Source organism: Roseateles noduli, from assembly GCF_050626985.1.
GTDB classification, from domain to species: domain Bacteria; phylum Pseudomonadota; class Gammaproteobacteria; order Burkholderiales; family Burkholderiaceae_C; genus Roseateles; species Roseateles noduli_A.
This window is the reverse complement of sequence record NZ_CP192463.1, coordinates 2,254,152-2,477,711: the sequence shown is the minus strand read 5'-3', so window position 1 is coordinate 2,477,711 and position 223,560 is coordinate 2,254,152. Positions and strand designations below refer to the sequence as shown.

Annotated in this window: 201 protein-coding genes, 2 tRNA genes and 1 pseudogene (2 of these 204 running past the window's edge); 99 read left to right on the top strand and 105 right to left on the bottom strand. The window is 68.7% G+C overall.

The features are described 5' to 3' along the window. The 6 genes from ACQ4L4_RS10830 to ACQ4L4_RS10805 form a co-directional block, all read right to left on the bottom strand. Positions 1-392: the 5' portion of a hypothetical protein gene (locus ACQ4L4_RS10830; protein ID WP_431104234.1), read on the bottom strand. It extends 346 nt beyond the left edge of the window; 392 of the gene's 738 nt are visible here — the first part of the coding sequence; the start codon lies at positions 390-392; its stop codon lies beyond the left edge, outside the window. Then, positions 389-1,597, bottom strand: a complete 1,209-nt coding sequence (locus ACQ4L4_RS10825; protein WP_431104233.1) for a M48 family metalloprotease — start codon at positions 1,595-1,597, stop codon at positions 389-391. Before ACQ4L4_RS10825 ends, ACQ4L4_RS10830 begins: the two co-directional genes overlap by 4 nt. A gap of 79 nt (positions 1,598-1,676) precedes the next feature. Further along, positions 1,677-2,699: a ribonuclease T2 family protein gene (locus ACQ4L4_RS10820; protein ID WP_431104231.1), complete on the bottom strand. Its 1,023-nt coding sequence runs from the start codon at positions 2,697-2,699 to the stop codon at positions 1,677-1,679. A gap of 104 nt (positions 2,700-2,803) precedes the next feature. Continuing rightward, positions 2,804-3,631 (bottom strand): transporter, encoded by an 828-nt coding sequence (locus ACQ4L4_RS10815; RefSeq protein ID WP_431104230.1) that lies wholly within the window; start codon positions 3,629-3,631, stop codon positions 2,804-2,806. 120 nt (positions 3,632-3,751) lie between these two features. Continuing rightward, positions 3,752-6,208 carry a penicillin-binding protein 1A gene (locus tag ACQ4L4_RS10810; RefSeq protein WP_431104228.1) on the bottom strand — a complete coding sequence of 819 codons (2,457 nt, stop codon included), beginning with the start codon at positions 6,206-6,208 and terminating at the stop codon, positions 3,752-3,754. 135 nt (positions 6,209-6,343) lie between these two features. Then, complete coding sequence (locus tag ACQ4L4_RS10805; protein ID WP_431104227.1) at positions 6,344-7,228, bottom strand: lysostaphin resistance A-like protein; 885 nt, start codon at positions 7,226-7,228, stop codon at positions 6,344-6,346. Between the two features lie 167 nt (positions 7,229-7,395). Here ACQ4L4_RS10805 and sbcB point away from each other — a divergent pair, with 167 nt between their 5' ends. Together sbcB and ACQ4L4_RS10795 are read left to right on the top strand one after the other, a co-directional pair. Then, positions 7,396-8,853 carry an exodeoxyribonuclease I gene (sbcB, locus tag ACQ4L4_RS10800; protein ID WP_431104225.1) on the top strand — a complete coding sequence of 486 codons (1,458 nt, stop codon included), beginning with the start codon at positions 7,396-7,398 and terminating at the stop codon, positions 8,851-8,853. 257 nt (positions 8,854-9,110) lie between these two features. Further along, positions 9,111-10,040 (top strand): GGDEF domain-containing protein, encoded by a 930-nt coding sequence (locus ACQ4L4_RS10795; RefSeq protein WP_431104224.1) that lies wholly within the window; start codon positions 9,111-9,113, stop codon positions 10,038-10,040. Positions 10,041-10,198: 158 nt separating this feature from the next. Here the strand turns inward: ACQ4L4_RS10795 and ACQ4L4_RS10790 are convergent, their stop codons facing one another. Continuing rightward, positions 10,199-12,454: a TonB-dependent receptor gene (locus ACQ4L4_RS10790; protein WP_431104223.1), complete on the bottom strand. Its 2,256-nt coding sequence runs from the start codon at positions 12,452-12,454 to the stop codon at positions 10,199-10,201. A gap of 297 nt (positions 12,455-12,751) precedes the next feature. On the opposite strand from ACQ4L4_RS10790, the gene ACQ4L4_RS10785 reads away from it, so the two are divergent. After that, positions 12,752-13,057 (top strand): flagellar basal body protein, encoded by a 306-nt coding sequence (locus ACQ4L4_RS10785; protein ID WP_331614553.1) that lies wholly within the window; start codon positions 12,752-12,754, stop codon positions 13,055-13,057. Between the two features lie 136 nt (positions 13,058-13,193). On the opposite strand, the gene ACQ4L4_RS10780 is transcribed toward ACQ4L4_RS10785, so the two are convergent. The 7 genes from ACQ4L4_RS10780 to ACQ4L4_RS10750 all read right to left on the bottom strand — a co-directional run bounded on the left by ACQ4L4_RS10780 (position 13,194) and on the right by ACQ4L4_RS10750 (position 18,812). Beyond that, complete coding sequence (locus ACQ4L4_RS10780) at positions 13,194-15,161, bottom strand: bifunctional 2',3'-cyclic-nucleotide 2'-phosphodiesterase/3'-nucleotidase (protein ID WP_431104222.1); 1,968 nt, start codon at positions 15,159-15,161, stop codon at positions 13,194-13,196. Between the two features lie 5 nt (positions 15,162-15,166). After that, a complete protein-coding gene (locus ACQ4L4_RS10775) occupies positions 15,167-15,682 on the bottom strand; it encodes a GAF domain-containing protein (protein WP_377153995.1) in 516 nt (171 codons plus the stop codon). Positions 15,683-15,822: 140 nt separating this feature from the next. Continuing rightward, entirely contained in the window at positions 15,823-16,299 is a 477-nt protein-coding gene (locus tag ACQ4L4_RS10770) for a DUF2269 family protein (protein WP_431104221.1), read from the bottom strand. Between the two features lie 122 nt (positions 16,300-16,421). Further along, positions 16,422-16,811, bottom strand: a complete 390-nt coding sequence (locus ACQ4L4_RS10765) for a DoxX-like family protein (RefSeq protein WP_431104220.1) — start codon at positions 16,809-16,811, stop codon at positions 16,422-16,424. Continuing rightward, complete coding sequence (locus tag ACQ4L4_RS10760) at positions 16,793-17,674, bottom strand: NAD-dependent epimerase/dehydratase family protein (RefSeq protein WP_431104219.1); 882 nt, start codon at positions 17,672-17,674, stop codon at positions 16,793-16,795. The genes ACQ4L4_RS10765 and ACQ4L4_RS10760 overlap by 19 nt, the downstream gene beginning before the upstream one ends. Continuing rightward, on the bottom strand, positions 17,671-18,207 hold the full coding sequence (locus tag ACQ4L4_RS10755) for a thiol-disulfide oxidoreductase DCC family protein (RefSeq protein ID WP_431104218.1): 537 nt from the start codon (positions 18,205-18,207) through the stop codon (positions 17,671-17,673). Before ACQ4L4_RS10755 ends, ACQ4L4_RS10760 begins: the two co-directional genes overlap by 4 nt. Before the next feature lie 74 nt (positions 18,208-18,281). Beyond that, positions 18,282-18,812 carry a GbsR/MarR family transcriptional regulator gene (locus ACQ4L4_RS10750; RefSeq protein WP_431104217.1) on the bottom strand — a complete coding sequence of 177 codons (531 nt, stop codon included), beginning with the start codon at positions 18,810-18,812 and terminating at the stop codon, positions 18,282-18,284. Between the two features lie 187 nt (positions 18,813-18,999). Here ACQ4L4_RS10750 and ACQ4L4_RS10745 point away from each other — a divergent pair, with 187 nt between their 5' ends. After that, positions 19,000-21,747 carry a hypothetical protein gene (locus ACQ4L4_RS10745; protein WP_431104216.1) on the top strand — a complete coding sequence of 916 codons (2,748 nt, stop codon included), beginning with the start codon at positions 19,000-19,002 and terminating at the stop codon, positions 21,745-21,747. On the opposite strand, the gene ACQ4L4_RS10740 is transcribed toward ACQ4L4_RS10745, so the two are convergent. From ACQ4L4_RS10740 to ACQ4L4_RS10725, 4 genes are all read right to left on the bottom strand, one after another. After that, on the bottom strand, positions 21,715-22,983 hold the full coding sequence (locus tag ACQ4L4_RS10740; RefSeq protein ID WP_431104215.1) for an alpha/beta hydrolase family protein: 1,269 nt from the start codon (positions 22,981-22,983) through the stop codon (positions 21,715-21,717). The two genes, ACQ4L4_RS10745 and ACQ4L4_RS10740, sit on opposite strands and share 33 nt — an antisense overlap. 162 nt (positions 22,984-23,145) lie before the next feature. Continuing rightward, positions 23,146-24,882 (bottom strand): YbaL family putative K(+) efflux transporter, encoded by a 1,737-nt coding sequence (ybaL, locus tag ACQ4L4_RS10735; protein ID WP_431104214.1) that lies wholly within the window; start codon positions 24,880-24,882, stop codon positions 23,146-23,148. Beyond that, positions 24,882-25,223 (bottom strand): DUF4936 family protein, encoded by a 342-nt coding sequence (locus ACQ4L4_RS10730; RefSeq protein ID WP_431104213.1) that lies wholly within the window; start codon positions 25,221-25,223, stop codon positions 24,882-24,884. The genes ybaL and ACQ4L4_RS10730 overlap by 1 nt, the downstream gene beginning before the upstream one ends. Next, complete coding sequence (locus ACQ4L4_RS10725; RefSeq protein WP_431104212.1) at positions 25,220-26,209, bottom strand: YgfZ/GcvT domain-containing protein; 990 nt, start codon at positions 26,207-26,209, stop codon at positions 25,220-25,222. The genes ACQ4L4_RS10730 and ACQ4L4_RS10725 overlap by 4 nt, the downstream gene beginning before the upstream one ends. A gap of 109 nt (positions 26,210-26,318) precedes the next feature. Here ACQ4L4_RS10725 and mltG point away from each other — a divergent pair, with 109 nt between their 5' ends. The 11 genes from mltG (at position 26,319) to ACQ4L4_RS10670 (ending at position 34,274) form a co-directional block, all read left to right on the top strand. After that, positions 26,319-27,314, top strand: a complete 996-nt coding sequence (gene mltG / locus ACQ4L4_RS10720) for an endolytic transglycosylase MltG (protein ID WP_377161862.1) — start codon at positions 26,319-26,321, stop codon at positions 27,312-27,314. Positions 27,315-27,364: 50 nt separating this feature from the next. After that, the gene (gene tmk, locus ACQ4L4_RS10715; protein ID WP_377154019.1) at positions 27,365-27,976 is read left to right on the top strand and encodes a dTMP kinase; all 612 of its coding nucleotides are present in this window, start codon (positions 27,365-27,367) and stop codon (positions 27,974-27,976) included. Continuing rightward, entirely contained in the window at positions 27,970-29,034 is a 1,065-nt protein-coding gene (gene holB / locus ACQ4L4_RS10710; RefSeq protein WP_431104211.1) for a DNA polymerase III subunit delta', read from the top strand. Before tmk ends, holB begins: the two co-directional genes overlap by 7 nt. A gap of 76 nt (positions 29,035-29,110) precedes the next feature. Beyond that, on the top strand, positions 29,111-29,500 hold the full coding sequence (locus ACQ4L4_RS10705) for a PilZ domain-containing protein (protein WP_088407064.1): 390 nt from the start codon (positions 29,111-29,113) through the stop codon (positions 29,498-29,500). Between the two features lie 110 nt (positions 29,501-29,610). Then, the gene (locus tag ACQ4L4_RS10700; RefSeq protein WP_377154023.1) at positions 29,611-30,396 is read left to right on the top strand and encodes a TatD family hydrolase; all 786 of its coding nucleotides are present in this window, start codon (positions 29,611-29,613) and stop codon (positions 30,394-30,396) included. A 34-nt stretch (positions 30,397-30,430) separates the two neighbouring features. After that, on the top strand, positions 30,431-31,165 hold the full coding sequence (locus tag ACQ4L4_RS10695) for an ankyrin repeat domain-containing protein (RefSeq protein WP_431104210.1): 735 nt from the start codon (positions 30,431-30,433) through the stop codon (positions 31,163-31,165). A 188-nt stretch (positions 31,166-31,353) separates the two neighbouring features. Continuing rightward, positions 31,354-31,620 (top strand): hypothetical protein, encoded by a 267-nt coding sequence (locus tag ACQ4L4_RS10690; RefSeq protein WP_431104209.1) that lies wholly within the window; start codon positions 31,354-31,356, stop codon positions 31,618-31,620. 163 nt (positions 31,621-31,783) lie between these two features. Further along, the gene (locus ACQ4L4_RS10685) at positions 31,784-32,446 is read left to right on the top strand and encodes an OmpA family protein (protein ID WP_431104207.1); all 663 of its coding nucleotides are present in this window, start codon (positions 31,784-31,786) and stop codon (positions 32,444-32,446) included. A gap of 27 nt (positions 32,447-32,473) precedes the next feature. Continuing rightward, positions 32,474-33,184, top strand: a complete 711-nt coding sequence (locus ACQ4L4_RS10680) for a hypothetical protein (RefSeq protein ID WP_431104205.1) — start codon at positions 32,474-32,476, stop codon at positions 33,182-33,184. Between the two features lie 318 nt (positions 33,185-33,502). Further along, positions 33,503-33,664 (top strand): DUF1328 domain-containing protein, encoded by a 162-nt coding sequence (locus ACQ4L4_RS10675; RefSeq protein WP_067270282.1) that lies wholly within the window; start codon positions 33,503-33,505, stop codon positions 33,662-33,664. Between the two features lie 61 nt (positions 33,665-33,725). Then, positions 33,726-34,274 carry a hypothetical protein gene (locus ACQ4L4_RS10670; RefSeq protein WP_431104203.1) on the top strand — a complete coding sequence of 183 codons (549 nt, stop codon included), beginning with the start codon at positions 33,726-33,728 and terminating at the stop codon, positions 34,272-34,274. 179 nt (positions 34,275-34,453) lie between these two features. On the opposite strand, the gene ACQ4L4_RS10665 is transcribed toward ACQ4L4_RS10670, so the two are convergent. Next, on the bottom strand, positions 34,454-34,933 hold the full coding sequence (locus ACQ4L4_RS10665; RefSeq protein ID WP_431104202.1) for a carboxymuconolactone decarboxylase family protein: 480 nt from the start codon (positions 34,931-34,933) through the stop codon (positions 34,454-34,456). Between the two features lie 148 nt (positions 34,934-35,081). On the opposite strand from ACQ4L4_RS10665, the gene ACQ4L4_RS10660 reads away from it, so the two are divergent. Beyond that, a complete protein-coding gene (locus ACQ4L4_RS10660) occupies positions 35,082-36,371 on the top strand; it encodes an MFS transporter (protein WP_431104200.1) in 1,290 nt (429 codons plus the stop codon). A gap of 136 nt (positions 36,372-36,507) precedes the next feature. Here the strand turns inward: ACQ4L4_RS10660 and ACQ4L4_RS10655 are convergent, their stop codons facing one another. Further along, complete coding sequence (locus ACQ4L4_RS10655; RefSeq protein WP_377154039.1) at positions 36,508-36,729, bottom strand: hypothetical protein; 222 nt, start codon at positions 36,727-36,729, stop codon at positions 36,508-36,510. 335 nt (positions 36,730-37,064) lie between these two features. Between ACQ4L4_RS10655 and ACQ4L4_RS10650 the strand changes: the two genes are divergently transcribed. Both ACQ4L4_RS10650 and ACQ4L4_RS10645 read left to right on the top strand, forming a co-directional pair. Beyond that, positions 37,065-37,187, top strand: a complete 123-nt coding sequence (locus tag ACQ4L4_RS10650) for a hypothetical protein (protein WP_431104199.1) — start codon at positions 37,065-37,067, stop codon at positions 37,185-37,187. Then, on the top strand, positions 37,184-37,594 hold the full coding sequence (locus ACQ4L4_RS10645) for a hypothetical protein (RefSeq protein WP_431104198.1): 411 nt from the start codon (positions 37,184-37,186) through the stop codon (positions 37,592-37,594). The genes ACQ4L4_RS10650 and ACQ4L4_RS10645 overlap by 4 nt, the downstream gene beginning before the upstream one ends. A 92-nt stretch (positions 37,595-37,686) precedes the next feature. Here the strand turns inward: ACQ4L4_RS10645 and ACQ4L4_RS10640 are convergent, their stop codons facing one another. Next, positions 37,687-38,382, bottom strand: coding sequence for a Bax inhibitor-1/YccA family protein (locus tag ACQ4L4_RS10640; RefSeq protein WP_431104913.1), 696 nt, complete (start codon positions 38,380-38,382; stop codon positions 37,687-37,689). A gap of 105 nt (positions 38,383-38,487) precedes the next feature. On the opposite strand from ACQ4L4_RS10640, the gene ACQ4L4_RS10635 reads away from it, so the two are divergent. The 5 genes from ACQ4L4_RS10635 (at position 38,488) to ACQ4L4_RS10615 (ending at position 44,760) form a co-directional block, all read left to right on the top strand. After that, positions 38,488-38,889, top strand: coding sequence for a GlcG/HbpS family heme-binding protein (locus ACQ4L4_RS10635; RefSeq protein WP_377154045.1), 402 nt, complete (start codon positions 38,488-38,490; stop codon positions 38,887-38,889). A 412-nt stretch (positions 38,890-39,301) separates the two neighbouring features. Next, positions 39,302-40,462, top strand: a complete 1,161-nt coding sequence (gene carA, locus ACQ4L4_RS10630; RefSeq protein ID WP_431104197.1) for a glutamine-hydrolyzing carbamoyl-phosphate synthase small subunit — start codon at positions 39,302-39,304, stop codon at positions 40,460-40,462. 18 nt (positions 40,463-40,480) lie between these two features. Next, the gene (gene carB, locus ACQ4L4_RS10625) at positions 40,481-43,747 is read left to right on the top strand and encodes a carbamoyl-phosphate synthase large subunit (protein ID WP_431104196.1); all 3,267 of its coding nucleotides are present in this window, start codon (positions 40,481-40,483) and stop codon (positions 43,745-43,747) included. A gap of 84 nt (positions 43,748-43,831) precedes the next feature. Further along, a complete protein-coding gene (greA, locus tag ACQ4L4_RS10620) occupies positions 43,832-44,311 on the top strand; it encodes a transcription elongation factor GreA (protein ID WP_088406621.1) in 480 nt (159 codons plus the stop codon). A gap of 11 nt (positions 44,312-44,322) precedes the next feature. After that, on the top strand, positions 44,323-44,760 hold the full coding sequence (locus tag ACQ4L4_RS10615; RefSeq protein ID WP_431104194.1) for a DUF4149 domain-containing protein: 438 nt from the start codon (positions 44,323-44,325) through the stop codon (positions 44,758-44,760). 84 nt (positions 44,761-44,844) lie between these two features. On the opposite strand, the gene yhbY is transcribed toward ACQ4L4_RS10615, so the two are convergent. Continuing rightward, the gene (yhbY, locus tag ACQ4L4_RS10610) at positions 44,845-45,324 is read right to left on the bottom strand and encodes a ribosome assembly RNA-binding protein YhbY (protein ID WP_377154049.1); all 480 of its coding nucleotides are present in this window, start codon (positions 45,322-45,324) and stop codon (positions 44,845-44,847) included. Positions 45,325-45,342: 18 nt separating this feature from the next. Between yhbY and ACQ4L4_RS10605 the strand changes: the two genes are divergently transcribed. The 11 genes from ACQ4L4_RS10605 to phoR all read left to right on the top strand — a co-directional run bounded on the left by ACQ4L4_RS10605 (position 45,343) and on the right by phoR (position 57,942). Then, the gene (locus tag ACQ4L4_RS10605; RefSeq protein WP_431104911.1) at positions 45,343-46,017 is read left to right on the top strand and encodes an RlmE family RNA methyltransferase; all 675 of its coding nucleotides are present in this window, start codon (positions 45,343-45,345) and stop codon (positions 46,015-46,017) included. 286 nt (positions 46,018-46,303) lie between these two features. Further along, positions 46,304-48,208 (top strand): ATP-dependent zinc metalloprotease FtsH, encoded by a 1,905-nt coding sequence (gene ftsH, locus ACQ4L4_RS10600; RefSeq protein WP_377154051.1) that lies wholly within the window; start codon positions 46,304-46,306, stop codon positions 48,206-48,208. A 217-nt stretch (positions 48,209-48,425) separates the two neighbouring features. Then, the gene (folP, locus tag ACQ4L4_RS10595) at positions 48,426-49,262 is read left to right on the top strand and encodes a dihydropteroate synthase (RefSeq protein WP_431104192.1); all 837 of its coding nucleotides are present in this window, start codon (positions 48,426-48,428) and stop codon (positions 49,260-49,262) included. A 135-nt stretch (positions 49,263-49,397) separates the two neighbouring features. Then, the gene (gene glmM, locus ACQ4L4_RS10590; protein ID WP_431104191.1) at positions 49,398-50,735 is read left to right on the top strand and encodes a phosphoglucosamine mutase; all 1,338 of its coding nucleotides are present in this window, start codon (positions 49,398-49,400) and stop codon (positions 50,733-50,735) included. Between the two features lie 380 nt (positions 50,736-51,115). Beyond that, positions 51,116-52,150 (top strand): phosphate ABC transporter substrate-binding protein PstS, encoded by a 1,035-nt coding sequence (gene pstS, locus ACQ4L4_RS10585; RefSeq protein ID WP_377154053.1) that lies wholly within the window; start codon positions 51,116-51,118, stop codon positions 52,148-52,150. Between the two features lie 190 nt (positions 52,151-52,340). Then, the gene (pstC, locus tag ACQ4L4_RS10580) at positions 52,341-53,360 is read left to right on the top strand and encodes a phosphate ABC transporter permease subunit PstC (RefSeq protein ID WP_431104190.1); all 1,020 of its coding nucleotides are present in this window, start codon (positions 52,341-52,343) and stop codon (positions 53,358-53,360) included. Then, the gene (gene pstA / locus ACQ4L4_RS10575; RefSeq protein WP_377154057.1) at positions 53,357-54,217 is read left to right on the top strand and encodes a phosphate ABC transporter permease PstA; all 861 of its coding nucleotides are present in this window, start codon (positions 53,357-53,359) and stop codon (positions 54,215-54,217) included. The genes pstC and pstA overlap by 4 nt, the downstream gene beginning before the upstream one ends. A 40-nt stretch (positions 54,218-54,257) precedes the next feature. Continuing rightward, the gene (gene pstB, locus ACQ4L4_RS10570) at positions 54,258-55,043 is read left to right on the top strand and encodes a phosphate ABC transporter ATP-binding protein PstB (RefSeq protein ID WP_067270340.1); all 786 of its coding nucleotides are present in this window, start codon (positions 54,258-54,260) and stop codon (positions 55,041-55,043) included. A gap of 19 nt (positions 55,044-55,062) precedes the next feature. Next, positions 55,063-55,770 carry a phosphate signaling complex protein PhoU gene (gene phoU / locus ACQ4L4_RS10565; protein ID WP_067270342.1) on the top strand — a complete coding sequence of 236 codons (708 nt, stop codon included), beginning with the start codon at positions 55,063-55,065 and terminating at the stop codon, positions 55,768-55,770. Between the two features lie 77 nt (positions 55,771-55,847). After that, positions 55,848-56,552: a phosphate regulon transcriptional regulator PhoB gene (phoB, locus tag ACQ4L4_RS10560; protein WP_067270346.1), complete on the top strand. Its 705-nt coding sequence runs from the start codon at positions 55,848-55,850 to the stop codon at positions 56,550-56,552. Between the two features lie 19 nt (positions 56,553-56,571). Then, a complete protein-coding gene (gene phoR, locus ACQ4L4_RS10555; protein ID WP_431104189.1) occupies positions 56,572-57,942 on the top strand; it encodes a phosphate regulon sensor histidine kinase PhoR in 1,371 nt (456 codons plus the stop codon). A 210-nt stretch (positions 57,943-58,152) separates the two neighbouring features. On the opposite strand, the gene ACQ4L4_RS10550 is transcribed toward phoR, so the two are convergent. The 4 genes from ACQ4L4_RS10550 to trxA all read right to left on the bottom strand — a co-directional run bounded on the left by ACQ4L4_RS10550 (position 58,153) and on the right by trxA (position 62,279). Beyond that, complete coding sequence (locus ACQ4L4_RS10550; protein WP_431104188.1) at positions 58,153-59,802, bottom strand: hypothetical protein; 1,650 nt, start codon at positions 59,800-59,802, stop codon at positions 58,153-58,155. Positions 59,803-60,046: 244 nt separating this feature from the next. Further along, on the bottom strand, positions 60,047-60,310 hold the full coding sequence (locus ACQ4L4_RS10545) for a type B 50S ribosomal protein L31 (RefSeq protein ID WP_431104186.1): 264 nt from the start codon (positions 60,308-60,310) through the stop codon (positions 60,047-60,049). A gap of 139 nt (positions 60,311-60,449) precedes the next feature. Further along, positions 60,450-61,712, bottom strand: a complete 1,263-nt coding sequence (rho, locus tag ACQ4L4_RS10540) for a transcription termination factor Rho (protein WP_067270357.1) — start codon at positions 61,710-61,712, stop codon at positions 60,450-60,452. Between the two features lie 237 nt (positions 61,713-61,949). Further along, positions 61,950-62,279 carry a thioredoxin TrxA gene (gene trxA / locus ACQ4L4_RS10535; RefSeq protein ID WP_088406647.1) on the bottom strand — a complete coding sequence of 110 codons (330 nt, stop codon included), beginning with the start codon at positions 62,277-62,279 and terminating at the stop codon, positions 61,950-61,952. Between the two features lie 273 nt (positions 62,280-62,552). On the opposite strand from trxA, the gene ACQ4L4_RS10530 reads away from it, so the two are divergent. After that, positions 62,553-65,336 (top strand): PD-(D/E)XK nuclease family protein, encoded by a 2,784-nt coding sequence (locus ACQ4L4_RS10530; protein WP_431104184.1) that lies wholly within the window; start codon positions 62,553-62,555, stop codon positions 65,334-65,336. Between the two features lie 44 nt (positions 65,337-65,380). After that, complete coding sequence (locus ACQ4L4_RS10525; protein ID WP_431104183.1) at positions 65,381-69,022, top strand: UvrD-helicase domain-containing protein; 3,642 nt, start codon at positions 65,381-65,383, stop codon at positions 69,020-69,022. A gap of 63 nt (positions 69,023-69,085) precedes the next feature. On the opposite strand, the gene ACQ4L4_RS10520 is transcribed toward ACQ4L4_RS10525, so the two are convergent. Then, positions 69,086-69,832 (bottom strand): hypothetical protein, encoded by a 747-nt coding sequence (locus ACQ4L4_RS10520; RefSeq protein ID WP_431104182.1) that lies wholly within the window; start codon positions 69,830-69,832, stop codon positions 69,086-69,088. Positions 69,833-69,941: 109 nt separating this feature from the next. Here ACQ4L4_RS10520 and ACQ4L4_RS10515 point away from each other — a divergent pair, with 109 nt between their 5' ends. Next, positions 69,942-70,634: a glutathione S-transferase N-terminal domain-containing protein gene (locus ACQ4L4_RS10515; protein ID WP_431104181.1), complete on the top strand. Its 693-nt coding sequence runs from the start codon at positions 69,942-69,944 to the stop codon at positions 70,632-70,634. A 119-nt stretch (positions 70,635-70,753) separates the two neighbouring features. Here ACQ4L4_RS10515 and ACQ4L4_RS10510 read toward each other — a convergent pair whose 3' ends face one another. Both ACQ4L4_RS10510 and ACQ4L4_RS10505 read right to left on the bottom strand, forming a co-directional pair. Continuing rightward, positions 70,754-70,981 (bottom strand): hypothetical protein, encoded by a 228-nt coding sequence (locus tag ACQ4L4_RS10510; RefSeq protein ID WP_377154078.1) that lies wholly within the window; start codon positions 70,979-70,981, stop codon positions 70,754-70,756. Between the two features lie 73 nt (positions 70,982-71,054). Then, positions 71,055-71,885 carry a PEP-CTERM sorting domain-containing protein gene (locus tag ACQ4L4_RS10505; protein WP_431104180.1) on the bottom strand — a complete coding sequence of 277 codons (831 nt, stop codon included), beginning with the start codon at positions 71,883-71,885 and terminating at the stop codon, positions 71,055-71,057. 354 nt (positions 71,886-72,239) lie between these two features. Here ACQ4L4_RS10505 and ACQ4L4_RS10500 point away from each other — a divergent pair, with 354 nt between their 5' ends. Beyond that, positions 72,240-72,497, top strand: a complete 258-nt coding sequence (locus ACQ4L4_RS10500; protein WP_431104179.1) for a hypothetical protein — start codon at positions 72,240-72,242, stop codon at positions 72,495-72,497. Positions 72,498-72,620: 123 nt separating this feature from the next. Here the strand turns inward: ACQ4L4_RS10500 and ACQ4L4_RS10495 are convergent, their stop codons facing one another. From ACQ4L4_RS10495 to ACQ4L4_RS10405, 19 genes are all read right to left on the bottom strand, one after another. Further along, a complete protein-coding gene (locus ACQ4L4_RS10495; protein WP_431104177.1) occupies positions 72,621-73,613 on the bottom strand; it encodes a PA2778 family cysteine peptidase in 993 nt (330 codons plus the stop codon). A gap of 7 nt (positions 73,614-73,620) precedes the next feature. Beyond that, on the bottom strand, positions 73,621-74,091 hold the full coding sequence (locus tag ACQ4L4_RS10490; RefSeq protein ID WP_431104176.1) for a PA2779 family protein: 471 nt from the start codon (positions 74,089-74,091) through the stop codon (positions 73,621-73,623). 222 nt (positions 74,092-74,313) lie between these two features. Beyond that, positions 74,314-75,123, bottom strand: a complete 810-nt coding sequence (locus tag ACQ4L4_RS10485) for a hypothetical protein (protein ID WP_431104175.1) — start codon at positions 75,121-75,123, stop codon at positions 74,314-74,316. Between the two features lie 236 nt (positions 75,124-75,359). Then, the gene (locus ACQ4L4_RS10480) at positions 75,360-76,226 is read right to left on the bottom strand and encodes a hypothetical protein (RefSeq protein WP_431104174.1); all 867 of its coding nucleotides are present in this window, start codon (positions 76,224-76,226) and stop codon (positions 75,360-75,362) included. A gap of 15 nt (positions 76,227-76,241) precedes the next feature. Continuing rightward, a complete protein-coding gene (locus tag ACQ4L4_RS10475) occupies positions 76,242-76,466 on the bottom strand; it encodes a DUF350 domain-containing protein (protein ID WP_431104173.1) in 225 nt (74 codons plus the stop codon). A gap of 137 nt (positions 76,467-76,603) precedes the next feature. After that, positions 76,604-78,205: a DUF4178 domain-containing protein gene (locus ACQ4L4_RS10470; RefSeq protein WP_431104172.1), complete on the bottom strand. Its 1,602-nt coding sequence runs from the start codon at positions 78,203-78,205 to the stop codon at positions 76,604-76,606. Between the two features lie 32 nt (positions 78,206-78,237). Continuing rightward, positions 78,238-79,293, bottom strand: coding sequence for an SPFH domain-containing protein (locus ACQ4L4_RS10465; protein ID WP_431104171.1), 1,056 nt, complete (start codon positions 79,291-79,293; stop codon positions 78,238-78,240). Positions 79,294-79,414: 121 nt separating this feature from the next. Beyond that, positions 79,415-80,947, bottom strand: a complete 1,533-nt coding sequence (locus ACQ4L4_RS10460) for a carbohydrate-binding protein (RefSeq protein ID WP_431104170.1) — start codon at positions 80,945-80,947, stop codon at positions 79,415-79,417. A gap of 189 nt (positions 80,948-81,136) precedes the next feature. Beyond that, positions 81,137-81,619 (bottom strand): hypothetical protein, encoded by a 483-nt coding sequence (locus tag ACQ4L4_RS10455; RefSeq protein ID WP_431104169.1) that lies wholly within the window; start codon positions 81,617-81,619, stop codon positions 81,137-81,139. Beyond that, positions 81,619-81,963: a hypothetical protein gene (locus ACQ4L4_RS10450; RefSeq protein WP_431104168.1), complete on the bottom strand. Its 345-nt coding sequence runs from the start codon at positions 81,961-81,963 to the stop codon at positions 81,619-81,621. The genes ACQ4L4_RS10455 and ACQ4L4_RS10450 overlap by 1 nt, the downstream gene beginning before the upstream one ends. A gap of 166 nt (positions 81,964-82,129) precedes the next feature. Beyond that, entirely contained in the window at positions 82,130-82,411 is a 282-nt protein-coding gene (locus tag ACQ4L4_RS10445; protein WP_431104167.1) for a hypothetical protein, read from the bottom strand. 104 nt (positions 82,412-82,515) lie between these two features. Then, positions 82,516-82,848 carry a hypothetical protein gene (locus ACQ4L4_RS10440; protein ID WP_377154105.1) on the bottom strand — a complete coding sequence of 111 codons (333 nt, stop codon included), beginning with the start codon at positions 82,846-82,848 and terminating at the stop codon, positions 82,516-82,518. 189 nt (positions 82,849-83,037) lie between these two features. Next, positions 83,038-83,679 carry a hypothetical protein gene (locus tag ACQ4L4_RS10435; RefSeq protein WP_431104166.1) on the bottom strand — a complete coding sequence of 214 codons (642 nt, stop codon included), beginning with the start codon at positions 83,677-83,679 and terminating at the stop codon, positions 83,038-83,040. After that, a complete protein-coding gene (locus tag ACQ4L4_RS10430) occupies positions 83,676-85,241 on the bottom strand; it encodes an aspartate aminotransferase family protein (RefSeq protein WP_431104165.1) in 1,566 nt (521 codons plus the stop codon). The genes ACQ4L4_RS10435 and ACQ4L4_RS10430 overlap by 4 nt, the downstream gene beginning before the upstream one ends. After that, positions 85,241-85,963, bottom strand: coding sequence for a class II aldolase/adducin family protein (locus ACQ4L4_RS10425; protein ID WP_431104163.1), 723 nt, complete (start codon positions 85,961-85,963; stop codon positions 85,241-85,243). The genes ACQ4L4_RS10430 and ACQ4L4_RS10425 overlap by 1 nt, the downstream gene beginning before the upstream one ends. Continuing rightward, positions 85,960-87,690, bottom strand: coding sequence for a xylulokinase (locus tag ACQ4L4_RS10420; protein WP_431104162.1), 1,731 nt, complete (start codon positions 87,688-87,690; stop codon positions 85,960-85,962). Before ACQ4L4_RS10420 ends, ACQ4L4_RS10425 begins: the two co-directional genes overlap by 4 nt. Next, entirely contained in the window at positions 87,690-88,634 is a 945-nt protein-coding gene (locus ACQ4L4_RS10415) for a TorF family putative porin (protein ID WP_431104161.1), read from the bottom strand. The genes ACQ4L4_RS10420 and ACQ4L4_RS10415 overlap by 1 nt, the downstream gene beginning before the upstream one ends. 39 nt (positions 88,635-88,673) lie before the next feature. Beyond that, the gene (locus ACQ4L4_RS10410; RefSeq protein WP_431104160.1) at positions 88,674-89,081 is read right to left on the bottom strand and encodes a DUF2147 domain-containing protein; all 408 of its coding nucleotides are present in this window, start codon (positions 89,079-89,081) and stop codon (positions 88,674-88,676) included. Positions 89,082-89,350: 269 nt separating this feature from the next. Then, positions 89,351-90,535 (bottom strand): MFS transporter, encoded by a 1,185-nt coding sequence (locus ACQ4L4_RS10405; protein WP_431104159.1) that lies wholly within the window; start codon positions 90,533-90,535, stop codon positions 89,351-89,353. Positions 90,536-90,643: 108 nt separating this feature from the next. Here ACQ4L4_RS10405 and ACQ4L4_RS10400 point away from each other — a divergent pair, with 108 nt between their 5' ends. Next, on the top strand, positions 90,644-91,393 hold the full coding sequence (locus ACQ4L4_RS10400; protein WP_431104158.1) for a TetR/AcrR family transcriptional regulator: 750 nt from the start codon (positions 90,644-90,646) through the stop codon (positions 91,391-91,393). Between the two features lie 115 nt (positions 91,394-91,508). On the opposite strand, the gene ACQ4L4_RS10395 is transcribed toward ACQ4L4_RS10400, so the two are convergent. Beyond that, on the bottom strand, positions 91,509-92,042 hold the full coding sequence (locus ACQ4L4_RS10395) for a hypothetical protein (RefSeq protein ID WP_431104157.1): 534 nt from the start codon (positions 92,040-92,042) through the stop codon (positions 91,509-91,511). Next, positions 91,999-92,724, bottom strand: coding sequence for a hypothetical protein (locus ACQ4L4_RS10390; protein ID WP_431104156.1), 726 nt, complete (start codon positions 92,722-92,724; stop codon positions 91,999-92,001). Before ACQ4L4_RS10390 ends, ACQ4L4_RS10395 begins: the two co-directional genes overlap by 44 nt. Before the next feature lie 238 nt (positions 92,725-92,962). Between ACQ4L4_RS10390 and ACQ4L4_RS10385 the strand changes: the two genes are divergently transcribed. After that, positions 92,963-94,162: a DUF3667 domain-containing protein gene (locus ACQ4L4_RS10385; protein WP_431104154.1), complete on the top strand. Its 1,200-nt coding sequence runs from the start codon at positions 92,963-92,965 to the stop codon at positions 94,160-94,162. A 29-nt stretch (positions 94,163-94,191) separates the two neighbouring features. Here ACQ4L4_RS10385 and ACQ4L4_RS10380 read toward each other — a convergent pair whose 3' ends face one another. Further along, positions 94,192-94,788: a hypothetical protein gene (locus tag ACQ4L4_RS10380; RefSeq protein ID WP_431104153.1), complete on the bottom strand. Its 597-nt coding sequence runs from the start codon at positions 94,786-94,788 to the stop codon at positions 94,192-94,194. Positions 94,789-94,985: 197 nt separating this feature from the next. After that, on the bottom strand, positions 94,986-95,450 hold the full coding sequence (locus ACQ4L4_RS10375) for a hypothetical protein (RefSeq protein ID WP_431104152.1): 465 nt from the start codon (positions 95,448-95,450) through the stop codon (positions 94,986-94,988). 451 nt (positions 95,451-95,901) lie between these two features. On the opposite strand from ACQ4L4_RS10375, the gene ACQ4L4_RS10370 reads away from it, so the two are divergent. After that, positions 95,902-96,285, top strand: coding sequence for a hypothetical protein (locus tag ACQ4L4_RS10370; RefSeq protein ID WP_431104151.1), 384 nt, complete (start codon positions 95,902-95,904; stop codon positions 96,283-96,285). A gap of 187 nt (positions 96,286-96,472) precedes the next feature. Here ACQ4L4_RS10370 and ACQ4L4_RS10365 read toward each other — a convergent pair whose 3' ends face one another. Next, a complete protein-coding gene (locus ACQ4L4_RS10365) occupies positions 96,473-98,344 on the bottom strand; it encodes a carbohydrate-binding module family 20 domain-containing protein (protein ID WP_431104150.1) in 1,872 nt (623 codons plus the stop codon). Between the two features lie 303 nt (positions 98,345-98,647). Then, on the bottom strand, positions 98,648-99,388 hold the full coding sequence (locus tag ACQ4L4_RS10360; RefSeq protein WP_431104149.1) for an SDR family oxidoreductase: 741 nt from the start codon (positions 99,386-99,388) through the stop codon (positions 98,648-98,650). A 299-nt stretch (positions 99,389-99,687) separates the two neighbouring features. On the opposite strand from ACQ4L4_RS10360, the gene ACQ4L4_RS10355 reads away from it, so the two are divergent. Then, the gene (locus ACQ4L4_RS10355; protein ID WP_431104148.1) at positions 99,688-100,569 is read left to right on the top strand and encodes a LysR family transcriptional regulator; all 882 of its coding nucleotides are present in this window, start codon (positions 99,688-99,690) and stop codon (positions 100,567-100,569) included. 464 nt (positions 100,570-101,033) lie between these two features. Here ACQ4L4_RS10355 and truD read toward each other — a convergent pair whose 3' ends face one another. Beyond that, positions 101,034-102,047 carry a tRNA pseudouridine(13) synthase TruD gene (gene truD, locus ACQ4L4_RS10350; RefSeq protein WP_431104147.1) on the bottom strand — a complete coding sequence of 338 codons (1,014 nt, stop codon included), beginning with the start codon at positions 102,045-102,047 and terminating at the stop codon, positions 101,034-101,036. 61 nt (positions 102,048-102,108) lie between these two features. Continuing rightward, on the bottom strand, positions 102,109-103,518 hold the full coding sequence (locus ACQ4L4_RS10345) for a PLP-dependent aminotransferase family protein (protein ID WP_431104146.1): 1,410 nt from the start codon (positions 103,516-103,518) through the stop codon (positions 102,109-102,111). Between the two features lie 157 nt (positions 103,519-103,675). On the opposite strand from ACQ4L4_RS10345, the gene ACQ4L4_RS10340 reads away from it, so the two are divergent. After that, positions 103,676-103,912 (top strand): hypothetical protein, encoded by a 237-nt coding sequence (locus tag ACQ4L4_RS10340; protein WP_431104145.1) that lies wholly within the window; start codon positions 103,676-103,678, stop codon positions 103,910-103,912. Between the two features lie 101 nt (positions 103,913-104,013). Here the strand turns inward: ACQ4L4_RS10340 and ACQ4L4_RS10335 are convergent, their stop codons facing one another. Both ACQ4L4_RS10335 and ACQ4L4_RS10330 read right to left on the bottom strand, forming a co-directional pair. Next, positions 104,014-104,379, bottom strand: a complete 366-nt coding sequence (locus ACQ4L4_RS10335) for an antibiotic biosynthesis monooxygenase family protein (RefSeq protein ID WP_431104144.1) — start codon at positions 104,377-104,379, stop codon at positions 104,014-104,016. Between the two features lie 15 nt (positions 104,380-104,394). Continuing rightward, entirely contained in the window at positions 104,395-105,162 is a 768-nt protein-coding gene (locus tag ACQ4L4_RS10330) for a nuclear transport factor 2 family protein (protein ID WP_431104143.1), read from the bottom strand. A gap of 226 nt (positions 105,163-105,388) precedes the next feature. Here ACQ4L4_RS10330 and ACQ4L4_RS10325 point away from each other — a divergent pair, with 226 nt between their 5' ends. Beyond that, the gene (locus ACQ4L4_RS10325; RefSeq protein ID WP_431104142.1) at positions 105,389-106,279 is read left to right on the top strand and encodes a helix-turn-helix domain-containing protein; all 891 of its coding nucleotides are present in this window, start codon (positions 105,389-105,391) and stop codon (positions 106,277-106,279) included. Positions 106,280-106,415: 136 nt separating this feature from the next. Here the strand turns inward: ACQ4L4_RS10325 and ACQ4L4_RS10320 are convergent, their stop codons facing one another. Then, positions 106,416-107,534, bottom strand: coding sequence for an ABC transporter substrate-binding protein (locus tag ACQ4L4_RS10320; RefSeq protein ID WP_431104141.1), 1,119 nt, complete (start codon positions 107,532-107,534; stop codon positions 106,416-106,418). 392 nt (positions 107,535-107,926) lie between these two features. On the opposite strand from ACQ4L4_RS10320, the gene kdpF reads away from it, so the two are divergent. From kdpF to ACQ4L4_RS10255, 13 genes are all read left to right on the top strand, one after another. Further along, positions 107,927-108,016, top strand: coding sequence for a K(+)-transporting ATPase subunit F (gene kdpF, locus ACQ4L4_RS10315; protein ID WP_297525706.1), 90 nt, complete (start codon positions 107,927-107,929; stop codon positions 108,014-108,016). A 1-nt stretch (position 108,017) separates the two neighbouring features. Then, positions 108,018-109,811, top strand: a complete 1,794-nt coding sequence (gene kdpA / locus ACQ4L4_RS10310) for a potassium-transporting ATPase subunit KdpA (RefSeq protein WP_431104140.1) — start codon at positions 108,018-108,020, stop codon at positions 109,809-109,811. A gap of 178 nt (positions 109,812-109,989) precedes the next feature. Beyond that, entirely contained in the window at positions 109,990-112,071 is a 2,082-nt protein-coding gene (kdpB, locus tag ACQ4L4_RS10305; RefSeq protein WP_431104909.1) for a potassium-transporting ATPase subunit KdpB, read from the top strand. A gap of 16 nt (positions 112,072-112,087) precedes the next feature. Then, positions 112,088-112,735 carry a potassium-transporting ATPase subunit KdpC gene (gene kdpC, locus ACQ4L4_RS10300; RefSeq protein WP_431104139.1) on the top strand — a complete coding sequence of 216 codons (648 nt, stop codon included), beginning with the start codon at positions 112,088-112,090 and terminating at the stop codon, positions 112,733-112,735. Positions 112,736-112,740: 5 nt separating this feature from the next. Further along, complete coding sequence (locus ACQ4L4_RS10295; protein WP_431104138.1) at positions 112,741-113,595, top strand: TorF family putative porin; 855 nt, start codon at positions 112,741-112,743, stop codon at positions 113,593-113,595. Positions 113,596-113,665: 70 nt separating this feature from the next. Further along, on the top strand, positions 113,666-116,464 hold the full coding sequence (locus ACQ4L4_RS10290) for a hypothetical protein (protein WP_431104137.1): 2,799 nt from the start codon (positions 113,666-113,668) through the stop codon (positions 116,462-116,464). A 71-nt stretch (positions 116,465-116,535) separates the two neighbouring features. Next, positions 116,536-119,361 carry a hypothetical protein gene (locus tag ACQ4L4_RS10285; RefSeq protein WP_431104135.1) on the top strand — a complete coding sequence of 942 codons (2,826 nt, stop codon included), beginning with the start codon at positions 116,536-116,538 and terminating at the stop codon, positions 119,359-119,361. A 17-nt stretch (positions 119,362-119,378) separates the two neighbouring features. Then, a complete protein-coding gene (locus ACQ4L4_RS10280; RefSeq protein ID WP_431104134.1) occupies positions 119,379-122,183 on the top strand; it encodes a DUF4118 domain-containing protein in 2,805 nt (934 codons plus the stop codon). A 7-nt stretch (positions 122,184-122,190) separates the two neighbouring features. Further along, on the top strand, positions 122,191-122,898 hold the full coding sequence (gene kdpE / locus ACQ4L4_RS10275; protein WP_377154173.1) for a two-component system response regulator KdpE: 708 nt from the start codon (positions 122,191-122,193) through the stop codon (positions 122,896-122,898). Between the two features lie 119 nt (positions 122,899-123,017). After that, positions 123,018-123,290: a hypothetical protein gene (locus tag ACQ4L4_RS10270; protein WP_431104132.1), complete on the top strand. Its 273-nt coding sequence runs from the start codon at positions 123,018-123,020 to the stop codon at positions 123,288-123,290. 92 nt (positions 123,291-123,382) lie between these two features. Beyond that, entirely contained in the window at positions 123,383-124,300 is a 918-nt protein-coding gene (locus ACQ4L4_RS10265; protein ID WP_431104131.1) for a hypothetical protein, read from the top strand. Positions 124,301-124,345: 45 nt separating this feature from the next. Continuing rightward, entirely contained in the window at positions 124,346-125,311 is a 966-nt protein-coding gene (locus ACQ4L4_RS10260) for a TIGR03571 family LLM class oxidoreductase (protein WP_431104129.1), read from the top strand. Between the two features lie 353 nt (positions 125,312-125,664). Then, a complete protein-coding gene (locus ACQ4L4_RS10255; RefSeq protein WP_431104128.1) occupies positions 125,665-126,591 on the top strand; it encodes an RNA ligase family protein in 927 nt (308 codons plus the stop codon). 61 nt (positions 126,592-126,652) lie between these two features. On the opposite strand, the gene ACQ4L4_RS10250 is transcribed toward ACQ4L4_RS10255, so the two are convergent. The 6 genes from ACQ4L4_RS10250 to ACQ4L4_RS10225 all read right to left on the bottom strand — a co-directional run bounded on the left by ACQ4L4_RS10250 (position 126,653) and on the right by ACQ4L4_RS10225 (position 130,968). Beyond that, positions 126,653-127,411: a glutamine amidotransferase gene (locus ACQ4L4_RS10250; RefSeq protein WP_431104127.1), complete on the bottom strand. Its 759-nt coding sequence runs from the start codon at positions 127,409-127,411 to the stop codon at positions 126,653-126,655. 271 nt (positions 127,412-127,682) lie between these two features. Continuing rightward, positions 127,683-128,192, bottom strand: a complete 510-nt coding sequence (locus tag ACQ4L4_RS10245) for a hypothetical protein (RefSeq protein ID WP_431104126.1) — start codon at positions 128,190-128,192, stop codon at positions 127,683-127,685. Between the two features lie 170 nt (positions 128,193-128,362). Next, positions 128,363-128,851: a hypothetical protein gene (locus ACQ4L4_RS10240; RefSeq protein WP_431104125.1), complete on the bottom strand. Its 489-nt coding sequence runs from the start codon at positions 128,849-128,851 to the stop codon at positions 128,363-128,365. A gap of 189 nt (positions 128,852-129,040) precedes the next feature. Then, positions 129,041-129,760: a type 1 glutamine amidotransferase gene (locus tag ACQ4L4_RS10235; protein WP_431104124.1), complete on the bottom strand. Its 720-nt coding sequence runs from the start codon at positions 129,758-129,760 to the stop codon at positions 129,041-129,043. Positions 129,761-129,890: 130 nt separating this feature from the next. Continuing rightward, entirely contained in the window at positions 129,891-130,511 is a 621-nt protein-coding gene (locus tag ACQ4L4_RS10230) for a hypothetical protein (RefSeq protein WP_431104123.1), read from the bottom strand. Next, positions 130,501-130,968 (bottom strand): Panacea domain-containing protein, encoded by a 468-nt coding sequence (locus ACQ4L4_RS10225; protein WP_431104122.1) that lies wholly within the window; start codon positions 130,966-130,968, stop codon positions 130,501-130,503. The genes ACQ4L4_RS10230 and ACQ4L4_RS10225 overlap by 11 nt, the downstream gene beginning before the upstream one ends. 201 nt (positions 130,969-131,169) lie before the next feature. On the opposite strand from ACQ4L4_RS10225, the gene ACQ4L4_RS10220 reads away from it, so the two are divergent. The 3 genes from ACQ4L4_RS10220 (at position 131,170) to clpB (ending at position 135,060) form a co-directional block, all read left to right on the top strand. Then, positions 131,170-131,667: a molybdenum cofactor biosynthesis protein MoaE gene (locus ACQ4L4_RS10220; RefSeq protein WP_431104121.1), complete on the top strand. Its 498-nt coding sequence runs from the start codon at positions 131,170-131,172 to the stop codon at positions 131,665-131,667. Next, complete coding sequence (gene crcB, locus ACQ4L4_RS10215; RefSeq protein WP_431104120.1) at positions 131,664-132,050, top strand: fluoride efflux transporter CrcB; 387 nt, start codon at positions 131,664-131,666, stop codon at positions 132,048-132,050. The genes ACQ4L4_RS10220 and crcB overlap by 4 nt, the downstream gene beginning before the upstream one ends. 397 nt (positions 132,051-132,447) lie before the next feature. Beyond that, positions 132,448-135,060 (top strand): ATP-dependent chaperone ClpB, encoded by a 2,613-nt coding sequence (gene clpB, locus ACQ4L4_RS10210; protein WP_431104119.1) that lies wholly within the window; start codon positions 132,448-132,450, stop codon positions 135,058-135,060. A 142-nt stretch (positions 135,061-135,202) separates the two neighbouring features. On the opposite strand, the gene ACQ4L4_RS10205 is transcribed toward clpB, so the two are convergent. The 3 genes from ACQ4L4_RS10205 to ACQ4L4_RS10195 form a co-directional block, all read right to left on the bottom strand. Next, entirely contained in the window at positions 135,203-135,910 is a 708-nt protein-coding gene (locus tag ACQ4L4_RS10205; protein ID WP_431104118.1) for a DUF599 domain-containing protein, read from the bottom strand. A 114-nt stretch (positions 135,911-136,024) separates the two neighbouring features. Further along, positions 136,025-136,516: a hypothetical protein gene (locus ACQ4L4_RS10200; protein WP_431104117.1), complete on the bottom strand. Its 492-nt coding sequence runs from the start codon at positions 136,514-136,516 to the stop codon at positions 136,025-136,027. 112 nt (positions 136,517-136,628) lie between these two features. Further along, entirely contained in the window at positions 136,629-137,351 is a 723-nt protein-coding gene (locus tag ACQ4L4_RS10195; RefSeq protein WP_377154222.1) for a pirin family protein, read from the bottom strand. Positions 137,352-137,482: 131 nt separating this feature from the next. On the opposite strand from ACQ4L4_RS10195, the gene ACQ4L4_RS10190 reads away from it, so the two are divergent. The 4 genes and pseudogenes from ACQ4L4_RS10190 to ACQ4L4_RS10175 all read left to right on the top strand — a co-directional run bounded on the left by ACQ4L4_RS10190 (position 137,483) and on the right by ACQ4L4_RS10175 (position 140,184). Next, positions 137,483-138,442, top strand: coding sequence for a LysR family transcriptional regulator (locus ACQ4L4_RS10190; protein ID WP_377154224.1), 960 nt, complete (start codon positions 137,483-137,485; stop codon positions 138,440-138,442). Then, positions 138,442-139,374: a tRNA glutamyl-Q(34) synthetase GluQRS gene (gene gluQRS, locus ACQ4L4_RS10185; RefSeq protein WP_431104116.1), complete on the top strand. Its 933-nt coding sequence runs from the start codon at positions 138,442-138,444 to the stop codon at positions 139,372-139,374. The genes ACQ4L4_RS10190 and gluQRS overlap by 1 nt, the downstream gene beginning before the upstream one ends. Before the next feature lie 84 nt (positions 139,375-139,458). Further along, positions 139,459-139,803 (top strand): annotated as a pseudogene (locus ACQ4L4_RS10180) (FKBP-type peptidyl-prolyl cis-trans isomerase); the annotation flags it as partial. A 33-nt stretch (positions 139,804-139,836) separates the two neighbouring features. Next, the gene (locus ACQ4L4_RS10175; protein ID WP_431104908.1) at positions 139,837-140,184 is read left to right on the top strand and encodes an FKBP-type peptidyl-prolyl cis-trans isomerase; all 348 of its coding nucleotides are present in this window, start codon (positions 139,837-139,839) and stop codon (positions 140,182-140,184) included. Positions 140,185-140,598: 414 nt separating this feature from the next. On the opposite strand, the gene ACQ4L4_RS10170 is transcribed toward ACQ4L4_RS10175, so the two are convergent. From ACQ4L4_RS10170 to ACQ4L4_RS10150, 5 genes are all read right to left on the bottom strand, one after another. Next, positions 140,599-140,931 (bottom strand): 1-deoxy-D-xylulose-5-phosphate synthase, encoded by a 333-nt coding sequence (locus ACQ4L4_RS10170; protein ID WP_431104115.1) that lies wholly within the window; start codon positions 140,929-140,931, stop codon positions 140,599-140,601. 448 nt (positions 140,932-141,379) lie between these two features. Beyond that, a complete protein-coding gene (mnmH, locus tag ACQ4L4_RS10165) occupies positions 141,380-142,447 on the bottom strand; it encodes a tRNA 2-selenouridine(34) synthase MnmH (RefSeq protein ID WP_431104114.1) in 1,068 nt (355 codons plus the stop codon). Positions 142,448-142,451: 4 nt separating this feature from the next. Next, positions 142,452-145,130, bottom strand: a complete 2,679-nt coding sequence (locus tag ACQ4L4_RS10160; RefSeq protein ID WP_431104113.1) for a [protein-PII] uridylyltransferase — start codon at positions 145,128-145,130, stop codon at positions 142,452-142,454. 16 nt (positions 145,131-145,146) lie between these two features. Then, complete coding sequence (map, locus tag ACQ4L4_RS10155) at positions 145,147-145,965, bottom strand: type I methionyl aminopeptidase (RefSeq protein WP_377154237.1); 819 nt, start codon at positions 145,963-145,965, stop codon at positions 145,147-145,149. 153 nt (positions 145,966-146,118) lie between these two features. Further along, positions 146,119-146,946 carry an undecaprenyl-diphosphate phosphatase gene (locus tag ACQ4L4_RS10150; protein ID WP_377154240.1) on the bottom strand — a complete coding sequence of 276 codons (828 nt, stop codon included), beginning with the start codon at positions 146,944-146,946 and terminating at the stop codon, positions 146,119-146,121. 248 nt (positions 146,947-147,194) lie between these two features. On the opposite strand from ACQ4L4_RS10150, the gene ACQ4L4_RS10145 reads away from it, so the two are divergent. The 6 genes from ACQ4L4_RS10145 to ACQ4L4_RS10120 all read left to right on the top strand — a co-directional run bounded on the left by ACQ4L4_RS10145 (position 147,195) and on the right by ACQ4L4_RS10120 (position 152,681). Continuing rightward, the gene (locus ACQ4L4_RS10145; protein ID WP_431104112.1) at positions 147,195-147,899 is read left to right on the top strand and encodes a TetR/AcrR family transcriptional regulator; all 705 of its coding nucleotides are present in this window, start codon (positions 147,195-147,197) and stop codon (positions 147,897-147,899) included. 45 nt (positions 147,900-147,944) lie between these two features. Then, complete coding sequence (locus ACQ4L4_RS10140; protein ID WP_431104111.1) at positions 147,945-148,598, top strand: protein-L-isoaspartate O-methyltransferase family protein; 654 nt, start codon at positions 147,945-147,947, stop codon at positions 148,596-148,598. 248 nt (positions 148,599-148,846) lie between these two features. Then, positions 148,847-150,217 (top strand): TolC family outer membrane protein, encoded by a 1,371-nt coding sequence (locus ACQ4L4_RS10135; protein WP_431104110.1) that lies wholly within the window; start codon positions 148,847-148,849, stop codon positions 150,215-150,217. Between the two features lie 253 nt (positions 150,218-150,470). Then, positions 150,471-151,256: a peroxide stress protein YaaA gene (yaaA, locus tag ACQ4L4_RS10130; RefSeq protein ID WP_431104109.1), complete on the top strand. Its 786-nt coding sequence runs from the start codon at positions 150,471-150,473 to the stop codon at positions 151,254-151,256. Positions 151,257-151,398: 142 nt separating this feature from the next. Further along, positions 151,399-152,259, top strand: coding sequence for a 2OG-Fe(II) oxygenase (locus ACQ4L4_RS10125; protein WP_431104108.1), 861 nt, complete (start codon positions 151,399-151,401; stop codon positions 152,257-152,259). Positions 152,260-152,345: 86 nt separating this feature from the next. Beyond that, positions 152,346-152,681: a hypothetical protein gene (locus tag ACQ4L4_RS10120; RefSeq protein ID WP_431104107.1), complete on the top strand. Its 336-nt coding sequence runs from the start codon at positions 152,346-152,348 to the stop codon at positions 152,679-152,681. A gap of 148 nt (positions 152,682-152,829) precedes the next feature. Here the strand turns inward: ACQ4L4_RS10120 and efp are convergent, their stop codons facing one another. Beyond that, entirely contained in the window at positions 152,830-153,384 is a 555-nt protein-coding gene (gene efp, locus ACQ4L4_RS10115; protein ID WP_088383725.1) for an elongation factor P, read from the bottom strand. 179 nt (positions 153,385-153,563) lie between these two features. Then, positions 153,564-154,670, bottom strand: coding sequence for an elongation factor P maturation arginine rhamnosyltransferase EarP (earP, locus tag ACQ4L4_RS10110; protein ID WP_431104106.1), 1,107 nt, complete (start codon positions 154,668-154,670; stop codon positions 153,564-153,566). A 182-nt stretch (positions 154,671-154,852) separates the two neighbouring features. Here earP and uvrC point away from each other — a divergent pair, with 182 nt between their 5' ends. From uvrC to ACQ4L4_RS10075, 7 genes are all read left to right on the top strand, one after another. Beyond that, positions 154,853-156,790, top strand: a complete 1,938-nt coding sequence (uvrC, locus tag ACQ4L4_RS10105; RefSeq protein WP_431104907.1) for an excinuclease ABC subunit UvrC — start codon at positions 154,853-154,855, stop codon at positions 156,788-156,790. A 27-nt stretch (positions 156,791-156,817) separates the two neighbouring features. Then, positions 156,818-157,381: a hypothetical protein gene (locus ACQ4L4_RS10100; protein ID WP_431104105.1), complete on the top strand. Its 564-nt coding sequence runs from the start codon at positions 156,818-156,820 to the stop codon at positions 157,379-157,381. Between the two features lie 62 nt (positions 157,382-157,443). Then, positions 157,444-158,010, top strand: coding sequence for a CDP-diacylglycerol--glycerol-3-phosphate 3-phosphatidyltransferase (pgsA, locus tag ACQ4L4_RS10095; protein ID WP_377154260.1), 567 nt, complete (start codon positions 157,444-157,446; stop codon positions 158,008-158,010). Between the two features lie 316 nt (positions 158,011-158,326). Continuing rightward, complete coding sequence (locus ACQ4L4_RS10090) at positions 158,327-158,599, top strand: HU family DNA-binding protein (protein ID WP_067270581.1); 273 nt, start codon at positions 158,327-158,329, stop codon at positions 158,597-158,599. 9 nt (positions 158,600-158,608) lie between these two features. Beyond that, positions 158,609-158,684: transfer RNA gene (locus tag ACQ4L4_RS10085), tRNA-Val, on the top strand. Positions 158,685-158,813: 129 nt separating this feature from the next. Beyond that, positions 158,814-160,727 carry a peptidylprolyl isomerase gene (locus ACQ4L4_RS10080; protein ID WP_431104104.1) on the top strand — a complete coding sequence of 638 codons (1,914 nt, stop codon included), beginning with the start codon at positions 158,814-158,816 and terminating at the stop codon, positions 160,725-160,727. Between the two features lie 119 nt (positions 160,728-160,846). Continuing rightward, positions 160,847-160,922, top strand: a tRNA-His gene (locus ACQ4L4_RS10075). Positions 160,923-161,065: 143 nt separating this feature from the next. Here the strand turns inward: ACQ4L4_RS10075 and ACQ4L4_RS10070 are convergent. Both ACQ4L4_RS10070 and ACQ4L4_RS10065 read right to left on the bottom strand, forming a co-directional pair. Continuing rightward, positions 161,066-162,082 (bottom strand): sensor histidine kinase, encoded by a 1,017-nt coding sequence (locus ACQ4L4_RS10070; protein WP_431104103.1) that lies wholly within the window; start codon positions 162,080-162,082, stop codon positions 161,066-161,068. A gap of 107 nt (positions 162,083-162,189) precedes the next feature. Continuing rightward, complete coding sequence (locus ACQ4L4_RS10065; RefSeq protein ID WP_431104102.1) at positions 162,190-162,915, bottom strand: Crp/Fnr family transcriptional regulator; 726 nt, start codon at positions 162,913-162,915, stop codon at positions 162,190-162,192. Between the two features lie 172 nt (positions 162,916-163,087). On the opposite strand from ACQ4L4_RS10065, the gene ACQ4L4_RS10060 reads away from it, so the two are divergent. Genes ACQ4L4_RS10060 through ACQ4L4_RS10050 form a run of 3 tightly spaced genes read left to right on the top strand, consistent with a single transcriptional unit; the run spans position 163,088 to position 165,254 of the window. Beyond that, positions 163,088-163,216: a hypothetical protein gene (locus tag ACQ4L4_RS10060; RefSeq protein WP_431104101.1), complete on the top strand. Its 129-nt coding sequence runs from the start codon at positions 163,088-163,090 to the stop codon at positions 163,214-163,216. Further along, positions 163,217-163,915 carry a hypothetical protein gene (locus ACQ4L4_RS10055; RefSeq protein WP_431104100.1) on the top strand — a complete coding sequence of 233 codons (699 nt, stop codon included), beginning with the start codon at positions 163,217-163,219 and terminating at the stop codon, positions 163,913-163,915. A gap of 31 nt (positions 163,916-163,946) precedes the next feature. Further along, positions 163,947-165,254, top strand: a complete 1,308-nt coding sequence (locus ACQ4L4_RS10050) for a cation:proton antiporter (RefSeq protein WP_431104099.1) — start codon at positions 163,947-163,949, stop codon at positions 165,252-165,254. A 21-nt stretch (positions 165,255-165,275) separates the two neighbouring features. Here ACQ4L4_RS10050 and ACQ4L4_RS10045 read toward each other — a convergent pair whose 3' ends face one another. The 3 genes from ACQ4L4_RS10045 to ACQ4L4_RS10035 form a co-directional block, all read right to left on the bottom strand. Beyond that, a complete protein-coding gene (locus tag ACQ4L4_RS10045; protein WP_431104098.1) occupies positions 165,276-165,779 on the bottom strand; it encodes a ferritin-like domain-containing protein in 504 nt (167 codons plus the stop codon). 124 nt (positions 165,780-165,903) lie between these two features. Continuing rightward, positions 165,904-167,049 carry an extracellular catalytic domain type 1 short-chain-length polyhydroxyalkanoate depolymerase gene (locus ACQ4L4_RS10040; protein ID WP_431104097.1) on the bottom strand — a complete coding sequence of 382 codons (1,146 nt, stop codon included), beginning with the start codon at positions 167,047-167,049 and terminating at the stop codon, positions 165,904-165,906. Positions 167,050-167,143: 94 nt separating this feature from the next. Continuing rightward, entirely contained in the window at positions 167,144-167,674 is a 531-nt protein-coding gene (locus tag ACQ4L4_RS10035) for a hypothetical protein (protein ID WP_431104096.1), read from the bottom strand. A 414-nt stretch (positions 167,675-168,088) separates the two neighbouring features. Here ACQ4L4_RS10035 and ACQ4L4_RS10030 point away from each other — a divergent pair, with 414 nt between their 5' ends. From ACQ4L4_RS10030 to ACQ4L4_RS10020, 3 genes are read left to right on the top strand one after another with little or no spacing between them, the layout of a single operon-like run. Next, entirely contained in the window at positions 168,089-168,700 is a 612-nt protein-coding gene (locus ACQ4L4_RS10030) for a hemerythrin domain-containing protein (RefSeq protein WP_431104095.1), read from the top strand. Continuing rightward, a complete protein-coding gene (locus tag ACQ4L4_RS10025; protein WP_431104094.1) occupies positions 168,697-168,819 on the top strand; it encodes a hypothetical protein in 123 nt (40 codons plus the stop codon). The genes ACQ4L4_RS10030 and ACQ4L4_RS10025 overlap by 4 nt, the downstream gene beginning before the upstream one ends. Beyond that, positions 168,812-171,256, top strand: a complete 2,445-nt coding sequence (locus ACQ4L4_RS10020; protein WP_431104093.1) for a catalase — start codon at positions 168,812-168,814, stop codon at positions 171,254-171,256. The genes ACQ4L4_RS10025 and ACQ4L4_RS10020 overlap by 8 nt, the downstream gene beginning before the upstream one ends. Before the next feature lie 262 nt (positions 171,257-171,518). On the opposite strand, the gene ACQ4L4_RS10015 is transcribed toward ACQ4L4_RS10020, so the two are convergent. From ACQ4L4_RS10015 to ACQ4L4_RS10000, 4 genes are all read right to left on the bottom strand, one after another. Continuing rightward, positions 171,519-172,700 (bottom strand): ATP-binding protein, encoded by a 1,182-nt coding sequence (locus ACQ4L4_RS10015; protein ID WP_431104092.1) that lies wholly within the window; start codon positions 172,698-172,700, stop codon positions 171,519-171,521. A 186-nt stretch (positions 172,701-172,886) separates the two neighbouring features. Beyond that, on the bottom strand, positions 172,887-176,645 hold the full coding sequence (locus ACQ4L4_RS10010; RefSeq protein WP_431104091.1) for a chemotaxis protein CheB: 3,759 nt from the start codon (positions 176,643-176,645) through the stop codon (positions 172,887-172,889). A 151-nt stretch (positions 176,646-176,796) separates the two neighbouring features. Continuing rightward, on the bottom strand, positions 176,797-177,300 hold the full coding sequence (locus tag ACQ4L4_RS10005) for a universal stress protein (RefSeq protein ID WP_431104090.1): 504 nt from the start codon (positions 177,298-177,300) through the stop codon (positions 176,797-176,799). Positions 177,301-177,346: 46 nt separating this feature from the next. Further along, positions 177,347-177,568 (bottom strand): hypothetical protein, encoded by a 222-nt coding sequence (locus ACQ4L4_RS10000; protein WP_431104089.1) that lies wholly within the window; start codon positions 177,566-177,568, stop codon positions 177,347-177,349. A 273-nt stretch (positions 177,569-177,841) separates the two neighbouring features. Between ACQ4L4_RS10000 and ACQ4L4_RS09995 the strand changes: the two genes are divergently transcribed. The 3 genes from ACQ4L4_RS09995 to ACQ4L4_RS09985 all read left to right on the top strand — a co-directional run bounded on the left by ACQ4L4_RS09995 (position 177,842) and on the right by ACQ4L4_RS09985 (position 179,571). Next, positions 177,842-178,078, top strand: coding sequence for a hypothetical protein (locus ACQ4L4_RS09995; RefSeq protein WP_421034102.1), 237 nt, complete (start codon positions 177,842-177,844; stop codon positions 178,076-178,078). A gap of 171 nt (positions 178,079-178,249) precedes the next feature. After that, on the top strand, positions 178,250-178,636 hold the full coding sequence (locus ACQ4L4_RS09990; RefSeq protein WP_431104088.1) for a DUF4398 domain-containing protein: 387 nt from the start codon (positions 178,250-178,252) through the stop codon (positions 178,634-178,636). 29 nt (positions 178,637-178,665) lie between these two features. Beyond that, positions 178,666-179,571, top strand: coding sequence for an OmpA family protein (locus tag ACQ4L4_RS09985; protein ID WP_431104087.1), 906 nt, complete (start codon positions 178,666-178,668; stop codon positions 179,569-179,571). A gap of 21 nt (positions 179,572-179,592) precedes the next feature. Here the strand turns inward: ACQ4L4_RS09985 and ACQ4L4_RS09980 are convergent, their stop codons facing one another. From ACQ4L4_RS09980 to ACQ4L4_RS09970, 3 genes are all read right to left on the bottom strand, one after another. Continuing rightward, positions 179,593-180,189, bottom strand: a complete 597-nt coding sequence (locus tag ACQ4L4_RS09980) for a PEP-CTERM sorting domain-containing protein (protein WP_431104086.1) — start codon at positions 180,187-180,189, stop codon at positions 179,593-179,595. An 11-nt stretch (positions 180,190-180,200) separates the two neighbouring features. Beyond that, positions 180,201-183,794, bottom strand: a complete 3,594-nt coding sequence (locus tag ACQ4L4_RS09975; protein ID WP_431104085.1) for an alpha-1,6-glucosidase domain-containing protein — start codon at positions 183,792-183,794, stop codon at positions 180,201-180,203. 276 nt (positions 183,795-184,070) lie between these two features. Further along, positions 184,071-184,673, bottom strand: coding sequence for a cysteine dioxygenase (locus ACQ4L4_RS09970; RefSeq protein WP_431104084.1), 603 nt, complete (start codon positions 184,671-184,673; stop codon positions 184,071-184,073). A 153-nt stretch (positions 184,674-184,826) separates the two neighbouring features. On the opposite strand from ACQ4L4_RS09970, the gene ACQ4L4_RS09965 reads away from it, so the two are divergent. After that, positions 184,827-185,912, top strand: a complete 1,086-nt coding sequence (locus ACQ4L4_RS09965; RefSeq protein WP_431104083.1) for an LLM class flavin-dependent oxidoreductase — start codon at positions 184,827-184,829, stop codon at positions 185,910-185,912. Positions 185,913-185,949: 37 nt separating this feature from the next. After that, entirely contained in the window at positions 185,950-186,906 is a 957-nt protein-coding gene (locus ACQ4L4_RS09960) for an ABC transporter substrate-binding protein (RefSeq protein ID WP_431104082.1), read from the top strand. A gap of 12 nt (positions 186,907-186,918) precedes the next feature. Here the strand turns inward: ACQ4L4_RS09960 and ACQ4L4_RS09955 are convergent, their stop codons facing one another. From ACQ4L4_RS09955 to ACQ4L4_RS09945, 3 genes are all read right to left on the bottom strand, one after another. Further along, the gene (locus ACQ4L4_RS09955; RefSeq protein ID WP_431104081.1) at positions 186,919-187,128 is read right to left on the bottom strand and encodes a hypothetical protein; all 210 of its coding nucleotides are present in this window, start codon (positions 187,126-187,128) and stop codon (positions 186,919-186,921) included. Between the two features lie 108 nt (positions 187,129-187,236). Next, the gene (locus ACQ4L4_RS09950; protein ID WP_431104080.1) at positions 187,237-188,673 is read right to left on the bottom strand and encodes an MFS transporter; all 1,437 of its coding nucleotides are present in this window, start codon (positions 188,671-188,673) and stop codon (positions 187,237-187,239) included. 24 nt (positions 188,674-188,697) lie between these two features. Then, on the bottom strand, positions 188,698-189,171 hold the full coding sequence (locus ACQ4L4_RS09945) for a nuclear transport factor 2 family protein (RefSeq protein WP_431104079.1): 474 nt from the start codon (positions 189,169-189,171) through the stop codon (positions 188,698-188,700). 270 nt (positions 189,172-189,441) lie between these two features. On the opposite strand from ACQ4L4_RS09945, the gene ACQ4L4_RS09940 reads away from it, so the two are divergent. Next, a complete protein-coding gene (locus ACQ4L4_RS09940) occupies positions 189,442-190,068 on the top strand; it encodes a TetR/AcrR family transcriptional regulator (RefSeq protein ID WP_431104078.1) in 627 nt (208 codons plus the stop codon). A 24-nt stretch (positions 190,069-190,092) separates the two neighbouring features. Here ACQ4L4_RS09940 and ACQ4L4_RS09935 read toward each other — a convergent pair whose 3' ends face one another. Further along, a complete protein-coding gene (locus ACQ4L4_RS09935; RefSeq protein WP_431104077.1) occupies positions 190,093-190,785 on the bottom strand; it encodes an aspartate/glutamate racemase family protein in 693 nt (230 codons plus the stop codon). 125 nt (positions 190,786-190,910) lie between these two features. Here ACQ4L4_RS09935 and ACQ4L4_RS09930 point away from each other — a divergent pair, with 125 nt between their 5' ends. The 4 genes from ACQ4L4_RS09930 to ACQ4L4_RS09915 all read left to right on the top strand — a co-directional run bounded on the left by ACQ4L4_RS09930 (position 190,911) and on the right by ACQ4L4_RS09915 (position 193,707). After that, positions 190,911-191,492, top strand: a complete 582-nt coding sequence (locus tag ACQ4L4_RS09930; RefSeq protein WP_431104076.1) for a hypothetical protein — start codon at positions 190,911-190,913, stop codon at positions 191,490-191,492. Positions 191,493-191,712: 220 nt separating this feature from the next. Next, entirely contained in the window at positions 191,713-192,018 is a 306-nt protein-coding gene (locus ACQ4L4_RS09925) for a hypothetical protein (RefSeq protein WP_431104075.1), read from the top strand. Positions 192,019-192,043: 25 nt separating this feature from the next. Beyond that, positions 192,044-192,358: a hypothetical protein gene (locus tag ACQ4L4_RS09920; RefSeq protein ID WP_431104074.1), complete on the top strand. Its 315-nt coding sequence runs from the start codon at positions 192,044-192,046 to the stop codon at positions 192,356-192,358. Between the two features lie 275 nt (positions 192,359-192,633). Further along, positions 192,634-193,707 carry a hypothetical protein gene (locus ACQ4L4_RS09915; RefSeq protein WP_431104073.1) on the top strand — a complete coding sequence of 358 codons (1,074 nt, stop codon included), beginning with the start codon at positions 192,634-192,636 and terminating at the stop codon, positions 193,705-193,707. Between the two features lie 194 nt (positions 193,708-193,901). Here the strand turns inward: ACQ4L4_RS09915 and ACQ4L4_RS09910 are convergent, their stop codons facing one another. Then, a complete protein-coding gene (locus ACQ4L4_RS09910) occupies positions 193,902-194,189 on the bottom strand; it encodes a hypothetical protein (RefSeq protein WP_421034114.1) in 288 nt (95 codons plus the stop codon). 321 nt (positions 194,190-194,510) lie between these two features. On the opposite strand from ACQ4L4_RS09910, the gene ACQ4L4_RS09905 reads away from it, so the two are divergent. Beyond that, positions 194,511-195,809, top strand: coding sequence for a hypothetical protein (locus tag ACQ4L4_RS09905; protein ID WP_431104072.1), 1,299 nt, complete (start codon positions 194,511-194,513; stop codon positions 195,807-195,809). An 87-nt stretch (positions 195,810-195,896) separates the two neighbouring features. On the opposite strand, the gene ACQ4L4_RS09900 is transcribed toward ACQ4L4_RS09905, so the two are convergent. The 4 genes from ACQ4L4_RS09900 to ACQ4L4_RS09885 all read right to left on the bottom strand — a co-directional run bounded on the left by ACQ4L4_RS09900 (position 195,897) and on the right by ACQ4L4_RS09885 (position 201,931). Then, positions 195,897-196,745 carry a hypothetical protein gene (locus ACQ4L4_RS09900; RefSeq protein ID WP_431104071.1) on the bottom strand — a complete coding sequence of 283 codons (849 nt, stop codon included), beginning with the start codon at positions 196,743-196,745 and terminating at the stop codon, positions 195,897-195,899. A 16-nt stretch (positions 196,746-196,761) separates the two neighbouring features. Beyond that, complete coding sequence (locus ACQ4L4_RS09895; protein WP_431104070.1) at positions 196,762-197,436, bottom strand: DUF6345 domain-containing protein; 675 nt, start codon at positions 197,434-197,436, stop codon at positions 196,762-196,764. Between the two features lie 488 nt (positions 197,437-197,924). Beyond that, positions 197,925-199,400: a chitosanase gene (locus tag ACQ4L4_RS09890; protein WP_431104069.1), complete on the bottom strand. Its 1,476-nt coding sequence runs from the start codon at positions 199,398-199,400 to the stop codon at positions 197,925-197,927. 11 nt (positions 199,401-199,411) lie between these two features. Further along, the gene (locus ACQ4L4_RS09885) at positions 199,412-201,931 is read right to left on the bottom strand and encodes a glycosyl hydrolase family 18 protein (protein WP_431104068.1); all 2,520 of its coding nucleotides are present in this window, start codon (positions 201,929-201,931) and stop codon (positions 199,412-199,414) included. A 505-nt stretch (positions 201,932-202,436) separates the two neighbouring features. Between ACQ4L4_RS09885 and ACQ4L4_RS09880 the strand changes: the two genes are divergently transcribed. After that, positions 202,437-204,620, top strand: coding sequence for a hypothetical protein (locus ACQ4L4_RS09880; RefSeq protein WP_431104067.1), 2,184 nt, complete (start codon positions 202,437-202,439; stop codon positions 204,618-204,620). Positions 204,621-204,758: 138 nt separating this feature from the next. Here ACQ4L4_RS09880 and ACQ4L4_RS09875 read toward each other — a convergent pair whose 3' ends face one another. Continuing rightward, complete coding sequence (locus tag ACQ4L4_RS09875; RefSeq protein WP_431104066.1) at positions 204,759-205,211, bottom strand: MarR family winged helix-turn-helix transcriptional regulator; 453 nt, start codon at positions 205,209-205,211, stop codon at positions 204,759-204,761. A 77-nt stretch (positions 205,212-205,288) separates the two neighbouring features. Between ACQ4L4_RS09875 and ACQ4L4_RS09870 the strand changes: the two genes are divergently transcribed. Continuing rightward, on the top strand, positions 205,289-206,896 hold the full coding sequence (locus ACQ4L4_RS09870) for an FAD-dependent oxidoreductase (RefSeq protein WP_431104065.1): 1,608 nt from the start codon (positions 205,289-205,291) through the stop codon (positions 206,894-206,896). Between the two features lie 110 nt (positions 206,897-207,006). Here ACQ4L4_RS09870 and ACQ4L4_RS09865 read toward each other — a convergent pair whose 3' ends face one another. Continuing rightward, positions 207,007-209,088, bottom strand: a complete 2,082-nt coding sequence (locus tag ACQ4L4_RS09865; protein ID WP_431104064.1) for a TonB-dependent siderophore receptor — start codon at positions 209,086-209,088, stop codon at positions 207,007-207,009. Positions 209,089-210,120: 1,032 nt separating this feature from the next. Between ACQ4L4_RS09865 and ACQ4L4_RS09860 the strand changes: the two genes are divergently transcribed. The 3 genes from ACQ4L4_RS09860 to ACQ4L4_RS09850 are packed head-to-tail and all read left to right on the top strand — an operon-like array spanning position 210,121 to position 211,240. Then, positions 210,121-210,372 (top strand): helix-turn-helix transcriptional regulator, encoded by a 252-nt coding sequence (locus tag ACQ4L4_RS09860; protein ID WP_431104063.1) that lies wholly within the window; start codon positions 210,121-210,123, stop codon positions 210,370-210,372. A 30-nt stretch (positions 210,373-210,402) separates the two neighbouring features. Beyond that, positions 210,403-210,819 carry a helix-turn-helix transcriptional regulator gene (locus ACQ4L4_RS09855; RefSeq protein ID WP_431104062.1) on the top strand — a complete coding sequence of 139 codons (417 nt, stop codon included), beginning with the start codon at positions 210,403-210,405 and terminating at the stop codon, positions 210,817-210,819. A 49-nt stretch (positions 210,820-210,868) separates the two neighbouring features. Then, positions 210,869-211,240: a VOC family protein gene (locus tag ACQ4L4_RS09850; RefSeq protein ID WP_431104061.1), complete on the top strand. Its 372-nt coding sequence runs from the start codon at positions 210,869-210,871 to the stop codon at positions 211,238-211,240. Between the two features lie 33 nt (positions 211,241-211,273). Here the strand turns inward: ACQ4L4_RS09850 and ACQ4L4_RS09845 are convergent, their stop codons facing one another. The 7 genes from ACQ4L4_RS09845 to ACQ4L4_RS09815 all read right to left on the bottom strand — a co-directional run. Then, positions 211,274-211,897 (bottom strand): DUF4157 domain-containing protein, encoded by a 624-nt coding sequence (locus ACQ4L4_RS09845; RefSeq protein ID WP_431104060.1) that lies wholly within the window; start codon positions 211,895-211,897, stop codon positions 211,274-211,276. Between the two features lie 99 nt (positions 211,898-211,996). Continuing rightward, positions 211,997-214,873 (bottom strand): Ig domain-containing protein, encoded by a 2,877-nt coding sequence (locus ACQ4L4_RS09840; protein WP_431104059.1) that lies wholly within the window; start codon positions 214,871-214,873, stop codon positions 211,997-211,999. A 5-nt stretch (positions 214,874-214,878) separates the two neighbouring features. Beyond that, complete coding sequence (locus tag ACQ4L4_RS09835; RefSeq protein WP_431104058.1) at positions 214,879-216,291, bottom strand: ATP-binding protein; 1,413 nt, start codon at positions 216,289-216,291, stop codon at positions 214,879-214,881. Beyond that, positions 216,275-218,314, bottom strand: a complete 2,040-nt coding sequence (locus ACQ4L4_RS09830; RefSeq protein ID WP_431104057.1) for a contractile injection system tape measure protein — start codon at positions 218,312-218,314, stop codon at positions 216,275-216,277. Before ACQ4L4_RS09830 ends, ACQ4L4_RS09835 begins: the two co-directional genes overlap by 17 nt. Next, complete coding sequence (locus ACQ4L4_RS09825) at positions 218,307-221,168, bottom strand: hypothetical protein (protein ID WP_431104056.1); 2,862 nt, start codon at positions 221,166-221,168, stop codon at positions 218,307-218,309. The genes ACQ4L4_RS09830 and ACQ4L4_RS09825 overlap by 8 nt, the downstream gene beginning before the upstream one ends. Before the next feature lie 88 nt (positions 221,169-221,256). Then, positions 221,257-222,057, bottom strand: a complete 801-nt coding sequence (locus tag ACQ4L4_RS09820; RefSeq protein ID WP_431104055.1) for a hypothetical protein — start codon at positions 222,055-222,057, stop codon at positions 221,257-221,259. Then, positions 222,054-223,560, bottom strand: partial view of a hypothetical protein gene (locus ACQ4L4_RS09815; RefSeq protein WP_431104054.1) — the 3' portion only. It continues 2,576 nt past the right edge of the window; only the last 1,507 of its 4,083 coding nucleotides appear in the window; its start codon lies off the right edge, out of view; the stop codon is at positions 222,054-222,056. Before ACQ4L4_RS09815 ends, ACQ4L4_RS09820 begins: the two co-directional genes overlap by 4 nt.

The following is a 223,560-nucleotide window of genomic DNA, read 5'->3' as shown; positions in this document are numbered from 1 at the left end:
ATGAAGGTGTTGTGGGACTGCACGGCGTTGCGACCGACCTTGAGAGGCGGGGACAGGTCTTGCTCGCCTCCCGAGAAGGCGAGCGTCATCCGCAGCGTGCGCGGCTCCGCGAGCTTCTCGCAGCGCATCTCCCTAAGCTTGGTCTGCGCGGCCAGCAGCAGATCGGCCCGGCCGTCACGGAAGTCGACGGTGTCCACGCGGCCGCGGACGAAGCGCGCATCGACCGTGATCTCGCCGGACACGCGCTGGCCGCTGGCGTCGATCGGCGCATGCGGTCGCAGGACCCGGTCGCAGTGGAGGGGCTTCTGAACGTCCGGTCCGCCCGCGTGCGCCGAGGTCATCGCGATGGTCGTCGCCCAGGCCGCCAGCCAGAATGGGAAAGATCTGCTCATCCGTAGATCGCTTCGAGCTTGCGCCCGACGAGCGTGGTTTGCGACATCTGCAGGAGGCGACTGACTTCTTCAGCCAGCGCCTGCTCGTCGGCGGGAAGCAATGCCACCGTGGGCGGCCGATCCTCCCGCCGGAGCAGCTGATCGACCCGCATCGCGGTCGGTGGATGACTCGCGTCCGTCCGCCAGGACTCAGACCGGGACGTCGCGCGATGCGCATCGAGTTCGGCGGCGCTGACCGCCGCGGCGGCGCCTCGCACTGCCGGTTCGATCGCGTCGTGCGGCGTGGTCAGCGCATGCACGCGGACAGCAGCATCGACGACCTCGTCCAGATAGGTCTTCTCCAGGACGCCGCGCATCGCCGCCGAGCCGGCCACCGTTGCCGCCAGCAGGTCGGCCAGGTACTCGGCGCGCTGCGATTCACGCATCACCAGCCAGAGCATGGCGCGGGCCGCCGCAAACAGAAGCTCGGAGACGGCGAGCATCATCAGTTCGAACGGCAGCCCGACCAGCGACACGATCGGCCCGGCCGCCATGCCCTGTCCGAGCTGACCGATGGCGAGCGGTCTTGCTGCCGTCCCCCAGGCCGTCAGCGTGGCGACCGCATGGCCGAGGAACTGGCCGCGCAGCGGATCGCCGTTCACGCCGTGCGACAGCTCATGGGCGAGGAGGGCCACCTGCTCGGCCGGCGTCAGGATCGCCATCAGCGGGCTGCCGATCTCGACGTAGCGCTCCCGCCGCCAGCCGGCGACGCGGTAGTTGGCGTTGAAGTCCGCGCAGACGCCGATGCCGTCGACCGGTCGCGCGCCCAGCGCAGCCGCGATCCGGTCGCTCAACGCATGGAGCGCGGGAAAGCGCTCGCGCGAAAGAAGGTGGTCGGGGGCCTGCGGGAGGCGGGGACGGGCGGCGATGCACAACAGCATGAGCGCCACACCGCCGAGGGGGATGAAGAGGTTGCTCCAGGGACCCGCCAGCAGCATCACGCCCGCCACGCCTGCGCCGAGTCCGGCGCCGTGCACCAGCAAGGCCAGCAGATAGGCCAGGGCGAGGCGACCGGACACCCGCACGCGAAGGCGCCGGGTCGCGATCAGGTCTTCGCGGGAGACTTCTTCCAGCAGATTCCTGGACAGGCGCTCGCCCAACTGTCGACGGACGTTTTCCCAACGCCCGATGGCCGTCGCGGACGACGGTTCGATGGCCGCGGCCATGCCTCACTCCCTGGATCGTTTTATTGGACGTGGAGCATACAAGCAGCGTTCATCGCGTTGCAGTAGGGCTTCGCCGCGTTCAGCGCCCGCTCGCCTCGATCCGGATCTCATCCCGGCGGCAGGTCCCGCCGCCGCTGCCGCTGGGCTGATCGCCCAGCAGCTCCTTCAGTGTTCCGCCGGCCTTGTAGTCCCTCGGCAGCTTCACCTGGATCTCGGTGAGGTACTGCCCCGAGCACATCAGCTTCACGCTGTCGCGGTACGCATCGCTGCCGGTCTCCGCCTTCAGCTTCTCGTAGAAGGTGTTGCGCGAGATCGCTCCGCCGATGTTCTGACGGATGTACTTGCCAACGCCCGAATCGTTGAACTGCTTCACCAGGTCCACCGCGCGGCGGAAGTAGGCGTCGGGATTCAGCGTCGTCTGGCAGGTGCCGTGCTTGCGCCACTCGTGCTCGCCGAAACCCTTCTCGTAGAGGAAGTTCGGCATCCACGGTCCGATGTACGACACCGTCTCCTTCGAGAGGTTCATCGGCGCATTGCTGCAGTCGCCGTAGCTGATCCCGCATTGCTGCCGGTTGGGCCACAGGCCGTGCAGCGTCAGGTTGGTGACCTTGAGCTTGCCGTCTTCCATCGCCTCGCATTCAGGCTTGCCGCGCCGGCCGCCCGCCGTCCATTCGCAGAAGCCGGGCTGCCACGACATCGCCAGCACGAAGCTGTCGTATTGATCCGGCGTCTTGCACATGCCCTGACCGGAGTTCGCCGCGGCGGTGTCGCCCGACGGCGCGCGGGCACCGGGAGATGTCGCGGTCGATGTCGACGGGGCGCCTCCGCCCGCGGCCGCGCCGCAGTCGTTCTGCACCCAGCGCTCCGGCGGTCGCGCGCCGGGCACCTGCACCCGCGTCCAGCCCGCGTTGTGCGACTCCAGGATCGTGTAGCCCGTGCCCGGCGACAACTTCGCGCCGTCGGGGTTGGTGCTCTTTCTGAAGGACTGGAAGGCGTCGCAGGCGCGCGAGGCGGTGAAGGTGCCGCTCGCGGGATCAGCCCAGGCCGAGGGCAGGGCGCTGATCACCAGCGACAGGGCGGCGATTCGGAGAGCGAGGCGCATGGGGTTCAGGCGATGCTGTCAGGACAGCCGGCTTTGTACGTCATCTCGGCGTCGACGGGAATGAGCCCGTGGCTCACATGAAATGGCCCGTGGCTAACGGACGATCAGAACCCGATCGACACACCGACGCCCAGCACCCAATCCGCCGTCTGCTTCGTCAGACCGCGGTTGATCGATGCGTCGAGCTGCAGGCGGCGGTCGACCAGCCAGGTCACGCCGGTGCCCGCCGAGATGCTCCGCCCGCCATTGCGGTTGGACGCGAGCTGGTCGCCCGCGACTTCGACGTAGCCCTTCCAGGCCTCCGCGATGGGCCACCCCAGCGACGCGCCGAGGATGCCGCCGACGAAGTGCTTGCCGTCGTCGCGGCTGTCGCGGTACAGCCCGCCGATGAGGCCGGCCGACCAGTCATGCGGCAGGTCCCATTCCGACGTCAGCCGCAGCGACGGGCGCAAGCCCTGACCCCGGAACGCGGACGAGCCGCTGTCCATGTCCACGTTGAACAGCCACGCGAGCCCCGGCTTGCTGCGCTCGGCGTCGCCGTCCTGCACGTGCCACTTCACGCCGAGCGCCGTGTCGGCCCAGCCGCTCACCTTGGCGGTGCCGCTGCCGTCGGACGCGCGCAGGCGCTGGTAGCCGTCGGTCTCGATGCGGAACTCCCAGTCCTCGGCAAAACCGAAACGCAGCAGCGTCGGCGTCGACCACAGCCGGCTGCGCACGCCGTCGCTCTTGTCGCGCTGGTATCCGAGGCCCGTCTCCAGCAGCGCGCGGCCCTTGCCGACGGTGCTGCTCGACTCGACGATGCCCGGCTGGTCCGGTTCGATGGCGTCGTCGGCATCCGCCGCGCGGGCAGGTCCCGCGAACGCGGCAAGCGCGGCGAGCGTGGTGAAGAGGAGACCCGCCAGCGCGCCTCCGGAAAACGTCCCGTTCTTCATCGCTAACTCCCTCCGCGTCAGTTCGCGGTGCTTGGCGTCATGACCGTCACGGGGCCGTCACGGCCGTCGTGGTGACCTGAGTGGTCCCGACGGCCTCAGTGGCCGCAGCGATCGATCCGGTCACTGTCCGCCGCTGCGATCGCCGCCCATCCACCAGGACGGCGGCACGCCCGAGGCGCCCGTCGCAGGCCCCGAGGCCGCGTCCGATGCCGGCAGCGGCGGCGGCATCGGCCCGATCGTCTTCAGGCCCGCGTCGCCCGCATACTCGCTGAAGACCCAGTCGGGACCGAACGGACCTTCCTCCTGCACCAGACCGCCGTCCTTCGGCGGCTCGATCTCGGAGGGCTTGATGTCCTTCAGCGCGACCTGCATGTAGTCGATCCACGCCGGCAGCGCGATGCCGCCGCCGGATTCGCCCGCGCCCAGGCTGCGCGGCTGGTCGTAGCCGATCCAGACCACCGTCGCCACGCGGCGCTGGAAGCCCGCGAACCAGGCGTCGACCGCGTCGTTCGTCGTGCCGGTCTTGCCGTAGAGGTCGTAGCGCTTGAGCGAGGCGCTCGCCTTGTAGGCCGTGCCGCGGATCGCCACCTCGCGCAGCAGCGAGCCGGTGATGAACGCGTTGCGCTCGCTGATGGCGCGGCGGTCGTCGGTGAGCTTCTCCGGCTCCGCCTGGAACAGCACCTGGTTCTGCGCATCCACGATCTTCGTCACCAGCAGCGGCTTGAGCAGGTAGCCGCCGTTGGCGAAGACCGAATAGGCGCTCGCCATCTGCAGCGGCGTCACCGAGCCCGAACCCAGCGCCAGCGTCAGGTTCTCCGGCTGCTTCTCGAGGTCGACGCCGAACTTGGCGGCCCAGGCGCGCCCGCGCGCCGGCGTGAGCTGCTCCAGCACCCGGATCGTGACCATGTTCTTGGACTTGGCCAGTGCCTGGCGCAGCGTCATCGGGCCGTCGAAGTTGCCGTCGGAGTTGCGCGGATTCCAGTCGCCGACCGAGATCGGCGCGTCGTCCACCAGCGTCGCGGGGCTCGCGCCGACTTCCATCGCGCCGGAGTAGATGAAGGGCTTGAAGCTCGAGCCCGGCTGCCGCCACGCCTGCGTCGCGTGGTTGAACTGGTTGCGGTTGAAGTCGAAACCGCCCACCAGCGCCAGGATCTTGCCGCTGTCGGGCTCGACCGACACCAGCGCGCCCTCGGCCTCCGGCGACTGCGTCACCGCCCACGCGCCCTTGGGGAACTCCTTGGTCGGCGCGCCGCGCAGCACGCGGATGATGGAGCCGCGCTGGATGCGCAGGTCGGGCTTGGCCTTGGCCGACAGGGCCGACTGCACCGAGCGCAGGCCTTCGCCCTTGATCTCGATGTCGTCGCCGTCGGAGAGGCTTGCCTGGAGCTTGTTGTTCGCGACCTGCGTGACGACCGCGGCGCGCAGGTCGTCGTTGTCCTGGTGCTCGTTGAGCGCCTGCGCGATCGCCGCGTCCTGGTCCTGCGCGTCCATGCCGTCGGGCAGGTCGACGTCGCCCTCCGGACCGCGCCAGGCCTTGCGGCGCTCGTAGTCCATCAGCGTGCGGCGCAGCGCCTTGTACGCGGCGACCTGGTCGTCCATGCGCAGCGTCGTCGTCACGCGCAGGCCGCGGCTGTAGGCCTCGTCGCCGTATTGCGCGTGCACCACCTGGCGGACCATCTCCGCCGCGTACTGGCCGTAGGGCAGGCGCTGGTCCTGCGCGGTGCGCAGCTTGATCGGCTCGTCGCGCGCGTGCTGGGCCTGCTCCGGCGTGATCATCCCGACGTCCACCATCCGCTGCAGCACCACCGCCTGGCGGCGCTGCGCGCGGGGCAGGTTCATGATCGGGTTAGCGTAGTACGGGTTCTGCGGCAGGCCCGCCAGCATCGCCGTCTCCGCCGTCGACAGGTCCTTGAGCGACTTGCCGAAGTAGGCCTGCGCCGCCGCCTCGAAGCCGTAGGCCCGCTGACCCAGATAGATCTGGTTCATGTAGACCTCGAGGATCTTGTCCTTGGACAACTGGCTCTCGATCTTGAAGGCCAGCAGGATCTCGACGAACTTGCGGGTGTAGAGCTTCTTCTTCGTCAGGTACAGGTCACGCGCGAGCTGCTGCGTGATCGTCGACGCGCCCTGGCTGCGCGACGAGAACAGGTTGGCGATCGCCGCGCGGAAGATGCCGGTGAAGGACACGCCCTGGTGGTCGTAGAAGTTGGCGTCCTCCACCGCGAGCAGCGCCTGCTGCATCTGCTTGGGGATCTTGTCCAGCGGCAGGTAGCTGCGCCGTTCCGCGCCGAACTCGGCCAGCAGCTGGCCGTCCTCGGTGTAGACGCGCAAGGGCTGCTTGGGGTTGTAGTCGGTCAGGCGGTCCAGGTCGGGCAGGCCCGGCCAGACCACCGCGGCCGCGCCGGCGACCAGCAGCGCCAGGGCCAGCACGCCGGCGCCGGACCAGACGGCGATGCGCTTCCACGTGGGCAGTTCACGCAGCGAGTCCCGGATCGGCGCGGTACGGCGCCAGAGCGCCAGGAAGAAACCGGTCAGGGAGCGGACGACGGTGCGGGCGAATTGAGCGATCTGCTGCATGCGGGGCGCACGAGTTCAGGTCGGCGGATTATCGTCAGACATCCGGGGCTGTCCCGGCTTCGCTGCGCACGGCAACAATCCGTACACAGAAGACACACGGCCGACGCACAGTGATGGGAATCGGCGGGCAGGGCATCAACCGTGCCCGAGGTTCAAGGTCAGGAAGACCAGCGCGTTGAGCGCGAAGTGCAGAAGGATGGCGAGTTCGATGCGGCCGCTCAGCGCGTAGGCCAGGCCGTAGCCCAGTCCGGCCAGCATCGCCAGCGCCACGTAGGCGGTGCCGCCCGCCGCATGGGCCAGGCCGAACAGCAGGGCGGCCAGCAGCACCGGCAGCCAGCCGTTCATCGTGCGCAGGTCGGTGCCCAGCCTGCGCGCCAGCAGGCCCTGGATGACGCCGCGGAACGCCGCTTCCTCGGCGACGCAGGTCAGGAACAGGTTGGCGGCCAGGTACAGGCCGGCGTTGTCCGGCCAGCGCAGCGTCGGCTGGCCGAGGCCGCCGACCACCGCCAGCAGCCAGGGCAGCGCGAGCGTCGCGGCGAGGACCGCCCCCAGCGCCCAGCGCGGCAGGCCCGGCGAGGGCGCCAGCGCGACGCCTTCCGACCGCTTGCGCTGCTGCGAGGCCAGCACCGCCAGGATCAGCATGCCGGCGACGCCCTTGTCGAAGTTCAGGTACTTGAGCGACGGCGGCCGGGCGTCGGAGGTCGTCGCCAGGTAGGTCGGATTCAGGAACCCCGGCAGCAGGTGCAGCGCCAGCGCGAGGCCAATCACCAGCATCAGCAGCATCAGCGTCGCCTCGCGGCGCGGGCGGTGGCGGGCCTCGATCGCCATCCAGGCGAGCGACGCCAGAGCGGCCACCGGCACCATCGCGGCGACCGTGAGCTGCCCGTTCACCAGCCCGGCGGTGACCGCCATGATCAGCAGGGACAGCCAGGGCCAGGGCGCGCGCACCGGCAGCAGCGTGGCGGCAATCGACAGGCACAGGAGCAGGTGGCTGAGCGGCATCGGGGTCCGGGTTGTCATGGGGCAATGGCGCCGCAGTATCCGCGAAGCGGAGCGGCGTCCTCTCCAGGCGCGTCGCACACGCCCGTTGCGCGCCCTGTCGCCGCTCCCGTCGCCCTCCGGTCGCCCGCCCTGGTGACCGCCCCGGTGCCCGGCATCGCCGCCCCGCTGAGGTATCGTCCCGCCCCATGCATGAGATGACTTTCTACTGGCACGACTACGAGACCTTCGGACGCGTGCCGCGCCGCGACCGGCCGGCGCAGTTCGCCGGCATCCGCACCGATGCGGACCTGAACGAGATCGGCGATCCGCTGATGGTCTATTGCCAGCCGCCGACGGACTCGCTGCCCGATCCGGAGTCCTGCCTGCTGACCGGCATCCTTCCGCAGACCTGCGCCGAGCAGGGCCTGGCCGAACACCGCTTCGCCGCCGACATCCATGCCGAGCTGTCGCGCCCGGGGACCGTCGGGCTGGGCTACAACACGATCCGCTTCGACGACGAGGTCACGCGCTTCCTGTTCTGGCGCAACCTGATCGATCCCTATGGTCGTGAATGGCAGAACGACTGCGGCCGCTGGGACCTGCTGGACGTCGTGCGCTGCGCCTACGCGCTGCGGCCGGAAGGCATCGAGTGGCCGAAGCACGAGGACGGCCGCCCGTCCTTCAAGCTGGAGCACCTGACCGCCGCCAACGGCCTGGCCCACGAGGCGGCGCACGATGCGCTGTCCGACGTGCGCGCCACGATCGCGCTGGCCCGCCTGATCAAGCAGAAGCAGCCCCGGCTGTGGGACTTCTGCCTGAAGCTGCGCCGCAAGGACGCCGTCTGGGCCGAGATCGGCACGAACCGGCCCTTCCTCCACGTGTCGGGCATGTACGGCACGGAGCGCGGCTGCATCGCGCTGGTCTGGCCGCTGGCGCCGCATCCGACCAACAAGAACGAGCTGATCGTCTGGGACCTGGGCAGCGATCCGGCCGAATTGCTGGCGCTGGACGCCGAGGCGATCCGGTTGCGGATGTACACGAAGCAGGAACTGCTGCCCGAGGGCGTGATGCGGCTGCCGATCAAGACGATCCACGTCAACAAGTCGCCGATCGTGATCTCGTCGATGAAGATCCTGTCGCCGGAGATGGCCGCGCGCTGGGGTTTGGACCTCGCGCAGGGGCAGACGCACGCGCAGACGCTGGCGACGCGTGGCGGGGAGCTCTCGCGGCTGTGGCCGCAGGTGTTCCAGCGCCCGGCGGGCGAGGGGGCTGTCGATGTCGACGAGGATTTGTATGGTGGTTTCGTCTCGAACGACGACCGCCGCTCGCTGGAGCGCCTGCGCGGGCTGTCGCCCGAGGCGCTGGCCGACCGCGTCGCGCAGGGCAAGGTCGCCTTCGAGGACGCCCGGCTGGAAGAGATCCTGTTCCGCTACCGCGCGCGCAACTTCCCGGACAGCCTGACCGCGGACGAACAGGCCCGCTGGGAGCACCACCGGGCCACCCGGCTGCACCTGGGCGAGGGCGGGGCACAGACGCTGGAAGCCTTCTTCGAACGCATCGACACACTGGCCCAGACGGCCGAAGAGTCGGAGGACGAGCGCGCCGGGGAAATCCTTTCAGCGTTGTACGACTGGGCCGAGCACATCGCCCCGCCGCCACCCTGAGGCAACCCCGCTTTGGGCGCCCCGTGTCGTTGCAAATCCTCGCCATAGCTGGGCTATGGCTGTGGTTTGCGCCTAACGGTGCATCCCAAACCGGGGTCGCCTCAGGGCGGCGGCTCCGCGGCGGCACACCGTGGCGGCACCGCGGAGTCACTGCGGCGGCACTGCGGCGGCACCACGGCGGCATTGGAACGGGGGCCTTCCGGGGTTTCCAGGACCGGGTAAAACGGGTACACCTTCGGCATACGCCAGGAGACGACATGCAATCCCAACACGACGCCGCCGACCCGACCGCCGCCCGCATGCGGGCGATGATGGTGCGGGCGCCGCTGGCCGTGGCCTTCGTGGCCGCCGGCCGCTTCGAGGTGGTCAGCGAGCACTTCAACCACCTGTTCGGCCACGGCGACGAGACCGACCTGACAGGCACCGACCAGCGCGCGTCAGTGGTGTCGGACTCGGCGCACCAGGCGCTGCAGGCCCGCATGGGCTCCGCCTTCGGCGCGGGACGGCCGCTGGACGAGGAAGTGGAATTCGTCCGCCGCGACGGCTCTCGCTTCTGGGGCCGGCTGCAGGCAACGCCCGTGCACTGGGAACAGCCGGCGGGCGAGGCGATGTGGATCCTCGACGACGTCACCGCCGCCCGCCAGCAGCGGCTGCAGCCAACCTGGTCCGCCAAGCACGACGAGGTCACCGAACTCTCCAACCGCCGCGAGATGGAACGCCGTCTGGCCGAACACGTCGGCAGCCGCCGGCATGAGCCGGTGTCGGTGCTGTTCGTCGACATCGACAAGTTCAGCGAGATCCTGCAAGGCATGGGGGCGGAAGTCGCCGACCATTTCCTGTACGGGCTCGGGCAGATGCTGATCACCAAGGTGCGGGCCTCCGACACCGTCGCGCGGCTGGAGAACGACCACTTCGTCGTGCTGCTGCCGGACTGCGACCAGCATTACGCCCAGATCGTCGCGGAGAAGATCCGCTCGTCCATCGCCGGCTATCGCCTGCGCTGGGGCCTGCACCGGGCGCGCGTGAAGGCCAGCCTGGGCGTGGTGCAGCTGCAGCCGTCGCTCGATACCGTGGATGCGGTGCTCGGCGCCGGGCAGTTGGCCTGCGCCGAAGCCAAGGCGGCCGGCGGGGATTCGGTCCGCGTTTTCATCTCGAGCGGGAGCTACGAGGAGCTGGCGGGGGCTTGAGGCTCGCTCGTCGCTGGAGGCCCCCGGACTTCGCAACGCCAGGCGCGGCCCATCACAGGGCATGAGGGCTCCCTCCAGGACCCTCACGCCCTGTTCCGGGCCCAGCGGCGTCGCTGCCCTCGTGAGAGGGCTCGTGGCCTGCGTGGGGGCGTCCTGGCTCAGTACTCGAACGAGGCGTTCACGCTGACCGTGCGCGGCGTGCCCAGTACCAGGTAGCCGCTGCCCGGGAAGCCGCCCGAGGACGCCCAGTAGTTGCGGTCCGCCACGTTGTCGACGCGGGCCCGCAGCGTGACCAGGTGGCCGCGGACGTCCATCGCATACCGCGCGCCGAGGTCCACGCGACCCCAGCCCGGCACGCTCAAGGTGTTGGTCGCATTGGCGTACATGCTGCTGGTGGCGATCACCCGCGCATCCAGCGACAAGCCCTGCACGCCGGGCACGTTCCACTCGGTGCCCAGGTTCAGCATCGCGCGCGGCACGCCGATCACGCGCTTGCCGTCGGTCGTCGCGGCGCCGGTGCGCTTCTGCTCGGCATCCAGCCAGGTCAACCCACCCAGCAGTTTCAGGCCGGGCATCGGTTCGCCGAAGGCGGTCAACTCGATGCCCTGGTGACGGTCTTCACCTTCGGCGGTGAAGCTCACGTTCGTGACCACCACGGACCGCGGCTTGGCCGTCGAGAAGAACGCGACACCGCCGCCGATGCGGCCGGCATCGAACTTCAGGCCGACTTCCTTCTGCTTCGATTGATAGGGCGGCAGCATCGTGCCCTGCAGCGATGGGCCGGCCGACACGCCGGCCGTGTCGCCCTGCGTCAGCCCCTCGATGTAGTTGGCGTAGGCCGACAGCGACTTGCCGAGCTTGAACACGACGCCCGCCATCGGGCTGGTGCGGCTGAGGTCATACGGCGCCGCCGGCGCGCCGGTGTTGTACGCATAGCTGCGGATGTCCATGGACTGGTAGCGCAGGCCGAGCGTCAGGCGCAGGGTGTCGTCGAGCATCACCAGCGTGTCCGCGAGCGCCGCGCTGCGCAGACGCGTCATGCCGGTCGTCGCCGGATCGTCCAGCTGGTTGCTGACGGAGAGCAGCGTCGGCAGCGGCGCCGCGCCGCCGTCGTACAGATTCGTCGGGATCAGCCGCACTTGCGTGCTCGTCGTGGACACGCCGAAGGCGGCGCGCTTGTCCAGCCGGAAGGCATTCACCGAGGCCACCAGCTCGTGCCTCACCGGCCCCGTGGTCAGCAAGCCCCGCACGCCGACCTCGCCGGTGCGGACGCGATCCTCGCGCGTGTTGTCGAAGCGGGAGGTCGTGCCCGCGCCGGTGGCGCTGTTGGTCAGGGTCAGGTTGGCGAGCGAATTGGCTTCGTCGCTGCTGCGCGCGCCGGCGGCGAACCACGCGGTCCATCCCTCGCCGAGCCATCGGTCCAGATCGACCTCGCCGCGCAGCGTGCCGAAGAGGTCGCGCTCGTTGGAGTAGGTCCACGGCTGCGCCCAGTTGGAATCGCTGTCGGGCGCCTTGGGCACCGCGGTGGCGGTCGCGCCCAGCGTGACGTTGGTGCGGGTGCGCTTGAGCTTGTGGTCCTGGTAGCCGACGTCGGCGGACAGGCGCACGTCGCGGGCGCGCCAGTCCAGGCCGATCGAGGCCATGCCCAGGTTGACGCTTTCCTTGTCCACGCTGGTGTCGCCGGCGCGCGAGGCCAGGTTGACGCGCACGCCCGTCGCGTTGTCCGGACCGAAGCGACGCGCCACGTCCACCGCCAGGATGGTCTGCCCGCCGCTGGCCGTGCCGACCGTCATCTGCGTCAGCGGCAGGCTGGGCGCGCGCTTGGGCAGCAGGTTGATCGAGCCGCCGATGGCGTCGCTGTTGGGCGTCGCGCCGTTGAGGAAGGCCGAGGCGCCGCGCAGCACCTCGACGCGCTCGAAGAGCTCGGCCGAGATGTACTGGCGCGGCAGCAGGCCGTACAGCCCGTTGTAGGCGACGCTGTCGGAGTTCAGGATGAAGCCGCGGATGAAGTAGCTCTCCTGGAAGTTGCCGAAGCCCCGCGCGACCCGCACGCCCGGGTCGTTGAGCAGCACGTCGCCGACGCTGTGCGCCTGCGTGTTCTGGATCAGCTCGTTGGTGTAGGCCGTCGTGCTGAACGGCGTGTTCATGAGGTCCTGGTTGCCGAGCAGGCCGACCCGGCCGCCGCGCGCCACCTGGCCGCCGGCATAGGACTTGATCAGGCCGCCGCGCGAGGCGTCCGCGCTCGCCTCGACGACCACCTTCTGCAACTGCGTCGTGGCAGCCGTTGCAGCTGCGGAAGACGCCGCGGTTTCAGGGGCTTGCGGCGTCGACTGGGCGAACGCGCCACCCTGCAACGCGGCGGTCAGGGCGAGCGCCAGCGGCGCGAGGGCGGGTCGGAAAGCGGCAGACGGCATGGCGATGAGAAGAATTCGCAGATAAGAATGTTTCGCATTATCTGGAGTCACTGAGCCAGTCCGACGTAGCCAGCCCGTGCGGCGCTGCAAACACCCCATCCGGGGTAGGTCGGACGTGCGTTTGGCGATCGAATTGCCCTTCGATGGCGCATTGGGCGTCGTTTTCAGGGGAAACCCGGGCGTATCCGATCCAGAAAAATGAGCCGGAAACCCATTTCTTTTCTAAAGATCGGCTGGAAAGTGCCGATGACGGCGGGATGCCTGGTCGCTTGAGACCGGGATCCTGGGAAAAACGCCATGTCCAACGTCAGCCTGTCGACCGCCTTGTCCGGCATGTCCGCCGCCAACGAGCGCCTGCGCGCGTCCGCGAACAACGTCGCCAATGCCGCCACGCCGGGCTACCGCCGCGAGCGGATCGAGGCCCAGACGGCCGAGGACGGCAACGGCGTCACGACCAAGGTCGAAAAGCTGCCGGAACCCGGCGCCGACCTCGCGGCCGACATCGTCGAGCAGAAGTCGGCGACCTACGCCTTCGTCGGCAACCTGCGGGTGCTGCAGACGCAGATCCGGGCCGAGGGCGCGCTGCTCGACATCCACGTCTGAACGTCCCGGCAGGGAGGTCCCCGCCTCAATGACAAACGGCCGCTTCGAGCGGCCGTTGTCGTTTCCGGAACGCGGCGGAGGCGGCTGCCTTCGCCCGGTCAGGGCTTCAGCGCATGGCCTCAGCGCATGCCTCAGCTCATGGCTTCAGTTCGAACAGCGACGAACCGTCGCCGTTGTCCTTGACCCGGGTCACCTGGGGCGTGTCCTTCAGGTGCGCCGCGGCCCCGTTGCCGGACACGAACTGCATCGCCACGCCCGGGACCGGCCGGATGCGCCAGGACGACGACGCGACCGCCGCGCTCAGCGACGGCTGCGCCGCGAGGAAGTGGGCCAGGGCCTCGCGCGTCTCGTCCGGCGCGTCGACGACGACCTTGTCCGCCGCCAGCGCAGGGAAGTGGCCGCCGCCATAGGCGCGGTAGTTGTTCGTGACGACGAGGAAGTCCGCGCGCTCATCCAGCGGCTGGCCGCGCCAGGTCAGGTTCACGACGCGCTGTCCGTCGCCGAGCCGCTTGCCGTCCTTGTCGAAACGCGCCGGCTGCGTCAGGTCGAGCTCGTAGCGCAGGGCGCCGTCCTGGCCCAGCATCATGTCGAAGTTGAAGCTCGGGTAGCTCGTGTCCACGAGGTCCTGCCGCGCCGGCCCTTGCGGATCGATGCGGCGGAACTGGCCGGCGGACATCTCCAGCCAGTCGCGCACCTGGGCGCCGCTGAGCTTCACGACCTTGATCGTGTTCGGGTAGACGTAGAGGTCGGCCACATGCTTGATGGCGACCGGCCCGGCGGGGATGTCGGTGTACTGCGTCCAGCCCTGGCGGCCACCGGACTTGAAGGGCGCGGCGGCGCTCAGCATCGGCAGCTTTTCCAGCGCCGTGCCCTGGACCGCCTTCAGCGCGTAAGCCAGCTGCGCCTGCGCGACCAGCCGCACCGCCGTGCCGTCGAGCACCTGCGAGAAGTAGCTCTGGATCGGCTGGTCCGCCACCGCGACCTGGCTGCGGACGTAGTCGAGCGTCGCCTGATGCTCGCCGGCGATCACGACCGCGGGCATCGGGTCGGCGTCGACGAGCGGCTTGCGCGTGGCGCGGTCGAAGATCGGGCGCAGGCTGGACTGGCTGTCCACGACCTGCCACCGCTTGCCGCTCTTGCCGCCCTTGGCGTCCTTGCTGTCCGTCTGCTTCAACGTCAGGTCGACGATGCCGAGGTGATCGCCCCAGCGGCCCGGCATCACGGCGGGCGTGCCGTAGAGCTGGCCCTTCGCGAGGTCCACGCCCGGGTAGCCGGCGAAGCCGGGGCCGGGGAACTCGGTATGCGCATGGCCCAGCAAGAGCGCGTCCACGCCCTTCACGCGGGCGAGCTGGGCGGCCATGTTCTCGGACAGCTTGGGCAGCTCGGTCTTGTCGATGCCGGTGTGGGCGATGACGACGATCAGGTCCGCGCCACGTCGGCGCAGGTCCGTCACCTGCTCGGCGGCGGCGTCGACCATGTCGCGCACCCGCACCTTGCCGGCGAGGTTCTGGCGGTCCCACTCCAGGATCTGCGGCGGCGTGACGCCGACGACGCCGATCTTCAGCGCGTGGTCCTGGCCGGCCTCGTCGCGCATCGTGCGCTCGAGCATCACGCTGGGCGTGAACGCATGACGACGTCCGTCGGCCTCCATCACGTTGGCGTTCAGGTAGGGGAAGCTGGCGCCGGCGATGGCCTGGCGCAGGAACGGCAGGCCGTAGTTGAACTCGTGGTTGCCGAGGTTGCCGGCGTCGACGCCCAGCAGGTTCAGGATCTTGTAGGCGGGATGGATGTCTCCGGCCTTCAGCGGCTTCACGCGCGCGACGACGTCGCCCAGCGGATTGCCCTGCAGCAGGTCGCCGTTGTCGAACAGCAGGCTGTTGGGCGCCTCGGCGCGGGCGCGGTGGATCAGCGTGATCGTCTTGGCCAGGCCGAACTCCTGGGCCGGGCGGTCCTGGTAGTAGTCGTAGTTCAGCAGGTTCATGTGGATGTCGCTGGTCTCCAGCACGCGGAGCTTGAGCTCCGCCGCGGACAGCGGCATCGACAGGACGGACAGGGCGGCCAGCCCCAGCGCCAGGACCAGGGGGCGCGTCGAGCGCGTGCGCATCGGGGTCAGGCCCAGTCGGTGCCGTCGACCAGAACGGCGATCGCGCGCTGGAAGCCGTCGGCGTCGATCGCGTCGAAGCGGGCGGGCTCGGGGCTGTCGAGGTCGAAGACCCCGCGCAGCTTCCCGCCGGCGACGATGGGCAGCACCAGTTCCGAACGCGAGGCCGCGTCGCAGGCGATGTGACCGGGGAAGGCGTGCACGTCCTCGACGAGCTGGACCTCGCGCGTCCGCGCGCAGGCGCCGCAGACGCCGCGGCTGAAGGCGATGCGCACGCAGGCGACCTTGCCCTGGAACGGGCCGAGCACGAGCTCCTGGTCGTTCGTCGCGTTGACGAGGTAGAAGCCGGCCCAGTTCAGCGTCGGGACGGCGTTGAAGACCAGCGCGGAGAACTGCGCCAGGTTGGCGAGCCAGTCGCGTTCGCCATGCAGCAGGGCCTGGGTCTGGGCGACCAGCGTGTCATACGAGGCGCGCTTGGCCTCGGGGCTGGACATGTCCAGCAGCGCGGTGGGTTCGAAGCTCATGGGGCGGGATTGTGACGGAGGTCGTACGCGCTGAACTTCGGCGGCGCGTTGCCGCGCCTGTCGCAGGCGGTCGGCGACACCTTGATCGTCGAGCAGGGCTCATCCCGCGCGCGACCGGCGGATCCGGTGCGCCGGGCCGTTCAGCCCCACAGCGCGGGCTTGTTCACCATCAGGTAGAAGACGACGAGCACCGCGATGAAGGCCGGGTAGCCCAGGCCTTCCCACCAGCGGGCATAGCGCCAGTAGAGGGCCGGCAGCGGCTGGCCGCTGGCGAGCGCCGCGTCGGCCATCCGCGACAGCCGGATCTGCAGCCACACCACCGGCAGCCAGCAGGCACCCGCGAGCAGGTACAGCGCGATCGACAGCGCCAGCCACGGCGTGTCGAGCGACCAGCCGGCGGTCATCGCCAGCCACACGCCGGTGAGCGGCTGCACGATCACCGCCGGTGTCGTGAACCAGAGGTCCGCGCGCTTGACCAGCCGCGCCACCACGGCCTGCGCCGGCAGCGAGCCGCTGCGGTTCGCGAAGAACAGATAGAAGGCCGAGCCGAAGCCGGTCCCCGCCAGCAGCACGCTCGACACGATGTGCAGCCACTTGATCACGAGGTAGGTGTTCATCTACTTTCCTCCGGGCGTCTTGTTGTTCGATGTTGTCTGTCGTGGCCGTGGCCGTGGCCGTGGTCGTGGTCGTGGTCGACGTGTCGCCGTCGACGGGGCGGCGGGTCGGCGGGTCGGCGGTCTCAGGCGGGCGCGTCCTCGTCGAGGATCAGCAGCAGGATGGCCACCGGCAGGTTCTTGGTCAGGCAGCCCAGCGGGTCGAGCCACAGCGAGGGCAGGATCACCGTGGCCACCGCCGTCATCAGCAGCATCATCCCGCCCGCCAGGCGGTACACCCAGCGGCGATGCCAGCGCCACATCGCCGCGCCGATCAGCAGGTCCACCAGCGCGCCCGCCACGATGACCGGCGCGATCCAGGCCTCGGGCGTCTGCGCGGCGACCATCAGGTCGCGGCTGCGGCCGTCGAGCTCGATCAGGCTGGCCGCGCCGGTGGCGAGCCACAGCGCGATCAGTCCCGCCCGCGCGACGACGCGCGTGCGGCGATGCCGGAAGTTCACAAGCCCGATGCCCATGCGGCCTCCATGAATCGTTCGACGGGGACCGCCGGCCGGCCGAGCACGCGCTCGAACGCGGCGGCGTCGCCGACGTTGTCCTGCTCCAGCAGGGCCAGGCTCTCGCTGCTCCACGGCTGGCTGGTGACGTGGTCGCCCAGGCGGGCGCTCCAGCGGCTGGGGGCGTCGGGCAGCGGGATCACGCGCGCCGGCTGCTGTCCGCGCTGGCGCCGGAGTTCGCCGATGAAGGCCGCCAGGCTCAGCGCCCGCGGGCCGACGGCGGTCACGATCTCCGGCCCGCCGTCCTGCAGCAGCCGCAGTACCGCCTGCGCGACGTCGGGCACGGCGACGGGTTGCACCTGGGCCTGGACCGCCGCGCGCGGCAGCACCAGCACCGGCAGTCGGGCCAGGTTCATGAACAGCGCGGCGCTCGCGCCGCCGCGGCCGTAGACGATGCTCGGGCGCAGCACGATGCCGTCGAGCCGGCCCTCGGCGCGCAGGCGCAGCAGCACCTCGTCCGCGGCGCGCTTGGTCGTCGCGTAACGCGTGGGGCTGTGCGCCACGCCGTTCGCGGAGATCTGGATCACGCGCGTCACGCCCGCGCGGGCACAAGCCTCGAACAGCGCGGCGGGGGCCCGGTGATGGACCGGTTCGAGCTGGCGGCGCGGCGTGTCGCGCAGCAGGCCGACCGCGTTGACGACGGCATCGAAGCCGGTGACGCGCGGCAGCCAGAGGTCGGGGGACAGGTCTTGCTGGAAGTCCTGCGTGCGGGAGTTCCCTTCGGTGACGGCCAGGCCCGCCTCGCGCAGCGCGCGCACGATGCGGCGGCCGACGAAGCCGCTCGCGCCGCAGACCAGGACCGATCGGATGGATGTCGGGTTCATGACGCGTCTCCGGTGTCGTCGCGCCGCACGTGATGCGGATGCGGGTGGGGGTGGTATTCGCAGGCGTCGTCGCGGCACGCGGCGCGTCCTGCGCGGCGTTCCGCCGCGCGGCGCAGGCCGGTCTCGAAGACCATGCGCACGATCGGCCGGGGAATCCGGTAGCGGTTGCGGGCGACGACCGGATAGGCGCGGTCGCACACGGTCCGCAGCACGGGCAGGTCCATGATCCGCGCGATCCATCCGAGCTGCGCGCCCCGGTAGGCGAGCCGGATCGCCTCGGCACCGATCGCGAGCCGGCCATCGGCGCGCAGACCGTGCATCAGGTCCATCAGCGCGGGCATGTCCGTGCCCGGCGGAAACGCCGAGAAGCCTGGCTCGGAGATGTCCACGAAGCGCAGCAGGCCGGCGGTGTTGCGCAGCATCAGGTTGTGCATCTCGCCGCTGCAGATCGGGCAGGCGCCGTCGAAGTAGAGCGTCAGCGGATAGATCGACGGATCGGGGCCGGTGGTGGGGGCCGTGGGGAAAACTCGCATGGTGTTCTCCGGTCTGTGGTCTTGTTTGATATTTCAGTAGAGACAGAAATTCATGTTCAAAAAAAAGGAGCGGGTCAGGACCCGTCCCCGCGCACGAAGCGCTGCACGCTCGCGCCGAGCTTGAGCACCTTCTCCAGCGTCGACGGCGAGAGCCGCATCATTTCCTCGGACCAGGCGCCCAGGGTCTGCATCAGGCGCAGGCACTCGCGCACGCGGTCCTGGGCGTCGGGGGATTCGTTCTGAAAACCTTCGTCGGCGACAAGTTCGGCCAGCATGCGCACGGTCGGATCGAACTCGCGGTGCTTGCGCTCGCGGACGATGGTGCGGAGCAGTTCCCAGACGTCCGCCGTCGTCTCGAAATAGTCCCGGCGGTCCCCGAGCACGTGGGTCACGCGGATCAGGTTCCAGCTCTGCAGTTCCTTGAGGCTGGTACTGACGTTGGAGCGGGCGACCGACAGCGTCTCGGCCAGTTCCTCCGCGTTGAGCGGCCGGCCGTGGAAGTAGAGCAGGGCGTGGATCTGCGCCACGGTACGGTTGACGCCCCAGGCGCTGCCCATCTCGCCCCAGTGCAGGACGAAGCGGCGGGCGGTGTCGGTGAGTTCCATGCGCTTGACTGTAGCTTGACAGAAATTTCTGTCAATACAGAAATTGTGCGTTCGAGAACTGCGATGACTGAAACCTGGCGCCGCGCGCCAAGGCGGAACCGGTCCGCGGCGGATTCAGGCAATCCTCGACGAGTGCCACCAGACGGCACCGTTTCGATACTGCCGGTTTGATTCGTGGAGATACCGGATGACGGCAAAGGCAGTGAAGCAGCGGCGCAAGGATGGCGAGCAGGCGCAAGGGCATGAGGATGGACAAGCGCACGAGCATGAGCACGAGACGCCGCCACGGGACCAGGCGGGCGACGTGGACAGGCAGGACGTGCCGGTCGCTGTCGATGAGGAGGGGCAGGCCTCGGTCGTCGTGGCGGCGGCAGGCGTCATGACGGCCTTTGCTGCATTGGGGGCGATGTCGGGGACAGGCGGCGCGAGGACGGCGGTGTTCCCGCCGCCGCCGTCGCGAGTGCCGACGATGCGGGCCATTCCGAAACCGATGATCACCGATGAGTCGATGCCGTTGGACGCTCGGCTTGTGCCCGTTCACGAGCGAGCGCCCGAGGCGGGGGGCGATGCCAGGGCAGACGTCGACGCGTCACCGGTTCCGACGATCGCGCCAGAGCTTGAGCTCACGCCTGCGACAGCGCTTCCACCATCCGAGTCCGCCGCTGCGTCCGACGCCGAATCCGAGTCCGATCGCAAGCCCGAGCAAGTTCACGCACCTGTGCCAGCAGCCGAGCGCGAGCGTGAACGCGAGCACGAGCACGAGCACGAGCACGAGCACGAGCAGGTCGATGTGGATGAGGCGGGCAGAGACGAGGGGGAGGAGAGCCACGAGAGCGACGAATTCGATGAGCGCGATGACCGCGATGACAGCCCGGCGCCGACCGAGGTCGCGGCCCTTCTCCGACTGAGCCTGCAGAACGACACGGGCTTGACCGATTCGCAAAGGAAGGACTTCGTCACCGCCGATGCCACAGTGAGGGTTGACGGCGTGACCGAGGACCACGACAAGGTCGAGTACCGCATTGATGAGGGACCCTGGATGCTGCTTGGGGATGACCACGTCATTCACGAAGCGCAGTTTCGGGGCGATGGCGTGAAGCGGGTCGACGTCCGGTCTTTCGATTCGCACGGAGGTCCCTTGTCAGCGGATAGCCTCCACTTCGAGCTGGACACGACGGGGCCAGTGCCACTTACCCATCAAGTCGTGCATCCAATGGGAAGGGTGAACGAGGCCGGTGATCCGGACCCCGATGGCAGCTTTTGGCTCACGAAAGACGCGCAGGTAAAGCTGCTCGGATTGGAGGACGGGGCCATGTGGGCAGCCCATCAGTACACAGCGAAGGGTACGCATCAGGTTGCCGGGGAATCAGCCGAGGGCCAGGACAGCATGCTCACGGAGCGCTTCTTCAAGGAAGGCCCGCAACTTTTCGTCGTGGGCGTTACTGATCGGGCAGGCAACTCGGGAGCCTACAACGGTGCGTCCCTCAAGTTGCAAGGCCTTTGGTTGGACACGACGCCGCCACCGGCCCCGCAGTGGTCGCCCATTGGCGAGGCCCTGGGCGTCGAACAGTTCCAGCTCGACAATCTCGAGCGACATGCGCATCTGGAGCATCGTCGGGACGAGCATTCGGACTGGCAGCGCCTGCGGGAGGGCGTGCTGACAGGACCGATGGAGGTCCGGCAAGTCGACCTCGCGGGGAATTCCAGCCTGGAGTCCGCTCGGCTTGGGGTCAATCAGATCCTGACGATCGGTGCAGCGAAGTCTGATCCGGCGTCGCTCCCGGATCGGGAGGAGACCCATGCCGAGAGCCTTGCCCCCCTTCGACTCCGCCTGTTGAACGACACCGGCGTCACCGAGGAGCAGAAGTCCGATCTCATCACCCGCAATGCCACCGTACGGGTCGAAGGGGTCGATTCAGAACATGGGCAGCTGGCGCAATACCGGATCGATGCCGGGGAATGGCGTCCTCTCGGGGAGAGGGACCTCATCAGCGACGCGGATTTCCCGGGGGATGGTGCGAAGCAGGTGGACGTGCGAACCCTGGATCCGGATGGCCGTCCCCGGTCGGAGGCGAGCTTGGCGTTCAAGGTGGACAGAGGCAACGACGAGCCGAATTCTCTGACCGTCGTCCACGATCGCGGGCTGGTGTTCGACGCAACGCCGGAGGGGTGGCTGGAGAACTATGTGTTGACCAATCAGCCGCTCGTTCGAATCAGCGGTATCGAGCCGGGCGCCCGTTTTCGTGTCTGGCAGTCCGATCCCCATACCCATCGGGATATCTCGGGAGACGATGGCGTCGAAGGCAGCGGCGAGCTCATTCCGGAAGGGGCGTTCCGGGAAGGGGGGCAGACCATCCGGGTCAAACTGTATGACAGCGCGGACAAAATCAGCCAGGAAGCTCGCTTGGTGTCCGTCTGGCTGGACACCACGCCCCCGCCTGCGCCGGAGTTTCTCAGCCGGCCCACCGAATGGGGCCACGAAACGATGCTGGCCACCAATCGCGAACACGACAGCCACTTCCAGTACCGAGGGAAGGGGGACGGCGAATGGACGACCGCCCGCTTTGGCGAAAGCATCCTGGGGCCGGTCGAAGTGCGCCAGGTCGACCGCGCGGGAAATCCGAGCCAGGCCTCCGATCTGTCCGCCAACCAGCAGCTTCTTGTCGCTCACAAGACCGCGCCGCCGGAGGCGCCACAGTTCAAGCTCAGTGGGGACGACGACATGCTGATCCCTGTCAACCTCGAAGAGGGCGGTGTTCTCGATTACCGCGTCGACGGCGTCGGTCGTTGGAAAATGCTTGTCGAGGGCAAAGTCGTCGTCGGGCCCGCGGAGGTCCGCCAGAGGGACCAGGACGGCAATGTCAGCCAGGACAGCTTTTTCCTGGCACCTGACGTTCCGCTTTCAATGCCGATGCCCTCGAGCACCGTCCTGTGAACGTCTGAGGCTGCCGAGGGCGCCCAGCCAGGTGTCGACAGGTCCGGCCAGCCACGCGCGAGCCGCCTCCGACTGTTTGAGTTGCTGGTCCAGGAACGCCACGCTGACCTGTTGCGCGGCCGTCATGCCGAGCTGCTGCTCGTGCAACTGCCGGTAGTCGGGCACGGCCGGGACCGGCGCCATGCGCGTCGGTCCTTCCTGCCCGCGTCCGCCGCGGCCGCCACCGCCTCGGCGGCCCTGGGGCTGCGACTGCGCCTGCTCCTCGGCGGCGCGGATCCGTTTCTGCTCGCGCTCGGTGTCCTCGGGCCGAGGCTCGTTGCCGCCGAGCGCCGCATGGCGGACCTCGTTCGCGCTGAGGAGCCAGCCGCGTCCCGCCGGCATCGCGGCGAACGGCGCCTGGCGCCACTGCACGTCCCGCACCAGGCCGAGCACGTCGCTGTCGTCCGGCCCCGTCAGGCCGAGCACCGGGATCGAGATGTCGCGATACCGCGCCGCGTCCGGTGGTGCGAACACCTGCGGGCTGATCACGATCGCGGCCACCGGCTGCACCGTCTTCAGCGCCAGCACCGAGCCGTCGGACTGCCGCTCGCCGGCCACCGCCATCGCGGTCTGTGCGCCGAGCTCATACCCGGCGATCACGGTCTTCGACCAATCCAGCGAGCGCCACGGCGGATCGCCCTGGCCTTGGCCCTGCCGGCCCAGCCGTTGCGCCTCGGCGAGCAGCTCGTCCAGCCGCGCCAGCCGCTTGCGCATCTGTGCGTCCGCGTAGTGACGCCGACCCAGTTCGGTGAATTCCGCCGAGCGCGCCAGCTCCGACGACCACGCGGTCGCGTCGTCGTCCAGCGCCTGCAGCGAGAGCACCGCATAACCGGCCGCCGCCCAGGCGCGGCGCCAGCGGATGCCGGCGGTGTCGGACTCGCCCAGGCCGGGCAGGTACACGACGACCGGGCGGGGCGTGGTCCCCGCTGTCGTGCCCATGCTGGCCGGCATCGTCAGGCTCACGCGCACGTCGTCGCCGCGGATCCGCCACAGGATCGGCTGCATCGTCACCGGCTCGCCCTGCGGCGCGTAGCCGCGGGAAGCGAACTCGCGTTGCTGCTGCTGTTCCTCGATGCGCGCCTTCGGCGGCCCGCCGCCGCAGCCGGCGAGCAGCAGCGCCGCGCCAAGCACGGCAACGCCCGCGAGGGTCAGGGAGCGGGCGCGGGCGCGCGGGCGAGGACGGGTCGGTTCGATCATGGGCGGCGACGCTAAGCGGACGATGTAAAGCGGCGATTGCTGCGCGGCCCGGCCCCTCGGGGGAGGAAAGACGGGCCCGAAGGACGGGCAAGAAAGAGCGACCCCGGAGGGTCGCTCATCATCGCCGCGTCGGAGCGGGTCCTGGCGATGGCGTCCGTGCGCTCAATGCGCCGGCGCCGCCACCGGCGACAAGCCCTCCGGGATGTCCGCGTTGAAGCGCTGCAGCACGTGCCGGCTCATGCCCTTGGCGAGTTCCTCCTCGCCGTAGAACACGGTGCCGAGCTGCTCGCGGCGCAGCAGTTCGGACTCCTCCTCGCCGTGGGTGCGCAGCACGATCTCGATGCCCGGGTTCAGCTGTCGCGCCGTGTCGGCCATCTGCCGCGCCTTCATCGAATCGGGCACCGCCACCACCAGCATCGCCGCGTTGGCGATGTGGGCCTGGACCAGCACCATGGGCTCGCTGGCGTCGCCGCTGACCGCCGCCATGCCGCACTTGCGCAGCGCCTCCACAGTCTCGCGGCCCTGGTCCGCGACGACGAAGGGGATGCCGCGCTCCGTCAGCGCGTCGGCGATGCGCCGCCCCACGCGACCGTAGCCGACCAGCACGACCTGACCCTCCAGGTATTGACGCTCGGTCGTCTGCGGCAGCTCGGCGTAGGGGTCGTCCCGCGCCTCGAGCTTGCGCGCGAAGGACGAGCGCGCCAGCACCCAGCGCTGCAGCGGCTGGATCATCGCGAACATCACCGGGTTCAGCGCGATCGAGATCAGCGCCGCCGCCAGCACCAGGTTCATCCCGGCCTTCGGCAACAGCCCCAGCTGCACGCCCAGGCCGGCGAGGATGAAGCTGAACTCGCCGATCTGCGCCAGGCTGGCCGACACCGTCATCGCCGTGTTCAGCGGATAACGGAACACGATGACCAGCGCCGCCGCCGCGATCGCCTTGCCCAGCATCACGATCGCCACGACGCCCAGCAGGTGCAGCGGCTGGTCGATCAGCGTCATCGGGTCGAACAGCATCCCCACCGACACGAAGAACAGCACCGAGAACGAGTCCCGCAGCGGCAGCGATTCCTGCGCGGCGCGGTGGCTGTATTCGGACTCGCGCATCACCGTGCCGGCGAAGAACGCGCCCAGCGCGAAGGACACGTGGAACAGCTCCGACGCGCCGTAGGCGATGCCGATCGCCACGGCGATGACCATCAGCGTGAACAGCTCGCGCGAGCCGGTCCGCGCCACCTGCCACAGCATCCACGGCAGCACGCGCCGCCCGACGACCAGCATCAGCACGACGAACGCGGCCATCTGGGCCAGCGTCTCGGCGATCGTGCGCCACAGCGGCGCGTCGGCGGAGGCGCCCGGCGCGGCGTTGCCGCCCAGCACCGTGGCCAGCGGCGGCAGCAGCACCAGGATCAGCACCGTGGCCAGGTCTTCGACCACCAGCCAGCCGACCGCGATGCGGCCGTTCATGGATTCCAGCGTGCCCCGCGACTCCAGCGCCTTCAGCAGCACCACCGTGCTGGCGCAGGACAACGTCAATCCGAACACCAGCGCCTGACCCGCCGGCCAGCCCCACCACATCGCCAGGCCCATGCCCAGCGCCGTGGCGGCGGCCATCTGCACAACCGCGCCCGGCAGCGCGATGTGCTTGACCGCCATCAGGTCCTTCAGCGAGAAGTGCAGCCCGACGCCGAACATGAGCAGCATCACGCCGATCTCGGACAACTGCGCGGCGATGCCGACGTCCGCGACGAAGCCCGGCGTGGCCGGGCCGATCGCGATGCCCGCGAGCAGGTAGCCCACGAGCGCCGGCAGCTTCAGCCGCTCGGCGATGAAACCCAGGATCAGCGCCAGGCCGAAGCCTGCCGCCAGCGTGGAGATCAGGGAAACGTTGTGTTCCATCAGTGCACCGCCCCCGGACCGGCGACGGCGGCGAAGGCCTCGCGGTGACGGGGGCCCTGCGCGAACGCGCCCAGGGCGGCGGCGATCCGGCGTTCCGCGTCCGCCGCATCGGGCAGGTCGGGGCCGTAGATCTCCATCCAGGTCTGGAAGACCGGATCGTTGTCATGGCGCTGGAGCAGCCGCACCGGCTGCGCCTCACGCGCCTGTTCGAAGGCGGCCAGCGCGGCCGTCAACTGGTCCGCGTGGACGCGGTAGTAGACGTAGAGCTCGACCGGCGGGGTCGAGCGCGGAACAGGAAGGACGGGAGGCGCGGCGGCGCGCGTCGGCGGCGATGCATTCATTCAGGCTCTCCGATGACGTAAGGCAGGGGACGCGGGGTGAGGACGGCGCCTTGCGCGCTGCCCAGATGCAAGCTGCCGGACTCGAGCGCGGCGAGCTTCACTTCCGCCAGCAGCAGCGGGCGGCCCTCCTGGCGGCCGAAGCCGGCGACCATGCCGGCGGGCTGCTCCGGATCGGCGCTGTGGAAGATCTCCTGGCCCGGCGTGGCGTCGGCATCGCTGCCCTCCAGCGCGAACAGGTGGGTCCGGCGCTTGATCGTGCCGCGGTACTGGCTGCGCGCCACGACCTCCTGGCCCGGATAACAACCCTTCTGGAAGTTCACGCCGCCCAGCAGCTCCAGGTTGAGCATCTGGGGCACGAACTGTTCCACCGTCCCTTGTCGGATCCAGGCCAGCCCGGCGGTCACGTCCAGGCCTTGCCATTCCTCGAGATCGATGACGGGCAGCGCCGGCGCCGGCGCATCGGCGGGCTGCAGCAGCAGGAAGCGCGGCGTCAGGCCGTCATCGGGCAGGCGCGTGGCCAGCGCCTCGCGGCCGTCGGCCAGGGCCACGCGGCCCACGGACCAGACCGTCGCCGGGGCGGCGCCCGCTGCAGCCTCCGCCAGCCAGTCGCGCGCCTGCGCGCCGGACAAGCCCCACACGGCCCAGGCCGCGCTGTCGTCGCTCAGCTTGCACTTGGCGCGCAGCACGAACATCGACAGCCGCTTCACCGTCGCCGGCAGCACCTCGGCGGGCAGCGCCAGCAGCACGGTCTGGTCGTCGGGCTTGACCGCCAGCATCGTCGCCAGCAGGCGACCCTTGGCCGAGCAGAAGCCCGCCAGCCGCGCCTGCGCGCCGGTCTGCAGGGCCAGGTCTTGCGTCAGCTGGGTATGAAGGAACTTGGCGGCTTCCTCGCCCTGGGCGCGGATCACGCCCCAGTCGGCAAGCCGGACGGCGCCCAGCGCCGAGGACGGCACGGGCAGCGGAGCGTGGTGGAGGTCTTCGATCATGGGCCGATTATCATCAGCCCCCGCATTTCACGAAGGGCGTCGGGTCTTGTCACGCGCGAAAAACAGATCTCGCGGCACCGCGAGAAAAACGAAGAAGCAGTCGGGCCGGATCGGGCGCTGGCTGCTGTCCGTCCTGGTGGCGGGCGTGGTGCTGGTCGGCGGCGGCGCGGGCGCGCTCTGGTGGTGGCTGCAGGCGCCGCTGGCGCTGGAGAAGCCGGGCATCGAACTCTCGATCGAACCGGGCACGCCGCCGCAGCAGGTCGCGCAGGCCTGGGTCGCGGCCGGCGTGCAGACCGATCCGCGCTTCCTGTACGCGTGGTTCCGGTATTCGGGGCAGGCGAGGAAGATCCGCGCCGGCAGCTACGAGATCCATGCCGGCATCACGCCGCGCGAGCTGCTCGACAAGATGGTGCGCGGCGACCAGGTGCTGGAACAGCTGCGCCTGATCGAAGGCTGGAACTTCCGCCAGCTGCGCGCCGCGATCGCGGCCGCGCCGGCCTTGAAGCAGACCACCGCGACGATGACGGACGAGCAGATCATGGCGGCGATCGGCGCGCCCGGGCAGGCGCCCGAGGGGCGCTTCTTCCCGGACACCTACGCCTACAGCCTGGGCGTCAGCGACCTGACGGTGCTCAAGCGCGCCCATGCGCTCATGCAGAAACGGCTGGAGAGCGCCTGGGCCGGCCGCGGCGACGGCCTGCCGCTCAAGAGCGCGGACGAGGCGCTGATCCTGGCCTCCATCGTCGAGAAGGAGACCGGCGCCGCCGCGGATCGCGGCCTGGTCGCGGCGGTGTTCGTCAACCGGCTCAAGGCTGGCATGCCGCTGCAGACCGATCCGACGGTGATCTACGGCCTGGGGGCGGACTTCGACGGCAACCTGCGCAAGAGCCACCTGCAGACCGACACGCCGTTCAACACCTACACCCGCGGCGGCCTGCCGCCGACGCCGATCGCGATGCCGGGCCTGGCCGCGCTGCAGGCCACGCTGCATCCGACCCCGTCCAAGGCGCTGTACTTCGTGTCGCGCGGGGACGGCACCAGCCAGTTCAGCGAGGACCTGGCCGCGCATAATCGTGCGGTCAACAAGTACCAGCGCGGCCGCTGAAGCGCCCGCGCTTCGCTTTTTTCCATCCGGGTTCTAAGAGAGCACCACGCGTGAGCGGTCGATTCATCACCTTCGAAGGCATCGACGGGGCGGGCAAGTCCACCCACATCGAGTCCGTCGCGCAGCACCTGCGCCAACGCGGCGCCGAACTGGTCCAGACCCGCGAGCCCGGCGGCACGCCGCTGGCCGAGTCGTTGCGGGGCCTGTTCCTGCACCAGGACATGGACGGGCTGACCGAGGCCTTGCTGGTCTTCGCCGCGCGGCGCGACCATGTGCAGCGCGTCATCGCGCCGGCGCTGGCGCTGGGCCAGACGGTGCTGTGCGACCGCTTCACCGACGCGAGCTTCGCCTACCAGGGCGGCGGCCGCGGCATGGACGTCCAGGTGCTGGCGACGCTGGAGCAGTGGGTGCAGCAGGGGCGCCAGCCGGACCTGACCTTCTGGTTCGACGTGGACCCCGCCGTGGCGGCGCAGCGCCGGGCGCAGGCCCGGGACGCGGACCGGCTGGAGCAGCTGGACCTCGACTTCTTCGCCCGCGTGCGGGCCGGTTATCAGCGTCGCGCCGAGGCGGCGCGGGGCCGCATCGTGCGCATCGATGCGGGCGACACCATTGCAGGCGTCGCGGACCAGATCCGCGCGGAACTGGAGCGCCGGGGATGGTGACCGATTCCTCCGTCACGGCCGACGGCGCCGCGGCATTGGCCGAAGGCGGCCAGTTGCCGCTGCCCTGGCTGGCCGAGCCGCTGCATCAGGCGCTCACGCAAGGTCGCAGCCATGCGCTGCTGCTGCAGGGGCCGGCCGGTGTCGGCCAGTTCGACCTGGCGCTGCTGCTGGCGCAGGCCTGGCTCTGCGAGGCACGCACCTCCACCGACCAGCCCGGCTGCGGCCGCTGCCCGAGCTGCCACCTGCTGCGCTCGCGCTCGCATCCCGACTTCCAGGTGCTGCTGCCCGAGGCCTTGCGCGAGCCCCTGGGCTTCGGCGCGATGGACGCCGAGGGGGACGGCGCCTCCTCGGCCAAGGCCAGCAAGACCAAGCCCAGCCGCGAGATCAAGATCGAGGCGGTCCGCCAGATGCTGTCCTTCGCGCAGGTCAGCGCGGCACGGGGCAAGGCCAAGGTGGTCGTCGTCTATCCCGCGGAGGCGCTGAACACCATCGCCGCCAATGCGCTGCTGAAGACGCTGGAGGAGCCGGCGGGGCTGCTGCGTTTCGTCCTGGCGAGCGCCGCGCCGCAGCAGTTGCTGCCGACGATCCGCAGCCGCTGCCAGCCGCTGCAGATGGCGCTGCCCGGCCGCGAGGCCGCGCTGGCCTGGCTGACCGGGCAGGGCGTCGACCAGCCCGGCGTGCTGCTGGACGCCACCGGCGGCCGTCCGCAGGAGGCGCTGCAGTGGAGCGAGGAGGGCATCGCCGCCAGGACCTGGCTGGAGCTGCCGCGCCGCATCGCCAAGGGCGAGGCGGTGGCTCTGACCGACTGGCCGGTGCCGCGCGCGATCGCCGCGATGCAGCGCCTGGTGCACGACCTGATGCGCATCGCCCACGGCGCCGGGCCGGCCTACTTCCCGCGCGATGCGCTGCCCAAGCTGCCGGCGGTGCGCGCCGCGCTGGACCAGTGGGCCCGGACGCTGCAGCAGGCGGCGCGGCACGCGGACCACCCGCTCAACGCCGGGCTGCTGATGGAGTCGCTGGTGGCCCAGGGGCAACAGGCGATGCGGCCGGCACGCTGATCCAGGCGGTAACCAAGTCTGACCCCGGGGCGCGGCGAGTAGACTTGGCGCCATGAGCGAACTCAGCCTGAAACCCATGAGCACCACGCCGCCCGCGTCCGCCCCCGTCCCGGCTCCCGCCGGCGGTGCCCGACCCAGCGTGATCCAGCTGGTGTTCAAGGAGAAGGGCGCCCTCTACGCGGCCTACATCCCGATCTTCTCGGAAGGCGGCGTCTTCGTGCCGACCACGCGCGACTACAAGCTGGGCGAGGACATCTACCTGCTGATGACGCTGCCCGAGGATCCCAACCGCTATCCGGTCGCCGGCAAGGTCGCCTGGCTGACGCCGGCCAACGCGTCGGGCGGCCGCACGCAGGGCGTCGGCGTGCGCTTCCCCGGCGACGAGAAGACCCGCGTGATCAAGCTCAAGATCGAGGAACTGCTGGGCACGGCGATCTCCTCGGCCAAGCCGACGCAGACGATCTGAGATTCCCAAGGTCGGCGAAAGCCGGCAGCGGTTGGCGGCACCGTGGCCGCACCGCCGCCGTCGCCTCGTCGCTTCAGCGCCCGACCCCCGAGTCGGGCGGAGTGCTTCCCATGTACATCGATTCCCATTGCCACCTGAGCTTTCCCGAGCTCAAGTCCCAGCTCCCCGACCTGCTCGCCGCGATGGACGCGGCCCAGGTGACGCAGGCCGTCTGCATCTGCACGACGATGGAGGAGTTCCCCGAGGTCCGTGCCATCGCGGACGCGCACCGGCAGCTGTTCGCGACCGTCGGCGTCCATCCGGACAGCGACGAGGTCCATGAGCCCAGCGTCGACGAACTGGTCGACGGCGCCGCGCATCCGAAGGTCGTCGCCATCGGCGAAACCGGGCTGGACTACTACCGCCTCAACGGCCGGACCGTCGAGGAGATGGAGTGGCAGCGCGAGCGCTTCCGCCACCACATCCGCGCCGCGAAGCGCACCGGCAAGCCGCTGGTGATCCACACCCGTTCGGCGGCCGAGGACACGCTGCGACTGATGCGCGAGGAGGACGCCGGCCAGCCCGGCGGCGTCGTGCACTGCTTCACCGAGACCATGGACGTGGCGAAGGCGGCGCTGGACCTGGGCTTCCACATCTCGTTCTCCGGGATCGTGACCTTCAAGAACGCGGCGGATCTGCGGGAGGTCGCGAAGATCGTCCCCGCCGACCGCATCCTGATCGAGACCGACAGCCCCTATCTGGCGCCCGTGCCGTACCGCGGCAAGCTGAACCAGCCGGCCTACGTGCCGCACGTGGCCAAGCTGATCGCCGAGGTCCGCGGCGTGCCGGTGGAGACCTTGGCGGCGCAGTGCACGGCGAACACGCGGCGGCTGTTCCAGCTGCCGGAGGCCGCCTGAGATGGCGGCCGGTCCGCTCCGGAAGGCGTCGAACGTGGGCGTGTCGTCCGCCGTGGGCGCTGTCCTGGTCGGCCTGATGCTGGCCGCGGCGCCGGGGGCGACGGTCCTGGCGCAGGGACGCTTCGGATCGCAGGCGCCGTCGCCGGCGTCGTCGTCGTCGGACACTTCGACGTCGCCCGAGTTGCATGTCGCCGCCCGCAACGACCACGCCAGCACGGTGATGAAGCTGCTGTTGGAAGGTGTTGATCCCAACGTTCGCGACAAGCAGGGCAACACGGCGCTGCACGTGGCGATCCGCGAGGAGTCCGGCAAGGCCTTCGAGGCCCTGCTGAAGAGCCCCGGCACCGACGTCAGCGCGATCAACCAGGCCGGCGAGACCCCGCTGATGCTGGCGGCGCTCAAGGGCGAGCTGGCGTGGGCCAAGGAGCTCGTGAAGCGCGGCGCGCTGGTCAACGAGCCCGGCTGGTCGGCGCTGCATTACGCGGCCGCCGGACCGAACGAGCATCTCGTGCGCTGGCTGGTGGAGCAGGGCGCCGACATCGACGCCCGGTCGGACAACGGGACGACCCCGCTGATGATGGCGGCCGGTTACGGCGGCCTCAGCGGCGCCGAGGTGCTGATCGCCGCCGGCGCCGACGTCACGCTGAGCAACGACCACAAGATGACGGCGGCCGACTTCGCCCGCCGCGCCGGCCAGGACGAGATGGCCGACAAGCTCGACAAGCTGGCCCGGGCGCGACATCCGTCACGCCCGCGCACGTCGCCGTGAGGCGGCTGCTGGCAACCCCCTAGGAATCCGTCTGACACGCGGTTTGGCCCGCCGCCCACTGTTGGCGGCGCGGCTCGGTCTCTACAGTTCATTCCATGCCGACACGGTGTCGGCGCCGCCCTCAGGCCCTCGCAGGCTGGCCCTCGCGAAGTGTCCTCGGAATGGACTGAATCCCCCTGGAGACCGACATGCAGACCACGACCCAAGACTTCGCCGCCAACCCGTTCGCGATGCTGCTGGATCCCGAGCGCGTCGCCCTCGAAGTGGCCGCCTCCGAGCGTCTGTCCCGCCTGCGCAGCCGCGTCTACCGCCCGCTGGACAAGCCGCTGATCGCGCATCGCGGCGCCGCCGACCAGGCCGCCTTCGACGAGGAAGTCGACGCCGCCGAGCTGTCCGACGCCGACCTGCTGCCGCTGGACGATGAACCGTCCGACGGCATCGCGCTGAGCGCCTGATCCCTGCCGGGGCAAGGAATCGTCTGCCGACGCGCTGTCAGCCCTGTCTGACTTCCTCTTCCGACAGCCGACTACACCCGACGCCCCGCGATCTCCCTAGCATGACACTCAGCAAGGTCCATTTATCGTGTGACCCAGCCCCACAGCCCTCCTGGAGACTGTCATGCGCCGCCCCCGAGTCCTCGCCGTCCACGCCGCCAACGCTTCGCGCGTTTCCGTCGAGAGCCGCTGGCGGCTGATGGCGGTGGCCGGCCTGCCGGTCCTGGCGATCGGCGTGCTGCTGGCCTTGGGCGGTTGCGCCTCGATGGACGGCCGCACGGACGGCAACCTTCCTGGCGCCACGACCGGCGCCACGCCGGGAACGGCGCCCGCCGTCCTTGGCGGCAACCTGTGGTCATCCCGGATGGAAGAGCGCCGCCAGGCCCTGGTCCAGGCGGGTGCCGGTGCGGGCATCAGTGTTGCCCGTACGCCGGACAACCAGCTCAAGCTCAGCGTGCCTGCCGATGTGTCCTTCGACATCGGCCGTTCCGAACTCAAGCCGGCGCTGCGCCCGGTGCTCGACGAGGTCAGCCGCGACCTGGACGACAGCGTCCGCGTGACTATCGTCGGCCACACCGACAGCTCGGCGGGTGACGCGGTCAACGGCCCGCTGTCGCTGGACCGCGCCGAGGCCGTGCGTGAGTACCTGGTCCATCACGGCGTCCGGCGCGGCCGGCTGCTGGTGGAGGGCCGTGGCGGACGACAGCCGGTGGCCAGCAACGCCACTGAGGCCGGGCGGGCCGCCAATCGTCGGATCGAGATTTTCCTGTCGCAACCCGCGTCCTAAGTTGTCTTGAAGAACGGGAGTTGAGTCATGAACGCCTGCTGCCCCCGAAATGTCCTCCGCGCGGCGCTGATGCCGGCGACCCTGTCGCTGGCCTCCCTCGTCCAGGCGGCACCCGCCGTCAACGAGACGCCGAGTTCGCTCGATGATCATGTCGAGCTGTCCGGTCGCAACCTGTCGGAACGGACGCGCCAGCCAGCCTTGCGCGACACCTCGTCCGGCTCCCGCTACACGGTGACGCAGAGTGCCGCCGAGCCGTTGGCGACCGCCAACCAATCCGCGGGCGCCGCCGGCTGGTATGGCCGTGCGCCGCAGGCCACGCAGACGATGTTGTGGGCCAGGCCCTTGTCCGGCAGCGGACTCCGGCTGGGCGTCGGCGTCGAGCAGCGAGGCGCCGCGTTCGGCGGCGGGCTGTATGCGACCCCCTACCAGAACCTGCGCCCCGGCGCGGCCGGCGACGCCGGCGTGCTCGTCGGACTGGCGATGCCGACCGGGCCGCGATCCCACGCCTTCGTGCAGACGCCGCTGGTCGACGCCCAGCGGGCGCAGATCGATGATCTGAACGTGCCGGGACTCAACAACCGCGATCAGCGCCAGGTGCGCGTCGGCCTGGCGTTCAACAGCCGCAAGCCGTATGCGGACCTTCGCAAGGGCTTCAAGATGGAACTCAGCGGGCAGTCGTCGCTGACCTTCCGCCCGCGGGGGGGGCGCGTCGGCGTGACCTTCCAGAAGATCTGGTGAGACGACCGCGCGAGACGACCGCGCTTCCCGCGCCTCCTCGTCCTCTCCTGAAAGCCGGCATCCGCCGGCTTTCTCGTTGGCGCCTCGTTGCTGCTTCATTGGAGCCTCGTCGGCGTCCCCTTCAGGCCGCGTAGCGCCAGTCCTCGACATCCGGTCTTCTTTCCCGCTGCGTGGTGCCGTGGCGGGTCGGTAGGTCCTCTCCTACAGCGCGTCGGTTGCGGCTCCGACGCAGGGTCGCGGTGCGGGACTGCCTCTGGCGGACGGGCCAGTCCCTAAAGTTCATTCCATCGCGGCACGGTGCCGCGCAGGAGAACCGAGATGCTGCACTACGCCGTCGTCTTTTTCGTCATTGCCTTGATCGCCGCGCTGTTCGGCTTCGGCGGCATCGCCGCCGGCGCCGCGAGCATCGCGAAGATCCTTTTCTTCGTCTTCGTGATCATGGCCGTCGTCACCTTCGTGATGAGCCTGCTGCGAAAGTGACGGTGCCGGATCCGACCGCCGCCGATTCACTGCCTCTCCCAACAACAATCAAAGGATGACCATGAACAAGCACGCCACCACCGCACTGATCGCCGCCGCCCTGAGCCTGTGCGCCGGCATGGCGCAAGCCGCCAACTTCTCGAAGTCGGTCTACGACGGTGCCAAGGACGACATCAAGAAGACCTACAAGGTCGACAAGGACGGCTGTGATCAGCTGTCGGGCAACGCCAAGGACATCTGCGTCAAGGAGGCCAAGGGCCGCGAGGACGTGGCGCTGGCCCAGCTCGAGTACAACTACAGCGGCAACGCCAAGGACGAGGCCAAGCTGATCGAGGCGCGTTATGAGGCCCGCTACGACGTGGCCAAGGAACGCTGCGACGACCGCTCGGGCGAAGCCAAGGACGTGTGCCAGCGCGAAGCCAAGACCTCGTACGAGAAGGCCAAGGCCGAACTCAAGATGAACAAGAAGGTGGCCGCGGCCGTCGATGACGCGGAGGAAACCCGCGTGAAGGCCGATTACAAGCTGGCCGCCGAGAAGTGCAACACGCTGTCCGGCGATGCCAAGGACGTGTGCGTGAACTCTGCCAAGGCGCGCTACGCCCAGCGTTGATCGGTCGGGAGCGATTCCACCCCCGGCGGGGGCGCAGTCGACCCGAGGTCGTTCGCGCCTGACGTCGCACCGGCGGATCCGGGCCTAGAACTCGAACATTGCCCGGATCCCCCTGTCGACACCACTGCAACGGCGCCCCGAGGGGCGCCGTTTTTCTTGCGGTCAGCCCCGGGCCAAGGTCAGGCGAGCCCGGCCTTGTCCAGTCCGAAGGCCTTGTCCTGCGAACCGGGAACGCTCTGGAACGCGACATTGAGGCGGTTCCAGGCGTTGATCGAGGACACCAGCCAGGTCAGGTCGGACAGTTCCTTCTCGTTGAACTGCTCGCGGACTTCCGCATAGACCGCGCCGGACACGCCGGCCTCGGGGATGCGCGTGAGTGTCTCGGTCCAGAGCAGCGCGGCGCGTTCGCGGCTGGAGAACAGTGGCGACTCGCGCCAGATCGCGACATGGTGCAGGCGCAGCGCGCGCTCCCCGCCGATGACCGCCTGCTTGACATGCATGTCCAGGCAGAAGGCGCAGCCGTTGAGCTGCGAGGCGCGGATCTCCACCAGATATTGCAGGGCATGCTCCAGGCCGCCCTCCTTCAGGGCCATGGACAGCTCCACCAGCTTCTTGAAGGCGGCGGGCGACTGCTGCATGTAGTTCAGACGTTGGCTCATGGAAGGCTCCGTGTTGAGGAAGTGAAGGGTAGGTATCCACAAGACGACGCAGCCGTCGCACGTGTGACATCGCTTTGCGCCCAAGTCCCGGTGTCGCCTCGCTAAACTGGCCGGCGCCCGCCCAAGAAGGCCTTGAACACCTCGTGCCGTGACCGCTCCAGCCTCTCCGTCTTCCCCATCCTCCGGCGCCGCGCCGGCCCCGAAGACCAGCGTCTTCCGTCATCCCGGCTTCACGGCGTTCCTGATCTGCCGCCTGGCGGCGGTATTCGCCGGGCAGATCCAGGCGGTGGTCGTCGCCTGGCAGGTGTACGACCTGACCCGCGAACCGTTGGCGCTGGCCTATGTCGGCCTGGCGCAGTTCATCCCGATGCTGCTGCTCCTGCTGCCGGCCGGTGACCTGATCGACCGTTTCAGCCGCAAGCCGATCCTGGCGATCAGCTGGGCCGTGAGCGCGAGTTGCAGCCTGGCGCTGTGGTGGCTGTCCGGCCACGGCCACGCGGGCGTGACCGGGATCTATGCCGTGCTGGTGCTGTTCGGCTGCGCGCGGGCCTTCTCCGGTCCGGCCCTGCAGAGCCTGTTGCCGCAGATCGTCCCGCGCGAACAGCTGGCGCAGGCGATCGCCGCCAACAGCATGCTGCTGCGTGTGGCCAGCATCGGCGGTCCGTTCCTGGGCGGGATCCTGTATGGATTCGGTGGCTCCGGCCTGACCTATCTCGTCTGTCTGGCCTGTTTCGCGCTGGGCACCGCGCTGCTGGTCGGCGCCGTGCCGGTGCGCTTCGCCGCGCCGCCTTCGCCCGCGGGCGGGAACATCTGGCAGCGCTTCGGCGCCGGGATCCACTTCATCCGCTCACGGCCCATCATCCTCGGCACGATCTCGCTGGACCTGTTCGCGGTGTTGCTGGGCGGCGTCGTCGCGCTGCTGCCGATCTATGCCCACGAAGTCCTGCATGCCGGCCCCGAAGGACTGGGCGCGCTGCGCAGCGCCATGGCCGTGGGCGAAGTCACCGCCGGTCTTTATCTCAGCCTGCGGCCGTTCAACCGGCATGTCGGGAAAGTGATGTTCGCGGCGGTGGCGGTGTTCGGCCTGGCCAACCTGGTGTTCTCGTTGTCGACCACCTTCTGGCTGTCCTTCGGGGCGCTGGCGATTGCCGGCGCGGCGGACATGGTCAGCGTCTACATCCGCGGCGCGCTGGTGCAGTTCTCCACCCCCGACGAGATGCGGGGCCGCGTCAACGCGGTGAACATGCTCTTCATCGGCTCGTCGAACGAGTTGGGGGAGTTCCGCGCCGGGAGCGCCGCGGCCGCGCTGGGCGCGGTGCCGGCCGCAGTGACAGGGGCGGTCTGCACGCTGGGCGTCGTGGCGGCCTGGGCGGCGCTGTTCAAGCCGCTGCGCACGGTCGACCGCTTCGAGGAAGCGACCCCGGCCGTCACGCGCTGACTGTCATCACGCCCACAAAGAAAAGCCGCGCCGACCCGGAGGGTGCGACGCGGCAACAGGGAGGATGCAGTTGAGGGAGTGGCAAACGCCAGGCCCGCCTTGAGCGCAGGCGCTGGCGCCGGATGCGAACAGGTCGTCAATGGCTGTTGCGACCGCGTACGGCCGGCGGCAGGTAATCCTTGCCAACCATGGCGCGGGCGAACAGGTAGTTGTTGCGAGCGCGGGCGGGCAGGCTGTCCAGATCGACGTGACCTTGCGGATCGCACGGGAAGGACATCCCGCGGCCAGCGTCGAAGATGGATTCAAACCGGATCTCGAATTGCGACGCAGCGGCGTCGGCGGCGATCTGGAGGTTCATTTGGGTTCTCCTGCTGAGTGCCTTTGCTTTCACTATCGGCGCTGGGTCGTTCGCTTCCCATAAGCGCAGCACGGTGCGTGGTGTCGGTGCGCGGAGGTGGTCCGTGTCCGACGTCGTCCTACAGCATGTGGGCACAACGGAAGGGCGTCGGATGACGTTGACGGTGCGGTCGAGGTTCGCCCGGAACTTCACACAGGTTTGCAGTCGCGCATGGAACTGCGATTGCTGTGGGACAGCGCCTACAGCGCGTCGCGGTGGCCGCCGCTTCGCCGGCGCTCCGGCGGCGGCGACCATGCCTTCATCGCAACCTGATCCCGCTCCGGTTCGAGGTCACCATGGACGACAACATGCTCATGCTGATGACATTGGCCACCTGCACGGCCACCGCGTTGGCGGTGCGCATGTGGCAATGGCTCGACGAACTGCCGCGGGACGACTTCAAGGAGGACCTGCCATGAGCGCCCGACCACCCCTGCCGCCCGAGCATCCCGCCGATGCTTCCACGGTCGATCCTTCAGTCGAACGTCTGGCCAGTGAAGACCAGCCGCTGAGTCAATCCGCCTTCATCTGCGGCGAAGTGACCTACCGGACCGGTGATGGTCCGATGATGGCCATCCGTCCCGGCGCCGTGCAGGTCGAGATCAACGAGCACGACGTGACACTGGGCTGGGAGGAGGGCGACTCGCGCCTGAGTGCCCTCATGCCCCGCAGCGAGTACGCGCGCTTCATCGGCACCGGCGCGATCAAGCCGGTCGTGACGCACCGACCGGACGACGTCGCTGCGGCCGGCACTGCAAGTGAGGCGCCGAGCGCATCGAACTCGCAGCCGGAACTGGACAAGGCGCAGGGCAAGCCCGGGCACTGAGCCGGGCCGGCACCACGCACGAGCGGTTGGTGCCGCGCAATGAAAAACGCCTCGGAAATTCCGAGGCGTTTTTGCGTGTGGCGAGGAGACGATCAGTCGCGATCGCCGCCGACGATGCCCAGCAACTGCAGCAGCGCGGTGAACACGTTGTACAGGTCCAGGTAGATGTTCAGCGTCGCGCTGATGTAGTTGGTCTCGCCGCCGTCGATGACGCGCTTGACGTCGACCAGCATGAAGGCCGAGAAGATGCCCAGCACGGCGACCAGCAGTGCCAGATGCACGCCGGTGGATTGCAGGAAGACGTTGGCGATGCCGGCGATCATCGCGATCACGGCGCCGACGAACAGGAACTTCTGCAGGCCCGAGAGGTCGCGCTTGACCACGGTGGCCAGCGACGCCATCGCGAAGAAGATCCCCGCGGTGCCGCCGAAGGCCGTCATGATCAGCGTGCCGCCGTTCTTGAAGCCCAGGATCGCGGCCAGCAGACGCGACAGCATCAGGCCCATGAAGAACGTGAAGGCCAGCAGCGAGGCGACGCCGGCGGCGGAGTTCTTGGTCTTCTCGACCAGGAACATCAGGCCGAACGCGCCGACGAAGAACAGGATCATGCTCGCGCCGGTGCCCATGGTGGCGAGCAATCCGGTGCTCACGCCGATCCAGGCGCCGAGCACGGTCGGGATCAGCGAGAGCGCCAGCAGCGCGTAGGTGTTGCGCAGGACGCGCTGGCGGTCGGCGGACAGCGACGAGCCGAAGCCGACGGGGTTGAGGTCGATGATGCGGTCGTTCATGTGCGTGCGCCCCATGAAGTGAGAGTTGCCGTTGATTGTAGGCATGGGTCTTAAGGCTTCGTTAAAGTGATCGTCTTTCCTTCAATGACCCCGACGAGGCCGCAGATGAAACAGAAGCCCTTCCTGACCCTGGACGACGTCAAGCGCATCGCCGCCGCCGCGGAAGCTGAAGCCGTCAAGAACAACTGGCCCGTGACCATCGCGATCGTCGACGACGGTGGTCATCTGCTGTGGCTGCAACGCCTGGACAACGCCGCCGCCACATCGGCCGTGATCGCCCCCGCGAAGGCCAAGACGGCCGCGCTCGGACGCCGCGAATCCAAGGTCTACGAGGACATCGTCAACAACGGGCGCAACGCCTTCCTCAGCGTGCCGCTGGAAGGGATGCTCGAAGGCGGCGTGCCGGTGATCGTCGACGGCTTCTGCGTCGGCGCTGTCGGCGTCAGCGGCGTGAAGTCCAACGAGGACGCGCAGGTCGCCAAGGCCGGCATCGCCGCCCTGGGTTGAGTCACAAAGTGCTCAGTCCCCATCCAGGGTAGTCCTCGGTCCCAGACCGTGGAAGTGCTGGATGGTTCAGGGACGGGAGGCCTTGGGGTTTTGGCGCTTGCCGCCAAGGCCCCATGGCCTCGCGGCCAAGCGCTCAAAGGTCGCAGTCGAGTACCCCCAGAACGTGCGCCCCCCGATGACCCGTTTGCGCAAATCTTCTCCGTGAATACCCCGACGGGTTATACTCGTCAGGTTTACCCGCAACCTACCGCGTCCCGCACACTTCACCCCCGATCGCATCGGATCCCACACGGATCGACTCCCTCACAGGAGACCCGGTCGCACCCGCGCGCCAGCCGTCCATGGCGCGTGCCGGCGGCGAATCCAGGGCCCTGAAGCAGAGCCGGGCGCGCGCACAACAACGGAGTTTCCCGTGCTGCCCGATCTGCTTTCCGCTCCCCCCGCGATTCTTGCCCTGGCAGACGGCACGGTCTTCAAGGGTTCCGCGCTCGGTGCCGCCGGCCGGACCGTTGGTGAGGTGGTGTTCAACACCGCGCTCACCGGCTACCAAGAAATCCTCACCGACCCCAGCTATTGCCGCCAGATCGTCACGCTGACGTATCCGCACATCGGCAACTATGGCGTCAATGACGAGGACGTCGAGGCGTCGAAGATCTTTGCCGCTGGCCTGATCATCAAGGAGGCGCCGGTCCTCGACTCGAACTTCCGCAAGGGTCGCACGCTGCGCCAGTACCTGAAGGACGAGGGCACCGTCGCCATCGCCGACCTGGACACGCGCCGCCTGACGCGCGTGCTGCGCGAGAAGGGCGCCCAGAACGGTTGCATCCTGGCGCTGGGCGCCGGCGAGCAGATCACGCAGGCGCACATCGACGAAGCCGTCTCGCTGGCCAAGGGCGCGCCGAGCATGGCGGGCCTGGACCTGGCGAAGGTCGTCAGCCGCACTGAACGCGAAACCTGGACCGAGACCGAGTGGACGCTCGGCAAGGGCTACGGCGAGCAGACCGCCCCAAAGTTCCACGTGGTCGCCTACGACTTCGGCGTCAAGAGCAACATCCTGCGCATGCTGGCCTCGCGCGGCTGCCGCATCACTGTGGTGCCGGCGCAGACGCCGGCCTCGGAGGTCTTCGACCTCGAGCCGGACGGCGTGTTCCTGTCCAACGGCCCCGGCGATCCGGAGCCTTGCGATTACGCGATCAAGGCCACCGCGCAGCTGATCGAGGCCGGCATCCCGACCTTCGGCATCTGCCTGGGCCACCAGATCATGGCGCTGGCCTCCGGCGCGAAGACCTTCAAGATGAAGTTCGGCCACCACGGCGCGAACCATCCGGTGAAGGACCTCGACAACGGCCGCGTCAGCATCACCAGCCAGAACCACGGTTTCGCGGTCGATCCCGACACGCTGCCGTCCAACCTGCGCGCGACGCACGTCAGCCTGTTCGACGGCACGCTGCAGGGCCTGGCCCGCACCGACAAGCCCGCGTTCTGCTTCCAGGGTCACCCGGAAGCGAGCCCCGGCCCGCACGACATTTCGTATCTGTTCGACCGCTTCATCGGTCTGATGTCCAAGGCCTGATGAAGAGGGAGACGACTCATGCCCAAGCGTTCTGATATCAAAAGCATCCTCATCATCGGCGCCGGCCCGATCATCATCGGCCAGGCCTGCGAGTTCGACTACTCGGGCGCCCAGGCCTGCAAGGCGTTGCGCGAGGAGGGCTACAAGGTCATCCTGGTGAACAGCAACCCGGCGACGATCATGACGGACCCGGACACCGCGGACGTCACCTACATCGAGCCGATCACCTGGCAGGTGGTCGAGAAGATCATCGCCAAGGAGCGCCCCGACGCGATCCTGCCGACGATGGGCGGCCAGACCGCGCTGAACTGCGCGCTGGACCTGCACAAGCACGGCGTGCTCGACAAGTACAAGGTCGAGATGATCGGTGCCAACGAGCACGCGATCGAGAAGGCCGAGGACCGTCTGAAGTTCAAGGACGCGATGACCAAGATCGGGCTGGGTTCGGCCCGCTCGGGCATCGCGCATTCGCTGGAAGAGGCTTGGTCGGTGCAGAAGCGCATCCATGCCGAGATCGGCGGCGACGGCTTCCCGATGGTGATCCGTCCCAGCTTCACGCTGGGCGGCACCGGCGGCGGCATCGCCTACAACCCGGAGGAGTTCGAGGAGATCTGCAAGCGCGGCCTCGACCTCTCGCCGACGAACGAGCTGCTGATCGAGGAGTCGCTGATCGGCTGGAAGGAATACGAGATGGAAGTGGTCCGCGACAAGGCGGACAACTGCATCATCGTGTGCTCGATCGAGAACCTGGATCCGATGGGCATCCACACCGGCGACTCGATCACCGTGGCCCCGGCGCAGACGCTGACCGACAAGGAATACCAGCTGCTGCGCAACGCGTCGATCGCGATCCTGCGCGAGATCGGCGTCGACACCGGCGGCTCCAACGTGCAGTTCTCGATCAACCCGGTCGACGGCCGCATGGTCGTGATCGAGATGAACCCGCGCGTGTCGCGCTCGTCGGCGCTGGCCTCGAAGGCCACCGGTTTCCCGATCGCCAAGATCGCCGCGAAGCTGGCCGTCGGCTACACGCTCGACGAGCTCAAGAACGACATCACCGGCGGCATCACGCCGGCCTCGTTCGAGCCGAGCATCGACTACGTCGTCACCAAGATCCCGCGTTTCGCCTTCGAGAAGTTCCCGATGGCCGATTCGCGCCTGACGACGCAGATGAAGTCGGTCGGCGAAGTGATGGCCATGGGCCGCAACTTCCAGGAGTCCTTCCAGAAGGCGCTGCGCGGCCTGGAGACCGGCATCGACGGCCTGTCCGAGGTCAGCACCGACCGCGAGGAGATCGTGCAGGAGATCGGCGAACCCGGTCCGTCGCGCATCCTGTTCCTGGGCGATGCCTTCCGCATCGGCATGACGCTGGACGAGGTCTTCGAGGAAACGAAGATCGATCCGTGGTTCCTCGCCCAGATCGAGCAACTGATCAAGATCGAGCTGTCGCTGGCCGGCCGCACGCTGGCCTCGCTGAGTGTCGACGAGCTGCGCTTGCTGAAGAAGAAGGGCTTCTCGGACAAGCGCCTGGCCAAGCTGCTGGGCACGAACCAGCACGAGGTGCGCAAGACGCGTCACGCGCTGAACGTGCGTCCGGTCTACAAGCGCGTCGACACCTGCGCCGCGGAGTTCGCGACGCAGACGGCCTACATGTACTCCACGTACGACGAGGAGTGCGAAGCCAACCCGACCGACAAGAAGAAGATCATGGTGCTGGGCGGCGGTCCGAACCGCATCGGCCAGGGCATCGAGTTCGACTACTGCTGCGTCCATGCGGCCCTCGCGATGCGCGAGGACGGCTACGAGACCATCATGGTCAACTGCAATCCGGAGACCGTCTCGACCGACTACGACACCTCGGACCGCCTGTACTTCGAGCCGGTGACGCTCGAGGACGTGCTGGAGATCGTGGCCAAGGAGAAGCCGGTCGGCGTGATCGTGCAGTACGGCGGCCAGACGCCGCTGAAGCTGGCGCTGGACCTCGAGGCCAACGGCGTGCCGATCATCGGCACCTCGCCGGACTCGATCGACATGGCCGAGGACCGCGAGCGCTTCCAGAAGCTGCTGCATGAGCTGGGCCTGAAGCAGCCGCCCAACCGCACGGCGCGCAATGAAGACCAGGCCGTCGCGCTGGCCAACGAGATCGGCTATCCGCTGGTCGTGCGCCCGAGCTACGTGCTGGGCGGCCGCGCGATGGAGATCGTCCACGGCGACAAGGACCTCGAGCGCTACATGCGCGAGGCCGTGCGCGTCAGCGAGAAGTCGCCGGTGCTGCTGGACCGCTTCCTGGAGGACGCGGTCGAGGTCGACGTCGACTGCATCTGCGACGGCACCGACACGATGATGGGCGGCATCATGGAGCACATCGAGGCGGCGGGCATCCACTCGGGCGACTCGGCCTGCTCGCTGCCGCCGTACACGCTGTCCAAGGAGCTGCAGGACGAACTGCGCCGCCAGACCGCGGAGATGGCCAAGGCGCTGAAGGTCGTCGGCCTGATGAACGTGCAGTTCGCGATCCAGGGCGACGTGACCAAGGGCTTGTCCGAGAACACGGTCTACGTGCTCGAAGTGAACCCGCGCGCGTCCCGCACGGTGCCTTTCGTGTCCAAGGCGACCAGCCAGCCGCTGGCCAAGATCGCCGCGCGCTGCATGGCCGGTGTCAAGCTCAAGGACCAGAAGGCCGCCGGCGGCAAGCCGCCGGTCGAGATCCAGCCGCCGTACTTCAGCGTCAAGGAAGCCGTCTTCCCGTTCAACAAGTTCCCCGGCGTGGACCCGATCCTCAGCCCGGAAATGCGGTCGACCGGCGAAGTCATGGGCGCCGGCCGGACCTTCGGCGAAGCGATGCTGAAGAGCCAGCTGGGCGCGGGCTCGCGCCTGCCGCGCCAGGGCAACGTCCTGATCACCGTCAAGAACAACGACAAGGAACGTGCCGTCGCATTGGCGCGTGATCTGGCGGCGCTGGGCTTCGGCGTGGTGGCCACCAAGGGCACGGCGGCCGCGATCGAGGCGGCGGGCGTTCCGGTGCGCGTCGTCAACAAGGTCAAGGACGGCCGCCCGCACATCGTCGACATGATCAAGGGCGGGGACATCCAGCTGGTGTTCACGACCGTCGACGAGACGCGCACGGCCATCGCCGACAGCCGCCACATCCGTCAGGCCGCGCTGGCCAACCGGGTGACCTACTACACGACGATGGCCGGCTGCGAGGCCGCCGTCGAAGGCATGAAGCACAAGGACGGCCTGCTGGTGCAATCGCTGCAGGAACTGCACGCCGAACTGCATTAAACTGCCTCATCCCATTCCGCCGCCGCTGCTCAGCGATCCTGAGCGGCAGCGGCGGTTTGTTTTGTTACTCAAGGTTCTAGAGACATGGCCACGACGATCCCACTGACCAAGCGCGGCGCTGAGAAGCTCAAGGAAGAACTGCATCGGCTGAAGACGGTCGAGCGGCACGCCGTGATCAACGCCATCTCGGAAGCCCGTGCGCAGGGCGACCTGTCGGAAAACGCCGAGTACGAAGCCGCCAAGGACAAGCAGGGCTTCATCGAAGGCCGCATCCTGGAGATCGAAGGCAAGCTGTCGTCGGCGCAGGTGATCGATCCGTCGTCGGTGAACGCCGGCGGCAAGGTGGTGTTCGGCACCACGGTCGACCTTGAAGAGGAAGAGTCCGGCAACGAGGTCACCTACCAGATCGTCGGCGACGACGAAGCCGACCTGAAGCAGGGCCTGATCTCGATCAGCTCCCCGATCGCGCGCGCGCTGATCGGCAAGGAAGCCGGCGACGTCGCGGAAGTGGTGGCGCCCGGCGGCATCAAGCGCTACGAGATCGTCGACGTCCGCTACATCTGAAGCGCTGAGCCATGCTGCTGCGGATCCGCGCGCTGCTCGCCGCGCTGTGGGCCGGCGAACTGCTGACGGTCGCCTTGCTCGCCGCCCCGAACGCGTTCGCGACCCTCGAGCGGGCAGCGGCCGGCAAGTACGTCGCCAGGCTGTTCGAGATGGACGCCCGTGTGGCGCTCGCCGCCGGCGTGTTGCTGATCCTCATGGAACGGCGACTGCACCGCGACGGCGCGGTCCGCGGGTCGGCGATGAGCCCGGATTTCTGGCTGCCGCTCGTGGCCATCGGATGCACCGCTGCAGGCTTCTATGCGTTGCAGCCCCTGATGGAGGCCGCGCGGCAAGGGCAGGGGAGCTGGACCTTCCTGCAGTTGCACGCGGTGTCGCTGGTCCTCTTCGGGGTGAGAACGCTCGCGGTCCTGGCGCTGGCCTGGCGGGTGAACGGGGCGACGTCCCGCTGAACACTCAGCCTCGGACGGCGAGGACAAAGAGAAAGACGGCCCGTGGGCCGTCTTGTCGTTGGCGCCTTGGCGCCGTCTCGGGCATCAGCCCTGGCTGGACTTCTTGACGCTGGTCTGGCGCGGCTTCTTGGCGCGCTTGACCTCACCACCCTGGGTGACGCGCTGGTTGCCCAGGACGGTGACCTTCTTGATCTGCGGACGGTTGTTGCCGCTTTTCGAGAATTTCACGATCTTGACGACCTTGGGTGCCGAACGGGCGTCTTCCTTGGCGGCGGCCTTTTCCTTCTCGGGCATCGGGCGCCACAGGACGAGCAGCTTGCCGATGTGCTGGATGGGGGCGGCGTCGAGTTCCTCGGCCAGCGTGGCGAGGATGGCTTCGCGACCGTCGCGGTCGTCCGACATGACGCGCACCTTGATCAGGCCATGGGCCTTCAGCGCGTTGTCGACCTCCTTGGTGACGGCGGCCGTCAGGCCATCGCCGCCTATCATCACCACGGGGTCGAGGTGATGAGCGTCGGCGCGTTTTTCCTTGCGCTGGGCAGGGGTCAATTGAATAGCAGGCATCTGCTTATTATCCGTGCAATGAAAGTCGATACCAAAAGCAAGAAGGTGAACAAGGCGTGGTTGAACAACCACGTCAACGATCCCTACGTCAAATTGGCCCAGAAAGAGGGCTACCGCTCGCGCGCGGCCTACAAGCTCAAGGAAATCGACGAGGAATTCCAGCTGATCCGCCCCGGGCAGGTGGTGGTCGATCTCGGCGCGTCGCCGGGCGCGTGGAGTCAGTACCTGCGCCGTCGTTTCGCGCCCAAGGAGGCGGGCGCCGGCGGCGCCGCGGTGGGTGAGCTGAACGGCCGCATCATCGCGCTGGATCTCCTGGAGTGCGAGCCGATCGAAGGCGTGGAGTTCCTCCAGGGCGATTTCCGCGAGGACGAGGTCTTGGCTCAGCTCGAGGCGATGCTCGGCGGAAAGAAGGTGGATCTTGTGGTCTCGGACATGGCGCCCAACCTGTCCGGCATCGAAAGCACCGACGCGGCGCGCATGGAGCATCTGATCGAACTGGCGCTGGACTTTTCCCAACAACACCTGAAGCCCGAAGGCGCGCTGGTGGCCAAGGTGTTCCATGGCAGCGGTTACGACCAGCTCGTGCATGCCTTCCGTGCGCAGTTCAAGCGGGTGAAGACTGCCAAGCCCAAGGCCTCCCGGGAAAGATCGGCCGAGAATTTCCTGGTCGGCATCGGATTGAAGAAGATCTGAAACGGCTTGAAATGGTTGTGTGGACCCTGCCAAAAAGGGCAGAGACAAACGCCAGGATGAGCCGGAAAGCGGCTGGATGCGACTGAAAGCGCAATGAGGCGTCAAAGTCGGGGGCGCTTCGAGCGGTCGGTCGGCGTTGCGCGTGGCAATATCTATCGTCGTGTATGGGAATGCCAATCAGGTCTGGGGACTTGACTGGCCTAGAATCCGCCCCATATGCCGTGAAAGTCCGCTGCCCGAGGCTGTATCGGTGGGCGTGCGGTGATGGAATGACAAAGGAGTCGCGGTGAACAATCAGTGGTTCTCGAAGGTGGCTGTATGGATGGTGATCGCCCTGGTGCTGTTCACTGTCTTCAAGCAGTTCGATCGCAGCGCAACCCAGGGTACCCAGACCGTTTACTCGGAGTTCCTCGAAGAGGTCCGTGCCAAGCGCGTCAAGCAGGTCATCCTGCAGGAGACCCCCGCCGGCACGGAGATCCAGGCGACGACCAGTGACGGCAACAAGCTGCGCACGACCGCTCCGTTCATGGATCGCGGCCTGATCGGTGACCTGATCAACAACGGCGTCAAGTTCGACGCGAAGCCGCGGGAAGAGCCCTCGGTGCTGATGAACATCCTGCTCAGCTGGGGCCCGATGCTACTGCTGATCGCCGTGTGGGTGTACTTCATGCGCCAGATGCAGGGCGGCGGCAAGGGCGGCGCGTTCAGCTTCGGCAAGTCGAAGGCACGCATGCTCGACGAGGCCAACAACACCACGACCTTCGCCGACGTCGCCGGATGCGACGAGGCCAAGGAAGAGGTCAAGGAGCTGGTCGACTTCCTGAAGGACCCGCAGAAATTCCAGAAGCTCGGCGGCCGGATCCCGCGCGGCGTGCTGCTGGTCGGCCCTCCGGGGACCGGCAAGACGCTGCTGGCCAAGGCGATCGCCGGCGAGGCGAAGGTCCCGTTCTTCACGATCTCCGGTTCCGACTTCGTCGAGATGTTCGTCGGCGTGGGCGCGGCCCGTGTGCGCGACATGTTCGAGCAGGCCAAGAAGAGTGCGCCTTGCATCATCTTCGTCGATGAAATCGATGCGGTCGGTCGCCATCGCGGTGCCGGCCTGGGCGGCGGCAACGACGAGCGCGAGCAGACCCTCAACCAGATGCTGGTCGAGATGGACGGCTTCGACACCAACCTCGGCGTCATCGTGATGGCCGCGACCAACCGCCCGGACATCCTGGATCCGGCACTGCTGCGTCCGGGACGTTTCGACCGTCAGGTCTACGTGACGCTGCCCGATGTACGCGGCCGCGAGCAGATCCTGAACGTGCACATGCGCAAGGTCCCGGTCGGCCAGGACGTGCGCGCCGACATCCTGGCGCGTGGCACCCCGGGCTTCTCCGGTGCCGATCTGGCCAACCTCGTGAACGAGGCCGCGTTGTTCGCTGCCCGCCGCAATGGCCGCGTGGTCGACATGCAGGACTTCGAGAAGGCCAAGGACAAGATCATGATGGGCCCCGAGCGGAAGTCCATGGTCATGCCCGAGGAAGAGCGCAAGAACACCGCGTACCACGAAGCCGGCCATGCACTGGTGGCGCGCCTGCTGCCCAAGACGGATCCGGTCCACAAGGTGACGGTGATCCCGCGTGGTCGCGCGCTGGGCGTGACGATGCAGTTGCCCGAAGGCGACCGCTACAGCATGGACAAGGACCGCATGCTGTCGACGATCTCCGTGCTGTTCGGCGGCCGTATTGCTGAAGAAGTCTTCATGAACCAGATGACGACCGGCGCCAGCAACGACTTCGAACGCGCCACAGCCATCGCCCGCGACATGGTCACGCGTTATGGCATGACCGACGAGCTGGGCCCGATGGTCTACGCCGACAACGAAGGGGAAGTCTTCCTGGGCCGTTCGGTCACGAAGACGACCAACATGTCGGAAGAGACGATGCGCAAGGTCGATCAGGAGATCCGCAAGATCATCGACGAGCAGTACACGATTGCCCGCGACCTGATTGAAGGCAACAAGGACAAGATGCACGCGATGGCGACGGCGCTGCTCGAATGGGAAACCATCGACGCCGACCAGATCAACGACATCATGGAAGGCCGTCCGCCGCGCCCGCCGAAGGACTGGACGCCGCCGGCCAACAAGCCGGACAGCGGTGGTACCCCGGCGGTCACCACGGGCAGCGCTCCGGCAGCCGCCTGATCGACAGGGCATCCGATGACCCGCAAGGGTCTCCGATGCCGGACGGATCCCCCGAAGGGCCGGTCTCGCGACCGGCCCTTCTGCTTTTGCGATCTACCCCGACCTGAAGCGCAGGCGCTTCCGGGCTTGCGTCATACTTGCCGTCTGGCGAGGCAGTCCCTGGCGCAATCGAGCGCGCGGCCGCGCCCTCGACACTCAGCCGTCCATGACTTCTCCCTTGATCTGGCAGACCACGCGCTTCGACCTCGATTTGGCAGAGCGGCCGTTGGTGATGGGCATCGTCAATGTGACGCCCGATTCCTTCTCGGACGGCGGGCAACATGCCGACGCGCTGAGCGCGATCAATTTCTGTGAGCGGCTGCTCGGCGAGGGCGTCGACATCCTCGATCTGGGCGGCGAATCGACGCGTCCGGGAGCGCCGCGACTCGATGCCGACGAGGAGTGGAAACGACTGGAGCCGGTGCTGCGTGCCGCGCTGAACTTCGGCGTCCCGGTGTCGGTCGATACCTGCAAGACCGAGGTGATGCGTCGTGCGCTGGACCTGGGCGTCGACATCATCAATGACGTGCAGGCCCTGCGCGATGAAGGCGCCGACAGGTTGCTGGCCGAGCATGGCAGCGCCGGCATCTGTCTGATGCACATGCGGGGCCAACCCGCAGGCATGCAGCAACTGGCCGACTACGACGACGTTGTCCTCGAGGTGGCCGATTTCCTGCGCGAGCGGATGCGGCATCTGGTCGACATCGGCGTGGCGGCCGAGCGGATCACGCTGGATCCGGGTTATGGCTTCGCCAAGACCGTGGATCAGAACCTTGAACTGCAACGGCGTCAGCGCGAATTGCTTGCGCTGGGACGGCCACTGCTGATCGGCTGGTCGCGCAAGTCGACGCTCGGAGCCGTGACCGGCAAGGCTGTCGATGAACGCATGCCGGCCAGCGTCGGTGCGGCGCTGGCATCGGTGGCCCTGGGCGCGCGCGTGGTACGCGTGCACGACGTCGGGCCGACCGTCGACGCGCTCAAGGTGTGGCAAGCCTTCGGCGCATCGCAGGGCTGACCTCCATCCAGGCAGGACCGTCAAGCGCTCCAGTGCTCCCCCGATCAGGTGCCCCAAGGTGGGCGAGCAGCGACCACCTCGGCATCGGCGACAATCCTCGGATTCAAGATCGAGAAGTCGCAGGAGATCGCCTCAATGAGCCGGAAGTATTTCGGAACCGACGGTATTCGCGGAACCGTGGGCCGCACCCCCATCACCCCTGACTTCATGCTGAGGCTGGGCCATGCGGTGGGTCGCGTACTCAAGCGCAGTTATGCCAAGCCCAGCGTGCTGATCGGCAAGGACACCCGCATCTCCGGCTACATGCTCGAGTCCGCGCTGGAAGCCGGCTTCGCGTCCGCAGGCGTCAACGTGCTGCTGACCGGCCCGCTGCCGACGCCCGGCGTCGCCTACCTCACCCGTGCGCTGCGCCAGCATCTGGGCGTGGTGATCTCGGCATCGCATAACCCGTTCGCGGACAACGGCATCAAGTTCTTCTCGTCCAAGGGCGAGAAGCTGCCAGATGCCTGGGAGCTGGACGTCGAGGCCGTGCTGGACGAGCCGCCGGTCTGGGTCGACTCCGCCAGCCTGGGGCGAGCCCGCCGCCTGGACGACGCGCAGGGCCGCTACATCGAGTTCTGCAAGGCCAGCTTCAGCAGCGACCTCAGCCTGCGCGGCATGAAGCTGGTGATCGACGCGGCGCACGGCGCGGCCTACCAGGTGGCGCCGTCGGTGTTCCATGAGCTGGGGGCCGAGATCATCACGATCGGCAACAAGCCCGACGGCTACAACATCAACGACAAGGTGGGCGCCACGGCGCCGCAGGCGCTGGTCGCCGCGGTCAAGGAGCACCAGGCCGATTACGGCATCGCGCTCGACGGCGATGCCGACCGCCTGCAGATGGTCGATGGCGACGGGCGGCTCTACAACGGTGACGAGCTGCTCTATGTGATGGTCGCGGACCGGCTGGCGCGTGGTGAGCGCGTTCCCGGCGCGGTCGGCACGCTGATGACGAACATGGCGGTCGAACTGGCCCTGCGTCAGCGGGACGTCGAATTCGTCCGCGCCAAGGTCGGCGATCGCTACGTGCTCGAGGAACTGGCCGCCCGCGGCTGGCAACTCGGCGGGGAGGGCTCCGGTCACCTGCTGTCGCTGGATCGGCACACGACCGGCGACGGCATCGTGAGCAGCCTGCTGGTCCTCGAAGCGGTCTGCCGCAGTGGCCGTCGTCTGGCGGACCTGCTGGACGGTGTCACGCTGTTCCCGCAGACGCTGATCAACGTCCGTCTGCAGGCGGACCATCAGGACTGGAAGAGCAACCCTGCGCTGGCCCGCGTCGAAGCCGAAGTCACGGCCGAGCTGGGCGATCGGGGGCGGGTCCTGATCCGCAAGTCGGGCACCGAACCGCTGCTGCGGGTCATGGTCGAGGCCAGCGACGCCGATCTGGCCCAGCGCTGCGCCGAACGCCTGGCGGACGCCATCCGCGGCGGCTGAGCTCCTCCACCTCCAGCAAAAAAGAAGGGCCGCCGGCGCGGGAGCGTCGGCGGCCCAATTTGCATTGGTCGGGTCGCGTCGAGCGCGACTCTTCGGGAGCTGGGCGGGGAGATCCTTTCGTCTCATGCCCGTCGCCGTGGCGCCGTCATGAGATTCAGAGGGTTTTCCCGCACGTCCCGAAGGCTAGAGATCGAAGATGACAGCGGGGTGAATCGAATATGACAATGATCGAGCGACGACCGCCGAAGTGCCGTTTCTCCTCTGGGCGCTGTCCGTAACGACATTTTTCCGGATCCTGGGTGGCGTCACGGATGTGTCACATTGAGGTCATAGCATCCGCTCCGTTCGCCAACCAACCCAAGCGATAGGACTGAATGATCATGAATCAACTGCGTGCTGGCCTGCTGTTCGCCGCGTGCGCCGCGATGTTCTCCGCGGCCCATGCTCAAGAGGTGACCGGTGCGGGTGCTTCGTTCCCGGCCCCCGTGTACGCGAAGTGGGCTGATGCCTACAACAAGGCCACCGGTGTCCGCATCAACTATCAATCGGTCGGCTCCGGCGCCGGCATCAAGCAGATCCAGGCCAAGACCGTCGACTTCGGCGCGTCCGACGCCCCCCTGAAGGACGACCAACTGGCCAAGGACGGCCTGGTCCAGTTCCCGACCGTGATCGGCGGCGTCGTGCCGGTGATCAACGTCAAGGGCATCGCCGCGGGCCAACTCAAGCTGGACGGCAAGGTCCTGGGCGACATCTACCTGGGCAAGGTCACGAAGTGGAATGACCCGGCCATCGCCGCCCTGAACTCGGGCGTCGCGCTGCCGGACGCCGCCATCGCCGTGGTCCGCCGCGCCGACGGCTCGGGCACCAGCTTCCTGTTCACGAACTACCTGTCCAAGGTCAACGCCGATTGGAAGGACAAGGTCGGTGAAGGCACGGCCGTGAACTGGCCCACCGGCGCGGGCGGCAAGGGCAACGAAGGCGTGTCGGCTTTCGTGACGCGCCTGCCCAACTCGATCGGCTACGTCGAATACGCCTACGCCAAGCAGAACAAGATGACCTACGTGCTGCTGAAGAACGCCAGCGGCGCCTTCGTCAGCCCGAGCGACGACGCCTTCAAGGCGGCCGCGGCCGGCGCCAAGTGGGAGCAGTCGTTCTACCAGGTGCTGACCGAGCAGGCCGGCAAGGACAGCTGGCCCATCACCGGCGCCACCTTCATCCTGATGCACGCCGCCCAGGACAAGCCGGCCCAGGCCGCCGCGTCGCTGAAGTTCTTCGACTGGGCCTACACCCAGGGCGACAAGATCGCCGACGAACTGGACTACGTCCCCCTGCCGGCGGCCGTGAAGGACCTGGTCCGCAAGCAATGGACCGGCCAGGTGAAGGACACCGCCGGCAAGGCGGTCAGCTTCAAGTGATCGTCGTCTGACGAAGCGGCCCGGTGCTCCTGTTGCGGGACACCGGGCTTTCGTTCAAGACGAGTTGAGGCGCGAAGGTGCAAGGGCGCCAAAAGAAGAAGATCTCGACAGAGACATCGTGACGGACGCGTCGGACCGGCCGGAGGAGGCGGGCGGCGCGCAAGATTCCAAACATTTCAGCGGAGGCCCCGTGGCCGCAATACTTCCAGCCAATTCCCTCGATCGAGGCCAGGAGCGCGCCAAGCCGGACGGACGTCCGCCGCAGCGCCGCCGCGTCGCTCCCTGGGCCGACACCGTGTTCTCGCTGCTGACGCATGCCGCGGCCTGGATCACGCTGGCGCTGCTGGTCGGCATCATCGGCTCGCTGCTGGTGGGCGCCGCGCCCGCGATCAAGCAGTTCGGCCTGGGCTTCCTCGTGTCCACGGACTGGGATCCGGTGCAGGAGAAGTTCGGCGGACTCGTGATGATCTACGGCACGCTGATGACCTCGTTCATCGCGCTGCTGATCGCCGTCCCGGTCAGCTTCGGCATCGCGCTGTTCCTGACGGAACTGGCCCCGGGCTGGCTGCGCCGCCCGCTGGGCATCGCGATCGAGCTGCTGGCCGCCGTGCCGTCCATCGTCTACGGCATGTGGGGCCTGTTCGTGTTCGGCCCGCTGCTGGCCACCTACGTCCAGGCGCCGCTGCAGAGCCTGCTCGGCGGCGTGCCGGTCCTGGGCGGACTGGTCTCGGGCCCGCCGGTGGGGCTGGGCATCCTCTCGGCCGGCATCATCCTGGCCATCATGATCATCCCGTTCATCGCCTCGGTGATGCGTGACGTCTTCGAGGTCACCCCCGCAATGCTCAAGGAGTCCGCCTACGGCCTGGGCTCCACCACCTGGGAGGTGGTGTGGAAAGTCGTGCTGCCGTACACCAAGACCGGTGTGATCGGCGGCATCATGCTGGGCCTGGGTCGCGCGCTGGGCGAGACCATGGCGGTCACCTTCGTGATCGGCAACATGAACCAGCTGAGCTCGCTGTCGCTGTTCGAGGCCGCCAACACGATCACCTCGGTGCTGGCCAACGAATTCGGCGAATCCGGTCCCGGCAGCCTGCATCAGGCCTCGCTGCTGTACCTGGCCCTGGTCCTGTTCTTCATCACCTTCGTGGTGCTGGCGTTCTCCAAGGTCCTGCTCAACAAGCTCAAGAAGAACGAAGGAGCCCGCACATGAGCGCCACCACCGCCGACCGCATGGCGATGTACCACAAGCGCCGCCGGGTCAACATCATCGCGCTGACGCTGTCGCTCGCGGCGATGTCGATGGGCCTGGTCTGGCTGATCTGGATCCTCTTCGAAACCATCACGCAGGGCATCGGCGGCCTGAACTGGGCCACCTTCACCCAGATGACGCCGCCGCCGAACACCGACGACGGCGGCCTGGCCAACGCGATCTTCGGGTCCGCGCTGATGGTGGCGCTGGCCACCCTCGTGGGCACGCCCATCGGGGTGCTGGCGGGGGTCTACCTGGCCGAGTACGGCCAGAAGACCTGGCTGGGCAGCTGCGTGCGCTTCATCAACGACATCCTGCTGTCGGCCCCGTCGATCGTGATCGGCCTGTTCGTGTACAGCCTGATCGTGCTGCGGTTCAAGGGCTTCTCGGGCTGGGCCGGCGTGATGGCGCTGGCGCTGATCGTGATCCCGGTGGTGATCCGCACGACGGAGAACATGCTGAACCTGGTGCCGAGCGCGTTGCGCGAGGCCGCCTATGCGCTCGGCACGCCGAAGTGGAAGGTCATCATGACGGTGACGCTGAAGGCCGCCCGCGCCGGTGTGCTGACCGGCGTGCTGCTGGCCCTGGCCCGCGTCTCCGGCGAGACCGCGCCGCTGCTGCTGACGGCGTTCAACAACCGCTTCTGGTCGACCAACCTGTCGGGTCCGATGGCCAACCTGCCGAAGGTGATCTTCGACTTCGCCATGAGCCCGTACCAGAACTGGCAGAAACTGGCCTGGGCGGCGGTGTTCATCATCACCATCGGCGTGCTGCTCCTGAACATCCTCGCGCGCTTCGCCTTCAAGCAGAAGCATTGATCCGAACCCGGTCCACGAATCCAACGAATCGAGAAACAACATGGACGTTAAAGTCGACATGCCGGTGACCGAGAAGGCGAAGCTCTCGGTGAAGAACCTGAACTTCTACTACGGCAGCTTCCACGCGCTGAAGAACATCAACCTGGACATCCCCGAGAACAAGGTGACCGCGTTCATCGGCCCGTCGGGCTGCGGCAAGTCCACGCTGCTGCGCACGCTGAACCGGATGTTCCAGCTCTATCCGGAACAGCGCGCCGAAGGCCAGATCCTGCTGGACGGCGAGGACATCCTCACCAGCAAGGAAGACGTGTCGCTGATCCGCGCCAAGGTCGGCATGGTGTTCCAGAAGCCGACGCCGTTCCCGATGTCGATCTACGACAACATCGCCTTCGGCGTGCGGCTGTTCGAGACGCTGTCGCGCGTCGAGATGGACGAGCGCGTCGAATGGGCGCTGAAGAAGGCCGCGCTGTGGAACGAGGTCAAGGACAAGCTGAACCAGAGCGGTTCTGGCCTGTCGGGCGGCCAGCAGCAGCGCCTGTGCATCGCGCGCGGCATCGCGATCAAGCCGGAGGTCCTGCTGCTGGACGAGCCGTGCTCGGCGCTGGACCCGATCTCGACCGGCAAGATCGAGGAGCTGATCCACGAGCTCAAGCACGACTACACCGTCGCGATCGTGACCCACAACATGCAGCAGGCCGCGCGCTGCTCCGACTACACCGCCTACATGTACCTGGGCGACCTGATCGAATTCGGACCGACCGCGGAGCTCTTCATGAAGCCCAAGCGCAAGGACACCGAAGACTACATCACGGGTCGTTTCGGCTGATCAACAGGGAGCACACACCATGACCGACAAGCATCTCTCCACCCAATTCGACGCCGAGCTGAGCGGCATCTCCACGCGCGTCCTCGAGATGGGCGGCCTGGTGGAATCGCAGGTGGCGCAGGCCGTCGAGGCGCTGGGCAGCTTCAGCGGCGACATCGCCAGCCACGTGCTCAAGCAGGAAGAGATCGTCAACACGATGGAGATCGAGATCGATCGCGATCTGTCGACGATCATCGCCCGCCGCCAGCCGACCGCGCGCGACCTGCGCCTGCTGATCGCCGTGTCCAAGACGATCGCCAACCTCGAGCGCGTCGGCGACGAGGCCGCCCGCATCGCCCGCACCGTGCAGCGCCTGATCAACACCGGCGTGTCGAGCCGGCTGCGCCTGCCGATGTCGGACCTGTCGTACGAGGCCGAACTGGCCACCGCGCAGCTGCGCAAGGCGCTGGACGCGTTCGCGCGCCTGGACGTGGACCGCGCGCTGGAGGTGCTGAAGGCCGACGACCAGATCGACAAGGAGTTCGACGGCCTGATGCGCAAGCTCATCACCTACATGATGGAAGACCCGCGCACCATCTCGTCGTCGATCGACCTGGTGTTCGTCGCCAAGGCGATCGAGCGCGTCGGCGATCACGCCAAGAACCTGGCCGAAGTCATCATCTACGTGGTCAAGGGCACCGACGTCCGCCACAACTCGCCGGACGCCGTCGAGAACATGGTGCGCTGAGCACCGACAAGCGATCACCCGTCCGGCCCGCCCGCCACGGGCGTCCCGGCGGGACCCAATAAGAGGAGTTACCCCGCATGAGTCGCATCCTGGTCGTCGAGGACGAATCCGCCATCGCCGAGCTGATCTCCATCAACCTGCGCCACGCCGGTTACGAGGTCACCTTGGCCGGCAATGCCGAACAGGCCCAGCTGGAAGTGGACCGCGTGCTGCCCGATCTGGTCGTGCTCGACTGGATGCTGCCGGGCCAGACCGGCCTGGCGCTGGCGCGCCAATGGCGCGGCGCCACCCGCACCCGCGAGCTGCCCATCATCCTGCTGACGGCGCGCGCGGAAGAGGTCGACAAGGTGTCCGGCCTGGACGCCGGCGCGGACGACTACCTGACCAAGCCGTTCTCGACGAACGAACTGCTGGCGCGCATCCGCGCGGTGCTGCGTCGCAAGGCGCCCGAGGCGCTGGACACGGCGGTCGAGGTCGGCGGCCTGGTGCTCGATCCCGGCACGCGCCGCGTCAGCCGCGAAGGCGTCGAGGTGAAGCTCGGTCCGACCGAGTTCCGCCTGCTGCACTTCTTCATGACGCATCCGGAGCGCGTGCACAGCCGTTCGCAGCTGCTGGACCGTGTCTGGGGTGACCATGTGTTCATCGAGGAACGCACCGTGGACGTCCACGTCAAGCGCCTGCGCGAGGCGCTCGAGAAGGTCAGTTGCGCGCGCATGATCGAAACGGTCCGTGGCGCCGGCTACCGGCTGACCCAGCAGAGCAGCAGCGCCCTGTCGGCCTGAGGGCGCATCCATGGCATGGATGTTCTCTCGCGTCCTGATGCTGGTGCTGGGCACCAGCGTCGCGGGCGGCCTGGGGTACGGGTTGGGCGAGTGGACGGGGATGCCGCATCTGGCCGCGGCGCTGGCCGCGGCGACGGCCGTCGTCCTGATGGCGGTCTGGGACGCGGCCCGGGCGCATCGGCTCGTGACCTGGTTGCGCGGCGACCAGAACGATGACGCCCCGCGCGTCGGCGGACTGTGGGGCGAGATGGCCTACCGCGTCGAACGCGGCCTGCGCGATCGCGAACGCCGCTATGAACGTGAACGCCAGCAGCTCGAGCAGTTCCTGCTCGCCATCGAAGCCTCGCCCAACGGCGTGATCCTGCTCGACGGGCAGGACCACATCCAATGGTGCAATGCCTTGGCCGGCGACCATTTCTCGCTGGATCCGCAACGCGACAAGCTGCAGCGCATCACCAACCTGGTCCGTTATCCGGCCTTCGTGTCCTACCTGCAGAACGGCAACTTCCAGCAGCCGCTGACGCTGACCAACACCCGCGCGAAGTCGACGCTGCAGGTGCTGGTGCGCGATTACGGCGTCGGCGGGGAGTCGCGCAAGCTGGTGCTGTCGCTGGACGTCACCGACCGCGAACGCAATGAGGCGATGCGGCGCGATTTCGTCGCCAATGTCTCGCATGAGATCCGCACGCCGCTGACGGTGCTCGCGGGCTTCATCGAGACGATGGCCAGCCTGCAGTTGACCGAGGCCGAGCGCAAGCGGGTGCTGCATCTGATGCAGCAGCAGACGACGCGGATGCAGACGCTGGTCGGCGATCTGCTGACGCTGGCGCAGCTCGAGGGCAGTCCGCGGCCCGGCGCGGACCACTGGATCTCGCTGGATCCGCTGTTGCAGCGCGTCGGCGCGGACGCGCAGGCGCTGTCGAACGGGCGGCACGAGCTCGTCTGCGAACGTCATACGGGCGTCGAGCTCGCGGGCGTCGAGACGGAAATCCTCAGCGCGATCGCCAACCTGGTGAGCAACGCCGTGCGCTACACCCCCGAGGGCGGGCGCATCGAACTGCAGTGGCGATGGCTGCCGGACAACGGCGGCGAGATCTCGGTCATCGACAACGGGCCCGGCATCGCGCGCGAACACCTGCCGCGACTGACCGAGCGCTTCTATCGCGTCGATGGCAGCCGCTCGCGCGACACCGGCGGCACCGGTCTGGGACTGTCGATCGTCAAGCACGTCGTGCAGCGCCATGGCGGTGAGCTGCGCATCGAGAGCGAGCCCGGGAAGGGCTCCAGGTTCAGGCTGCTGTTCCCGGCGGCGCGTGTGCGTCTCGTCGATGCGTCGGCCATGGGCGATGAGGCGGCGCCGGCCGCATTGGCGGGGGGCGACGATCTCTGAGGTCGCTTTTGAGCGTCCACGAAAGAATGGCTCCGCTCGGAGCCATTCTGCTTTCGGGAGGTCGGCGCGCTTGGCCGCGGATGCATGGGGCCCGGACGGCAAGCGTCCAAACCCCATGCATCCCCGTCCCAGAACCACCGAGGACTTTCACGGTCTGGGACCGAGGGCTGGCTCGATGTTGGATCGAGGACTGCGCGGGAGGGGCGCTGATCAGCGATCCTTCTGCATGACCAGGTAAGTGCCGAAACGGTCGGTCGGGCGACGGACCACGCCGAGTACGCGCCAGCCACTCGGCGGCATCGGGGTGCTTTCCGCCTGCACGGTGATCGCAAGGGGGCAGGTCGTGCGGTCAAGGCCCTGCGTCGCGTCGACCTTCCAGTGGCCTTGGAACTCCAGGGCCGCCAAGGCATGGGTCGGGAGGCCGGGGGCGGCGATGCACTCGACGTTCGCCGGCACATGCGCGGCGATGCGGTCGATCAGCGGCTTGTTGCTGCGCGCGTAGTTCAGCGTGTGCAGGCCCAGCGTCATCGCCAGCAGCCAGGCCAGCGCCACGCCGCCGGCCGGCAGCGCGAGGCTCTTCCAGAGCGCGTGACGGTGTCGCGCGGTGCGCCAGCGCACCAGCCACAACCAGGCCAGCGTGCCCAGCACGGCCACCACGAAGGTCAGCAGGCTGAACTGCGGCTCGTAGCCCTGCGCCAGCTTGCGGACGTTGGCAAGGAGCTTCGCCGGCCAGCCGATCTGCAGGGCCATGTAGTACAGCCACAGGAAGATGGCGCCGACGGTGAAGAAGAAGACCGAGAACCAGTCGAGCAGGGCACTCGCGCTGCGCTGGAAGGTCGGCAGCGCGAAGCTGGCCAGCACCGCGAGCGGCGGCAGCGCGAGCAGCATCGCGCGGTCGTCGGCCCCCATCAGCAGGCTGGTCAGCAAGGGCACCAGCGAGGCCAGCAGCGGCACCGACAGGTGGCGGCGCATCAGGTGGGCGCGCCAGCGCCACAGCGACCAGGCCGCCAGCGGCCAGGCCGGCCAGCAGAACCAGCCCAGGAGGCGCAACCAGTCCAGCACGCTGCGTTCGCTGGCCTTCACGCGCCAGGCCCAGCCATGCATCGGCCATGCGACCAGCGCGGCCAGCACCATCGCGGCGAGGATCCAGGGCAGGAACTTGCGGGCGTCCTCGTAGGTGGAACGGAAGCACAGCCATAGCGCGCCGACGGCCAGCGCCAGCGCGACGACGGGCGCGCCGCTGGTGGCGAGCACCGGCAGCGCCACGAGCATCGCCGTCCGCGCCTTCCAGGCCCGGAAGGGCAGCGCCGCGAGGCTGTACACGAACAGCGTGATGCCGAGCAGCTGGAGGATCTCCGGCGTGATCTCGTGCCCCAGGCGCAGCAGCCCCAGGCTGGCGATCAGCGCGAGCAGGCAGCCATCGGCCATGGCGCGGGCGTAGTCGACCGCGTGGGCCTCGCCGCCGAAGGCGAAGGCCACCGGTTGTGCGGCCTCGGTGCGCGCCAGGTGCAGGCAGCTGTACCAGGCCAGCGCCAGCACGGCGGCCAGCATCAGTCCGAAGGGGATGCGCGCCGCGACGGCGGGATCGAGGAAGGGCAGCAACTTGACGCCCAGTGCGCCGACCCAGTACGGCAGGAGACCGCCATCCGCGGGCAGGCCGGCGATCGCGGGTTGCAGCCACGGCGCGTGGCCTTGCGCGATGCTGGCGATGAAGCCGAAGGCGGTGAGGTCGGCATTGCGCCAGGGATCGCGGCCGAACAGGCCGGGCAGCACGTAGGCGGCGCACAGCAGCAGCAGGGCCCAGCGCGGGATCGGGTGCGTGCTGCGCTCGGCCACGACGGCCGGGGTGGGCAGATTCATGCGCGTCTGTCTCGTTGTCGTTGTGGATGCCGGTGCGCATCATGCCGCAGCTTCGGCGGGCTCAGGACGTGTCTCCTGACACCCTGCGGTAAAGGCGGGCGAAGCACTGTCCCGGGACGCGACGACGCATCGCGCCCCTCCGTCCGGCGTGGCGGAGGCGGGCTCCGGAGCGGCCATGAAAAAAGGCAGCCGGTGGGGCTGCCTTTTTGCGGTGACCGGATCAGATCCGGTCGGGGAGGGCCGCTCAGGCCTTCTTGCGCAGGTTCGCAAACTTGTTGCGGAACTTCTCGACGCGACCGCCCAGGCTGTCGACGCTCTTCTGGGTGCCCGTGTAGAACGGGTGGGATTCGCTGGAGGTTTCCAGCTTGACCAGCGGCAGTTCGCGGCCGTCGTCCAGCTTGATCGATTCCTTCGTCTGCACCGTCGAGCGGATCACGAACTGGGAACCATTGGACTGGTCCAGGAAGACCACGTCGCGATAGTTGGGGTGAATGCCTTCTTTGGCCATTTGAAAATCCTCGCTGCAGTGCCGCCAGCCACACTGCCCCTTGCAGCGCACTTGTCGACAGCGGAAAAACGCGGAGTATAGCTGAAATGAGAGAAGCCGCCCAGGGGCGGCTTCCGTGAAGTCCGGAGACCGGGCTGAATCAGCCCCCGCGTCTCATCATGTCGAAGAAATCGTGGTTGTTCTTCGAGGACTTCATCTTGTCGAGGATGAACTCCATCGCCTCGATCTCGTCCATCGGGTACAGCAGCTTGCGCAGGATCCAGGCCTTCTGGAGGATCTCGGGCTTGAGCAGCAGCTCCTCGCGGCGGGTGCCCGACTTGTTCAGCAGGATCGACGGATAGACACGCTTCTCGGCCATGCGACGGTCCAGATGGATTTCGCAGTTGCCGGTGCCCTTGAACTCTTCGTAGATCACCTCGTCCATCTTGGAGCCGGTGTCCACCAGGGCCGTGCCGATGATGGTCAGCGAGCCGCCTTCCTCGATGTTGCGCGCGGCGCCGAAGAAGCGCTTGGGGCGCTGCAGCGCGTTGGCGTCCACACCACCGGTCAGCACCTTGCCGGAGCTGGGCAGCACGTTGTTGTAGGCGCGGGCCAGGCGGGTGATCGAGTCCAGCAGGATGATCACGTCCTTGCGCAGTTCCACCAGGCGCTTGGCGCGCTCGATGACCATTTCCGCGACCTGCACGTGGCGCGCGGCCGGTTCGTCGAAGGTGGAGCTGATGACCTCGCCGCGCACGGTGCGCTGCATCTCGGTCACTTCCTCGGGGCGTTCGTCCACCAGCAGCACCATCAGGTGGGCGTCGGGATAGTTGGCCGCGATCGAGTGCGCCAGATGCTGCATCATCATCGTCTTGCCCGACTTGGGCGGGGCGACGAGCAGCGCGCGCTGGCCTTTGCCCAGCGGGGCGATCAGGTCGATGATCCGGCTGGTGATGTTGTCGTCGCCGCGGATGTCGCGTTCGAGCTTGAACTGCTCCTTCGGGAAGAGCGGCGTCAAGTTCTCGAACATGATCTTGTGCTTGGACTCCTCCGGCGTCAGGCCGTTGACGCGGTCCACCTTGACCAGCGCGAAGTAGCGCTCGCCGTCCTTGGGCACGCGCACTTCGCCTTCGACCATGTCGCCGGTGTGCAGGTTGAAGCGGCGGATCTGGCTGGGCGACAGGTAGATGTCGTCCGTCGAGGCCATGTAGCTGGCCTCGGGCGAGCGCAGGAAGCCGAAGCCGTCTGGAAGGACTTCCAGCACGCCGTCGCCGAACACCTGCTCGCCGGCCTTGGCGCGCTTTTTCATGATCGCGAACATCAGCTCCTGCTTGCGCAGGCGGGCGACGTTGTCGATCTCCAGCTCTTCGCCCATCTGGATCAGGGCGGAGACGTGAAGCGCCTTCAGTTCAGAAAGATGCATGGGGGGTTTGACCCGGTCTGTCGTCCAGGGCCTGCCAAGGCCAGAGACACAAACAACGGCGAGCCCAAGGGACGCGCATCCGCGTTGCGGCGGACTTGAGGAAAGCGTGGAGACTTGGGCGCCGAGTCCACGCGCTCACCCGGAAGATCGACGGCGTCCGGAAGACGCCGTTGGGCCCGGGAGGGCGTGGTGGCAAGTTGTTCGCCAGGACCGCTTGGGCCCCGGCGAATGGAATCATTATAGGTTGGCGTCGAGGAAGGACGTCAACTGGGCCTTGGACAACGCGCCGACCTTGGTCGCGGCGAGCTGGCCGCCCTTGAACAGCATCAGGGTCGGGATGCCGCGGATGCCGAACTTGGCGGGCACTTCGCGGTTGTCGTCGACGTTCAGCTTGGCGATCTGCAGGCGGTCGCCGTAGTCCTTGGCGACTTCGTCCAGGATGGGGGCGATCATCTTGCAGGGGCCGCACCACTCGGCCCAGTAGTCGACCAGCACGGGTTTGTCGGACTGGATGACGTCGCTGTCGAACGAGGCGTCGGAGATGTGTTTGATCTGTTCGCTGCTCATGGGAATGGTCCTTGCGTGATGTCCCTGCCGGGCGGATGCCACGGACGGGCGGCCAGCCGGGCGACAATGTGTACCGCCTCGGGGGCCCCAGGGTTGCAGGGTGAGACGATTCTCACACAAGCCCGGAAACCTCGGCCCGAGTAGGCGCTCATCCGACATGCAGGTGCGCGGGCGGATCTCAAGCCGCCGGGCGCCTGGTTTTCGCTATCGTCGCGATGCGCGGAATCTTCGGCGGCGCCTCCGGGCCCGCCGCCGTTGCCGCCGTTGCCGCTGTTGCCTGCCGCCACTGTCACCATCGTCACCGCCAGTCCCACCGCCTTGTCGACCACGCCGCCGCCCTCGATGACGTCTCCGCCGCCGGTCGGCTTTCCCCCGTCGCCGGTCGACTTTCCGCAGTCGCCGGCCGACTTTCCGTTGTCGCCGGCCCACACCAGCGCCGCGATCTGGGATGGCGTCGCACGCCGCGCGGCCGATTGGCTGGAGGCCAACGGGCTGTCCGCGCGGGACGCCGTGCTGCTGCTGCCCTTCGCGCAACATCTGGCACCGGCGCGGCGCGCCTGGATGAAGCTGTCGCGCTGGCAGCCGCGCATCGAGACCACGCACAGCCTCGCGTCGGCGCTGGGGCCGAGCGCGCTGCCGCAGGCGGACCAGTTGACTGGCGATGCCGCGATCGATGCGCTGGCCGCCCGCGCGCTGATGCGCGGCCAGAGCTGGGCCGAGGCGCTGCGCAAGGAAGATCCGCGCGCCTATGACGCCGCGGTGCAACGGCTGGTCGAAGCCGCGCATGCGCTGGCGCGGGCCGCCGCGCTGCGCGATCCGGCGCATCGCCATGAGTTCTGGGAACAAGGCCGGGCGGCGCTGGCGCTGCAGAGCGGCGTCGGGCACCTGGAGCGCGCGCTGCTGGCGGTGGCGCTCGAATGGGCCGCGGCCGACCCGCGCGCGCCGGCCACCGACGCGCTTTTCTCGCTGCGTCCGAGCGCCTGGCTGCACCTGCAGTGCGGCGGGCCGGATCCGCTCGCGCAGGCGCTGCTCGCGAGCGCGGAGGCCGCCGGCGTGCCCTGCCTGCGCCTGAATGCCGATCTGCCGCTGGACGCCGCGTTCGACGGCGGCGCGCCGGTCGGGCGCATCGAACAGGCCGTGTGCGACGACTTCGAGGACCTGGCGCAATGCAGCGCCGCGTCAGTGCTCGATCACCTGCAGGCGGGCCGCGCGCCGGTCGCGCTGATCGCGCAGGACCGCGTGCTGCTGCGGCGCGTGCGCGCGCTGCTGGAGCGCCAGGGCCTGGGCATCCAGGACGAGACCGGCTGGACCCTCGCGACGACCGCGCCGGCTGCCCAGTTGATGGCGATGCTCCGCGCCGCGCGTCGCGAGGCGACCGTCGACGATTGGCTCGCCTGGTTGAAGACACCGCTGGCCTCGTCGCTGCGCGAGCGCGGCGGCAGTGCCTCGCTGAGCGCGCTGGAGGCGCACTGCCGCAAGCGCGGCTGGTCCACGCCGCAGGCGGTGCGCGCCGATCGTCTGCCTCCGGGCAGCGAGCGGCTCTGGGAGGCCGCGCGCGAGGCGCTGATACCGCTGCAGCTGCGCGGCGCGCAGGCGCTCGACGCCTGGATTGCCGCGCTGGGGCAGACGCTCCAGCAGCTCGGTGCCGACGAGCAGCTCAAGCGCCAGCCCGCCGGCGGTCCGCAGGTGCTGGAGGCCCTGTGGCTGAGCAAGACGCCCTGGCCGGGTTCCGGCCACGAAGCGGTCCTGCGAGGCGCCCAACTGACCGCCTCCGAGTTCGTCGACTGGGTGTCGCAGACGCTCGAGGCCGGCGAATACAAGCCGCCGCTCGAAGGCGGCCTCCAGATCATGATCACGCCGCTGGCGCGGACGATGCTGCGCCCGTTCGGCGCCATCGTGCTGCCGGGCGCGGACGCCGCGACGCTGGGACCGGTGCCGCCGGGGCCGGTGCTGATCGGCGACACGTTCGCGCGCGAGCTCGGCCTGCCGACCGTCGAAGGCAAGCGTCATGCGCTGGCCTGGCAGTTTGCGCAGCTGCTGCGCGCGCCGGCGGTCACGCTGCTGCGTCGCGGGCATCTCGGCAGCGAGCCGCTGGCGGCGAGTCCCTTGCTGGACCGGCTCGACCTCGCGCTGCAGGCGGCCGGCCACGTGCTGCCGCATTGGCACGATCCGCGCCTCGAAGCGACCGTGCCGGCCGCGCAGGTCTACCGCGCCGCCGCGCAGGCGCAAGGTCGGCTGCCTTCCGCGCTGAGCGCGAGCGCGGTGGAGTCGCTGCGCCAATGCCCGTACCAGTTCTTCGCCCGCGTGCTGCTGGGCCTGCGCGAAGCGGGCGAGCTCGACGTCCAGGCCGACAAGCGCGACTACGGCACCTGGCTGCACGCGGTGCTGCATCAGTTCCACACCGAGCGCGTGGAGCGCCGCGATCCCCATCTCGACGACGACGCCCGCCTGCAGCGCGCCGCGCAGGACCAGATGCGCGAGCTGGGCCTGGCGCCGGCGGAGTTCCTGCCGTACTCGGCGAGCTTCGCGCGTTTCGTGCCGGCCTACCTCGGCTGGCTCGCTGAGCGCGAGGCCGAGGGCCAGCGCTTCGAACGCGGCGAGGTCGACCGCCGCGTGCGTCCCTGGGCGGAGATCGAGCCCGCGCTCGCGGAACTCGCGCTGCTCGGGCGCATCGACCGGATCGACGACGCGCCCGATGGCCGGCTGCTCGTCGACTACAAGACCGGCAGCGTGAAGGGCTTGAAGGACAAGGTCGCCAATCCGCTCGAAGACACACAGCTTGCCGTCTACGCCGTGCTCATGGGAGTCGGCCAGTTGCAAGACCCCGGCCCGCTGCGTGCGCAATACCTGGCCCTGGACGACGCCAAGGGCATCGCCGAGATCGAGCACGACCACGTGGAAGAGACGGCGGCCGTGATGCTGGACGGCTTGCGCCGGGACCTGATGGCCATCCACGCCGGCGATCCGCTGCCGGCATTGGGCGAGGGCGTTGCCTGTGCCTACTGCGAGATGCGCGGCCTGTGCCGTCGCGACGATTGGGATGGAGCCGCGCCGTGACCGCCCCGACGATTGCCCCGATGAACGCCCCGATGAACGCTCCGATGACGAACGCTGCCACGACGGGCCCGCTGGGCGCCGCCGCCTACACGCTCGACGGTGCGCCGGTCGCGCGCGAGCGCTTCTACGAGCTGGCCTGCGACCCGGCGCGCAGCGTCGTCGTCGAAGCCTGCGCCGGCGCGGGCAAGACCTGGATGCTGGTCTCGCGCATCCTGCGCGCGCTGCTGGACGGCGCGCGACCGCAGGACATCGTCGCGATCACCTTCACCCGCAAGGCCGCCGGCGAGATGCGCGCGCGCCTGAACGAATGGCTGCACGAGTTCGCCCACTGCGACGACGCGGGTCGCGTGCTCGCCCTGCGCCAGCGCGGGCTGCCGCAGGCGCAGGCCGTCGACCTCGCGCCGCGCCTGGCCACGCTGCAGCAACGGCTGCTGCAGGACGCGCGTCCGGTGGAGATCCGCACCTTCCACGCCTGGTTCTCGCAGCTGCTGCGCGCCGCGCCGCTGGAACTGCTGCGCGCGCAAGGCCTGTCGCCGGAACTCCAGCTGCTGGAGGACGAAAGTGACCTGATGCCCGAGCTCTGGCAGCGTTTTCACGCCGCGGTGCTCGAGGACGAGGCGCTGCTGACGATCTACCGCGACCTGAGCCTGATCCACGGCCGCAACAAGCTGCTGGACTGGCTGACGTCGGCCTTCGAGAAGCGGGTGGAACTGCGCCTCGCCCACGCGCACGGCCGGCTGATGGACAGCATGCCGACGGCGGCCGAGGTCGTGCCCGAGCTTGCCGCATTCGCCGCGCCGATCGAGGCCTTCGCGCCCCTGCGCGGCGAGCTGCAGGCGCTCGCGATCGAGCTCGGCCAGTCGACCAAGGTCACGCCGAAGAAATGCGCGACCGCGCTCGAGCAGGCGCTGCAGCTGCCTGACGAGGAGGCGCTCGCCGGCGTGCGCCAGGCGCTGTTCACGGCGGAAGGCGCGCCGCGCAAGAACCTCGGCGACTCGCCCGCGTTGTCGGCCGCGATGGACCGTCTCCAGCGGCTGCTGCTCGCCATCGAGCAGGACCGCGCGCGCCTGTGGCACCAGCAGATGTGCGCGCTGGCCTTGACGCTGCTGGATGCGTTCGACCGCCTCAAGCGCGAGCGCGGCATCGTCGACATGAACGACCTGGAGCGCGGCGCGCTGGCCCTGCTCGGGGATGCGGACCTGTCGGGCTGGGTGCAGGAGCGGCTCGACAGCCAGGTCCGGCACCTGCTGATCGACGAATTCCAGGACACGAGCCCGCTGCAGTGGCACGCGCTGCACGCATGGCTGTCCGGCTATGTCGGCGCGGGCGGCGGCGCCAGCGGACAGCGGCCGCCGTCGGTCTTCATCGTCGGCGACCCGAAGCAGAGCATCTACCGCTTCCGCCGCGCCGAGCCCCGCGTCTTCGCGGCGGCGCGCGATTTCGTGCGCGAAGGCCTGGACGGCGTGCTGCTCGCGTGCGACCACACGCGGCGCAACTCGGTCCCGGTGCTGGCGGCGGTGAACGCCGTCTTCGAATCGGCGAGCCTGGCGCAGCAGTACAGCGGTTTCCGCCCGCACACCACGGAGTCGGGGAGTGGCGATCCGCTGGACGGTGTCTTCTTCATCGCAGGCGACCAGACCTCCGATGACGAAGCGACCGAAACGACGCGGGAGGAGGGCACCTGGCGCCCGAGTCTGACCGAAGCGCGGCGCGAGCCGGAGCTGCATCGCCGCGAGGCCGAGGCCGGGCGGATCGCCGCCTGCATCGGTGATCTGCTGGCCAAGCGCGAGGCGCAGCCGGGCGAGATCTTCGTGCTGGCGCGCAAGCGCGAGGGCCTGCGCGTGCTCGCGCAGATCCTCAAGGGCCAGGGGATCGCGCACGCGGCGCCGGAGGACATGGCGCTGCTCGACGCGCCGGACGTCCGCGATCTGCTGGCGCTGCTGGATGCCTTGGCGTCGAGCGGCCATCAGCTGTCGCTGGCGCACGCGCTGCGCAGTCCGCTGTTCGGCGCGAGCGAGGCGGACCTGCTGTGGCTCGCCGCCGAATCACGTTCGGTGAAGTGGCTCGGTCAAGAGCGGCAAGAGCGGCAAGATCAGCAGGTTCAGCAGCATCAGCAGGATCAACTGGCGCAGCTGGAGCAGCTGGAGCAACTGGAGCCGGAGCATCTGGGGCAGCTGGAGCAGGCTCCCGCGGACAGAGAACCAACGCAGGCAGCGAGTGCTGCAGGACCGGCATGGGGCTTGGGGGTCCTGGAGGGATCCCCCATGCCCCGTGGAGGGCCCGCTGAGCCGGAGCAGGTGGGCGATTTCCCGCCTGCGGACCCACCTCTGGAAGCGCCGCAGCAGGAAGGTCCGACGACCCGCACCTGGTGGGAGACGCTCCTCCAAGCCGATCCCGAGGCCCTGCGCGAGCCGCTGCGCCGCGCGCAGGGGTTGCTGTCTCGCTGGGCGTCGACGGCGGTCCTGCGCAGCCCGCACGACCTGCTCGACGCGATTGTTCATGAGGGCGACCTGATGGCGCGCCTGGCGGCTGCCGTGCCTGCCAGCGAGCGCCGCGCGCGGCTGCATGCGGTGGAGGCGCTGCTCGCGCTGGCCCTGGAGCTGGATGGTGGCCGGTATGCCGGCCTGTACGGCTTCGTCCGCGCGCTGAAGAGCCGCGCGCTGAAGCTGGCGGCGCCTGCCGAGCCCGATGCCGTGCAGCTGCTGACGGTGCACGGCGCCAAGGGGCTGGAGGCGAAGGTCGTGATCCTGATGGATGCGGAGGCCGGCCCGGCGCGCTCGGAGAGCATGGCGCTGGCGATCTCCTGGCCGGTGCAGGAGGCCGTGCCGCGGACGGTGGCCTTCCTCGTGTCGGAGGCGAAGCCGCCGCCGTCGCTGCAGGCCCTGCTCGACGACGAGAAGGACCAGCGCCAGCGCGAGGAGCTCAACGCGCTGTATGTCGCGATGACGCGCGCGCGGCACCGGTTGCTGCTCAGTCGCACGCCGGCGAAGCGTCAGAGCTCATCGGGGACGTGGTGGACGCGGGTGCAGCCGCAGGCCGAGGCGATGGCGGTGCCGGAGGTCGCGGATGGCCTGCGCGTGCCGGACGAGGACGTCGCGCGTCTCAAGGTGCTGCCGCGGGTCGAGCCGCTGCCGCCGGAGGTGGCGAACGCCGGCGCGGACGTCGGCCAGAGTCCCGACGAGGTCGACGACAGCGCCGCGCTCGGCGAGGCGCTGCATCGCGTGCTCGAATGGCACAGCGGGCCACAAGGCGGCGCGCATGCGCTGGACCGGCTGATGGCGGCCGCGGCGCAGATGTACGGCCTTGACGCGCGCCGCACGGAGCGCCTCGAGCGCAGCGTGCGGGCGATCCTCGGCAGCGGGGACTGCGCGCCGTTCTTCGATGCCGCCGCGCTCGACTGGCACGGCAACGAGGTGCCGCTCAGCTGGAGCGGCCACGACATGCGGCTGGACCGGCTCGTCAGCCGCCGCGACGGCGCGGGCGTGCGCACGTGGTGGGTGCTCGACTACAAGCTCCACCCGGCGCCGCAGCGCAATCCCGAGTACATCCAGCAGCTGTGGCGCTACCGCGAGGCCGTGATGGCGCTGCAGCCCGGAGAGCCGGTGCGCTGCGCCTTCATCACGGGGCAGGGCCGGTTGATCGATTGCACCGAGGCGGTGGCCGGCGCGGCCGATCTCTTCGCCTAGATTCGATACTTTCTTGCTCCCTCTCCCGCTTGCGGGAGAGGGAGTAGGAAGGCGCGGCGACTCTCAGGCCGGCGAGCCGTAATCCCCTTCGGACGGCCGGCTGTGCCAGGCCACCGACGTGGTCGTCGGCCACGGTCCGCCGTCGCCCAGACGCTGATGCACTGCCTGCGCGCTCAGCGCCGCGGCCTCCAGCACGCGCGTCAGCGCCTGGAGCTCCGCCATCGACGGCTCCGACATCGACGTGCGCAGATACACGTTGCCGCGCAGGCTCAGCAGCACGAACGGACGTCCCTCCACGAGGATGTCCTGCGTCGCCTGGGCCAGCCGCTCGGACAGGTCCTTGTCGAGCCAGGCCATGACCAGCTCCCGGTTGATGCCCACCGCGCCGAAGCGTTGCCGCACGAGCTTGGACTCCATCTGCGAGTGCTTCGGGAACATCACCAGCCAGCGCATCTCCTCGGGCGTATCCGTGTCCACGCGCGTGCGCAGCGTGTCGGTGTAGGCCTCGAAGACGCTGCTCTCCAGCCGCTCCATCAGCTTGCGCTCGATGAGCATCATCTGCATGTCGGGATTGATCTTGAGCTCGCAGCGCATGCGCAGCTCGAAGCCGTCGATGTAGCTGCGCTGCGAGGGCCCCCACTCGATGCGGGTCAGGCCGGGCAGCGTGCGGGGCAGGTCGATGACGAAGCCGCGCCCGTCGCGGGCGTGGCGCAACTGGCCGCCGCGTTCCGAGGCCCACTCGCTCAAGGGACGCCACCGGGCCGCGTTGGCACGGGCGGCGAACCACTGTTTGATTTGTTTGATTACCATGAGGCGGGACGATGCGCGTGGGGCCCGGGGTCCGTGCATTGAAGCGTCGACGGAGTGGTCGATCGACATGTGGACGAACAGGGCTTCGCGCCCGAACGGAGAACGCTTGATGATCGAAGTGTATTCATGGCCCACGCCCAATGGCCACAAGGTGCACATCATGCTGGAAGAGTGCCGCCTGCCTTACCGGGTGATTCCCGTGGACATCGGCGCCGGCGACCAGTTCGATGCGAAATTCCTCGCCATCAGCCCCAACAACAAGATCCCCGCGATCGTCGATCCCGACGGGCCGGACGGGCAGCCGATCTCGCTGTTCGAGTCCGGCGCGATCCTGCTGTACCTCGCCGGCAAGACGGGGCAGTTCCTGCCGCCGGACACGCGCGGCCGCTACGAGGCGCTGCAGTGGCTGATGTTCCAGATGGGCGGCGTCGGGCCGATGCTGGGCCAGACGCATCACTTCCGGATGTACGCCCCCGAGAAGATCGAGTACGCCATCGACCGCTACACCAACGAGGCCAAACGCCTCTACGGCGTGATCGACCGGCGGCTGGCGCGCAGCAAGTACATCGCGGGGCCGGCGTACGGCATCGCCGACATGGCGATCTTCCCGTGGCTGCGCGGCGCGAAGAACCAGGGCGTGGAGATGTCGGACCACCCGCACCTGAAAGGCTGGTTCGACGAGATCGCGAAGCGGCCCGCGGTGCTCCGCGCCGTCGAGGTGCTGGCGGAGAAGCGCCGTCCGCTGGTCGACGACAAGGCGCGCGAAGTGCTCTTCGGCAAGACCCAGTACGAGCGGCGCTGAGGCGCATCGATCCGGTGCGGCCGAGAGGTCGCATCGGCGGGATCGCCGGGATCGGCCGGAGCGACCGGATAGGCCCTGTTGGTCGAAGGCGCCGATGCGGTGCCCCGTCGTCGACGGGGTCAGATCTTGCCCAGCCGCGCGCGGTCGCCGAGCTCGGTGAGCCAGCGGCGGCCGTCCTCGCGGATGGCCGTCGCCAGGCCCTTGTCCTGCAGCCGCTGCTGCATCTCCTCGCTGACTGGCATGCCGCCGGGCGATTGGGGGAGGAAGTAGAGCGCGGCGCGCTCGTCCTCGGTGATCACGAGATCGGGGGGCGGGACGGGGAAGCTGAAGGTCGGCGGCGTGGACATGCGCCGCAGTATCCCTCAGGGTCCGCGTCCTTCAGCCGTCAGAACTCAGGCGAACGAGCTCAGGCGAACGAGCTCAGGCCGCGGCCTTGAGCGCGCTGGTGCGACGGCGGCCCGCGACGCCCGCCGCCAGCGCGGCGATGCCCAGCAGCGCCAGGGAACCCGGCTCCGGCAGTTCACCCGCGGCGAAGGCCAGCGAATTGGCCATCAGCAGCGCGCCATCGGTCGATGGATTCCAGCCGCCGGGCGACACGTCGCTGGAGGTGGGGAACATGTTCAGCCCGACGACCACGCCGTTGTGATCCATGCGGTAACCCGCCAGCGCCTGCCCGTTGCTCCACAGGGCCACGACATCGGCGCCGGCCTTGGGGGTGAGTCGGTAGCACAGCGCGGACGCGCCGCCGTTGAAGCTGGCGATGTCATGCATCAGCGGGCTGTCCGAACGGATCACCTGGCCCAGACCGCCGCAGGAGTTCTGGTTGTTGTTGATGTTGAAGACGTCGTAGTTGGCAGAGACGAAACGGCCCTGCATGCCCTTGAATCCGGCCGTCGCGTGCGACAGGCCGGCTTCGACGACGCCACCGCCCTGGTCCACGTAGTCCGCCAGCACGTTGCCCAGCTGCAGGGCGCTGGCGAAGGGCACGGTGGCGCTTTCGTTGTAGACCAGCACGGCGTCGTAGGCCGTCAGCATGGCGAGCGTGGGGGTGCCGGTGGCGACGTTGAAGACGTCGACCACGCCGCTGACCACGCCGGTGGCCGTGATCTTCGACTGCACGTCGGCCAGGCTGCCCGCCTGCACGGGCGCACCGAGGATCAGTACCGAGGCCTGCGCGGCTGCGGCGGTCGCGCACAGCAGGGTGGCGGTCAGGGCGGCGCGGAGCGGGGGAAGGAGGGTCGAGCGCTTCATCGGGGGTTCTCTCTCGGACAGTCGTTCTTGTGGTCGTTGGCGGGAGGCCAGGAAACGGAGAGGGGAAGCAACATCCAAGCCATTGGGTGCGAATTCCCGGTGCCTCAAGCACTTGCGGCGGTTGTCCCTGGAGCAGGGGTCAGCGGGTGTAATGAATCCCGACACTTCCGGCGTGGAAGTTGCTTCGCGGATCGCCCCGCCGGGCGCTTGCCGGCCGCCCTTGTAATGCGGGGGTAAAACACCGTCGGCGTGCGTGGCGCCGGGCGACGGTTGGAGGGAAACTTGCCAAGGCGTGAAGGCGCAACCCGCTTGCCAGCGGGTTGCGGATCCGATCACAACGCAAAAGGAGTCCTCATGTCAGCCAAGCCAGACCACACCGATGCCGTCGGGGGCGTCGAGAGTCACAACGGACGCTGGTTCGTCCGCGAAGTCGTCGGCGAGGCACCGCCGTTCCGGGCCCGTTACCTGGTGATTGCCGCGCACGCCGCGAGCGGCGGCAAGCCGGAGCTGAACGGCTACTGGCACGAGCTCGAACGCAGCTTCGACACCTGGAGCTATGCGGCCGACGCGGCCTTGGAGGCCGCGCAGCGGACGATCGATTTCAGGCCCTGAATCAGGGCCGCGCCGCGCGGCTTGGCATGTCCTTCGGCGCTCGATGAGCGTCTCAGGCCAAGCGGCGCGCGCAACATCGCGCGGCCACGCCTCACGGCGCCGGCGCGCAAGGCCGCCGTGCCGTCACATGCCTGCGGTGATCTTCTTCTGCAGCGCCTTGTACTGCTCCAGGCGCGGGCCGCCGAGCGCGACCGCGCGCTCGATCGCGAGCGAGGCCTTGTAGCGCTCGCCCTGTTCCATCAGCACCTGCGCCAGGTTGTTCCAGCCTTCGGGCAGGTCGGGCCGCACGTCCGTGAGCCGCGCGTAGTGCCTGGCGGCGGTGCGGCGGTCCTTGGCCGCGTAGGCGGTGTTGCCGGCGCCCAGCAGCAGCACGGGCTCGCCGGGCCAGCGCGTCAGCGCGGCCGTGTAGCCCTTGCGCGCGGCCGGCGCGTCCAGACGTTCAAGCGCCGCCAGCGCGGCACCGGTTCCCGCTCCGTCCAGCGAGGCCGGCAGCAGGTCGGGCGGGAGCGTCGTCATCGCCCAGTAGTCGCCGCGCGCCCAGGTGCGCTCGAAGACCGGCAGCTCGATCTCCTGCCGCGCGGTCTTGCCGCTGTGCAGCAGGATCGTGCGGCGTTGCTTGTCGTAGCCGACGGCGACGGCGTAATGCCAGACCGGCGCGACGTCCAGCGACAGGTTCTGGAACACGATCACCGGATGCCCGGCGGCGACCTCGGCCAGCAGCGCGTCCAGCCGCGGCGGCAGCACGTAGGCCGGCAGGCCCTGGCGGCGCGTCGCGACCAGCATCTCCGTCTGCAGCGAGCCCTTGCGGCCGGGCAGGAAGACCTGCGGCTTCAACTGCTCGACGGTCGTGGACTTGCCCGCCGTGCGCAGCAGCATCGCGAGCGCGGCCGGGCCGCACTCGTAGTCGTCCTGCGCGATGAACGGGGTCTTCGCGGACAGGTCCACGCGCGCGGGCAGGTCGGCGGGCCATTGCCGTTCCAGCGCCTGCAGCTGCGGCGGCGTGCCCGCGCAACCGCCCAGCAGCAGCGCCAGCGCCAGCATCGGCGCGGCCAGCGGAATCAGCGAGCGGGAAGTCCGCGCGGAGCGGACGAGCCGGACGGGCCGCATGATCGACATGAAGACCTCAGCGGATCGATCGCGTGAACGGGAAGACCTTGGTGAAGCCCAGGATGTCGGTGATCAGCAGGATCACGAACACGGTGAAGATGATGCCCAGCACCTCGCCACCGGCGGGGGCTTCGGCGATGCGGCCGTCGAGCGCGCGGATCTCGTCGTCGGACATCGCGTCCACGCGCGCCTGCGCGGCGCCGGCATCGACGCCTTCCTTGACCATGGCCTGACGCACGTCCTCGCGGGCGAAGAAGGCGTTGACGCGGACGCGGCTGTCGGCGGCGGTGCCGGTGGGCGCGGCGGGCTGCACCAGCGCGTCGGTCGGCACGACCTGCGCGCTCGCGTGCATCGGCAGCGCCATCAGCGTGCAGGAGGCGATCAGCGTGGACGCGATCGCGCGCTTGACCAGCGAGGGGCGCGACGCGGTCACGGCGGCGATGGCGCCGGAGCAGACGGTTTGGGAAGCTTGTTCTTGTCGGTTCATGGTCGGACCTGGAGGGAGGATGGAGAAATCCTAGGTCCGCGCCCGATGCTGTTACAAGTTCGATTACCGGGCGTCACATTGGATGCAATTCCCGGGTGATCGGATGTCCGGACGGGACTGAAGAACGTGATAAGGCGATGCCGCGCCAGTGCGCGCCGCGCGGTGGTGCTCCCCATCGGGCTTCAATGCTTCCGCGCCTCCGCGCCTCCGCGCCTCCGCGCTTCAGCGATCGCAGCGTTGGCCGCTGGCGCTGCGCAGGATCCAACGCTCGCCCTTGCGGGACAGCAGCGCGGTGGAACTGAGCGTGCCGAGGTCGCAGGTCGTCGCATCGACCTCGGCGAACTGCGCCAGCTCGACGGTATCCGCGTCGCGCCAGCGCATGAAGCGGAAGCTGATCGCGGTCTGCTCCGGCGTGGGCTGGAAGCGGTAGCGCTCGACGAGGCGGCCGTCCTCGCGGCTCCAGAGGACCACGCCGTTGAACTCCTGGCCCGGCGACGCGTGCGTCACCACCAGGTGGCGACCGTCCGGCGACGGGTTGACGTTGCCATGCATCTCGTAGCGCGTGCCGTCGGCGCGGGAGATCCACAGCAGTTCGCTGCCGGCGGGCAGCGTTGCGCGCACGACGTAGAACTGGCCGTCGGGCGACAGGCCGTCGAGGCGGAAATCGACGGAAGGCAGTGCGGGATCGGCGGGATCGGATCGCTGACTGTCGAGCACCACCGGGCGGCCCTTGGCGACGGGCAGCCACAGGCGCAGGTCATCGCGGCGCGCGGCCACGCCGAGCCGGCGAAGCACCTCGGCTTCGGCCTCGGCGCGGAACTGCTCGTCGGAGCCTTCCTCGGCGACGGGGCCGCCCGCGGTCGCGGACGAGGGCGCGAACAGCATGCCGCGCGGGGCGAGTCCAACCGAAGCGCCCGGACGGGGCGGTGCGGGCCAGGCATTGGAGGAAGCCTCGGCGACGACGCTCGTGAGCATGAGCGCGACCGCGATGGCGGCGCGAAGCGCGCGGCCGACGCGGACGGCGGGAACCATGACGGAAGCGGCGGCCGGGAGAACGGCTGTCAGGGCAGCCGGAACGGCGGGCGAGGCGGACAACATCGGACGAAGGCGCGGGCGCGGGCGCGGGCGGAACGGGGGGGGGGACGGGGTGACCAGGCGCCGCAGTCTAAAAGGGCCTCCGTGCGCTGGCCCACACACGTTACGCATGGTGACAAGACCTGCCCCCGGGCGGGGTCAGGTCGTGAGGTCGGACCCCTCCAACGGGCGGGTCAGCGCTTGCAGCGCGGCGCCGTGACGTCCTTGAGCGCCCAGTTGTCGCCCTCGCGCGTGAGCACGACCAGCGTCTCCTCCATCGCGTCGCGGCAGGTGAGGGGATCGCCCTGCGTGGTGCGTTCGAGCTCGATGGTCCGGTTGTCCTTCCAGCGCATGAAGCGGTAGAGCGCATAGCGATCGCCGGGCTCGTGCCGGAACTTCTCGACCAGCCGGCTCGACGCGCGCTCCCAGATCAGGACGCCGTTGAAGTCGGTCGTCTCGGAGGCGCTGACGACCGCGAGCAGGCTGCCGTCCGGCGAGGCCTTGGGCGTGGCGCGCAGCCGATAGCGCTCGCCGTCCTGGCGCGAGACCCAGATGACGTCGCTGCTCTCGTAGTAGGTCGCGCGCACGACGAAGAACTCGCGATCCGGCGACAGGCCGTCGAAGCGGTAGTCCTCGTAGGCGGCTTCGCTGTGACCGCTGGCGTTGGGCCAGACGCTGTCGAAGATCTCCGGCCGGCCCGACACGGTGGGCAGCACCAGCCGCGAGCCGGTGCGCTTGATCAGGTCGTGCCGGCCCGCCGCGTTGGCCTTGCGGATCGCGTCGGCCTCGGCCTTGGCGCGGAAGGCCTCGTCGGAGCCTTCATTGCCGGCGGCCTGGCCCGGGTCCGCCTCCGGCCGCGCGCGCTGCAGGTCCTTCGTGAAGTCGCCCTTGGGCGCGATGCCGGACGGCTTCGGCAGCGGGGGCGGCTTGTAGGTCTGCTGCTGCGCGGACGCGGGACCGGCGGCCGCCGCCACCAGGACGGCGAGCGCGGCCAGCGCGGTCGACATAGTCGACGCGCGCGGGGCGGCGGAGCGGGCAACGGATCGGACGAAGGAGCGCATGAAGGTCTGTTCAGTTCAACCGTGGATCGCCGCGGCGACGATCTGGCCGATGGAGATGCACATCGCCGCGACCACGACGGCCAGGGCCATGTTCTTGTGCTCGACGATCTCTTCCCACAGCTTGTACGGGGTCAGCTTGTCGATGATGACGAAGCTGATCCAGAACACCAGCACGCCGATGAGGGCGTACAGGATGGAGCCCAGCACGATCGCGGGCTTGAGCCATTCGAAACCTTCCATGTCGTTCTCCTGATCGGTCCTGATGTCGGACGTGAAGTCGGTGGGGAACGGCGGGCGGAGATCCGAGCTGCCGGAGTGTCTCCGCGATTGCCGTCGTCGTCGTGATGACTCTGGGTGACTCTGGGTGAGACTGGTGACTACTTGTGGCCGCCGCCGCCGCTGCTGTAACCGCCGTACGAGCCGCCGCTGGAGCCCACGTAGCCCACGCCGGAGCCGCGGCTGCTGCGCTTGCACTGCTGGTACTCGGCGCTGGTCTCGCCGTAGGTGTCCTTGTAGCGGTCGCAATCATCCTTGCTGCAGGCGCGCAGCATCGCGAACAGCACCGCGATGATGAAGATCCCGATGATGATGTTGCGCAGCAGCTTGCCCTGGTCCATGCCCGACGTCACGTCGCGGCGCAGCGCCGGCATCTTGTCCTCGGGCAGCGCGGAGAAGCGGCGCACCTCCGCGGCGTCCACGGCGCGGCCGTGGCTCCAGGTGACCTCGTTGCCGGCCTGCTCGCTGCTGAGCAGCTCCAGCCGGGTGCCGTTGCGCCATTCGTAGTCGCGGACGAGGGCGCGTTCCTCGCGCTTGATGCGCCAGTAGAACTCGCCCAGCACATAGGTGACCTTCGCGGTGTAGGTCCACTTGTGCTTGAAGTCCTTGTCCTTGTAGCGGACGGACTTCGCCGCCGCGTTCGACGGCGCGCCGGTGATCGGGCGCACGACGCTCCAGCCGTCCTCGGTGTCGACGAGGAAGGCGAAGCCCTCCATGCGGCTGAACAGCAGGTACTCGCGCCAGAAGGTCTGTTCGTCCTCGCCGGACTCGGGGAGGTCGCAGCGCTCCAGGTAACCGACGACCTGCCAGGGCTTGGGCGTGCCGCCCTCGATGGCGAGCATGCCGGTCGTGCCGAGCGGGATCTGCGGTTCGCCGCCGGTGTTCTGGCGATAGGCGGCCAGGTCGGCGCCGGCGCCTTTCGAAACATCGACGACGGACTTGCACTGGCCGCAGACGATGGACTGCGTCGTGCCGAGTTTCGGTTCGAGCGCCGCGCCGCAGTTGGGGCAGGGCAGCGCCTTGGATTGCAGCGTGGCGCCGCTTTCCTGGCGCAGCCCGGTCAGCGCGAGGTCGGCGAGCTGGACCGCGCGTCCGATCGACCAGGTGGGCTGGGCCGGGTCGCCGTATTCCAGCGTCGCGACCTCATCGGCGGTGTTGCGCAGGTCGACGACGGGGTAGCTCTTCGCGAGCTGCGGCGGGTGCGGCAGTTCGCCTTCGGCGGCGGCCAGCGTCGCATCGACGATGGACGCGACCTGCCACGCCGTGCCGGCCAGCATCTGCAGCCCGCCGGGGCGCAGCGTGGCGGGATCGGGCGCGGGTTCCTGCAGCGGCGCCTCGAAGCTGATGACGAAGCTGCCGTTGTCCTCGGCCAGCCAGCCGCTGCGGGGCGGCTGGTCGGCGCTGGCGTCGAAGAGGATGTGCCACTCGTTCCAGCTGCCGTCGGCATAGGCCATCTGCAGCCGGCCGGCCACGACGAAGCCCGCGCCCGCGTAGCGCCCGGCGGCGCCGAGCTGCAGCGGCGAATAGTCTTCGAACAGTTCCGCACTGGTGCCGATCTTGCGCAGCGCGTCGCCCTCACGCAGCAGCGTGGAGCGGCAATAGCTGCAGACCGCGCTGGCGGACGCGGCCGAGGCGAACTCGACCGGCGCCCCGCAGTTCGGGCAGTGCGCCTGCCAGCGGCGTTGGGGGGAAGCGGTAGCCAATCAGGACCCGGAACGAGACACGCCGGGTGGCGTCAGCTGAGCTTCTTGAGCAGCTCGGCCTTCTTGGTCGCGAACTCCTCGTCGGTGAGGATGCCCTTGGCCTTGAGGTCGCCGAGTTTTTCCAGCAGCAGGAGCACCTCGTCGGCGCTGGCGCTGACGGGTTGCGGCTGCACGGGAGCGGCGGCTTGGGCGGCCGCCTGGTTGGCGCCGGTCAGGCCCTGCTGCAGCTGTTGCGCCATGGTCTGGCCGAGCGCCAGCCCGGCACCCAGGCCCATCGCATCGCCCGCGATGCCGCCGCCGCCCGAGCCCACGCCTTCGGCGAGCTTGGGGATGGCCTGCGCGGTCTGGTACTGCAGGAACTGGCCCATGTTCTGGCCGATCATGCCCATGCCGATCTTCTGGTCGAGGATCTTCTGCAGCTCCTCGGGCAGGGAGACGTTCTGCAGGGTGACCATCTCGAGCTTGAGGCCGAGCGCGTCGAAGGACGGCGCGGTGGCTTCCATCAGCGCCTTCGCGAACTCGACCTGGTTCGCGGCGAGGTCCAGGAAGGGGATGCCGGACTGGGCGACCGCGTCGGAGATGTGCTGCAGCATCAGGCCGCGGAGCTGGCCGTCGAGCTCGGTGACGGTGTAGCGCTCGCGGGTGCCGGAGATCTCGGTGTGGAACTTCTTCGGATCGACGACGCGATACGAGTAGTTGCCGAACGCGCGCAGGCGCACGGCGCCGAAGTCCTTGTCGCGGATGGTGACGGGCTGGGTGGTGCCCCAGCGCTGGTCCACCTGCTGGCGGGTGGAGAAGAAGTAGACGTCGCTCTTGAAGGGGGACTCGAAGAGCTTGTCCCAGTTCTTGAGGTAGGTGAGGACCGGCAGCGTCTGCGTGGTCAGCTTGTACATGCCGGGGCCGAACACGTCGGCGACCTTGCCTTCGTTGACGAAGACGGCCATCTGCGATTCGCGGACGGTGAGGGAGGCGCCGTACTGGATCTCGAAGTCCTGCATCGGGTAGCGGACCGCGAGGACGCCGTTGTCGTCCTCCGTCCACTGGATGATGTCAATGAACTGTTTCTTGATGAAGTCCATCAGGCCCATGGCGCTGCTCCACGAAAGGCACGGTCCAAGTCGACCGTCGCGAGGGAGTATCCCTCAGCGGCGGGGCGACCTTGGTCACCCTGAGGGGGAGGTTTGTGCGGATGGAGCGACGCCGTCCGACCTACGTCGAGGTCCCGCAACCGGCCGCCGTCGGCGTCCACAGGGTGGGTGTCGAGGCCGGGTTCCAGCCGGCCCCGGCCCACGCGGTGTGCGTGACCAGGGCCTTGTAGGTCTTGCCCTGGTAGCTGACGACGGTGCCGACGTTGAAGGTCTTGCCTTCGCTCCACGCGGGACAGCTCGGCGCGGGCGCGGGCGCGGGCGAAGGGGCCGGTGCGGGCGACGGTGCCGGGGCCGGTGAGGGCGCTGGAGAGGGTGCCGGAGCAGGAGACGGCGCTGGGGACGGCGCAGGAGAAGGGGCAGGAGAAGGGGCGGGCGCAGGCGGCGGCGGTGGCGGCGTGGCCCCGCTGGTGTCGGTGCCGTGGGTGGCGGTGGTCCAGCCGAGGAACTCGAACCCGCCCTGGTCGGGGCCATGCGAGCGCACGTACGACTGGAAGTTGGGGATGGCGACGCCGCGGCTGACGTAGCCGTTGAGCGCCAGTTCGGTGTAGCCCGATTCGGTGTGATAGCTGCGGCAGTCGCGCACGCCTGATCCGTTGTTCAACGACCTGGCCATGTACTCCAGGCCCATGGCCAGACGGGGCAGCGCGTCCTTGGCATTGGGCTTGTGCATCCAGACCGAGCTGTCGCCCTGGTTCGCGGCCATCTCGGCGGCTTGCGCGATGCCGATCAGGTTGTACTGCGGGTGCCAGCAGTCGCGGGCCTTCAGCTCGTTGATCTCGCCGTTGCCGTAGATCGACACCGGGATCATCTCGATCAGCCGCGTCAGCCCCGCGGCATAGCGTGTCGGGTTGTCCTGGAAGACGCCGGTGGCCATCATGCCGAGCGCGGCCGACACGGCCCAGTTGTTGACGCGCGATTGCGCCTTGGCGGTCTCGGTGTAGAGGCGGTCCACGAAGCCGTTGAAGCGCGTGACTTCGGCGGCCGGCCAGTTGCCCAGGCCGCCGCCGTGATGCCGCAGGATCTCGGCGGCGCTGATCCACACCGGCAGCATCCACGCCGCTTCCAGCTGGACCTGCGCGGCGTTCGTGCCGGAGGCGACGGTGAAGCCGCGGAAGGTCGTGGCCCAGTCGTTGAGGATGGCGACGGCCTTGTCGCGATGGCGCACGTCGTTGGTCTTCACCCATCGCAGGGTGTTGAGGTAGGCGGCCATCGCATCGTTCTTGAAGCGCGATTCCTGCGGACCGCGGGCGCTGCCGACGACCTCCACGGTGGTCAGGGCCTGATGCGCATACGTGTAGTTGCTGCGCGAGTCGGCGAGGACCACGGCATAACCCGTCTTGATGCCGCTTCCGGACGGGGAGTTGGCCGAGGCCTTGAACGTGTCCAGCCGCGCCTGGCTCATGAAGATGCCCGGGTGCCGGAACTTCGCGGGGGCCTTGGCCTGGATCGTGGCGCGATCGCCGTCGTCCTGCGCGTCGGGCGCGGGCGCCGCGTCCTGTGCGGCGACGCGCGGGTCGAGTCCCTCGCCACCGCCACAGGCCATCAACGCGGCCAGCAGGATGGGCGTGAGCGTCCATCGGAAACGTCGGTCCAAGGTCGCTTGTGGCGAGCGTGCGTGGCGCTTGGAAGTGTCCAGTCCGATCATGTTCGTGAAGCTCCGCTGATGAGGGCGAGGCGACTTTACGAACCTGAAATCCTGAGGGATGTGACGGTGGGTAATGAGATGCGAGCGGGGAAACGACTGCGCGAAGGGGCTACCGCGAAAGGGGTAGTCGGGCCGCGTTCACTCGCCCGGATGGCGGTATTGCTTCGTGAACGGCACGCCGTTGAACGTGTGCGTGCAGCAGCGGCAGGTCGGCGCCAGCGTGGACGGACCGAACTCGGGATTCACGATGCGCAGGACACCGTCGTCATCGACGTAGAGGCCGCTGAAGTAGGTCGATTCGCCGGTGCAGACATAGTCCTCCCGATCTTCCTCGCGCAACGCGACCATCCAGAAGATCGGATCGGCGCGATCGAGTCTTCCGATGGCCTCCGAATGGACGGCCGACCAGGGTTGGCCCACCTTGGACAGCAGGAACCGATAGAGCGGCGTGTAGTCGCGGCCACGCTGCTTCTTGCCATGCATGGGGCGGCGATTGGCTTCGGATGTCTGCTCCGCCTTGGTGTTCCGCGCATCACCGAAATCGCGAGCCCGATGCCAGCTGCGCATCGTGTGCGCGGTCGTGTTCTCCTTGCGATAGAGCGGCGGCTTGGACTTGTTCATCAGGGACTTTGGCTTGGGTCGTTGCCGAGAATCGGCGCGTCGCGATAGAGCCTCAGGAAGCGGAACATCTTGGGCCATTCCTCGCGCGGTTTGAAAGCGATCGCGACTTCCTGATGACCAAGCGCGGACTCGGTGAGCACGACGTGATCCTCGACCTGCTTGGCCTGTTCGAACTCCTTGGCGCTCACCTTGCAGACCGCCTTGAAGAACGGACCTGGATCCAGCCAGCGAGCCACCTCGGGGGTGTCACGGAACTTGAGGTATCCCGCCAGGGAGGCATGCGCGGCCGCGACCATCGCGAATCCGAGGGGAATGTCGTCTCGTACGAGGATGTACATCTTCATGGGGCGGCCTTGATCCGATGCTCTGCGGGGTCTGGATGCTCGTTGCCCGTGAGGGAAGAGCGCTTGCAGCGTTGTAATCGAATCGTCCGTTCAATCGGCAAGGCGTGTCACGGCCTGCGGATGGCGCCGGTGAACCGACGCGTAAGGCGGCTGGATGGGGCTCGTCCTAGTCGCTTCGAGCTCGACCCCATCGTTTCAATCCTCGGGCGCAGATGCGCCAAGCTGCGACCACGGCAAGGATCACCGCCACCAGGATCAGCGGGATGACGAACAGCAACTCGCGCCCGAAGAACTGGACGAAGTCGAAGAGGTCGGGCCGCTTGCCGCTGGGAAGCGGATAGTTCCACCACCAGAACATGATGAGCACCATGAGGACCAGAGCCAGTGCAGCCTTGACCAAGTTGCCGAGCTGCCGATCCTCTTCTGACGGTGATATCTGTTCCTTCATGTCCGGGTCCGCTGAAGTCGAAGGAATCTACCTCACGCCATGCGATCTGATGGGCATCAGGGTGCCAGTGATGGCCGTGGACGCAAGGCCGAAGAATGGTCCTGTCAGGCCAATCGCCCTTGCGCCGCTTCCACCCGAGCGAGCACAGCGGCCACCTCGAAGAAGACGAGCCGGCGGCGCGTCTCGATGCGGGTGAACTCTTCCGCCGACGGCACGAGTTCCAGATCGCCGAAATGGGCGTGGCGCAGCCAGCCGCTGAGGCAGGCCTGCGCGATGAGCAGGGCGCGGTCCGTCGACACGCCGTCGGCGGCTTCCCCCGCGATGCCGAAGATCGCGCGCAGCGGGATACCGGCCGCGTCGGCGGCGAAGAACTCCTGGGGGACAAGCGCCGGCGCTCGTCGTGACGAGTCGCCGGGGAGGCGGTCGTTGGCAGTCACTGGCGGCGCCCGTTGGGAAGGGATCGCCAGTCTGTCGGGCCGTCGCCCGCCTCGCGTCCGTGGAAACCCGCCGCAAGCGTTTGGCAGCGAGCGATGCCCGCACGGAGCAGCGCGACGGAGCGACCGGCGCGCAGAATTCGCCTCGACATCGTCATCCGGAGGGCGCAGTCGTGACGATCCTGGGCAAGGTCAGTAGCCGCTAGTCTCCACCGGCGGCTTCCCTCGCCGCACCTGATCGCGAGCCAGGGCCTCTTCCTTCATGAGCCTGCCGTTGGCGACACGACGCACGATCCACGGCAGCGTGCGCAGCTTCGCGCCGCTGGCCGTCGCCGGGATCCAGGCCTTCGCGCATTTCTCGAAGAGCTCCGCGTTGAGCGCGAGCCGCGACGGCGTCATCCCCAGCAGCAAGACCTGACCCGCGTGCAGCGCCACATTGCCGCCATCGGCCAGCGCGGCCGGCAGTTGCGACAGGTCGTCGGTGGGCCGCGCCATGTGGCCGAGCTGTCGGATCTGTTCGTCGAAGACCGGCGGCATCCATCCGCCGAAGGCCGCCATCTGCCGGCAGAACGGACCTCCGCCCACGAGCACGGCGCAGACGTCGGGCCGAGCGGCGTAGACCGTTCGATGAAGCGCCGGCGCGCCCGTGCCGCGGCCCTCGGCAGGCGCGAGCGGCATCGTCCGCATCGAGGCGTCCGTGGCCGTTCCCCACCCCAATTGCCCGCTCGTGGGATCGCGCAGCGAGAGACTGTCCGCGGCGTCCGGCATGAGTCCGCGCGCCAGCAGCCGCTGCCGGAGGCTGAGCCACGCATCGCGGAGCGCGTCGTCGCTCATGCCAGCGCCATCACGTCGTCGAAGCGGTTCAGCGCGTCGTCGATGACCTCGTCGGTGTCGGCCAGGCTCGTGTAGAGACGGCTGCCCGCGACCGAGATCAATCCGTGAGCGGTGAACGCCGCCCCCATCTCCTCCATCATGTGCTTGCGGCGCTTGGCCTCGTCCTTGACCTTGATGAGCTTCCACAAGCTGCTCGTGTCGAGCAGCAGCACGCCCGAGGTCTGCAGATGCACGATGGAGCCGAGGTTGTAGGCCACATACGGCAGTCCGCGCCGCTGGATGATTTCCTCCAGTCCCCTGCGCAGGCGCTCGCCGGCCCGCCCGGCCACCGCCGGCGCGTTGGTGCGCTCCACCTCGAGGAGCGAGTGGTAGCCCGCCACGCAGCTGAGCGGATTCGCCGACAAGGTCCCGCCGACGAAGGCGCGCCGCGAGGTCGTCCCGATCCCGCCGACGAGCGACATCATGATCTCCCGCTTGCCGCCGATCGCGCCCGCCATCGGGTAGCCGCCGGTCAGGCACTTGCCCAGCACCGTCAGGTCGGGCGTCACGCCGAAGTAGGCCTGCGCGCCGCCCATGCCGGCGCGGAAGCCGGTCACCACCTCGTCGAAGATCAGCAGCGCCCCGAACTCGTCGCAGAGCGCGCGGACCTGCGCATTGAACTCGCGGTGCACGGGCCGCGTGCCGCTCTCCGGCCCGAACGGCTCCAGCAGCACCGCCGCCGTCCCGCCGCGCAGGCGGTTCCAGCGCAGCAGCCGCCGCAGCGCCTCGGGATCGTTGGGCAGGCACTCCTGCGTGTGCGCCGTGGCGCCGCGCGGGATGCCGATCGCTTCCATGCGGCCTGTCTTCGGCAGCCGCATGCCGTAGACGAGCTGGTCGCTCCAGCCGTGATACGCGCCGCCGATCTTGATGACGCGCTGACGCCGGGTGAAGGTGCGGGCCAGCCGCACCGCGCCCATCACCGCCTCGGTGCCGGAGCCCAGCATGCGCAGCATCTCCACGCCGGGCATGTGGCGGCAGACCAGCTCGGCCAGCTTGACCTCGTACTCGTGCAGCAGGCCGGTGACCGGGCCGCAGTCGTCGAGCAGCGCGTGCACCGCCGCGCGCACCGCCGGCGGATTGCTGCCGAGCAGCGTCGGGCCGCCGGCCTGCAGGAAATCGATGTAGCGATTGCCGTCGATGTCGGTGAGGTGCGCGCCCTCGGCGCGCGTGATCGCCAGCGGGAACGGATGGTTGAAGGCGAGGTTGTGCTGCACGCCGCCCGGGATCACGGCGGCGGCCTGCTCCGCCAGGCGCTTCGACCCGGCGCAGTGATCGTCGAACCAGCGCAGGACCTTGGGCATCGCGTCCGGCCGGATGGGCCGCATCGGCTGGTTCACGAGCGCCGCGAAGCGCTCGTAGAGCGCGTGCGTGTCCGGCCAGGTGGGCACGGCGGGCGCGTCCGGCGGCAGGGCGCCGGATGGCGAGGCGGCATGTCGCCCGCCTGGCGCGGGCGCGGCGATGCCGGCGGCGGTGGGTGAGGTGGGTGCGGCGGGCGAGGTGGGGGCGGAGGCAAGCGTAGACATCACGGTCCCTTGAGATGAAGCAGCAGATCGCGCACCGGGGCGAGCCTGCCTCGGAGGGCGGGCTCGCGGTGGACGCGTTCGTCGATGCGCGCCGCCAGCAGGCCGCGGGCGAGCGTCTCGAGGCGCTCGACGGCTTCGAGCGCGGTGGCGCTGTCCGCGGCGCAGCACAGGATGCCATGGTTGCGCAGCAGGTAGGCCTGGCGGTCCGGGCGGACGGCCTTGGCGAGCTTGCCCGCCAGCCACGCGGTGCCGGACGGCGCGTAACCGACGACCGGCACCTCCGGGCCCAGCCAGCGCCGCAGCGCCTCCGGCACGACCAGCGGCTGGCCGATCAGCGCGCAGGCGCTCGCCAGCGGCTGGTGCGTGTGGATGCTGCAGCCGACGTCCGGTCTGGCGCGCAGCACGCGGGCATGGAGGCCGGTCTCGACGGAGGGCTTGCGGGCGCTGCTCCTCGCATCGGTGCTCGCGTCAGTGCTCGCGTCAGTGCGCGCGTCGGTGCGCGCGGTCGTGCTCGCATCGTCGACCACGGTCAGGTCCGACAGCCGCAGCACGCAGACGTCCTCGGGCCGCATGACGAGGTAGTCCGTGGCGGACGGCGTGACGGCGACGCGCTCGTCATCGATGCGCAGCATCAGGTTGCCGCCCGTGCCGGCGAAGTAGCCGCGCTCGGACAGGCGCAGGCAGAGGTCCACCACGTGTCGGCGCTCGACCTCGTGCTTCATGTCGCGGCTCCTGTCGCCGGGGCGGTCCTGACGCCTGCCGCCGCGTCCGTCGCGGGGACCTGGTTGATCCGGTGGTACAGCGGCGCCAGGCGCATGCGGACTTCCTTGAAGGCTTCGAACTTGTCGCCGTACAGCCGGCTCAGCGCGGTGGCCGGCTCATAGATGCGGCGCGTGCGGCGCAGCGTCGCCAGATCGCCGAAGCGCAGCGCGCCGGTGCCGATGCCGGCGAGGAAGGTCGCGCCGATCGCGTTGGCCTGGATCGGATGCTCGAGCTGCCGGATCGGCTGGCCGGTGACGTCCGCGAAGATCTGGCACCAGACGTCGCTCTGCGCGCCGCCGCCCACCGCCGCGATCGTGCCGGGCGAGCGCCCCAGCAGCCGCGCGAAGGGCTCCATCATCCAGCGCGTGTTCAGCGCGACGCCCTCCAGGAAGGCGCGGAAGATGTCTTCCCGCGAATGTTCCAGCGAGAGGTTGATCAAGCCCGCCCGCAGCAGCGGATCGTCGACCGGCGTGCGCTCGCCGAAGAGCCACGGCGTGTAGATCAGCCCGCGCGACCCCGGCGGCACGCGCGCGGCGATCTTGTCGAGGAGCTCGTAGACGGCGGGGTGTTCCTCGTCGGAGGCCAGTTCGTCGGGGTGGTACAGGATGCGGTCGCGCAGGAAGGACAGGTTGGCGCCGGCCGTCGACTGCAGCGCGAGCGCGAGATAGCGGTCGTCGACCGCGCAGGGCACCGCGGCGATCTTGTGGCGGACGTCGGTCCGCATCTCCGGCACGTGCGCGCCCAGCCACGACGAGGTGCCCAGGTACAGGTGGGTCTCGAAGTCCGACACCGCGGCGCCGACCGCGACGGCGGAGGTGTCGACGGCGCCGGCCACGACCGGCGTGGAGGCGGGAAGTCCCAGTGCCGCGGCGACGTCGGGGAGCAGCGGGCCCAGCACGTCGGTGGAGCGCACGATCGGCGGCAGCTTGCCGGCGTCGAGTCCCAGGCCGCGGATCAGCCGGTCGTCGTAGCGGATGCGCGAGGGGTCGCGGTTGTCCGTGACCCAGCTGGTGAGGATGGAATCCTGCGTCGCGCAGAGTCGTCCGCAGAGGCGGTAGTTCAGGTAGTCGAGCGCGTTGAGGAAGCAGCGCGTGGCGTCGTGGACGGCGGGCATCTCATCGCGGATGAAGGCCATGTGACCGGCGGCATCGCGCCCGCTGAGCGACGGCGCGCCGCCGGTGAGCCGCAGCCAGCGCCAGAGCTTGTGCGGCGCGTAGCCCTCGATGTTGAGCCAGCGCCCGCGCAGGCGACGCTTGATCGCGGCGGCGCCGCGCGCGTCCAGCCAGCTGAAGGCCGGACCGATCGCGCGGCCGTCGTGGCCCAGGCAGACGGTGACCTCGGTCTGCGTGGAGCAGCACACCGCCGTCACGCGCCGCCGCCGCGCCGCGTCGGGCGCGAGCACCTCACCGGCGGCCTCGAGCAAGGCCCGCCACCAGGCCTCCGGGTCCTGCTCGGCCCGCGCGCCGTCGACCACCAGCGCAACGGGACGGAAGGCCCAGGCCAGCACCTCGCCGTCCAGGCTCACCAGCGCGCATTTGCAGCCGCTGGTGCCGAGGTCCACCGCCAGCACGAGCGGCGAGTTCGGCGAGTTCGGCGCATTCGGCGAGATCGGCAAGGTCCGCGATGTCGACGAGGGCGGCGAGAGCGGCGAGCTGAACGAGGGGGACGAAGGGACCGACGAGGTCATCAGAACTTGCGCGACACGGAGACGACCAGCGTGTTGTTGTCCTGGCGCTTCCATCCGTCGCCGTCGGGGATCATGAAGAGTTCGGGCCGATGCGTGCGGGTGGCAACCCATTCGGCGGTGAAGTTGAGGCCCCAGCGCTGATGGGTGATGCCGATCGAGTAGTCGCTGAAGTCCGCCTCCTTGAAGTGGCGGATCTTCTGCGTGCCCGCGTGCAGGTTCAGCGTGGTGGTGGGCGTCAGCGGATGGCGGTAGGTGAGGTCGTAGAGCAGGCTGCCGCGGGAGTTGTGGTCCCCGCGCGCATAACACTCGAGCGCCGGCGTGGGGTCGACGGCGGCGACGAGGATCTGGCCGCAGACGCCGCCGGTGTCCGCGCCGCGGTAGGTGCGCGAGAGCACGTTGAGGACGCGCCCTTCGAGCCTGCCCCAGCCGATCTCCAGCACGGCGTAGGCGGTGTCGTAGCGGGTGCGGCGGAAGTCCACCGGCACGCCGGCTTCCATGTCGATGCCGTGCGGCGCGTCGAACTTCGCGCCGGGGAAGAACTCCTTGGCCAGGCCCACGCCGAAGTGCCAGCCGTCCGGATCGCCGAAGCGGTAGCCGGTGCCGAGCAGCAGGTTGACGCCGTCGCCGTCGGTGAAGGCCTTCTTGCTGACCGTGGACAGCTGCGCGAGGCCGATGATCCCGGACTCGTGCGCGAGCTGCACGCCCAGTTGCAGCGACGGCTTGCGGCCAGAGTCCGACACGCCGCGGTTGCGCAGGTCGGAGAGCAGCTTCACTTCGGTCTCGACGCCCATCGTGGCGGTGCCGGTCTCGTCGGCGCGGGCGGTGAGGGGGCAGAGGGCGCTCATCGTCGCGAAGGCGCACAGGGCCAGGCGAGGCACATGGGCCGCGACGGATTCGAAGGGCGAGCAGGCGAAGGTCGAGCAGGCAAAGGTCTTGCGGGTCATCTCGGATCTCCTCGTTCAGGCGTTCGGGCGTTCTGGTGTTCAGGATTTGCAGACGGGCGAGGCGGGCAGTTCCGCCACGCGCTTCATCTGCTCGGTCTGGCCGAGGATCTCGGTCCCGATGTAGGCGCGGATGTAGAGGTCGCCGCTCTTCACGCGCAGCGCGCCCTTGTATTTCTTCTTGTCGCGCGGGTCGTAGACCCAGCCGTCGCGCCAGGCCTCGTTCTCGTAGCGGTCCAGCTGCGCGATCTGGATGCCGCAGGTGTCGTTGGACTTGCCCGCGTCCTTGTCCCAGACGATGCGGCCGCACAGCGCGGCCGGCTTGTCGTCGCAGGGCTTGAACTCGATGACGGCGCCGCCGTCGGCGCTCAGCCATCGGCCCTTGGCGTCGTCCGGGCCGGCGGCCATCGACAGGCCGGGGATCAGCGCGGCGCACAGCGTCGCGATCACGATTCCCGTGGCCGGCCCGGGCCGGATCCCCGGGAAGCTTCGTCGAGAAAGGGCTGGTCGAGCTGCCATCGCGTCCTCTCCGGAGGGGCTCGCCCTCGCGTCATTTGGATAGTGATGGCTATGGTATAGCGATGACTATCGAATTTGATTTGCGGAGAAACCCTGGCCGCCGGTAATGGAAGTAGTGAAGCCTTCTTGCTCCCTCTCCAGCTTGCGGGAGAGGGCAGGGGTGAGGGCCAGCGGCGGTGGAAGTGCTGAAGCCTTTTCGATCAATCCGCCAAAGGCCGGGCGGGCGCGCGCGTCAGCGGCAGCGCCAGGATCGCCAGCGTCGCGAAGCCCGCGGCCACGAAGGGCACCGGCGCGACCTCGTCGCCGGTGACGACCAGCGAGGCCATGAGCGGCCCGAACGCGCTGCCGAAGAGCTGGGCGGCGGGCACCAGGGACGCGACGCGCCCGCTGCCGTCGACGCGGAAGGCGAGCGCCATCTGGAAGGGCAGCATGAACAGCCAGGTGAAGGTGAACAGGCCGCACAGCGCGGCGAAGACGGCAGTGCCGCCTGGCCCGGTTCGCGCGATGCCGAGGGCGCAGAGCCCGAGCACGACGGCGCATCCCAGCAGCACGGGCCGCACCGGCAGACGCCGCACGAGCCAAGTGCCGGCGCTGCCGCCGACCACCTGCATGCCGAGCCCCGCGGCGATGAGCGTCTGGACGGCCAGCGCGGAGAAGCCGGCGCGGGTGCCGAGCGGCTCGGCATAGGCCCACAGCGCGCCGAGCGTGGCGAGCTGCAGGAAGACGACCAGCAGCGTGCCGATGCGCGGCCGGGTCCAGGTCATGCCGATGCCGACCTGGCTCACCGTGGGCGTGAGCGGGCCGAGCGGCCGCGCGAACAGCAGGGCGAGCAGGGCGGCCAGACCGCAGAGCCCGGCGAGCACCGCGAAGCCGCCCGGCCATCCGTGCGAGGGAATCACGAGATGCGCCAACGCGAGGCCGAGCAGCGATTGCGCCAGCGTCTGCACGACGAAGAAGAGCCCGGCCAGCCGCTCGGGCACGGCGGCCCGGACGATGACGGCGGTCGTGCTCCAGACCATGAGGCCTTCGGTGAGACCGGCGCCGGCGCGGACCAATCCCACCGCCAGATCGCCCGCGACCCGCATGGTCACGAGGTCCAGCGCCGCGGCGCACAACGCGGCGATGACGGTGACGACGCGCAGCGACCGCACCGGCAGCGCCAGATCGCCGATCAGGACGCCGAGGCCCAAGGCCACGATCTCTCCCATGGCCACGAGGCCGACGCCCTCCAGGGTGACATGGCCGGCCTCCAGCAGCGCGCCCAGCAGCAGCGGCTGCAGGCCGAGCATCAGCAGCGCCACCGAGCCGACGACGATCGCCAGCGTCTGCGCGCCACGGCTGCTGGTCGAAGCCGCGGCCGGAGCCGTGAAGGGGAGTGTGCTCATCTCGGCGCAAACCATGCGTTGGAAGATGGCTGGAGATCTTATAGTCATGGCTATCGTTCCGGGGTGCTCGCCAACCCTGGAACAATCCCGCAGAGCCCACACCCGCCCATGCCCATGCCTGCTTCGCGCCGCAAGACCTCCGAATCTGCTCCGGCTTCAGCCCTCCCGGTGGGGTCGGCGATCGCGCTCGGGGCCGGCACCGAGACGGACACCGAGTCCGCGCCGGATGCCGTGACGGCGCCGACGCTGGCCGCCAAGAAGCTGCCCGCGCAGCAGCGCGCCACGGAGACCTATGAGCGCATCCTGGAGGCGGCGGCGCAGACCTTGATCGAGGTGGGGGTGGAGCGGCTCTCCACCAACCTGGTCTGCATGCGGGCGGGGCTGTCGCCGCCGGCGCTGTACCGCTACTTCCCGAACAAGTACGCGCTGCTGTTCGAGCTCGGGCAGCGCCTGATGCAGCGCCAGAACGAATGCGTGGCGAAGTGGATGTCGGTGGAGGTGGTCCAGCGCGGCGTGCCGGCGCTGGAAGAGGCGTTGGCGGGGCTGCTGCTAGACACCTACGCGGCGACGCGCGACACCCCGGCGGGCGTGTGGATCATGCGGGCGATGCGGGCCGTGCCCGCGCTGCAGGAGGTGCGGCTGACCTCGCACGCGGCGGTGACCGAGGCGCAGACGCGGCTGCTGGTGAAGGCCTTGCCGGGGGCGAAGCGCGCGGAACTCAAGCTCGCGAGCCGCATCGTCGTGGAGCTGATCTACGCGACGGTGGAGATGCTCTTCGACGAGAGTCTGAAGCCCAAGGAAGTCGCGCGCATCGCGGCGGGGATGATGGCGAGTCACCTGGCGAAGGTGATGCGCTGAGAACTCATGCTGCGCCTCTTGCTCCCTCTCCCGCTTGCGGGAGAGGGTCGGGGTGAGGGGCGCGCCAAGCGCGCGGGCTCTCGGCAGCCATGCAGCGAAGCTGCTCTCCGAAGCCTCAGCGGCAAACCTCGTCGATCCACTCGCGGGAGCCGGGTTTCAGCGGGACCAGCCGTCGGCTGTTCGCGCCGTCGGGCATGAAGCAGAACTTGCCGACATAGCCGCGCGTCGGATCCGAGGAGTCCGACGAGCGCGTGTTCAGGTGGACCTGATACACCTTGCCCGACTGAAGCTCGGGCACTGGCGTGGGCTTCGAAGTGGCACCCTCCGGCGTCTGTCCGTAGGCGACGCAGCTGTCGGGCGACAAGGTCGGCAAGCGCTGCTGATCGAGCATCACCGACCAGACCCGGTCGACCGGTTTCGTCGAGGTATCGCTGATCAACACCGCCTGCAGGCGGATCGTCGGGCCGCGCGCGGCTTCCTTGGCGGAGATCGAGAAGCAGGGCTGTCCGTCCAGCAGACGGACCTCGGCGTCGCCCATGCGGGAGGTGGCGCAGGCGGTGTTCAGCGCGCCCAGTGACGCGCAGAGCGCGATCGCCAGCGAGGACTCAAGGCAGGTTCGCCTTGTCGGCCGGGTTCTGGAGGAAGGCATTCAGGACCTCTTCGAAGAGCGTGATCTGATTCGCGAACTGTGGTTGGCGCATCGCCTCGGGCGCATTCATGTGCTTGAGTGCGAAGTAGTCGGCCAGCAGGTCGCCCTGCGACTCCATGTTGTAGTCGCCGAGGGTGGTGCCCGACTTCAATTCGTAGTCGTAACCGAGGCCGATGCGGATGGCGCCGCGCAGCCGCACCGGGTAGCCGAGCTGGTACTGCCAGACGTGCACCATCTCGTGGATGAACCACTGGCGGGTGTAGACATCGGTGATGGAGAAGTCTTCCTTGAAGTGCTTCTTGTTGAAGTAGATCTCGCCGTTGGGCGTCATGGCCGTGTCGTCGGGCTGCAGGCCGAAGGGCAGGTACTCGTCGTTGTGGACCTTGACGGCGGCGTAGTCGAGCGCATCCTTGAAGAGCAGGCGCGCCATCGCGATCTCGCCGGTCGTGAGCCCGCGGGCGCCGCCCTCCGGTGTGGCGAGAGGCTTCTGCGGCGCGGGCACGTACGGGGCGTTGGCCGGTGGCGTGAAGTCCGCGGCCACGAGCAGCCAGTTGTCGCCCGCGGACGCGTCCAGGCCGATCGGCCCGGGGCGGGGCGAGTCGCCAATCCACTTCGTGCCCGGATCGGACATCAGTCGAGCGACGTCCAACCCGATCGGACCAGGAACGACGGCACGTGCCATGTGAAGCTCCCTGCAGGGCGCCGCGGAGAAGTCCGGCGGCGAGCGGCCCATGTTGCCGGGTTGGCGGGATGGGCGCAAATGACTCTTGGCTAGTCTCACCGCGGGCCGCCGGGCAACGAGTGCGGCCAGGGCGTTGGGGGGCGTCGACGGCGGGTTTTGCCGACCATTCGGGACGGGGAGCGGAGGAGATACTCCGCGCCGTAGCCGCGCGTCGCGGCGCTCGTCGGGGTAGGGAGTCATGAGTATCCAAGTCGAGGCGGCCGGCGAGATGCTGGTGGGAGCCGCCGTTGCCCAGGAGATCGCTGGCGGAAGCGGCGCCGGGGCCGAGGCCGATGCCTCCAGGCATGCGCACGGGGCCTGCGCCAACTGCACCGCGCCGCTGCAAGGCGCGTTCTGCCACCGCTGCGGCCAGGCGGCTCATGTCCACCGCTCGCTGGCGCATCTGGCGGAGGAGTTCCTGCACGGCATTCTTCATTTCGAGACCAAGGCCTGGCGGACCGTGCCGATGCTGCTGCTGAGGCCGGGCAAGCTGACCCGGGAGTACATCGACGGCCGACGCGTCCGTTACGTCTCGCCGCTGGCGCTGCTGCTGTTCCTGCTCTTCCTGATGTTCCTTGTGTTCTCGCTGACCAGTCCGACCGTGACGGTGGGGGGAAGCCTGAATCCGGATCAGCTCGGCAAGCTGAACCAGACGCTGGAAACCAGCCGTGCCAAGCTGGGTGAACTGGAGGCTCAACTGGCCGCATTGCCGACGGGGGATGCGTCGCGCCGCCGCGTCGAGTCGGCCATTGCCGAGCAACGTGTGGAGGTCGCCGGGATCGAGCAGGCGCAGCTGTTCCTGGACCCGCAGCAGGCCGCGAAGGATCCCGAGGCCGCGCGTGCCGCCGCGCAGCAGGTCCGAGCCTCGCTCGCGCGTTATCTGCCGTGGCTGTCCGCGCCCGGCATCGAAGGCCGAATCGACCGCGCGCTGAGCCAGGCGCAAGGGCCGATGCTGCAGATCGAAGGCACGTCAGGGATGCCGGTCTTCGAGCGCAAGCTCAAGCATGCGCTGGAGAACAAGGAACTCGCGCTCTACAAGATCAAGGGCGCGGCGGCCAAGTTCGCGTTCCTGCTGATGCCGATCTCGCTGCCGTTCCTCTGGCTGCTGCTGGTGACTCGACGCCGCTTCGGCATGTTCGACCATGCCGTGTTCTCGCTTTACTCGTTGTCGGCGATGGCGCTGCTGATGAGCGCCGTGGCTATCTGCGGGTATTTCGGGTTCGCAGGCATGGCGGTCCTGCTCGCGACGGTGGTGCCGCCGCTGCACATGTTCGCGCAGCTGCGCGGCACTTACGCGCTCGGTGTTGGCGCCGCGGCGTGGCGCACGGTGGCGCTGCTCTTCATCGCCGGAGGATCGATCCTGATCTACAGCCTGATGATCGTGCTGGCGAGCATGTGAGGGGCGTCCGGAGACGTGGTCCCAAGCGCTTACCACTTGCTCCAGCACACCATGGTGGCGATACCCAGCACCAACGCGAAACAGGCGGCGATCTTGATCCAGCGACGCCAGAAGTCTTTTGGATCGTCGGATCGCCGCACGATGCGTTCCGATTCGGTGCGGATCTGACCGGTCATCAGCGCCCAGAGAGGCCCCAGCGTACAAGTCCCCAACCAGAGCAGCCAGATGACCAGGAGCGCGGGGCGACGCATCGCGCCCGTTGGCAGGCCAAGCTTCGCGACGACGCAGGTCGCGATGAGCGTGAACGCCATGAAGGACAGTGCTGCCCACTGGCGCCCTGTCATCGCGTGGGACGGTCGTCGCCTGCGTGCATGGACGTCCGGCTGTGTCCGCCAGATTATTCTCGCCAACAGGAACAGGACGCTCAGGAGGGTGGCGTGCGCCAGCGTGTTGACGATCAGCATCCCTGGCGAGTCGGCCCAGGTATATGAGCGCCCTGTGGACAGCTTGCTGAACTCGACCATGCGCCCGTCCACAAGCAGAAGCAGCAGGGCGACGCCATAGACCACGCCAGTGCCGGCAAACACGGCAGTGCATATCCAGGTGAAGAAACGATCGAGGCGCATGGATCGGGGGAATCGAGGAGGCGAATGATAGTGGTGAGCGCTCAGCAGGCTGGGGGCGGACCTCGCGGTCGAAGGTCACACGAGTCGTACCGCTTTGGATGAGCAACTGTTTGCTTCTGCCTACCTCGGTCAAGCACCTGTTCTCCGATGAACAGGACCATCGCTCCCGCGGATCGGGCCTGCACACGCTCGTGGCCTCACTCGGGCAATACCCCGCGAACACGCATCACGTCCAAGGCGTGGGCCGCCGCGGCTTCGAGGTGTTGCCACTCCGGCAAGCCGAAGGCTGCTTCTGAATCCTCGATCGCTTGAGGCGTAGCGGCGCAGAACCGCTCGACCGCTTCTCGGACCGCACGTGCAGCCAGCGCTTCCTTGGTCGCGTAAGCCGGCTCGCCATAGAGTTGGGCGTCGGACAACTCCTCGACGTTCCAGTCGTACCACTGGTTGATCACCTCGTTGAGGTCGACGGGCGTTGGGTCGCGCCTGATATCGACGACCCTCTGGAGCCAGAACATCACTTGGTTCCGCACCCTTCGGTGCACGATGTCGCTGTCATCGGACATGAAAACCCCAAGCGGCGAGATGGCCGCGGCGGCCGGTTGAACGTCGCGTTTCGCCTGCCATCCGGGGCAGGCGCTCGCAATCCGAAGTTTAGTGACCATGGACGTATCAGCTCATGCGGCGATGAATGTGGATGACGAGGCTCCCAGAGTGGGCATCGGCGAGACCGCAGCGACGTCAACCTGAGACGAGTTGCGTGGGCCTCCAGACCTCACTGACAAGCCCTGACCCTCAAAGGTAGGAGCCCATGCCCCGCATTCCCTCTAAGGAATGGATCGCCGGAAGTCTTTGATATGGATCAAAGAATGAAGTCCCGATCGGACGGAGCATGGACTCCGGTGCTTCAACCCACCACAAAGCCGACGCCGGTTCTGAGGCCGACGTCGGGCTCTTGATCATTCGATCATGGGCGAGATGGGCCTATCCGCGAGGACGGCCGCACGTCCCTTTGTCGTGAGTTGAACATCTCGCCCACCTCTCCGGTCGATCCGAAGGCATGTCGCCTTCAACGTCGGAGCTGGTGGCGTCCAACCTTGATCGAGGTAGTACGACATGGCAAGTTTCCAACAAGCACGCATCGACGAGTCCGACAAGCCGATGCGCCAGCGCCATCCGCTCGCGGGCTGCGATCAGCAGACGCTGATCCACCTGCAACACGACTGGGGCATGACCGAGCCGCAGATCTTCGGACCGCGACTCGGCTCCGATGCGATCTGCCTGCGCGCGGATCTGACGATGGGCTCGGCGCTGGCCAACCTGCGCGCACTGCTGGTGAGCGGCGCGTCGATGCTGTCCATGCTCGCCGACAACTGCGCGGAGGGCGATCCGGCCAAGCACGTGGCCAACGCAGTCAAGGAGTCGCTGCGCGAGGGCCTGGGAATGCTCGGCGTGGTGGAGCGCGCGGTGGATGAGGATCGGAGGAAGGTCGCGTCTTGAGAGCGAGTTCCAGAAGCCGCGAGGTGACGGCCATGCCGAGCACCTCGCGTCGAACCTCTTGATCTCCGCATGGGTTAGAGCGGCGGAAACCGATTCGCCCCTTCCGCGGGCAACTTGTGCAGGCACGCGGCGGCTCGTCCCGCCCATCGACGTCCGACGACCCCGCCCGTGCTCAGCGCGCGTCGACTCAGAACTTGAAATTGCCGTCAGACCGAGCCTGCGAGCCACTCGCGCAACTCGTGAACTCTCGGTTGCCGCTGCTGGTGGACTGGTTGCTTTCCCAGACGGCGGTCGAGCCGTTCCACTTCACGTACTTGTATTGGATCGCCGTGCCGGCGGGCAGGTTGACGGTCCCCGTCCATGGCACGTTGGCGCCGGAGCCCTGGATGGTCAGCGCGAAACCCGAGCCCGGCGCCCAGGCGCCCAGGCCGGTCACGTTGCCCACCACGCGCAGGTTCTGGCCGACCACCGTGTTGGCGTTGGCGATGGTGAAGGTCACGGCGCAGTTGCCGGTGCCACCACCACCACCGCTGATCTTCTGGCCCGTGTAGATCGCCACCGCGGGCGTGCTGCCGCTGTTGTTGGCCGGCACCGTGAAGCTGGCGTTGCCGCTGCCGTCCACGGTCACCGAGTCGGCCGTGCAGCCGGTGCCGGCGGCGTTCCTGGTGCCGTTGATGACGTTGCAGTACGTGCCGGCGGGCAGGCCGGTGGCGAAGCCTCGGGTCCAGGCGCTGCCGCTGTTGTTCAGCGCGACGAAGCCGACGTTGCCGCGGCTGAAGGCGACCTGGTTGCCGTTGTCGCCGACGATCCAGTTCTGCTGTGCCTGCCCGATGCTGGCATTGCGGAAGCCCACCATGTTGGCCAGCGGCGTCCAGCGGTGGGCGAAGTCCCACACCACGTTGATCTGCGGCACGCCGCCGCTGTAGGGGCTGGTCGTGGGGCGGTCGGCGTCGGTGTTGCTGAACTTGAAGCCGGAGTACAGCTGCGCCTCGGCATAGCCCTGGGCCAGCATGAAGATGTTGGCCAGCGTGTAGCGCTGGTTGGCGGCGTCGTTGCTGGCGGCGTTGTTGATGTTCAGCGAACTGCCGTTGCGCTCGGTGTCCCAGTTGGTGACGAAGACCGTGGCGTTCTGCGGCTGGATGAAGCCCCAGCTGCCGCCCCAGTTGCCCCACGTGCCCATGATGCCGGGGATGCTGGACAGGGTGTTGCCGTTGTTGCCCCGGAACACGTCGCGCATCGCGTACGGGAACTGGAACTCGTTGATCGTGCCGATGGGGAAGTAGCTGGGCCGGTCCACCTCGCCGTCGTTGATGATCTCCTGCGTGACCCAGATGTTCTCGCCCTGCAGCGTCGTGGGGTAGGTCGCCTTCACGGCGCTCATGATGGACGTCCAGGCACCGGCCGGCATGTGCTTGGCCGCGTCGATGCGGAAGCCGTCGATGCCCAGCGCCAGCAGGGCCTTCAGGTAGTTGGCGATCTGGCCCTGCACGTAGCTGCTCTCGGTCGCCAGGTCGGGCAGGCCGCCGAGGCGGCAGTTCTGCACGTTGCTGCGGCCGGCCGGCGAGTTGTAGTCGGCGTCGTTGATGGTGCAGTTGGCGTGGAAGTCGCTGGCGCTGAAGAAGGGGTAGCTCAGCGTCGCGGCGTTCCACGTCGATCCGTCGGTGGCCGTGCCGCTGCCATCGGCCATCTGATTGACGACGATGTCGGCATAGACGCGCACGCCGGCCGCGTGGCAGGCGTTGATCATGCTCTGCAGCTGCGCGGGCGTGCCCATGCGGCTGGTGAGGTTGGCGTAGTTGACGGGCTGGTACACGCCCCACCAGCCGTTGGCGTTCTTGGACGCGCCCGGCGGCGAGATCTGCACGCCGCCGAACCCCTTGGGGCCCAGCCATTGCGTGCATTCGGTGGCGATGTCAGGCCAGGCCCATTCGAACATCTGCACCGACGTGGCGTTCGGATTGAGCGCCTGCGCGGGGCTGGCGAAGGCGGCAAGCGCGACGCTGGCCGCGGCGGTCAGGGCGTGGGCGAGCCTGCGGCTCGAGAAGGGCAGCTGGGGCATGTTGTCTCCGGTATTGATCGGCCGCCGCCCTCGTCGCGGGGCGGCTGGTTCGGGCCATTCGACTGCATGCCATGGCCGGCTTTCCGGGGTCGGAAAGTGGCTCGACTTTAGACACGCTCTCGCCAGAATTCCGTAGGAAAACTACCAAGTCGCGCCGTTTGCCCCTGGTAAAGAAACTGAGGAGTTGTTTCTGTCCGTAGTTTCGCTACTGAAAGGCATGGCGGCGCTGCCGTGTCAGGTCGAGCTCGAAGACTCGCCATCCGGGCTTCGGCGGCTTGCCTGGTGGTGGCCGGCGCGCCCTGTTCAGGACACGCTGGGCACCAGGTTTTCGCCGCCGGAAACCTCGATCACCGTGCCCGTCACATAGGGGTTGGTCATGAGGAACAGCGCAGCGTGGCCGATGTCATGCGCCTTGCCGGCGCGCCGTGACGGGAATGTCTCTGCCACCTTCTTGCGCAGGCCGTCGCGATGCTCGGCCGGCAGGAAGCTCCACATGTCCGTGTCGATGAAGCCCGGACGAATCGTGTTCACGCGGGTCGGTGCGAGCTCCAGCGCCAGCGATCCCGACAATGCCTCCACGGCGGCGAAGGCTGAGGTCACGGCCGCGAAACCCACCTTGGGGCGAGCGGCCATGCCGCCCGTCAAGAAGGTGATGGAGCCACCGGCGCGCAGCTGCGGCGCGCCATGGCGAGCGCTCGCCCAACTGCCCAGGAACTTGCCCTCCATGTAGCTGCGCACGCCGTGCATGTCGGCATCCATGAAAGCGCCCCAGCTACCGAGGTCCGGCGCCGCGGTGACCACCAGGTGATCGAACGGTCCGATGCTGTCGAACGTCGCTTTGACCGACGACTCGTCGCGCATGTCCAGGCTGACCTGCGAGAACTTGGCGAGGTCGGGTCGCTCTTCGGGCGACGCGATGCGACGACTGGCGACGATCACCGTCGCCCCCGCGGCGTGCGCGGCGCCCGCCACGCCCAAGCCGATGCCCGTCTTGCCGCCCACGACGACGACTTTCTTTCCCGCCAGGGTGGACGACGGGGCCAAGGTGGCGTCTTGATGATGATGTGCTGCAGTCATGATTTCTCTTCTTTCAGTGGTCAAGGGAGGGCCCGGTCCAATCGCGTCGAGCCTCCTCGGGGTAGACATGCCGCCGGAGCTTGTGCGACCGCGCCATGAGCGTCGTTTCGCTGCGTTTTGGCGGCATGGACGTCATGCTAATTAGCTTGATCGGCGTCGATAATTGGCTGAAAATTACTGACTGATATTCCATATTGGAATAAATCAGCGAGGCGTGGAGCCGCTTGGGTCCAGCCGCAGGACAGGCAGCGACAGACAGGCGCCCGATGGACAGATTTCAGGAACTCACTGCGTTCGTGGCGGTGGTGGACGCCGGCGGTTTCACGGCAGCTGCGCGACGGATCGGTGAGTCTCAATCCGTCATCAGCAAGTCCGTGAGCGCCCTCGAAAAGCGTCTCGGCGTGCAGTTGCTCAATCGCAGCACGCGCAGCGTCACGTTGACGGACCACGGACGGAAGTACTACGAACGGACGAAACCGCTCCTCGACGAATTCGCGCAGGCGGATGGCGAGTTGATGAGCAGCACACTGGAGCTGTCCGGGCTCGTGAGGATCGCCACCTCGGTCACCTTCGGGCGTTTGCACGTTCTGCCGCTTGTCCCGCAACTGCTGGCGCGTCATCCCAAACTGAGACTCGATCTCAAGCTGGCGGACGGTGTGCAGGATCTGCTGGCGGAAAGCGTCGATCTGGCCATCCGGATCAGTCCCGCCTACAGCCCGGACGCCGTGGTCAAGCGCGTGTCCACCAGTTCACTGGTGTGCGCGGGATCTCGTCGCTATTTCGAGCAGCATGGAACGCCGATGACGCCCGAAGATCTGGTCAACCACAACTGCATCGTCTTCAACGGGATCGAGAGTTGGGCCTTCGAGCGACCGGGCGGGAAATTCAATGTGCGGGTGAGCGGCAATCTTTCATCGAACACCGTCGAGACCATCCTCTCGGCCGTGCAGGCGGGCGTCGGCATTGGGATGTTCCATGGCGCCTCCTTGACCCGCGAGTTGCGCGCGGCGGGCGTCGTCACCGTCCTCGATGACTTCATCGGCGAGAAGAGAGATGTCAGTCTGATCTGGCCGAACCGGAAGTTCATTTCGGCGAGAGTGCGGCAGGTGACGGAGTTCTTCGCGGTGGAACTGGCCAAACGCATCTAGAAGTCGGGCTGCCTCGCTGTCGTTCAGCGTTGAAGTGCAATCAGCGCCGTACGTCTCCGCTGCGAGGGCCAGTGGGAACGCATCACCATGTTCTTACGCCCAGAACGAAATGACTGGCAAGCAGGGCCAAACAGAAGGGCGCGGGCAAGGCACAAACAACTGCGGCCCATGAAGCTCGCCGCAGGGCAAAGAACATCCCAACGAATGCACCTGCCGTGCCCATTACCCACAGGAAAACGCCAATCCGTATTGCCCCAGCATCGCCGGCCATGAGCGCTCCTGTACCGACCACGGCAAGGCCGAGAAGCGAGCTCCCAGCCAGGGCCAGCCAAACGAAAAGGACGAGGGCGCGGCTCACAGCGTTCAATGTGTTGAGTGCGGATCGTTAACGATTTCGGCCCAATATTTGCGCATGCAGTCTGAGCGTTCATCGGCCATCGACGAGGCGTGAAGACCCCCAACCGTCATTCCACAGCCGCAGGCTCGTTCTCCGTATGCCGCTCAGGCTCCGTGGTGCGGAGGATTTCGTTCAGGACGGACGTGGCGTAGTTCCCCGCGGGCAAGGAGAACGTGAGCACCAGTTGATCGGCTTGCGGCCATTCCCATGTCATGTCCACCGGGCTCGCCACCAGGGAGCGGCGCTCCTGATCCAGACCCGCGTGTTCCATGCCGTCGCACAAGGTGGCGTGAGGTTGCGCCACGCCGTTCTCGAGCGCCTGCGCTTCATCGGTGGTGCTCACGCGGCCGCGTCCCCAGAGCGGTCCGGTCGGCCGTCCCGCCTCGTCCATCACGTCACCGGGCAGGGTCTTGCCCCAGAGTCCCTGCCGGATGCGCAGCGCCAGCACTTCATTGAAGACGAAGGAGCGCACCGCCGACAGGTAGATGCCTTTCTTCTTCGGGTTGCGCACGCGGATCTCGCGCGCCAGCATGGCCCGGCCCTGCTCGACGTTGCCGCCGTCGTGGCCGAAACGCTGAGCGCCGAAGTAGTTGGGCACGCCCTGCGCCGCAACGGACTTGAGATTGGTCTCGATGGCGTCGCGGTCCCCGGTCACGTCACGCAGCACGATGCGGAAGCGGTTGCCCTGCAGATCGCCCGGGCGCAGCTTCTTCACGTGGCGGGTCTGGCTCAGCACCTTGAATTCCGGGTGCTGAAGCAGGGTCAGGTCTGGCGTCTCGCCCTTTGGCAGATAGATGCTGAACCACTGACGGGTGATGGCGTAACGGTCCTTGAGGCCGGCATAACCCACGTCCCTTTCCTGCACGCCGGTGGCATCGGCCAGTTGCAGGGCGATGAAGGCGGTGTTGGCACCGTTCTTCTCGATGTCCAGCCAGATGTGCTCGCCCTCGCCGGAGGGCAGTTGCAGCGGCAGTTCGGTGACGATGAAGTCCTCGTTGTGGAGCTTCAGCGTGGCGCTGGCGCCGCTGGCCGGGTAGGCGTTGGGCCACTGCGGCAGGGTCGTGTATTGGGCGTCGGTCATGGGCCGGGATTCTCTCCCGGCACGCATGCCTGCCGAACGTCCTCGTCCGACAGGAGAAGCGCTAACGCACGAGCGCCTTGGCAATCTGGCCCAAGGTCCTCAGCGCGCCCTCGACCTGCGCGTTGTCGGGATGCCCGAAGTTGAGCCGCAGGTGGTGCGTGAAACGGTGATCGGCCGAGAACAGATGCCCCGGCGCGATGCTGATGTCATGAGACAGGGCGACCCGGTGCAGTTCCAGCGCGTCGATCTCGGCGGGCAACTCGACCCAGACGCAATAGCCGCCCTCCGGTTGCGTGACGCGGGTGCCTGGAGGAAAGCACTTGGCGATGGTCCTCAGCATGGCTTGACGGCTCGTGACGAGCGCTTGCCGGAGCTGCCGCAGGTGCCGGTCGTAGCCGCCCCGACTGAGGTACTCGCTCAAGCCCTCCTGCATCGGCACGGGGGTGGCCAATGAACTCATGAGCTTGCGACGGCTGACGTCCCGGGCGAACCGGCCCGCGGCCGCCCAGCCGACGCGGAATCCGGGCGCCAGCGACTTCGAGAAGGAACTGCAGTGCAGGACTAGGCCGGCCTTGTCCCAGCCCTTGGCGGGCCTGGGGCGTGATCCGAAATACAACTCACCGTAGACGTCATCCTCGATGAGCGGAATCTCGTGCTCGGCGAGCAGCGCCACCAGCGCCGCCTTGGCGGCATCGGGCATCAGGCTGCCCAACGGGTTCTGGAAATTCGGCATCAGCCAGCACGCCTTGACGGGATGGCGTTCGAGGACGGCCGCCAGCGCCGCCACGTCGACGCCGGTGCGCGCATGGGTGGCGACTTCGACCGCCTTGAGCCCGCGCCGCTCCAGCGCCTGCAAGGCGCCATAGAAGGTCGGCGACTCGATGGCGACCAGGTCTCCCGGCTTCGTGACCGCTTCCAGGCACAGGTTCAGAGCCTCCATCGCGCCGTTGGTCACGACGATCTCGTCCGCGTCGACCTTGCAGCCGGCGCCCAGATAGCGCAGGCCGATCTGGCGCCGCAGTTCGGCGCTGCCCGGCGACAGGTCCTCGACCGTGCGCCACGGGTCCAGCCCGCGCGCGGCCTTGCCAAGCGCCAGGGCCAGCTTGTCCAGCGGGAACAGGGTCGGACTCGGAAACGCCGAGCCCAGCGGCACGACGGCCCGGTTGCGCGACAGCCCGAGCACCTGGAACACCAGCTCCGACACCTCGACGCTTCGCTCGCCGGCCAGCGGATCCGACGCGTGGGGCTCAGGGTGCGGGATCGCCGCCTGGCTGACGAAGTAGCCGGACCGCGGCCGCGCCTCGATCAGGCCGCGGGCCTCCAGCAGGTAGTAGGCCTCGAAGACGGTGGAGGGGCTGACACCGCGGTCCTTGCTCGCTTGGCGTACCGAGGGCAGGCGGTCTCCGGGACGCAGCTGCCCCGCGGCGATGGATGCCGCCAGATCATCGGCAAGGACTTCATAGCGCTTCATGAGGTGGGGTGCTGATACGGCCCGTTGCGCGGAACGGCTGCACTGTATCGGCTACATCCCGGTCACTGTGAGTTCTCTCCCGGATGCCCATCTGATCCGGTGTTTTTCAAGGATTCTGAATCTGTACTTTTCATGCCGCCGAGAGCACAGTGACGTCATGGAATGGGTCCCCACCGTCTTCATCGCGTTCAAGGCCAGCGTGCTGTGCATCGGCATGTTTTTCGCCATCAAGTGGCACTACGACAAAGCGAAAAAGGAGCAGGGGGTGGAGAAGCAGCGCGCGGTGCTTCGCACGAGCGCCATCGTGGCCGCTGTCTTCGTGCTGTTGGTCGTCGGGCTGGTGGTCCTGACCTTCAGCCTGGGCACGATGCTCGGCCTGGACTTGAGCTTCTGATGATGGCGGCCTGGCAGCAGACCGGCACCTCATTGCCGCTCAGCAAGGGCCGCTGCCAGTTCGGGGCCTGATTGGGGCGGGCGCTTGAGAGGCGCCCGACACTACCTCTCGAAGCGCTTCATGCTCATCGTGGAGGGCTCGACCTTCGACATGAAGGGCGCCGCGGCAGGCGCCTTCTCGAAAGACGTCATCGAGGCGTCGGCGTCCTTCGCCGACCGCCAATGGACGATGACCAGCCACTCGCCGTCCGGGCCGTGCGCGCTCTCGCGCGACACGAAGCCCGGCTGCCTGGCCACGTGCTCACGCGCCACCGCCTTGTCGATCGGTGCGAACTCGGCGGCCGTGACGCCCGCCCTGAGCTTGAAGGTGACCACTTCGATGACCTGGCCGCGTTCGCCGGCCAGCGCGGGCTGAACCGCGAACGCAGCCGACAGCGCGCTGCTCAACAGGAACTTCCATGGATTCATGCGTGCCTCCGTGCGTCAGAACTTGCCGTTGGCGTTCTTCCACTCCGACCGCGGCGGAATGGTCTCGATCGTGTCCCAGTGCTCGGCGATCTTGCCGTTCGCGACCCTGAAGAGGTCGTAGAACGCGCTCGGCTTGCCGGCGAACTCGCCCTCGCTGGCGACGAGCACGAAATCGCCTTCGCCCAGGACCTTGTGGATCTGGCGGTACTTCATCGTCACGCCCGCCTTGGCCATCGCCTGCAGCGCCATGCCGAGGCCGGAGAGGCCGTCGGCGATCTGCGGGTTGTGCTGGTGGTACTTGTCGCCGTCGTAATAACCCGCCAGCCGGTCCATGCGACCGTTCACCAGGATGTCGTCGACGAACGCGGCGACCAGTGCCTTGTTGGCCGCGGTGTTGTCCGCATCCGTCGCCACGGTCGGCCCGTCGATCATCGTGCGGCCGCTCGGGTTGGGGCTGGCCGGCGTTTCCTGCAGGTTGTCCCAGTGTTCGACGATCTTTCCGTCTTCGAAACGGAAGATGTCGAAGCCGATCTTCGGGCCGAAGAAGTCGTAGTCGGTGTGCGCGAAGACGAAGTCGCCGTCCTGGAAGACGCGCACCGTGTTCACCTTCGCCGAACCCTTGGGCAAGGCCTGCAGGACCGCGCCGAAGCCGGCAAGACCGTCGCCGACGGCCAGGTTGTGCTGGATGTACCTGGCCGGGTTGACGACGGCCACCGGGGCCGATTCGCCGGTTTCGATGGCCTTGAGCAGCGCGACGACCTGCGCCTTGGGATCGGAGGACATGGGGGTTCCTTTCGAGGAGGAGGTCGATGCGCAACCGGCGACGACCGAGAGAAGGCCCAACGCAAGGACTCGTGTTGCGTGGAGGAAGAGGGAGGGCATGGCAGAGGCGGTCTGGTGTGTTTGCAGCACGGACTTTGCCGGCATCGGGGCCCGGCTCCGAGGTCGACGTGGTGAAAATGATGGTAGAAATCGCGCACCCGCACCGTCGGCGCGCCGAAAGAGGTCCATGGTCCAACCCCGCAGGAAAGTGCGCGAGACACGCTTCTCGAACGCGCGCCTCGACCGCATCGGCGTGGAGTTGATGACCTTGTCGGAACTCCGCGCGCGCGTCTCCGACAAGCTGCTGTTCGATCCGGAGCGCGTCGCGTTCTTCATGGTGCTGGTGGCGACCGGTGGGCGTGGAGAGCACCTGGTCGACTTCGCGCGCCTGGGGCTGCGCACCGGCCACGTCGTGTTCGTGAGGCCCGGGCAGGTGCAGCAGTGGCAGCCGGCGGATGGCTTGGAGGCCGATCTGCTGCTCATCGATCCGGCCGTCGTTCAGCCGACGGCGTCGCTGTCGCAGCACGCGACGATGACACTGCTGCGCATGGAGGATTGGCCGGTCCACTTCGAGATGGATGTCGACGGGCTGGCCGGGTGGCGGTCCCTGACCGCGATGCTCCGCAGGGAACTTGACCGGCCGTTGCTGGACGAACTCTCGGCCGCGATGGCCCACGAACTACTCGTGTGCCTGATGCTCGGCATCGGCCGAACGGCGGCGGGATGCACGACGGGCGCGACGGCGCAGGCCATGTTGATCCGGCGCTTGCGGCGCGAGCTGGAGAGCCTGGCCCACACGCGCCCGTCGGTGGCGTCGCTCGCCCGCAGGCTGCGCGTCTCGACGAGCACCCTGACGCGCACCTGCAACGACGTGCTGGGGCATTCGGCGAAGGAGGAAGTGGACCAGCGCGTGGCGCTGGAAGCTCAGCGTCTGCTCGTGCACAGCTCGTCGACCTCGGTGGCGATCGGTGAGCTTCTCGGCTTCAGCGAGCCGACGAACTTCGTCAAGTTCTTTCGCCGGCGCGTCGGTACAACGCCGGACGCATTCCGGCAGGCTTATCGCCTGCAGCGTCGCTGACGCTGCGAGGAGCCCGGCGTCCTCGACATCGATCGGCGATCGACGTCGTGATCGGATGGCGCAGGGTCCCCGGTTTCAGAAGCGCCGTGCCATCGGCCATCGGCCGACGTCCACGGCGGATCCGTCGAGCGTCCGCTCAGCGCCTGACCTTCCCATCCTCGGTGAGGATGGTCATGTCCACATACCGCGACCCGGCGTGGCGCTGTCCCGAGAAGCTGATGAAGAACCCGCCCAGGTCGAGCTGGCTCTGCGCCTCCAGGCCGTTGATGATGTTGGCCGGCGTCGGGTCGTTCCCGGCGCGCTTGAGGCCTTCCACCATCGTCTTGGCGGCGACGAAGCCTTCCATGCCGGTGTAGCTCACGTCCACCTTCGCGGCCTTGGCGCGCTGCAGGTATTCGCCGGCGATCGGCGTCAGGCCCGAGAACGGGAAGGGCACGACCTGCGACACCACGACGCCGCGCGCGTCCTTGCCCAGCTCCGACGCCAGCGCCTGCGCGCCGACGAACGAGAAGTTGTAGAAGTTGCCCAGGAAGCCGGCCTTGCGCGCGCCCCGGATGAAGGCCGCGCAGGACTTGTAGGCCGCCACCTGCACGATGCACTCGGGCTTGCCCGCCATCACCGCCGTCAGCGACGCGGCCACGTCCACGGAGTTGCGCTCCACCGTGCCGTGCGACACCGGGGCCAGGTTGTGCTGCTTGAGCGCCGTCGTTACCGCCGCCAGGCCGGCCTGGCCGTAGGCGTCGTTCTGGTAGAAGACCGCCACGCGCGTGATGCCCACCGAGGTCAGCTGCTTGACGATCTCCGCCGCCTCGTCGTTGTAGGACGCGCGGATGTGGAAGAGGAAGCGGTTGAACGGCGTGCGCAACGCCTCCGCGCCGGTGAACGGCGCCACCAGCGGAATCTTGGCCGCCGTCAGCAGCGGCACCGCCGCCAGCGTCGTGGGCGTGCCCACGTAACCGAACAGCGCGTTGACGCCGTCCTCGATCAGGCGCCGCGTGTTGGCCGCGCAACGCTCGGGCTCGTAACCGTCGTCCATGCTGCGCAGTTCGATGCGCTTGCCGTTCACGCCGCCGCGCTGGTTGACCTGGTCGAAGACCAGCATCGCGCCTTCCTTGAACTGCTCGCCCAGTTCCTTCGCCGGGCCGCTGAAGGGCGCGGACTGGCCCAGCACGATGCGCGAGTTGTCGGCGAAGGCAGGCAGGCTGCCGGCACCGGCGAGGGCGGCGAAGTTCTGAAGCAGGTGGCGGCGGTTCATGAGGCTGACTTCCTGACGCTTTTGGAAAGGCGAGGATCTTCGGTGACGGCGTTGACGCATTCGCTATGCAATAACCGCAACTCCGGATTTTCCCGCTCAGGTGTGGACAACGTCACAACCGCTTCATCTTGAAACATGTGCCCCCCGGCGGGGTATTGACGCGCCGCCGGCGGGGGATGACGGGTGATCTTTATGCAATCTTGATACCCCCGCCCCGAGCTTCTACAGGCCCTTGAGGCCCCCGTTCCTAGAGTTCATCCATCCCATCACGCCCTCATGGAGGGGGCATGGGACCCCAAAAAAATGGATGCACTCTTTCTCGGATTGAGCGTCGTGCTGTTCCTCGTGGCGGTGGGCCTGGCCGTGGCCAGCCATCGCCTGGAGGCCAAGCCATGAGCGCGCTCTACTGGTTGACCGGGCTGATCTCCGCCGGTCTGTTCGTCTATCTCCTGGTCGCCTTGTGGCGGGCGGAGGAGTTCTGACATGACGAACCTCGCCTGGGCCAACCTGGCCCTCTACCTCGCCGTGACGCTGCTGCTCGCGTGGCCGCTGGCCCGCTGGATCACCGCGCTCGCCAAAGGGCAGATGCCCGGCTGGATCGCCGCGATCGAGCGGCCGATCTTCCGCCTCGCCGGCGTCAAGCCGGAAGAGGGCATGGGCTGGAAGCAGTACGCCATCGCGCTGCTGATCTTCAACTTCATCGGCGTGATCGTCGTCTACGCGCTGCAGCGCCTGCAGGGCGTGCTGCCGCTCAACCCGCAGGGGATGGGCGCCATCAGCCCGGACTCGTCCTTCAACACCGCCATCAGCTTCGTCGCCAACACCAACTGGCAGGGCTACGGCGGTGAGTCCACGATGAGCTACCTCACGCAGATGCTCGCGCTGACGGTGCAGAACTTCCTGTCCGCCGCCACCGGCATCGCGGTCGTGTTCGCGCTGATCCGCGGCTTCGCCTCGCGCCTGTCCGGCCACGTCGGCAACTTCTGGGCCGACATCACGCGCTGCACGCTGTGGCTGCTGCTGCCGCTGTCCATCGTGATCGCGGTCGTCTTCGTCCAGCAGGGCGTGATCCAGAACTTCGACGGCTACAAGACCGTGCAGACGGTCGAAGCGCAGGACTACCAGACGCCCAAGCTCGGCGCCGACGGCCAGCCGCTGAAGGATGCCAAGGGCGAGCCCGTGATGGAGAACCAGCACACGCAGGAGCAGTCGCTCGCGATGGGCCCGGTCGCGTCGCAGGAAGCCATCAAGATGCTGGGCACCAACGGCGGCGGTTTCTTCAACGCCAACTCCGCGCATCCGTACGAGAACCCGACCCCGTTCACCAACCTGCTGCAGATCGTCGCGATCTTCGTGATCCCGGCCGCGCTGTGCCTGAGCTTCGGCCAACTGGTCGGCGACCGCCGGCAGGGCGCCGCGATCCTCGCCGCGATGAGCGTCCTGTTCATCGCCGGCGTGCTGGTCGCCACGCCCGCGGAGCAGGCCGGCAATCCGCTGGTCGCCGCGCAGGGCGTCGACATCCAGGCCACCGAGCTCCAGGCCGGCGGCAACATGGAAGGCAAGGAAACGCGCTTCGGCATCTCGGCCAGCTCGCTCTTCGCCGTCGTGACCACCGCCGCCTCCTGCGGCGCGGTCAACGCGATGCACGACAGCTTCACCCCCATCGGCGGCGCCGTGCCGCTGGTGATGATGCAGCTCGGCGAGGTCGTCTTCGGCGGCGTCGGCACCGGCCTGTACGGCATGCTGGTCTTCGCGATCCTGGCCGTCTTCATCGCCGGCCTGATGATCGGCCGCACGCCCGAGTACCTCGGCAAGAAGATCGAACCCTTCGAGATGAAGATGAGCGCCGTCGCCATCCTGGTGACGCCGATCGTCGTGCTCGCGGGCACGGCCATCGCGGTCCTCGCCGCGGATGGCAAGGCCGGCATCGCCAACCCCGGCGTGCACGGCTTCAGCGAGATCCTCTACGCCTTCACCTCCGCGGCCAACAACAACGGCAGCGCCTTCGCCGGCCTGTCCGCCAACACGCCGTTCTACAACACGCTGCTCGGCATCGCGATGTGGCTCGGCCGCTTCCTGGTCATCGTCCCCGTGCTGGCCATCGCCGGCAGCCTGGCCGCCAAGAAGCGCATCCCCGTCGGCGAGGGCACGCTGCCCACCCACGGCCCGCTGTTCGTCGTCCTGCTCATCGGCACCGTCCTCCTGGTCGGCCTGCTGAACTACGTGCCCGCGCTCGCGCTGGGTCCCGTCGTCGAGCACCTGATGCTCTGGAAGTAAGCCTTCGGAGCCCGTCATGACCAATCAACTCAAGACCCTTCATACCTCGGTGCCGGCCTCGGCACGGACCGAGGTCCTCGGCGGCGCCAAGGTCTCCACGGGACCGCAAGGTCCGCAAGGATCTTCCGGCCCGCAAGGACAGGACCCGCAGCCCCCGCGCCCCAACGCCAGGACCGGCATGTGGGACCCCGCGCTGGTGAAGCCGGCGATCCGCGATTCGTTCGTCAAGCTCGCGCCGTCGGTGCAGCTGCGCAACCCGGTGATGTTCGTCGTCTACGCCGGCAGCATCCTCACCACCGGCCTGTGGCTGGCGAGCTTCGCCAAACCCGAGCTGGCCGGCGCCGAAGGTCCGGGCTTCATGCTCGCGATCGCGCTGTGGCTGTGGTTCACCGTGCTGTTCGCCAACTTCGCCGAGGCGCTGGCCGAAGGCCGCTCCAAGGCGCAGGCCGCGTCGCTGCGCGGCTTGAAGGCCAAGACCTGGGCGAAGAAGCTCGAGACCCCGCGCCACGGCTCGTCCTGGCACCCGGTTCCGTCGGAGGAGCTGCGCAAGGGGCACGTCGTGCTGGTCGAGGCCGGCGACCTGGTGCCGCTGGACGGCGAAGTCATCGAAGGCGTCGCCTCGGTCGACGAGAGCGCCATCACCGGTGAATCCGCGCCGGTGATCCGCGAATCCGGCGGCGACTTCTCGGCCGTCACCGGCGGCACGCGCGTGCTGTCGGACTGGGTCGTCGTGCGCATCGCCGTCAACCCGGGCGAGGCCTTCCTCGACCGCATGATCGCGATGGTCGAGAGCGCCAAGCGCCAGAAGACGCCCAACGAGATCGCGCTGACCATCCTGCTGGTCGCGCTGACGCTGGTGTTCCTGGTCGTCACCGTGACGTTGCTGCCGTACTCGCTGTTCGCGGTCGAGGCGGCCGGCGCCGGCACCGTGGTGTCCATCACTGCGCTGGTCTCACTCCTCGTCTGCCTGATCCCGACGACCATCGGCGGCCTGCTGTCCGCGATCGGCGTGGCCGGCATGAGCCGGCTGATGCAGGCCAACGTGATCGCCACCTCCGGCCGCGCGGTCGAGGCCGCCGGCGACGTCGACGTGCTGATGCTCGACAAGACCGGCACGATCACGCTGGGCAACCGCCAGGCCAGCGCCTTCCTGCCGGCGCCGACGCTGCAGGAGCAGCTGCTGGCCGACGCGGCGCAGCTCGCTTCGCTGGCCGACGAGACGCCGGAAGGCCGCTCCATCGTCGTGCTGGCCAAGCAGCGCTTCAACCTGCGCGAGCGCGAACTGGCGACGCTGCAGGCGCACTTCGTGCCCTTCACCGCGCAGACCCGCATGAGCGGCGTCGACTTCGGTGATCCGCAGGCGCCCAAGCGCCAGCTGCGCAAAGGCGCGGTGGAGGCGATCCGCCGCTTCGTCGAGCAGCACGGCGGCCAGATGCCGGCGCAGGTCACCGCGGTGGCCGAGGAAGTCGCGCGCCGCGGCAGCACGCCGCTGGTCGTGGCCGACCTGAACGAGGGCCAGGCCCGCGTGCTGGGCGTGGTCGAGCTCAAGGACATCGTCAAGGGCGGCATCAAGGAGCGCTTCGCGCAGCTGCGCAAGATGGGCATCCGCACGGTGATGATCACCGGCGACAACCGCCTCACCGCCGCGGCGATCGCGGCCGAGGCGGGCGTCGACGACTTCCTCGCCGAGGCGACGCCCGAAGCCAAGCTCAAGCTGATCCGCGACTACCAGGCCGAAGGCCGCCTGGTCGCGATGACCGGCGACGGCACCAACGACGCCCCCGCGCTGGCGCAGGCCGACGTGGCGGTGGCGATGGCCAGCGGCACGCAGGCCGCGAAGGAGGCCGGCAACATGGTCGACCTCGATTCGAATCCGACCAAGCTGCTGGAGATCGTCGAGACCGGCAAGCAGCTGCTGATGACGCGCGGCTCGCTGACGACCTTCTCCATCGCCAACGACGTGGCGAAGTACTTCGCCATCATCCCGGCGATGTTCCTGGGCGTGTATCCGCAGCTGGCCGCGCTCAACGTGATGGGCCTGCACAGCCCGGCGTCCGCGATCCTGTCGGCCGTCATCTTCAACGCGCTGATCATCGTCGCGCTCATCCCGCTGGCGCTCAAGGGCGTCGCGTACCGGCCCATCGGCGCGGCCGCGCTCCTGCGCCGCAACCTGTGGATCTACGGCCTGGGCGGCCTGATCGTGCCGTTCGTCGGCATCAAGGCGATCGACCTGCTGCTGGTCGCGCTCCACCTCGTGTGACGCGGAGGACTCCATCATGACAACCACGCAATCCACCGCTTCGTCGGCTTCAACTTCGACCTCGGCGTCGACCTCCCATTCGCCGCTGCGCATGCTGCGCCCCGCGCTCGTCGGCTTCGTGCTGCTGAGCGCCGTCACCGGCCTGCTGTATCCAGCGCTCGTGACCGGCGTCGCCAAGACGATGTTCCCGTTCCAGGCCGAGGGCAGCCTCATCCTGCACGACGGCAAGGTGGTCGGCTCCGAGCTGATCGGGCAGAACTTCTCGTCGCCGCGCTACTTCTGGGGCCGCCCGTCGGCCACCGCGCCGATGGCCAACAACGCCACCGGCTCCAGCGGCTCCAACCAGGGCCCCACGAACCCGGCGCTGGTCGACGCCGTGAAGGGCCGTCTCTCGGCGCTCAAGGCCGCCGATCCGGGCAACACCGCGCCGGTGCCGGTCGACCTGGTCAGCGCGTCGGCCAGCGGCCTGGATCCGCACATCAGCATGGCCGCGGCGCGATACCAGGCCGCCCGCGTGGCCCGCGAACGCGGCCTGCCGATCGAGGCCGTGCAGCGCCTGATCCAGGCCAACACCGAGGCCCGCGACCTCGCCGTGCTCGGCGAACCGCGCGTCAACGTGCTCAAGCTCAACATCGCGCTCGACAAGGCGCAACCCGCTCATTGAATTTCATGAAAACTCGTCTTCTCTCGCTGTTCCTGATCTCCTCCTGCTTCCTGCACGCCGCCGCGCGCGCCGAAGGCGAAGCGCCGGCGGCCGCGCCCGCGCCGGTCGCGACGCCCGAGCACACCTTCACCGGCAACGTGGCCTTCGTCAGCGACTACCGCTTCCGCGGCATCAGCCAGACCTGGAAGCGCCCGGCCGTGCAGGCCGGCTTCGACTACAGCCACAGCAGCGGCCTGTACCTGGGCATCTGGGCGTCCAACGTCTCGGGCAACAGCTACAACAACGGCGCCGGCATGGAGTGGGACCTCTACGGCGGCTACAAGCTGCCGGTGACCGACGCCGTCACGCTGGACGTCGGCGCGCTGGCCTACGTCTATCCCGGCGCGCGCCTGAACGCCGCGCCCGGCCAGCCGACCTCGAACAAGTACGACAACGTCGACGTCTATGCCGCCGTCACGGCGGGCACGTTCTCCGCCAAGCTGTCGGTCGCCGCGACCGACTACTTCGGCCTGGACAGCGAGACCGCCGGCTACGCCTACTTCAACGCGCTGCCGGCCAAGGGCTCGTCCAAGGGCACGGCCTACCTGGACCTCAACTACGGCTTCGAGCTGGGGCAGGGGGTCAACGCCGGCGTTCACCTCGGCCACCTGTGGGTGCGCAAGTACGGCGACCTGTCCTACACCGACTGGAAGCTGTCCGTGAGCAAGGAGATGAAGGACCTCGGCGGCCTGACGCTGAGCCTGGCCGTCGTCGGCACCGACGCCGACAAGGCGCTGTACCAGGCCGGCGACTCGGCCGCGCAGCGCGCGAAGCGGCTGGGCGACACAGGCGTCGTGCTGAGCGTGTCCAGGACCTTCTGACGCGATTCGCGCAACGCCGCGGGGCATTCGCACACTGATGCGCGATGGATCGACTCGCGAGCCCCGTGGCATGACCCCCAGTTCCCTCAACAGCTTGTTCGACAGCTCGTTCAACAGCGCACACGACCGCTCTTACGACAGCTCTTACGACAGCTCGAACAGCAGCTCTTGCGACCTCCCGCAGGGGCGCTCGTTCGAGGAGACGGACGGAGACCTGCCGTCCAGGCGCGGGCCGTTCCTCTCCAGCGCGCGCCCGGGGACCGTGGAGGTGTTCGACTCGACCTGGGGGCCGCCTCATGCGTTGTTGCTCGAACGACCCGCGCTGTGCGTCGATCCGGACCCGCGGTCCGGCGACGAGGCGGTCCGCATCCGGGCGGACGGGACGCCCTGGCACCTGTCCACGCATGGGCTGGCCGCGCTTCACGCCCGCGTGCCCGTCGAGCAGGCCGCCTGGACGCGCCGCCTGGTGTTCGCAGAGATGCCCGATCCGCAGGACTGGCGATGGCTGCCCGCGTATGTGCAACGTTGTCCGAACCTGGTGGAGATCGTGCTGCCCGGCGGCAGCGAGCGGGTGGTGCCCGATCTGCGCACGCACGGCGACCGGACACCGGACGGCCGCTGGCTGCTGCGCATCGCCAGGCGCGAGGACGGCGTGGGCGCTCATGACCTGCTGTGCGCCGCGCTGCGCCGCACGCTGGGCGACGCGGTGCGACGGCCACAAGTCCTCGGCGCGATGGGACGACCCCCGCTGTTCGAGCGTCTGGCGCGCGATGTCGGGGCGATCCGCGCCGCGGCGCCACCCGATCCCGCCTTGGGCGATCGGATCGCCGCGTTGGTGCGCGCCATCGTCGATGACGATCAGATCGCCATCCGTGGCGCGCTGATCGCGAAGGAGCAGCGGACCCCCCGGGACCGTCTGGCGGCGATGGAGGAGATGGTCGCCGAACTGCAGCGCGCGCCGCTGGTCCTGCGGCCATCTCCGCGCGTCGAGGGACTGTCGTTCGGGCATTCGCATGCCGCCGTCGGCTTGATCGTCCGCATGAACGCGACGCACCCGCGTCCGCGCGGGCGCGCGGCGCATGGCCGGATCGCCAGCGACGAAGCATCGCGTCCGACATCGCTGAACGCCACCGAACGCTCGACGGCCGTGGAGTTTCTGAATCGCGTGCCCGCGTCAGTCATGACGGCGACCATGCGCTTCGTTCGCGACTGCGCGTTGCGGATCCTGCAGGCGGACAAGGCCTTCGCCGACACCGTGTTCCTCTCCTTCGCGGAGGAGGATGTCCTGATCGACGCCCTCCATCTGGCCCTCCAGTCCGAGTGCCGCGTGATCGGAGATCCCTGGCTCGAACGCGCGAGGCTGGAGGCGCTGCCTCGCGAGGTGCGCCTGGCGCTGGCGGCGTTGACGGACTGGGTGGCCGGCGCGACCGGCATGGACGGCCTCCGCCGCGAGCGGTGGTATCGGCACATCCTCAGCCAGACGCATTGGCACACCCGGGCGCGGACACCGGTGCCCGGCCTGCTGCGTGGCAAGCCGGGTGAGCCGGATCTGGATGCGCCGCCGAGCCCGCCCATCGCGGCCATCGCGACCTTCTGGGGGCGGGCGCTCTGGCTGGATCTGCACTGGCTGGGAGAGCCCGTGACGAATGCCGATGCGGTGAATCGCGTGCTGGCGGAGCGCTTCGCCTTCGGATTGGGGCTGCGGCGCGCGCACCTCGTGGGCGACCGCATTCCGGAGCACTTGCGATGGAAGGATGCGGAACGGGTGGAGATCCACCTGACGGAGCAGGAATTCACCAGCCCGGACCGCCTTCTCTACATTCAAGCGATCAGGCAGGCCGTGGCCGCCGAACTTCCGAACGCGATCGCGTGTCAGTTCTGCTGTCCGACCCAGGACGTCACCGTGGTGATGGACACGCCCGTGACCTTCGACCGGGCCGCGTGGGACAAGCGCGTGGACGACATCGGCGGGCGGCTCCCCGGCGTCCTGTGGAATGGCCGGCGACGCAATCGTCTGAGGACGCAAGCGGCATTCCGGGACTGGTTGCACGGGCTCTATGCGCTGTCGGACCGGTCGAACGCCGGACCTCCCCTGGCGGCATTGGTCGCGCCCGTGGTGGCCCGCGTGATCGAGGACGAGGCCTTCGCGGCGCGTGGCGAGGACCAGATCCTCCAGCAGGACGGCGGATGCGTCGATGCCTATCGCCGCTCGCTGTATCGACTGGTCGTGTTGAGCCAGGGCGGCCTGACCGGCGATGCCGACACGGCCGTGCTGGCCGCCTTCCAGCTGGCCTGCATGCTGCGCGCCGACGGCGCGGCCCAGGCGGCCGACCCCGAGCACCCCGAGAACCTGGAGGATGCGTTGCTGCTGCGTGTGGCCGTCGCGCAGCGCCTGCGCGACCGGCTTGGCGACGATGTCCAGGTGCTGGAGGACGTGAGCTTCGGCCATCTGGGCAGGGAGGGCACCCGATGGAACGACGCCTCCGGGCGCGCGGCCCGATCGCGGCGGGCCGACGCGATCATCGAGGCGGAAATCGCCAGCGGCTTCGCCACGTCCTTCGATTGCCTGGACCCCGACGGCCTGATCGGCGACCTGTTGACGAGGCGTCTGGACCAGGAGATCGGCAATGTCGCGCTGGAGGAAGGGCTCCGGGCGGAGGCGCGGGCGCGCTATGAGCACGCGTCCGCGCAGGCCGGCGACGATGCCGTGGCCCAGCAGGCCGCCGACGATGCCATGACGCGAGACCTGGACAGCCTGGGCGCCTCGCTGCAGGGCCGGCGTCGACAGCATCTCGACGGCGCCATCCGGACGCTGGAGGACCGCCTGTCGGCCACCCGACCCACCCACACCTTGCCGCCCGCGATCTGATGCATGCCGCTGCGTCGATCCGGCCACTGACCCTGCGTCGATCACCTCGATCGCCCAGCAGGAGATTCCGCGTGCATCCGATGTCCAACCACCCCTTGTCCCCCTGGATGGTCGACGCCTCGCCGCGGACGTCGGCGGGATCTTCCGGTCCGGTCCCCGCAAAGAGGCCCCGGCTCGAACCGGGACCGGCGTGGCAGTCGACGCTCCAACTGGAACGGCCGGCCCTCATCCAGCCTTTCGGGTCGACCGCCGCCACGATCGGCAACAGGACGACGGGCAACACGACCGGCAACATGGCGAACGACCCGGCGGACGATTCAGCGGACGACTCGGCGGACGACTCTGCGGACGATTGGCTCTCCACCTTCATCCGCCATCGCCACCCCAACGCCCCGGAGAACGATCGGATCTCTCCGGCCGGCCGGGCCTGGCAACTGGGCACCGCCGCACTGGACACGCTGGCCGGGCGGCTGCCCGCGACAACGGCGGCCTGGACACGACGCCTGGAGTTCGCCGCATGTCCGGACGCCCAGGACTCGCGATGGATGCCCGCCTATCGGCAGCATTGCCCGAACCTGGTGGAGATCGTGTTGCCGAAGGACAGCCACCTGGTGGTGCCGGTGCTGATGGACCATGCCCGTCGCGAGGAGGACGGTCGATGGGTGCTGGGCAGCCCGGGTCGCCACGACGGCGTCGGCAAGTTCCAGCGCCTCTGCGAGGTCCTGGGACGATCCCTTCACGATGTCGTGGATCGACCGGAGGTGCTGGGGTCCTGCGAACGTCCGCGGGTGCTCGACCGGCTGGCCCGGGACGTCGTGGCGCTGAACGGCACGGCGCCGGTCAAGCCCGCGCTCGCTCAGCGCATCGAGAGACTCCTGTCCGCCATCGTCGACGACAGTCAGGTCGCCCTGCGGTGCGGGCTCGTCGCGCAGGCGCCAGGGACCCCCGCGGATCGGCTCGCGGCCATGGAGGGGATCGCCGCCGAACTGCGAAGGGCGCCCTTCGCCCTCCCGAGGAGCACCTGCCCCTTGGACGCGCAGGACGAGGTGGCCGGCATGATCGACGGGCTGTCCCGCGCCACGGACGTCGGCGCATACACCAGCGAGACGCTCTTCTCCCCGAGGCGACCCCGGTGGCTGGACCGCGCCGAGGCCGCCGCCATGTCCCGATGCCTGAAGGCCGTGCCGGCCGCGGCGCTGACCCCGGCCCTGCAGGCGCTCCGCGATGCCGCCGTGCAGGTGTTGAGTCCTGACCCCGTCTTCGAGGATCTCGTGTTCCTGTCCCGGGAGGAGGAGGACGTGGTGAGCGACGCGCTCCATCTGGTCCGCCTGCTGGGCCTGCGCATGGTGCTGCGGACACCCGGTGGCCTGCTGCCGGAAGCGATGCCCGGCAGCTCGAGGCGGCCCCTGGCGGCACTTCGCCGGTGGATGGACGAGGCCCCGTCCGCGGACGCCCTGCGGCGGGAACGCTGGTATGTCCATCTGGCCGGCCAGGCCCATGACGTCTCGTGCCACTCCTTGCCGACGGCGGGACTGCTGCGCGGCGATGCCTGGGTGGCCGACCTCGATGCGCCGCCCGCGGCCTTGATCGCGGACATCGCCCGCTCGCGTGGCGAGGCGCTGGGACTGGCGCTGGACTACCGGGGCGAAGCGGTGTTCGATCCAGACGAGGTCAACCGTGTCCTGGCCGAGCGCTTCTCCTTCGGCATCCGGTTCAGCGGCGCGCACCTGGAGGCGGAGCGCGTGCCGGCAGCCCTGCGATGGCCGGATGCGGACTGGCTGGACCTCGACGCGGCGGGCGAGGGTCGGCCCCGGGGCGCATGGCGGCGGCGCGTGGTCGCGGGGCTGGTGAACGACTTCCCCCGCCTGTCCCGACTGTTGTTCGGCGGCGGCGAGTTTCCTCGCGGCGACGATCCGGAACTGGTCCGCGACCTGGATGTGCTGTCGGTACGGGGCCGGATGCTGGACGAAATCATCCGGCTGACGCCGAGCCTGATCTGGACAGGCAGGCAACGCGGTCAACTGACCGATAGGCCGCACTTCCTGTCCTGGCTGGTGCGGCTCATCCTGTGGCACCGGGGGGCGACGGAGCGCGATGAGAGGGCCGCGCTGCGTGCGCGCGTCGGTCCGGTGCTCCTGCGCGTACTGGACGACGGGGCCTTCGCGTCGCAATGCGAGGCGATGATCCGCTCGCAGGACGGCGGCTGCGCGGACGCGTACCTGCGGGTTCTGCATCAGATGGCCCTGCTGAACGACGCCGGGGAGGCAAGCGACACCGCCGCGGCGGTCGAGATCGCGCTGCGTTTCGCCTGCGGGTTGCGCGCCGATCAGTGGGTGGTGGAGACGCACGGCGACTTCAACGAGACCCTCGAGGAGGCCATGCTGCTCCGGCAGGCCGTGCGGACCCGCCTGGAAACGCGACTGGGGCATGCGCCGGCCGAGGCCGCCAAGGCCGTCGACACGCCGATCTATGCCCACCTGGGCATTGCCGGCGATCGGTGGCGCGATGACGAGGTGACGCGACGACGTGACCGGCAGGCCGACGCCTTGATCGACGCGGAGGTCGAGAGCGGCTTCGCCACCTCGCACGACTGCCTGGTGCCGGGCGGACTGGTCGGCGACCACCTGTCGAAGGTGCTGGACCGCGAGTCTGGACATCGCGCGCACGAGGCTCGCCTGCTGTCCGAGACGCAGGCCCGGTTCGACGCCGCGATCGACGCCGCCGGGGACGATGACGAGGCGGTCCGCGCCGCCAACGACGCAGCGTCGCAGGCATACGCCGACATGGTCGCCGCCCTGGCGACGAGGCGGCGGGAACAGGTCCTCCCGCCTCTGGCGGCGCTGGCCGCACGCCTGTCGCCACGACGAACCGATGACGCGCCGTCCGCGGCGCCCTGACACGACAATCACCTCCCATGCGCAGCCCCACCGACGACCGACCCGACCCCGACGCGCTGCTGGCCCACCTCCAGCGGCAGGAGCAGTCCGAGGGGCGCGGCCGCCTGCGGATCTACTTCGGCGCCTCGGCGGGCGTGGGCAAGACCTTCGCGATGCTGCAGGCGGCGCGGCACCTGGCGGACCAGGGCCGCGCGCCGCTGATCGGCGTCGTCGAGACGCACGGCCGGGCCGACACCGCCGCGCTGCTCGACGGCCTGCCACGGCTGCCGATGCGGCAGGTCGACCACCGCGGCCGCGCGCTGCCGGAGTTCGACCTCGACGGCGCGCTGGCGCGTCTGAAGGACCAGCCGGACGCGCTGATCCTGGTCGACGAACTGGCGCATTCCAACGTCGCCGGATCGCGGCATCCCAAGCGCTGGCAGGACGTCGAGGAACTGCTCGCCAACGGCATCAGCGTCTACACGACGGTCAACGTCCAGCACCTGGAGAGCCTCAACGACGTCGTCGGCGGCATCACCGGCGTGCGGGTGCAGGAGACGCTGCCCGACACCTTCTTCGACCGCGCCGACGAGGTGGTGCTGGTCGACACGCCGGCCGACGAGCTGCTCGCGCGGCTGAAGGCCGGCAAGGTCTACCAGGGCGCGCAGGCGGAGCGCGCCGGCCAGCACTTCTTCCGCAAGGGCAACCTGATGGCGCTGCGCGAGCTCGCGCTGCGCCGCACGGCCGACCGCGTCGAGGACGACGTGCAGGCCTGGCGCAGCAACGAGCGCATCGCGCCGGTGTGGAAGACCGAGGCCGCGATCCTCTGCGCGATCGGGCCCGGCGACGAGGCCGAATCGGTCGTGCGCAGCGCCGCGCAGCTCGCGCAGCAGCTGGCGGTGAGCTGGCACGCGGTCTACGTCGAGACGCCGGCGCTGCACCGCCTGCCCGACGCGCGCCGCGAGCGGTCCCTGCGCGCGGTGCGGCTGGCGCAGGACCTCGGCGCCACGACGGCGGTGCTGGCCGCGCAGGATCCCGCACAGGCGCTGGCCGAGTACGCGCGCGAGCACAACCTGTCCAAGCTGCTGATGGGGCGGGGCGCGCCTTCGCCGCGGCGCTGGGGCAGCCGCGACCTGGCGGCGCACCTCGGGCGCGCGGCGCCGGAGCTGGACCTGATCCAGGTCGGCGCGTCGGCGACGCAGCGCAGCAACGAGGACGACCCCGGCCCGACCTTCGGCGCCGCGCCGCGGCGCTACGTCTGGGCGACGCTGGCCTGCGTCGGCGTGGCCGCGGTCTGCTGGCCGCTGTCGCATCGCATCGCCAACGACAACATCGTCATGCTGTTCCTGCTCGGCGTGGTGGGCGTCGCCATGCGCTGGGGGCGCGGACCGGCCGTGCTGGCCAGCTTCCTCAGCGTCGCGCTGTTCGACTTCCTCTTTGTTGCCCCGCGGCTGAGCCTGGCGGTCAGCGACGTGCAATACGTGATCACCTTCGTCGTGATGCTGGCGGTCGGCCTGATCACCGGTCAGCTGACGGCGGGACTGCGCTATGAGGCGCGCGTGTCGTCGGAGCGCGAGGCGAGGGCGCGCGGCCTGTTCGAGCTGACCCGCGAACTCGCCGGCGCGCTGCAGACCGAGCAGGTCGTCGCGACGGCGGAGCAGCAGCTCGCGTTGCAGTTCGGCGGACGGGCGCTGCTGCATGTGCTCGACGACGACGACCGCCTGCAGCCGTCGCCGACGGAGGAGACCCTGGCCGTCGGCGATCGCTCCGATGCCGGCACCGCGCGCTGGGCGCTGGATCACGAGCAGGCGGCCGGCCTGGGCACGGACACGCTGCCGGGCAGCCAATGGTTCTATCTGCCGCTGCGCGCGCCGATGCGCACGCGCGGTGTGCTCGCGCTGCGCCCCGGCGACGCGCAGACGCTGATGCTGCCGGAGCGCCGCGCGCAGCTGGAGACGGCCGCGCGCATCGCGGGGCAGGCGCTGGAGCGCGTGCACTACGTCGAGGTCGCGCAGCAGGCGCTGCTGCAGATCGAATCGGAGCGGCTGCGCAACTCGCTGCTGTCGGCGCTGTCGCATGACCTGCGCACGCCGCTGGCCGCGCTGCAGGGGCTGGCCGAGACGCTGGCCAAGCGCGATCTGGACCCCGGCGCGGCCGAGACCGCGCAGGCGATCGAGCAGCAGTCGCTGCGCATCAACGCGATGGTGCACAACCTGCTGGACATGGCCCGGCTGCAGAGCGGCGCGCTCAAGCTCAACCGGCAGTGGCAGCCGGTGGACGAAGTCATCGGCAGCAGCCTGCAGCTGATGGGTACGGCGCTGGCGCGGCATCGCGTGGTGCTGGACGTGCCGGCGACCCTGCCGCTGGTGGAACTGGACGCGGTGCTCATCGAGCGCGTGCTGGCCAACCTGCTGGAGAACGCCGCGAAGTACACGCCGCCGGGCAGCGAGATCCGCGTGATCGCGCGCACGCACGGCGCGGGCGATGCGGGCGACTTGAGCGTCTTGAGCGGCTCGCACCGGTCGAGCGGCTTGAACGTCGACGGCGACGTCGTCGCCGGCCGGGGCGAGATGCGCCTGTCCGTCGAGGACAACGGCCCCGGCCTGCCGCCCGGTCGCGAAGAGGCGCTGTTCGAGAAATTCACGCGCGGCCACAGCGAGTCGCACCTGCCCGGCGTGGGGCTGGGGCTGGCGATCTGCCGTGCCATCATGCAGGCCCACGGCGGTCGCATCTGGGCGGAGCGCGCGACGCCGCAGGGCGGGGCGCGTTTCAGCCTGGCGCTGCCGCTGGGCGAGCCGCCGGCGCTGCCGGCGTTCGAGGAAGACAGGGAACTCCAACCGTGAGTCAATCGTGAGCGAATCGCCGCTGAGCGTCGTCCCCGTGGCGCTGATCGTCGAGGACGAACCGAACATCCGCCGCTTCGTGCGCCTGGCCCTGGAGGGCGAGGGCTGGTCCGTGCACGAGACCGGCACCTTGCGCCAGGGCCTGATCGACGCGGGGACGCGGCGGCCGGATCTGGTCATCCTCGACCTGGGCCTGCCGGACGGCGACGGCCAGGACTTCCTGCGCGACCTGCGCGCGTGGTCGGCGGTGCCGGTGATCGTGCTGTCGGCGCGCGGCGCCGAGGACGACAAGATCGCGGCCCTCGACCACGGCGCCGACGACTACCTGAGCAAGCCGTTCGGCGTCGGCGAGCTGATGGCGCGCGTGCGCGTCGCGCTGCGGCGCAGCCAGGCGCGATCCGGCGAGCAGCAGGACCCGGTCTTCCGCTTCGGCGACGTCGAGATCGACCTGGCCGCGCGCCGCGTGCGCCGTGCCGCCGAGGACGTGCACCTCACGCCGATCGAGTACCGCCTGCTCAGCCACCTGATCGGCAACGCCGGCAAGGTGCTGACGCACCGCCAGCTGCTGAAGGCGGTGTGGGGGCCGTCGCAGGTGGAGCAGAACCACTACCTGCGCGTCTACATGGGCAACCTGCGCCAGAAGCTCGAGGCGGAACCGGCCAGTCCGAAGCACCTGCTGACGGAGACCGGGGTCGGGTATCGCCTGATGCCCTGAGCGACGCAAACCACATGCCCGCGCACGAAGCGCGCGTCGCCTGTAGCATTGGCCGCACGCCCGCATCGGGGCGCTGGACCGACCCTTCCGGTCGGCTCCGCTCAACAAGGAGACATCTCATGATCCAACAGGCTCAGGTTGAACTCGCCAAGACCTTCTTCGAGCAGTCGAAGAAGGCGTTCGAACAGAACTACGCCGCGTGGAGCACCGTGCTCTCATCGCAGAAGGCCATCCTGGAATCGATGCGCGCAGGCGGCCCGCCCTTCGACGTCGCCGCCGACCAGTTCCAGAAGCTGATCGATTTCCACGAGCAGCAGTTCCGCGTCACCTCCGACTTCATGACCAAGCTGCAGGCGGACTACGTCAAGGTGGTGCAGCAGAAGACCAAGTGAACGGATCGAGCGCGTGAGCGCTCGAACACCATCCGTGGAGCGAACTGCGGCGGGTGTCGTTCGACTACGGGATCTCCATTGCAGGAGATCCCATGCGCATTCCAGTTTCATCTCTCGAGGTCGTCGGGCACCGCGTCGGCGAACCGGTGGATCGTGCGCCCGCCGCAGATGTCGCCGCGGATGTCGCCGTGGTGGACGTCGCTTACGGCGGGCTGCCTTTCAAGGTCCGCGCCACCCATGATGCTGCGGTCGCCGAGCGATTGCGAAGGCAGTTCGCCGGACGCGCTCACCGGCGTTTTGCCCAGATCCTGCAAGGCCAGCCCGCCGGCCCTTTGAGGACGTACGGCGCCTGCGCGCAAGATGCGAAGGCGACAGAGTCGGCCAGCGGGGAAGCGCTGCGACAGGTGCATCTTGCGCTCTACAACCGCAGCTTCGGAGCGCTCAAGTCGGACAACAAGATGAGGTTGGGGGAGGCGCCGCCGATCTTTCCGAGGGAGTGTTATTCGGAAGCCACCAGCTTCGGCTACTCGCGGGTCGCCGCCGTGGCTCACTCGGCCAGCGTCTGGCGGGCCACCGCCCACAACTGCACCGAGCTGGCGATCGCTGCACAGGACGTGCTGGCGCATCGCCGTCCCGAGCTCCCGACCAGCCTCGTCATGCTCGCGGGAGCGCATTCCCTGGCCGTGATCGGAGCCCTCGACGCGGAGACAGCGTCCCGCCCCATGGCGACCTGGCCGCCGCATCTCCAGGTCTGCGACCCCTGGGCCAATCTCAACTGCCGCGCCTGCGACTACCCCCGCTTTTTCACCGAAAAGATGGAGCAATGGGCAGCGGGCAGGAAGCTGATCCGTGAGGGGAGCGATTGGCACCCTGCGAATGACAAGGCGTGGCTCGACATCGTGAACCAGGCCCCGCAGGTGCTTGCGCGCCTCACCCATCGGAACGGGCAGTTCAGGAACGTGCTGCTGCAGAGCAGTGGCAGCTCACAGGAGCGGGATACTGGCATCTGAGGCGATGGCGATGGCGCTGGCGATCTCCGCAACAGCGACGATGCCATGGATCGAATGAACTCTTCCCCGTTCTCCTTTCCGTTCAACCGCGCGCATGCTTGCGTCTTTCGGCCCGGCCGGCTCACGGTCGGGCTGATGACGCCCGTCGACGCCAACCCCGACCGGATGGCCGACGTCGGCGAGGCGCTCGCGCTGGCCGCGCTCGCGGATCGGCTCGGCTTCGCGGCGCTGTGGACGCGGGACGTCCCGCTGATGGTGCCTCAGGGCAGCGACAACACGGCGAGCGCGCTCGACGATCCCTTCCTGTGGCTCGGCGCACTCGCCGGCGCGACGCGTGACATCGCCGTCGGCGCCGCGGCGATCGTGCTGCCGCTGCGGCACCCGCTGCATGTGGCGAAGGCCGCGCTGTCGCTGGACCGGCTCAGCGGCGGGCGCTTCATCCTCGGCATGGGATCGGGCGACCGGCCCGCGGAGTTCGCGGCCTTCGGCGAAGACCTGGAGCAGCGCGCGGAGACCTTCCGCAGTCGCTGGGCCACGGTGCGCGCGGCGCTCTCGCCCGACGCGGACGAGCGCGCCGCGGTGGTCGCCGCGACCGGCGGCTTCGAGGTGCAGCCCGCCCCGGCGCGACGGATCCCGATGATCGTCGTGGGCTCGGCGCGGCAGTCGCTGCAATGGACCGCGACGCACGCGGACGCGTGGGCGACCTATCACCGCGAGGAAGCGCGACAGGAAGGCCGCATCGAGCTGTGGCAACGCGCGCTCGAACAGAAGGGTGTCGGCGCCAAGCCGTTCGTGCAGTCGGTGCAGTTGGAGCTGCTCGCCGATCCGGATGCGGCCCCGGAGCCGCTCGAGCTCGGCCTGCGCACGGGTCGCAACGCATTGATCGGATATCTGCGGCGTCTGCAGACCATGGGTGTGGCCCATGTGCTGTTCAACCTCGGACGCGGACGTCCGGCGCGTGAAGTGATCGAGGAACTCGGCAGCGCGGTGTTGCCTGAACTCGATCGTTGAACCCGACGAGCACCTCTGGGTCGTCCCCGATCCGGGTGTCGGATCGATGCATCAACGACGCCCGGCGCGGGTTGACGCGACGAACCCCGCGTTGAAGAATCGCGCCTACGCCGGACGGCTCCGTCCTTGCGTGCATCAACCTCTTCACTCTTCCGGAGGTGCCCCCATGAAGACCCCGACCTTCCCCCTTCGCTGATCGCCGACGGCTGTCCGGATCCTTCCGTATTCCTGCCGCGATGCCTCTGACCGGTCCACCTTCGGACCTGCATCGCTCGCGCCTCTTCCGCTCTCCGTCGGTCTCCTGACCTCACCAGGACCTCCGCGCGCCAACAACGCGGGAGGCCGACGGATTCATGCATCTGACCTCCTTGCCGCTGCCGCAGATCCTGCGTGCGCGGGACCCTGCGGGCCTTCGCCCGCTGCCCTCCGATCTCTCCGGCGCCGACTTGCCGATCGCAGCCCTGACGGGGCGGCACGTGCGCATCGAAACGCTGATCGACGGCGCTGCCGCCGATCTCTCCTTTGATCCCCGCGGCAAATTGATGCTGCGGGCCGGTGGCCGCCCGCTGGCCGGTGGCTTCGGCGAACGTCCCTTCATCCCGATGAAGATCTGGGCGATGGCCCATGAGCAGCGTCTGCTCGAGCGGCTCGGCGACCGCTACGAACTGCACGGCGTGTGGAGTTACTCCATGCGCCGCGTCTGGTACGACCGGCTGCCTCACTACTTCCACGCGACGGAGGTGCTCGACCGCGCGACGGGGCGCTGCCTGACGGCGTCGCGGCGAGAGGCCCTGCTCGCCGGCTCCCCCGTCCTGTCGGTGCCGGTCCTGTACGCCGGACCGATGCCGACTCAATCGCAGTGGCTGGAGACGCTGATGCGACGCCCGGTCGCGCGGTCCGCCGGATGGCGGCGCGCATTCGAGACCGCCGCTTTGCGCGAGGCGCTGCCGGCGGACCTGTGGCAATCGCGTCTTGGTGGGGACATCCGTCCAGCGGAACTCCTTGTCACCCTCGAAGAAGCGCACGGCGTGGTCGCCCGCTTCCGGCTGAGCGCGGGCGACGACGCTCCCGCCGATCCGAGGGTGCCGGCGGCGGCCAAGCCGACCCGTGCGCCGTTGGCGCCGATGGGCGCGCTGTTGCCCAACGCGCTGGCGCCGGGCGCGGACCTCTTCGCCGCGGAACCGACCGTCACCTGGCGGGACGTCGGCGTGAAGTCGCTGCGGTCGCTCGGCGCGTTGAAGGCGATGGCGGTCGAGGCCGCGGAACAACGCTGCGCTTGAAGCCCGTGGAGAACGGGGTCGAGACGTCGACCCGCATCGGGTCGGTCGATCGGGACCTCGTCTATTGCCCGACAGATGGAGGCCAGTCCGCCATCCAGCGGTCGACGACCGCGCCGAGCGCGGCGCGCAAACCCGTGCCATGCGTGGCGGCGTCGCGCCGCAGCACGTCGAGCGGCACGCGCGCCTGCGCGAGTTCGCCGGCGTGGCCGATCAGCCATTGCTCCAGGCGCGCGGGATCGCTTTCCAGATGGAACTGCAGCGCGAGCGCGAAGCCCTCGATCGCGAAGGCCTGGTTCGGACACAGCGGCGTGGTGGCGAGGCTCGTCGCGCCTGCCGGGATCTCGAACTGGTCGCCATGCCAGTGCAGCACGGGTTGGTCGACCACGCCCCTCGCACCGCTCGCACCGCTTGCGAGCGGCGCGAGCGCGGAGTCGCGGCCGGACTCGGTGAGCGTCAGCGGCGCGAAGCCGATCTCCTTGCGGCCATGCACCATCGGCCGCACGTCGGCGCCCAGCGCCCGCGCCATCAGTTGCGCGCCGAGGCAGATCCCGAGCAGCGGCCGCCGCGAATCGAGGCGTCGGCGGATGAGCGCGATCTCGTCGTCCAGGTAGGGATAGAGCGCGTCGTCGTAGGCGCCGATCGGGCCGCCGAGCACGACCAGCAGATCGACCGCATCGAGGTCCACGTCGCGCAGATCATCGACACCTGCGTCCCGCGTGAGGAAGCGCTCGAAGCCGCGCTCGGCCAGCACGGGCTGCAGCAGGCCGAGGTCTTCGAAAGCCAGATGGCGGACGGCAAGGACGGTCTTGGGCGTGGACATCGGAATGACGCGACGGGCGCGCGAGGAGGTGAGGACGGGCGCAGTATCCGCGCCCGCCACGCCCGTCACCGTTCAGGACGCATCCGATCGTCCAGCCGATGCGTCCAATCGTCCATGGGCCCGTCCGTCAATTCGACAACTCGTCCCTTCGCCGTCCCTTCGTTCCTTCGTCGATTCATCGATTCATCGATTCGTCGATTCGTCGATTCGCGCTGCGCTGCGCTGCCCGACGGGAATTCCAGGTCCGGACCGGGAGGTGATCCGGATCGGATCAGGCGGGATGCGGCTGCCGTCCCGCCGAGGGGCCCTTGCGGATGCGCCAGGCCTGCACGGCCATCAGGATCACGAAGAGCAGGAACACGGCCCCGATCGCCTTCTGCAGCGCCGGGTCGTCGGGGCCGGTGAACAGCGGGGCGCCGACCGGCACGCGGGTGAAGGTCTCGTTCAGGCCGGGGATCATGTGGCAGAACAGCGTGAAGCTGTAGCCCAGCGTCTCCGCATACGGCGAGAGGCCGCCAAGGAAGCGCGTGCGGTGCGCCGCGACGGCGACGGCCAAGGTGACCAGCGTGACGATGGCCAGCACGTGCGCGATGTTGAAGCCGCCGTGGCGGAAGATGCCGAACGCCGTCAGGCAGGTCACGACGGTGCACCAGAGGTAGGTGCGGCCGAGCGTGGACTGGCCCTCGATGCGGCCGGTCCGGAAGATCAATGCGTAGCCGGCCACCAGGGCCACCAGTGCGAACGCCGTGTGGACGGCGCCGAGGAGGGTCAGACCGAACATGTGTGCTCCCTGCTGAGCCGCGTCGCCGCGGCGGGGCGGAGCGCGGCGCGCTCCTGCGGACACCTTAGGGGGTGCCTGGGGGCGCGCGCATCGGTCGGATGGGGGAGGACTCGGGGCGGGGTTTCCCGGGGGCGATCCCCCGCAGGACACGGCGCCGCCCGGCCGCCGGTTCAATCGATCTCACTCTGGCGATATCGGCGAGCGGGGAGCTCCGGCCCGTTGCCGCGACCGACATCGCCAACGACGCCGAGTCGCCCCGTATTTCGCAGGGCAGCGCCCTCGAAGACGCCCCCATGGCGACGCGTGTCGTCAACCCGCGGGGGCCGCGCCGGCCACAACGTCGCGAGACGATCTTCGCTCGGCGTGGCCGTGGCATACGCGCCGGACGCGCGGTTCGGGATGTTGGGAAGAACGCCGTTGCCTGCAGGCAGCGCGGCGAGGCCCGACGGCAGGTGGGTGGCTGGCGCATTTTCCGGTCGCAGCGGGTCGTTCTGCCCGTTGGCGACTCGGCCTTGCTCGCCGGGCACCTGGTCGGACCGCAACCCGGCTGCCTCCCGTTGCTCCCACGGTGTCCGACGCTCGGTTTCGGCCTGCTGGTGCGGGGCCATGTCCTGGTAGTCGGACAGGGAGCTGTAGTCGGTGGTGCGGCTGGTTTTCATTGATGATTTCCTGCTGGTTGATGACACGCGTGCGTCACTCATGGGCGGCGGCGCACGGGGTCAGTGGAAATCCATCGACGTTGATTCGACCGCTGTCCCGTCGGAGGAATCAATTCCGATCAGGCCGGTCGGATGCCACAGGGGAGTGGTGCAGATACTCGACCGCCATGCGAAGAAGACCGGTCAGGATCAGGCGGCGCGTGCGCGACCGAAGACGGGTGGCCGATCCAGTTGTCCGATCCAGTGTCGATAGACGCTCGTCGCCGCGCCGCGCAGGCGCGCGAGGCGCTCGGGCAGGGCGGCCAGGATCTCGGCCTCGCTCTGCACCGTCACGCCGCGTCCGCGGCTCAGCTCTTCGCGTCCTTGTGCGCACCAGTCGCGCAGGCTTTGCTCGGTCACTTCCAGGTGGCTCTGGAGTCCGATGTGCGGGCCCAGCGAGAACCCCTTGTTCAGGCAGTTCGAGCCGAACAGCGTCCGTGTCGCGCCGGCCGGGATCTGGAAGCTGTCGTAGTGCCAGTTGAAGCTGAGCAGGCGATCCTCGCCGCCGAACAGTCCGCGCGCGGCGGGCGTGATCCACAGCTCGCGCCAGCCGATGTCGGGCCGCGGATTGCGGGCCACGCCCGCGCCCATGGCGCGCGCCAGCTGCTGCGCGCCGAAGCAGTGGCCTAGGATCGGGCGGCTATGCCGCAGCGCGTCGATCAGCAGGGCCTGCTCCGCCCGGATCCAGGGCGTGCCGTCGTTGACGCCGTGATCGCTGCCCAGCAGCACCAGGCCGCTGAACGCGCCCGCCGTCCGCGGCAGGGTGTCGCCCAGGTCGGGCCGCAACAGATGCACCGGCACGTCGTGCGCGCGCAGGCACTGGAGCAGGTAGCCCGGACCTTGCGCGGGTTCGTGCTGGAGGATCAACACCGGTCTCATGCGAAGGGGCGCGGCATGCGCGCCGTTGTTGCGGTGGGATCAGCGTAGGGTGCCGGACATCAAGGTGAAGGCAAGACCCGGCCCTCGTGTCTCAAGAATGCATCAAGAGCCTGGGCCAGCATCATTTCTCGGCCCAGACCGACAGGAGTTCCTCGAACTCTCGCGCCAGACGGTTGTTCTCGGCGACCAGGGCCGCGTTCTCATCTTTTAGGCGGAGCAACTGCTCGTGAGAGCCGGTCTTGATCTGCATCACATCGCGAGGGCCGCGAATCCGTTGGTTGCCGGGATAGAGGTTGTGCGCCGGGTCGAACCAGACCAAGTTGAAGGCTGTATTCCATAGGAACCCGTGCAGGCGCCCCTGGTTCTTGCCCATGCTGACCTCAAAGGCCTGTTGAACGACATGGAGCGCGTCCTGCTCTGGGTCCAGAGAACCCTGTTCCCTGCTCAGCATCGTGGCGATGCGGGCAACGATACGTCGTGGAAATGCGTCGCGGCTGCCAGTGTCCGTCTTGAAGATCGCTTTGCACCCGAGGCCGGGAATATGCCGCTTCGACATCTGCTCAACCGTGCAGGTCTGGATGGTCTGAAGGCAAGTGAATAGGCGCACGTAGAACTCGGCGTCGAATCCATGCAGGAAGAACAGGTCCGTCTCCCAGTCAATGAACTCGAATGACACGCGCAGGAGCGGCGGCTTCTGTTTGTAGGTGGCGGCTCGATCGAATCGAGGGAAGCTATCGTTCATCTTCGGGGAGCTGCGTGAGGAAGTACTTCCGCATGGCATCCTTGCTGATGAGTTCGCGGCTGCCCATGTTTTCCGGCAGGCCATTGCGCGCATCGAGCCAGGGAGCCTCGTTGTGGGTCATGTTCGACAAGGCTGCCCCGTCGAACCGGCCAAAGGCGGCAACGACTTCTCTCACGGTCTGATAGCCCGGAGCGTCCTCCAGCGGCGTGTTCCACTGCGCATCGATGGGGTGCCATTGAAGACTCCCATACTTGGCGTGAAGCTCCGCAATGGTGGGGCCGTTCTGACGCGCCTCGAAGTCTTCCGGAAACAGTGCGCGACCCTCCGCCAAGCTGTAACCCTGGGCGTAGTAGCAGAGCTTCTGCAGCTTGTTGGGGGAGGGGCTTTCGTCGAAATACTTGCGATGGCATTCGATGATCAGTCGGTGGACGGCGTCCAGTTGCGGTGAGATCGACATGAGGCTTCCTTGAAGGCTGGAACTGCAGATCTTGAGAGCTGTTGCCTCCATTCGAAATGGCCTGTGCTGGTGCAATCCAATCGTCCACACACTGATGTCGATGGCGACGCCCACTTGAATCGGTGGGTGAGCGGGCCTGCGGACGTCGGGCGCGGTCGACGCAGCGCCCGAGGCCTGATGGCGCAATGCCACAATCTCGGAATGAACTCGCAGTCCCCGCGCGCACCGCGCGTCTCCGTCCAGACCGCCGACTTCGACCTCAGCGCCGAGACGCTGGCGCTGCGCGCCGAGGACGGCGGCGTCGGCGCGGTGGTGAGCTTCGTCGGCACGGTGCGCGACGGCGCGGACGGCACGCCCGTGTCGCTGATGGAACTCGAGCACTACCCGGGCATGACCGAGGCCGCCATCGAGGCCATGATCGACGAGGCCTTCCGGCGCTTCGACATCCGCGGCGCGCGGGTCATCCATCGCGTCGGGGCGCTGCGGCCGCGTGACCAGATCGTGCTGGTGCTCGTGAGCTCGCGCCACCGCGGCCAGGCCTTCCAGGCCTGCGAGTTCCTGATGGATTACTTGAAGACGCAGGCGCCGTTCTGGAAGAAGGAACACGGACCGGACGGCGCCCGCTGGGTGGACGCGCGTGTCGCCGACGACGAGGCGCTTGCGCGATGGGGCATCAACGTGGAGGGGAATGGTCGATGAGCTGGATGCAAGTGGCGGCGGTGTCCGTCGGAGCCTCGGGCGGCGCGCTCGCGCGCTGGGGCGCGGGGTTGATGCTGAACACGAAGTGGCAGGGTTTTCCGCTCGGCACATTGGCCGTCAACATCGTGGGGGGCTTCCTCATCGGCATGGCGCTGGAGTGGTTCGGGCGCTATCCCAACGACATGCTCAAGCTGCTGCTGGTCACCGGCTTCCTCGGCGGCCTCACGACCTTCTCGTCCTTCTCCGGCGAATCGCTGTCGCTGCTGCAGCGCGGCGAGTTCCTGATGGCGCTCTCGCACTCCGCCGCGCATGTCCTCGGCTCGCTGACTGCCGCCGCGGCCGGGCTCAAGGTGATGCAGATGCTGACGCAATCCCTCGCATGAAATGAATGGCCCCCGCCCCCTGGGGGCGGGTGGGGGTGGGGTGGCTGCGCCCCGCCCGCTTGGAGGGCGGGGATGGGGTGGGAGCAAATGGCCTCCCCCCGAAAGGGATCCGCGGGCGGATCCCTCGCCCGCTTGGAGGGCGGGGATGGGGTGGGAGCAAATGGCCTCCCCCGAAAGGGATCCGCGGGCGGATCCCTCGCCCGCTTGGAGGGCGGGGATGGGGTGGGAGCTCACGGTAAAGAGCAGGGGTGAACCGCAGAGGCGATCGAAGGAGAGGGTGTCCCCATCGCTCCTCCGGTAGCCGTCGCCACGTTGGGCATCCTCCTTGCCGCGTTCCGCAGCGTCTTGAAATATGGGGACACACTCCCCACTTCGGTCGCAACGGAGGTTATTTCCCATGCGAGTCGACAAGCTCACCACGAAGTTTCAGGAAGCGCTGGCCGAGGCCCAAAGCCTGGCGGTGACGCGCGAGAACCCCTACATCGAACCCGTCCACGTGCTGGCCGCGATGCTGGCCCAGGACGAGGGCCCGAAGGCGCTGCTGGAGCGCGCCGGCGTGAAGGTCCCGGCGCTCAAGAGCGCGCTGGACGGCATCCTCGGCGGCCTGCCGCAGGTGCAGGGCGAGGGCCAGCAGGTCCAGCCCAGCCGCGACCTGATCGGTCTGCTCCAGAACGCGGAGAAGGAAGCCTCCAAGCGCGGCGACCACTTCATCGCCAGCGAGATGTTCCTGCTGTCCCTGGCCGACGCCAAGAGCGACCTGGCCGGCATCGTGCGCGGCCACGGCCTCACCCGCAAGGCGCTGGAGACGGCGGTCGAAGCCGTGCGCGGCGGCCAGAAGGTCGACAGCCAGGAATCCGAAGGCCAGCGCGAGGCGCTGAAGAAGTACACCCTGGACCTGACCGAGCGCGCCCGCGCCGGCAAGCTCGACCCGGTGATCGGCCGCGACGACGAGATCCGCCGCGCCATCCAGGTGCTGCAGCGCCGCACGAAGAACAACCCCGTGCTCATCGGCGAACCCGGCGTCGGCAAGACCGCCATCGTCGAAGGCCTGGCCCAGCGCATCGTCAACGAGGAAGTGCCGGAAAGCCTGAAGGGCAAGCGGGTGCTGTCGCTGGACATGGCCGGCCTGCTCGCGGGCGCCAAGTTCCGCGGCGAATTCGAGGAACGCCTGAAGTCGGTGCTCAAGGAAGTCGCCGCCGATGAGGGCCGCATCATCCTGTTCATCGACGAGATCCACACCATGGTCGGCGCCGGCAAGGCCGAGGGCGCCATGGACGCCGGCAACATGCTCAAGCCCGCGCTCGCGCGCGGCGAGCTGCATTGCATCGGCGCGACCACGCTCGACGAGTACCGCAAGTACGTCGAGAAGGACGCCGCGCTGGAGCGCCGCTTCCAGAAGGTGCTGGTCGACGAGCCCACCGTCGAGGCCACCATCGCCATCCTGCGCGGCCTGCAGGAGAAGTACGAGGTCCACCACGGCGTCGAGATCACCGACCCGGCCATCGTCGCCGCGGCCGAGCTCTCGCACCGCTACATCACCGACCGCTTCCTGCCCGACAAGGCCATCGACCTGATCGACGAGGCCGCGGCCAAGATCAAGATCGAGATCGACTCCAAGCCCGAGGTGATGGACCGGCTCGACCGCCGCATGATCCAGCTCAAGATCGAGCGCGAGGCCGTGCGCAAGGAGACCGACGAGGGCTCCCAGCGGCGCTTCTCGCTGATCGAGGAAGAGCTGCTCAAGCTCCAGCGCGAGTACAACGACCTGGAAGAGATCTGGACTACCGAGAAGGCGCAGGCCCAGGGCTCCGCGCACGTCAAGGAAGAGATCGACCGCATCAAGTTCCAGATCGAGGAACTCAAGCGCAAGGGCGACTTCAACAAGGTCGCCGAGCTGCAGTACGGCAAGCTGCCCGACCTGGAGAAGCGCCTGAACGAGGCGCAGGCCAAGGAGATGGGCAAGGCCAAGGACAAGAGCCAGCCGCAGCTGCTGCGCACGATGGTCGGCGCCGAGGAGATCGCCGAGGTGGTCGCCCGCGCCACCGGCATCCCCGTGGCCAAGCTCATGCAGGGTGAGCGCGACAAGCTGCTGCAGATGGAAGAGAAGCTGCATGAGCGCGTCGTCGGCCAGGACGAGGCGATCGTCGCGGTCGCGGACGCGATCCGGCGCTCGCGCGCGGGGCTGTCCGATCCGGACAAGCCGCTGGGCAGCTTCCTGTTCCTCGGCCCGACCGGCGTCGGCAAGACCGAGCTGTGCAAGGCGCTGGCGGGCTTCCTGTTCGACAGCGAGGACCACATGATCCGCATCGACATGAGCGAGTTCATGGAGAAGCACTCCGTGAGCCGCCTGATCGGCGCGCCTCCCGGCTACGTCGGCTACGACGAGGGCGGTTACCTGACCGAGGCCGTGCGCCGCAAGCCCTACAGCGTGCTGCTGCTCGACGAGGTCGAGAAGGCGCACCCGGACGTGTTCAACGTGCTGCTGCAGGTGCTGGACGACGGCCGCCTGACCGACGGCCAGGGCCGCACGGTCGACTTCAAGAACTGCGTGATCGTGATGACGTCCAACCTGGGCTCGCAGCACATCATGGCGCTGCAGGGCGAGTCCGACGAGGTGATCCGCGACGCGGTGTGGGGCGAGGTCAAGGCGCATTTCCGGCCCGAGTTCCTCAACCGCATCGACGAGACCGTGATCTTCCATGCGCTGGGCGCGGACCACATCAAGTCGATCGCGCGGATCCAGCTGCGTCAGCTCGAACAGCGGCTCGACAAGCTGGAGATGAAGCTCGACGTCAGCGAGGAGGCGCTCGCCGAGCTGGCCAAGGTCGGCTTCGATCCGGTCTTCGGGGCGCGGCCGCTCAAGCGCGCGATCCAGCAGCGGATCGAGAACCCGCTGTCCAAGCTGATCCTGCAGGGCCGCTTCGGTCCGAAGGACGTGATCCCGGTGAGCGTCGAAACCTCACCCGCCGGAGAACCCGGCGAGTTCAGCTTCGGACGCGTCGTCCACTAAGCCCGCAGCCCCGCTTTGGGCGCACCGCGTCGTTGCAAATCCTCGCCATAGCTGGGCTATGGCTCCGGTTTGCGCCTAGCGGTGCATCCCAAATCGGGGCCGCGTGCTTCGTGGACCTGATCAGGGGCGCAGAGACCCTTTTTCAGCGGAGTTTTTCGAGGACTTCCGATCTGAACTCGCGCTGGTACAGCACGTAGAGCACGCCGGCCGTGGACAGGGCCAGCGCCCAGGGCGAGAAGAACCAGGCCACGACGGGGAACGCGAGGTAGTAGCCGCGCAAGCCGTCGTTGAAGGCCTCGGCCGCCATGCCGACGACCGCGCCGGCGCGGTCGGCGAATTCCTCCCGCGCATCTGGCCCGAGTTGCGCGAACTGGCCCGCCTCCGGCGCGGACGCCACCAGCAGCGCGCCGAAGGTGTACTGCCGCATGCTCCAGGTGAAGCGGAAGAAGGCGTACACGAAGATGCCGGTCAGCAGCGCGAGCTTGATGTCGAAGACCAGCGTGCTCGTCTTGACCGCGAACGGCAGTCCCAGCACCAGGGCGCTGGTCTGCTCGCTCGCGCCCAGCGCGGCCAGCAGGCCGCCGATGATCAGGATGGTCGTGGAGGCGAAGAAGGACGGGCTCGACAGCAGCGCCTGACTGACCGCGCCGTCCAGCACCCGCATCTCACGGTAGGTCAGCTGCAGCATCCACTGGCACCGCACGCGGTTGGTGATGGCCAGCAGCGAGCCGCGCCCGTCCGCATGGCGCTTGGAGAACTGGGCATAGCCGATCCAGGCCAGGAAGAACAGGCCCAGCGAGGCCCAATCGAGCAGCGGCAGCGCGGCCAGCAGTTGTCGAAGCGATTGCATCGCGCGAGTGTAGAGGCGCCCTGCGAGCGCCAAGAGGCGCTTCACGGAGGCGCTCCCAGGGCGCGGTGCCAGGGCCAGCGCCAAGGCCGCGCTCAGTCGGCGTTCAGTCGGCGTTCAGGCGGCGCGCTTGCGACGCACGGCGTCGGGCAGGATTGCGGAACCCGCGTCGTCGAGCGCGACGCCGCCCGCATCGGCGATCGCGGCCCAGTGGGGCCAGCAGGGCTCGAGCAGCGCGATGGCGGCGTGCAGAAGGGCCGTTGCCGCCGCGGCGCTCAGCCCGCGGATCACCGCGACGACGAAGCTGCCCTGCGCCTCGTCCGGTATCGACATCGGCAGCGCGACGTCGATCGCCTGGCAGTTGGTGCACTCGTACTGGCCGGTCGAGGGATCGAACAGGATCTCGACCACGTGCCTGGACGTGGCGACCCGGGCGTACACCAGCGGTGCGTACTGCCCGCGCTGGCGGACGCGGATGCCGTGGTCCTCGGGCCAGTCGGCGAGGCCCGTCAACTGGCGGATCAGCGACGGCAAGGCGGCCGGGAGGGCCGCACCGACGGGATCAGCCGTGAGGGGGGGCATCGGGAAGGTCAGGGCGCCGGGCTTCATCCGCAATCTCCATCCGTCGGCGGCCCGCCGCGGCATGCGACGGGTCCGCCTCTCGGAGTGAAGCGACGAAGTGCCGGGCCCGGGCGGGCAGGTTCACACCCGCCCGCCGGGCTCAGACCGGCAGGTCGAACACCAGCACCTCGGCGTCCTGGCCGGCTTCGACCGTCACGCCCGCCTCCTTGGCCAACTGGAGCGCGTCGCCGGCGCCCAGCGCTTCGCCGTTCACGGTCGCCTGCCCGCGCACGACGTGCACGTAGGCGATGCGGTCCGCGGCCAGCGGCAGCTCGGCGCGTTCATCGCCGTTGAACAGTCCGGCGTAGAGCCGCGCATCCTGGTGGATGGACACCGAGTCCTGCGCGCCGTCCGGCGAAGCGACCAGCCGCAGCTTGCCGCGCTTGTCGGCGTCGGCGAAGTGCTTCTGCTCGTAGCCCGGCGTCACGCCCTGGCGGTCCGGCATGATCCAGATCTGCAGGAAGTGGGTCTGGCCGTCCTTCGAGTGGTTGAACTCGCTGTGCCGCACGCCGGTGCCGGCGCTCATCCGCTGCACGTCGCCGGGACGGATCACGCCCGCGTTGGCGCCGCCGGGCGTGCCGTTGCCCATGCTGTCCTGGTGCGCCAGCTCGCCGCTGAGCACGTAGCTGATGATCTCCATGTCGCGGTGGCCGTGCGTGCCGAAGCCGGTGCCGCCGGCGATGCGGTCCTCGTTGATGACGCGCAGCGGGCCGAAGCCCATCCGGCGCGGGTTGTGATAGTCCGCGAACGAGAAGCTGTGGAAGCTCTTGAGCCAGCCGTGGTCGGCGTAGCCGCGATCCGAGGACTTGATGACTTCACGCATGTCGATGCTCCTTGTGTGGCCCCCCGGTGTGGTGGAGAGGGCCTGCTGGTTGGCGATGGACTCACTGTAGGGAAGCAGGCCTCTGCCGAGGGGGAGGGGGCTTGAAGCCAGCATTCAAATAAGATGAAGGAATGGCTCAACAAGACAAACGACGGGTGCTGACGCCGGAAGCGCTGGCGATGATGGACAGCATCGCGCGCAGCGGCAGCTTCGCCGCGGCGGCGCGGGAGATGGGCAAGGTGCCGTCGGCGCTGACCTACTCGGTGCGCCAGCTCGAGGACGCGCTGGACGTGCTGCTGTTCGACCGCAGTTCGCGCCAGGCGGTGCTGACGGCGGCCGGGCACGAGCTGCTGACCGAAGGTCGCCGGCTGCTGCAGGAGATGGATGCGGTCGCGAACCGCGTCAAGCGCGTCGCCACGGGATGGGAGAGCGAACTCACCATCGCCTTCGACGATGCGATCGCGCGGCGCGCGATCTTCGACCTGATGGAGGCCTTCTATCTCCAGGCCGAGGACGGCAAGCCGCCGCCGACGCGCCTGAAGCTGCGCACCGAGGTGCTGTCGGGGACCTGGGAGGCGCTGATCTCGGGCCAGGCGGATCTGGCGATCGGCACCAGCGCGCAGCCGCCGGGCAGCTCGGTCGTCTGCGAGGTGCTCGGGCCGATGGAGATGGTGTTCTGCGTCGCGCCGCATCACCCCTTGGCGGGGTTCGAGGGGGTGTTGACCTCGGCCGAGATCGCGCGGCATCGCATCGTCGCCGTGGCGGACACGGCGCGCAGCCTTGCGCCGATGACCGTCGGCGTGGTGCCCGGGCAGGAGGTGCTGACCGTGCCGTCGATGGCGATCAAGCTCGAGGCGCTGTTGCGCGGCCTGGGCGTGGGTTCGCTGCCGACGCCGATGGTGCGGCGGCATGTGGACGCGGGGCGACTGGTCCAGAAGGAGACCTTCCAGGGCAAGCGCATCTCGCCCATGCACTACGCGTGGCGCAACGGCCATCGGCCGGCCAAGGCGCTGGCCTGGTGGCTGGACCGGCTCCGGAGCGAGACGACGCGGCGCTCGCTGATCGAGCAGCACGAGGGCCTGCTGCTGTGATGCTGGCGGACCGAACGGCGGACCGGGCGGTGGGCCGAGGCTACGTCGGCCGGTTCGCGCCGTCGCCCACGGGGCCCTTGCATGAGGGCTCGCTGGTCGCGGCATTGGCGAGCTGGCTGGATGCCCGCGCCCATGGCGGCCGGTGGCTGATCCGGATCGAGGACGTCGACCGGCCGCGCTGTCCGGCGGGTACCGATGCCGTGGTGCTGTCGCAGCTCGCCCAGGTCCGACTACTGCCGGACGAGCCGCCGATCTGGCAGTCGAAGCGCGATGCGGCCTACCAGGCCGCGTTGGATCGGCTGATCGCCGCAGGCTGGGCCTACCCGTGCGGATGCTCGCGCAAGGACATCGCCGAAGCGATCGCCGCCCAGGGCGGCCAGCGGGAGCGGCATGGGGAACTCGTCTATCCGGGCACCTGCCGGCACGGGCTGCACGGCAAGCCCGCGCGGGCGTGGCGGCTGCGGAGCACGTCGACCGTCGATGGCGACACATCCCTGCGCATCGACTGGCGGGACCGCCGCCTCGGCGGGCAGTCCCAGGACCTGACCGACGAGGTCGGCGACTTCGTCCTCCAGCGCGCGGACGGGCTCTGGGCGTATCAACTGGCGGTCGTCGTCGATGACGGCTGGCAGGGCATCACCGACGTCGTCCGCGGCGAGGACCTCGCCGACAACACGCCCCGGCAGATCCGGCTGCAGGAATTGCTCGGCCTGCCCCGGCCCCGGTATCTGCACACGCCGCTGGTGCTGGGCGAGAACGGCGAGAAGCTCTCCAAGCAGAACGGCGCCCAGGCCCTCGACCTGGGCGACCCGCTTGCCAGATTGCAGCGTGCCGGCGCTCGACTCGGGTTGCCGGCGCTAGAGGCGCGGACGGTGCCCGAGTGGCTCGCCCGCGCCGTGGCGGCGTGGCATGTACGGCAGCGCCCGGTGTAGGGACCTTCGGCGGCTGGCATGATCACGCCTTTGCGTTTCGGGACGCGAACCAGCGTCCCCCTTTTCCCTTTCAAGGAACCTTCGATGAAGACGACCGACAGCGGCCTGCAATACGACGACACCACCGCCGGTACCGGCGCGACCGCCCGCGCCGGCCAGGACGTGAAAGTGCACTACACCGGCTGGCTCTTCAAGGACGGCGAGAAGGGCACCAAGTTCGACTCCAGCAAGGACCGCGGCGAACCGTTCGAGTTCGAACTCGACGGCGGCATGGTCATCAAGGGCTGGGATGAAGGCGTCCAGGGCATGCAGGTCGGCGGCACGCGCGTGCTCGTCATCCCGCCGCAGCTCGGGTATGGCGCGCGCGGCGCCGGCGGTGTGATCCCGCCCAACGCGACGCTGATGTTCGAGGTGGAATTGCTCGGCGTGTCCGGCGGCGCGGAAGCCATCGAGCTGAACAAGCTGGCGACCACCGCCAGCGGACTCCAGTTCGAAGACGTCAAGGAAGGCGAGGGCGCTGTCGCCGAAGCCGGCAAGCGCGTCACCGTCCACTACACCGGGTGGCTCTACAAGGACGGGCAGCGAGGCCGCAAGTTCGATTCCTCCAAGGATCGGCGGGATCCGTTCCGCTTCCACCTGGGCGCTGGGGAAGTCATCAAGGGCTGGGATGACGGCGTCCAAGGGATGAAGGTCGGGGGGACCCGATTCCTCGTCATTCCTTCGGAACTGGGCTACGGCGCTTACGGCGCCGGCGGTGTGATTCCGCCGCATGCAACGCTGCTGTTTGAAGTGGAATTGCTGGCTGTTTGATCGGGTGAGGGGATCGGCCGATCGGCTGATCGGCTGATTCTTGATCGGCCGGTCGGCTGAACTTTCCGCTCCCTGCACCCCGCCGGGTCTCGGCCCGGCAGCCGAGTCCCTTTGTCAGCCGACAAAGGAACCAAAACGGCTCTGACGACGCTCATATGCGCTCGCTGTGTGGCCGTCGTCGCTCTCACGCTACGCTCGCGAGACTCCTCCAACGATGCCCTCAAACGGCCACCACCGGAGTCCTCGCACCGCCTCTCTCTACAGGCTTGCTCGCTTCGCTCGTCGCGCCAGCCACTCAACGCGGTCCGCATCCGCCTTGCACGCTCGCCCCTAGCGGGGTCTCGCAACGTCTCACCGCTCGGCAGTCACCGTTCGACTGCTCACCGTTCGGCGGCTCACGTTCGACTGTCTGGTTCAGAGGTCGTCCAGGTTTCGGCGTTTCGGCGGCCGCTCGTGTCCGCGTATCGCGGTCCAGTACTCGTCCCAGACATCGGCATCGACCGCAGGTCGTTGATGGGTCGCGTAGAGACTGTCCTGTCCATCCTTGCGCGGACCGGAGATCCAGTAGATGTCGCCCGTTTCCACGTCGAAGTAATTCGACTTGAAGCCTTGGCCCTTCTGACTCTGGAATGACCTGCCGTCGTAGTACAGCGTCGCGCCGGTCTTCGAGAACGTGACGCGACCAATGCGTGCTGGCCCAGTGAGTCCACCACTCTTCGACTCGATGTACATGATCCGTTGCTTCATGACGCCTCCCCGCTGACGCCATCGGAGCGTCACCAGCCAGTCTCGCACCATCGATGGCGGATGCCATTCATCACACCACGACTCGACGGCAGCGGCAACCGCAACGGCCACCGCCACGACCACCGCCACGACAACGACAGAGGACTGCTTCGCTGCGAGACCCCGCTAGGGGCGAGCGTGCAAGGCGGATGCGGACCGCGTTGAGTGGCTGGCGCGACGAGCGAAGCGAGCAAGCCTGTAGAGAGAGGTGGTGCGAGGGCTCCGGTGGTGGTCGTTTGAGGGCATCGTTGGAGGAGTCTCGCGAGCGTTAGCGTGAGAGCGACGACGGCCACACAGCGAGCGCATATGAGCGTCGTCAGAGCCGTTTTGGTTCCTTTGTCGGCTGACAAAGGGACTCGGCAGCCGGGCCGAGACCCGGCGGGCTCTCACGCGGTGAGGAAGCCTGACATCACGCGCGAGCCAACGCGATGACTTCTTGAGCGGCCTTGCCGGTTTCTCCCCCGCTACCGTCGAGCATGGTGACCCGCGGCGCATTGGCGAGTTGCGGAAAGTGGTTGGTGAGCGATCGTTCGTAACCGGGGTCGTAGTGGTCCCGCATGAGTTCCCCGAAGACTTCCGCCCACTGTCCGCTGAGTGCCATGTCTTGCCACCGCCCCACGCGTTCCCGGCCGCGCAGCGCGACCAACCCTCCGATGAGCGAGTTGAACGCCTGCGGATCCGCCTTGAAGTGGGCGTAGTCTTCCAGCAGCAGTTGCACCCGCCCTGGGTCGGCCATGTCGATCCAGACGCAGCGCCCGTGCTGCCTCAATCGCAGATGAAGCGGTTCGGGCAACTGCACGCCGCCGATCTTGCGGCTCTCGCTTTCGACGAACACCGGCCGTGACGGATCGAGTTTCACCATCGTCTGCCACAACGCCGTATCGAAGGCCTTCTGACTGGGCTGCGGCCGATCGGGCAGTGCGCCCAGCACCGAGCCGCGATGGCGCGCGATGGCCTCCAGGTCCAGCACCTGCTCGCCGCTGGCAGCAAGCGCCTGCAGCAGCCGCGTCTTGCCCGATCCCGTCCGCCCGCACAGCACGACGAAGTCGAATCTCGCCGGCTGCTCCGCCAGGGTCTTGATCACCTCGCCGCGGAAGGCCTTGTAGCCCCCCACCAACTGCAGCGACTTGAACCCGATCTGGTTCAGGAACCAGTTCATCGCGCCGGACCGCTGGCCGCCGCGCCAGCAGTAGACCAGCGGCTGCCAATGCTTGCGCATCAGCGGCCGGTTGGCATCGAGATGGTTGGCGATGTTGCGCGCGACGATCGCCGCGCCGAGCTTGCGCGCTTCCAGCGGATCCTGCCGGTAGAGCGTACCGACGATGCGCCGCTCGTCGTTGTCGAGCACGGGCCAGTTGAGGGCGCCGGGCAGGTGGTCTTCCTCGAACTCCCCGGGCGACCGCACGTCGATCACGCTGCTGAACCCATCGAGCCGGGCGAAGGCCTCGGCCGACGGGATCACGTGGTACTGGCTCATCGCCTCACTGCACCGCGAGCGCGTCCAGCAGTTCGGTTTCGATCTGCAGCTGCATCCTGTTCTGCTGCAGCGCCGCGCCGTCGAGCAGGAACGTGTCTTCGACGCGCTCGCCGAGGGTCGAGACCTTGGCGAGCTGCAGGTTGATCCCATGCCGCGCCAGCACCCGCGCGATGGCGTACAGCAGACCCGCGCGGTCGGTGGCGCTGACGGACAGGAGCCAGCGTTGCGCGCGTTCATCGGGCCGCAGCGCGATGCGCGGCGTGAAGGGGAAGCTCTTCACGCGCCGCGAGAGCCGGCCCTTGCGGGGCTCGGGCAGCGGCCCCGGGGCGACCAGCGCCTGGCCGAGCTTGGACTCGACCAGCGCGGTCAGGTCGCGGTGGTGCAGATCGAGCTCGGGCGCGATCACCTGGAAGGTGTCGAGCGCGTAACCGCTGCGCGTCGTGTGGACCTTGGCGTCGAGGATGTTGAAGCCGGCGCTGTCGAAATAGCCGCAGATCCGCGCGAACAGGTCCTGCTGGTCCTTCGCGTAGACCAGCACCTGCAGGCCTTCGCCGACCGGCGACGGCCGCGAGTGGACCACGGGCACGGTGCTCTCGACATGCCGCCACAGCGCCCGCGCATGCCAGGCGAGGTCGGGCGCGTCATGACGCGCGAAGTAGCTCAGGTCCAGCGTCTTCCACAACGCGTCCTCGGTGCCCGGCAACTGCGCCTTGAGCGCCAGTTCCTGCCGCGCTTCCTGCTTGCGCGCCTCGATCTCGGCGGCCATATTCAGCTTCGCGCCGCCCAGCGCGCGCAGCGTCAGCCGGTAGAGGTCCTCGAGCAGCTTGCCCTTCCACGCGTTCCAGACCTTGGGTCCGGTCCCCCGGATGTCGGCCACCGTCAGCAGGTAGAGCGCCGTCAGCGTGCGCTCGTCCTTGACGAGCCGGGCGAAGTGCTGGATGACCTCGGGATCCGACAGGTCCTCCTTCTGCGCGACGCGCGACATCGTCAGGTGGTGCTCGACGAGGAACACGACCAGCGCCGCGTCCGCCTTCGGCAGCCCGTGCGCGCGGCAGAAGCGTTTGGCCTCGGCCGCGCCGAGGTCGGAATGATCCCCGCCGCGACCCTTGGCGATGTCGTGGAACAGCGCCGCGACATAAAGCGCCGACGGCCGGTCGAACTGCGCCGCCAGCTGCGAGCAGAACGGGTACTCGTGCGTGTGCTCGGGGATGAAGAAGCGCCGGATGTTGCGCAGCACCATCAGGATGTGCTGGTCCACCGTGTAGACGTGGAACAGGTCGTGCTGCATCTGCCCGACGATGCGCCGGAACACCCACAGGTAGCGGCCCAGCACCGAGGTCTGGTTCATCAGCCGGAAGGCGTGCGTCTGGCCCTGCGGCTCCTCCAGGATGCGCATGAACATCGCACGATTGGCCGGATCGCGCCGGAACGCGCTGTTCATCTGTCCGCGCGCGTTGTAGAGCGCGCGCAGCGTCTTCGCCGACAGTCCCTTGATGCCCGGGGTCTGCTGGTAGATCAGGAAGGTCTCGAGGATCGCGTGCGGCTCGCGCTCGTAGAGATCGTCGCTCGCGATCTCCAACATGCCGCTGCGTTCCAGGAAGCGCTCGTCCACCGGCCGCAGCTCCTTGCCGAGGGTGCCGTTGATCTGTTCTTCCAGGTTCAGCAGCGTGATCTGGTTCAACTGGGTGACCGCCTTGGCCGCCCAGTAGTAGCGGCGCATCAGCTTCTCGGACGCCCGCAACGAGCGCGTCGACTCGTAGCCGAAGCGTTCCGCCACCGAGGTCTGGAGGTCGAAGACCAGCCGGTCCTCGCGCCGCTTCGCCGCCAGGTGCAACTGGCAGCGGATGCTCTTGAGCACGCCCTCATTGCGCTGGAGCTGCCGCGCCTCGAAGGGCGTGATCAGGCCTTTGGCGGCCAGCTGGGGCCAGGTCTTGCCCAGTCCGGCCCCTCGCGCGATCCAGATCAGCACCTGCAGGTCGCGCAGACCGCCGGGGCTTTCCTTGATGTTGGGTTCGAGCGCGTACGGAGTCTCTTCGTACTTGGTGTGGCGCTGGCGCATCTCCAGCGTCTTGGCGCGCATGAACGCGCGCGGATCGACGGCTGCGCGGAAGGCCTGGTCGAAGCGCTTGACCAGCGGCCGGGCGCCCGCCAGCCAGCGGGACTCCAGCAGCGCAGTCTGGATCGTGACGTCGCCGGCGGCCTCGTCCAGGCATTCCTTGACCGAGCGCACCGAGGAGCCGATCTCCAGCCCGATGTCCCAGCAGGCGGTGATGAAGGCCTCGATCGCGTGCTTGAGCGGACCGGGCTGGTCGGATGTGACGCCGTCCGGCAAGGTGTCGGGCAGCAGCAGCAGGACGTCGACGTCCGAATGCGGGAACAGCTCGCCACGTCCGTAGCCGCCGACCGCGACCAGGGCGGCTTCGGGCGCCGCCGCGGCGATGCCCGATTGCGTCCACAAGGCCTGCAGCGTGCCGTCGACGTGTTTGGCCAGCAGCCGCATCAGGCGCGCTGCCGCGGACACGCTGGCCTTGGCGGCCGCGAAGTCGTCCAGCAGAAGCTGCTTGCCGGTCTTGAAGTGCTGGCGCAGTTCGGCGACCGACAGGGCGGCGGACGGGACGTTCGACGGAACGCTCGACGCGACGTCTGAAGAAACGCCGACCTCGCCGGGCGTCCTGGCGTTCATGGGCGACCTGCGCGGATCAGGCCGGAACGGCCTGGGGCTGGACGAAGGCCGGCGGCGGCGGCGTGCCGGCCGACTGCGTGAGGATCTCGAAGCCGGTCTCGGTGACCAGCACCGTGTGCTCCCACTGCGCCGACAGCGAGCGGTCCTTGGTGACGATGGTCCAGCCGTCGCCCATCTCGCGGATCTCGCGCCGGCCGGCGTTGATCATCGGCTCGATCGTGAAGACCATGCCGGGGACCAGTTCCTCGAGCGTGCCGGGGCGACCGTAGTGCAGCACCTGCGGCTCCTCATGGAACTTCTGGCCGATGCCGTGGCCGCAGAACTCGCGCACGACGCTGAAGCCGGCGTTCTCCGCGAAGGTCTGGATCGAATGGCCGATGTCGCCCAGTCTGGCGCCCGGCTTGACCTTCTGGATGCCCTTCCACATGGCCTCGTAGGTGAAGCTGCACAGCCGCTTGGCCGCGATCGAGCCCTCGCCGACGACGAACATCCGGCTCGTGTCGCCGTGCCAGCCATCCTTGATGACGGTGACGTCGATGTTGACGATGTCGCCGTTCTTCAGCGGACGGTCGTTGGGGATGCCGTGGCAGACCTGATGGTTGATCGAGGTGCAGATCGACTTCGGGTAGGGCGTGTAGCCGGGCGGCTGGTAGTTCAGCGGCGCGGGGATGCCCTGCTGCACGTTCACGATGTAGTCGTGGGCCAGCTTGTCGAGGTGGTCGGTCGTGACGCCCGGCTTGACGTGCGGGGTCAGCATGTCCAGCACCTCGGACGCCAGTCGGCCGGCGATGCGCATGGCGTCGATGTCGGCGCCGGTCTTGATCGTGATGGTCATGGGACCAATTTTAGCTGCCGCCGGATGAAATCGCCGGGCCACCGGCGGAGGCCCCGTCGGTGGCCGACTTTTCAGGCGGAGCCCGGCGATCTGGCGCTGCCAGACCTACGGGCTCGCCCCCTTGGGGGCCGCCGAAGCCGGCAGGGGGGAGCCTCATTCAGCCCAGACGATCACGCCCGTGTAGGCGGTGACGAGCACCACGATGCCGAAGGCGATCCGGTACCACGCGAAGGGCACGAAGCTGTGGCTGGCGATGTACTTCAGCAGCCAGCGCACGCAGATCCAGGCGCTGACGAAGGAGAAGAACAGCCCGACCGCGAACAGCGGGATGTCGCCGGTCGACAGCACCGAGCGCTCCTTGTACAGGCTGTACAGGCCGGCGCCGATCAGCGTCGGGATCGCCAGGAAGAAGCTGAAATCGGTCGCCGCCTTGCGCGACAGGCCCAGCAGCATGCCGCCGATGATGGTCGCGCCGGAGCGGCTGGTCCCCGGCACCATCGCCAGGCACTGCACGAGACCGACCTTCAGCGCGTCCATCGGCGACATCTGGTCCACGTCCTGGATGCGCACGGCGGACTGCTGCCGGCGTTCGGCCCACAGGATGATGAAGCCGCCGATGATGAAGGTGCTCGCCACCACGATGGGGGTGAACAGGTGTTCCTTGATGACCTTGCCGAACAGCAGGCCCAGGATGACCGCCGGCAGGAAACCGATCGCCACGTTCAGCACGAAGCGCCGGGCGCGGACGTCGCTGCCCAGGCCGGCGGCCGTCTCGCGCAGGCGCTGCCAGTAGACGATGATCACCGCCAGGATTGCCCCGGTCTGGATCGCGATGTCGAACACCTTGCCCCGGGCGTCCTCGAAGCCGCCGAGCAGCGCGCCCGTCAGGATCAGGTGACCGGTCGACGAGATGGGCAGGAATTCGGTCAGGCCTTCGACGATCCCCATGATCGCGGCCTTGATCAGCAGCACAGTGTCCAAACTACGACTCCAGAATGCCGCCTCGCTCGGGGTGGAGGCGGGTCGGCGGGGATCATAGCCGTGGCTCGAACCCGGTTTGCGGCGGTGCAGCACCCGGATGGGCGGTCTCGCGTGAGGGGGGCGTGAAGGCCCGCGGTCCCTTCCGCAGTCCCTTCAAAAGGGCGCCCTGCGGGGAGGGCGCTTGACCGGCTCGAAAGCCCGCCGCTACATTACTGACCGGTTAGTCAGTTAGTCCTCCGCCGTCCACCATGCCTCGCGTCCCCGCCAAGACCGCCGCCCCGGCGCCGTCGTCCCCTCGACAGCGGCGGAAGGAGGCGCGGCCGCAGGAGCTGCTCGAGGCCGCGCTGTCGCTGTTCGTCGAGAAGGGCTTCGCCGCCACCCGTTCGGAGGAGGTCGCCGCCAAGGCGGGGGTGTCCAAGGGGACGCTGTACCTGTACTACCCCTCGAAGGAGGAGCTCTTCAAGGCGGTGGTGCGCGAGGCCATCGGCACCAAGATCGCCGAAGGCGTCTCGGAACTCGGCAAGCACCAGGGGTCGATGGCGGAGCTGCTGACCTGGATGCTGTGGAGCTGGTGGGAGCGCATGGGGCTGACCCCGGCGGGCGGCATCCACAAGATCATGATGAGCGAGGCCGGCAACTTCCCGCAGCTGGCCGCGTTCTACAACGACGAGGTCATCGAGCCCAGTTGCGCGCTGCTGGCCGAGGTCGTCCGGCGGGGCGTCGCCGCGGGCGAGTTCCGTGACGTGGACCCCGATGCCTGCGTGATGGTGCTGATCGGTCCGGTGCTGCATCTGGTGCTGCATCAGCACTCGATCGGCGCGGCGGGCGTGGTGCACGATCACAAGCCCGAACCCGAGACGGTGCTGAAGCTGCAGCTCGAATTGATGTTCGAGGGACTCCTCAACCGCCCGCACCGCCCCATCGATCCGGCCACGCCCCGGCCGGCCGCCTAGAATACCGCCCGCATTGGCGCGCCGTGCGGCGCCAGAGGACTGAACATGAATTTCGAACAAGCCCGCTTCAACATGATCGAACAGCAGATCCGCCCCTGGGATGTGCTGGACACCTCGGTGCTGGCCCTGCTGGCGGTGGTCAAGCGCGAGGACTTCGTGCCCGCCGCCTACCGCAACGTGGCGTTCACCGACGTCGAGCTGCCGCTGGCCCATGGCCGCAAGATGCTGCCCCCGCGGGTCGAGGCCCGGTGGATGCAGGAGCTGCAGATCGAGCGCCACGAGAAGGTGCTGGAGATCGGTACCGGCGCGGGCTATCTGGCCGCGCTGCTGGGCCACAAGGCGCAGCAGGTCTTCAGCGTCGAGCAGGACCCGCAACTGGTCGGCGCCGCCCGCGACGCGCTGCGCCGCAACGGCGTGCTGAACGTGACGGTGGTCGAGGGCGACGGCGTCAAGGGCCTGCCCGGCGAGGCGCCTTTCGACGTGATCCTGCTGTCGGGCTCGGTGGCGCAGGTGCCGCAGGTGCTGCTGGACCAGCTCAAGGTCGGCGGTCGCATGGGCGTGATCGTCGGGGAAGAGCCCGCGATGACCGCGCGCATCATCACCCGCACCGGCGAGCGCGAGTTCGCGACGAAAAACCTGTTCGAGACGGTGGTGCAACGACTGGACGGTTTCGACACGGGCTCGCACTTCACGTTCTGAGGACGCTGCAGTCGACGCTTGCAGCCCGTCGCGCGTAATTGCCGTCAGGGGGTGCGAAGACTGCAAGTCGTCGCATTTCTTTCGAGAGAGGCGGGGGAGGTGATCTATAACCTCGCCCGCGGCACCGGGGTCGGATCGGAGGCGATCGACCCGGCGGTGCCGAGGTACTGAATCCCGGTCGCGGCCTGTCCGCGCCGGTCCGCAGTTGGATCGATCCGAAGAACATCACATCGACACGAGGATGCCTCATGGCCGCTGAACGCCGTCCGTCTCCGATCTCCCGCCTGCCGCGGGTCACGCTCCTGGCCGCGGCGCTCGCCTTCGCGGCCGGCGCGGCCCAGGCGCAGAGCCTGCAAGAGCTGTACGACGCGGCCCGTGCCTACGACGCGACCTTCCTCGCCGCGCGCGCGGTGGCGGATTCGGCGCAGTACCGCTACGGCCAGGCGCAGGCGCTGGCGCGTCCCAGCGTGGGCCTGGGCGTGGGCGCGACGCGCAACGAGGTGGACCTGCCGGCCATCTCCAACGGCCAGGGCGGCACGGTCAATTCCGGCTGGCAGGGCAACACGGTCAGCAACGCCGGATTGAGCGCGAAGTACGCGATCTTCAACCGTCCGAACGCCGGCAGCATCGAGCAGGCCCGACTGGGCGTCGACGTCGCCCAGTCCGACCTGGAGACGGCGGAGCAGGATCTGATCGTCCGCGTGGCGCAGGCCTACTTCGACGTGCTGGCCGCCAAGGACACGCTCTCGACCTCCAGCGCCAACAAGGCCGCGATCGCGGAGCAGCTGGCCTCGGCCAAGCGCAACTTCGAGGTCGGCACCGCCACCATCACCGACACCCGCGAAGCGCAGGCCCGTTATGACCTGGCGACCGCGCAGGAACTCGCCGCCGACAACGACCTGCGCGTCAAGCGCGTGACGCTGGACCAGCTGGTGGGGCGCGTCGGCGTCGAGCCGCGCCCGCTGGCCGTGCCGGTGGCGTTGCCGCCGGTGGCACCATCGTCGGTGGAGCCCTGGGTCAGTCAGGCCGAAGGCGCCCACCCGGCCATCCGCAAGGCCCAGTTGGGCCTGGACATCGCCAGGATCGAGATCGAGCGCGCCCAGGGCGCCCGTTGGCCGACCGTCGACCTGAACGCCTCGCTGGGCGTGCAGCGACAGACCGGCGAGGGCGTCAGCTACACCGGCAACACCAAGCAGGGCTCGCTGGGCGTGTCGGTGAACCTGCCCGTGTATACCGGCGGTCAGATCACCAATCGGATCAAGGAGACGATGTCGCTGGAGGAGAAATCCAGCAACGACCTCAACTTCGCCCGCCGCAGCGTCGAGGAGAGCACCAAGCGCGCGTTCTTCGGCGTGCAGTCGCTGCAGGCGCAGGTGAAGGCGTATGAGGCGGCCGAGTCGTCCTCGAAACTGGCGTTGGAAGCGACGCAGCTCGGCTACAAGGTCGGCGTGCGCGTCAACCTCGATGTGCTCAATGCGCAGACGCAGCTGTACACGACGCAGCGCGACCTGGCCAAGGCGCGCTATGACGTGCTGGTGAACAGCCTCAAGCTGCGTCAGGCGTCGGGGCAGTTGCGGCCTGAGGACATCACGGCGATCAATACGCTGCTCGCGAAGTAATCGCGACCGAGCGTCGGCGGAAGATCACCCGGGGCCGGCGGAGCGGCCTCGCTGGGCGCCAACTCGCGCCGCTCACCTGCGGTTCGCTTTGCTCGAACAGACGGCGCCCCAGTCAGTCCAGGGCTCGGCCGCTCCGCCGGCCCCGGGTGATCCTCCGCCGCAGTGACTCCGCTCAAGCCGCCTTCGGGCGGCTTTCGTCCATCAGGAGGGAGGGTGGCAGGTCTTGCGTCCTGGACGCGCGACAATCCGGGCCATGCTTTTCGTGATCTCCCCCGCGAAGTCCCTGGACTACGACACTCCGACACCCGACGCCGTCGCCGCGCTGGCCAGTCGTCCGCAATTCGTGTCGCAATCGGCCGAACTGATCGAGATCCTCAAGACCCGCTCCACCTCGGACATCGGCGGGCTGATGGACATCTCCGAAACCCTCGCAAGCTTGAACGTCGCCCGCTACCACGCATGGTCGACACGCTTCACCGACAGGAACAGCAAGCCCGCCGTGCTCGCATTCAATGGCGACGTGTACGACGGACTGCAGGCATCGACCCTGTCGCTGGACGACCTGCAGTGGGCGCAGCGCCATCTGGCCATCCTGTCCGGCCTTTACGGCGTGCTGCGGCCGCTGGACCGGCTTCAACCCTATCGTCTCGAGATGGGCACGGCGCTGAAGAACGACAAGGGCGGCAACCTCTACGCCTACTGGGGCGACACGATTGCCGAGCATCTGAACGCCCAGAGCGCGCAATTGCAGTCGCCAGTGATCGTGAACCTCGCGTCGCAGGAGTACTTCAAGGCCGCCGCACGCAAGGTGCTGAAGCCGCGCGTCATCGAATGCCAGTTCGAGGACTGGAAGAATGGCCGCTACAAGATCATCAGCTTCTTCGCCAAGCGCGCGCGCGGCCTGATGGCGCGGTATGCCATCCAGCATCGCATCGGCACGCCGGCGACATTGCAGGACTTCGCCGTCGACGGCTACGCCTATGCGCCCGACGCGAGCGAGCCGGAGCGGCTCGTCTTCCGCCGTCGTATCGTCGAGTGATGGCAGAGTCATGGCCCAGCGTCATGGCTCAGCGTCATGGCCGGGGGCTCGATGGCGAATGCGCAGCGAAGCGTAAGCGGCGCCCCTTGTCGGGCACACCGGGATACAGGCAGACACCGATCAGTTTGATACCGTCGCGGATATGAGTAACTCGCAATACCTCACGCCGGAGTTGCGCGAATGGGTGGCCGCGCAGCTGCGCAACGGCATTACCCGCGAAGCGCTGTACCAGGCCATGCTGACCAGCGGCTGGCAGCCCGACATGGCGCAGCAGGCGCTGGCCGAGCATCGATCCTTCGAGGCGCCGTTGGCGCTGCCCGAGATCCCGGAGCCCGCGATCGAAGCCGGCTCGCTGCCGGAGCCCGACCTGGGCGAGCAGCGCAGCGTGCTGCTGCCCGACGGCCACCGCGTCGAGATCCTGATGGCGCTGCAGAGGCCGCGGGTGATCGTGTTCGGGAACCTGCTGTCGGAGCAGGAATGCGACGCGATCGTCACGAACGCCGGCCAGCGCCTGGCGCGATCGGAGACGGTCGCGGCGCAGCGCGAAGGCAGCGAGGTCAATTCGGCCCGCACCAGCGAGGGCATGTTCTTCGAGCGCGGCGAGAACGAGGTCGTCGCCCGCATCGAGCGTCGCATCGCGACGCTGCTGAACTGGCCGGTCCGCAACGGCGAGGGCCTGCAGGTGCTGCGCTACCGCGCCGGCGCCGAATACCAGCCGCACTACGACTACTTCGACCCGCGCCACGCCAGCAGCAAGGCGATCCTGGAGCGTGGCGGCCAGCGGGTCGCGACGATCGTGATGTACCTGAACACGCCGCCGCGCGGCGGCGCGACGGTGTTCCCCGACATCAAGCTCGACGTGATGGCGCAGAAGGGCAACGCGGTCTTCTTCAGCTACGACCGGCCCGATCCCGCGACGCTGACGCTGCATGGCGGCGCGCCGGTCGTGGAGGGCGAGAAGTGGGTCGCCACGAAATGGTTACGTCAGGGCGAGTTCGTTTGACGCGGCCTTCACCGGCCGCCCGCTAGACTCCCCTCATCATCACGAGCGCCGGCCCCGGTCGGCGCGTCCCGAAGAAGGAAATCCACATGAAGTCGTTGATCGCCGTCCTGGGCACCGCACTGCTGACCACGCTCGCGCAGGCGCAAACCCAGCCGCAGCCGGCGCCTCCCGCCACGGCGCCGATCGCGGCCGCGCATGCCGACATGGCCGCGCCGGCGTCGCCCGCGGCCAAGCCGGCCAAGGCCGGCGGCAAGCACAAGGCCACCGGCAAGACCGCGAAGCAGGGCGGCAAGCACGCCGCCGCCAAGAAGTCTGGCGCGAAGAAGAAGCCGGCGCAGCATGCCTCGTCGGGCAAGTCGGGCTCGAAGAAGGTCGCGAACGCCAAGCCGAAGAAGAGCAAGCAGCGTCACGCCGCGGCTTGATTCCGGCGGACCCGGCGGCGCCCTGAGGGGCGGGCCGGAGATCGGGTCACGGAAAGCAGAAAAGCAGCCCGAGGGCTGCTTTTTCATTGGTGCGCGGATCCGGCGGTGGATGCCGGGCCGCGAAGGCCCGGGACACCGTCGCGGTGTCTCAGACGCGCTTGCGGTACTCGTGCGTACGCGTGTCGATTTCGATGTTGTCGCCTTGCGCCACGAAGATGGGCACGGGGATCTCGAAACCGGTGGCGATCTTGGCGGGCTTCAGGACCTTGCCCGAGGTGTCGCCCTTGACGGCCGGCTCGGTCCAGGTCACTTCACGCACGACGCTGGTCGGCAGTTCCACCGAGATGGCCTTGCCGTCGTAGAACACCACTTCCACTTCCATGCTGTCCTGCAGGTAGTTGATGGCGTCGCCCATGTTCTCGGCTTCCACCTCGAACTGGTTGTACTCGGTGTCCATGAACACATACATCGGATCGGCGAAGTACGTGTAGGTGCACTCCTTCTTCTCCAGGATGATCTGGTCCATCTTGTCGTCGGCCTTGAAGACGACTTCGGTGCCCGAGTTGTTCAGCAGGCTCTTCAGCTTCATGCGCACGGTGGCGGCATTGCGGCCACCGCGGCTGTACTCGGTCTTCAGCACGACCATGGGGTCCTTGCCGTGCATGATCACGTTGCCGGCGCGAATTTCTTGAGCGATCTTCATGATGATTCCGGGAGATTGGGTCCGGGCACAGTCATCTGGATGCTTGGAGATCCGAACTGTTCCGGCGGTGTGAGGCGTTCCGTATCGGATCCCGCAGCCCGTGGCCAGGGCCTGGAGCTGTTCGAGGAGCCGCGCAGTCAGAACGCGGAAAAGCCGCGCATTCTAGCCCGAAAGGCCCCTCACGCGCCACTCGACAGCCCGGCGAAGGCCTGGAGCCGTGAGCTCAGATCCGGTTGCCCGCCCAGTTCGGCACGCCAGACGCGCGCGTGCGCCTTGGCGGCGGTCAGTTCGCGGAGCGCGTCGGCGGCCTGCGATGTCCACGGCGCCAGGCCGTTCCAGGCGCGGGAGAGGGCGCGCCAGTGCGCGCGCAGCGCCTCGGGGGCGCCGGCCAGCGACTGCGCGAGGAAGGCCTCCAGCTTCGGCCCGTGGGCGCCGTCGTCCTGGAAATAGATCTGCCAGAGCATCGGCTGGCCGGCCCATTGCGCGCGGACGAAGGAGTCCTCGCCGCGCACGAGGTTGAGGTCGCACGACCACAGCAGCCGGTCGTAGTCGGCCTGGCTCAAGTGGGGCAGGGCGATCGCGCGCTGCCCCGTTCGCAGCAGCGGCGGCGCTTCCGCCTGCGGCGCACCGGGGCAGAGGAGCAGCAGCCAGCCCGGGCCCAGCGCTTCCAGGAACTCGGCCAGTGGTGCCCGCGGATACGCGAACAGGCTCAACACCTTTTCGCCGGGTTGGCGTCCCCAGCCGCGCGCGGCGAGCCAGGCGTCGCCGTGATGCGAGTTCGCCGCCTCGATGAGGCCGGGCTCGCGCAGCAGTCCGCCGGTGCGCTCGTTGAAGCCCGGGTAGAAGAAACGCTTCTCCAGGCCGGCACCAGGGCCGGAGAACTGCGGCGACCTCAATGCGTGGCTGCGTTCGACGTAGCTTTCCGCGCTGAGGTATTCGAGGTTGATCCACGCCGGCGTCACCGGCCGTGCGGCCATCGCCGCGACGAACGCCTCCGGCAGCTCGCAGCCGAAGGTCTCGACGACGACATCGCCCGGCTCGGCGCGCACGCTGTCGGCCCAGGGCCGGCAGGACAGGCCCTCGACCGGCTCCGGCTGCATCCAGGCCAGCGGCGAGAGGTCGTCGCTCCACAGACGCGCCTGCGCGCCGCGCCTCGCCAGATCGCGCGCCAGACGCAGGCACACGCCGAGATCCCCGTAGTTGTCGATGACGCGGCAGAAGATGTCCCACGTCGGCTTGTCAGGAGTCTGTGCGGCGCAAGAGGATTCGGCGGGGCTGTCGGGCATCGAGGAATTATCAGGCGGCACAATCGCCCCCCATGAGCACGACCCCCGCCGGCGCCAGCGAAGTGCCGGAGCCGATCCCCGATCCTTCCCCCGCGGCCGCTGCGCCTGCCGCCTCGCATGCCGACGAGTGGAACGCCCAGTCCGCGGCCATCGAGGCCGCCGAGTCGCGCCGCGTCGCCGACATGGAGCGCGCCGCGCGCGAAGGGCGCGACCGCCTGCTGGCCGAGGTGCTGGCGCTGCCGGCGCTGCCTGGCGTCTACCGCTACTTCGACGCGCAGGACCACGTGCTCTACGTCGGCAAGGCGAAGAACCTCAAGCGCCGCGTCTCGAGCTATTTCCAGAAGGACCACGGCGGCACGCGCATCGGCATGATGATCGCGCGCATCGCGCGGCTGGAGACCACGGTGGTGCGCACCGAGGCCGAGGCGCTGCTGCTCGAGAACAACCTGATCAAGGCGCTCAATCCGCGGTTCAACATCCTGTTCCGCGACGACAAGAGCTACCCCTACATGCGTCTGTCCGGCCACGCCTGGCCGCGCATCAGCTACTACCGCGGCGCGGTGGACCGGCGCCACCGCTACTTCGGCCCGTTCCCCAGCGCCTGGGCGGTGAAGGAGTCGATCCAGCTGATCCAGAAGGTCTTCCAGCTGCGCACCTGCGAGGACACCGTCTTCAACAACCGCAGCCGGCCCTGCCTGCTGCATCAGATCCATCGCTGCACCGCGCCCTGCGTGCCCGAAGGGCAGAACGACGACTACCGCCGCAACGTCAGCAACGCGGAGCGCTTCCTGCTCGGCGAGACGCAGGAGGTGATGGACGCGCTGCAGGCGCAGATGATGACGCACGCCGAGCGCTTCGAGTACGAGCAGGCGGCGGGCATCCGCAACCAGATCACCGCGTTGTCGAAGGTCCTGCAGCAGCAGGCCGTCGACGAGAACAGCGCGACCGGCCGCGATCGCGACGTCGACATCCTCGCGGTGAAGCTGCAGGGCGGCCGGGCCTGCGTGAACCTGGCGATGGTGCGCGGCGGGCGGCATCTGGGCGACCGCGCGTATTTCCCGAAACACGTGGACGACGCGACCGCCGTCCAATTGCTGGACGACGACGAACTGACGCCGGTCGAAGGCGAGGACGGCGGCATCCGCGTCGAGCCCGCGAGCCCCGAGCGGCTGGTGCTGGAAGCCTTCATCGCGCAGCACTACCTCGAGATGGCGGTGCCGTCGCTGCTGGTGCTGTCGGAGGCGGTCGATCCGGCGCTGGCCGAGGCGCTCAGCGCGCAGGCCGGCTACCGCGTCACGACGCAGGCCCAGCCGCGCGGCCAGCGCCGCATCTGGCAGGAGATGTGCGTCAAGGGCGCGGAGATCGCGCTGGCGCGGCTGCTGTCGGAAGAGGGTTCGCAGCAGGCGCGCACGCGCGCGCTGATCGAGGCGCTGGACCTCAGCGTCACCGAGCTCGACAAGTTCCGCATCGAGTGCTTCGACATCAGCCACACGGCCGGCGAGGCGACGCAGGCCTCGTGCGTCGTCTTCGAGGGCCACCAGATGCAGAGCGCCCAGTACCGGCGCTTCAACATCGAAGGCATCACCGGCGGCGACGACTACGCGGCGATGCGCCAGGTCCTGACACGCCGTTACAGCAAGATGGCCGAGGCCGCCCAGAATGGCACCGGCCGCATGCCCGATCTGGTGCTGGTGGACGGCGGCAAGGGGCAGGTGTCGATGGCGCGCGAGGTCTTCGAGGAACTCGGTGTCGACCTGAGCCTCATCGTCGGCGTTGAGAAGGGCGAGGGGCGCAAGGTGGGCCTCGAGGAGCTCGTCTTCGCCGACGGACGCGAGAAGGTCTACCTCGGTCGTGATTCGGCGGCGCTGATGCTCGTGGCCCAGATCCGCGACGAGGCCCACCGCTTCGCCATCACCGGTATGCGGGCCAAGCGCGCGTCGATCCGCACCGGCGGTTCGCGCCTGGAGGATGTGCCCGGCGTCGGGCCGAAGAAGCGCGCGCAGCTGCTGCAGCGTTTCGGCGGCGTGCGTGGCGTGGCTGGCGCGAGCGTCGAGGAGCTCTGCAGCGTCAAGGGCATCTCGCGCGAGCTGGCGGAAGAAATCTATCGCGCGCTGCATTGAACGGCGCGCGGCTTGTTGGGAACAGACATGACCACGATCGATCGGACGAACACGAGGAGCCTGCGACGCGTCGCACGCTGGAGCGGCAAGCTGGTGCTTGCGCTGTCGCTGGCCGCATGCGGCTCGCCGACGCAGCGTCAGACGGTGCGTCCTCCGGTGCAGGACGCGCCGCGCGAACCGGCCGCGACCCCCATCGCGCCCGCCGGGCCGGTGCCGACCTCGCCGGCCGTGCGCCGCGGCCTGCCGCTGCCGGCGCCGCATGCGGTCAGCACGCATGAGGACCTGCGCCGCCAGGCCGCGCAGCGCATGGTCGCCGCCAACCCGGACGGTACCTACATGGGCGAGGTGCCGCCGGAGTTGCTCGCCATCCCCGTGCTGGAGGTCGAACTCAACCACGACGGCTCCATCAAGCACATCCGCGTGCTGCGCAAGCCGACCCAGGCCGAGGACACGATCGAGGTCGCCATCGCGGCGGTGCGCCGCGCCGCGCCGTTCGGCGACGTGAGCCGGCTGCCCAAGCCCTGGAAGTTCGTCGAGGTCTTCCTCTTCGACGACGACCGGCGCTTCAAGCCGCGAACGCTGGACGATTGAGGCTCGACGATTAAGAAGCGGCCGACGGTTTCGCGCCGTGAAACCTGGGCACAATGCCGCCCATGTTCTGGACGCTGCCAACCCTGCTGACCTGGGCCCGCATCGTGGCCATCCCGCTGATCGTCGGGGTGTTCCACCTGCAGATGTCGCCCGCCCATCAAAACCTGCTGGCCACGGTCCTGTTCATCACGGTGGCGCTGACGGACTGGGCGGACGGCTACCTGGCGCGCAGGCTCAACCAGACCTCGTCCTTCGGCGCCTTCCTCGATCCGGTGGCCGACAAGTTCCTGGTCTGCGCCGCCTTGCTGGTGCTGCTGGAGCAGCAGCGCGTGGACGCGCTGGTGGCGCTGGTCATCGTCGGGCGGGAGATCGCGATCTCCGCGCTGCGCGAGTGGATGGCGCAGATCGGCGCCTCTCGCTCGGTGGCGGTGCATGTGCTGGGCAAGCTCAAGACGACGGTCCAGATGGTGGCCATCCCCTTCCTGCTGTTCGACGGCAAGCTGTTCGACGTGATCAACACGCGGATCTGGGGCACCTGGCTGATCTACCTGGCCGCGGTGCTGACCATCTGGTCGATGGTCTACTACCTGCAGAAGGCGTTGCCCGAGATCCGGGCCAAGGCGCGCTGAGCCCGCGGCTCATCATCGGCCGCGCCGTCCCCACGCATCTCATGAGTCCCGGTCGGTCCTGGTCCGTGATGGCCGAGGTCCTGCGGACCATCCCCCGTTCGCGGGGAGCGATGAAACAGCGTGTGACGAGTGCATTCGAATGCGGCGTTTCAAGCGGGGCGCTGTCCCCTGGGCCAGCTTGGCGATGGTCGGGCGATGGTCGGTCGCACCCCCTTGTATCGGGACTTCCCCCTTGTCTGAGCCCGAGGGCAATGCGTCTAGAATCCGCTTCCCGCGCCGTTCGGGCGGCCTGGCAAACCAATGAGGGGGTACCTTCGTGAACAAGTCCGAATTGATCGAGCACATCGCCAAGCAGGCGGACATTTCCAAGGCGGCCGCGGGGCGCGCACTGGAGGCCGTGATCGGCGGTGTGAAGACCACGCTCAAGAAGAACGGGACCGTGTCGCTGGTGGGCTTCGGCACCTTCAGCGTCACGAAGAGAGCGGCGCGCACCGGCCGCAATCCGCGCACGAACGAGGCGATCAAGATCAAGTCGGCCAAGGTGCCGAAGTTCCGTCCGGGCAAGGCCCTCAAGGACGCCGTGAACTGAACAGATTCCGGGCGCTTAGCTCAGTTGGTAGAGCACCTCCCTTACACGGAGATTGTCGGCGGTTCGAGCCCGTCAGCGCCCACCAGAAAACCGAGGCGTGTCCACGTCATCCGTGGACTAGAATGCCGCGGCCCAAAGGCGAACCCCGGTTCGCCTTTGTCGCATCTGATGACGTGCCTTTGAGACGCGTCCTAAAAGAGACCTGAGGTTGTTGATGTTCGACTTTGTACGCAAGCACACGCGGCTGTTCCAGTTCATCCTGCTGATCCTGATCGTTCCGTCCTTCGTGCTGGTCGGCGTGGAGGGCTACAGCCGCTTCATGGACGGCGGCAACGCGACGGTGGCCTCCGTGGACGGCCACAAGATCACGCAAGCCGAGTGGGATCAGGCGCAGAAGACGCAGGTCGAGCGCATGCGCATGGAGTCGCCGACGATGGACCCCAAGGTCTTCGACTCGCCGGAAGTGCGCAAGGACGTGCTCGAGAACCTGCTGCGCGAACGCGTGCTGGCCGCCAAGGCCGCCGACGAGCATCGCACCGTCAGCAACGACCAGCTGCTCGAGCTGATCCGCACGGATCCGCAGCTCGCGCCGCTGCGCGACGTGGAAACGGCCAAGCGCATCGCCGCGCAGCAGGGCATGACGGTCGACGGCCTGTTGCAGAGCGTCCGCCAGAACCTGCAGATCAACGGCGTGCTGGCCCCGATCGCGCAGAGCGCGCTGCCCACGCAGTCGAGCGCCGGCCTGGCCTTCGACGCGTTGCTGCAGCAGCGTGAACTGCAGTTCCAGACCTTCGCCGCGAAGGACTTCGCCGCGACGCTGACGCCCAAGGACGCGGACCTCGAGGCCTACTACAAGGACCCGAAGGTCGCCGCGAAGTTCCAGCTGCCGGAAAGCGCGGACATCGAGTACGTCGTGCTGGACGTCGGCGCGCTGCAGGCCGGCGTGACGATCAATCCGGAAGACGTGGAGAAGTACTACAAGGCCAACGAGCCGCGCTTCACGACCGACCAGGAGCGCCGCGCGAGCCACATCCTGATCAAGGCCGGCGCCGACATGTCGGCGGCGGACAAGGCCAAGGCGAAGGCCAAGGCCGATGAGCTGCTGGCCGAGGCGCGCAAGAACCCGGCCGGCTTCGCCGAACTCGCGAAGAAGAACTCCGAGGATCCGGGCTCGGCCCCGAACGGCGGCGACCTGGACTTCTTCGGCAAGGGCGCGATGGTCAAGCCTTTCGAGGACGCGGTCTACGCGCTGAAGAAGGGCGAGATCAGCAACGTGGTCCAGTCCGACTTCGGTTATCACATCATCATGCTGACGGACGTGCGCGGCGGTCAGCTGCGTCCGTTCGAGACGGTCAAGGCCGGCATCGAAGCCGACCTGCGCCGCGAGCTGGCGCAGAAGCGCTTCACCGAGCAGGCGGACAGCTTCACCGACGCGGTGTACAGCGATGCGGATTCGCTGAAGCCGGCGGCCGACAAGTTCAAGCTGCCGATCCAGAAGGCGACCGTGCAACGCAAGGCCGCGCCGGACGCGACCGGTGTCCTGGCTTCGCCGAAGCTGCTGGAGGCGGTGTTCGCCGCGGACTCGCTGAAGGACAAGCACAACACGGCCGCCATCGAGGCGGGCGGCAACCAGCTGGTGTCGGCGCGCGTCGTCGCCTACAAGCCCGCGCGCGTGCCGCCGCTGGCGGAGGTCAAGCCGCTGCTGACGATGGCCTGGGTGCAGGACAACGCCGCGCAAGCCGCGAAGAAGGCCGGCGAGGTCCGACTGGCCGAGCTCAAGAAGAGCGGCGATGCCAAGGGTCTGGGCGACGCGGTGACCGTGTCGCGCGCCAAGCCGGGCGTGCTGCCGCAGAAGGCGCTGGACCAGGTCTTGCGCGCGGATGCGTCCAAGCTGCCGGCCTACGTCGGCGCGGATGCGGGCAACGGCGACTACCTCGTCGTGAAGATCGACAAGATCCTGCCGCGCGATCCGGCGCTGATCGACGCGAAGCGGGCGGCGGAGCAGTACGCGCGTGCCTGGAGCGCGGTCGAGATGGCCAGCTACTACAACGTGCTCAAGGCCGAGTACAAGGCGGCGATCAAGCCTGCGGTGCTGAAGGCGACGGCCGCCTCGGCGCCGGCGAACTGAGCGCGCGGCGCCGAAGGAAAAAGGGCGGCACTCGCGCGATTCAAGCTATTTGCAGAAGAATCGCAGAAAGTGCTTCCCACAGAGGAGAAATTTGGCCATAATCTAAGGCTTCTCCAGTGGTGGCTGTAGCTCAGTTGGTAGAGTCCCAGATTGTGATTCTGGTCGTCGTGGGTTCGAGTCCCATCAGCCACCCCACCGAATAAAGAACGCCCGCAAGACGCAAGTCCTGCGGGCGTTTTGTTTGGTGCTTCGAGCTTCGAGCTTCGAGCTTCGAGCTTCGAGCTTGGTGCTTCGGAAGTGGATCGGACGAGCCAGCCCCTGTCCCGACCGAGTCGCCATCACCGTTCAGGCGGTGGCTCCCAGATCGGCAGCGTGAGGCAGAACTCGCTGCCCCGGCCCGCGCCCGCGCTGAACACCTTCAGCGAGCCGTCGTGCAGCTCCACGATCGCACGTGCCAGAGCCAGTCCGAGGCCCAGTCCGCGATACACCGTGCCGGGCGGCCGATGGCCCTGCACATACGGTTCGAAGATGCGTGCGATGTGCTCCGCGCCGATGCCTTGGCCGTTGTCCTTCACATGCACCACGCACTGGCCGGCGTCCTGCTCCGTCCACAGGTCGATGCAGCCGTCCTCGGGCGTGTACCGCGTGGCGTTCGAGAGCAGATTGCCGACGACCTGCGACAGGCGCGTGCTGTCCCCGCGCACCTGCACGGACACCTCCGGGAGGAAGGCCATCAGCCGGTGCCGCTTCGTCTCGCGTCCGGGCGCGGTGGCCTCCAGCGCCGTCGACAGGAAGCCGCGGACCGAGGTCGGTACGCGGCGGACCGTCAAGGTGTTGCGAGACACCAGCGATTGATCCAGCAGATCGTCCACGACGCGCAGGCAGGTGACCAACTGCCGCTCGATGATGGCGCGTTCCACGGCGTCCTGGGCATTGGCCCGGAGGTGAAGCACCTTCAGGGCGGAGCCGATCGCCGCCAGCGGATCCCGCAGCTCATGCGCGACGAGCGCCAGGATGTCGCTGCGCTTCTGCTCCGCGACCTGCACGCCCAGCGCGCCGGGCTTCAGGCCCTGCTCGTAGCGCGTCCAGTGCTGCGACAGTACCGCGGCGCCCTGATCCAGCAACCATTGCTGCCGGCCATCGCCCAGCGTCACCATGGGCGTGTCCGCCGGATCCACCGCCAGCAGTTCCGCGACAAAGGGCCGCCAGGCGCCCGGGCGGGTGAGAAAGGCCGATGGCAGCGCGGCCACGAGGCGCCGGGCCATCTCGTCGGGATCGTCGAGGGAGGCGCAGGGCGCGTGGCCCGGCTCCACGCCGAAGACGCGAGGCGAGACGGATTCCTGGAGCAAGGACATCGAGGTTCCTGAAGCGAAGACGCCACACCATGAGTCCCATTCGCTGTCGAGTCTGTGCGGCGGCGAACATCCCCCGGATTCGCTCCTGGATTCGCTCCCGGATTCGCTCAGATCCCCCGGACGAGCGGCGCCTGCAGCAGCCGGTTGTATTCGTTCTTGACGACCGCGTAGCACTCGCAGGTGCGCAGCTCCAGTCCCGGACGGTCGAGCACCGTGATGTGGCCGCGTCGATAGCGGATGAGGCCCGCGTCCTGCAGGTTGCCCGCCGCCTCCGTCACGCCTTCGCGCCGCACGCCCAGCATGTTGGCGATCAGCTCCTGGGTCATGACGAGGTCGTCGCCGCGGAGCCGGTCCAGGCTCAGCAGCAGCCAGCGGCAGAGCTGCTGGTCCAGCGAGTGATGGCGGTTGCACACCGCCGTCTGCGACATCTGCGTCAGCAGCGCCTGCGTGTAGCGCAGCAGCAGCTGCATCACCTTGCCGGCCCGGTTGAACTCCGACAGCATCAGATCGGACCGCAGCCGCAGCAGCTGGCCGGCGCTCTGCACCACCCCGCGGCTGGGCGTGGTCTGGCCGCCCATGAAGAGCGACACCCCCAGCACGCCCTCGTAGCCCACGACGGAGATCTCGGCCGAGCCGCCGTCCTCGAGCACGTAGAGCAGGGACACGATGCAGGTCGTGGGGAAGTAGACATGCGACAACTGCCCGCCCGATTCGTAGAGCACCTGGCCCAGGGGGGCGTCCACCACTTCCAGGTCCGGCAGCCACCGGGACAGCTCTTCATCCGACAGCGCGGCGAGGAGCCGGTTCTCGCGCGCCAACTCCATGCTCACCATCAGCGCATCCTTGCGGCGAAAGGCCGTTGATCGAGTATAGGGCGCGGGTTCGGAGCCCCAGCCGGCGAGGGCGCCCGCGGCCGACCCGCCGGATGGGTACGGTGGCGCACCGACCCGGCGAGCGGATCGGCGCAGGCTCCAGGCTCAATCCCTCATCCGACCAGGAGCACCCATGTCCAAACGTCAACACGGCAACAAGGAAGCGAAGAAGCCCAAGCAGGCGCGGCCGCCCACGCCGTCGCCCGAGTCGCCCGGTCCCGTGACCCCCCCGGTGGCGCCGTCGCGCGTCGGCCGGCGGTAGATGAGCGCGTCCTGCCGCGGCCGGTTGAACAGCCTGAGCCTGCTCCAGCGCTGCAAGGTGACCGGCAACGACGGCGACATCGGGCATGTGCGCCTGGCGCTGTTCGACACGGTGGACTGGCGCATCCATTTCCTGGTGCTGGAGTCCAGCCCCTGGCTGTTCGGCCGCTGGGTGCTGATCCTGCCGTCCCTGCTGCTGCAGCCGATCGCGCGCGGCAGCATGCACATGGACGTCAGCCGGCGCACGGTCAGGACCAGCCCGACGCTGCATCCGCTGCAGGGCATCTCGGTGCAGCAGGCGCGCAGCGCGCTGCTGCACTACGGGCAGCCGGTGCCGCCGGCGGCGGACGTCCCGCTCCTGATCGAGACCGCGCTGCTGGACTGCGAATTGTCCTCGGGCGGCCTCGGCATCGGCCGCGTGGTGGACCTGGTCTACGACGACGTGGACTGGACCCTGCGCTATCTGCTGGTCGACACCGCCGCGTGGTGGCCGGGCGGCCATCGCGTGCTGATCGGCGTGCGCTGGATCGAGGCGATCGACATCGAGGCGAAACAGCTCCGCCTGTCCGTCGATCGCGCCGCCATCCGCGCCAGCCCGCCGTTCCAGGACATCGCCTCGATCGACCGCGAGTACGAATCCCAGCTGCATCGCGGTCACGGCCGCGACCGGTACTGGATCGAGCCATCGCTCGCCGCCTGAGCGCCGGCGGTCCGCAACGGGAGGCCGTCGAGTGAGCTTCCCCGCGTGGATGCTGGTCCTGGGCGTGCTGCTGCTCGGCATGGTCCTGGTCGGGGCGCTGCTCGGCCGCATGCAGCTCACCAGCGCCATCCTCTATCTGGGCGTCGGTTGGGGGCTCGGCCCGCAGGTGCTGGACATCCTCCGGCCCGATCCCTTCGAACACGTCGGCCTGCTCATGCGCCTGGCGGAGCTTGGGCTGATGATTTCGCTGTTCGCCGTCGGGCTGCGGCTGGGCGTCCCCTTGCTCGATCGTCGATGGCGCCTGCCGCTGCGCCTGGCCTTCCTCTCGCTGGCCGCCATGGTGGGACTGACCGCCCTCGTCGGCGTCACGCTGCTGGATCTGCCGCTGGGCGCCGCGGTGCTGCTGGGCGCGATCCTGGCGCCCACCGATCCCGTGCTGGCGTCCGGCGTGCATACCGATGCGGGCGAGGACCCGGAGCGCATCGGCTTCAGCCTCGCCGCGGAAGGCGGACTCAACGATGGCGCCGCGCTGCCCTTCGTGCTGCTCGGTCTCGCGCTGCTGGCAAGCGGATCGACGACCGGCGTCGACTGGTTGCACTGGACGGCCGTGGACCTGCTCTGGACCCCGGTGACCGGCGCGGTGCTCGGCGCGGCGCTGGGCGCGGCCGTCGGCTGGTGCGTGGTGTTCCTGCGCAGCCGCTATCAGCAGGCCGTCGGGTTCGACGCCTTCCTCGGCCTCGGCCTGATCGGCGTCGCCTACGGCGCGGCGCTCTCGATCGATGCGTCGGGCTTCCTGGCCGTGCTGGCCGCGGGCATCGCCTTCGGGCGGGTCTCGGAGCAGCCCGCGCCGCGCGAGGCCCCGCTGGGCCGTCCCGAGGACGTCGCGGGGCATCCGCATGAATCGCTGGAGACGCACTCGCACCATGCGAGCGCGACGATGAAGGACTCCGTCGGCCGCTTCAACGATCAGGTCGAGGAGGTCGCGGAGATGGGGCTCGTGCTGATGGTGGGTGCGATGCTGCCCTACGCGCCGCTGTCGCCGTCGGTGCTGGGCATGGCCCTGCTGGGCCTGCTGGTGCTGCGCCCGGCGTCCGCGCTCGTGGCCACGGTGGGCGAGCGCCTCACGCGCCGGGAGCACCTGATGCTGGGCTGGTTCGGCATCCGCGGCGTGGGCTCGGTGTACTACCTGCTGTTCGTGCTCGACCACGGCCTCCCCGGCGTCCCCGATGAGGTCGGGACGACGCTGGTCAGCGTGACGCTGTGGACGGTGGCCTTGTCGATCCTGCTGCACGGGCTGACGACCCGCACGCTGACGGACTGGCACGACGGCAGGCGCTGAGCGCCGCCGTCGCGCGACGCGTCACTCCTCGGCGGCTTCGCGGTTCACGGCCGCTTCGGCGAGTTCCGACATCAGCTCGTCCGCGTCGTACATGTCGTCGACGGCATCCTTCAACTGGCGGCTGTCGTCATCCAGCTGCAGCGCGTTCGCGAACGCCGCCACCGTGCCGAAGCCGGTGATGCCGTAATGCGTCATGCGCTGGTACTGCGCAATGATCGCGGCGTCCAGCACCGGGCCTTGTTCCGGCGCGTCCTCCACGGTGTGCTTGAGCGCCTCCTTCACCAGGCCCTCCATGCCCTTGCAGTGCTCCTTCGACACGTCCTCGCCCTGATTGGCGATCAGCGCCTTCAGGAGGTCGGTGTGGTCGGCGATGCCGGCCTGCGCGTCCTCGAGCATCTGCGTCAGCTTCTCGTTCGTGGCGCGCTGCGTGATCGTCTTGAGGGCGCGTGCCATCTGGTCGTTGGCGGACCAGAGGTCTTTCAGTTCGTCGATGTACAGGTCGGACAGGTTTGAGATGTTGGCCATGGTGGCGCTCCAGAAAGTGGGGGGAGGAAAGGGAAGGGGAAAGGGAGGGGGAAGGGCAGGCGAACGGGCGGACGCCGCGGGACCGGGCGCGCGGGGACGACCCGACGCCGACGGTCCGCCGCGATCACGCGTCGCCGGTGCGCGGATGCGCGGAGAAGAAACAGATCATCTGGCCGGCCGCGTCCGGGCCTTGCCAGTCGGCATGGGAGCCGCGCCGGTCGCCGCCGGACCAGGCATGGCCGGCGCCGTCGATGAGCCAGAGCTCGGCGAGCGCGCGTCCGTCCGTGGCCACGGTGGTCTTGCGCGTGTAGGCCCGTCCGCCTTCGCGGCCGTGCTCGACGCGCTCCGTGCCCGTGAGGCCCGTGATCGCATCGGCGTAGACATGCTCGCCGTTGAGCGGGTGGACCGTCATGTCCCGGGTGCCGTGGAAGACGATGGTCGGGATCGCCACCGGCGGCGAGGTGGTCATGCGCGAGACGCTGCGCGTGTCCTGGCCGGTCCGCATCATCGCGAGCGCCTCGGGCGCACTGGCGACCGCGCCGCTGGGCAGTCCCGAATGCACGCCGACCGAAGCGAACAGCTCCGGATACGTCTGCCCGAGCACGGCGGCCATCGCGCCGCCGGCGGACAGGCCCGCCACGTGCACGCGCCGCGCATCGACGCGGTGGTGGGCCATGACGTGATGCGTCAGCGCCGCGAGCAGCGCCGGCTCGCCGCGACCGCGCTCCTGGTGGCTGGTCTTGAACCAGTTCCAGCAGCCTTGCGGGTTGAGCTTGGTGGACTGCTCCGGATAGAGCACCAGCCACCCGTTGCGCTTGGCGACCTCGTTCATGCGGGTCCCGATGGCGAAGTCGTCGGGGTTCTGCGTGCAGCCATGCAGCATCAGCAGCAAGGGACGCGGCACCGACGGATCGCCGGGCGGCACGTAGAGCTTGTAGTCGATGGACGTGCGGCCGCGCGCGTAGGTGGCGGCGAGGAAGCGCTCCTCGTCCATCACCGGCGCGCGGGCTTCGCGAGGCGGCTCGTGATGTTCACGTGTCGTGGACCGCGACCGCAGGCTCTCGGTGGCGCCGATGCCGATGGGGTGATCCTCGATCACGCGGGCGTCGACATCGATGACGTCGTCGTCCCGCGTCGGTGCCTCGGCCTCGGCCGCCGCCTCGACCGTGCCGGCCAGCGCGTCCTGGATGGAACGCGTGGCCCCCAGCAGGTCACCGCCGCGCGTCTGCAGCGCGGCGCGCGACATCATTCGTTGAAAGTCGGGGTTCATCATGGTTCTTTCTTGACGCAGGGACGGCGGACGAACCCGGCGGAGGCCGCAGAGAGCGCGGACACGGCAGGGAAGGCGAGACGGGCGCGACGCATCACCGCGCCACGTGCTGGCCGTTGGCGGCCGTCCAGCTGCGCTGGAAGTGCTCCGCGTCCTCGTCGTTCTTCGCGCGCAGGCCCATCAGGATGCCGCCGTTGCGCACGCCTTCCTCGTATTGCTTGACGCGTTCCTCCGGCATGCTCCAGCCGATCAGCGCGCCGATCAGGCCGCCGCCCGCCGCGCCGGCGCCCGCGCCCGCGGCAGCCGCCGCGAGCGGACCCGCGATCACCAGGCCCAGGCCCGGCAGCACCAGGCTGGTCCCGACCGCGGCGACCGCGGCGGCGATCGCGCCCACCGTGCCGCCGATGGCGCCGCCGATGCCCGCGCCTTCAGCGGCCTTGTTGCCGAGCTCGGTCTCCACGCTCTTGTCGCTGAAGTGGCGCTGGCGGGTGTCGTCGGACATGACCAGGTCGATGTCCTTCGGGTCGTAGCCGCGCTCGCTCACCGAGCCGTACGCGGACTCCGCGCTGGCGCGATCGGGGAAGAGGCCGGTGACCAGACGGTCTTGGGAAGTGGTGCTGTTCATTGCGATTCCTGAAGGTTGAGAGGACCGGATGTGGCCCGCATGCCCGGACTAGGCATACCGGGCCCCCGCCCGTCCGCGCCGGCGTGCCCGGCGCGTTTGCCTATGAGCGCGGCCCATCCGGCGCGCGCCGGTCCGGGAAGTTCTCTCTGCGGTTTCCAGGTATCGGTGTCGATTACCGATTGCGCGCGGACCTCGCGATGTTTCGCAGAGTCGTTGCACAGGCATGGGTCGGCGCCGCGGCGCATGACGCCAAGCACCGCGCGTCTTTACACGATGAACACGGGGAACGGCCTCGATCTTGCGTAGGGAAGGCCACCGGACGCTCCGGACGCTCAGAGGCCCGCGCCTCATCGCCCAACTCCCCAACCACCCACGCCAGGCAAGCCCGACGGGCTTCCCAGCCAAGGAATTTCCATGCCCGCAAGCACCACCAAGACCGCCAGCAAGACCTCCGCAAAGACCGCCCCCGCCAAGTCATCGGCGTCTTCGGCCAAGACATCGACCCAGGGTTCCGACAAACCCAAGGCCGCGGCCCGCGAGGCCGACGGCGCCGTCGACGCGATCAAGCTGCTGACCGATGACCACAAGGAAGTGCAGGCGCTGTTCAAGGCCTACCAGAAGCTGGTCGACGACGATGGCGAGGACGATCTGCGCGAGCAGCTCGCCCACGACATCTGCGCCAAGCTGACCATCCACGCGACCATCGAGGAAGAGATCTTCTATCCCGCCGCGCGCGACGCGCTCGAGGACGATGACGGCGACGACCTGCTGGACGAGGCCGAGGTCGAACACGCCAGCGCCAAGGAACTGATCGCGCAGATCGCCGAAGGCGCCGCCTCCGACGAGCTCTACGACGCCAAGGTCAAGGTGCTCGGCGAGTACATCGCCCACCACGTCAAGGAAGAAGAGAAGGAGCTGTTCCCGAAGGTGCAGCAGTCCGACCTCGACCTCGACGCGCTCGGCGACGAGTTGAGCGCCCGCAAGGCGGAGCTCCTCGTCGAGTTCGAGGAAGAAGCCGCCTCGTGAGCCTGTCGCCCACAGGCATGACACCGACCGGCGCTGCCGGTCTCGACGCGCTCGGCAGGAACGGTTTCTGCCGCATGCCGTCGAGCTTTCCGCAGAACCAAGAGGACGACCATGCCTAAATCACCCACTCCGCCCGCTGCTCCCTCCCGCAAGGGAGCGGCCAGCAACGCCCCGGGCAATGCCGGCCCGAAGGCCGCCGCCCGCAACACCGACAGCGGTCCGTCGACCGCGCCGTCCGACGACGGCGGCGACGTCGCGCTGCAGAAGGCCGTCGAGACCGGCCAGCTCGCCGCGGCCTTTCCGTTCAACGCCAACAAGGCCGGCGAGCACGGCTTCGACCAGGGCGTGCGCCCGCAGGCCGGCGCCACCGCCACGCCGCCGTCGCGCGTGCCGCTGGGCAGCACGCTGTCCGAACGCCAGACCAACGACAAGGTCGGCACGCAGGCGCCCGAAGGCCGCAACGCCACCATCGCGCCGCTCGACCGCGTGCGCGTCGATTCGTCCGGCCAGATGCTCACGACCAACCAGGGCGTGCGCATCGCCGACAACCAGAACTCGCTGAAGGCCGGCCCGCGCGGCCCGGCGCTGCTGGAGGACTTCATCCTCCGCGAGAAGATCACCCACTTCGACCATGAGCGCATCCCCGAACGCATCGTGCATGCGCGCGGCTCCGCGGCCCACGGCTTCTTCGAGTGCTACGACGCGCTGACCGACCTCACCAAGGCCGCGCCGTTCAAGGCAGCCGGCAAGCAGACGCCGGTCTTCGTCCGCTTCTCGACGGTGCAGGGCGAACGCGGCAGCAAGGACACGGCGCGCGACGTGCGCGGCTTCGCCGTCAAGTTCTATACCGACGAAGGCAACTGGGACCTGGTCGGCAACAACATCCCGGTGTTCTTCATCCAGGACGCGATGAAGTTCCCCGACCTGGTCCACGCGGTGAAGCCGGAGCCGCATCACCAGATGCCGCAGGCCGCCAGCGCGCATGACACCTTCTGGGACTTCGTGTCGCTGATGCCGGAGTCCACGCACATGCTGATGTGGGTGATGAGCGACCGCGGCATCCCGCGTTCCTACGCCACGATGCAGGGCTTCGGCGTGCACACCTTCCGCCTGGTCAACGAGGCCGGCGACAGCGTCTTCGTCAAGTTCCACTGGACGCCCAAGGCCGGCACGCACTCGCTGGTCTGGGACGAGGCGGTGAAGATCTCCGGCGCCGATCCGGACTTCCATCGCCGCGACCTGTGGGAACGCATCGAAGCGGGCGCCTTCCCGGAGTACGAGCTCGGCGTGCAGGTCTTCACCGAGGAACAGGCGGACCAGTTCAGCTTCGACATCCTCGACGCGACCAAGCTCATCCCCGAGGAGCTGGTGCCGGTGCGTCCGGTCGGTCGCATGGTGCTGAACCGCAACCCCGACAACTTCTTCGCCGAGACGGAGCAGGTCGCGTTCTGCACGGCCCACATCATTCCCGGCATCGACTTCAGCAACGACCCGCTGCTGGCGGGGCGCATCCACTCCTACGTGGACACGCAGATCACGCGGCTGGGCGGGCCCAACTTCCACGAGATCCCGATCAACGCGCCGGTCGCGCAGGTCCACAACAACCAGCGCGACGGTGCCCATCGGCAGGCGATCCCGCGCGGCCGCGTGTCCTATGAGCCCAACTCGCTCGCGGGCGGCTGTCCGTTCCAGGCGGGTGCGGCGCAGGGCTTCACGTCCGTCGCCGCGCGCCAGCGCGGATCGGACGAGCAGGCCAAGGTGCGCGCCAAGCCGGAGCTCTTCGCCGAGCATTACAACCAGGCCAGGCTCTTCTTCGACAGCCAGTCGCCGGCGGAGCAGGCCCACATCGCGGCGGCCTTCCGCTTCGAGCTGAGCAAGGTCACGGTGCCCGCGATCCGCGAGCGCATGCTGGCCTCGCTGCGGAACGCGTCGGAAGAACTCGCGGCCAAGATTGCCGACGGCCTGAACATGCCGCTGCCGCCGGCGATGCCGCTGGCCATCGAGCAGGCGCCCGAACCTGAAGTGCGCGTGTCGCCGGCGCTGTCGCTGATGGCGCGTCCGGGCGACGGCTCGATCGCGGGGCGCAAGGTGGTGATCCTCGTCGCGGACGGCGTCAACGGCCAGGGCGTCACCGACGTCCATGCCGCGCTGTTCGCGAAAGGGGCCGTGCCGCGCTTCGCGGCGCCGCGCATCGGGCCCGTGCAGACGGCCGACGGCGTTGCCGTGGAAGCGGACGTGTCGCTGGAGAACGAACCCGGCTTCCTGTTCGACGCGCTCGTCGTGCCGGACGGCGAGGAAGCGATCCGCGCCCTCGGCCGGGACGCCCACGTCTACGAGTTCATCCGCGACCAGTTCCGGCATTGCAAGCCGATCCTGGCGCTGGGCGCGGGTGTCTCGCTGCTGCGTGCGGCGGGTCTCGGACCGGCCCTGGAGCCGGACGTCATGACGCCGGGGCTCTTCACCAGCGACTCCGCGGCTGCCGGCGCCAAGGCGCTCATCGAAGGCCTGGCGACGCACCGCCACTTCGAGCGTGAATCCGACCCGCCGAAGGTCTGATGCGTGCGCCTTGAGGCCATGTGAGAAGGGCTTCCTGACTGCCTGCGCCGTTGGCCCTCACCCCCACCCTCTCCCGCAAGCGGGAGAGGGAGTGAGAACGCACTGAGATGACCGTGTCGCTCCCTCTCCCGCTTGCGGGAGGGGGAGTGAGAACGCACTGAGATGACCGTGTCGCTCCCTCTCCCGCTTGCGGGAGAGGGCAGGGGTGAGGGCCAGCGGCCGTGGCAGTGCACCGGCCTTCTGGCTCCCTCTCCGCATCCCGTCACGAGGGCGGCGCCGCGACGGGATGCTCCGACACGTCGAAGGTGGTCGGCTTCTCCAGCGGCATCCGCACGAGGAACTCGCTGCCCTGGCCGACGCCCTCGCTCTTCGCCTCCACGGTGCCGTGGTGCAGCGACACGATCTCCTTGACTAGCGCCAGTCCGATGCCCAGTCCGTCGCCGCGATGCGTCGTCGCGCCGTCGGCCTGCGTGAACATGTCGAAGATGCGCGGCTGCAGTTCCGGCCCGATGCCGCGCCCGGTGTCCTGCACCTTCAGCACGAGGTGCGACTGATCCACGTTCAGCAGCACCGACACCTGACCGTCTCGCGGCGTGAACTTGATGGCGTTGTTCAGCAGGTTCATCACGACCTGCTGGAAGCGGCCCGGATCCACTTCCACGACGACCGGCATCGGCGGCAGCAGGCCGATCAGGGCGACGCCGCCGGACTCGGCAATGGCCCGGCTGGCGTCGATCGTGTCCTGAAGCAGCCGCTGCAGGTCCACGCGCTCGTAGACCAGCGTCATCTTGCCCTGGCCGGCGCGCGTCATGTCGATCAGGTCCTCGACCAGCCGGTCCATGAGCGCGAGTTGGCGGACCAGGATCTCGACGGCCTGCGCCTGTCGTGACGGTTCCGCGGGCGGCGACAGCAGCCGCGTCGCCAGGCGCATCGGATGCAGCGGATTGCGCAGTTCATGCGCGATGGTGGCAAGGAAGAGGTCCTGCGCCCGTCGCTCCCCCGCGAGACGCTGCGCCTCGTTCTCCAATCGCAGGGTCCTCAGCTGCAGATGGGTCGCGTCGCGGAACAGCTTCGCGTAGCCGCGCAAGGTCTCGCCGTCATACAGCGGCATCGTCAGTCCACTGGCCCAGAAACGCGATCCGTCCTTGCGCATGTGCCAGCGCTCGTCCTCCGCGGCACCGAGCGTCCGCGAGGCATTCAGCTCGTGGACGTGCTGCCCGCGCGCGATGTCTTCCGGAATGAAGAGGATGGAGAAATCCTGTCCGATGATCTCGTCGGCCGCAAAGCGGGTGACCGCATGCGCGCCTTCGGTCCACCCGTTGATGGTGCCCGCGGCGTCGAGGAACACGATGCCGTACTGGCTGTCACGTAGCGTCAGCAGGTCCTGCAGGAGGTCCACGTCCGCCTGCTGCCAGGCGCCGTGCTCGGAGCGGTACAAGGTCATTGCGTCTTCTTCAAGGGGCTCATCGCGCGTCCTTCGCAAGATGGATGCCCGGCGGCGTCGGTCGCGATGACCGAGAACCCCCGATGGCATCGGTAATCCGGTCCGGAAGCGAAGCTGGCCGGTGCGCTTTCCACCGCCGCCCGGCCAGAAGGGCGGAGGGGGACGCGACGCCCTCCGTCGGGCCGCTCAAGAGCGCCGGGCGAGCGTCCCCGGTCCCAGCAGATGCGCGATCTCGTCGGGATCCGCGGGCTTGGTGAGGTAATGCGTGACGCCGGCCTCCCGGCCCCGATCGACGTCGTCCAGCTGGCCGTAGCCGCTGACCGCGATCACCAGCGTGTCCTCGTGGCCGGGCATCTCGCGCAACTGGCGGCAGACCTCGTAGCCGTTCATGCCCGGCAGGCCGATGTCGAGCACCACGGCGTCCGGATGGAAGTCCCGCATCTGCGCCAGCGCGGACGGTCCGTCGTCCGCGATCTGCACGTCGTGCCCGGCGAGCGTCAGCAAGGCCGCCGTGCTCTGGCTCGCGTCGGCGTTGTCGTCGACCACCAGCACCCGGCGCGGCGACTTCGCGACGGGCTCGGCCGGCGGCTGCGGTCGCGCATCGGGCAAGCTCGCCGCCGCCTCGCGGTACGGCAGTCTCACGACGAAGCGGCTGCCCTGGGTCAGGCCCGCGCTGAAGGCGCTCACCTGGCCGCCGTGCAGCTCGACGAGCCGGCGCACGACCGCCAGTCCGATGCCCAGTCCGCCCATGTTCTGGCCCGCCGAGCGGTCGGCCTGGACGAACACGGTGAAGAGCTCGGCCTGGAACGCCTCGGTCATGCCGATGCCGTTGTCGGTCACGGTCAGCACGGCTTCCTGGTCGCCGCGTTGCAGCGACACGTGGATGACGCCGCCGGCCGGGGTGTACTTGATCGAGTTGCCGATCAGGTTGGCCACGATCTGCTCCAGCCGCACCGCGTCGCCGTCGACGAAGACCGGCTCGGGAGGCAGGGTCACGGTGAGTTCATGGCGACGCGCCTCGATGGGCTGGCGCAGCGCGTCATGGGCCTGCCGCACGATCTGCGACAGGTCCAGGCGCTCCATGTGCAGCGACACCATGCCGCGGCTGATGCGCGAGACATCCAGCAGGTCGTCCACCATGCGGACCTGGTTGCGCAACTGCCGCTCGATCGTCGCGACCGCCTTGTGCCGCGTCGCGTCGTCGGCGCCTTCATGCCGCCACAGGTGCATCGCGTTGGTCATCGCGGCCATCGGGTTGCGCAGCTCATGCGCCAGCATCGCGAGGAACTCGTCCTTCTGCCGGTCCGCCTGCGTCAGCCGGTCGAAGGCGCGGTGCTTGGTCGTGACGTCGTCGATCGTCAGCAGGATCAGGGTGCGGTCCGGCCAGGCCACGCGGGCCGCGTTGAGCTTGACCGTGCGCGTCCCGATGTGGGGAAAGGCCGCGGTGAGCTCGTAGTCGCGCACCCGCGTGTGCCGCGGGACCAGGGTCTCGAGCAGCTCGCGCAGCGCGGGGATGTTCCATTGACCGTCGCCCAGTTCGTACAGCACATGCTGGAGGGTCTCGCGCGGACTGGTCTCGTAGACGGCGTAGAAGGCCTGGTTGGCGCGCGTGACGCGCAGGTCCGTCGTCAGCACCAGCAGCGGCTGGGACATCGTCTCGATGATCGCGTCGGCGAAGTCGCGCCCCTGCGTCACCTCGTCATGCAGGACCTTGAGCTCGCGGTTGCGGAAGCGCAGCTCGTCGTTGGTCGTGGACAGCTCCTCGTTCAGGGACTGGAGCTCCTCCTTGGCGGTCTCCAGTTCCTCGTTGGTGCTCTGGAGCTCCTCGTTGCTCGACTGCGTCTCCTCTTCCAGCGCCTTGAGCGACTCCATGGCGCGATCGTGTTCCTCGAGCATCACGCGGGTCTGCTCGCGGGTCGCGCGCAGTTCGTCGGTCAGGCGCCGGATCTCGTCGCGGTCCGCATCGTTGCGGCGCGCGGAACCGCCCGTCAGCCGCGCGAGCACCGCCGCCTTGACGGCCTGCGTCAGCCCCGTCCGGACGACGGTGTCGGGCAGCGGCAGGGGCGTGTCGGACAGGAGGAAGAACACCAGGAACCAGCGCGGCCCGGTCTCGCCGGGGTACAGCGGCACGACCTCGATCGCGGCGTCGCGCAACTGGCCCGGGCCGGTCTCGACGCGCAGTCCGGTGCGGCGCACGGGCGAGGCCTCGGTGCGGGCCTGGCGCAGCGCCTCGCTGACGGCGATGAACACGCCCGGCCGCGCCAGGCGCTGGAGCTGCTGCGTCGGCGCCCCCGCCGGCAGGGCGAGGAAGGCGGCGGTCTCGCCGCGGAATTCGAGCACGTTGAGGTCGTCGTCGCACAGCACGCACGGCGGCGTGAAGCGCGCCATCGAGATCCGGTCGATCTCCCGCCGCAGCGTGTCCCGGTCCGGCGGCAGGGACGTGCCGTTGCGGCGCGGGCTCGGCACCGCCGTCATCGCGGGTCGCACCGGCTGGCCCATCGCGGCCAGGACGCGATGCGGCACGGCCTTCTTCAGGTAGAGCCGGGTGCGTTTGCCCTCCAGCGCGCTGAAGAGTTCGGAGTAGGCGCCGACGGTCTCCGACAGGCCCAGCATCAGCAGGCCCTCGCGCTGCAGCGCGAAATGGAAGGCCGGCATGATGCGCTTCTGCAGCGTCGGGTCGAGGTAGATCAGCAGGTTGCGGCAGCTGATCAGGTCGATGCGGGAGAAGGGCGGGTCGTAGGCGACGTTCTGGCGCGCGAAGGTGCAGCAGTCGCGCAGGGTCTTGGAGACGCGGTAGTGATCGCCGTCCTGGATGAAGAAGCGGGCCAGGCGCTCGGCGGTGACGTTGCGGGCGATGTTCTCGATGTAGCGGCCGTTGCGCGCGATGGCGAGCGACTCCTCGCTGACGTCGGTGCCGAAGAGCTGCACCTGCCGGTGCGGCGCGTGTTCGGCCAGGTGCTCCAGCACGCAGATGGCGATGGAATAGACCTCCTCGCCGGTCGCGCAGCCGGGCACCCAGATGCGCAGCGGCAGCGCGGGGTCCACATGCTTCAGCAGCCGGGGCAGCGCGGTGTCCGACAGCGCGGCGAAGGACTCGGGGTCCCGGAAGAATTCGGTGTAGCGGATCAGCAGGTCGTGGTAGAGCGCATGCGCCTCCTCGGGGTCCGATTCGAGGACCGGCAGGTAGGCCGCCAGGTGCTCGAGCCCGTGGAGCGCCAGGCGACGGCCCAGGCGCCGCTCGACGGTGCCGCGCTTGTAGTGGGTGAAGTCGATGTGGCAGATGGCGTGCAGCCGGCGGAACACGCGGTCCATGTGGGCGCCGTCGTGCGAGCCGCCGCGGTCGTCGGCATCGAGCGCCTGCACGTCGAGGAAGGGATTGCGCACCAGCCGCAGCAGCGCGCCGGCGATCTGCGCGGGCGGGAGCGTGCGGTCGACGCCGCCCAGTTCCACCGCGGCGCGCGGCATGCTCGTGTACCGCGCCGAGTCGTCGTCCTGCGCGAAGCCGATGCCGCCGCAGCCCTTGATCGCCTGCATGCCGATGGCGCCGTCGGTGCCGCTGCCGGAGAGGATGACGCCGATGGCCTTGCTGCCCTGGTCCTTGGCCAGCGAATCCAGCATGTCGTCGATCGGCATGGGCGGGCCGAGGGTCTCGCCGCGGGGTCGCAGCACCAGGCGGCCGTGCGCCACCGACATGCTGGTGTCGGGCGGGATGACGTAGACGTGGTTCTCCTCGACGAGCTGACCATCCGTCGCTTCCTCCACGGCGAGCGGCGTGCGCTGGGCGAGGATCTCCGTCAGCAGGCTCGGATGCGAGCGGTCGAGGTGTTGCACGACGAGCAGCGCCATGCCCGCGTTCGCAGGCAGCAGGGAGAGCAGCTCGCTCAGGGCATCCAGACCACCAGCGGAGGTGCCGATGCCCACGATGGGGTAGGCCTGCTGGGTCACATCGGCGCTTTCGAGAGGGGATGAGCCGGACCGGAGTGGTCCGGGGGAGCGCCGCTTGTCCCGATCGGGTGCTGCGGCTTGTCGTTCAGTCGGTGGCGATGCTACGCCACTCACGGCGATGCCACCGGATCCAGTTCCATCCGCCTCGGCCTCAGGCGGTGACGGACCTCCGGTCGGACGACGCGTCGCCGTGTCGGGAAGCCCGGGTGTCCTCGGGGACCGGCGAGCGGACGAACAGCACCGGCACGGCGCTGTCGCGCAGCACGAGCTCGGCGTCCCGGCCCAGCGGCAGCCTGCTCAGCGGGCGACGGCCATGCGTGCCCAGCACGATGAGGCCGCAATGCTGGGCCGCCGCTTGCGCGACGATGACTGCCGCGGCATGGGACTCGAGGGTCTCGTGCAGGAAGTACGACACCTGCAGCCCGCAGTCCTGGACGGCCACGGCCGCCTTCCCGAGCAGTTCCTCCCCGTAGGCGCGCAGCGTGCGGCGATGCTCGTTGAAGTTGGCGGCGGTCTGCAGGAAGAGCGGCTCCGCATCGATCACGTGCAGCAGCACGACACGCGCCTTCAATGCGACGGCCAGGCCGAGCGCGTAGGCGAGGCTGGCGTCGGCGGCCCGGCTGCCGTCGATCGGCACGAGGATCGCATCGTTCATGGGGGTCATCGGTGTCATCGGTGTCATCGGTGTCATGGCGCGCTCCTCACGCGATGCGGCGGATGCAGGTCATGAAGGCCGCGTACAGGGACAGCGCGGTGGCGTCCTGGCGTTTGTATTCGGCCCACACGTCGACCAGGAAGCTCACCTGGCTCAGCGAGATGGCGACCAGCCAGAGCGACATGCCCCAGCCGAACGAGCCGTAGGCGATGAGCACGGCGCCCAGCACGGCGAGGGGCGCGACCGACAGGATGAGCAGGGCGTTCATGAGCGGGACTCCGGCGATGGGATCGAGGGGACCCCCGCAGCTTGAGGTCGCGGCGCTGCGGGGTCTGTGGGCTGCCGCACGCTGGATGTCCCCGCGATCTTCTGCCTGCCCGTGAGCCGGGAAGCGGCGCCGGAGGCGGTTCCGTCTCCGTCCCGGGCAGAAAAGAATGGCAATGCCTGCCCAGGCATCCGTGCTTCAATGTCCGCCACTGACCGCACGCGCACCTGGGCCTCCCAGACCTCGCGTCAGCCAGGCGCTGCGGGGGAACGGACGATGAGCAAGTCACTGATGGTCGACTTCCAGCACACGTTTGAAGACACGGGCCGATCCGTCAAGGTGTGCGCCGACGTCATCGCGAGGGACCGCTTCCTGACCTGGATCGCCACCTTCCACATGGCCCCCAAGGTCTTCGAGATGACGGGCTGCGTGTGCAAGGCCGACGACGAGAGCGCGCGCCACGCCGTGATCTGGTCGATCGGCCAGGCGCTCGACGTCAAGCGCTTCGACTGAAGTCCTGGCGGGCGCTCACGGGGGCTGTGGCCTCAGCGCCAGACCTCAGCGCCAGGCCTCAGCGCCGGGCCTCGGCCTGCAGGCTCTTCGGGCCGCTACGTACGGCGCCGGACAGACGCGCCGTGTCGCGCGCCCCATGCTGGGGACTCACTGCCCTTGGAGGCACCCCCAATGAACATCCCCCATTCGCTGACGCGGCATGCCGCGTTGACGCTCATCACCTTCGCTGCGCTGGTGCTTGGCGCCTGCGCCACCACGCCGGATCCCGTCGCCCAGCTGGCGGTGGCCGAAGCGGCCGTCCAGGGCGCCAACACGCCGGGCACCGCGCAGCTTGCCGGCGCGCAACTCCAGCTGGCCATCGGCAAGCTCACCGCGGCGCGCGCGGCCCAGACGGCCAAGGACTACGTCGGCGCCCGCAGGCTGGCCGACGAGGCCCAGGTCGACGCGCAGGCCGCGGTGGCGCACGCGCAGGCCGCGCGCTCGCAGCAGGCCTCGGCCGAATCGCAGGCCGCCGCGCGCGCCCTGGACGAAGAGGCGGCCCGCCGCACGCCGCGTTGATCCGCCCCCATCGAATCGAAGGACTCCCCATGAATGCCTTGACCCCGCTCCACCTCCTGCTCGTTTCCACCTTGGCCGCATCGTTGGCGGCATGCGGCGCCTTGCCCGATCGCCATGCGTCCCTGGACCGTGCGCACGCGCGCCATGACGCGGTGCGCGCCGATCCGCAGGTCACCAGCCTCGCCCCGAACGAGCTGATGCGCGCCGACGCCGCGTTGACTCAGGCGGACGCGGCGGCGAAGGCCGGCGCCGACAAAGCGGACATCGACCACCTGGCCTACATCGCGCAACAGCGCGTCGTCATCGCGCAGGAGGCCGCGACGTCCCGGGCCGCGCAGGCGCAGGTGGACCGCATCGCCGCCGAGCGTGATCAGAAGCGCCTGATGCTGCGCACGCAGGAAGCCGAGACGGCCCAGCGACAGCTGGCCCAATCGCGACGCGACAATGTCCGGCAGGACGTCGCGCTGAACGCGGCGAACACGCGGATGTCGCGCGATCAATCGGAGCTCGCGAACAAGGACGTGCGGGTGAGGGAGCTGGAAACCCAGCTGACCGACCTGCAGGCGGTCCGCACCGATCGGGGCATGGTGCTCACGCTCGGCGACACGTTGTTCGAGACCGGACGAGCGACCTTGAGCGCCGAGGGAGGACGCAGCATGGGAAAGCTCGTCGACTACCTCAAGCACGATCCGACGCGCGGTGCCGTCGTCGAAGGTCACACGGACAACGTCGGCTCCAAGGCGTCCAACCTCGCGCTGTCGGAACGGCGCGCGGAGGCGGTGCTGAACGCGCTGGTCCGCCAGGGCGTCCGCAACGATCAACTCAGCACGCGTTCCTACGGATCCGCGCAGCCCGTGGCCTCCAATGAGACGGCGGCCGGCAGGCAGATGAACCGGCGCGTGGAGGTGTTGTTGAGTCCGGTGAAGGTGCAGTGAGGGCGGGAGGGCCGATGGCCCTCAGCCGACGACACGCCGACGCGCGGTCTGCGCGTGGGCGCGGCGCGTCCGGATGCCGATGAGCCCCAACCCCAGCAGCACCAGCGCCGCGCTCGCCGGCTCCGGCACCGCCGACGCCGTCACGTCGAAGGTCAGGCTGCCTTGCAGCCATTCGCCTTCCGCGACGTCGATCGCGAAGTCCTTGTACGCCTCGCTGAACTCGAGGCGCAGCAGGCCGTCCGCGCCGACGCCCAGCCCGAGCGGGCTCAGGTCGAGCGAGCCGCTGTAGCTGCCTGTGCCGCTCGCGAAGTCCGCGCCGCCGGGCGCGAACGTGAGCAGGTCCAAGCCGCTCGATCCGCCGAAGCTCACCTGCATCTCCGACAGCACGCTCGGCGCGAAGGCGTTCAGATCGAGCGACCAGGACAGCGAGTTCAGCGCCGCATTCGCGCCCACATCGATGAACCAGACCGTGTTGCCGGCTTCGCCCTGCAGGTTGATGCTCTGCGCGCCGCCGACGTCGATGACGACGGGCGTCGCCTGCGCGGGCGCGCTGGCGAGACCCAGCAGCGCGGAAGCGGCCACGACAGACGCGGCGACCAGGTGGTGGAGTGTCTTCATGACGTCGGCTTTCAGTGGGAAGCGGAGGAGGGGACCACGAACACGACCGCCGTGCGCGCCGGCACGTTGAAGCGGCCGGTGGTCCGGTCGAAGCTGGCCTGGCGGGCGCGCGAGTCGGCTGCCGTCGACGCCGTGTGGACCGGATGCAGCGTCAGCGCATGTCCGGCCAACGCCGGCAGCGTCAGTCCCCTGGCCGTCTTGTCGACGTTGATCAGGTAGACCAGCTCGTCGAAGTTGGCGCCGGGATAGCCCATTCCATCGAGCTTGCCGACCAGCACCGTCGCCTCCTGCGACGAGCCCGTGTTCAGGAACGTGAGCCGCGCCTTGATGTCCTCGGCCGTGCGCAGCCGCAGCAGCGTCGAGCTCTTGCGGATGCGCAGCAGGTCGCGGAAGGCGTCGCGCGTCCACGCGATGTCCGCCGCGGCCGGCTTGATCAGCGGGTTCGCCAGCAGCGGCTTCGCATACGACCAGTTGTCCGCGTTGTCGCGCGACGGCGGCAGGCCGACGCCGAAGTTGTTGTCCGCGTAGGTCCAGTCCAGGCGGTTGAACCAGTCGCCGCTGTCGTAGCTGTTCCGGTCCAGCGACTTGCTGCGCAGCGTGTCCGTGCCCGCGTGGAAGTACGCCACGCCCTGGCTGAACGCATTGATCGCGTTGGCCAGGATCTGCACCCGGGCGCGGTCCTCGCGGCTCGTGCCGACCGGCAGCCGGAACGCGTTGTTGTCGAACAGGGTCAGGTTGTCGTGGTTCTCCACGTAGTTGACGACCTCGCCCGGCTCCAGCACCCAGCCCGCCGGAATGCCGCCGACGTCGATCTGCTCCAGCCGCAGCGTGGCGTCCCAGCTCGTCTGCATCTGGAAGCTGCGGATCGAGCCCGCCAGCGCCGCGCGGATGCGGTCCGCCTGCCACATCAGTTCCCCGCGGGTCTGGCCGCCGTTGTGGCCGTTGCCGTCATAGAAGAAGCCGTTCACGTAACCCTGGCCGGCGAGCAGCGCCTCGCCCGAATCGCAGCAGCCGCCGCCGCGCACCGCGTCGCGGATCAGCGGGTTGAAGCTGCCGATGCCCGAGCCGTTCAGCGACAGCATCTCCGCCTGCACGAAGCGCGCGCCGTTGGCGACCTCGCCGAAGTTCCAGCCCTCGCCGACGATCTGCACCTCGCGGCCGGCGGCCTGCTTCACGCGCGCCTTCAGCGCCTCCATGACCGCGCGCGGGTGGTGGCCCATGATGTCGAAACGCAGCGAGCTGATGCGGTAGTCCCGCGTCCACGTGACCGCCGAATCGATCATCAGCTTGGCCATCATGAGGTTCTCGGAGGCCGTGTTCTCGCAGCAGGTCGAGCGTTCGATGCCGCCGGCGGCGTTGTAGCGGAAGTAGTAGTTGGGCACGACCTTGTCGAGCACCGAGGTGGCGTTCTGCCCCGACGAGGTGGTGTGGTTGTAGACCAGGTCCATGCCCACGCGCAGGCCGGCGGCGTTGAGCGCCTGCACCATGCGGCGGAACTCGACGACACGCGCGAGCGGATCGTTCGCGTTGCTCGAGTAGCTGCCCTCCGGCGTCGAGAAGTGCTGCGGGTCGTAGCCCCAGTTGAAGCAGTCGGTGCCGGCCGTGGCGGCGACGGCGGCCTGCTGCGTCTCGCCGTCCGGCGCGCCGGCGGGCGAGGGCGTGACGCAGCCCTTCTCGTTGACGGTGGCGAAGTCGAACACCGGCAGCAGGTGCACATCGGTCAGCCCCGCAGCGGCGAGGGCGCCCAGGTGGCGCATGCCGTTGGAGCCGCTCTCGGCGAAGGCCAGGTACTTGCCGCGCCGGGCGGCGGGCACGCTGGCGTCGTTGATCGAGAAGTCGCGGACATGCAGCTCGTAGATGCTCAGGTCCGATGACGCGGAGACCGTGGCCGGCGGCGCGCCGGCGTCCCAGCCCGCGGGTTTGGTCGACGCGGACTGCAGGTCCATCACCACGCTCTGCTGACCGCCGAGCGTCACGCCCAGCGAGTAGGGATCGGCGACCAGGTTGCGCACCAGTCCCACCCCCTTCACGAAGACCTGCACCTGGTAGCGGTAGGTGGCGCCCTGCAGGCTGCCCGCCTTGGTGAGGCGCCAGACGCCGGTCGCGGCGTCGCGCGTCATGGGCTCGGTGGTCGTGCGCGTGAGCGTCGAGCCGGCGATCGGCGTCGTCAGCACCAGGGCCACGTCTTGCGCGGTCGGCGCCCACAGCTTGAAGCTGGTCGAGCCGTTGGTCACGACGGCGCCGAGGTCCGGCACGTCGGCGGCGGCCGCGTAGAGATCGTCCAGCGCGCCGGCGATCTGCGCGGTGGTCGCGTTCTGGACGCGGCCGTCCGCATCCTCCTGCACGAGCACGAGTTGCCGCTGATGCAGCGACGGCAGCCGCGCGACATCGGCCGCGCGGACGGCGAAGACCGCGCCGCTGGCCACGTACTTGAAGCGTTGCGCATCGGCCGGCGGCACGGTGCCGGTGAAGGCGTCGAGCGTGATGAAGCCGTCGGCGCCGCTCACCGGCGCGTTGGCGGCGACGCTGATCTGTCCCGTCGCCGAGTGGTACAGGCGCACGGTGCCCGAGGCGCTGATGCGTGGCCATTTCACGAGCGTCTTGTTGAGCCACACGGCGCGCGCGTCGGTGCTGGAGACCTGGCGCAGGTCCGGCGTCGCGGTGTAGACCGTCGCATCGCGTTCCACCAGCCACACCTGGCCGACCTGGTTCTGGATCGTCAGCGCGGAGAACTCGACGCGGATGTTGTTGTCGCGGCCGTCCTTGTCGTTCTCGTTCGGCGGCATGCCGTGGACGATGAATTCGAGTCCCTTGCGGCTCGCGTCGCCTTGCGGATTGAGCACCGGGATGTCGAAGACGATCTCGTCGCTGCCGGCCGAGTAACCCGGCATGGCGCTGAAGGCGACGGGCTGGTTCCAGTTGTCGATGGTGACGCCGCCGGGCAGTGCCGCGGCGTTGAGGCCGCTGCCGTTCCACAGGTGCAGGCCCCAGGCGCTGTAGGCGCCGTCGAAGCGCTTGTAGTGCACGCGCACCGTCGTGATGTCGGGCGTGGCCAGCAGCAGGGGATTGCTCGGGTAGTTGGTGGTGTCGCCCTGCAGGCGCCAGACCTCGTTGGCGCCGGCCTGCAGCACCAGGCTCTGGTCGGCGCCGCCGTTGTCCTTGTTGTCGCCGTTGTGGAAGAGGAAGCCGACGGTGCCGCTCGTGGCGGCCAAGGGCACGTCGTAGTAGACGCCGAAGTCGTCGCTGCCCGCGGCGTTCCAGCCTTCATTCCAGTTGGGGCCCTGCGCGGCGCCCCAGGTGTGGATCTGCCAGCCGGCGTGGTTGCCGTCGGCGCGCCGGTAGTGGACGCGCAGCGAGGTCGCCGGGGTGTCAGGTGTTGCCACCGCGGCCGCCCGCGGGCGGGACGAGGCGGACGTCTCGGGAACGCCCGCGATCAGCGCGACGCCGTTCTCATCGACCACCGCCGCGCCGGTGCCGGCCGCCTTCTGCTGAGCGAGTCCCGCCTCGCCGCCGCCGCATGCCGACAGCAGCCCGCACAGGCCGATCGTCAAGGCGCCCACCACCCGTCGCGCCGTGCGCGACCAACCGTCAGCCCATGCCTGCATGTCCAGCCCTCCTCAAAGGTGGCTGGATGCTAAGGAAGTAAAACTACATCGCAAGACGGTGAAATCCCGGAGTCTGATTACATGTCGACGGTTCATGGGACAGGCAGGAGACAGGGTTTGGCGTCCCGCCAGGGCCGTCGTACGACGCTTGATGTAGTTTTGCTTCACCGAGAGGACACTCCCTCGCCCGCTTGCGGGAGAGGGTGGGGGTGAGGGCCAGCGGACGCGGCAGTCATCCGGCGCTTCCCGGCGCCCCCCGGCGCCTCCCGGCGCCCCTCACGTCAACGCCGAGTACCCCGACACGAATGGATGCGGCGTGCCATCGGCGTCGTAGGTCGACCGCTCGATGCGGCCGATGTCGGCGCCATAGACGTGGATGCTGATCGAAACCTGACCCTCGATCGCGTTGTGCACGCGGTGGATGTCGCCCAGACGCGGCGAGACGGCCTCGACCTGACCCGGTGACAAGCGCACCGGCGGGCCGTCCGGCACCAGCTCGTGCGGGCCGGTGAAGCGGTAGCCCTGCGAGTCCTCCGCGCCGCGCAGCATGCCGATCAGGCCCCACACGGTGTGATCGTGGATCGGCGTGGCCTGGCCCGGTCCCCAGACGAAGGACACGATGGAGAAGCGCCCCTGCGGGTCGACGTGCAGCGGGTACTGGCGGTAGCGATCGGCGCCCGGCCGGGCGTGGGTCGGCGGCAGCCAGTCGTCGCGCGCGACGAGCTCGGCGAGCAACGGGCGCAGCGAGGTCAGCAGCTCCGGCTCCCGCAGGCCCTGATCGAGCAGATCCCCGGTGCGATCGATGAAGCGGGCCAGTGGCGCCGGCACGGCGGACTTCGCCGACGCGGCCTCGCGCGCCTCGACCTCGAGCTCTGGCATGTCGTTCCCCTCATGTGCCGGACCCAGTGTGGACAAGGCCCTGACCGCTGTGAATCCTGCATTCCGAGCATGGAAAGTCGTATTCGTTCTTTGCGGACAAGCGCGCCGGTCTCTACGTTTCGGTCCTGTCCGACCCACGCAGAGGCCACCAGCATGAGCATCCAATTCATCGGCATGATCCAGTCGCAGAAGACCTCCGAGATCCACCCGGCCAGCGGCCCGGTCGTCGATCCGGACTACGTGGCCGCCTTCGCCCAGGCGCACGAGGCGGCCGGCTTCGACCGCATCCTGGTGCCGCACCATTCCACCGGACCGAGCGCGCAGTTGACGATCGCCCACGCGGCGGCGCACACCTCGCGCATCGGCTTCCTGCTGGCGCACCGGCCCGGCTTCGTCGCGCCGACGCTCGCGGCGCGGGAACTCGCGACGCTGGACCAGTTCACCGGCGGACGTCTCGCGGTGCATGTGATCTCCGGCGGCTCGGACGCCGAGCAGCGCCGCGACGGCGACTACCTCGACCACGACCAGCGTTACGAGCGGACCGACGAATACGTCGGGCTGCTGCGGCAGCTCTGGACCAGCGACCAGCCCTTCGACCACGAGGGCACGCATTACCGCTTCGACGGCGGCTTCAGCGAGGTCAAGCCGCGCCAGCGGCCGCACATCCCGGTGTTCTTCGGCGGCGCGTCCTACGCGGCGTTGCCGGTGGCCGGCAAGCATGCGGACGTCTACGCGCTGTGGGGCGAATCGCTGGAGCAGACCGCCGACCTGACGCGTCGCGTGCGCGCGGAGGCGGCGCGTCATGGGCGGAGCATCGGCTTCTCGGTGTCCTTCCGGCCGATCCTCGCGGACACCGAGGAGGCCGCCTGGGCGCGCGCCGAGCGCATCCTGGCGGACACGCGCCGGCTGCGCGTCGCCGCGGGCTACAGCCGCGGCGGCCCGCAGCAGAGCGAGGGCGCGCGACGCCTGCTGGCGGCGGCGGAGAAGGGCAGCCGCGTCGACAAGCGGCTTTGGACCGAGATCGCACGCGAGACCGGCGCGCGCCACAACAGCACCGCGCTGGTCGGCACGCCGGAGCAGGTGGCCGAGGCGCTGCTCGACTACTACGACCTGGGTGTCACGACCTTCCTGATCCGCGGCTTCGATCCGCTGGAAGACGCGATCGACTACGGACGCGAGTTGATCCCGCGCACGCGGGCGTTGGTCGAGCAGCGGCTGGCGCAGCGGCAAGCCGCTTGAGCCGGATCGCCTTCTCCCTCTCAGTTTCGAGGACCGCATGGGTTCCCATTCCAACGACTTCTCGCGCCGTCGAGCGCTCACCGGCGGGGCCGCGCTGGCGGCTCTGGCCGCCATCCCGTATGCACGCTCCGTGCGCGCACAAGGTCGGGTCGTGGTGAAGGCCGGCGACCAGAAGGGCAACCTGCGCGCGCTGCTGGAAGCGGCGGACGAGCTGCGCCAGTTGCCCTACGACATCCAGTGGAGCGAGTTCCCCGCCGCCGCGCCGCTGGCCGAGGCGCTCAACGCGGAGGCCGTCGACTTCGGCCCGATCGGCGACGCGCCGTTGCTGTTCGCGATCGCTGCCGGCACGCGCATCAAGGCCTTCGCCGTGAACCGCTCCGATGCCTACGGCACGGCGGTGCTCGTGCGGCCGGACTCGCCGTTCAAGACGGCGGCCGACCTCAAAGGCAAGTCCATCGGCACGAATCGCGGCTCCATCGGACACTTCATCGCGCTGAAGGCGCTCGCGTCCGCGGGCTTGAAGCAGGAGGACGCGCAGGTCCGCTTCCTGCCGCCGGCGGAGGCCAAGCTGGCATTGACGCAAGGCTCGCTCGACGCGTGGGCGACGTGGGAGCCGTACACCGCGCTGGCGGAAACCGCCGGCCATGCGCGCGTGCTGGTGAGCGGGCGAGGGCAGTGGTCGGGGTTGAGCTTCCTGGCGGCGACCGACAAGGCGCTCGCGACCAAGCGCGAGGCGCTGGCGGACCTGGCGCAGCGCGTGAAGCGCGCGCAGGCGTGGTCCTACCAACATGTGCCGGAGTTCTCCGCGACGCTCGCGCGCATCATCGGCATCCCTGTCGAGGCCGCGCGCCTGCAGTTCGAGCGCCGCGCCACGCGCTGGATCGCGCTCGACGACCAGGTGCTCGCGGACCAGCAGCGCAGCGCGGATTTCTATCTGCAGGCGGGGCTGCTGAAGCAGCGGCTGGACGTGCGGCCGACCATCACGCTGGTCTGACCGCGACACGCATCAGAAGGACTTGTTGTCCGGCGTCCGCGCGCGCGGCCTGGCCCGGCCGTGCCAAGCCAGCGCGGCGCTGCAGGCGAGCAGCAGCGCCGACCCCAGGAAGTTGCCCAAGGCCTCTTCCGGCTGCGACGGCTGGAGTTCCCACCCCACCTGCGCATTCCATACCGCGATCGCCGCCATGACCACCGCCGCCAGCCCGTGCGTGACTCGCATCCCGACTCCTCGTTCTTGTCGGGAAATCGTAGCCGGTAATGTTCGGTAGCGAACTTAGGGCATGGCCTGAGCGCGTCGCGGATCCCCGGAATGAGGGGAGCTGCGGCATCAACGGAGCGCTGGTGTCCCGGTGCCTCCCGTTCTCGATCTCGAAGCGATGATCGAGAAGATCGCCGACACGGTCAGACTCGCCCCGATGCACAGCATGGCGACGGTCAACGCCCGGGCCATGGCCCCCGGATCCGGTGAAGCGCCCGCGACGCTGAAGAACACGCCGCCGATGACAGCCACGCCAAGTGCCGCACTGATCTGCAAGGCCGAATTCGTGATGCCCGCGATCATCCCGGAGCCGGTCGCCGGCGCACGATGGATGATCGAGCGGACGAGCGTCGGCAGCGCCCAACCCTGACCGAAGCCCAGCAGTCCCACCGCGGCGATCATCGGCCCTTGGGCCGGCATCTGCCCGGGCGCATCGGCGACCAGCAAGGCGAGCAGCACGCAGCCCGCGACTTCGAGCAGCATGCCGATGGCGGGCACCCAGCGGCCGAAGGCGCGGGTGGCCAGCGGCGTCGTCAACGGCCCGATGAAGGCGCCGACGCCGAACGGCAGGAAGACCAGCCCCGTCGCCAAAGGACTCAATCCGATCGCCGACTGCAGGTAGACGGAGAACACCAGGAAGAAGGCGGAGACGACGTAGAAGAAGAGCACGCCCGTCAGGCCGCTCATCAAGCCCGGCATGCGCACGAGGTCGACGCTGACGAGCGGAACTCCGCCTCGGCGGGCGAAGGCCTTCTCGTATTGCCAGAACCCGTACCCGGCGGGCGGGCAGGCGATCAGCATCGCGCACGCCCACCAGGGCCAGCCCCGCTCACGCCCTTCGACCAGCGGCACGATCAGCAGGCCGAGCGTCACGGCGCAGAGCAGCACGCCGATCCGATCGATGGGCGCGGGGCTGTCCCCCCGGACGTCGGGCAGCAACGGCAACCCGAAGATCAGGACGGCGACTACCACCGGCAGGTTGATCAGGAAGATGATCCGCCACTCGAGGTGGAAGAGGTCCGCGGAAATCAATGCACCGCCGAGCGCCTGCGCGGTGACCGCCGCCAGGCCGACGGCCGCGCCGTAGAGACCCAGCGCGCGCGAACGGTCCTGCTCCGGGAACAGGGCGTGGATGGAAGCCAGCCCTTGCGGCGCCATGGCGGCGGCGCTCAGGCCTTGAAGCACACGCCCGACGATCAGCATCGCCGGCGAGGTGGCGAGGCCGCACATCACCGATGTCAGGCCGAAGCCGGTGATGCCGATCAGGAAGATCCTGCGCCGGCCAAAGAGGTCGCCCAGCCGTCCGCCGGTGATGAGGAAGACGGCATAGGCCGCGGCGTATCCGGAAATCACGAGTTGCAGTTCTGCAGCGCTCGTATGCAGCGTGCTCTGGATGGCGGGCAGGGCGACATTCACGATGAAGAAGTCCAGCGGGGGCAGAAACGCCCCCACCAGCAACACCGCGAACGCCGACCACCGACGCGTGGCGGAGGTCGTCGTCTGCATGATGGTCAGTGGCCGCCTTGTGCCTCAGGCCGGACGGCCGAAGGCTTCGGTCCCCATGATGGGCACCCAGTTCTGAAGCGGCGTGGCGTAGTGCATCGTGAATGTCCGCTCCAGGAAAGCCCAGCGCCCGTCTCGGCGCTGATAGACGTCGCGATACTGGCCGCTCACCTGCAACGGACCCTTTTCAACGTCGTAGAAGATGCAGTCCGCCGCGACCAGTCCATGGCCGTTGTCGCCATCCACCGTGATCAGCGCATTCGCCATCCAGTGATGCATGTGGGGCATGCGCTTCATGTTGACGCTCGCTTGCGCCAGGATGGCCTCGAGTCCCTCGGCGTTGCCGTTCGCGCCCAGGAGCAGTCGCGACTCCGGATGCCAGAGGGTCGCGAGCAGTTCCTCGTTCATGGTGTCGAACGCCTCCGCGTAGTTGGCGATCAGCGCGTCGATGGCGAAGCGGCTTTCGATGGCGTCAAGGCGTGCTTCAAGTTCTTTGGACATGGGCGTGTTCTGAATTGAGTACCGAGTGGTACAAAAATTGGGAAAAAAATGCGAGGTCGTGTGAACACCTCGCGCTGATCTGATTTAAATATCGATCGGTACAAATATACGGGAGGGTGGAAGGCCGTGTCAACGACCTCGGCCGTGGCGCGTGCTCGGGCGGAAGTCCACGGAGGAGGGCGGCCGACGACGCGGGCGCGTGGCGGGTCGCGTCTTGTCCGATGTTTTTGTATCGATTAGTATGTAATCTTTGGTCTGTCGGAGATCTTCATGGCTCAGCGGGGCCGACCACGCACCTTCGATCGCGATGCCGCGGTCACTTCGGCGATGTACCTGTTCTGGGAGCACGGTTTTGAATCCACATCCTTGTCGCAGTTGAAGGCGGCGATGGGCGAGGGGATCTCCGCGCCCAGCTTCTACGCGGCCTTCGAGTCCAAGGAGGCGCTGTACAAGGAGGCCCTGGAGCGATATATGGCGATCTACGGCAACCTGACCCGGAGCCTCCATGACACGTCGCTTCCGCCGCGGGAGGGCGTGTTCCTGGCGCTGCAGCGCTCGGCGAAGATGCAGACGGAGAGCGGCCATCCGAAGGGCTGCATGGTTGCGCTGGGCGTCGTCGGCGCCAGCTCCACCGGCAGCGAGGCGGTGACCCAGCTGCTTCGGGAGGTGCGCAGCCGCACGCGCGCGGGATTCCGCGCCTGTGTGGAGCGGGGCATCAAGAGCGGAGAGCTGCGCGACACCACGGATCCGGCGTCGCTGTCGATTGCGTTCGACTGCTTCTTCCAGGGCCTGTCCGTGCTCGCCCGCGATCGTGTCCGGCATGCCGTCATCGAGAAGGCCGTGACCGAGGCGATGGGGATGTGGGATGCCGCGATGGATCGGGCGACTCCGGCCTGATAGCGCGTGAAGCGAGGCGCCCGGTCAGGGCGCCAGCGCCAGCTCGATCGCGGACTCGCAGTGGATCAGCGTCGTGTCGAAAACGGGCACGGACACGTTGCCGGCGTCGAGCAGCATCCCGACCTCCGTGCAGCCGAGGATCATGCAATCGGCGCCCTGAGCCACCAGCCTGCGCGCGACGTCCTCGAATCGAGAGCGGCTCTGGCTCGTCGCGACGTCCCTGCAGAGCTCGTCGTAGATGATGCGATGCACGTCGGCGCGATCGGCATCGCCGGGAATCAGGGGCTGCAGTTCGGCCGCCTTGAGGCGATCCACGTAGAAGGCCTGCTCCATCGTGAATGCGGTGGCGATGAGGCCAGGCGCCTTGAGCGCGGACTTCCTGATGCGATACGCGGTGGCATCGGCGATGTGCAGCAGAGGGATGTCCACGCCGCCCATCATCTGGTCGGCCAGCTTGTGCATCGTGTTCGTCGCCAGGACGATGAAGTCGGCGCCGCCGCGCTCCAGGGCCTTGGCCTCCGCGTTCAGGATGTCGCCGGCCTCGTCCCAACGTCCGGCCGCTTGCAGCCGTTCTATCTTCGCGAAATCGAGGGAGCGGATGAGCAGCTCCGGAGAGTGCAGGCCGCCGAGACGCCGGCGCGTGATCTCGCATAACTGGCGGTAGTAGATCTGCGTGGAGGCCGCAGACATGCCGCCCAGGATGCCAATGACTTTCATTGCGGTTCGGATCGACGAGCGCAGGGGTTGATCAACGGTCAGCCTAGCACTCCCGAGTTGGCCCTGCAGTCTGTCGTGCAATCTACTAGTTGGTAGATAATGCAACAAAGCCACGAAGGTTCCCCATGACCGGCATCCGAGCACATCCATCGACGCGCTGCGTTCCGTCCACCGCCGCGAGGTCCGGCTGCAACGCGCTGGCGAGCGCGACTGCAGCCGCGGCGGACTTCCCGACCGTGATGCGGGATCACCATAAGAAGCTGATGTCGCCGACGGAGCCAGCCAAGGCGACTCCCAAACCGCAGCCGGACCTGCTCGCGACCATGTCGCGCCGGCCTGACATCGAAGCGATGATCGAACGGCAGCATGCGGCCAGGAAGGCGTCGTTGTGCGCCAAGGGTTCGCCAATCGCGCGAGGTGATGACGACGATGCCGATCTCTGCGACGAGCACCACGAAGATCCGCCCGCGTGGCGGGTGGGTCCCTGTGGACACGGTCTTGTCCATGGCGCGCCGGTCGAATGCGCTCCGAGGCCAATGCCGTCAGCCACGACGCTGGTCACCAACCTTGTCATGTGGCATCCGTTCGAAGCGGCTCGAACTTTCGTGTCGACGGTGCGCGCTCAGCCGCGGCGCAGACGCAGACCTTCGGCCGATCAACATCGTGTTGATCCGCCGCAGGCAGAGGTGGACGGCGACGGGACGTGACTGCGGCGCCCCGGCGCGTCGTGCCGGTGGATACTCCGAGCTCACGGCGGCTTCTTCGCCATGAGCCCAAGTCGCATTCATCCATGAAGCTTCGTACACGCTTGACCCTGTTCCGCTGGCTCGTGGTCGCGAGCATCGCGCCGCTCAGGGCGCATGCACAGGAGCAACCTAACTCCACGCACCAGATCGCACGCGAGCAATGAGCGTTGAGACAAGGTACGTGGGCAAGCCGCTGCTGCGGCTTCTGGATTGCTATCTGCTTGATTGCATCCAGCAGTTGGACGATGAGCAACGGGCGGGGCTTGTACGCCTCGAGCCGAAGCTCCAGGCAGTCTTCGGCATGAACGGTCGCTGGAACGAGATCCTCTGTGCGGTGCTGGATCTGCCGGATACCTTCCCGGAGCAGGTCCGGGCGCACTGGCAGGGCTATCTCGATCACGCGCACGGTCTGGGCCGATCGGTTCACCCGAATGAATTCGTGCTCGACTTCACCCGTCAGAACTTCGCGGAAGTGGTGAGCGGTTGACGCCGGGACACGAAGCAGTACGACCATGCATTCCAGCCTCCCCATCCAGATCTCGCGGTTCGTCGACGAACACTTTCCGGGCTTCGTCGAGTGCGTGCTGGTCGACGCATTCGGGAAGGCGCACGTCTTCATCGAGAAGGTGCCTGTCATCACGACCGAGAACCTCGTGTCGACGAGCAGTTACCCCCGTCCTGGCGCGATGGATTGCGAAGTGGTGGCCGAATGGACGGACGACAACGGACGGGCGCTCTCGCGGGTCAACACCGAACGGCCCTGGGACGTCGAGTCCACCGAAGGACTGTCCGAATTCGTGGTGTCGACCTCGGCGCTGCAAGCATGAAGGCCATGCAATGGGCCCTGGCCATCGGCTTGACGTGCTCGGGAGCTCCGGCGCCCGCGGTGGATGATTGGAAGTCCACACGTGAAGCACGTGCGCTGATGGTCGAGCCCGACCTGCCGGTGCTGGACGAGGCCGTCTCGGCGCTGGACGTGTCGCTGCGCGCGCAAGTCTTGACCCCAACACGGCACGACTCCCTCCTATACTCCGCGCCCATCACGCCAAAGCGGTCCCGTTCAGAGGACTTCGGCGACCGATCTTTCAACGGGGAGGAACCCATGATTTCAGCGAAGCGCACGCATGCCGCCATTCTGGCGGCGATCTCGACCCTCATCGTCGCGGCCTGCGGCGGCGGTGGCGACGCCGGTCCGGACTCGGTCGCCCGGGCCTCGTCGGTGCCGACGACGCTCAGCGCCAACCAGCAGATCTTCGAAAGCTTCGTCCTGGCACCCGCCGAGGGCAGCTATTTCCTGCACTGGAACCTGAACTACTCCGGCGCGCAGACCGCCGGCGTGAGCTACGCGTATTCGGACTTCGGCCTGCTGACGGCGTCGCCGTTGACGAGCGGTCCGCAGCCCAGCCCGCAGAGCGCTCCCCACAACATCACCAGCACGCTGGCGCTGCCCACGCCGGGCGCCACGCGCGTGCTGAAGAACGGCGCCGTGCTGGTCGCGAGCAGGTCGAGCACGGTGTCGTACGTCGGCGACGACGTGCGCGTGGACTCGCTCGCCGCGGACGGCGTCACCGTGGTGTTCTCCGAGGTTCGCAGCAACTACGAAACCGTGGCGCTGACCGGCCTCGTCAAGTCGGCGCCGGCGGACTTCGCGCACTTCCACAACTCGTTCTTCTCGAACGCGAACGTGCTCGACGCTACCGCGACGTATCTGCCCGGTGCGGCCTACCTCAAGTTCGACCAGACCAACAAGGGCGACCGCTACAACGCCTTCGACTGCACGACGGCGACCACCGGCACCAACATCACGCCGTGCCGCACCGCCACGACGCTGACGGCCGCGCTCACTGCAGGCATCACGTCCAACAGCGACGGCACCACGTATCGCCTGGCCAACGGCACCATCAGCACGGTCGACGGCGTGCCCGTCTGGGTGGCGACCAATCCGCGTCCGCAGTCGGCCACGATGACCTCGACGGTCCAGTACCGCGTCTACTTCGAGCTGAACGGCAACGTCTACACCGGCGGACTGACCAAGGACGGCGCGCTGATGGGCGACAGCTACTACGTGTCGAATCCGGCCGGCACCACGGTCACCCAGCGGCTCACCTTCCTGCCCTTCGACATCCGCATGAACAAGGCCGCGCATGACAGCATCGCGGCGGCGATGAAGATCTGATGGGGGCGCCTTCGGCGCGCCGCCCCTGAACGCATGGCGCCGGGCACTGCTCGGCGCGATCATCTTCTGGGGCATTGCCGCTGTGCTGGTCCCCATGCTCCTGATGACCGGCATTCCGTACTACCAGGCGCACGGGCGACTTTTCGAGATCCTTCCCGGTCTGGCGACGCCCGCGCGGTAGCTGACGACCCGGGTCAGCGGACCGGGCGACGCCGGCCGTCCTCATCGACCCAGTACCGGCCGCCGTTGCCGTCGGAGTAGACCTCGCGCTCGCGTCCGTCGACGAGCAGCCGTCCGATGACTGCGCCCGCGACGGCGCCGACCACGGCGCCCGTCACGGCGCTGCCGCCGGCCACGGCACCGACGACCGCGCCGCCGACGGCGCCCACGCCCGCATTGCGCGCGTCACGCGTTGCACAACCGACCGTCATGGCGGCGCAGGCGGCGATGAGCGCCGCGTTCCTCAGCAGGGATGTCCTCATGGCTTTCCTCAACGATGTTGGTGGATGAACCCGCACGGCAAGCGCTGTGCCTTTCCCTCCGCCTTTACCTTTGTCCTTGCCCTTGATCGGGGAGGCGGCACCGGACGGGGAGACATCACCGAAGCGCGGCGCTAACGCGGTCTTGACGAGTGCGGTGTCGAAAGAGGCAGCGCTGCTTCACAAACGCAAAACAAAGAGAAATAGTGCGCGCCTGGCTCGCGGAATGGGCGATATCCGCCTCCTATACTCGCCGCCGCAAAACGCCGGAGCGGTCCCGTCGATGGACCGCCAGGCAGTCGATTTCAACGGGAGGAGGACCCCATGGTCTCAGTGAAGCGCAAGAACGCCGCCGCATTGGCAGCCCTGTCGGTCATCGTCGCGGCCTGCGGCGGTGGCGGTTCCGACGACGGCTCGGCGCCCGTCATCGCCACGCAACCGATGAACGCCACTGTGCTCACCGACGGCACGACGATGTTCACGGTCGTGGCCACGGGCAGCGGTCTCGGCTATCAATGGCAGAAGAACGGCGTGGCCATCGCGGGCGCCACGTCCGCGTCGTACCAGACGCCGGCCGTCACGTCCGCGGACAGCGGCGCGAAGTACACGGTCGTGGTGACGAACTCGTCCGGCAGCGTCACCAGCTCGGCCGCGCAGCTGACACTGCAGCTGAGCGCCAACCAGCAGGCCTTCGAGAACCTGATCCTGTCGCCCAACGCGGGCAGCTACTTCCTGCACTGGAACCTGAACTACTCGGGTCCGCAGATCAATGTCACGAACTACGCCTACTCGGACTTCGGCGTGCTGACAGCGTCGCCGTTGACCAACGGTCCGCAGATCAACGCGCAGAGCGCCCCTCACAACATCACGAGCACCTTGGCGCTTCCCTCGCCGGGACCGACGCGGGTGCTCAAGAATGGCGTCGTTCTCGTCGTGCCGGCCACGGCAGGGTCGAACAAGGTGAGCTACGTGAACAGCGACGTGCGCGTCGACTCGCTCGCCGCGGACAACACCACGGTGGCGTTCTCGGAGATCCGCAGCAACTACGTGACCGTGCCGCTGACCGGCACCATCGCCGCGACGCCGGCTGACTTCGTGCATTTCCACAACTCGTTCTTCTCGAACGCGGGCGTGCTCAACGCCGCGGCCACCTACGCGGCGGGATCGAGTTACGTCAAGTTCGCGCAGACCAACAAGGGCGACCGCTACAACGCCTTCGACTGCACGACGGCGACCACCGGCGCCGCGGTCACGCCGTGCCGCACGGGCATGACGCTGACGGCCGCGATGACCGCCGGCATCGTGTCCAACAGCGACGGCACGACCTACGTCCTGGCCAACGGCGCGGTCCGCACCGTCGACGGCGTACCGGTCTGGGTGGCGACGAATCCGCGTCCGCAGTCCGCGACGCTGAGCTCGACGGTCCAGTACCGCATCTACTTCGAGCTCAACGGCAACGTCTACACCGGCGCGCTGATCAAGGACGGCACGCTGCTGGGCGGCAGCTACTACGTGTCGAATCCGAGCGGCGCCACGGCCGTCGACCGGCTCACCTTCCTGCCCTTCGACATCCGCATGAACAAGGCCGCGCATGACAGCATCGTGGCGGCGATGAAGATCTGATGGGATCGCCGTTGAGCTGAAGGCATTCGGCTCCTCCGTCGCCGCCGGCTTGCGCATCGACTGCGCAACACCGGCGGCGATTTCCTTTCAGGCCGTCAACAGACTCGGCCGCACCTGCTGCCAGCGCTTGCGCTTGGCATCCGCCTCGCCGAGCTCGGTGGCCGCGACGTACGCGATGAACTCGTAGCGCGGCAACTGCTCGGTGTTCACCTCGCCGCGCAGCACGTACGTGGGCACGAGCACGCTCTGCACCTCGGTGGGCGGGATGGAGAGCAGACCCAGTTCCACCGAGGCCACGGTCACCTTGGCGCCTTCGTCCAGCCGCGCCAGCGCCTCGCTGGCGGCGAAGCGGCGCATCGCCTCCTCGGGCTCGACGCTGGCCCGCGCACCGATGCGCTCGACCGCCCGGGCGAAGCGGTAGGCCTGCATCATCTGCCCGTCCGCCGCGACGGTGACCTGGGCCTTGGCGCCCGGTCCCACGAGCGGCAATCCGTCAAGCGCGTAGCGGTAGTTGACCTGCAGGCCGACCACCTTGCGTTCGCCCTCGCGCTTGTCTCGCGTGGCCTGGAGCACTGACAGCTCGGTCACCGAGTGGACGTCCGGCCGTGCGTATTCGTCGCCGATCATCGCCATCACGCGCTTGGCCGTCTCGAGCGCGCGCTCGCGGTCGGGCGGATCGAGCACCAGGTGCCGGCCTTCAGCATCGATGTCCAGGCGCTCGATGCGCAGCGAGTGGCTGGCCTGGTAGACCTCGAGCGCCGAGGTCTCGTTGCGGCAGACGTACCACGCGCCGGCATCGGCGACATCGCCCTTCATGTCGAAGCGGGCGGCCAGGCGCGCGACCTTGTCCGGTGTCCAGGTGGGCGGCAGGGCCGCGTAGACGGGCAACTCGCGGTTCACGCGCGGCAGGTCGGGAAACTGGATCTTCACACTCATGTCGTACTCCTTGAACTCAGCAGGCGCCGCGGGCGTAGTAGAGGACGTTGGGGCTGTCCGGATCGGCCGACACGCTGCCCTTGCCCCACCAGTGGTCGTTGTAGGTGTCGGTGCCCTCGGCGTCGGCGCGCAGGTAGGCCCACTGCGTGTCCGAGCCCTCGGTGTCCTGGCAGGCTTTGATCCAGGCGCGGCGGACGGTCTCGCCGTTGTTCAGGTACTGCGCGAGGATGCGGCCGCGGTCGGCCTCGTCGGAGGTGGTGGTGTGGAAGCCCAGGATGTAGTGCAGGCCCTTGAAGACCGGCCAACCCCAGCGGCTGAACACGCCGCTTTCCTCCAGCACGTTGCAGGCGTCCAGCGCGATCCATTCGAGGTCCTTGTCGCCCCATCGGATCTCGGTGGGCCGGGCGAGCGCGTCGTCGATCTTGACGCCGAAGTGGAAGCCGCCCGGCGAGCCGTGGCCGGAGAAGAACACCATGTCGACGTTGTCGGCCCAGATCGTGTCGGAGCCCGAGGCCGGCGAGCCGACGCCCTGCTGCTCGAAGTCGCGGTCCCACGCGAGGTCGTCGCCCCACTGGAAGCGGCGCGTGGCGCTGAGCGTGTTGTAGAACCCCTCGGCCTGAGGCTTGGTGTTGGTGAGGTCGGACGCCAGCCCGTGGTACTGGCGCACCCATTCGATTCCGATACTGCCCATGTGAACTCCCCTTTGAACAGCGCGACGGCTGTGATTGCGAGGGCGCAAAGATGCGCCGAGGGCGCCCGCAGGGGAACCTTCAAACTGGGGAAGAGGCGGGGTCGGCGGGGATCAAGCTAGGGGGGCACGGATGGCCGAATCGACCGGCGGCGCCCGTCCCGGCGAGCGCCTGGGCGACCTGAACGTGCCCTGGAAGCTGGAGAAAAGGCGGCAGCCTCACGATTCCCGCGGCGATCAATCGCGCGGGCTTCTCCATGAGCAACTGGGATGCGCAGCTCGACGCGGTGCGTGAGTCCGGGGAGCTAGTCTTGCCGATGCGAACTCCTTCCCTGGGTGTCCACCGAGCCCAGGACAGTGCCGAGGCCCGCGTGCACGGGTCTCAGTGGGGCCGGAATGGGGCTTGAGGGTCCAGGAGGGAGCCCTCATGTCCCGTGGAGAGCCCGCGCCTGGCCTCCCGAAGTCGGTTGGCGCTGACGCGGGCATGGCGCTCACTTGATCGAGTAGCTGTCCCCGTACACCTTCCAGTTCAGCGGTGTCTTCAGGTCCAGGTTCCCTGCCTTGAGCCACACGCGCTGCGCGGTCTCCACGCGGCTGACGTCGTTGTGCGCCTCTTCGGTCTTCATCGCGGCCACGCGCGCATCGAGGAAGGCGTTGAGGTAGGTGACCTCATTGCCGCCTTGCGCGGGCGTCTTCGCCTTGGCCATTGCCGCCTTGCGGATGCCGCCGAAGCTCACGCCGCTGTTGCCTGGGCCGTGCATCACGATCGCGTCGTAGTAGATGAACTGGCCGAGCGCCTTCAGCCCGTCGTTCTTGGCCTGCTGCACCGAGGGGTTGAAGTAGGAGCGGTCGCGCTCGTGATCCTGCGCCTGCTGGAAGACCGTGTCGCTCGCGGCCGTCTTCCAGTCGCTCTGGAAGTTGGGATCGAGACCCGCATGCGAGTCGCTGCCGTTGACCGAGCGCAGCGCGTTCAGGTACTTCGCCAGCACGTTGCCCGGCTTGACCGAGTTGTAGTACTGGACCAGTTCCAGCATGTCGCCAGTGCCCGAGCAGAAGCCGATGATGCCGGCCGTGTAGCCGCGACCGTCGCGGATGTCCTGGATGTAGCGGTACTGCGCCTTCCAGTCGAGCGACGAGTTCTCCGCGCTGGAGACGATCTGCATGGCGATGTCCTTGACCTTCGGGTCGGACAGGCCGGCTGAAGGCGCGGGTGCGGGCGCCGGAGCTGGGGCGGGCGCAGGCGCCGGAGCGGGAGAAGGCGCGGGAGCTGGCGAAGGGGCCGGTGCTGGCGATGGTGCCGGTGCGGGAGCGCCGACGGCCTTCAGCTTCCAACGCTGGTTCGCGCCGCCGGTGCAGTCCCATTGCTGGATCGCACCGCCGGCCGCGGTCGAGTGGTCCTTCACGTCGACGCACTTGCCGCTGTGGCGCGCCTTCAGCGTGTAGCCGTCGGCGGAAGGCGCGACCAGGAAGCGCTGGTTGTCCGTCGGCGCCGTCGCCCATTGCTGGATCAGCGCGCCGTTGGCGGTGGAGACGTCCGTCACGTCCAGCGACTTGCCGCTGGCGACGTTGACCAGGCGATAGCTGCCGCCGGTGTCGGCGCGCAGCTCGAAGCGCTGCGAGGTCTGCGTGCCACAGCGGTTCTGCTGCAGCTTCGTGCCGTTGGCGCCGACGTTGCCGGCGATGTCCAGGCAGAGACCGGACTCGCCGGATTCGATGGTGTAGAGGCCGGCTGTGACGGTGACCGCGCCGGCGGCGAGCGCACGCGCGTCGGGCGCGTTCTCGCCAGCGTCGGAGGCGGCCGATGCCGCCGCATCGGCGGACTGCGCGAAGACGCTCTTGCCGGCGTCGTCACCGCCTCCGCCGCCGCAGGCGGTCAGGCAGGCGCTGGCGACCGCGAGCAGCGCGGGCGTGGCCAGGAAACTCGAAGCACGCGGTGGCCGCGGAGGGGCGGGAAAGTGATGGTTCATGACGGAGCTCCTTATTTCCACTCGGAAGATTGCAGCAGCGGATCCGCTGTGAGGCCGAACGTCGAGCCGACCTTCTGGCCGACGGTGCCAGGTGTTGCCAGCGGCGCGGCGCCGCAGCTGCCGCCACCCGTCTTGAGGATGGCCCACAGCATCGCGCCGTCCCGCGCGTTGCGATTCGGCGCGCTGCCGTTCAGCACCGCGTTGGTATAGCGCTGCACCGAGTACGGCTGGTTGAGGTTGGCGCCGTACTGGCTCTTCAGGTTGCGCGAACCGGTGCACTGCGCGTCGCCGTCGTTGACCACCAGCAGGCCGCCGGCCCAGCCCTCGGGCGCCGGCTCCAGGCCGATGGACACGATGGTCTTGGCCGGGAACAGCGAGCGGTAGTCGTTGTACGCGGTCACGCCGTCGTAGTTCTCGAAGCGCGCGTCGTAGCTCATCACGTTGACCATGTCGAGCATGTTGGCCACGGCCGGGAACTTGCGCACCACCGCGCGCTCGCGGCCCGCGTTGCCGCCCCAGAACGAGACCTTGCCCGCGCAGGACGCGTCGGCCGAGGTCGCCGCGGTGCAATCCGCGCCCGTCGACCAGCCGGCCAGCGTCAGCACGCGGCCGTTGCCGGCGATGTCCACCGCGCGGCGCAGCGCCTTGATGACGTTGGCGTAGCGGTCCACGTCGCCGTCGGTCTCGTAGTCCACGTCCAGACCGTCGAAGCCGAGTTCCGTCTGGATCTTGGCCAGCGCGTTGATCGTCGGTCCGTTGCCGGCCGCGCCTTCCGCGGCGAGCGTGCCCCAGTTGTTGTAGGTCGCGCCGCCGACGGCCAGGATGACCTTCTGGTTGCGCTGGTGCAGCACGTCGATCGCGGCCTTGATGTCACGCGGCGTCGCGTTGAAGTTGATGCCGGTGCCCGAGAAGGTGTTGGCCGACAGCCCCGCCCACGAGAAGGCCGGATCCGCGAAGGACACCATCACATGCGTGTAGGTGGCCGGCGTGCGCGCGAACTTGCTGGCCTTGTAGACGTCGTTGGCCGACTTGCCGGTGGCGTCGAACCAGTTGTCGCTCCAGGTCGGGTAGTAACCGACGTAGACGCGGCGCGTCTGCGTCGCCTTCAGCGCTTCGGGCAGCGTCAGGGCGCCGCCGGGCGATGGCGCCGGCGCGGGGCTCGGCGATGGCGCGGGCGAGGGCGACGGGGCTGGAGAAGGCGAAGGTGCCGGGGAGGGCGACGGTGCGGGCGTCGGTGCCGGCGCCGGCGCCGGCGAGCCGCTGCAGCTCGCCGAGGTCGGCGTCCACAGCGACGGTGTCGCGGCCGGGTTCCAACCGGTGCCGACCCACGCGGTGTGCGTCACCAGCGCCTTGTAGGTCTTGCCCTGGTAGCTGACCACCTGGCCGGCGGTGAAGGTCTTGCCTTCGGCCCAGGCCACGCAGGTGCCGGGGTTCGGTGCCGGAGCTGGCGAAGGACTCGGCGCGGGGCTCGGGCTCGGAGCCGGCGTGGGCGACGGCGCTGGCGCTGGCGGCTGCGGTGCCGGAGAAGGCGCGGGCGAGCCGCTCTTCGCCGCGGCGAAGGCCTGCCAGTACTCGAAGTCGCGCGTGTTGGCGCGGCTGTATTCGCCGAGGGCGCCGTTGCCGACGCGGTCGCGCTGCGCGGCCCAGTAGGACAGCAGGCCCACGCCCTTCTGTTTGGCGAAGTTGGCCACCGTCACGGCGTCCGCCGGGGTGAAGACCTCGGACGCCACGTCGTTCTGGCCGATCATCGGCGTGATGCCGATCATGGCCCACAGCTGCGCGTCGGTCTTGCCGGGATACAGCGGCTTGAGCTGCGCCACCGTCTGCGTCGCGGCGGAGACCGCCAGGTCGCCCATGCGCTTGCCGTTGCTGTAGTAGCCGCCGTAGTCCATCGTCATCAGGTTGACGATGCTGATCTTCACGCCCGCGTTGACGGCGCTGCGCAGCAGCTCGACCGCCTCGCGCTGCAGGCCGCCGGTGTCGTTGGCGTTGACGTAGGGAACGACCGGCAGCGTGAACGAGGTGTACAGGTCCGGATAGATGGACTGCAGCTGCTGGATCGCGGCGTTGCGCACGTTGTTCAGGCGCGTGTCGCCGAGCTGGCCGCCCTCAATGTCCCAGTCGATCGAGCGCGTGCCGTTCGCGTCGATCAGGCGGCGCAGTTGCGCGACCAGGTCGTTCACCGAGCAGGTCGATTCGAGGTAGGTGCCGTTGGCGCCGCCCAGGGACAGGATGACCCGGCCGCCGGACTTGATGTAGGCCTTGATGTCGGCCTGGAAGCTGGGGTTGCTGATCGTCGTTTCCAGACCGCCGCCGACCGTGCAGCCGCCGCCGGACACGCCGAAGGCCAGCGTCACGGCGTCGATGCCGGCCTTGGACTTCGCCTCGCTCAGCGTCTTGATGCCGTACGCGCCGCTGCCGAAGCCCCAGGTGAAGAAGTAGGGCGCGACGATGGTGCCCGCCTGGGCCTGCGATCCCGCGGCCAGCAGCGCGGCGGCCAACGCCACCGCCTTGATTTGTCCAGTACGCATGTGCAATCACTCCTGCTGTCTCGCACCGGTGGGCGTGCGGGCTTGTTGTTCGTGATAAAACCACCATGAAACCAGTGGCGGAATGTAGGAACGGCAGGAAATTCGCGCTGTGACAAGCAGTATGCGGACGCGGTGTCGGAGTGTGTCGAATACTGCAAAACATCACGTCGCCGTCCGTACTCCTGATTTTCCTGTGGCTGGAATATGGGACGACGGCACCCGAGCGGTGCATTCACGCCGACAAGCGGCGAAAGTCCTTGATGTGTAAGGGAGTGAAGGCGATCCGACGAACGGCGAAGCAAGCCGGAAACCGTGTGGCGAATCCTCCTACCTCTTTCGGGCGAAGAATTGACAGGTTTGAAAACATTTGTGCGAGCCGGTCCCGTCATTGCGGGGGAGAGGGGGTATTTCCGACCGCTGATCGGAAACAGCCGGACACGGTCGAAGTATTGGATTGGTATTTCTTCTTCCTAGACTCGCGCCACTTTCAGGAAGGAGATTCGTCATGGCATGGAATCAAGGACGGGCGTGGCCCCTGCACGCGCTGCTGGCGGCGGGCTGGATCGCCGCGCTGACGCTGTCGGCGGAGGACGCCGACGCGGCCACGCTGCGCGCGGCGGCCAACAACAACTTCGTCAGCGCGACGGCGACCGGCACCTCCTATCTCACGGCGACCGCCGGCGCGGCCAACAGCTGGGAGCAGTTCGACGTCGTCAACAACGGCAACGGCACGGTGTCGTTCCGGGCGCGCATCAGCGGCAACTTCGTCTCCGCCGACATCGGCCTGGCCGCGCCCAACACCGGCCGCCTGATCGCCAACCGGCGCACCGCCGATGCGTGGGAGCAGTTCGTCGTCGTGCCGCAGGCCAACGGCACGGTGGCGCTGCGCTCGGTGGCCAGCGGGCTGTACGTCAGCGCCGACCTGAACCTCGGCGGCGTGCTCGTGGCCAACCGCAACACGGTGCAGGCCTGGGAGCAGTTCGTCATCGCGGACCAGCCGACGACGCCTCCGACGCCGCCCACCACCGGAACGCCGCCGGACTTCGGGTCCAGCGTGCACATCGTCAGCCCGACCACGCCCAACCTGCAGGGCGTGATCGACGGCATCTACAACGCGCAGCAGCCGAATCACTTCGGCCCGCGCCGCGACGCCATCCTGCTGACGCCGGGCACCTACAACAACCTGCGCATCCCGGTGGGCTTCTACACGCAGGTGCTGGGCCTGGGCAGCCATCCGGACCTGGTCCACGTCAACGGCGACCTGCGCTCCAACGCCTTCCTCGGCGGCGACAACGCGACGCAGAACTTCTGGCGCGGCGCCGAGAACTTCTCGGTCACGCCCAGCCTGGGCATCGGCAACAACACGATGCAATGGGCGGTCTCGCAGGCGATCCCGTTCCGGCGCATGCACGTGCGCGGCAACATCAAGCTCAACCAGAACAGCGGCTGGTCCAGCGGCGGCTGGTTCTCCGACGTGCTGGTGGACGGGCAGGTGAACTCCGCCAGCCAGCAGCAATGGATCTCGCGCAACAGCCAGTGGGGCAGCTGGACGGGCTCCAACTGGAACATGGTCTTCGTCGGCGTGCCGAACGCGCCGGCGGGCAGCTTCCCGACCGCGGGCCAGCGCTACACCAAGATCGCGCAGACGCCGGTGATCCGAGAGAAGCCCTTCCTCTTCATCGACACCGACGGCAGCTACGCGGTGCGCGTGCCCGCGCTGCGACAGAACAGCAGCGGCATCTCCTGGAACAACGGCGGCGCGACGCCGGGCCGCACGATCCCGATCGGGCAGTTCCACATCGCCAAGCCGGGCGACACGGCGGCCGCGATCAACACGCAGCTGGCGGCCGGCAAGCACCTGCTGTTCACACCTGGCACCTACTTGCTGACGCAGCCGCTGCGGGTCAACAACCCGGACACGGTGGTGCTGGGCATCGGCTTCCCGACGCTGCGCTCGGACAACGGCCAGCCGCTGATGCAGACGGCGGACGTGGACGGGTTGACGATCTCGGGACTGTTCTTCGACGCGGGCGCGGTGGAATCGGGCGTGCTGCTCGAGGTCGGCCCGAACGGCGCGGCCGCCAACCACGCGGCCAATCCGACGGTGCTGCACGACCTGTTCTTCCGCGTCGGTGGCGCGGCGGCGGGCAGGGTCCGCATCGCGCTGAGCGTCAACGCGAACAACACCATCGTCGATCACACCTGGGTCTGGCGCGCCGACCACGGCGCGGGCGTGGGCTGGACGCAGAACCCGTCGGAGAACGGCCTCTGGGTCAACGGCAACGACGTGACCATGTACGGGCTGTTCGTCGAGCACTTCCAGAAGCACCAGGTGGTCTGGAACGGCAACGGCGGCCGGGTGTACTTCTATCAATCGGAGATCCCGTACGACCCGCAGAGCCAGGCCGGCTGGAACAGCCCGACGGGCCGCGGCTGGGCCTCGTACAAGGTGGCGGACAACGTCACCAGCCACGAGGCCTGGGGACTGGGCGTCTACAGCGTGTTCACCAACGGCGGCATCCTGCTGGATCGCGCGATCGAGGCGCCGGTCAACGGCAACGTGCGCTTCCACAACATGATCTCGGTCTGCCTGGGCAACAACGGCGGCATCGTGCACGTGATCAACAACACCGGCGCGCAGACCGGCTGCAATGCGTCGTTCACGCCGACGGTGACGAACTTTCCTTGAGCGGAAGTCGACACGTCGTTCACGGGTGAGGACGCCGGGAGGCGGTCCGCCGTGAGCGCAGGCCACGCGACGGCCTGAATGGCAACGCCCGCACGACGCGAGTCCTGCGGGCGTTGTCGTCGGCGGGCGGTGGCGGGATCAGGGCGCGTCGGTCGCGCCTTCCAGCGCGTCGACGAACTTCGTCATCAGGCGCACCAGGTCGTCGAGCTCTTCCTTGCTCCACTCCCCGAAGATCTGCCGCCCCATGCGCTGGCGCGCGTCGTCGATGCGATCGGTCATCGCCTGACCCTCGGCGGTGACGACGGCCTCGCGGACGCGGCTGTCCTGGGCGCTCTTCTGGCGGCTGACCAGGTTCAAGGACTCCAGCTTCGCCACTTGGCGGCTCACCGTCGTGTAGTCGCGTCCCACGCGATCAGACAGGTCCACCACGCCGATCGGTCCGAAACGCTCGATGCCCACGAGCAAGGGGAATAGCGCCCGGTCCAGCAGCACGCCCGCTTCCTCGATCAGGCGCTCGTCATTGCGCGGGCGGTTCATCACGCTCGCGATGCGGATCAGCGCGCCGTGCAAGGCCTTCAGTTGGGTCGACATATGTGTATCTTGCACATTTTTTCGAGCCGGCATACCATTCCTTCAGTTATGTGCAAAATACACTCAATTGGAGCGACATGAACGAATCCTTCCTCCCGGGCGCCTTGCCTGCTACCACCCAGGTCCTCATCGTCGGCGCCGGTGCGGCGGGCCTGACGCTCGCCCTCGACCTCGCCCGCCGGGGTGTCGATTTTCAACTGATCGAGCAGTCCGCCCAGCCATTCCACGGCTCGCGCGGCAAAGGCATCCAGCCACGCACGCAGGAGGTCCTGGAGGACCTTGGCCTGCTCGACCGGCTGGTGGCGACCGGCGCGCCGTATCCGCCGCAGCGCCACCATACGGCGGACGGCAGTTTCACCGAAACGAGCTTCGAGACCTCGCCGCCGACCTCATCCGAGCCGTATCCAATGCCGCTCATGGTGCCGCAGTTCCTGACCGAGGCGGTGATGCGCGAGCGGCTGGCGGAACTCGGCCACGCGCCGCGCTACGGCTGCGCGCTGGTGGACTTCGAGCAGGATGAAGAGGGGGTCACCGCACGCGTGGCGGTCGGGACCCACGAGACCCACGAGACCCACGAAACCGACGAGACCGACGGGATGGTGGGCGGGGCGGACATCCGCCATGAGCGGATTCGTGCGCGCTACCTCGTCGGCGCCGATGGCGGACGCAGTGACGTGCGCAAGCAGTTGGGCATCGACTTCCCCGGCAAGACGCTGGGCGTGCGCGCGGTGGTGGCGGACGTCACCCTGAGCGGACTGCCGCGCGACGCGTGGCATCAGTTCAACGACGGATCGATGGCGCGGCAGCTCGCGCTCTGTCCGTTGGCGGGGACGGCCTTGTTCCAGCTGCAGGCGCCGGTCCCGTTGGAGGGCGAGGTCGACCTCGGCGTCGACGGGCTCAATGCGATGGTGAAGGATCGTTCGGGACGCGACGACATCCGCATCGAGGCCGTGTCGTGGGCTTCCGCGTACAACATGAACGCGCGCCTGGCCGATCGCTATCGTGTGGGGCGGGTGTTCCTCGTTGGCGACGCGGCGCACATCCACCCGCCGACGGGCGGTCAGGGCCTCAACACCAGCGTGCAGGATGCCTACAACCTGGGCTGGAAGCTGGACGCCGTGCTGCGCGGCGCGCCGGAGGCGCTGCTCGACACGTATGAGGAGGAACGTCGCCCGGTCGCCGAGGGCATGCTGAAGCTGTCGACCCGCTTGCTCGACGCCGCCAAGCGCGGCGACAACCGCCGCGGTCGCGAGGTGCATCAGCTCGACATCGGGTATCCGGAGTCCTCGCTCGCGCTGGAAGTGCCGGCCCGCGAGCGTGGCCCGCTGGCCGGCGACCGCGCGCCCGATGCGCGCCTGCGCGGCGCGGCGGGGCAGGGGACGCGGCTGTTCGAGCTGTTCCAGGGACCGCACTGGACGCTGCTGGCGTACCGCAGGTCGCGGACTTCCTTGAACTCGCGCAGGGACCTGCCCGCGCGGGCCGGTCTGCGTATCCACGCGATCGGCGAGGCGGGCGAAGGCGGCGACTATGTGGACGAGCACGGCGACTTCCGCGTCAGCTATGCGTTGCAGCCCGGTGACTGGGCGCTGGTGCGTCCTGACGGCTACATCGCCGCGATCGTGTCGTCGTCGCACCTCGAGGCGCTCGAACGCTTCCTGAGCGCCTGCGGCCTGCCGCGGCCCTGAGGCAGGCGAAAAAAGACCCGGGACTCAGCCCGGGTCTTGAATTGCAGGAGCGTGAGGGCGCTCTCGAACGCGCGTTGAACGCACGTTGAGCGCGCCTCGATCGGCGCTTGTCAGAGCTTGTAGTCCAGCGACACGCCGTAGTTGCGCGGCGCGCCGTAGATCGCGCCGTAGGCCAGGCCGCCGATGTACTTCTTGTCGAACAGGTTGTTGACGTTGGCGCGCAGCGTGGCCGACTTGGACAGCTCGTAGGACGCGAACGCGTTGGCCACGACATAGGCGCCTTGCTTGGCGCTGCCGATCTTGCTGACTTCCGACTGCCAGCGGCCGCCAAGGCCGACGCGCAGTGCCGGCAGCATCGGCACGCGGGTGTCGACGCGGAAGTTCAAGGTGTGGCGCGGCACCCATTCGTAGATGTCGTTGCCGTCCGGGCCGGTGAGCATCAGGCGGGTGTAGCCCGCGGTCAGCTTCGTGTCCTTGCCGATGCGGCCGGTGGCCTCGAATTCCCAGCCCTTGGACTTGACGTCCTTCGGCACGTACCAGTACTGGCCGCCCGAGGTCATTCCGCCGTAGGTCGCCAGGCCTTCCTGCTTCGACGTGAAGACGGCGGCGGTGGTCAGCAGCGCCTTGTTCAGCCACTCGGCCTTCACGCCCACTTCGCCGTTCACGCCCTTCATCGGCGCGAGGTAGGTGCCGTTGATGTCGTACTGGTCCTGGTTCTGGAAGATGTTGGAGTACGACGCATAGGCCAGCACGTCGGACGTGATGTCGTAGGTCACGCCGAAGTAGGGGCTGGTCTTCTTCGTGTCCGGATAGTCCGTGCCCGTGGCCGGATTGCCGTAGACCGTCGAGCCGGCGCGTTCCAGCTTGACCGCGTTGACCCCGACGATGGCCTTGAGCGAATCGGTCACCGCGATGCGCGACGCCGCGTACAGGCGCGTCAGCGTCTGCTCGCCGCCTTCGCCGGCGGCGCGCGGACCCCATTGCGGCTGCGTGTAGGCGTCGCCGTCGTACGGGAAGGCCGGCAGCGGATCCAGCATGTGGTCCAGCACGGCGTAGGTGTCGGTCTTGGTCTCCTGGTGCGACCGGCTCAGGCCCACCAGCACCGTGTGCTCACGGCCGAACAGGTTGAACTTGCCGTTGACGTTGGCGTCCAGCACGTTGTTGTCCGAGCTGCTCAGGCTGCGGTACGGCCATCCGACCAGACCGGTGTTGTCCGGGTTCAGCACGCCGCTGTTGGAATAGGCGTACAGCAGGCGCGTCGCCTCGTTGCCGTGGCGGTAGTTGTAGGTGACCTTGGCTTCCCAGTTCTTGCTGAGCTGGTGGGTGTATTCGGCGAAGGCGTTGTAGGACTTGGTGTTCCAGTAGGTCCACTTCTGCGAGGTCGACGAGCCGACCGGGAAGTCGGCCTGCGTGCCGTCCGAGCGCAGCAGCGTCAGCGAGCCCCACATCGGCGAATCCTGCTTCGCGTCCACGGCCGTGATGCCCACGGTCAGCACGCCGTTCGTGCCGATCTGGCCGTCGACGACGCCGTAGACCGAGGTGCGCTTGTCCTTGAGGTCGCGCAGGTAGGAGTCCTTGTCCTCGGTCGCGACGACGAAGCGTCCGGCCCACGCGCCGTCCTCGGTCAGCACCTTGTTGTAGTCGAGGGCCGCGCGCTTCTTGCCGTAGGAGCCGAAGGAGACGTTGAACTCGCCGCTGTCCTCGTTCTTCGGGCGCTTGCGGATGTAGTTGATCGTGCCCGACGAGTTGCCTACGCCGGTCAGCAGGCCGTTGGCGCCGCGGATCAGCTCGATGCGTTCGAACAGGAAGGTGTCCTCCCTGCCGACGACCGTGCCCCAGGAGTTGGTCATCCCCAGGCCGTCGACCTGGGTCAGCTGGATCTCGAAACCGCGGGCGTTGAAGGTCGCGCGGTTGGTCTCGTACTGCTCGACGTTGATGCCGGTGGCCAGGGCCAGGGCCTCGTTGCTGCCGGTCAGGCCGAAGTTGGCCATGTCTTCCTGGTCGATCGAGCTGATCGTCTGCGGCGTGTCCTTCACGTCCATGGGCAGGCCGGTCGCGCCCTTGGAGACGCGGTTCGCGCGCTTGCCGGTCACGACGATCTTGTCGAGCGTGGCGTCCTGGGCGTGGGCCAGGTCGCCGATCGCGAGGGACGCCGCCAGGGCGCACGCGGTCATCAGGAATTGCTGCTTCATCGAGTAGTCCGGAAGAGGGAGGAGGTGACTTTCGGCCGGGACTTTAACGCAGGTGAGAGTGATTCGCATTAAGTGAAATGACAAAAACGAGTCATCTCGCGCAGCACGTGGTAGCGATACCACGGAGCGGTGGCGCCTCGAAGGACGGGCGGCGGGCGTCAGCTGGTCAGCGCACGGCCTGACGAAGGAATGCGTCGGATGGATGGACGAGATCTTCGATCGGAACCAGGCATGAACGCGCGGTGGCAGGTCTTGCTGAAGAGCAAGTGGACGAAGTGGGTCGTCGGGGCGGGCGTGCTCGTCAAGGTCGGGCTGTTGATCGTGGCGGCGATGCACCTCGCGTAGTCGGCACGGCGGCGTCGGTTACCGGCCGGTACCGCGCAGCCGCTCCCGGATAGATTCGCCAACAGCGCCAAAGGCGTGGAAAAAGAAGTATCCGGAGATTGTTTCGGCAATTATTTGAGGTGCTTCAAGGCCGTTGTATAGGAATAGGGCGATTCCGCCCCCTGTTCCCAATATCAATAGAAGGCGAATCAAGGGACGCGCGCGGAGCCATCGCCAAGCCGCCCGAGGTGACGTCCACCCGCCCCAGCGAAAACAGACAATCATGAATAAGGAACTGAGGACAGTCGCCAGTGCCGCGGCTGTCGGAAGCTGATATGCCAACCGACATGCAAACTCCAAGATCAGGAATCCCGCAAGAAATATCATTTCCCGTCCTTCGTGGGAGATGGCTTCGCTGCGACTTTCGATGCGGATTCACCGACCTGTGACAGAGACGGCGTGGGGTAAGTCGTCCCCGACGACTCGGGGCCAGCATTTGCCGGGCATGAGACACGATTTCGTCCACTGGACGAATGCATGATCCAAACTTGCTGACCTGAATCACCGACTGTCGTCACCTGGATTTCCTTTCGATCGTCGGACGTTCGAGCTCGAAGCGATTGAAGCGCGGTTTCGCGGTGGCGGTGAGGCGGGGCGGAGCCGTCGCGAAACGACCTATTCTCGGGCCTGCTCTCATGAAGGATTGGTTTGTCCCGTTCCGCCCGTCTGCTCGACCTGATCCAGACCTTGCGTCGCCACCGCCGACCCGTCACCGGCGAGGCGTTGGCGACCGCGTTGGACATCAGCCTGCGCACGCTCTACCGCGACATTGCGACGCTGCAATCGCAAGGCGCACGCATCGACGGCGCGCCCGGCCTGGGGTATGTGCTGCGCGAAGGTTTCGTGCTGCCGCCGCTGATGTTCTCTGTCGACGAGGTCGAGGCGCTTGTGCTCGGCTAGCGCTGGGTCGCCGGTCGCAGCGACGCGCGATTGAGCATCGCGGCGCGTGACGCACTGGCCAAGATCGCGGCCGTGCTGCCGCCGGCCATGCGTCATGAACTGGACAACACGTCGCTGCTTCCCGGCCCCTCGGATCCGCCGGACGTCGACCGCGACGTCCTGTCGTTGATGCGCCGGGCGATCCGCCACGAGCACAAGCTGCGCATCCACTATCACGACCTCAAGGGCAAGGACAGCGAGCGCACCGTCTGGCCCTTCGCGCTGGGCTACTTCGATCGCGTCCAGGTGCTCGTGGCCTGGTGCGAACTGCGCGAGGAGATCCGCAGCTTCCGGACCGATCGCGTGACCGGCCCCATGCTGATCGAAGAGCGTTATCCCCAGCGCAAGGCCGCCTTGCTGAAGGCCTGGCGGGACCGCGAGGGCATCGCTGCTGCTGACGGAAATTGACAGACCCGGTTCCTAGCATCCGCTGCGTCAACCCAACCAGGAACCTGTCATGAGTCACCCCAACTTCATCCTCCTGTACGTCGCCAGCCCGGCCGAGAGCAGCGCGTTCTACACGCGCCTGCTCGGCAAGCCGCCCGTCGAGAACTCGCCCACCTTCGCGATGTTCGCGCTGGATTCGGGCGTGATGCTGGGCCTGTGGGCCTCGGCGGGTGTCGAGCCCGCCGCCACGCCGGCGGGCGGCAGCGAGCTGGCCTTCGCGGTCAAGGACACCGCCGCCGTCGATGCGCGCTTCGAGGACTGGAAGACCTCCGGTCTGCCCATCCTGCAGACGCCGACCGCGATGGACTTCGGCTACACCTTCACGGCGACCGATCCTGACGGTCATCGCCTGCGGGTGTTCTCGCCGGCAGCGCGAGGGTAAGCGCCGGGCTACCGCCGGTCCGCGGCAGCCTGTTCACCCCTCCCGCCCGATGCTCATCGCCTTGTCCCCCATGCGGTCCGCCTCCGCCTCCAACCCGGTGTCGTCGTTGATGTCGACACCCTGCATCTGCATCGTCGGCTGCACGCGGCCCTCGCGCTGCTGCACCACATGCCACGCCTCATGCGGGAGGTGCTGCTCCTGACCCGGGCCGAGGTGGATGTCGTTCCCCTGCGCGTACGCGAGCGCATTCAGCTGCGCCGGCTGCGAAGAATTCCGATGCACCCGCACATCCGACAGGTCCGTGCCGGACAGCGACTCGATGCCGGACTTCAATCCATCGGGCATTCCCGTCCGGTTCTCCTGGCGCTGCACCGGCGCGGCCTTGGCCTGCGCCGTGCCGAGCTCCTCGTCATCGAGCATGCCGGTCTCGCGCTGCGCGACCATGGCCTGCGCCGTGCCCGGCTCGTCCTCCTCCAGTCCGGTCTCGCGCTGCGCGACCGGCCCGAACGCCGCATCGATGCGCCGGCGCTGCGCCAGCTGCCGCGGCGATCCGTCCAGCATCGCGGACAGGTCGCCGCCCTCCAGCGCCCGCCGCTGCGCCGGCGAGGCCGCCGGCGCATGGTCGAACGCGCCGCTGTCGTTGGTCGAGTCCTTCATCGGAGGCTCCTCTCGTGATCGATCTGCGCGTGTCTTCGCGCGTGGCTTGTGCGTGGCTGTGCGTGACTATTGCGCGTCCTGCGTTTGCCTTCCGGCCGCTCAGGGCGCTTCCACCCTGGGCTTGAACGTGACGATCAACCCGCCCACGATCAGCACCAGGATGATCACCACCAGCAAGGTGTTCCCCGTCCTCAGCTGATTCAACGACGGGTCGCAGGAGAAGATCGCGCTGGCCACCGCGAGCGTCACCAGCGCCCCCGCCCACAGCACCATCAGGATCACGCGACCCATCCGCCGCACGCGGCAGTTCCAGCCGTAGAGCAGCAGCGTCGTGCCCACGATCACCAGCAGCGCCTCCAGCGCCAGCCGCAGCGGCATGCGCATCGGGCACACGATCTGGCAGAAGCGCGTGTCCTGGTCGAGGAAGGACCAGAAGCGATCGTTCAGCTTCACGAGCACGCTCTCGCCCGCGCCCACGCTCGTCACCGGCAGCGGCCAGAACGCGACGCCGCCGAAGGACCAGCCGATGTAGACCAGGTCCCGGTCCAGCGCGTCGAGCGCCGACGGCGGCAGGTCCAGCTTCTTCCCGCCCGGATACACCAGCACCGGCATCATGCTGCCCAGCACCGCCATGCGGTCAGTGCCGGTCAGCTCGTCGTTGAAGTCGGTGCGGTTGCGCAGCTGCATCTTGTTCACGTCCGACGCCAGGCCCAACGGCGTCAGGAAACGCACCGTGATGTCGGTCTTGCCGGCATAGTCCGGCGTCGACTTGTACGAGGCCGCCGCGGCGCCGCGCTCCTTGTAGCCGCCCGATGCCCCCGTGCCGCGCTGGCGCTCCGCCGTCTTCATGATCGTCAACAGGTTCCTGAACCGGAACGCCGTCGCCGACTCCCCCATCAGGTGCTGCGGGATCACGAGGTTGAGGTGGAAGGCGCGCGACGGCCGCTGCTGCATCACCGTCAGGATGCGCTGCAGGTAGTCGAGGTAGAAGCGCTCGAACTCCGGCGCCGCCGCCTCGCGGTCGGTCGGCTCGAAGAAGACCGTCAGGCCGTCGTAGACATGCGCCGTCTCGCGCCAGCCCGGCGGCAGCAGCGCCTCCAGGTCGCCCTGCAGGTCGGAGTGGCGCAGGTCGAGCAGCTCGGCGATCCGGGCCTCGGTGGCCTTGAACATGCGCTCGCGCGCTTCGCCCTCCAGGCGCATCAGCACGTGGAAGTCGCGGCGGTACAGCACCAGGTCCAGGCCGACGCCATACTGGTCCACGCGCCGCGCGAAGCCGCCCCCCGGGCTCTCATAGCCGGCGGGCAGCAGGAACTCCCCGTTGGCGCGCAGGATCGCGCCCATGTACTGCAGCCGCGTGAACTTGTCGAAGCGCACCGGGATCGGCGCGTCGCCCTCGCCGTGCATCCAGTAGGGGAGGAAGGCGAAGACATCGTTCTCGATGTCGGGCAGGCTGCAGCCGCAGCCGTCGGGCGAGAGATTCAGCACCTTGGCCTGCGACACCGGATGCTCGACGCCGGCGGCATCGGTGATCTCCTCGCGCAGCGTCGCCGGCATCAGCATGTCGAGGAAGGTGTTCACCGCCACGCTGCCCGGTGGCGGCTTCTCGGCCGTCGGCGCCGGCGTCGGCGCCCTGCCCTGGAGCGGGGGCCGGTCCCGATCGGCGAGGTCCTCGATGCGCGGGCAACGCTCGATCGCCGCCTTGTTCTGTTCGAGCGCCAGTTCATTCACGTGCCGCAGGAAGTAGGTGCACTGCCGCGCCCGCAGCGAGTCCTGGAACACCGCGCGCGTCGGATGCTCCACGTCCTTCAAGGGCATCAGCATCTCGCGCAGCTGGTCCAGCGTCGGCCCCATCACGGGCGGCTTCACGGCGAGCGCCTTCGGGCCCGCCGTCTCGCCTTCCGTCGAGGCCTCGCCCGCGGCGGCCGCCGTCATCAGCGACTCGCCCGCCGACGCCTCCGCGTTCTTGAAGATCGCCTCGAGCTTCTCCTCGGTGAGCACGTAGGTCATCGGCGGCGGCGGATCGTCCGGCACCGTGAAGCTGGTCTGGTCCTCGGTGATCGCCTTCAGTTGATCCGGCTTGCGCGCCTTCGCCGGCGCGGGGGCGCGACCCGCCGGGACCGAGGCCGCCACGGTCGGCGTCGCGACCGCGACGGGCTTGGGATCGACGACGCGGATCTCGTACAGCGCCTGCTCGAGGTTCCTCGTCCGCGAGGCGTCGGTCGCGGTGAGCAGGAAACGGAACGTGCCGGTCTTCGTCGGCGTGCCGGCGAGCGCGCCGTCCTCCTCCACGAACATGCCTGGCGGCAGCGCGCCGTCGATGGCGATGCGGTAGGGCGGCCTGCCGCCGCGCACGAGATCGCGCGCCTTGTACGGGCGGTCGAGCCGGCCGGACGGCAGTGGAATCGTCTGGTAGACCAGCCACATCGGATCGCGACCGGCGGCCGAAGCCGCGCCGGAAGCTGCCAGCGCGGAGGGCGCCGACGCGGGGAGGGGGGCCGACGCGATCGGTTCCTCGGGCCGCGGCGGCAGTGCGCGCGGCGTGGCCACGTAGATCGTCGCGTCGGAAGCCGCGGCGGCGGAGGAAACCGCGGCCCCGGCGAGCGGGACGCCCATCGCCTTCGATGGGGTCGACGATGCCGGCGCGGAGACAAGCGCCGATGCCGGTGCGGAGACAAGCGCCGATGCCGGGGCGGAGACAAGCGCCGATGCCGGCGATCGCACCGGCGCCTGGGCGCCCGCGTGCAGCACCAGCAGCGCCGCCGCCAGCAGCGTGCCGCCGACGAACCAGCGCAGCCGCGCGCAGTGGCGGCAGGGCGGCGACGCGCGCTGCGCGATCGACGAGGTGCCGGGCCGCGATTTGTCGGTGGGGTCGATGGGGTCGATCTGGTCCATGTGGTCGACGTGATCGCCGTCATCGGCCCATTCGTCGACGGACCGCCGCCGACGCATCGATTGGAAGAAGGAGCGTGTTCCCATGGCGCCTACACCGTGCGTCCTTCCTTGCGCAGTTCCTTGGCGATGCCGCGGCGCAGGTCGGCGGCCAGGATGCGGTCGCGTCCCGCCTGCATCGCGTTGATCGCGCCGAAGCGCACCACGTTGGCGATCGCACCGCCGGCCAGCTCATGCCGCTCGGCGAATTCCGCGAGGTCCACGTCCACGTCCAGCCGCCCCGTGTGCCGCACCATGCCTTCCCACAGCCGCAGGCGCTGCTCGGCGTCCGGCATGGGGAAATACACCGCCGACTGGAAGCGCCGCGCGAACGCGTCGTCGATGTTGCCCTTGAGGTTGCTCGCCAGGATCACGGTGCCGGGGAAGTCCTCGACGCGTTGCAGCAGGTAGGACACCTCCTGGTTGGCGTGCCGGTCGTTGCTGCTGGAGGTCGCGGTCCGCTTGCCGAAGAGCGCGTCCGCCTCGTCGAAGAACAGGATCCAGCGCCGGTGCTGCGCCTGGTCGAAGACCTGGGCGAGGTTCTTCTCCGTCTCGCCGATGTACTTGGACACCACCATCGACAGGTCGATGCGGTAGACGTCCGCGCCGACCTTGTCGCCGATCAGCGTGGCGGTCAGCGTCTTGCCCGTGCCCGGCGGGCCGAAGAACAGGCAGCGGTAACCCGGCTTGAGCGCCTTGTCGAGCTGCCAGTCCCGCATCAGCGTGTCGCCGTGGCGGGCCCAGGTGATGATCGCCTCGACCTCGTCCATCACGTCGGGATCGAGCACGAGGTCGTTCCAGCCGAGCTTGGTCTCGATCAGCTTGGCGGGGAACTGCGTGCTGTAGTCGGGCTTGCGGGCCTCGCCGGTGCACAGCAGGTCCAGCGTGTCCGCGCCGGCCAGCAGCGCCGAGCCATACCAGGGCTCTCCCGGCGCCTCATGCGCGAGCCGCACCATGCCGAGCCGGCGCAGCGGCGCCGTCTCGTCGAGCATCTGCCGCAGTGCGAAGCGGCGCGCCAGGTCCTCGCCCGCGATCAGGAAGGCCGCCGTCTCCACCGTCGGCAGGAAGCCGCCGTGGTGCCGGCCCTTCCAGCCGCCGAACTCGCAGAAGCCGCGATCCAGGTTGCGGTTGCTGACGAAGAGCAGGTCCATCAGCTGCGGCCGCAGGTGCGGCGCGAGCGCGAGCGCGAGCACCAGCCGCTCCGCCGGGCCGAGCCCGCCTTCGCGGATCAGCCGCGTGAGGTCGTCGTCCGGCTCGGTCGCCGGCGGTGGCAAGGCGGGCGGCGGGGGCAGCTCGCCGCGATCCGAGAACCGCGGCGATGCCGACCTCGGCGGCGCGACCACCTCTTCCTGCCCGAAGTGCCCGGCCAGGCGCAGCTGCAGCACGCGGTCCAGCCAGTGCAGTTCGGCCTCCAGCGCGCGCGCGTTGTTCGTCGCGCGCGGCGACGGGTCAGCGCCAGTCCACATGAATCACCCTTTCCATCCACGGGTGCCGCAAGGTCGCGTAGCCCCAGGGCAGTTGATCGATCAGCATGTCGAAGGGGCCGGGCTCGACCGACAGCTGCCACGCGTCGTCGCCGCGCTCCAGCTGGCCGGCGCGGCGCAGGAAGCTGCCGCGCAGGCCGTCGATCGACGTGGTGCCCAGGATCCGCCAGTGCTGGATCACGGCGCCGAGCAGGCCGTCGATCGCCTCGCGCTCGGCGTCGGAGAGCTCGATCAGGCGCGGCACCGTCGTGTCCAGCGGCACGCCGCACAGCAGCTTGTTGAGCACGAGCTCCGGCTCCGGCGCCGCGGCATGACCGGTCGCGAGCGCCTGCAGCAGCAGCACGGCACGCGCGGCGGCGTCCGGTCCGGTGAAGGCGCGGTCGTCGGCGAGGCCGAGCATCGAAAACAGACGCGGCAGGTAGGGCGACACCAGCACAAGCCCCGCGTTGCCGACGGCGATCTGCGCGCTTGACGCGTGGGCATCGGCGTCTGCGTCGGCGCCGGCGCCGGCGCCGGCTGCGACGTCGATCGAAGACCCTGGCGTCCTCGACGCATCGGAGTCGCCTTGTCCCCGCGTCGCGCGTGACGCGGCGGAGGACTTGCGCCACGGCAGGCGCAACACGGACAGCGCGGCCGACAGGACGGTCGTGGCCGCGCGCACCGCGCGATCGAACCAGCGCGCGGGCGGCTCCGAGCCGGGCGGGGCATGGCGCTCCAGGTCTTCGCGGACCTCGGCCTCGTAGCGGGCGGGATCGAAGCTCGACGACGGATGACGCACCGCGTGGCCGAGCGTCGCCTGCCAGAGCCGACGCCGACGTGCTTCGATCGTCGCGCCGTCGGTGGTCGACGGAGCAGGGCGCTTCGATGAAGGGAACCGGCCCGTCGCGTGGGATCCCGACATCCCCGCCGCAACGTCGCTGAATCTATCGCCTGCCATGTCGCCTGCCATGTCGCCCGACGCCTGGCCGGCCGCGACGGCGGCGATCCACGCGGCGACGGCTTCCGCCGCAGGCTCGGCCATCCACAGGCTGAGCAGGCGCGGCAGCAGCGGTTCGGGCAGGGCCTGCACGAGGCGCTCGCGCACGATCGCCGTCTCGCCGACGCGCTGCAAGGTGGCGCGCAGCCAGTCGCGGTCTTCGCGCAGCAGCGGGGCCCACGCATGCGCGACGGAGTGCAGCGGATCGCTGCCGCTCGAGAACGCCGCGCCCGCATCCAGCGCCGCGAGCAACTGTGCGCGCAGCAGCATCAACGCCGCAGGCCGTGGCGCCACCGCGTGGTCCATCGCCTGGCCCAGCACCGACTCCCACAGCGCCGCTTGCGTGCGCGGCGACCGGCCGTTGCGGCGGGCCTGCGCGACGATGTCGAGCAGTCGCGCCGCCGCCGCCGGCTCGCCGGGCATGAAGGCGTGGACCAGCCTGCCCAGCAGGTCCTCGTCGAATTGCGCGGCCAGCCGCTGCAGCAGCGTCGCGCGGTCCGGCGTGGCGCGCAACGCGGCGACGAGCGCGCCCGCGTCTTCGCGCAGCGCGTCGCGGGCGAGGCTGATCGGATCGTCCCCGCGTCCCTGCCAGGGCAACCGGCCGTGACGCAGGAAATGCAGCAGCGCGTCGCGTCGCGCCTGCGGTCTTGTGCTCACGCGCAGGCCGGTCGCGCGGCCGGATGCGCTGGTCGCGCCGGGACCGCGCAGTTCCTGCAGCACGCGTCGCAGGCGCTCGCGCAGCAGGCGCGGCGCTTCGGTCTCCCACTCGGCGGCGGGCAGCTCGCCGAGGTCGATCTCCAGCTCGTCCAGCCGCCAGTGCTCCTCGGCCGGACAGCATTCGTCGAAGACTTCGTCGATCACGCGCAGCAATGGACCCTGCACGCACGCGACCAGGCGCGCCTCCGTCTCGCCCGGCGTCATGCCGAGGGCCTGGCCGACGCCCTGGCCCAGCCCCAGTCCGGTGCCGAAGTCCGCGTCGACCGTCATGCGCTCGACCAGGTGCGGCAAGGTGCGGTCGGCGTCACGCATGGCCTTGCACGATCGGCCCGTGGCCGTCGTCCTCTCCGCGTGGTCCGCGGCCCGCGCCGCCGCCGTTGCCAGTCATCGCTCCGTCGTCGATCCCCAGGCGCTCGATCACGCGGCACGCGGTCTCGTCCGCCAGCGTCCGCGCGCGCTCGTCGTCGGGAGAGTCGGCCCAGGCGAGTCGCGCCTCCAGCCAGGCCGCATAGGTGTCCTCGAATCGCTGCATCGGCTCGGCGTCCAGCCACACGCAGCGCAGCGTCAGGTGGGCCGGGCAGCTGATGCGCAGCGTCTCTTCCGCGAAGTGGCGGAAGGCCGGTTGCGACGTGCGATGTGTCCACCCCGGCAGCACCACCGTCACGCGCAGTTGATGGAAGTCCTTCGACAGCCCCAGGCGCGCATGCGAGAGCGCATCCTGGCGCAGCGGCCGCAGCAGCACGTGCTCGACGACGTGCATGCCTTCGCTCTCCTGGTCCAGATGACGCAGGAACAGCCGCAGGCTGGCGGCACCGCGGCGCGCGGCGGCGGCGTCGGGGAACTCGCCCAGCAGCCACCATTGCTGGTTCTCGTCAGGCCCGAGGATGAGGCGGCGCGCTTCGCCGCCGCCGCGGTTCCCTCCGTCTGGAACGCCGCCTTGGCCATTGCCTTGGCCGCCGCCGCCACCGCCGCCGCTACCGCCGCCGAAACCCCTCGTGCCCGGCATCAGCCGGTAACGCGCGCTGTGCTGACCGGCGCGCAGCAGCCCCGCAGGAATCGGCAATCGCAGCCAGGGCATGCGTTGCAGGTCCTCGCGCACCTGCGCGCGGTCGGACGGCTGCACGGCGTGGCCCGCGGACGGCGCCAGCCGCACGGCGTCGTCCTGGCCGTCGAGCAGCCAGGGCCGATGTCCGGCGCCCGGCCTGGCGACGAGGGTGAAGCGCTGCTTGCGCAGCGCGCGCGTCAGCGGTCGGTCGTGCCACTGCTTGAAGCCCAGCAGCAGGCTCGCGCGGCGCTGCAGCCCGCCGCAGTTGTCCGGCGCGTCCCACGACGGCCGGGTGGGATCGAAGCCGCCCGCGCGGTCGCGCGTCAGCTGCACGATGTCGCGCAGCCAAGTGGCCTTGTTCTCCAGCAGCAGCGTCTCGGACTCCTCGGGGCTGAGGTGGCCGAGGAACTGCCGCATCGAGTTCTGCGTGTAGGTCTCGCCGTGCAGCGCCAGCAGGTGGTCGAGCGCGCGGTTCTTGCGCCGCGCCGAACGGTCGAACGGGCGGTACACCGCCTCGGCCACGGCCTGCGGCGCTTCCTTGTAGAGCTGGTCCAGCCCCGGCACGGCGTCGGCGCCGATCATCTGCGTCCACAGGCCCTGGCGCGCGCCGGGCGTGACGGAGAACAGCTCGCGCAGATGCTGCAGCTGGGCCAGGCCTTGCGCGATGGCCTGCTCCTGCATCACCAGATAGGCCTTGAGCTGCCGGGCGCGCGCCTGCCGCTGCGGCGGCGCGGTGGACGGCACGCCGTAGCGCCCCAGGCCGTAGATCGCGGGCAGGTGGTCCTGCACCGAGACGTAGGTGTCGAGCCGGCGGTGCACGCCGCGTGGCAGCAGCTCGGCGGCGCGCGCGGCCTGCTCGGTGCGTCCGCGCGCCTGATGGGAGCGTCCGGCCGAGCGCAGGTCCTCCAGCCGTCGGCGCAGGTCGTTCCAGGCCACCGGCACCACGTTGCCGCGCCGGCGCACGCTGATCGTCGGCGGCACGTCGCGATCGGGCAGGCGCAGCGACAGCGCCCAGTCCCGGCCGCGCCATTCGACCGAGCCGGCGTTCGTCTCACGGCCCTCGGCGCGCAGGGCGACCACGCGCGCGTCGACGACGCCCGGCACCGACAGCACCACCGTCGTCAGGTCCGAGAGGAACAGCCAGTCGACCGCGTAGCCCGCCTCCGGTGCCGGCGCGTCCTCGATGAAGCCGTTGCGCAGCTGGGGCCCGGTGTAGATGCGCTCCAGCGACTGGCCCTCGCGCAGCAGCTCGTCCAGCGTGCGCGAGACCGCCGCGCGCGCGATGTGCCGCGCGCAGCGGTCGTAGACCTCGGCCAGGATGTCGACGCCGTCGCGCGGGCCGGCGATGTCGATGTCGGCATGCAGGTCGCAGGGCACGTCGCGCATGCGGACGATGTCGGGATGCAGGTCCTCGCCGAGGTTGCGGCGCTCGAAGTAGGCCGCGCGCGCCGCGGCGATGCGCTCGGCGGCGACTTCGTCCGAGAGAACGGCACGGCCGGACGATCCGGGCGATGCGGACGCGGAGCCGTTGGTCGAGCTGCTGGTCGAGCTGATGGCCGAGCTGCTTGCGGAGCCCTTCGTCGAGCCGTTCTTCGACCCGTTCCCCCAGCCGTTCGTGGCACCTCCCGTGTCGCGCGTCAGCTGCAGCTGCAGCCGGTACAGGCCGGTGCCCGGCTCGGCCAGCAGCGTGGCGTCGTCGAGCCCGGGCGCCGCGTCGAGCAGATGACGCCGATAGTCCGCCGGCGTGGTCGGCCGGCAGGGGAAGACCTCCGCCGGCGGATGCAGCGACAGGGCTTCGTAGTCGATGTTGCCGTCGGGTCCGGTCAGATGATCCGCCACCGGGAAGCCGGCGCGGTAGACGACATCGGTGAGGCCGAAGCACAGCTGCTCCAGCATCGTGATGCCGGGGTCGTGCAGGTTGTGGTCGGTCCACACGCCGCCGCTGAGCTGCTGCAGCAGGGCGATGCCGCGCGCGCGCAGCCCGTCGAAGCCGACGTCGCGCTCCTCGTCGGTCGTCGGCGTCAGCTTGACCGGCGTCGTCGGCATGACCGGAGGCGCGGACGGCCCCGGCAGATCGGACGGGAACGCCGAGGCGTGCGACTTCGCGCCGCCCCCGCTCATGTCGAGCCTCCGGCATCGACGTCGCCGCGCACGGGAACTCCGGCGGCGTGGCTCACCGTTCTCACTGCGCTGTCGGCCCTCGCGGTGCTCACAACGTGCCTCCGGTCATCTCGGGGTCGAACCACAGCTGCGACACGGAGGCCTGGATCACCTTGCCCTCGCCGTAGTCGCACTGCGTGCGGATCTGCAGCCGGTAGCTCGCGCGCCGGCCGTGGCCGCCCGCCCAGCGCAGCTGGATGCGGTCGCAGCGGCGGCCGTACCAGGCGTGCTGGCTGCGGATGCGCTTGCGCGGCGACAGGAACTCCAGCCAGCCCGGCAGCGGGTTGTAGGTGTTCATCGCGATCGCATGCAGCATCGCGAAGCGCCCGCCGTCCTTCTGCCCGACGCCGGCCATCACCTCGAAGGCCTGGCAGCCGCTCAGCGCGCCGGTCAGGTCGTGCCATTCACCGTCGGCCTTGAGCGGCTGGCCCGCCTCGTCCTCGCGACGCAGGTCGCCCAGCCGGCCCGACGACGCGACCACGCCCGCCACCTCCAGCGCCTGGCGCGGCCTGGCCGTGCCGATGCCGACGCGGCCCTCGGTGTCCAGCGCCAGCACCGGGTCCCGCGTGCCGGCGGCGCGCGCGTCGCCGTGGTGGAACAGCAGCTGGTCGCGGTCGCCGCCGTAGGCCATCGACCAGATCGCCTCGCGGCCGCTCTGCTCGCGGTAGAAGCTGATCAGCGCGTCGTGGCTGACCGGCGTGGAGACCTCGAAGCCGTTCTCCGGCGTCTTGCGGAAGCCCTCGTCGCTCATGTTGAGCATCGAGTCGATCAGGTCGCCGAAGTGGTCGCTGGTGGGCAGCCGACCCTCCTGGAAGAACTGCTTGAGCGTGTCGCGGTTGCGGGTCGTCATGGCGCGCTCCTGCCGATCACGACCGCGGGCCCGGCGTCCTGCCGCTCCGGTCCGCCGATGATGAAGGTGCTGCCGACCGCCAGCCGGTCCACGCCGGTGGCGCGCGGCGACACCGTCTCCGGAAAGCGGTCGACCGCGGTGAGGATGTGCTGCGGCATCGGCAGCGCGATGCTCCACGGCAGCCGCGCGCGCGCATGGGCCGCGCCGGTGGCCGGCGGCGCGCCGCGTCGGCCGCTATCGCCGCCGCTGTCGCCATGGCCGTTCTCGACGTCCTGGCGGTTCTGGCCGCTTCTGCTTTCCCTGCCGTCCTTGCCGGGCGGCCCCGGCGGCGGGGCGTCCAGCGGCCCGCGGGCGGTGTCGGACAGCGTGTAGACGTCGCGGTCGTCGCAGGCCACGGTGATCAGCGACAGCTGCGTCACGAAGCTCACGCCCTCCAGCGCGCGCAGCCGGGCCTCGAGGTCCTCGCTGCGCACCAGCCAGTCGAAGCGCGCGCCGTAGCCGTCGTCGAACCACGGCGACAGGTAGTGGACGATGGCCTCGTTGACGCGGCGCAGCGTCGCGCCTTCGTGCGCGCCGCGCGTCAGGCCGAGCGTCGCGCGCAGCTGCAGCCGGTCGTAGGCGGGATTGCGCACCTGGAAGCGCGCGAAGGGCGAGCCGATCTCCGCCAGCGCGGCGGTCATGCGGGCCAGCTCGACCGCGTTGAAGCGCGGCGCCGCGCAGGCCAGCGCGGGCAGGTTGCGCGGCAGCGTCGGGATCACCACCGCCGTCACGCCGCCGCTGCCGTCCTGCGCGGGCAGGCAGCGCGCCTTCATCACATCGGGGAAGCGCGACAGCAGCAGCCGCTCGACGTCCCAGCCCAGCGACGCGCGGCCCTTGTGCTGCAGCCGCTCGCCGGCGCGCGTGATCATGGCGCGTTCGTCCTCCTCGCGCTGCAGGCTGAAGGAGCGTCCGACCTGGGTCACCGAGGCCAGCCCCGGCAGCGTCGCCGACGGCCGCACGATGGCGCCGTCCACCAGCGGCACCGGCGGGGCGGGCGGCGCGCTGCCGGTACGCGGCGGCGGCGCGCCCGTCATCCCCGTATCGCCGGGCATCTGCCGCCGCAGCCGCACGCCCTGCGTGCGCACGGACACGAGACCGGCGAAGGAATCGAACTCCGCGGCCGCCGACAGCCGCAGCCAGTACAGCCCGGCCGGCATCACGGTGTGGTCGGTGCTCATGTCGCGCGGCAGGTCCAGCGTCACGATGCCGGAGGTCAGACAGCCGTGCGTCGTGTCGCCGAGCACCCGCGACGGGGCCAGCGTCCGCCATTCGTCGTTGGCCAGCGTGGCCCATTGCACGGCGCGCGGCCGCGACCCGTTGAGCAGGCTGCGCGCCGACGACTCGCGCAGCTGGAACAGCAGCGTCAGCACGCCGCCGGGGTCGCAGGAGGACAGGCCGATGTAGAGGTTGCCGTCGACGCCCAGGCGCGGCAGCAGGTCGTGACCGCCGCCCGACATCGCCGAA

Excerpts from the sequence above, each read along its gene's own strand:
- ACQ4L4_RS09955 (WP_431104081.1), bottom strand. The coding sequence starts at position 187,128 with ATGCGAGTCACGCACGGGCTGGCGGCGGTGGTCATGGCGGCGATCGCG.
- carB (WP_431104196.1), top strand. The coding sequence starts at position 40,481 with ATGCCCAAGCGTTCTGATATCAAAAGCATCCTCATCATCGGCGCCGGC.
- greA (WP_088406621.1), top strand. The coding sequence starts at position 43,832 with ATGGCCACGACGATCCCACTGACCAAGCGCGGCGCTGAGAAGCTCAAG.
- rho (WP_067270357.1), bottom strand. The coding sequence starts at position 61,712 with ATGCATCTTTCTGAACTGAAGGCGCTTCACGTCTCCGCCCTGATCCAG.
- ACQ4L4_RS09880 (WP_431104067.1), top strand. The coding sequence starts at position 202,437 with ATGGCATGGAATCAAGGACGGGCGTGGCCCCTGCACGCGCTGCTGGCG.
- ACQ4L4_RS10320 (WP_431104141.1), bottom strand. The coding sequence starts at position 107,534 with ATGAACCGCCGCCACCTGCTTCAGAACTTCGCCGCCCTCGCCGGTGCC.
- ACQ4L4_RS10340 (WP_431104145.1), top strand. The coding sequence starts at position 103,676 with ATGGAATGGGTCCCCACCGTCTTCATCGCGTTCAAGGCCAGCGTGCTG.
- ACQ4L4_RS09865 (WP_431104064.1), bottom strand. The coding sequence starts at position 209,088 with ATGAAGCAGCAATTCCTGATGACCGCGTGCGCCCTGGCGGCGTCCCTC.
- ACQ4L4_RS10375 (WP_431104152.1), bottom strand. The coding sequence starts at position 95,450 with ATGGTCACTAAACTTCGGATTGCGAGCGCCTGCCCCGGATGGCAGGCG.
- ACQ4L4_RS10395 (WP_431104157.1), bottom strand. The coding sequence starts at position 92,042 with ATGCCTTCCTCCAGAACCCGGCCGACAAGGCGAACCTGCCTTGAGTCC.
- ACQ4L4_RS10045 (WP_431104098.1), bottom strand. The coding sequence starts at position 165,779 with ATGGCCAACATCTCAAACCTGTCCGACCTGTACATCGACGAACTGAAA.
- ACQ4L4_RS10475 (WP_431104173.1), bottom strand. The coding sequence starts at position 76,466 with ATGGAAGGTTTCGAATGGCTCAAGCCCGCGATCGTGCTGGGCTCCATC.
- ACQ4L4_RS10125 (WP_431104108.1), top strand. The coding sequence starts at position 151,399 with ATGAGTAACTCGCAATACCTCACGCCGGAGTTGCGCGAATGGGTGGCC.
- ACQ4L4_RS09935 (WP_431104077.1), bottom strand. The coding sequence starts at position 190,785 with ATGAAAGTCATTGGCATCCTGGGCGGCATGTCTGCGGCCTCCACGCAG.
- ACQ4L4_RS10495 (WP_431104177.1), bottom strand. The coding sequence starts at position 73,613 with ATGTCGATCATGCGGCCCGTCCGGCTCGTCCGCTCCGCGCGGACTTCC.
- ACQ4L4_RS10500 (WP_431104179.1), top strand. The coding sequence starts at position 72,240 with ATGTCAGCCAAGCCAGACCACACCGATGCCGTCGGGGGCGTCGAGAGT.
- ACQ4L4_RS10270 (WP_431104132.1), top strand. The coding sequence starts at position 123,018 with ATGATCCAACAGGCTCAGGTTGAACTCGCCAAGACCTTCTTCGAGCAG.
- ACQ4L4_RS10415 (WP_431104161.1), bottom strand. The coding sequence starts at position 88,634 with ATGACCCGCAAGACCTTTGCCTGCTCGACCTTCGCCTGCTCGCCCTTC.
- trxA (WP_088406647.1), bottom strand. The coding sequence starts at position 62,279 with ATGAGCAGCGAACAGATCAAACACATCTCCGACGCCTCGTTCGACAGC.
- ACQ4L4_RS09915 (WP_431104073.1), top strand. The coding sequence starts at position 192,634 with ATGATTTCAGCGAAGCGCACGCATGCCGCCATTCTGGCGGCGATCTCG.
- ACQ4L4_RS10775 (WP_377153995.1), bottom strand. The coding sequence starts at position 15,682 with ATGAGCTTCGAACCCACCGCGCTGCTGGACATGTCCAGCCCCGAGGCC.
- ACQ4L4_RS10650 (WP_431104199.1), top strand. The coding sequence starts at position 37,065 with ATGGACGACAACATGCTCATGCTGATGACATTGGCCACCTGCACGGCC.
- ACQ4L4_RS10490 (WP_431104176.1), bottom strand. The coding sequence starts at position 74,091 with ATGAACCGACAAGAACAAGCTTCCCAAACCGTCTGCTCCGGCGCCATC.
- mnmH (WP_431104114.1), bottom strand. The coding sequence starts at position 142,447 with ATGAGCCAGTACCACGTGATCCCGTCGGCCGAGGCCTTCGCCCGGCTC.
- ACQ4L4_RS10615 (WP_431104194.1), top strand. The coding sequence starts at position 44,323 with ATGCTGCTGCGGATCCGCGCGCTGCTCGCCGCGCTGTGGGCCGGCGAA.
- ACQ4L4_RS10260 (WP_431104129.1), top strand. The coding sequence starts at position 124,346 with ATGGATCGAATGAACTCTTCCCCGTTCTCCTTTCCGTTCAACCGCGCG.
- ACQ4L4_RS09875 (WP_431104066.1), bottom strand. The coding sequence starts at position 205,211 with ATGTCGACCCAACTGAAGGCCTTGCACGGCGCGCTGATCCGCATCGCG.
- ACQ4L4_RS10435 (WP_431104166.1), bottom strand. The coding sequence starts at position 83,679 with ATGAGCGACGACGCGCTCCGCGATGCGTGGCTCAGCCTCCGGCAGCGG.
- ACQ4L4_RS10325 (WP_431104142.1), top strand. The coding sequence starts at position 105,389 with ATGGTCCAACCCCGCAGGAAAGTGCGCGAGACACGCTTCTCGAACGCG.
- ACQ4L4_RS10760 (WP_431104219.1), bottom strand. The coding sequence starts at position 17,674 with ATGAACCCGACATCCATCCGATCGGTCCTGGTCTGCGGCGCGAGCGGC.
- ACQ4L4_RS10750 (WP_431104217.1), bottom strand. The coding sequence starts at position 18,812 with ATGGAACTCACCGACACCGCCCGCCGCTTCGTCCTGCACTGGGGCGAG.
- ACQ4L4_RS10390 (WP_431104156.1), bottom strand. The coding sequence starts at position 92,724 with ATGGCACGTGCCGTCGTTCCTGGTCCGATCGGGTTGGACGTCGCTCGA.
- ACQ4L4_RS10545 (WP_431104186.1), bottom strand. The coding sequence starts at position 60,310 with ATGGCCAAAGAAGGCATTCACCCCAACTATCGCGACGTGGTCTTCCTG.
- ACQ4L4_RS09900 (WP_431104071.1), bottom strand. The coding sequence starts at position 196,745 with ATGAGTGTGAAGATCCAGTTTCCCGACCTGCCGCGCGTGAACCGCGAG.
- ACQ4L4_RS10640 (WP_431104913.1), bottom strand. The coding sequence starts at position 38,382 with ATGAACGACCGCATCATCGACCTCAACCCCGTCGGCTTCGGCTCGTCG.
- ACQ4L4_RS09970 (WP_431104084.1), bottom strand. The coding sequence starts at position 184,673 with ATGCCAGAGCTCGAGGTCGAGGCGCGCGAGGCCGCGTCGGCGAAGTCC.
- efp (WP_088383725.1), bottom strand. The coding sequence starts at position 153,384 with ATGAAGATCGCTCAAGAAATTCGCGCCGGCAACGTGATCATGCACGGC.
- ACQ4L4_RS09850 (WP_431104061.1), top strand. The coding sequence starts at position 210,869 with ATGAGTCACCCCAACTTCATCCTCCTGTACGTCGCCAGCCCGGCCGAG.
- kdpB (WP_431104909.1), top strand. The coding sequence starts at position 109,990 with ATGTGGGACCCCGCGCTGGTGAAGCCGGCGATCCGCGATTCGTTCGTC.
- ACQ4L4_RS10255 (WP_431104128.1), top strand. The coding sequence starts at position 125,665 with ATGCATCTGACCTCCTTGCCGCTGCCGCAGATCCTGCGTGCGCGGGAC.
- kdpC (WP_431104139.1), top strand. The coding sequence starts at position 112,088 with ATGACAACCACGCAATCCACCGCTTCGTCGGCTTCAACTTCGACCTCG.
- ACQ4L4_RS09830 (WP_431104057.1), bottom strand. The coding sequence starts at position 218,314 with ATGCGTGACGCCGACCGCACCTTGCCGCACCTGGTCGAGCGCATGACG.
- ACQ4L4_RS10825 (WP_431104233.1), bottom strand. The coding sequence starts at position 1,597 with ATGGCCGCGGCCATCGAACCGTCGTCCGCGACGGCCATCGGGCGTTGG.
- ACQ4L4_RS10335 (WP_431104144.1), bottom strand. The coding sequence starts at position 104,379 with ATGAATCCATGGAAGTTCCTGTTGAGCAGCGCGCTGTCGGCTGCGTTC.
- ACQ4L4_RS09965 (WP_431104083.1), top strand. The coding sequence starts at position 184,827 with ATGAGCATCCAATTCATCGGCATGATCCAGTCGCAGAAGACCTCCGAG.
- ACQ4L4_RS10040 (WP_431104097.1), bottom strand. The coding sequence starts at position 167,049 with ATGAACCCCGACTTTCAACGAATGATGTCGCGCGCCGCGCTGCAGACG.
- ACQ4L4_RS09895 (WP_431104070.1), bottom strand. The coding sequence starts at position 197,436 with ATGGGCAGTATCGGAATCGAATGGGTGCGCCAGTACCACGGGCTGGCG.
- ACQ4L4_RS10100 (WP_431104105.1), top strand. The coding sequence starts at position 156,818 with ATGACCACGATCGATCGGACGAACACGAGGAGCCTGCGACGCGTCGCA.
- pstB (WP_067270340.1), top strand. The coding sequence starts at position 54,258 with ATGGACGTTAAAGTCGACATGCCGGTGACCGAGAAGGCGAAGCTCTCG.
- sbcB (WP_431104225.1), top strand. The coding sequence starts at position 7,396 with ATGCATGAGATGACTTTCTACTGGCACGACTACGAGACCTTCGGACGC.
- ACQ4L4_RS09945 (WP_431104079.1), bottom strand. The coding sequence starts at position 189,171 with ATGTCCAAAGAACTTGAAGCACGCCTTGACGCCATCGAAAGCCGCTTC.
- ACQ4L4_RS10355 (WP_431104148.1), top strand. The coding sequence starts at position 99,688 with ATGGACAGATTTCAGGAACTCACTGCGTTCGTGGCGGTGGTGGACGCC.
- ACQ4L4_RS09825 (WP_431104056.1), bottom strand. The coding sequence starts at position 221,168 with ATGAGCGGGGGCGGCGCGAAGTCGCACGCCTCGGCGTTCCCGTCCGAT.
- ACQ4L4_RS10430 (WP_431104165.1), bottom strand. The coding sequence starts at position 85,241 with ATGTCTACGCTTGCCTCCGCCCCCACCTCGCCCGCCGCACCCACCTCA.
- ACQ4L4_RS10675 (WP_067270282.1), top strand. The coding sequence starts at position 33,503 with ATGCTGCACTACGCCGTCGTCTTTTTCGTCATTGCCTTGATCGCCGCG.
- ACQ4L4_RS10680 (WP_431104205.1), top strand. The coding sequence starts at position 32,474 with ATGAACGCCTGCTGCCCCCGAAATGTCCTCCGCGCGGCGCTGATGCCG.
- uvrC (WP_431104907.1), top strand. The coding sequence starts at position 154,853 with ATGGAGCGCGCCGCGCGCGAAGGGCGCGACCGCCTGCTGGCCGAGGTG.
- ACQ4L4_RS09920 (WP_431104074.1), top strand. The coding sequence starts at position 192,044 with ATGCATTCCAGCCTCCCCATCCAGATCTCGCGGTTCGTCGACGAACAC.
- ACQ4L4_RS10635 (WP_377154045.1), top strand. The coding sequence starts at position 38,488 with ATGAAACAGAAGCCCTTCCTGACCCTGGACGACGTCAAGCGCATCGCC.
- ACQ4L4_RS10070 (WP_431104103.1), bottom strand. The coding sequence starts at position 162,082 with ATGTCCTTGCTCCAGGAATCCGTCTCGCCTCGCGTCTTCGGCGTGGAG.
- ACQ4L4_RS10250 (WP_431104127.1), bottom strand. The coding sequence starts at position 127,411 with ATGTCCACGCCCAAGACCGTCCTTGCCGTCCGCCATCTGGCTTTCGAA.
- ACQ4L4_RS09930 (WP_431104076.1), top strand. The coding sequence starts at position 190,911 with ATGACCGGCATCCGAGCACATCCATCGACGCGCTGCGTTCCGTCCACC.
- holB (WP_431104211.1), top strand. The coding sequence starts at position 27,970 with ATGGTGACCGATTCCTCCGTCACGGCCGACGGCGCCGCGGCATTGGCC.
- ACQ4L4_RS10425 (WP_431104163.1), bottom strand. The coding sequence starts at position 85,963 with ATGAAGCACGAGGTCGAGCGCCGACACGTGGTGGACCTCTGCCTGCGC.
- ACQ4L4_RS09990 (WP_431104088.1), top strand. The coding sequence starts at position 178,250 with ATGAACATCCCCCATTCGCTGACGCGGCATGCCGCGTTGACGCTCATC.
- ACQ4L4_RS10515 (WP_431104181.1), top strand. The coding sequence starts at position 69,942 with ATGATCGAAGTGTATTCATGGCCCACGCCCAATGGCCACAAGGTGCAC.
- ACQ4L4_RS09840 (WP_431104059.1), bottom strand. The coding sequence starts at position 214,873 with ATGGGAACACGCTCCTTCTTCCAATCGATGCGTCGGCGGCGGTCCGTC.
- ACQ4L4_RS10345 (WP_431104146.1), bottom strand. The coding sequence starts at position 103,518 with ATGAAGCGCTATGAAGTCCTTGCCGATGATCTGGCGGCATCCATCGCC.
- ACQ4L4_RS10455 (WP_431104169.1), bottom strand. The coding sequence starts at position 81,619 with ATGAACAAGTCCAAGCCGCCGCTCTATCGCAAGGAGAACACGACCGCG.
- truD (WP_431104147.1), bottom strand. The coding sequence starts at position 102,047 with ATGACCGACGCCCAATACACGACCCTGCCGCAGTGGCCCAACGCCTAC.
- ACQ4L4_RS10795 (WP_431104224.1), top strand. The coding sequence starts at position 9,111 with ATGCAATCCCAACACGACGCCGCCGACCCGACCGCCGCCCGCATGCGG.
- ACQ4L4_RS10020 (WP_431104093.1), top strand. The coding sequence starts at position 168,812 with ATGCCTAAATCACCCACTCCGCCCGCTGCTCCCTCCCGCAAGGGAGCG.
- ACQ4L4_RS10670 (WP_431104203.1), top strand. The coding sequence starts at position 33,726 with ATGAACAAGCACGCCACCACCGCACTGATCGCCGCCGCCCTGAGCCTG.
- ACQ4L4_RS10265 (WP_431104131.1), top strand. The coding sequence starts at position 123,383 with ATGCGCATTCCAGTTTCATCTCTCGAGGTCGTCGGGCACCGCGTCGGC.
- ACQ4L4_RS10240 (WP_431104125.1), bottom strand. The coding sequence starts at position 128,851 with ATGAAAACCAGCCGCACCACCGACTACAGCTCCCTGTCCGACTACCAG.
- ACQ4L4_RS10420 (WP_431104162.1), bottom strand. The coding sequence starts at position 87,690 with ATGACCTCGTCGGTCCCTTCGTCCCCCTCGTTCAGCTCGCCGCTCTCG.
- ACQ4L4_RS10645 (WP_431104198.1), top strand. The coding sequence starts at position 37,184 with ATGAGCGCCCGACCACCCCTGCCGCCCGAGCATCCCGCCGATGCTTCC.
- ACQ4L4_RS10065 (WP_431104102.1), bottom strand. The coding sequence starts at position 162,915 with ATGGTGAGCATGGAGTTGGCGCGCGAGAACCGGCTCCTCGCCGCGCTG.
- ACQ4L4_RS10030 (WP_431104095.1), top strand. The coding sequence starts at position 168,089 with ATGCCCGCAAGCACCACCAAGACCGCCAGCAAGACCTCCGCAAAGACC.
- ACQ4L4_RS09885 (WP_431104068.1), bottom strand. The coding sequence starts at position 201,931 with ATGCGTACTGGACAAATCAAGGCGGTGGCGTTGGCCGCCGCGCTGCTG.
- ACQ4L4_RS10290 (WP_431104137.1), top strand. The coding sequence starts at position 113,666 with ATGACCCCCAGTTCCCTCAACAGCTTGTTCGACAGCTCGTTCAACAGC.
- ACQ4L4_RS10505 (WP_431104180.1), bottom strand. The coding sequence starts at position 71,885 with ATGAAGCGCTCGACCCTCCTTCCCCCGCTCCGCGCCGCCCTGACCGCC.
- ACQ4L4_RS10135 (WP_431104110.1), top strand. The coding sequence starts at position 148,847 with ATGGCCGCTGAACGCCGTCCGTCTCCGATCTCCCGCCTGCCGCGGGTC.
- ACQ4L4_RS09960 (WP_431104082.1), top strand. The coding sequence starts at position 185,950 with ATGGGTTCCCATTCCAACGACTTCTCGCGCCGTCGAGCGCTCACCGGC.
- ACQ4L4_RS10015 (WP_431104092.1), bottom strand. The coding sequence starts at position 172,700 with ATGACCTTGTACCGCTCCGAGCACGGCGCCTGGCAGCAGGCGGACGTG.
- pstA (WP_377154057.1), top strand. The coding sequence starts at position 53,357 with ATGAGCGCCACCACCGCCGACCGCATGGCGATGTACCACAAGCGCCGC.
- ACQ4L4_RS10740 (WP_431104215.1), bottom strand. The coding sequence starts at position 22,983 with ATGATCGAACCGACCCGTCCTCGCCCGCGCGCCCGCGCCCGCTCCCTG.
- ACQ4L4_RS10200 (WP_431104117.1), bottom strand. The coding sequence starts at position 136,516 with ATGAAGCCCGGCGCCCTGACCTTCCCGATGCCCCCCCTCACGGCTGAT.
- ACQ4L4_RS10195 (WP_377154222.1), bottom strand. The coding sequence starts at position 137,351 with ATGCGTGAAGTCATCAAGTCCTCGGATCGCGGCTACGCCGACCACGGC.
- ACQ4L4_RS10035 (WP_431104096.1), bottom strand. The coding sequence starts at position 167,674 with ATGAACAGCACCACTTCCCAAGACCGTCTGGTCACCGGCCTCTTCCCC.
- ACQ4L4_RS10465 (WP_431104171.1), bottom strand. The coding sequence starts at position 79,293 with ATGGGCCTGATGGACTTCATCAAGAAACAGTTCATTGACATCATCCAG.
- pstS (WP_377154053.1), top strand. The coding sequence starts at position 51,116 with ATGAATCAACTGCGTGCTGGCCTGCTGTTCGCCGCGTGCGCCGCGATG.
- ACQ4L4_RS10205 (WP_431104118.1), bottom strand. The coding sequence starts at position 135,910 with ATGCAATCGCTTCGACAACTGCTGGCCGCGCTGCCGCTGCTCGATTGG.
- ACQ4L4_RS10170 (WP_431104115.1), bottom strand. The coding sequence starts at position 140,931 with ATGAAGCAACGGATCATGTACATCGAGTCGAAGAGTGGTGGACTCACT.
- ybaL (WP_431104214.1), bottom strand. The coding sequence starts at position 24,882 with ATGGAACACAACGTTTCCCTGATCTCCACGCTGGCGGCAGGCTTCGGC.
- kdpF (WP_297525706.1), top strand. The coding sequence starts at position 107,927 with ATGAGCGCGCTCTACTGGTTGACCGGGCTGATCTCCGCCGGTCTGTTC.
- ACQ4L4_RS10160 (WP_431104113.1), bottom strand. The coding sequence starts at position 145,130 with ATGAACGCCAGGACGCCCGGCGAGGTCGGCGTTTCTTCAGACGTCGCG.
- ACQ4L4_RS10805 (WP_431104227.1), bottom strand. The coding sequence starts at position 7,228 with ATGACAACCCGGACCCCGATGCCGCTCAGCCACCTGCTCCTGTGCCTG.
- clpB (WP_431104119.1), top strand. The coding sequence starts at position 132,448 with ATGCGAGTCGACAAGCTCACCACGAAGTTTCAGGAAGCGCTGGCCGAG.
- pgsA (WP_377154260.1), top strand. The coding sequence starts at position 157,444 with ATGTTCTGGACGCTGCCAACCCTGCTGACCTGGGCCCGCATCGTGGCC.
- ACQ4L4_RS10485 (WP_431104175.1), bottom strand. The coding sequence starts at position 75,123 with ATGGTTCCCGCCGTCCGCGTCGGCCGCGCGCTTCGCGCCGCCATCGCG.
- ACQ4L4_RS10815 (WP_431104230.1), bottom strand. The coding sequence starts at position 3,631 with ATGAAGAACGGGACGTTTTCCGGAGGCGCGCTGGCGGGTCTCCTCTTC.
- phoU (WP_067270342.1), top strand. The coding sequence starts at position 55,063 with ATGACCGACAAGCATCTCTCCACCCAATTCGACGCCGAGCTGAGCGGC.
- ACQ4L4_RS10665 (WP_431104202.1), bottom strand. The coding sequence starts at position 34,933 with ATGAGCCAACGTCTGAACTACATGCAGCAGTCGCCCGCCGCCTTCAAG.
- ACQ4L4_RS09845 (WP_431104060.1), bottom strand. The coding sequence starts at position 211,897 with ATGAAGGACTCGACCAACGACAGCGGCGCGTTCGACCATGCGCCGGCG.
- ACQ4L4_RS09905 (WP_431104072.1), top strand. The coding sequence starts at position 194,511 with ATGGTCTCAGTGAAGCGCAAGAACGCCGCCGCATTGGCAGCCCTGTCG.
- earP (WP_431104106.1), bottom strand. The coding sequence starts at position 154,670 with ATGCCCGACAGCCCCGCCGAATCCTCTTGCGCCGCACAGACTCCTGAC.
- ACQ4L4_RS10060 (WP_431104101.1), top strand. The coding sequence starts at position 163,088 with ATGTCCAAACGTCAACACGGCAACAAGGAAGCGAAGAAGCCCAAGCAG.
- ACQ4L4_RS10005 (WP_431104090.1), bottom strand. The coding sequence starts at position 177,300 with ATGAACGATGCGATCCTCGTGCCGATCGACGGCAGCCGGGCCGCCGAC.
- ACQ4L4_RS10725 (WP_431104212.1), bottom strand. The coding sequence starts at position 26,209 with ATGATCGAAGACCTCCACCACGCTCCGCTGCCCGTGCCGTCCTCGGCG.
- ACQ4L4_RS09835 (WP_431104058.1), bottom strand. The coding sequence starts at position 216,291 with ATGTGGACTGGCGCTGACCCGTCGCCGCGCGCGACGAACAACGCGCGC.
- ACQ4L4_RS10330 (WP_431104143.1), bottom strand. The coding sequence starts at position 105,162 with ATGTCCTCCGATCCCAAGGCGCAGGTCGTCGCGCTGCTCAAGGCCATC.
- crcB (WP_431104120.1), top strand. The coding sequence starts at position 131,664 with ATGAGCTGGATGCAAGTGGCGGCGGTGTCCGTCGGAGCCTCGGGCGGC.
- ACQ4L4_RS10225 (WP_431104122.1), bottom strand. The coding sequence starts at position 130,968 with ATGTCGATCTCACCGCAACTGGACGCCGTCCACCGACTGATCATCGAA.
- yaaA (WP_431104109.1), top strand. The coding sequence starts at position 150,471 with ATGCTTTTCGTGATCTCCCCCGCGAAGTCCCTGGACTACGACACTCCG.
- ACQ4L4_RS10605 (WP_431104911.1), top strand. The coding sequence starts at position 45,343 with ATGAAAGTCGATACCAAAAGCAAGAAGGTGAACAAGGCGTGGTTGAAC.
- ACQ4L4_RS10220 (WP_431104121.1), top strand. The coding sequence starts at position 131,170 with ATGAACTCGCAGTCCCCGCGCGCACCGCGCGTCTCCGTCCAGACCGCC.
- ACQ4L4_RS09940 (WP_431104078.1), top strand. The coding sequence starts at position 189,442 with ATGGCTCAGCGGGGCCGACCACGCACCTTCGATCGCGATGCCGCGGTC.
- ACQ4L4_RS10510 (WP_377154078.1), bottom strand. The coding sequence starts at position 70,981 with ATGTCCACGCCGCCGACCTTCAGCTTCCCCGTCCCGCCCCCCGATCTC.
- gluQRS (WP_431104116.1), top strand. The coding sequence starts at position 138,442 with ATGCTGGCGGACCGAACGGCGGACCGGGCGGTGGGCCGAGGCTACGTC.
- ACQ4L4_RS10400 (WP_431104158.1), top strand. The coding sequence starts at position 90,644 with ATGCCCATGCCTGCTTCGCGCCGCAAGACCTCCGAATCTGCTCCGGCT.
- ACQ4L4_RS10780 (WP_431104222.1), bottom strand. The coding sequence starts at position 15,161 with ATGCGCACGCGCTCGACGCGCCCCCTGGTCCTGGCGCTGGGGCTGGCC.
- ACQ4L4_RS10450 (WP_431104168.1), bottom strand. The coding sequence starts at position 81,963 with ATGAAGATGTACATCCTCGTACGAGACGACATTCCCCTCGGATTCGCG.
- ACQ4L4_RS10765 (WP_431104220.1), bottom strand. The coding sequence starts at position 16,811 with ATGGGCATCGGGCTTGTGAACTTCCGGCATCGCCGCACGCGCGTCGTC.
- ACQ4L4_RS10295 (WP_431104138.1), top strand. The coding sequence starts at position 112,741 with ATGAAAACTCGTCTTCTCTCGCTGTTCCTGATCTCCTCCTGCTTCCTG.
- glmM (WP_431104191.1), top strand. The coding sequence starts at position 49,398 with ATGAGCCGGAAGTATTTCGGAACCGACGGTATTCGCGGAACCGTGGGC.
- ACQ4L4_RS09950 (WP_431104080.1), bottom strand. The coding sequence starts at position 188,673 with ATGCAGACGACGACCTCCGCCACGCGTCGGTGGTCGGCGTTCGCGGTG.
- ACQ4L4_RS09870 (WP_431104065.1), top strand. The coding sequence starts at position 205,289 with ATGAACGAATCCTTCCTCCCGGGCGCCTTGCCTGCTACCACCCAGGTC.
- ACQ4L4_RS09975 (WP_431104085.1), bottom strand. The coding sequence starts at position 183,794 with ATGCAGGCATGGGCTGACGGTTGGTCGCGCACGGCGCGACGGGTGGTG.
- ACQ4L4_RS09910 (WP_421034114.1), bottom strand. The coding sequence starts at position 194,189 with ATGAGGACATCCCTGCTGAGGAACGCGGCGCTCATCGCCGCCTGCGCC.
- ACQ4L4_RS10770 (WP_431104221.1), bottom strand. The coding sequence starts at position 16,299 with ATGAACACCTACCTCGTGATCAAGTGGCTGCACATCGTGTCGAGCGTG.
- ACQ4L4_RS10140 (WP_431104111.1), top strand. The coding sequence starts at position 147,945 with ATGAATTTCGAACAAGCCCGCTTCAACATGATCGAACAGCAGATCCGC.
- ACQ4L4_RS10380 (WP_431104153.1), bottom strand. The coding sequence starts at position 94,788 with ATGCGCCTCGATCGTTTCTTCACCTGGATATGCACTGCCGTGTTTGCC.
- ACQ4L4_RS09980 (WP_431104086.1), bottom strand. The coding sequence starts at position 180,189 with ATGAAGACACTCCACCACCTGGTCGCCGCGTCTGTCGTGGCCGCTTCC.
- ACQ4L4_RS10370 (WP_431104151.1), top strand. The coding sequence starts at position 95,902 with ATGGCAAGTTTCCAACAAGCACGCATCGACGAGTCCGACAAGCCGATG.
- ACQ4L4_RS10405 (WP_431104159.1), bottom strand. The coding sequence starts at position 90,535 with ATGAGCACACTCCCCTTCACGGCTCCGGCCGCGGCTTCGACCAGCAGC.
- map (WP_377154237.1), bottom strand. The coding sequence starts at position 145,965 with ATGACCATCACGATCAAGACCGGCGCCGACATCGACGCCATGCGCATC.
- ACQ4L4_RS10550 (WP_431104188.1), bottom strand. The coding sequence starts at position 59,802 with ATGAATCTGCCCACCCCGGCCGTCGTGGCCGAGCGCAGCACGCACCCG.
- ACQ4L4_RS10755 (WP_431104218.1), bottom strand. The coding sequence starts at position 18,207 with ATGCGAGTTTTCCCCACGGCCCCCACCACCGGCCCCGATCCGTCGATC.
- ACQ4L4_RS10000 (WP_431104089.1), bottom strand. The coding sequence starts at position 177,568 with ATGAACGCCCTGCTCATCCTGTCGGTCGCGCCCCTCGCCGTGCTGGGC.
- phoB (WP_067270346.1), top strand. The coding sequence starts at position 55,848 with ATGAGTCGCATCCTGGTCGTCGAGGACGAATCCGCCATCGCCGAGCTG.
- ACQ4L4_RS10690 (WP_431104209.1), top strand. The coding sequence starts at position 31,354 with ATGCAGACCACGACCCAAGACTTCGCCGCCAACCCGTTCGCGATGCTG.
- ACQ4L4_RS09820 (WP_431104055.1), bottom strand. The coding sequence starts at position 222,057 with ATGACGACCCGCAACCGCGACACGCTCAAGCAGTTCTTCCAGGAGGGT.
- ACQ4L4_RS10810 (WP_431104228.1), bottom strand. The coding sequence starts at position 6,208 with ATGCAGCAGATCGCTCAATTCGCCCGCACCGTCGTCCGCTCCCTGACC.
- ACQ4L4_RS10745 (WP_431104216.1), top strand. The coding sequence starts at position 19,000 with ATGACGGCAAAGGCAGTGAAGCAGCGGCGCAAGGATGGCGAGCAGGCG.
- ACQ4L4_RS10520 (WP_431104182.1), bottom strand. The coding sequence starts at position 69,832 with ATGGTAATCAAACAAATCAAACAGTGGTTCGCCGCCCGTGCCAACGCG.
- ACQ4L4_RS10685 (WP_431104207.1), top strand. The coding sequence starts at position 31,784 with ATGCGCCGCCCCCGAGTCCTCGCCGTCCACGCCGCCAACGCTTCGCGC.
- ACQ4L4_RS10365 (WP_431104150.1), bottom strand. The coding sequence starts at position 98,344 with ATGCCCCAGCTGCCCTTCTCGAGCCGCAGGCTCGCCCACGCCCTGACC.
- ACQ4L4_RS10055 (WP_431104100.1), top strand. The coding sequence starts at position 163,217 with ATGAGCGCGTCCTGCCGCGGCCGGTTGAACAGCCTGAGCCTGCTCCAG.
- ACQ4L4_RS10525 (WP_431104183.1), top strand. The coding sequence starts at position 65,381 with ATGACGAACGCTGCCACGACGGGCCCGCTGGGCGCCGCCGCCTACACG.
- ACQ4L4_RS10445 (WP_431104167.1), bottom strand. The coding sequence starts at position 82,411 with ATGAAGGAACAGATATCACCGTCAGAAGAGGATCGGCAGCTCGGCAAC.
- ACQ4L4_RS10385 (WP_431104154.1), top strand. The coding sequence starts at position 92,963 with ATGAGTATCCAAGTCGAGGCGGCCGGCGAGATGCTGGTGGGAGCCGCC.
- ACQ4L4_RS09890 (WP_431104069.1), bottom strand. The coding sequence starts at position 199,400 with ATGAACCATCACTTTCCCGCCCCTCCGCGGCCACCGCGTGCTTCGAGT.
- ACQ4L4_RS10480 (WP_431104174.1), bottom strand. The coding sequence starts at position 76,226 with ATGCGCTCCTTCGTCCGATCCGTTGCCCGCTCCGCCGCCCCGCGCGCG.
- ACQ4L4_RS10120 (WP_431104107.1), top strand. The coding sequence starts at position 152,346 with ATGAAGTCGTTGATCGCCGTCCTGGGCACCGCACTGCTGACCACGCTC.
- ACQ4L4_RS10245 (WP_431104126.1), bottom strand. The coding sequence starts at position 128,192 with ATGTTCGGTCTGACCCTCCTCGGCGCCGTCCACACGGCGTTCGCACTG.
- ACQ4L4_RS10790 (WP_431104223.1), bottom strand. The coding sequence starts at position 12,454 with ATGCCGTCTGCCGCTTTCCGACCCGCCCTCGCGCCGCTGGCGCTCGCC.
- ACQ4L4_RS10145 (WP_431104112.1), top strand. The coding sequence starts at position 147,195 with ATGCCTCGCGTCCCCGCCAAGACCGCCGCCCCGGCGCCGTCGTCCCCT.
- kdpA (WP_431104140.1), top strand. The coding sequence starts at position 108,018 with ATGACGAACCTCGCCTGGGCCAACCTGGCCCTCTACCTCGCCGTGACG.
- ACQ4L4_RS10230 (WP_431104123.1), bottom strand. The coding sequence starts at position 130,511 with ATGAACGATAGCTTCCCTCGATTCGATCGAGCCGCCACCTACAAACAG.
- ACQ4L4_RS09995 (WP_421034102.1), top strand. The coding sequence starts at position 177,842 with ATGAGCAAGTCACTGATGGTCGACTTCCAGCACACGTTTGAAGACACG.
- ACQ4L4_RS10080 (WP_431104104.1), top strand. The coding sequence starts at position 158,814 with ATGTTCGACTTTGTACGCAAGCACACGCGGCTGTTCCAGTTCATCCTG.
- ACQ4L4_RS10190 (WP_377154224.1), top strand. The coding sequence starts at position 137,483 with ATGGCTCAACAAGACAAACGACGGGTGCTGACGCCGGAAGCGCTGGCG.
- ACQ4L4_RS10785 (WP_331614553.1), top strand. The coding sequence starts at position 12,752 with ATGTCCAACGTCAGCCTGTCGACCGCCTTGTCCGGCATGTCCGCCGCC.
- ACQ4L4_RS09985 (WP_431104087.1), top strand. The coding sequence starts at position 178,666 with ATGAATGCCTTGACCCCGCTCCACCTCCTGCTCGTTTCCACCTTGGCC.
- ACQ4L4_RS10655 (WP_377154039.1), bottom strand. The coding sequence starts at position 36,729 with ATGAACCTCCAGATCGCCGCCGACGCCGCTGCGTCGCAATTCGAGATC.
- ACQ4L4_RS10280 (WP_431104134.1), top strand. The coding sequence starts at position 119,379 with ATGCGCAGCCCCACCGACGACCGACCCGACCCCGACGCGCTGCTGGCC.
- ACQ4L4_RS10730 (WP_431104213.1), bottom strand. The coding sequence starts at position 25,223 with ATGAATGCATCGCCGCCGACGCGCGCCGCCGCGCCTCCCGTCCTTCCT.
- ACQ4L4_RS10820 (WP_431104231.1), bottom strand. The coding sequence starts at position 2,699 with ATGCGCCTCGCTCTCCGAATCGCCGCCCTGTCGCTGGTGATCAGCGCC.
- ACQ4L4_RS10700 (WP_377154023.1), top strand. The coding sequence starts at position 29,611 with ATGTACATCGATTCCCATTGCCACCTGAGCTTTCCCGAGCTCAAGTCC.
- phoR (WP_431104189.1), top strand. The coding sequence starts at position 56,572 with ATGTTCTCTCGCGTCCTGATGCTGGTGCTGGGCACCAGCGTCGCGGGC.
- yhbY (WP_377154049.1), bottom strand. The coding sequence starts at position 45,324 with ATGCCTGCTATTCAATTGACCCCTGCCCAGCGCAAGGAAAAACGCGCC.
- ACQ4L4_RS10705 (WP_088407064.1), top strand. The coding sequence starts at position 29,111 with ATGAGCACCACGCCGCCCGCGTCCGCCCCCGTCCCGGCTCCCGCCGGC.